Origin of the sequence: Demequina litoralis (assembly GCF_030418455.1) — a bacterium.
Taxonomy (GTDB): domain Bacteria; phylum Actinomycetota; class Actinomycetes; order Actinomycetales; family Demequinaceae; genus Demequina; species Demequina litoralis.
In genome coordinates this window covers 1-226,044 of sequence record NZ_JAUHPW010000006.1, presented here as the reverse complement: position 1 = coordinate 226,044, position 226,044 = coordinate 1, and the positions used below count along the sequence as shown (strand labels likewise).

General features: G+C 72.6%; 212 protein-coding genes and 9 tRNA genes (1 of these 221 only partly in view). 118 read left to right on the top strand and 103 right to left on the bottom strand.

Annotation, left to right across the window (positions count from 1 at the left end; translation table 11 throughout):
- The 3 genes from QQX09_RS09675 to QQX09_RS09665 form a co-directional block, all read left to right on the top strand.
- Positions 1-192 carry the 3' end of a Fur family transcriptional regulator gene (locus QQX09_RS09675; RefSeq protein WP_301133956.1) on the top strand. Its footprint begins 261 nt before the window's first position, so 192 of the gene's 453 nt are visible here — the last part of the coding sequence; the start codon falls outside the window, past its left edge; its stop codon occupies positions 190-192.
- Between the two features lie 27 nt (positions 193-219).
- Positions 220-1,734: a catalase gene (locus QQX09_RS09670; protein WP_301133954.1), complete on the top strand. Its 1,515-nt coding sequence runs from the start codon at positions 220-222 to the stop codon at positions 1,732-1,734.
- Positions 1,735-1,966: 232 nt separating this feature from the next.
- Entirely contained in the window at positions 1,967-3,478 is a 1,512-nt protein-coding gene (locus QQX09_RS09665; RefSeq protein ID WP_301133951.1) for a SulP family inorganic anion transporter, read from the top strand.
- A gap of 40 nt (positions 3,479-3,518) precedes the next feature.
- On the opposite strand, the gene QQX09_RS09660 is transcribed toward QQX09_RS09665, so the two are convergent.
- The gene (locus QQX09_RS09660; protein ID WP_301133949.1) at positions 3,519-5,873 is read right to left on the bottom strand and encodes a bifunctional lysylphosphatidylglycerol flippase/synthetase MprF; all 2,355 of its coding nucleotides are present in this window, start codon (positions 5,871-5,873) and stop codon (positions 3,519-3,521) included.
- Positions 5,874-6,037: 164 nt separating this feature from the next.
- Here QQX09_RS09660 and QQX09_RS09655 point away from each other — a divergent pair, with 164 nt between their 5' ends.
- The 3 genes from QQX09_RS09655 to QQX09_RS09645 all read left to right on the top strand — a co-directional run bounded on the left by QQX09_RS09655 (position 6,038) and on the right by QQX09_RS09645 (position 7,206).
- Positions 6,038-6,895 (top strand): DUF3566 domain-containing protein, encoded by an 858-nt coding sequence (locus tag QQX09_RS09655; RefSeq protein WP_301133947.1) that lies wholly within the window; start codon positions 6,038-6,040, stop codon positions 6,893-6,895.
- Positions 6,896-6,971: 76 nt separating this feature from the next.
- Positions 6,972-7,048, top strand: a tRNA-Ile gene (locus QQX09_RS09650).
- 82 nt (positions 7,049-7,130) lie between these two features.
- A tRNA-Ala gene (locus QQX09_RS09645) sits at positions 7,131-7,206 on the top strand.
- A gap of 84 nt (positions 7,207-7,290) precedes the next feature.
- On the opposite strand, the gene QQX09_RS09640 is transcribed toward QQX09_RS09645, so the two are convergent.
- Positions 7,291-7,809, bottom strand: a complete 519-nt coding sequence (locus QQX09_RS09640; protein WP_301133945.1) for a hypothetical protein — start codon at positions 7,807-7,809, stop codon at positions 7,291-7,293.
- 275 nt (positions 7,810-8,084) lie between these two features.
- Here QQX09_RS09640 and QQX09_RS09635 point away from each other — a divergent pair, with 275 nt between their 5' ends.
- Complete coding sequence (locus tag QQX09_RS09635) at positions 8,085-10,391, top strand: beta-L-arabinofuranosidase domain-containing protein (protein ID WP_301133943.1); 2,307 nt, start codon at positions 8,085-8,087, stop codon at positions 10,389-10,391.
- Positions 10,392-10,430: 39 nt separating this feature from the next.
- Here QQX09_RS09635 and QQX09_RS09630 read toward each other — a convergent pair whose 3' ends face one another.
- Positions 10,431-10,832, bottom strand: coding sequence for a heavy-metal-associated domain-containing protein (locus QQX09_RS09630; RefSeq protein ID WP_301133941.1), 402 nt, complete (start codon positions 10,830-10,832; stop codon positions 10,431-10,433).
- A 103-nt stretch (positions 10,833-10,935) separates the two neighbouring features.
- Positions 10,936-11,829: a hypothetical protein gene (locus QQX09_RS09625; protein WP_301133940.1), complete on the bottom strand. Its 894-nt coding sequence runs from the start codon at positions 11,827-11,829 to the stop codon at positions 10,936-10,938.
- Between the two features lie 127 nt (positions 11,830-11,956).
- On the opposite strand from QQX09_RS09625, the gene QQX09_RS09620 reads away from it, so the two are divergent.
- Entirely contained in the window at positions 11,957-12,496 is a 540-nt protein-coding gene (locus QQX09_RS09620) for a peptidylprolyl isomerase (RefSeq protein WP_301133938.1), read from the top strand.
- Positions 12,497-12,503: 7 nt separating this feature from the next.
- Complete coding sequence (locus tag QQX09_RS09615) at positions 12,504-13,271, top strand: rhomboid family intramembrane serine protease (protein WP_301133936.1); 768 nt, start codon at positions 12,504-12,506, stop codon at positions 13,269-13,271.
- 347 nt (positions 13,272-13,618) lie between these two features.
- Here QQX09_RS09615 and QQX09_RS09610 read toward each other — a convergent pair whose 3' ends face one another.
- A complete protein-coding gene (locus QQX09_RS09610; protein WP_301133928.1) occupies positions 13,619-13,867 on the bottom strand; it encodes a cell division protein CrgA in 249 nt (82 codons plus the stop codon).
- A gap of 118 nt (positions 13,868-13,985) precedes the next feature.
- Between QQX09_RS09610 and QQX09_RS09605 the strand changes: the two genes are divergently transcribed.
- Genes QQX09_RS09605 through QQX09_RS09595 form a run of 3 tightly spaced genes read left to right on the top strand, consistent with a single transcriptional unit; the run spans position 13,986 to position 15,576 of the window.
- Positions 13,986-14,789, top strand: coding sequence for a class E sortase (locus QQX09_RS09605; RefSeq protein ID WP_301133926.1), 804 nt, complete (start codon positions 13,986-13,988; stop codon positions 14,787-14,789).
- A complete protein-coding gene (locus tag QQX09_RS09600) occupies positions 14,786-14,953 on the top strand; it encodes a hypothetical protein (protein WP_301133976.1) in 168 nt (55 codons plus the stop codon). Before QQX09_RS09605 ends, QQX09_RS09600 begins: the two co-directional genes overlap by 4 nt.
- Entirely contained in the window at positions 14,950-15,576 is a 627-nt protein-coding gene (locus tag QQX09_RS09595) for an aminodeoxychorismate/anthranilate synthase component II (protein WP_301133924.1), read from the top strand. Before QQX09_RS09600 ends, QQX09_RS09595 begins: the two co-directional genes overlap by 4 nt.
- A gap of 134 nt (positions 15,577-15,710) precedes the next feature.
- Here the strand turns inward: QQX09_RS09595 and QQX09_RS09590 are convergent, their stop codons facing one another.
- Entirely contained in the window at positions 15,711-16,973 is a 1,263-nt protein-coding gene (locus QQX09_RS09590) for a Bcr/CflA family efflux MFS transporter (RefSeq protein WP_301133922.1), read from the bottom strand.
- Positions 16,974-17,043: 70 nt separating this feature from the next.
- Here QQX09_RS09590 and QQX09_RS09585 point away from each other — a divergent pair, with 70 nt between their 5' ends.
- Positions 17,044-17,484 carry a MarR family winged helix-turn-helix transcriptional regulator gene (locus QQX09_RS09585; protein ID WP_301133920.1) on the top strand — a complete coding sequence of 147 codons (441 nt, stop codon included), beginning with the start codon at positions 17,044-17,046 and terminating at the stop codon, positions 17,482-17,484.
- A 110-nt stretch (positions 17,485-17,594) separates the two neighbouring features.
- Here QQX09_RS09585 and QQX09_RS09580 read toward each other — a convergent pair whose 3' ends face one another.
- The 13 genes from QQX09_RS09580 to QQX09_RS09520 all read right to left on the bottom strand — a co-directional run bounded on the left by QQX09_RS09580 (position 17,595) and on the right by QQX09_RS09520 (position 31,170).
- Positions 17,595-18,518 carry a prenyltransferase gene (locus QQX09_RS09580; RefSeq protein WP_301133918.1) on the bottom strand — a complete coding sequence of 308 codons (924 nt, stop codon included), beginning with the start codon at positions 18,516-18,518 and terminating at the stop codon, positions 17,595-17,597.
- Positions 18,511-18,828 carry a lycopene cyclase domain-containing protein gene (locus QQX09_RS09575; RefSeq protein WP_301133916.1) on the bottom strand — a complete coding sequence of 106 codons (318 nt, stop codon included), beginning with the start codon at positions 18,826-18,828 and terminating at the stop codon, positions 18,511-18,513. The genes QQX09_RS09580 and QQX09_RS09575 overlap by 8 nt, the downstream gene beginning before the upstream one ends.
- Positions 18,825-19,157, bottom strand: coding sequence for a lycopene cyclase domain-containing protein (locus tag QQX09_RS09570; RefSeq protein WP_301133909.1), 333 nt, complete (start codon positions 19,155-19,157; stop codon positions 18,825-18,827). The genes QQX09_RS09575 and QQX09_RS09570 overlap by 4 nt, the downstream gene beginning before the upstream one ends.
- Positions 19,154-20,770, bottom strand: coding sequence for a phytoene desaturase family protein (gene crtI, locus QQX09_RS09565; RefSeq protein ID WP_301133907.1), 1,617 nt, complete (start codon positions 20,768-20,770; stop codon positions 19,154-19,156). Before crtI ends, QQX09_RS09570 begins: the two co-directional genes overlap by 4 nt.
- Positions 20,767-21,657, bottom strand: a complete 891-nt coding sequence (locus QQX09_RS09560; protein WP_301133905.1) for a phytoene/squalene synthase family protein — start codon at positions 21,655-21,657, stop codon at positions 20,767-20,769. The genes crtI and QQX09_RS09560 overlap by 4 nt, the downstream gene beginning before the upstream one ends.
- Positions 21,654-22,736, bottom strand: coding sequence for a polyprenyl synthetase family protein (locus QQX09_RS09555; RefSeq protein WP_301133903.1), 1,083 nt, complete (start codon positions 22,734-22,736; stop codon positions 21,654-21,656). Before QQX09_RS09555 ends, QQX09_RS09560 begins: the two co-directional genes overlap by 4 nt.
- Positions 22,737-22,804: 68 nt before the next feature.
- Entirely contained in the window at positions 22,805-24,937 is a 2,133-nt protein-coding gene (gene pknB, locus QQX09_RS09550; RefSeq protein WP_301133900.1) for a Stk1 family PASTA domain-containing Ser/Thr kinase, read from the bottom strand.
- Between the two features lie 44 nt (positions 24,938-24,981).
- The gene (locus tag QQX09_RS09545) at positions 24,982-25,938 is read right to left on the bottom strand and encodes a serine/threonine-protein kinase (protein ID WP_301133897.1); all 957 of its coding nucleotides are present in this window, start codon (positions 25,936-25,938) and stop codon (positions 24,982-24,984) included.
- Positions 25,938-27,401 carry a peptidoglycan D,D-transpeptidase FtsI family protein gene (locus QQX09_RS09540; RefSeq protein ID WP_301133895.1) on the bottom strand — a complete coding sequence of 488 codons (1,464 nt, stop codon included), beginning with the start codon at positions 27,399-27,401 and terminating at the stop codon, positions 25,938-25,940. Before QQX09_RS09540 ends, QQX09_RS09545 begins: the two co-directional genes overlap by 1 nt.
- Entirely contained in the window at positions 27,398-28,741 is a 1,344-nt protein-coding gene (locus QQX09_RS09535; RefSeq protein WP_301133893.1) for an FtsW/RodA/SpoVE family cell cycle protein, read from the bottom strand. The genes QQX09_RS09540 and QQX09_RS09535 overlap by 4 nt, the downstream gene beginning before the upstream one ends.
- Positions 28,741-29,940: a PP2C family protein-serine/threonine phosphatase gene (locus QQX09_RS09530; protein ID WP_301133891.1), complete on the bottom strand. Its 1,200-nt coding sequence runs from the start codon at positions 29,938-29,940 to the stop codon at positions 28,741-28,743. Before QQX09_RS09530 ends, QQX09_RS09535 begins: the two co-directional genes overlap by 1 nt.
- The gene (locus QQX09_RS09525) at positions 29,940-30,461 is read right to left on the bottom strand and encodes an FHA domain-containing protein FhaB/FipA (protein WP_301133888.1); all 522 of its coding nucleotides are present in this window, start codon (positions 30,459-30,461) and stop codon (positions 29,940-29,942) included. The genes QQX09_RS09530 and QQX09_RS09525 overlap by 1 nt, the downstream gene beginning before the upstream one ends.
- 1 nt (position 30,462) lies before the next feature.
- Positions 30,463-31,170 carry an FHA domain-containing protein gene (locus QQX09_RS09520; RefSeq protein WP_301133886.1) on the bottom strand — a complete coding sequence of 236 codons (708 nt, stop codon included), beginning with the start codon at positions 31,168-31,170 and terminating at the stop codon, positions 30,463-30,465.
- 48 nt (positions 31,171-31,218) lie between these two features.
- Between QQX09_RS09520 and QQX09_RS09515 the strand changes: the two genes are divergently transcribed.
- A tRNA-Leu gene (locus QQX09_RS09515) sits at positions 31,219-31,305 on the top strand.
- Positions 31,306-31,894: 589 nt separating this feature from the next.
- Positions 31,895-33,592, top strand: a complete 1,698-nt coding sequence (locus tag QQX09_RS09510) for a GMC oxidoreductase (RefSeq protein WP_301133882.1) — start codon at positions 31,895-31,897, stop codon at positions 33,590-33,592.
- A gap of 280 nt (positions 33,593-33,872) precedes the next feature.
- On the opposite strand, the gene QQX09_RS09505 is transcribed toward QQX09_RS09510, so the two are convergent.
- From QQX09_RS09505 to QQX09_RS09490, 4 genes are all read right to left on the bottom strand, one after another.
- Positions 33,873-35,192, bottom strand: a complete 1,320-nt coding sequence (locus tag QQX09_RS09505) for a C-glycoside deglycosidase beta subunit domain-containing protein (protein ID WP_301133880.1) — start codon at positions 35,190-35,192, stop codon at positions 33,873-33,875.
- A gap of 239 nt (positions 35,193-35,431) precedes the next feature.
- Positions 35,432-35,584 (bottom strand): hypothetical protein, encoded by a 153-nt coding sequence (locus QQX09_RS09500; RefSeq protein WP_301133878.1) that lies wholly within the window; start codon positions 35,582-35,584, stop codon positions 35,432-35,434.
- Positions 35,585-35,863: 279 nt separating this feature from the next.
- Positions 35,864-36,829, bottom strand: a complete 966-nt coding sequence (locus QQX09_RS09495; protein WP_301133875.1) for an ROK family glucokinase — start codon at positions 36,827-36,829, stop codon at positions 35,864-35,866.
- A 41-nt stretch (positions 36,830-36,870) separates the two neighbouring features.
- On the bottom strand, positions 36,871-38,013 hold the full coding sequence (locus tag QQX09_RS09490) for an ROK family transcriptional regulator (RefSeq protein ID WP_301133872.1): 1,143 nt from the start codon (positions 38,011-38,013) through the stop codon (positions 36,871-36,873).
- A 248-nt stretch (positions 38,014-38,261) separates the two neighbouring features.
- Here QQX09_RS09490 and QQX09_RS09485 point away from each other — a divergent pair, with 248 nt between their 5' ends.
- A complete protein-coding gene (locus QQX09_RS09485) occupies positions 38,262-39,395 on the top strand; it encodes an ROK family transcriptional regulator (RefSeq protein ID WP_301133871.1) in 1,134 nt (377 codons plus the stop codon).
- 81 nt (positions 39,396-39,476) lie between these two features.
- Here the strand turns inward: QQX09_RS09485 and QQX09_RS09480 are convergent, their stop codons facing one another.
- Genes QQX09_RS09480 through QQX09_RS09470 form a run of 3 tightly spaced genes read right to left on the bottom strand, consistent with a single transcriptional unit; the run spans position 39,477 to position 41,920 of the window.
- The gene (locus QQX09_RS09480) at positions 39,477-40,472 is read right to left on the bottom strand and encodes a sugar phosphate isomerase/epimerase family protein (RefSeq protein WP_301133869.1); all 996 of its coding nucleotides are present in this window, start codon (positions 40,470-40,472) and stop codon (positions 39,477-39,479) included.
- On the bottom strand, positions 40,469-40,870 hold the full coding sequence (locus tag QQX09_RS09475) for a C-glycoside deglycosidase beta subunit domain-containing protein (protein WP_301133867.1): 402 nt from the start codon (positions 40,868-40,870) through the stop codon (positions 40,469-40,471). Before QQX09_RS09475 ends, QQX09_RS09480 begins: the two co-directional genes overlap by 4 nt.
- A gap of 24 nt (positions 40,871-40,894) precedes the next feature.
- On the bottom strand, positions 40,895-41,920 hold the full coding sequence (locus QQX09_RS09470; protein ID WP_301133865.1) for a sugar phosphate isomerase/epimerase family protein: 1,026 nt from the start codon (positions 41,918-41,920) through the stop codon (positions 40,895-40,897).
- A 438-nt stretch (positions 41,921-42,358) separates the two neighbouring features.
- Between QQX09_RS09470 and QQX09_RS09465 the strand changes: the two genes are divergently transcribed.
- Together QQX09_RS09465 and QQX09_RS09460 are read left to right on the top strand one after the other, a co-directional pair.
- A complete protein-coding gene (locus QQX09_RS09465; RefSeq protein ID WP_301133864.1) occupies positions 42,359-43,507 on the top strand; it encodes a Gfo/Idh/MocA family protein in 1,149 nt (382 codons plus the stop codon).
- 160 nt (positions 43,508-43,667) lie between these two features.
- Entirely contained in the window at positions 43,668-45,077 is a 1,410-nt protein-coding gene (locus tag QQX09_RS09460; protein WP_301133862.1) for an MFS transporter, read from the top strand.
- A 145-nt stretch (positions 45,078-45,222) separates the two neighbouring features.
- Here the strand turns inward: QQX09_RS09460 and QQX09_RS09455 are convergent, their stop codons facing one another.
- The 8 genes from QQX09_RS09455 to QQX09_RS09420 form a co-directional block, all read right to left on the bottom strand.
- A complete protein-coding gene (locus QQX09_RS09455; RefSeq protein ID WP_301133860.1) occupies positions 45,223-45,852 on the bottom strand; it encodes a protein-L-isoaspartate O-methyltransferase family protein in 630 nt (209 codons plus the stop codon).
- Positions 45,853-45,940: 88 nt separating this feature from the next.
- Complete coding sequence (locus tag QQX09_RS09450) at positions 45,941-46,807, bottom strand: HNH endonuclease family protein (RefSeq protein ID WP_301133858.1); 867 nt, start codon at positions 46,805-46,807, stop codon at positions 45,941-45,943.
- Positions 46,808-46,932: 125 nt separating this feature from the next.
- On the bottom strand, positions 46,933-47,487 hold the full coding sequence (locus tag QQX09_RS09445; RefSeq protein ID WP_301133856.1) for a GNAT family N-acetyltransferase: 555 nt from the start codon (positions 47,485-47,487) through the stop codon (positions 46,933-46,935).
- 7 nt (positions 47,488-47,494) lie between these two features.
- Positions 47,495-47,731, bottom strand: coding sequence for a hypothetical protein (locus tag QQX09_RS09440; protein ID WP_301133854.1), 237 nt, complete (start codon positions 47,729-47,731; stop codon positions 47,495-47,497).
- Positions 47,728-48,945, bottom strand: a complete 1,218-nt coding sequence (locus QQX09_RS09435; protein ID WP_301133852.1) for an inorganic phosphate transporter — start codon at positions 48,943-48,945, stop codon at positions 47,728-47,730. Before QQX09_RS09435 ends, QQX09_RS09440 begins: the two co-directional genes overlap by 4 nt.
- Positions 48,946-49,077: 132 nt before the next feature.
- The gene (locus QQX09_RS09430; protein ID WP_301133850.1) at positions 49,078-49,464 is read right to left on the bottom strand and encodes a YchJ family protein; all 387 of its coding nucleotides are present in this window, start codon (positions 49,462-49,464) and stop codon (positions 49,078-49,080) included.
- Positions 49,464-50,549, bottom strand: a complete 1,086-nt coding sequence (locus QQX09_RS09425; protein ID WP_301133847.1) for a threonine aldolase family protein — start codon at positions 50,547-50,549, stop codon at positions 49,464-49,466. The genes QQX09_RS09430 and QQX09_RS09425 overlap by 1 nt, the downstream gene beginning before the upstream one ends.
- A gap of 155 nt (positions 50,550-50,704) precedes the next feature.
- Complete coding sequence (locus QQX09_RS09420; RefSeq protein ID WP_301133844.1) at positions 50,705-51,331, bottom strand: hypothetical protein; 627 nt, start codon at positions 51,329-51,331, stop codon at positions 50,705-50,707.
- Between the two features lie 56 nt (positions 51,332-51,387).
- On the opposite strand from QQX09_RS09420, the gene QQX09_RS09415 reads away from it, so the two are divergent.
- Together QQX09_RS09415 and QQX09_RS09410 are read left to right on the top strand one after the other, a co-directional pair.
- On the top strand, positions 51,388-51,762 hold the full coding sequence (locus QQX09_RS09415) for an RNA-binding S4 domain-containing protein (protein WP_301133841.1): 375 nt from the start codon (positions 51,388-51,390) through the stop codon (positions 51,760-51,762).
- 111 nt (positions 51,763-51,873) lie between these two features.
- Positions 51,874-52,380, top strand: coding sequence for a low molecular weight protein-tyrosine-phosphatase (locus QQX09_RS09410; RefSeq protein ID WP_301133838.1), 507 nt, complete (start codon positions 51,874-51,876; stop codon positions 52,378-52,380).
- 99 nt (positions 52,381-52,479) lie between these two features.
- Here QQX09_RS09410 and QQX09_RS09405 read toward each other — a convergent pair whose 3' ends face one another.
- On the bottom strand, positions 52,480-54,918 hold the full coding sequence (locus QQX09_RS09405) for a glycogen/starch/alpha-glucan phosphorylase (protein ID WP_301133974.1): 2,439 nt from the start codon (positions 54,916-54,918) through the stop codon (positions 52,480-52,482).
- A 197-nt stretch (positions 54,919-55,115) separates the two neighbouring features.
- Here QQX09_RS09405 and rfbA point away from each other — a divergent pair, with 197 nt between their 5' ends.
- Both rfbA and rfbB read left to right on the top strand, forming a co-directional pair.
- Positions 55,116-56,006: a glucose-1-phosphate thymidylyltransferase RfbA gene (gene rfbA / locus QQX09_RS09400; RefSeq protein WP_301133835.1), complete on the top strand. Its 891-nt coding sequence runs from the start codon at positions 55,116-55,118 to the stop codon at positions 56,004-56,006.
- A complete protein-coding gene (rfbB, locus tag QQX09_RS09395; RefSeq protein ID WP_301133832.1) occupies positions 56,003-56,995 on the top strand; it encodes a dTDP-glucose 4,6-dehydratase in 993 nt (330 codons plus the stop codon). Before rfbA ends, rfbB begins: the two co-directional genes overlap by 4 nt.
- A gap of 22 nt (positions 56,996-57,017) precedes the next feature.
- Here rfbB and QQX09_RS09390 read toward each other — a convergent pair whose 3' ends face one another.
- Positions 57,018-58,199: a glycosyltransferase gene (locus QQX09_RS09390; RefSeq protein ID WP_301133829.1), complete on the bottom strand. Its 1,182-nt coding sequence runs from the start codon at positions 58,197-58,199 to the stop codon at positions 57,018-57,020.
- Positions 58,200-58,232: 33 nt separating this feature from the next.
- On the opposite strand from QQX09_RS09390, the gene QQX09_RS09385 reads away from it, so the two are divergent.
- Both QQX09_RS09385 and QQX09_RS09380 read left to right on the top strand, forming a co-directional pair.
- Entirely contained in the window at positions 58,233-59,102 is an 870-nt protein-coding gene (locus QQX09_RS09385) for an NAD-dependent epimerase/dehydratase family protein (RefSeq protein ID WP_301133826.1), read from the top strand.
- Complete coding sequence (locus QQX09_RS09380) at positions 59,099-60,025, top strand: lysylphosphatidylglycerol synthase domain-containing protein (protein ID WP_301133824.1); 927 nt, start codon at positions 59,099-59,101, stop codon at positions 60,023-60,025. Before QQX09_RS09385 ends, QQX09_RS09380 begins: the two co-directional genes overlap by 4 nt.
- Here the strand turns inward: QQX09_RS09380 and QQX09_RS09375 are convergent.
- Positions 59,961-61,061 (bottom strand): glycosyltransferase family 2 protein, encoded by a 1,101-nt coding sequence (locus QQX09_RS09375; RefSeq protein ID WP_301133822.1) that lies wholly within the window; start codon positions 61,059-61,061, stop codon positions 59,961-59,963. The two genes, QQX09_RS09380 and QQX09_RS09375, sit on opposite strands and share 65 nt — an antisense overlap.
- Positions 61,062-61,150: 89 nt before the next feature.
- Between QQX09_RS09375 and gcvP the strand changes: the two genes are divergently transcribed.
- The 12 genes from gcvP (at position 61,151) to QQX09_RS09315 (ending at position 81,502) form a co-directional block, all read left to right on the top strand.
- Entirely contained in the window at positions 61,151-64,018 is a 2,868-nt protein-coding gene (gcvP, locus tag QQX09_RS09370) for an aminomethyl-transferring glycine dehydrogenase (protein ID WP_301133820.1), read from the top strand.
- A gap of 97 nt (positions 64,019-64,115) precedes the next feature.
- Positions 64,116-65,195, top strand: a complete 1,080-nt coding sequence (locus tag QQX09_RS09365; RefSeq protein ID WP_301133819.1) for a serine/threonine-protein kinase — start codon at positions 64,116-64,118, stop codon at positions 65,193-65,195.
- Positions 65,192-71,098 (top strand): Ig-like domain-containing protein, encoded by a 5,907-nt coding sequence (locus QQX09_RS09360; RefSeq protein WP_301133817.1) that lies wholly within the window; start codon positions 65,192-65,194, stop codon positions 71,096-71,098. Before QQX09_RS09365 ends, QQX09_RS09360 begins: the two co-directional genes overlap by 4 nt.
- A gap of 43 nt (positions 71,099-71,141) precedes the next feature.
- Positions 71,142-72,101, top strand: coding sequence for an AAA family ATPase (locus QQX09_RS09355; RefSeq protein ID WP_301133815.1), 960 nt, complete (start codon positions 71,142-71,144; stop codon positions 72,099-72,101).
- Positions 72,098-73,465, top strand: a complete 1,368-nt coding sequence (locus QQX09_RS09350; RefSeq protein ID WP_301133813.1) for a DUF58 domain-containing protein — start codon at positions 72,098-72,100, stop codon at positions 73,463-73,465. Before QQX09_RS09355 ends, QQX09_RS09350 begins: the two co-directional genes overlap by 4 nt.
- Positions 73,462-75,999 carry a transglutaminase domain-containing protein gene (locus tag QQX09_RS09345; RefSeq protein WP_301133811.1) on the top strand — a complete coding sequence of 846 codons (2,538 nt, stop codon included), beginning with the start codon at positions 73,462-73,464 and terminating at the stop codon, positions 75,997-75,999. The genes QQX09_RS09350 and QQX09_RS09345 overlap by 4 nt, the downstream gene beginning before the upstream one ends.
- 16 nt (positions 76,000-76,015) lie before the next feature.
- Positions 76,016-77,998: an FHA domain-containing protein gene (locus QQX09_RS09340; protein WP_301133809.1), complete on the top strand. Its 1,983-nt coding sequence runs from the start codon at positions 76,016-76,018 to the stop codon at positions 77,996-77,998.
- On the top strand, positions 77,995-78,816 hold the full coding sequence (locus QQX09_RS09335) for a PP2C family protein-serine/threonine phosphatase (protein ID WP_301133807.1): 822 nt from the start codon (positions 77,995-77,997) through the stop codon (positions 78,814-78,816). The genes QQX09_RS09340 and QQX09_RS09335 overlap by 4 nt, the downstream gene beginning before the upstream one ends.
- A complete protein-coding gene (locus tag QQX09_RS09330) occupies positions 78,813-79,349 on the top strand; it encodes a hypothetical protein (protein ID WP_301133806.1) in 537 nt (178 codons plus the stop codon). The genes QQX09_RS09335 and QQX09_RS09330 overlap by 4 nt, the downstream gene beginning before the upstream one ends.
- Positions 79,350-79,392: 43 nt before the next feature.
- The gene (gcvT, locus tag QQX09_RS09325) at positions 79,393-80,523 is read left to right on the top strand and encodes a glycine cleavage system aminomethyltransferase GcvT (RefSeq protein ID WP_301133804.1); all 1,131 of its coding nucleotides are present in this window, start codon (positions 79,393-79,395) and stop codon (positions 80,521-80,523) included.
- 66 nt (positions 80,524-80,589) lie between these two features.
- Positions 80,590-80,973, top strand: coding sequence for a glycine cleavage system protein GcvH (gene gcvH / locus QQX09_RS09320; protein WP_301133802.1), 384 nt, complete (start codon positions 80,590-80,592; stop codon positions 80,971-80,973).
- Positions 80,974-80,989: 16 nt separating this feature from the next.
- Positions 80,990-81,502, top strand: coding sequence for a (deoxy)nucleoside triphosphate pyrophosphohydrolase (locus tag QQX09_RS09315; RefSeq protein ID WP_301133800.1), 513 nt, complete (start codon positions 80,990-80,992; stop codon positions 81,500-81,502).
- A 174-nt stretch (positions 81,503-81,676) separates the two neighbouring features.
- On the opposite strand, the gene QQX09_RS09310 is transcribed toward QQX09_RS09315, so the two are convergent.
- A complete protein-coding gene (locus QQX09_RS09310; protein ID WP_301133798.1) occupies positions 81,677-82,249 on the bottom strand; it encodes a DNA-3-methyladenine glycosylase I in 573 nt (190 codons plus the stop codon).
- A 134-nt stretch (positions 82,250-82,383) separates the two neighbouring features.
- On the opposite strand from QQX09_RS09310, the gene QQX09_RS09305 reads away from it, so the two are divergent.
- The 5 genes from QQX09_RS09305 (at position 82,384) to QQX09_RS09285 (ending at position 87,221) form a co-directional block, all read left to right on the top strand.
- Positions 82,384-83,280: a methylenetetrahydrofolate reductase gene (locus QQX09_RS09305; RefSeq protein ID WP_301133796.1), complete on the top strand. Its 897-nt coding sequence runs from the start codon at positions 82,384-82,386 to the stop codon at positions 83,278-83,280.
- A gap of 25 nt (positions 83,281-83,305) precedes the next feature.
- Complete coding sequence (locus QQX09_RS09300) at positions 83,306-83,743, top strand: OsmC family protein (protein ID WP_301133794.1); 438 nt, start codon at positions 83,306-83,308, stop codon at positions 83,741-83,743.
- Positions 83,740-84,237 carry a GNAT family N-acetyltransferase gene (locus QQX09_RS09295; protein ID WP_301133792.1) on the top strand — a complete coding sequence of 166 codons (498 nt, stop codon included), beginning with the start codon at positions 83,740-83,742 and terminating at the stop codon, positions 84,235-84,237. The genes QQX09_RS09300 and QQX09_RS09295 overlap by 4 nt, the downstream gene beginning before the upstream one ends.
- A gap of 159 nt (positions 84,238-84,396) precedes the next feature.
- Entirely contained in the window at positions 84,397-86,721 is a 2,325-nt protein-coding gene (gene metE, locus QQX09_RS09290; protein WP_301133790.1) for a 5-methyltetrahydropteroyltriglutamate--homocysteine S-methyltransferase, read from the top strand.
- Between the two features lie 65 nt (positions 86,722-86,786).
- On the top strand, positions 86,787-87,221 hold the full coding sequence (locus tag QQX09_RS09285) for an iron chaperone (protein WP_301133788.1): 435 nt from the start codon (positions 86,787-86,789) through the stop codon (positions 87,219-87,221).
- 8 nt (positions 87,222-87,229) lie between these two features.
- Here QQX09_RS09285 and QQX09_RS09280 read toward each other — a convergent pair whose 3' ends face one another.
- Entirely contained in the window at positions 87,230-87,652 is a 423-nt protein-coding gene (locus QQX09_RS09280) for a type II secretion system protein (protein WP_301133786.1), read from the bottom strand.
- Positions 87,653-87,936: 284 nt separating this feature from the next.
- Here QQX09_RS09280 and QQX09_RS09275 point away from each other — a divergent pair, with 284 nt between their 5' ends.
- Complete coding sequence (locus QQX09_RS09275) at positions 87,937-88,668, top strand: type IV toxin-antitoxin system AbiEi family antitoxin domain-containing protein (protein WP_301133784.1); 732 nt, start codon at positions 87,937-87,939, stop codon at positions 88,666-88,668.
- Here QQX09_RS09275 and QQX09_RS09270 read toward each other — a convergent pair.
- From QQX09_RS09270 to QQX09_RS09225, 10 genes are all read right to left on the bottom strand, one after another.
- A complete protein-coding gene (locus QQX09_RS09270; RefSeq protein ID WP_301133782.1) occupies positions 88,658-89,164 on the bottom strand; it encodes a GNAT family N-acetyltransferase in 507 nt (168 codons plus the stop codon). The two genes, QQX09_RS09275 and QQX09_RS09270, sit on opposite strands and share 11 nt — an antisense overlap.
- A gap of 36 nt (positions 89,165-89,200) precedes the next feature.
- The gene (locus QQX09_RS09265) at positions 89,201-90,541 is read right to left on the bottom strand and encodes an MFS transporter (protein WP_301133779.1); all 1,341 of its coding nucleotides are present in this window, start codon (positions 90,539-90,541) and stop codon (positions 89,201-89,203) included.
- Positions 90,542-90,662: 121 nt separating this feature from the next.
- Entirely contained in the window at positions 90,663-91,904 is a 1,242-nt protein-coding gene (locus QQX09_RS09260) for a cation:proton antiporter (RefSeq protein ID WP_301133776.1), read from the bottom strand.
- A gap of 3 nt (positions 91,905-91,907) precedes the next feature.
- Entirely contained in the window at positions 91,908-92,387 is a 480-nt protein-coding gene (locus QQX09_RS09255) for a cation:proton antiporter regulatory subunit (protein WP_301133774.1), read from the bottom strand.
- 50 nt (positions 92,388-92,437) lie between these two features.
- Positions 92,438-92,869, bottom strand: a complete 432-nt coding sequence (locus QQX09_RS09250) for a DUF6174 domain-containing protein (protein WP_301133771.1) — start codon at positions 92,867-92,869, stop codon at positions 92,438-92,440.
- 153 nt (positions 92,870-93,022) lie between these two features.
- Complete coding sequence (locus QQX09_RS09245) at positions 93,023-93,922, bottom strand: phosphotransferase (RefSeq protein ID WP_301133769.1); 900 nt, start codon at positions 93,920-93,922, stop codon at positions 93,023-93,025.
- A gap of 56 nt (positions 93,923-93,978) precedes the next feature.
- Positions 93,979-95,058, bottom strand: a complete 1,080-nt coding sequence (locus QQX09_RS09240) for a sensor histidine kinase (RefSeq protein ID WP_301133767.1) — start codon at positions 95,056-95,058, stop codon at positions 93,979-93,981.
- Positions 95,055-95,750, bottom strand: coding sequence for a response regulator (locus tag QQX09_RS09235; RefSeq protein ID WP_367307555.1), 696 nt, complete (start codon positions 95,748-95,750; stop codon positions 95,055-95,057). Before QQX09_RS09235 ends, QQX09_RS09240 begins: the two co-directional genes overlap by 4 nt.
- Before the next feature lies 1 nt (position 95,751).
- Positions 95,752-96,546, bottom strand: a complete 795-nt coding sequence (locus QQX09_RS09230; RefSeq protein ID WP_301133764.1) for a DUF2202 domain-containing protein — start codon at positions 96,544-96,546, stop codon at positions 95,752-95,754.
- 83 nt (positions 96,547-96,629) lie between these two features.
- Positions 96,630-97,196, bottom strand: coding sequence for a GNAT family N-acetyltransferase (locus QQX09_RS09225; RefSeq protein WP_301133763.1), 567 nt, complete (start codon positions 97,194-97,196; stop codon positions 96,630-96,632).
- Positions 97,197-97,347: 151 nt separating this feature from the next.
- Here QQX09_RS09225 and QQX09_RS09220 point away from each other — a divergent pair, with 151 nt between their 5' ends.
- Entirely contained in the window at positions 97,348-98,181 is an 834-nt protein-coding gene (locus tag QQX09_RS09220) for a siderophore-interacting protein (RefSeq protein ID WP_301133759.1), read from the top strand.
- A gap of 48 nt (positions 98,182-98,229) precedes the next feature.
- Here the strand turns inward: QQX09_RS09220 and QQX09_RS09215 are convergent, their stop codons facing one another.
- The 4 genes from QQX09_RS09215 to QQX09_RS09200 all read right to left on the bottom strand — a co-directional run bounded on the left by QQX09_RS09215 (position 98,230) and on the right by QQX09_RS09200 (position 101,642).
- A complete protein-coding gene (locus tag QQX09_RS09215) occupies positions 98,230-99,126 on the bottom strand; it encodes a phosphotransferase (RefSeq protein ID WP_301133757.1) in 897 nt (298 codons plus the stop codon).
- Positions 99,127-99,166: 40 nt separating this feature from the next.
- Complete coding sequence (locus QQX09_RS09210) at positions 99,167-100,414, bottom strand: Dyp-type peroxidase (protein ID WP_301133754.1); 1,248 nt, start codon at positions 100,412-100,414, stop codon at positions 99,167-99,169.
- 2 nt (positions 100,415-100,416) lie between these two features.
- Entirely contained in the window at positions 100,417-100,962 is a 546-nt protein-coding gene (locus tag QQX09_RS09205; RefSeq protein WP_301133752.1) for a copper chaperone PCu(A)C, read from the bottom strand.
- A gap of 89 nt (positions 100,963-101,051) precedes the next feature.
- The gene (locus QQX09_RS09200) at positions 101,052-101,642 is read right to left on the bottom strand and encodes a hypothetical protein (RefSeq protein ID WP_301133750.1); all 591 of its coding nucleotides are present in this window, start codon (positions 101,640-101,642) and stop codon (positions 101,052-101,054) included.
- A 62-nt stretch (positions 101,643-101,704) separates the two neighbouring features.
- Here QQX09_RS09200 and QQX09_RS09195 point away from each other — a divergent pair, with 62 nt between their 5' ends.
- Complete coding sequence (locus QQX09_RS09195) at positions 101,705-102,376, top strand: class I SAM-dependent methyltransferase (RefSeq protein ID WP_301133748.1); 672 nt, start codon at positions 101,705-101,707, stop codon at positions 102,374-102,376.
- Here QQX09_RS09195 and QQX09_RS09190 read toward each other — a convergent pair.
- From QQX09_RS09190 to QQX09_RS09180, 3 genes are all read right to left on the bottom strand, one after another.
- Entirely contained in the window at positions 102,343-103,512 is a 1,170-nt protein-coding gene (locus QQX09_RS09190) for a MalY/PatB family protein (RefSeq protein ID WP_301133746.1), read from the bottom strand. The genes QQX09_RS09195 and QQX09_RS09190 overlap by 34 nt on opposite strands.
- A gap of 26 nt (positions 103,513-103,538) precedes the next feature.
- The gene (locus QQX09_RS09185) at positions 103,539-104,009 is read right to left on the bottom strand and encodes an SRPBCC domain-containing protein (protein ID WP_301133743.1); all 471 of its coding nucleotides are present in this window, start codon (positions 104,007-104,009) and stop codon (positions 103,539-103,541) included.
- 105 nt (positions 104,010-104,114) lie between these two features.
- A complete protein-coding gene (locus tag QQX09_RS09180; protein WP_156160946.1) occupies positions 104,115-104,279 on the bottom strand; it encodes a hypothetical protein in 165 nt (54 codons plus the stop codon).
- Between the two features lie 71 nt (positions 104,280-104,350).
- Between QQX09_RS09180 and QQX09_RS09175 the strand changes: the two genes are divergently transcribed.
- Positions 104,351-104,650 carry a TfoX/Sxy family protein gene (locus QQX09_RS09175; protein WP_301133737.1) on the top strand — a complete coding sequence of 100 codons (300 nt, stop codon included), beginning with the start codon at positions 104,351-104,353 and terminating at the stop codon, positions 104,648-104,650.
- Between the two features lie 46 nt (positions 104,651-104,696).
- Here QQX09_RS09175 and QQX09_RS09170 read toward each other — a convergent pair whose 3' ends face one another.
- Positions 104,697-105,749 carry a TerC family protein gene (locus tag QQX09_RS09170; protein WP_301133735.1) on the bottom strand — a complete coding sequence of 351 codons (1,053 nt, stop codon included), beginning with the start codon at positions 105,747-105,749 and terminating at the stop codon, positions 104,697-104,699.
- 264 nt (positions 105,750-106,013) lie between these two features.
- Positions 106,014-106,874: an ATP-grasp domain-containing protein gene (locus tag QQX09_RS09165; protein WP_301133732.1), complete on the bottom strand. Its 861-nt coding sequence runs from the start codon at positions 106,872-106,874 to the stop codon at positions 106,014-106,016.
- Positions 106,875-106,952: 78 nt separating this feature from the next.
- On the opposite strand from QQX09_RS09165, the gene QQX09_RS09160 reads away from it, so the two are divergent.
- From QQX09_RS09160 to QQX09_RS09150, 3 genes are all read left to right on the top strand, one after another.
- The gene (locus tag QQX09_RS09160) at positions 106,953-108,044 is read left to right on the top strand and encodes a hypothetical protein (protein ID WP_301133730.1); all 1,092 of its coding nucleotides are present in this window, start codon (positions 106,953-106,955) and stop codon (positions 108,042-108,044) included.
- Positions 108,045-108,158: 114 nt separating this feature from the next.
- A complete protein-coding gene (locus QQX09_RS09155; RefSeq protein WP_301133728.1) occupies positions 108,159-108,830 on the top strand; it encodes a response regulator transcription factor in 672 nt (223 codons plus the stop codon).
- Positions 108,827-110,026: a sensor histidine kinase gene (locus QQX09_RS09150; RefSeq protein ID WP_301133725.1), complete on the top strand. Its 1,200-nt coding sequence runs from the start codon at positions 108,827-108,829 to the stop codon at positions 110,024-110,026. The genes QQX09_RS09155 and QQX09_RS09150 overlap by 4 nt, the downstream gene beginning before the upstream one ends.
- Here the strand turns inward: QQX09_RS09150 and QQX09_RS09145 are convergent.
- Both QQX09_RS09145 and QQX09_RS09140 read right to left on the bottom strand, forming a co-directional pair.
- Complete coding sequence (locus QQX09_RS09145) at positions 110,023-111,150, bottom strand: VanZ family protein (protein WP_301133722.1); 1,128 nt, start codon at positions 111,148-111,150, stop codon at positions 110,023-110,025. The genes QQX09_RS09150 and QQX09_RS09145 overlap by 4 nt on opposite strands.
- Before the next feature lie 257 nt (positions 111,151-111,407).
- The gene (locus tag QQX09_RS09140) at positions 111,408-112,679 is read right to left on the bottom strand and encodes an MFS transporter (protein ID WP_301133719.1); all 1,272 of its coding nucleotides are present in this window, start codon (positions 112,677-112,679) and stop codon (positions 111,408-111,410) included.
- Positions 112,680-112,849: 170 nt separating this feature from the next.
- Between QQX09_RS09140 and QQX09_RS09135 the strand changes: the two genes are divergently transcribed.
- Positions 112,850-121,132: a DUF5979 domain-containing protein gene (locus tag QQX09_RS09135; protein ID WP_301133718.1), complete on the top strand. Its 8,283-nt coding sequence runs from the start codon at positions 112,850-112,852 to the stop codon at positions 121,130-121,132.
- Between the two features lie 10 nt (positions 121,133-121,142).
- Here the strand turns inward: QQX09_RS09135 and QQX09_RS09130 are convergent, their stop codons facing one another.
- The 3 genes from QQX09_RS09130 to pgm are packed head-to-tail and all read right to left on the bottom strand — an operon-like array spanning position 121,143 to position 124,537.
- Positions 121,143-121,991: an LppM family (lipo)protein gene (locus QQX09_RS09130; protein ID WP_301133716.1), complete on the bottom strand. Its 849-nt coding sequence runs from the start codon at positions 121,989-121,991 to the stop codon at positions 121,143-121,145.
- Positions 121,988-122,806, bottom strand: a complete 819-nt coding sequence (locus QQX09_RS09125) for an LppM family (lipo)protein (protein ID WP_301133715.1) — start codon at positions 122,804-122,806, stop codon at positions 121,988-121,990. The genes QQX09_RS09130 and QQX09_RS09125 overlap by 4 nt, the downstream gene beginning before the upstream one ends.
- Before the next feature lie 57 nt (positions 122,807-122,863).
- Positions 122,864-124,537 (bottom strand): phosphoglucomutase (alpha-D-glucose-1,6-bisphosphate-dependent), encoded by a 1,674-nt coding sequence (gene pgm, locus QQX09_RS09120; protein WP_301133713.1) that lies wholly within the window; start codon positions 124,535-124,537, stop codon positions 122,864-122,866.
- A gap of 128 nt (positions 124,538-124,665) precedes the next feature.
- Between pgm and QQX09_RS09115 the strand changes: the two genes are divergently transcribed.
- Both QQX09_RS09115 and pheA read left to right on the top strand, forming a co-directional pair.
- The gene (locus QQX09_RS09115) at positions 124,666-125,541 is read left to right on the top strand and encodes a glycosyltransferase (protein ID WP_301133711.1); all 876 of its coding nucleotides are present in this window, start codon (positions 124,666-124,668) and stop codon (positions 125,539-125,541) included.
- The gene (pheA, locus tag QQX09_RS09110) at positions 125,538-126,470 is read left to right on the top strand and encodes a prephenate dehydratase (protein ID WP_301133709.1); all 933 of its coding nucleotides are present in this window, start codon (positions 125,538-125,540) and stop codon (positions 126,468-126,470) included. Before QQX09_RS09115 ends, pheA begins: the two co-directional genes overlap by 4 nt.
- A 33-nt stretch (positions 126,471-126,503) precedes the next feature.
- On the opposite strand, the gene QQX09_RS09105 is transcribed toward pheA, so the two are convergent.
- Positions 126,504-127,841, bottom strand: a complete 1,338-nt coding sequence (locus QQX09_RS09105) for a diacylglycerol/lipid kinase family protein (RefSeq protein WP_301133707.1) — start codon at positions 127,839-127,841, stop codon at positions 126,504-126,506.
- A gap of 38 nt (positions 127,842-127,879) precedes the next feature.
- Here QQX09_RS09105 and serS point away from each other — a divergent pair, with 38 nt between their 5' ends.
- Together serS and QQX09_RS09095 are read left to right on the top strand one after the other, a co-directional pair.
- Positions 127,880-129,151, top strand: coding sequence for a serine--tRNA ligase (gene serS, locus QQX09_RS09100; RefSeq protein ID WP_301133705.1), 1,272 nt, complete (start codon positions 127,880-127,882; stop codon positions 129,149-129,151).
- A 76-nt stretch (positions 129,152-129,227) separates the two neighbouring features.
- Positions 129,228-130,082, top strand: a complete 855-nt coding sequence (locus QQX09_RS09095) for an HAD family hydrolase (protein WP_301133702.1) — start codon at positions 129,228-129,230, stop codon at positions 130,080-130,082.
- Positions 130,083-130,086: 4 nt separating this feature from the next.
- Here QQX09_RS09095 and QQX09_RS09090 read toward each other — a convergent pair whose 3' ends face one another.
- On the bottom strand, positions 130,087-131,049 hold the full coding sequence (locus tag QQX09_RS09090) for an NAD(P)H-quinone oxidoreductase (protein ID WP_301133972.1): 963 nt from the start codon (positions 131,047-131,049) through the stop codon (positions 130,087-130,089).
- A gap of 173 nt (positions 131,050-131,222) precedes the next feature.
- Here QQX09_RS09090 and QQX09_RS09085 point away from each other — a divergent pair, with 173 nt between their 5' ends.
- The 7 genes from QQX09_RS09085 to QQX09_RS09055 all read left to right on the top strand — a co-directional run bounded on the left by QQX09_RS09085 (position 131,223) and on the right by QQX09_RS09055 (position 138,229).
- Complete coding sequence (locus QQX09_RS09085) at positions 131,223-135,908, top strand: ATP-binding protein (RefSeq protein ID WP_301133698.1); 4,686 nt, start codon at positions 131,223-131,225, stop codon at positions 135,906-135,908.
- A gap of 63 nt (positions 135,909-135,971) precedes the next feature.
- Entirely contained in the window at positions 135,972-136,412 is a 441-nt protein-coding gene (locus QQX09_RS09080) for a roadblock/LC7 domain-containing protein (RefSeq protein WP_301133696.1), read from the top strand.
- A 2-nt stretch (positions 136,413-136,414) separates the two neighbouring features.
- Positions 136,415-136,813, top strand: coding sequence for a DUF742 domain-containing protein (locus QQX09_RS09075; RefSeq protein ID WP_228372746.1), 399 nt, complete (start codon positions 136,415-136,417; stop codon positions 136,811-136,813).
- Positions 136,794-137,396: a GTP-binding protein gene (locus QQX09_RS09070; protein ID WP_301133692.1), complete on the top strand. Its 603-nt coding sequence runs from the start codon at positions 136,794-136,796 to the stop codon at positions 137,394-137,396. Before QQX09_RS09075 ends, QQX09_RS09070 begins: the two co-directional genes overlap by 20 nt.
- 141 nt (positions 137,397-137,537) lie before the next feature.
- Positions 137,538-137,957 carry a PIN domain-containing protein gene (locus tag QQX09_RS09065; protein ID WP_301133689.1) on the top strand — a complete coding sequence of 140 codons (420 nt, stop codon included), beginning with the start codon at positions 137,538-137,540 and terminating at the stop codon, positions 137,955-137,957.
- A gap of 20 nt (positions 137,958-137,977) precedes the next feature.
- Positions 137,978-138,065: transfer RNA gene (locus QQX09_RS09060), tRNA-Ser, on the top strand.
- A gap of 77 nt (positions 138,066-138,142) precedes the next feature.
- Positions 138,143-138,229: transfer RNA gene (locus QQX09_RS09055), tRNA-Ser, on the top strand.
- A gap of 46 nt (positions 138,230-138,275) precedes the next feature.
- Here QQX09_RS09055 and QQX09_RS09050 read toward each other — a convergent pair.
- Both QQX09_RS09050 and QQX09_RS09045 read right to left on the bottom strand, forming a co-directional pair.
- The gene (locus QQX09_RS09050) at positions 138,276-138,935 is read right to left on the bottom strand and encodes a TetR/AcrR family transcriptional regulator (RefSeq protein ID WP_301133687.1); all 660 of its coding nucleotides are present in this window, start codon (positions 138,933-138,935) and stop codon (positions 138,276-138,278) included.
- Positions 138,936-139,040: 105 nt separating this feature from the next.
- Positions 139,041-139,994 carry an NAD-dependent epimerase/dehydratase family protein gene (locus QQX09_RS09045; RefSeq protein WP_301133685.1) on the bottom strand — a complete coding sequence of 318 codons (954 nt, stop codon included), beginning with the start codon at positions 139,992-139,994 and terminating at the stop codon, positions 139,041-139,043.
- A 279-nt stretch (positions 139,995-140,273) separates the two neighbouring features.
- Between QQX09_RS09045 and QQX09_RS09040 the strand changes: the two genes are divergently transcribed.
- From QQX09_RS09040 to QQX09_RS09025, 4 genes are all read left to right on the top strand, one after another.
- Positions 140,274-140,349 (top strand) — tRNA-Arg (locus tag QQX09_RS09040).
- 335 nt (positions 140,350-140,684) lie between these two features.
- Positions 140,685-141,788: a hypothetical protein gene (locus QQX09_RS09035; RefSeq protein ID WP_301133683.1), complete on the top strand. Its 1,104-nt coding sequence runs from the start codon at positions 140,685-140,687 to the stop codon at positions 141,786-141,788.
- Between the two features lie 36 nt (positions 141,789-141,824).
- Positions 141,825-142,382 (top strand): DnaJ family domain-containing protein, encoded by a 558-nt coding sequence (locus tag QQX09_RS09030; protein ID WP_301133680.1) that lies wholly within the window; start codon positions 141,825-141,827, stop codon positions 142,380-142,382.
- 94 nt (positions 142,383-142,476) lie between these two features.
- Positions 142,477-142,866, top strand: coding sequence for an SHOCT domain-containing protein (locus QQX09_RS09025; RefSeq protein ID WP_301133678.1), 390 nt, complete (start codon positions 142,477-142,479; stop codon positions 142,864-142,866).
- A 41-nt stretch (positions 142,867-142,907) separates the two neighbouring features.
- On the opposite strand, the gene QQX09_RS09020 is transcribed toward QQX09_RS09025, so the two are convergent.
- The 3 genes from QQX09_RS09020 to QQX09_RS09010 are packed head-to-tail and all read right to left on the bottom strand — an operon-like array spanning position 142,908 to position 145,787.
- Positions 142,908-143,954, bottom strand: a complete 1,047-nt coding sequence (locus QQX09_RS09020; RefSeq protein ID WP_301133676.1) for a DUF8320 family protein — start codon at positions 143,952-143,954, stop codon at positions 142,908-142,910.
- Positions 143,951-145,123, bottom strand: a complete 1,173-nt coding sequence (locus tag QQX09_RS09015; RefSeq protein WP_301133674.1) for a sensor histidine kinase — start codon at positions 145,121-145,123, stop codon at positions 143,951-143,953. The genes QQX09_RS09020 and QQX09_RS09015 overlap by 4 nt, the downstream gene beginning before the upstream one ends.
- Positions 145,124-145,136: 13 nt before the next feature.
- Entirely contained in the window at positions 145,137-145,787 is a 651-nt protein-coding gene (locus QQX09_RS09010) for a response regulator transcription factor (RefSeq protein ID WP_301133672.1), read from the bottom strand.
- 250 nt (positions 145,788-146,037) lie between these two features.
- Here QQX09_RS09010 and QQX09_RS09005 point away from each other — a divergent pair, with 250 nt between their 5' ends.
- Positions 146,038-146,493, top strand: a complete 456-nt coding sequence (locus tag QQX09_RS09005; RefSeq protein ID WP_301133670.1) for a variant leucine-rich repeat-containing protein — start codon at positions 146,038-146,040, stop codon at positions 146,491-146,493.
- Between the two features lie 17 nt (positions 146,494-146,510).
- Positions 146,511-146,939, top strand: coding sequence for a septum formation family protein (locus QQX09_RS09000; protein ID WP_301133668.1), 429 nt, complete (start codon positions 146,511-146,513; stop codon positions 146,937-146,939).
- Between the two features lie 9 nt (positions 146,940-146,948).
- On the opposite strand, the gene QQX09_RS08995 is transcribed toward QQX09_RS09000, so the two are convergent.
- Together QQX09_RS08995 and QQX09_RS08990 are read right to left on the bottom strand one after the other, a co-directional pair.
- On the bottom strand, positions 146,949-147,422 hold the full coding sequence (locus QQX09_RS08995; RefSeq protein WP_301133666.1) for a septum formation family protein: 474 nt from the start codon (positions 147,420-147,422) through the stop codon (positions 146,949-146,951).
- A gap of 137 nt (positions 147,423-147,559) precedes the next feature.
- Positions 147,560-148,348: an exodeoxyribonuclease III gene (locus tag QQX09_RS08990; RefSeq protein ID WP_301133664.1), complete on the bottom strand. Its 789-nt coding sequence runs from the start codon at positions 148,346-148,348 to the stop codon at positions 147,560-147,562.
- A gap of 44 nt (positions 148,349-148,392) precedes the next feature.
- On the opposite strand from QQX09_RS08990, the gene QQX09_RS08985 reads away from it, so the two are divergent.
- The 14 genes from QQX09_RS08985 (at position 148,393) to QQX09_RS08920 (ending at position 161,263) form a co-directional block, all read left to right on the top strand.
- On the top strand, positions 148,393-149,157 hold the full coding sequence (locus QQX09_RS08985; RefSeq protein WP_301133662.1) for an SDR family NAD(P)-dependent oxidoreductase: 765 nt from the start codon (positions 148,393-148,395) through the stop codon (positions 149,155-149,157).
- Between the two features lie 156 nt (positions 149,158-149,313).
- Positions 149,314-149,880 (top strand): orotate phosphoribosyltransferase, encoded by a 567-nt coding sequence (gene pyrE, locus QQX09_RS08980; RefSeq protein WP_301133661.1) that lies wholly within the window; start codon positions 149,314-149,316, stop codon positions 149,878-149,880.
- A 45-nt stretch (positions 149,881-149,925) separates the two neighbouring features.
- Complete coding sequence (locus QQX09_RS08975; protein ID WP_301133659.1) at positions 149,926-150,834, top strand: hypothetical protein; 909 nt, start codon at positions 149,926-149,928, stop codon at positions 150,832-150,834.
- A 56-nt stretch (positions 150,835-150,890) separates the two neighbouring features.
- Positions 150,891-151,448, top strand: a complete 558-nt coding sequence (locus QQX09_RS08970) for a LemA family protein (RefSeq protein WP_301133657.1) — start codon at positions 150,891-150,893, stop codon at positions 151,446-151,448.
- Between the two features lie 5 nt (positions 151,449-151,453).
- Complete coding sequence (locus QQX09_RS08965; protein WP_301133654.1) at positions 151,454-152,167, top strand: hypothetical protein; 714 nt, start codon at positions 151,454-151,456, stop codon at positions 152,165-152,167.
- Positions 152,168-152,241: 74 nt separating this feature from the next.
- Positions 152,242-153,447, top strand: coding sequence for a formate-dependent phosphoribosylglycinamide formyltransferase (purT, locus tag QQX09_RS08960; protein ID WP_301133652.1), 1,206 nt, complete (start codon positions 152,242-152,244; stop codon positions 153,445-153,447).
- A gap of 21 nt (positions 153,448-153,468) precedes the next feature.
- The gene (locus QQX09_RS08955) at positions 153,469-154,164 is read left to right on the top strand and encodes a DUF2786 domain-containing protein (RefSeq protein ID WP_301133650.1); all 696 of its coding nucleotides are present in this window, start codon (positions 153,469-153,471) and stop codon (positions 154,162-154,164) included.
- 19 nt (positions 154,165-154,183) lie between these two features.
- On the top strand, positions 154,184-155,080 hold the full coding sequence (locus tag QQX09_RS08950) for an ABC transporter ATP-binding protein (protein WP_301133647.1): 897 nt from the start codon (positions 154,184-154,186) through the stop codon (positions 155,078-155,080).
- Complete coding sequence (locus tag QQX09_RS08945; protein ID WP_301133645.1) at positions 155,077-156,288, top strand: ABC transporter permease; 1,212 nt, start codon at positions 155,077-155,079, stop codon at positions 156,286-156,288. The genes QQX09_RS08950 and QQX09_RS08945 overlap by 4 nt, the downstream gene beginning before the upstream one ends.
- The gene (locus tag QQX09_RS08940) at positions 156,285-156,941 is read left to right on the top strand and encodes a TrmH family RNA methyltransferase (RefSeq protein WP_301133642.1); all 657 of its coding nucleotides are present in this window, start codon (positions 156,285-156,287) and stop codon (positions 156,939-156,941) included. Before QQX09_RS08945 ends, QQX09_RS08940 begins: the two co-directional genes overlap by 4 nt.
- Positions 156,942-157,040: 99 nt before the next feature.
- Positions 157,041-157,397: a YciI family protein gene (locus tag QQX09_RS08935; RefSeq protein ID WP_301133640.1), complete on the top strand. Its 357-nt coding sequence runs from the start codon at positions 157,041-157,043 to the stop codon at positions 157,395-157,397.
- A complete protein-coding gene (locus tag QQX09_RS08930) occupies positions 157,325-158,656 on the top strand; it encodes an RNA polymerase sigma factor (RefSeq protein WP_301133638.1) in 1,332 nt (443 codons plus the stop codon). Before QQX09_RS08935 ends, QQX09_RS08930 begins: the two co-directional genes overlap by 73 nt.
- A gap of 117 nt (positions 158,657-158,773) precedes the next feature.
- The gene (gene fbaA / locus QQX09_RS08925; protein ID WP_301133636.1) at positions 158,774-159,793 is read left to right on the top strand and encodes a class II fructose-bisphosphate aldolase; all 1,020 of its coding nucleotides are present in this window, start codon (positions 158,774-158,776) and stop codon (positions 159,791-159,793) included.
- Positions 159,794-159,967: 174 nt separating this feature from the next.
- The gene (locus QQX09_RS08920; protein ID WP_062467321.1) at positions 159,968-161,263 is read left to right on the top strand and encodes an adenylosuccinate synthase; all 1,296 of its coding nucleotides are present in this window, start codon (positions 159,968-159,970) and stop codon (positions 161,261-161,263) included.
- Here the strand turns inward: QQX09_RS08920 and QQX09_RS08915 are convergent.
- The gene (locus QQX09_RS08915; protein WP_301133633.1) at positions 161,235-161,558 is read right to left on the bottom strand and encodes an ArsR/SmtB family transcription factor; all 324 of its coding nucleotides are present in this window, start codon (positions 161,556-161,558) and stop codon (positions 161,235-161,237) included. The genes QQX09_RS08920 and QQX09_RS08915 overlap by 29 nt on opposite strands.
- 628 nt (positions 161,559-162,186) lie before the next feature.
- Here QQX09_RS08915 and QQX09_RS08910 point away from each other — a divergent pair.
- The 4 genes from QQX09_RS08910 (at position 162,187) to QQX09_RS08895 (ending at position 165,566) form a co-directional block, all read left to right on the top strand.
- Entirely contained in the window at positions 162,187-162,735 is a 549-nt protein-coding gene (locus QQX09_RS08910; protein WP_301133631.1) for a hypothetical protein, read from the top strand.
- Between the two features lie 139 nt (positions 162,736-162,874).
- Positions 162,875-164,170, top strand: a complete 1,296-nt coding sequence (purD, locus tag QQX09_RS08905) for a phosphoribosylamine--glycine ligase (protein ID WP_301133629.1) — start codon at positions 162,875-162,877, stop codon at positions 164,168-164,170.
- The gene (locus tag QQX09_RS08900) at positions 164,170-165,066 is read left to right on the top strand and encodes a phosphoribosylaminoimidazolesuccinocarboxamide synthase (RefSeq protein WP_301133627.1); all 897 of its coding nucleotides are present in this window, start codon (positions 164,170-164,172) and stop codon (positions 165,064-165,066) included. Before purD ends, QQX09_RS08900 begins: the two co-directional genes overlap by 1 nt.
- A 62-nt stretch (positions 165,067-165,128) precedes the next feature.
- Entirely contained in the window at positions 165,129-165,566 is a 438-nt protein-coding gene (locus tag QQX09_RS08895) for a hypothetical protein (protein ID WP_301133626.1), read from the top strand.
- A gap of 14 nt (positions 165,567-165,580) precedes the next feature.
- On the opposite strand, the gene QQX09_RS08890 is transcribed toward QQX09_RS08895, so the two are convergent.
- Positions 165,581-166,288: a trimeric intracellular cation channel family protein gene (locus QQX09_RS08890; RefSeq protein WP_301133623.1), complete on the bottom strand. Its 708-nt coding sequence runs from the start codon at positions 166,286-166,288 to the stop codon at positions 165,581-165,583.
- Positions 166,289-166,353: 65 nt separating this feature from the next.
- Here QQX09_RS08890 and purS point away from each other — a divergent pair, with 65 nt between their 5' ends.
- The 3 genes from purS to QQX09_RS08875 all read left to right on the top strand — a co-directional run bounded on the left by purS (position 166,354) and on the right by QQX09_RS08875 (position 167,714).
- Positions 166,354-166,611 (top strand): phosphoribosylformylglycinamidine synthase subunit PurS, encoded by a 258-nt coding sequence (gene purS, locus QQX09_RS08885; RefSeq protein WP_062530461.1) that lies wholly within the window; start codon positions 166,354-166,356, stop codon positions 166,609-166,611.
- Complete coding sequence (gene purQ / locus QQX09_RS08880) at positions 166,608-167,312, top strand: phosphoribosylformylglycinamidine synthase subunit PurQ (RefSeq protein ID WP_301133618.1); 705 nt, start codon at positions 166,608-166,610, stop codon at positions 167,310-167,312. The genes purS and purQ overlap by 4 nt, the downstream gene beginning before the upstream one ends.
- A 102-nt stretch (positions 167,313-167,414) precedes the next feature.
- Complete coding sequence (locus QQX09_RS08875; RefSeq protein WP_301133614.1) at positions 167,415-167,714, top strand: antibiotic biosynthesis monooxygenase family protein; 300 nt, start codon at positions 167,415-167,417, stop codon at positions 167,712-167,714.
- Here QQX09_RS08875 and QQX09_RS08870 read toward each other — a convergent pair.
- Both QQX09_RS08870 and QQX09_RS08865 read right to left on the bottom strand, forming a co-directional pair.
- Entirely contained in the window at positions 167,687-168,043 is a 357-nt protein-coding gene (locus QQX09_RS08870; RefSeq protein ID WP_301133612.1) for a hypothetical protein, read from the bottom strand. The genes QQX09_RS08875 and QQX09_RS08870 overlap by 28 nt on opposite strands.
- 42 nt (positions 168,044-168,085) lie before the next feature.
- Positions 168,086-169,114: an LLM class flavin-dependent oxidoreductase gene (locus QQX09_RS08865; RefSeq protein ID WP_301133609.1), complete on the bottom strand. Its 1,029-nt coding sequence runs from the start codon at positions 169,112-169,114 to the stop codon at positions 168,086-168,088.
- 181 nt (positions 169,115-169,295) lie between these two features.
- Here QQX09_RS08865 and QQX09_RS08860 point away from each other — a divergent pair, with 181 nt between their 5' ends.
- Together QQX09_RS08860 and QQX09_RS08855 are read left to right on the top strand one after the other, a co-directional pair.
- Positions 169,296-170,279, top strand: coding sequence for a GNAT family N-acetyltransferase (locus tag QQX09_RS08860; RefSeq protein ID WP_301133606.1), 984 nt, complete (start codon positions 169,296-169,298; stop codon positions 170,277-170,279).
- A 4-nt stretch (positions 170,280-170,283) separates the two neighbouring features.
- Complete coding sequence (locus tag QQX09_RS08855) at positions 170,284-171,966, top strand: amidohydrolase (protein ID WP_301133604.1); 1,683 nt, start codon at positions 170,284-170,286, stop codon at positions 171,964-171,966.
- Positions 171,967-172,063: 97 nt separating this feature from the next.
- On the opposite strand, the gene QQX09_RS08850 is transcribed toward QQX09_RS08855, so the two are convergent.
- On the bottom strand, positions 172,064-172,765 hold the full coding sequence (locus tag QQX09_RS08850) for an aspartate/glutamate racemase family protein (RefSeq protein ID WP_301133602.1): 702 nt from the start codon (positions 172,763-172,765) through the stop codon (positions 172,064-172,066).
- Positions 172,766-172,852: 87 nt separating this feature from the next.
- On the opposite strand from QQX09_RS08850, the gene QQX09_RS08845 reads away from it, so the two are divergent.
- Both QQX09_RS08845 and QQX09_RS08840 read left to right on the top strand, forming a co-directional pair.
- Entirely contained in the window at positions 172,853-173,272 is a 420-nt protein-coding gene (locus QQX09_RS08845) for a heavy metal-responsive transcriptional regulator (RefSeq protein WP_301133599.1), read from the top strand.
- A gap of 9 nt (positions 173,273-173,281) precedes the next feature.
- The gene (locus QQX09_RS08840) at positions 173,282-175,618 is read left to right on the top strand and encodes a heavy metal translocating P-type ATPase (protein ID WP_301133596.1); all 2,337 of its coding nucleotides are present in this window, start codon (positions 173,282-173,284) and stop codon (positions 175,616-175,618) included.
- Positions 175,619-175,820: 202 nt separating this feature from the next.
- Here QQX09_RS08840 and QQX09_RS08835 read toward each other — a convergent pair whose 3' ends face one another.
- From QQX09_RS08835 to QQX09_RS08795, 9 genes are all read right to left on the bottom strand, one after another.
- A complete protein-coding gene (locus tag QQX09_RS08835) occupies positions 175,821-176,966 on the bottom strand; it encodes a PrsW family intramembrane metalloprotease (RefSeq protein ID WP_301133593.1) in 1,146 nt (381 codons plus the stop codon).
- Entirely contained in the window at positions 176,963-177,571 is a 609-nt protein-coding gene (locus tag QQX09_RS08830; protein ID WP_301133591.1) for a hypothetical protein, read from the bottom strand. The genes QQX09_RS08835 and QQX09_RS08830 overlap by 4 nt, the downstream gene beginning before the upstream one ends.
- 67 nt (positions 177,572-177,638) lie before the next feature.
- A complete protein-coding gene (metZ, locus tag QQX09_RS08825) occupies positions 177,639-178,856 on the bottom strand; it encodes an O-succinylhomoserine sulfhydrylase (RefSeq protein WP_301133589.1) in 1,218 nt (405 codons plus the stop codon).
- 198 nt (positions 178,857-179,054) lie between these two features.
- Positions 179,055-181,325, bottom strand: a complete 2,271-nt coding sequence (gene yicI / locus QQX09_RS08820) for an alpha-xylosidase (RefSeq protein WP_301133587.1) — start codon at positions 181,323-181,325, stop codon at positions 179,055-179,057.
- Positions 181,322-182,215, bottom strand: a complete 894-nt coding sequence (locus tag QQX09_RS08815; RefSeq protein WP_301133585.1) for a carbohydrate ABC transporter permease — start codon at positions 182,213-182,215, stop codon at positions 181,322-181,324. Before QQX09_RS08815 ends, yicI begins: the two co-directional genes overlap by 4 nt.
- A 1-nt stretch (position 182,216) precedes the next feature.
- Positions 182,217-183,182, bottom strand: a complete 966-nt coding sequence (locus QQX09_RS08810; RefSeq protein WP_301133583.1) for a carbohydrate ABC transporter permease — start codon at positions 183,180-183,182, stop codon at positions 182,217-182,219.
- A gap of 66 nt (positions 183,183-183,248) precedes the next feature.
- A complete protein-coding gene (locus tag QQX09_RS08805; protein WP_301133581.1) occupies positions 183,249-184,574 on the bottom strand; it encodes an ABC transporter substrate-binding protein in 1,326 nt (441 codons plus the stop codon).
- 121 nt (positions 184,575-184,695) lie between these two features.
- On the bottom strand, positions 184,696-185,715 hold the full coding sequence (locus tag QQX09_RS08800; protein ID WP_301133579.1) for a LacI family DNA-binding transcriptional regulator: 1,020 nt from the start codon (positions 185,713-185,715) through the stop codon (positions 184,696-184,698).
- 263 nt (positions 185,716-185,978) lie between these two features.
- Entirely contained in the window at positions 185,979-186,392 is a 414-nt protein-coding gene (locus QQX09_RS08795) for a rhodanese-like domain-containing protein (protein ID WP_301133577.1), read from the bottom strand.
- Between the two features lie 74 nt (positions 186,393-186,466).
- Between QQX09_RS08795 and QQX09_RS08790 the strand changes: the two genes are divergently transcribed.
- Positions 186,467-186,859: a VOC family protein gene (locus QQX09_RS08790; protein WP_301133575.1), complete on the top strand. Its 393-nt coding sequence runs from the start codon at positions 186,467-186,469 to the stop codon at positions 186,857-186,859.
- 15 nt (positions 186,860-186,874) lie between these two features.
- On the opposite strand, the gene QQX09_RS08785 is transcribed toward QQX09_RS08790, so the two are convergent.
- The gene (locus QQX09_RS08785; protein WP_301133573.1) at positions 186,875-187,378 is read right to left on the bottom strand and encodes a phosphoribosyltransferase; all 504 of its coding nucleotides are present in this window, start codon (positions 187,376-187,378) and stop codon (positions 186,875-186,877) included.
- Positions 187,379-187,453: 75 nt separating this feature from the next.
- Between QQX09_RS08785 and QQX09_RS08780 the strand changes: the two genes are divergently transcribed.
- Complete coding sequence (locus QQX09_RS08780) at positions 187,454-188,725, top strand: hypothetical protein (RefSeq protein ID WP_301133572.1); 1,272 nt, start codon at positions 187,454-187,456, stop codon at positions 188,723-188,725.
- A gap of 39 nt (positions 188,726-188,764) precedes the next feature.
- Here QQX09_RS08780 and QQX09_RS08775 read toward each other — a convergent pair whose 3' ends face one another.
- Both QQX09_RS08775 and QQX09_RS08770 read right to left on the bottom strand, forming a co-directional pair.
- Positions 188,765-189,076, bottom strand: coding sequence for a type II toxin-antitoxin system RelE family toxin (locus QQX09_RS08775; protein WP_301133571.1), 312 nt, complete (start codon positions 189,074-189,076; stop codon positions 188,765-188,767).
- Positions 189,073-189,324: a type II toxin-antitoxin system Phd/YefM family antitoxin gene (locus tag QQX09_RS08770; RefSeq protein ID WP_301133568.1), complete on the bottom strand. Its 252-nt coding sequence runs from the start codon at positions 189,322-189,324 to the stop codon at positions 189,073-189,075. The genes QQX09_RS08775 and QQX09_RS08770 overlap by 4 nt, the downstream gene beginning before the upstream one ends.
- Before the next feature lie 110 nt (positions 189,325-189,434).
- On the opposite strand from QQX09_RS08770, the gene QQX09_RS08765 reads away from it, so the two are divergent.
- The 6 genes from QQX09_RS08765 to QQX09_RS08740 all read left to right on the top strand — a co-directional run bounded on the left by QQX09_RS08765 (position 189,435) and on the right by QQX09_RS08740 (position 194,052).
- Positions 189,435-190,001 (top strand): hypothetical protein, encoded by a 567-nt coding sequence (locus tag QQX09_RS08765; RefSeq protein ID WP_301133566.1) that lies wholly within the window; start codon positions 189,435-189,437, stop codon positions 189,999-190,001.
- Positions 189,998-190,543 carry a hypothetical protein gene (locus tag QQX09_RS08760; protein ID WP_301133564.1) on the top strand — a complete coding sequence of 182 codons (546 nt, stop codon included), beginning with the start codon at positions 189,998-190,000 and terminating at the stop codon, positions 190,541-190,543. Before QQX09_RS08765 ends, QQX09_RS08760 begins: the two co-directional genes overlap by 4 nt.
- 161 nt (positions 190,544-190,704) lie before the next feature.
- Entirely contained in the window at positions 190,705-193,011 is a 2,307-nt protein-coding gene (purL, locus tag QQX09_RS08755) for a phosphoribosylformylglycinamidine synthase subunit PurL (RefSeq protein ID WP_301133562.1), read from the top strand.
- Between the two features lie 132 nt (positions 193,012-193,143).
- Positions 193,144-193,395, top strand: a complete 252-nt coding sequence (locus tag QQX09_RS08750; RefSeq protein ID WP_301133560.1) for a type II toxin-antitoxin system Phd/YefM family antitoxin — start codon at positions 193,144-193,146, stop codon at positions 193,393-193,395.
- On the top strand, positions 193,392-193,667 hold the full coding sequence (locus tag QQX09_RS08745; protein WP_301133558.1) for a Txe/YoeB family addiction module toxin: 276 nt from the start codon (positions 193,392-193,394) through the stop codon (positions 193,665-193,667). Before QQX09_RS08750 ends, QQX09_RS08745 begins: the two co-directional genes overlap by 4 nt.
- A 13-nt stretch (positions 193,668-193,680) precedes the next feature.
- Complete coding sequence (locus tag QQX09_RS08740; RefSeq protein WP_301133556.1) at positions 193,681-194,052, top strand: sterol carrier family protein; 372 nt, start codon at positions 193,681-193,683, stop codon at positions 194,050-194,052.
- Positions 194,053-194,257: 205 nt separating this feature from the next.
- Here the strand turns inward: QQX09_RS08740 and QQX09_RS08735 are convergent, their stop codons facing one another.
- The 5 genes from QQX09_RS08735 to QQX09_RS08715 all read right to left on the bottom strand — a co-directional run bounded on the left by QQX09_RS08735 (position 194,258) and on the right by QQX09_RS08715 (position 199,699).
- Positions 194,258-196,114 carry an FtsX-like permease family protein gene (locus QQX09_RS08735; protein WP_301133554.1) on the bottom strand — a complete coding sequence of 619 codons (1,857 nt, stop codon included), beginning with the start codon at positions 196,112-196,114 and terminating at the stop codon, positions 194,258-194,260.
- Positions 196,111-196,863, bottom strand: coding sequence for an ABC transporter ATP-binding protein (locus QQX09_RS08730; protein ID WP_301133552.1), 753 nt, complete (start codon positions 196,861-196,863; stop codon positions 196,111-196,113). Before QQX09_RS08730 ends, QQX09_RS08735 begins: the two co-directional genes overlap by 4 nt.
- 80 nt (positions 196,864-196,943) lie before the next feature.
- Positions 196,944-198,167, bottom strand: coding sequence for a serpin family protein (locus tag QQX09_RS08725; protein ID WP_301133550.1), 1,224 nt, complete (start codon positions 198,165-198,167; stop codon positions 196,944-196,946).
- A 93-nt stretch (positions 198,168-198,260) separates the two neighbouring features.
- Complete coding sequence (locus QQX09_RS08720) at positions 198,261-198,914, bottom strand: response regulator (RefSeq protein ID WP_301133548.1); 654 nt, start codon at positions 198,912-198,914, stop codon at positions 198,261-198,263.
- Positions 198,911-199,699, bottom strand: a complete 789-nt coding sequence (locus QQX09_RS08715; protein ID WP_301133545.1) for a sensor histidine kinase — start codon at positions 199,697-199,699, stop codon at positions 198,911-198,913. The genes QQX09_RS08720 and QQX09_RS08715 overlap by 4 nt, the downstream gene beginning before the upstream one ends.
- A 282-nt stretch (positions 199,700-199,981) precedes the next feature.
- Here QQX09_RS08715 and QQX09_RS08710 point away from each other — a divergent pair, with 282 nt between their 5' ends.
- The 6 genes from QQX09_RS08710 (at position 199,982) to purM (ending at position 206,493) form a co-directional block, all read left to right on the top strand.
- Positions 199,982-201,352 carry an ABC transporter substrate-binding protein gene (locus QQX09_RS08710; RefSeq protein ID WP_301133543.1) on the top strand — a complete coding sequence of 457 codons (1,371 nt, stop codon included), beginning with the start codon at positions 199,982-199,984 and terminating at the stop codon, positions 201,350-201,352.
- A gap of 184 nt (positions 201,353-201,536) precedes the next feature.
- Positions 201,537-202,439, top strand: coding sequence for a carbohydrate ABC transporter permease (locus tag QQX09_RS08705; protein WP_301133970.1), 903 nt, complete (start codon positions 201,537-201,539; stop codon positions 202,437-202,439).
- Positions 202,439-203,368: a carbohydrate ABC transporter permease gene (locus tag QQX09_RS08700; RefSeq protein WP_301133540.1), complete on the top strand. Its 930-nt coding sequence runs from the start codon at positions 202,439-202,441 to the stop codon at positions 203,366-203,368. The genes QQX09_RS08705 and QQX09_RS08700 overlap by 1 nt, the downstream gene beginning before the upstream one ends.
- 184 nt (positions 203,369-203,552) lie before the next feature.
- Positions 203,553-203,867, top strand: a complete 315-nt coding sequence (locus QQX09_RS08695; protein ID WP_301133533.1) for a hypothetical protein — start codon at positions 203,553-203,555, stop codon at positions 203,865-203,867.
- Entirely contained in the window at positions 203,864-205,378 is a 1,515-nt protein-coding gene (gene purF, locus QQX09_RS08690) for an amidophosphoribosyltransferase (RefSeq protein ID WP_301133530.1), read from the top strand. The genes QQX09_RS08695 and purF overlap by 4 nt, the downstream gene beginning before the upstream one ends.
- Positions 205,375-206,493, top strand: a complete 1,119-nt coding sequence (gene purM / locus QQX09_RS08685; protein WP_301133528.1) for a phosphoribosylformylglycinamidine cyclo-ligase — start codon at positions 205,375-205,377, stop codon at positions 206,491-206,493. Before purF ends, purM begins: the two co-directional genes overlap by 4 nt.
- Before the next feature lie 178 nt (positions 206,494-206,671).
- Here the strand turns inward: purM and QQX09_RS08680 are convergent, their stop codons facing one another.
- Positions 206,672-207,505: a type IV toxin-antitoxin system AbiEi family antitoxin domain-containing protein gene (locus QQX09_RS08680; RefSeq protein ID WP_301133524.1), complete on the bottom strand. Its 834-nt coding sequence runs from the start codon at positions 207,503-207,505 to the stop codon at positions 206,672-206,674.
- A 242-nt stretch (positions 207,506-207,747) separates the two neighbouring features.
- Positions 207,748-207,933, bottom strand: a complete 186-nt coding sequence (locus QQX09_RS08675; RefSeq protein ID WP_301133521.1) for a DUF3073 family protein — start codon at positions 207,931-207,933, stop codon at positions 207,748-207,750.
- Between the two features lie 330 nt (positions 207,934-208,263).
- Between QQX09_RS08675 and QQX09_RS08670 the strand changes: the two genes are divergently transcribed.
- From QQX09_RS08670 to QQX09_RS08660, 3 genes are all read left to right on the top strand, one after another.
- Entirely contained in the window at positions 208,264-208,461 is a 198-nt protein-coding gene (locus QQX09_RS08670) for a BldC family transcriptional regulator (protein WP_062313112.1), read from the top strand.
- Positions 208,462-208,638: 177 nt separating this feature from the next.
- Positions 208,639-209,175, top strand: coding sequence for a methylated-DNA--[protein]-cysteine S-methyltransferase (locus QQX09_RS08665; protein ID WP_301133515.1), 537 nt, complete (start codon positions 208,639-208,641; stop codon positions 209,173-209,175).
- Positions 209,172-210,158 carry a DMT family transporter gene (locus QQX09_RS08660; protein ID WP_301133513.1) on the top strand — a complete coding sequence of 329 codons (987 nt, stop codon included), beginning with the start codon at positions 209,172-209,174 and terminating at the stop codon, positions 210,156-210,158. The genes QQX09_RS08665 and QQX09_RS08660 overlap by 4 nt, the downstream gene beginning before the upstream one ends.
- Positions 210,159-210,164: 6 nt before the next feature.
- On the opposite strand, the gene QQX09_RS08655 is transcribed toward QQX09_RS08660, so the two are convergent.
- A complete protein-coding gene (locus QQX09_RS08655) occupies positions 210,165-210,545 on the bottom strand; it encodes a phage holin family protein (protein WP_301133511.1) in 381 nt (126 codons plus the stop codon).
- A 105-nt stretch (positions 210,546-210,650) separates the two neighbouring features.
- Between QQX09_RS08655 and QQX09_RS08650 the strand changes: the two genes are divergently transcribed.
- Positions 210,651-211,598, top strand: a complete 948-nt coding sequence (locus tag QQX09_RS08650; protein ID WP_301133509.1) for a nucleoside hydrolase — start codon at positions 210,651-210,653, stop codon at positions 211,596-211,598.
- 52 nt (positions 211,599-211,650) lie between these two features.
- Here the strand turns inward: QQX09_RS08650 and QQX09_RS08645 are convergent.
- From QQX09_RS08645 to QQX09_RS08635, 3 genes are all read right to left on the bottom strand, one after another.
- Positions 211,651-211,726 (bottom strand) — tRNA-Phe (locus QQX09_RS08645).
- A gap of 62 nt (positions 211,727-211,788) precedes the next feature.
- Positions 211,789-211,862: transfer RNA gene (locus QQX09_RS08640), tRNA-Asp, on the bottom strand.
- A gap of 62 nt (positions 211,863-211,924) precedes the next feature.
- Positions 211,925-211,997, bottom strand: a tRNA-Glu gene (locus QQX09_RS08635).
- 137 nt (positions 211,998-212,134) lie between these two features.
- Between QQX09_RS08635 and QQX09_RS08630 the strand changes: the two genes are divergently transcribed.
- Positions 212,135-212,485 (top strand): metallopeptidase family protein, encoded by a 351-nt coding sequence (locus tag QQX09_RS08630; RefSeq protein ID WP_301133507.1) that lies wholly within the window; start codon positions 212,135-212,137, stop codon positions 212,483-212,485.
- An 88-nt stretch (positions 212,486-212,573) separates the two neighbouring features.
- Here QQX09_RS08630 and QQX09_RS08625 read toward each other — a convergent pair whose 3' ends face one another.
- The 3 genes from QQX09_RS08625 to galK form a co-directional block, all read right to left on the bottom strand.
- Positions 212,574-213,875 carry a uracil-xanthine permease family protein gene (locus tag QQX09_RS08625; RefSeq protein WP_301133506.1) on the bottom strand — a complete coding sequence of 434 codons (1,302 nt, stop codon included), beginning with the start codon at positions 213,873-213,875 and terminating at the stop codon, positions 212,574-212,576.
- A gap of 194 nt (positions 213,876-214,069) precedes the next feature.
- Positions 214,070-215,044, bottom strand: a complete 975-nt coding sequence (gene galE, locus QQX09_RS08620) for a UDP-glucose 4-epimerase GalE (RefSeq protein WP_301133504.1) — start codon at positions 215,042-215,044, stop codon at positions 214,070-214,072.
- A gap of 31 nt (positions 215,045-215,075) precedes the next feature.
- Positions 215,076-216,242 carry a galactokinase gene (gene galK, locus QQX09_RS08615; RefSeq protein WP_436969061.1) on the bottom strand — a complete coding sequence of 389 codons (1,167 nt, stop codon included), beginning with the start codon at positions 216,240-216,242 and terminating at the stop codon, positions 215,076-215,078.
- 304 nt (positions 216,243-216,546) lie between these two features.
- On the opposite strand from galK, the gene QQX09_RS08610 reads away from it, so the two are divergent.
- The 8 genes from QQX09_RS08610 to QQX09_RS08575 all read left to right on the top strand — a co-directional run bounded on the left by QQX09_RS08610 (position 216,547) and on the right by QQX09_RS08575 (position 225,817).
- Complete coding sequence (locus QQX09_RS08610) at positions 216,547-217,569, top strand: LacI family DNA-binding transcriptional regulator (RefSeq protein ID WP_301133502.1); 1,023 nt, start codon at positions 216,547-216,549, stop codon at positions 217,567-217,569.
- Between the two features lie 239 nt (positions 217,570-217,808).
- Positions 217,809-217,943, top strand: a complete 135-nt coding sequence (locus QQX09_RS08605) for a hypothetical protein (protein WP_301133500.1) — start codon at positions 217,809-217,811, stop codon at positions 217,941-217,943.
- 58 nt (positions 217,944-218,001) lie between these two features.
- The gene (locus QQX09_RS08600; RefSeq protein ID WP_301133498.1) at positions 218,002-218,709 is read left to right on the top strand and encodes an L-ribulose-5-phosphate 4-epimerase; all 708 of its coding nucleotides are present in this window, start codon (positions 218,002-218,004) and stop codon (positions 218,707-218,709) included.
- Positions 218,710-220,224, top strand: coding sequence for an L-arabinose isomerase (araA, locus tag QQX09_RS08595; RefSeq protein ID WP_301133496.1), 1,515 nt, complete (start codon positions 218,710-218,712; stop codon positions 220,222-220,224).
- Between the two features lie 458 nt (positions 220,225-220,682).
- The gene (gene chvE / locus QQX09_RS08590) at positions 220,683-221,846 is read left to right on the top strand and encodes a multiple monosaccharide ABC transporter substrate-binding protein (protein WP_301133494.1); all 1,164 of its coding nucleotides are present in this window, start codon (positions 220,683-220,685) and stop codon (positions 221,844-221,846) included.
- An 82-nt stretch (positions 221,847-221,928) separates the two neighbouring features.
- Positions 221,929-223,485 (top strand): multiple monosaccharide ABC transporter ATP-binding protein, encoded by a 1,557-nt coding sequence (mmsA, locus tag QQX09_RS08585; RefSeq protein WP_301133492.1) that lies wholly within the window; start codon positions 221,929-221,931, stop codon positions 223,483-223,485.
- The gene (mmsB, locus tag QQX09_RS08580; RefSeq protein ID WP_301133491.1) at positions 223,482-224,660 is read left to right on the top strand and encodes a multiple monosaccharide ABC transporter permease; all 1,179 of its coding nucleotides are present in this window, start codon (positions 223,482-223,484) and stop codon (positions 224,658-224,660) included. The genes mmsA and mmsB overlap by 4 nt, the downstream gene beginning before the upstream one ends.
- A gap of 143 nt (positions 224,661-224,803) precedes the next feature.
- Positions 224,804-225,817: a LacI family DNA-binding transcriptional regulator gene (locus QQX09_RS08575; RefSeq protein ID WP_367307554.1), complete on the top strand. Its 1,014-nt coding sequence runs from the start codon at positions 224,804-224,806 to the stop codon at positions 225,815-225,817.
- Positions 225,818-226,044: the final 227 nt, after the last annotated feature.

The window sequence follows — 226,044 nt, the reverse complement described above, 5'->3', positions numbered from 1 at the left end:
CACCACCACCTCGTCTGCACGCACTGCGGTGCGATCGCGGACGTCGACTGCGTGGTGGGACACGCCCCATGCCTGACCCCCGACGACGACCACGGCTTCGCGGTCGCCGAGGCGGAGGTCATGTTCTGGGGTCTCTGCGGGGACTGCAAGCATGCGGTCGCCGTGCCGTCCCCGGCCTCTGTCCACCTCTGAACGTCGCAACCACGAAGGAGCGCTCCCATGTCGGAGAAGTTCACTACCACAAACTCCGGGGCACCGGTCGCCTCGGACCAGCACTCGCTGACCGTCGGCAACAACGGCGTCACCTCGCTCACCGACCACTACCTGGTCGAGAAGCTCGCGCAGTTCAACCGTGAGCGCGTGCCGGAGCGCGTGGTCCACGCGAAGGGCGGTGGCGCGTTCGGCACGTTCACCACCACGAACCCGGAGATCGCGAAGTACACGCGTGCCGCGCTGTTCCAGGACGGCGTCCAGACCGAGATGCTCGCGCGCTTCTCCTCGGTCGCCGGCGAGCACGGCTCCCCCGACACGTGGCGCGACCCCCGCGGCTTCGCGCTGAAGTTCTACACGACCGAGGGCAACTACGACCTCGTCGGCAACAACACCCCGGTGTTCTTCATCCGCGACGGCATCAAGTTCCCCGACTTCATCCGCTCGCAGAAGCGCCTCCCCGGCTCGCACATGCGCGACAACGACATGCAGTGGGACTTCTGGACCCTCCAGCCCGAGTCGGCGCACCAGGTCACGTGGCTCATGGGTGAGCGCGGCCTCCCCCGCTCGTGGCGAGAGATGCAGGGCTACGGCTCGCACACCTACCAGTGGATCAACGCCGAGGGCGAGCGCTTCTGGGTGAAGTACCACTTCAAGAGCCAGCAGGGCGTGCACGGCCTCACCATCGAGGAGGCGGGCCAGCTCGCGGGCTCGGACGGCGACCACCACATCCGCGACCTCTACGAGCACATCGAGGCCGGCGACTTCCCGCGCTGGGACCTCTACGTGCAGGTCATGCCCTACGAGGACGCGAAGACCTACCGCTTCAACCCGTTCGACCTCACCAAGGTGTGGCCGCACGGCGACTACCCGCTCATCCCGGTGGGCGTCATGGAGCTCAACAAGAACCCCGAGAACTACTTCGCGCAGATCGAGCAGGCGACCTTCGCCCCCTCGAACTTCGTGCCCGGCATCGGCGCCTCGCCGGACAAGATGCTGATGGCGCGCATCTTCTCCTACGCGGACGCGCACCGCTACCGCGTCGGCACCAACCACGCCGACCTGCCGGTCAACTCCCCGCACGCCGCGGACGCGAACGGCCACTCGTACGCCAAGGACGGCGCGATGCGCTACTCCTTCGCGTCGCCCGACACCCCGGTGTACGCGCCCAACTCGCACGGTGGCGCCCACGCCGACGCCGCCCGTGCCGGTGACGCGGGCAACTGGGAGTCGGACGGCGAGATGGTCCGCGCCGCCGCGACCCTGCACGCCGAGGACGACGACTTCGGTCAGGCCGGCACGATGTACCGCGAGGTCTTCGACGACGCGGGCAAGGCGCACATCCTCGAGCAGATCACCGGCCACGTCGGCGCGGTGAAGTCGGACGACATCCGCGAGCGTGCGATCCAGTACTGGACCAACGTCGACGCCGATCTCGGTGCGAAGCTCCGCGCGAACCTCTCCGGCGAGGCGCCGGTCGAGGCCGGCGAGCCCGGCACCGGCGTGGAGCCCGTCTCCGTCTGATCCCGGTTCCCGAAGGCCCGATCCCCGCAAGGGGGTCGGGCCTTCGTCGACTCCCAATGACAAAGGTGACGCATGTGACCGTCGCCTCCGACGATGCGCTTGTCACACCTGTCACCCTTGTCATTGGGAGTCGAACGGGCGGCCGGTTACCATGACTGCGGCCGATGCCGGCCTCCCCCCATCCGACGTGCGCGTCCGCGCGCGCTCACGCCTGTCTTGGACGGAGTCCCCCATGCCCACCGCCGCCCGCACCGCCACCGGCGTGCCCGAGGCCACCGCCGCATCGTCCTGGCGCGCCGCCCTCAAGCCCCGCGTGCTGCGCACCGAGCTGGTCTCCGGCCTCATGGTCGCGCTCGCCCTCATCCCCGAGGCGATCTCGTTCTCGATCATCGCCGGCGTCGACCCCCGCGTCGGGCTCTTCGCCTCCTTCACCATGGCGGTGTCGATCGCGTTCCTGGGCGGCCGCCCCGCGATGATCTCCGCGGCCACCGCCGCCGTCGCGCTCGTGGTGGCGCCGCTGGCGCGCGACCACGGGCTCGACTACCTCATCGTCGCCGTGGTCCTCGGCGGCATCCTCCAGGTGGTGCTGGGCCTGCTGGGCATCGCGAAGCTCATGCGCTTCATCCCGCGCTCGGTCATGGTCGGCTTCGTCAACTCGCTCGCGATCCTCATCTTCCTCGCGCAGCTGCCGCACCTCACCGACGTGCCGTGGGTGGTCTACGTCCTCGTGGCGGCCGGCCTCGCGATCATCGCCCTCTTCCCGCGCCTCACCAAGGTGGTGCCGGCGCCGCTGGTCGCGATCGTGCTGCTCACCATCGTCACCGTGTCCGCCGCGATCGCCGTCCCGACGGTGGGCGACGAGGGCGCGCTCCCCGAGGGCCTGCCCGGCCTCTTCATCCCGGACGTCCCGGTGAGCCTCGAGACGCTGCGCATCGTCTTCCCGTACGCGCTCGGCCTCGCGCTCGTGGGCCTGCTCGAGTCGCTCATGACCGCGAAGCTCGTCGACGACATCACCGACACCCACTCGGACAAGACCCGCGAGGCCTGGGGCCAGGGCGCCGCGAACGTCATCACGGGCCTCTTCGGCGGCATGGGCGGCTGCGCGATGATCGGCCAGACGATGATCAACGTGAAGGCCGGCGGTGCGCGCACGCGCCTGTCGACCCTCTCGGCCGGCATCTTCCTCCTCATCCTCGTGCTCGCGCTCGGCGACGTGGTCGCGATGATCCCCATGGCGGCCCTCGTCGCGGTGATGATCTACGTGTCGTGGGCGACGTTCGACTGGCACTCGATCCGCCTGTCGACGCTGCGCCGCATGCCTCGCTCGGAGACCTCGGTCATGCTCGTCACCGTCGCGGTCGTCGTCGCCACGCACAACCTCGCGTACGGCGTCGTCGCAGGCGTGGTGCTCGCCTCGGTCCTCTTCGCGCGCCGCGTGGCGCACCTCGCCGAGGTGGTCGGCGGCGAGATCGAGGACGGCGTGCGCCGCTACACGGTGTCGGGCGAGCTCTTCTTCGCGAGCTCCAACGACCTCTACAGCCAGTTCGACTACGCGGGCGACCCCGACAAGGTGGTCATCGACATGACGCACTCGCACGTGTGGGACGCGTCGACCGTCGCGGCGCTCGACGCCGTCGAGCACAAGTACGCCCTCCACGGCATCGAGGTCGAGATCGTGGGCCTCAACGAGGCCTCGCGCGACTTCCACGGCCGCATCACCGGGCACCTGGGCGCCGGGCACTGACCCGGCACGCCTCCGGCGGGAGGGAAGATGCGCGAGGGGCCTAGTCGGGACGGGTCACCGCGGCCTTGACGAGGTCCGCGGCGGTCGCGTCCGGCAGGTAGGCGCGCAGGATCGCGAGCGTGAGGGCGGGCAGCTGCGCCTCGTCCGGGTACATGAGGTACAGCGGGCGGTGCTCGGGCTTGAACTTCGCCTTGAACCGCTCGAGGCTCGTGAAGCCGTAGTACGGCTCCATCTTGTCGGCGAGGATGTCGAGCAGCCGCTCGACGGTGCCCTCGACCTCGCCCGAGTAGCTGAGCGGCGCGGCCGAGAGCGAGATGAACTCGTAGCCGGCCTCCTTGAAGGCCACCGCGGACTCCGCGATGAGGAACTCCATCACGCCGCTCATGACGCCGTCGTCGAGGCGGCGCTTCATGATGTCGATGGTCCACCCGACCACGTCGCCCCCGCGGTAGACCGGTAGCCAGCTCGTCATGCCGTGGACGGTGCCGTCCTCGTCGACCGCGACGTGCATCTCGACGTTCGGATCCGCGGCCTCCGGCAGGTCCCCGAGCGTGAAGCCCATCTCCGGCAGCGACTTGTCCCCCGCCCACTGCGCGGAGATCGCCTCGAGCTGGTCCTTGACGCCGCGCGGCGCGTCCGCGAAGCGGAAGGTGCGCATCGTCACGCCCTCGCGCTTGGCGCGGTTGATCGCCGAGCGCACGTCCTGCCACGCCTTGCCCTTGAACTCGAGCTCGGGCAGGCGGACCACCGTGTCCTCGGCGACCTGGATCGCCTTCCAGCCCGCGTCCTCGAACCGGGCACGGGCCTCGTTGCTCACTGCGAAGTACGCGAGGCGCCAGCCGCGCGAACGGCAGAAGTCCGCGAACTCGGCGTGCGCGGCCGCGAGGTCCGCGGTCCGCCCCACGGGGTCGGACAGCACGATCGCGGTGCTGCCCACCTGCTTGAAGCCCAGCCCGACGGTGCCCTCCTCCGACACCCAGTGGTCGATGCCGTCCCAGCGGTTCATGTACCCGATGCTCGTCATCGCCTCGGTGTCGCGCTGGATCGCGATGAAGCGGTCGCGCACGGCCTCCTCGGTGGTGTGGCGACGCGCTCCCAGCAGCAGCGCGAGCAGGAAGATCACGAAGGCGAGGAACCACACCACGCCGATCGCGCTCAGCAGCCCGCGCGACAGCGCGGTGGTGCCCTCGAGCCCGGTGGTGCCGCCGAAGACGCGGACGGCGGCCTCGCCGATGGCGGTGCCGAGGGTGGGCTCGGGCGACAGCTGGGAGCCGAGGGCCATGATGGCGACCACCGTGAACGTCATGAGCCCCGCCACGGTGAGGAGCCCGCGGCGCCAGACGGTGCGGCGGGTGGCGCGGTCGGCCTTGACCGCGAAGTGCCGGCGCCAGCCGATCAGCAGCACGAGGAGCACCGCGTCGAGCGCGAGGTCGAGCAGCACCGACGGGGTGCCCTCGCCGACGGCGACGACGAGGAGGCTCGCGAGCAGCGCCAGCACGGTGAGCACGACCACGAACCACCAGGCGCCTCGGCGCCCGCGGTGCAGCGCGTAGGCGAACGCCAGCGAGATCACCGCGGTGCCGACGAGGCCGAGCGTGGTGAGGCCCGCATCGTCCGCCGCGCCGCCGAACTCGAGGATGCCGCCCTCGCCCGGCCAGATGCGGGTGACCAGCTGGTGGAGGCCGCCGAAGGCGAGGATCACGGCGGCCGTGTCGCGGACCTCCTGCGGGCCGAAGCGCCAGTCGAACGGCTCCCGCGCGCGGCCGACGATCCACGGGCCGATGAGGATGCCCACCCAGAACGCGATGGCGTGGCTGAAGTCCCAGATCTCCGCCGCGTAGAGGATCATCGCGATGCAGTACAGCGAGCCGACGAGGCGCACCCGCCGGCGCCACAGCAGCGGCATGCCCGCGGTGGCCGCGCCCAGGGCGCCGAAGCCGCCGTTGCTGAGCCCGACGTCGGGGACGTGCGCGAGCGTCTCGGCCCAGCCCACCCCCGCCGCGCCCAGGCCCAGCAGCAGCAGCGCCGTGCCGAGCACCGCGGCGATGTGCGTGCCGACCACGGCGATGAGCATCCGCAGCGTGCCGTAGCGCAGCTCGAGGAAGCCACCGCCGATGCAGAACGTGCCGAGGATGAGCGCGTACATCCATGGCTCGGGGGCGATCGCGGCGCCGGCGAGAAGGTTGATCCAGTGGCCGTCGGCGAAGGCGTCGACGCCCCAGCCCCAGCGGTCCACGAGGCCGGACTCCTCGGCGGGTGTCCAGAGCGCCCCGGTGAGCGCGCCCACCGCGAGCACGACGAGCGTGACGGCGATGGTGCCGGGCAGGCGGCGGGCGAGATCCGTGGCGCGGGACAGCGCCGACGGCTCCGCGGTGACGGTCGCATCCGTGGTCATGCGTTCACGCTAGCGGCGCGGGCGGGCCGCGGCGAGGGCGAATCGCGCCGCGCTGCCAGGGGGAATGACCAGCGGACGTGCCTCGGTTACCCTTGGGTAGATGCCCGCGCACCCACGCGTGGATGACTCGAACGCCATTCGCGCGTCAGATGACAGGGAGCAAGATGAACGCGGACGACCGCACCACCACGTCGACCCGCGGCCTGTACACGCCGCGACCGACCGAGCCGACCACCGGCCAGGTGCCGTCGCGTCGAGCCTTCATGCCGGTTGGCGACCCGACCGCCGAGGCGGCGCCCGTCAGCGGCCAGACGCCCACCCGGACGCCCGTGACGGGCCAGACGCCCACCGCATCGTCCGCCGCGCCGTCGACGGGTTCGATCCCGCAGCGCACGGCGCTGCGCCCGCAGTCCACGCCGGGCGGCATCCCCACGACCGCGCAGCCGGCCCCCGCACGTGAGGCCGCGCAGCCGCAGGCCTTCTCCCCCACGGGAGCGCCCGCCGCGGCCCCGACCACCGAGCCCTCGCGGCTCGACGGCGCCGTGGGCGCCGGAACCGCCGCGATCGGCGCGGGCGCCGCGAAGGTCAAGGGCCTCGCGGGCCGGGCTGCCGAGAGCTTCAAGGCGGGCGACGACCTCGCGGTCCCGACGAGCAAGGGCGGACCCCGCAAGGCCCGCGTGCTGATGTCGCGCATCGACCCGTGGTCGGTCCTCAAGCTCGGCTTCCTGCTGTCCATCGCGGCCGGCATCATGCTCGTCGTCGGCGTGTTCGTGCTGTGGAACGTGCTCAACGGGATGGGCATCTTCGCGCTCGTCAACGAGTGGGTCGTCAAGCTGTTCGCGCAGGACTCCGAGATCGACATCATGCAGTTCTTCGACCGCAACAAGGTCATGAGCGCGACGATCCTCGTGTCGGTCGTCAACGTGGTCCTGCTGACGGCCCTCGCGACCATCGGCGCGTTCCTCTACAACGTCGTGTCGTCGGTCGTCGGCGGCGTCTACGTGACCCTCACGGACGACTGAACGGCCCCCGTCGCCGCGATTTTGTCTCGCGGCGACGGTGCGGTATCGTTTAACGCCGCGGCGCTGAAGCCGCGAGGGGCCCATAGCTCAGGCGGTTAGAGCGCTTCGCTGATAACGAAGAGGTCGGAGGTTCAAGTCCTCCTGGGCCCACCATGGTGATTCGATGGCCGCACATCGCGCTCATCACCTTCAGATCCACTCCCGGATTGTGGGACGATGTCCTTCATCCCACCACGGGGCCTTGGCGCAATTGGTAGCGCACCTGCTTTGCAAGCAGGGGGTTAGGGGTTCGAGTCCCCTAGGCTCCACCACTTCATGACGACCCCGCTCCGGCGGGGGTCCTCGTGCATCCGGGCCCGCGCGCCTGCGGCGGGACGATGCGCCCGCGCCGGGACCTACCGTCCGAGCGTCCTCACGAGCAGCCGCAACGCCTCCGCGCGCTCGAAGGCGGCCGCGGCGTCGGCGGTCATGCCCCGCTCGAGGCGCCACTGACGCACGCCCTCGTACGAGCGGATGTGGGACATGATCGTCTGGATGGTCTGCCCGAGCGGGGTCACCGGGATCGGCGAGGTCAGCAGCGCCGCGCCGCCGCTCTCGGCCCAGTCGGTGAGCACCTGCGCGCCGAGGTTGTCGTGCTCGAGGCCCGCGTGACCGTCGTCGCGCGTGCAGCGCAGCACCCGCCCGCTGAGCTCGTCGACGTGCACCACCGCGCCGCAGAGGACCCGCCGCGCGGCGGGCGTGAGGTCGTGGGGCGCCGTGCCGAACAGCCGGTCGAGCAGCGCCGGCCGGTCGGTGGGGGTGAGGTCGTCCGCCGCGTCCGGTCGGGAGTGCCGCGCGCGCCGGGCGCTCGACCTCTCGAGCACGCCGGTCCCGCCGGACACCTGGCCCCGGTACGCCTCGGGCCAGACCGTCATCGCACCGCCTCGTGGGCGCGCGGGAGGGGCGTCCGTGCGGGTCGCTTCGGCTCCGGCATGCGCACCTCCCTGTCCTGGTATGGACCCTATCGACGGGGTTCGTCCCCCGGAAGGTGCGCGGCGCGCGTCGTCGTGTGCAATTCACCACAGATCCCACGAATCCCACGGAACGCACGTTCCGGTCGGGGGTGGACAGGGTGGGCGGGCGGCGGCCGGCGCGCGGCAGCGGCGCACCCGCGGCGCGGGTCCCGCCCCTGCGGGCTTACCATCGTGGGATGGGCGATCTCCAACGTTGTAATGACCCCGCGACGGTGCCGATGCACGGCGCCCGGGCGTTCCCCCAGGGCGCCATCACGCTCACCGGCGGGCCGCTGCTCGCCGCGCTCGAGCGCTCGGTCGAGACGGTGCTCGCCCACGATGCCGACCGCCTGCTCGCCCCGTACCGGCGCGAGGCCGGCCTCCCTGCGACCGCCGAGCCGTACGGCGACTGGGAGTCCCGCGGCCTCGACGGCCACATCGGCGGCCACTACCTCTCCGCCCTGTCCCACCTCTATGCCGCGACCCGCCGCGAGGACATCCACGCCCGCCTGCGCGCGATGCTCGACGGCCTCCGGGAGTGCCAGGACGCCGTGGGCACCGGCTACCTCGGCGGCACCCCGCGCGGCGTCGAGCTCGGCGAGGAGCTGCGCGCCGGCCGCATCGAGGCCGAGCCCTTCGCCCTCAACGGCCGCTGGGTGCCCATGTACAACCTCCACAAGGTGCTCAACGGCCTCGTCGACGCGTACGAGGTCGCCGGCCAGGACGACGCGCTCGGCATGGCCGTCGCGTGGGCGGACTGGTGGATGGCCATCAGCGCGGGCCTGGACGATGCGCAGATCGAGACGATCCTCACCGCCGAGTTCGGCGGCATGAACGACGCGTTCTTCCGCCTCGCCGCGCTCACCGGCCGCGAGGACCTCGTCGCCGAGGGCCGCCGCTGGTCCCACCACCTGCTGCTCGACCCCCTCCTCGCGGGCGAGGACCGCCTCACGGGCCTCCACGCCAACACCCAGGTCCCCAAGGCCGTCGGGTACGCCCGCTCGGGTGCGGACGACCTCACGCGCGCCGCCCACCAGTTCTGGGACGAGGTGGTCCACGACCGCACCGTGTCGATCGGCGGCCACGGCGTGCGCGAGCACTTCCACCCGGCGGACGACTTCCGCGCGATGGTCCTCGAGGCCCTCGGCCCCGAGTCCTGCAACACCTTCGGCATGCTCCAGCTCACCGACCTCTTCCGGCAGGAGTCCGACGACCTCGAGCTCGTCGACTTCGCCGAGCGCGCGATCCTCAACCACGCGCTCACGGCCCAGCACCCGGGACACGGCGGCTTCGTCTACTTCTCCCCGCTGCGGCCCGCGCACTACCGCGTCTACTCGAGCCACGGCGAGTCGATGTGGTGCTGCGTCGGCTCGGGCCTCGAGAGCCACTGCCGCTACGACCGCTTCCTGTTCTCGCGCGACGGCGACAGCCCCCGCGTCGAGATCTACGAGCCCGCCGTCCTCGACTGGGACGGCATCCGGATCGAGGTCCGCGCGGACCTCAAGGCGTCCTGGCGCGTCGAGATCGACGTGACCGCGGAGGCCCCGCACGACCGCATCGTCCGCCTGCGCATCCCGGACTGGTCGGAGGGCGCGGACCTCAGCGTGGACGGCGAGGCCATCGAGGCGGCCGCCGGCGTCGGCGAGGTCGCGCTCGAGCGGCGCTGGGAGGGGACCACGCGCATCGTCCTCGACCTGCGCCCGAGCCTCGCGCTCGAGGGCCTGCCCGACGGCTCGCCGTGGGCGTCCTTCCGGTACGGCCCGTACGTGCTCGCGCACCGCGACGGGGACGATGCGCTCGAGGGCATGATCGCGACCGGCAAGGACGCGCCGCACGTGGCGATCGGTCCCCGGCACCGCATGATCGGGACGCCGGCGCTGATCGGCGACGAGATCGACGTCGCCGCGTGGGGCGCGACCGCCACCGTGACGGCGTGGCGCCTCGACGGCGACGCGCCCGCGCAGGTCGAGCTCTACCTCGAGCCCTACAACGGCATCCACGACGAGCGCTGCACCGTCTACCTGCCCCTCGGCGAGAGCGCGGACGAGGTGCGGGAGATGCTTGCGGAGCTCGACCGCGACGAGCAGGAGGACGCCGACGTGGTCGACGTCGTCGCGCCCGGCGAGCAGCAGTCCGAGATGGACCACGGCTACGTGTCCCACCTCTCGCGCATCGAGTGGATCAACGCGCGCAGCTGGCGCATGGCCGAGGACTGGTTCGCCTACACGCTCAAGCCCAAGGCGGCCGGGCCGCACCTGGTGCGGATCCGCTCGCTCGTGGGCCTGCCCGCGGGCGGGGACGATGCGGTGGTGCGGCTGGGCGGCGCCGTCGTCGAGCCCGTGTCGAGCGTCGTGCGCAACGTGCCGCTGTACGGCGACGTGGTCGAGGCGGTCTACGAGGTCTCGGTGGCGTCGGAGGGGATCGAGGTGCGCTTCGAGGCCGGCCCGGGTGGCGCGACCGCCGGGATCGCCGGCGTGGCGCTCATGACGCCGTCGGCCGCCTAGCGGGGGCCCGGCGGGGCGGTCGCGGGCGGCGTATGGGGCTCAGCAGCAGCCGTCGGAACCGCCGCCGCAGCACCCGGCCTCGTCGGTGACGGTGGCGGCAACGGGCTCGGGGGCCTTCGCCTCGCCGCCTCCGCAGCCGCAGGCGCCGCCTCCGCCGCAGCCGCCGCCCGCGCGGGGCGCGCGCTCGGGCCGGGCCTGGGCGCCCTCGAGCGTGTAGCCCGCGTCGTGGATCGCCGCGTCGGCGTCGAAGGCGAAGTCCTCGGCGGCGGTGCCGGCGTCGAGCAGCACGACGGCGCGGCCGCTGGCGTGGTCCACCGACGCCGAGCGGACGCCGGTCAGGCCCGTGAGGGCCTTCTCGACGGAGGACGAGCAGCCGTCGCACGTCATGCCGGAGACGGCGAGCTCGACGACGGTCCCGGGCACGTGGGTCATGATCTCCATGCCCCGACGGTAATCCTTCCAGCCCGGGGCAAGGTCAACCCTTGGTCCCGGGAACGACGAGGGGCCCGGCCATGCGGCCGGGCCCCTCGCGTCGCGTCTGCGGCTACTTCTCGTCGGGCTTGGCCTCCTCGACCACGTCCTCCCACACGTCCTCGGCGTCGTCGATCGTCGAGACGACCTCCTCGGCCGCCCGGGCGCGGGCCTCGTCCGCGGCCTCCTTGACCTTCTTCGCCTCGGTGATCGCGGTGTCCTTGACCTTGGTGAAGGCCGGACCGGCGACGTCGGCGACCTTCTTGGCCTCGGTGACGGCCGTGTCGCGGACATGCTCGGCGGCGGGGCCGGCGGCCTCGCGCACCTTCTCGTACGTGGGACCGGCCTTGTCGTTGATGACCTCGGCTGCGGCGTTGGCGGCCGCGGTCGCGGCGTCCGCGGCCTTCTTGGCGGCGTCCGCGGCGGCGTCGACGGCCTTGTTGACGTTGCGGCGCAGGTTGTCCTTGAAGTCGCCCTCGGCGGCGAACTCCCACTCCTCGTCCTCGCCGGCCCACTCGTCGCGACCCTTGTCGCGGCGGGCCCACACGACGACGGCGGCACCGGCCGCCGCGGCGAGCGCGATCGGCACGAGGACGCGACCCCAGCCGCGGCCGCCCTTCTCCTCGTCGGCTCCCGCCGCATCGTCCACCGCCGCCAGGACCGCCGGGATGGCGGCGCCCACGATCGCGGCGTGCGCGACGTCGACCCAGTGCTCGGTGGTGTCGCCGGCCTTGTGGACGTAGGGCGAGGCCTTCTTCGCGCCCTTGTGATACGCCTCCTTGGCGCGGGGCGTGGCCCACTCCTTGGCGCTCTCGTACTGCGGCTCGGCCCACTCCTTGGCGCGCTTCGCGGCCTTGCGTGCGGCATCGGAAGCCTCGCGTGCCGCCACGCGCGCCTGCTTCGCCGCATCGGCCGCCTGGTCGCGCGCCTTGTCGGCGTCGAAGCTCTGGAAAGAAACCTTGCCCATGTTGCGCTCCTCCTGGTCCGTGCCTTGTTGTCCCTTCTCATCGGACAACTCGCACTCGTCCTCAACCCTTCCGTCCATCGTGCCACTTGAGGCGCGTGGTGGCGAGGGCCATGGAACAATGGCGGGCATGATCGCAACGCTTCAGACCACCGCAGGGGACATCCGCATCGAGCTGTACCCCGACCACGCGCCCGTGACCGTCAAGAACTTCGTGGGCCTCGCCACCGGCGAGAAGGAGTGGAAGAACCCGACGACCGGGGAGAAGTCGACCGACCCGTTCTACGACGGCCTCGTCTTCCACCGCGTCATCTCGGGCTTCATGATCCAGGGCGGCTGCCCGCTCGGTACCGGCACCGGCGGCCCGGGCTACAACTTCGACGACGAGATCCACCCCGAGCTCCGCTTCGACGAGCCCTACCTGCTCGCCATGGCGAACGCGGGCCAGCGCCTCAACCCCATCACCGGGCGCCCCGGCGGCACCAACGGCTCGCAGTTCTTCATCACCGTGGACAAGCCGAGCTGGCTCAACGGCAAGCACACCATCTTCGGCAAGGTCGCGGACGACGAGTCCAAGGCCATCGTCGACGCGATCGCGAGCACGCCCACCGATGGTCGTGACCGTCCCCTCGAGGACGTCATGATCACCGGCGTCACGATCTCCGAGTAAGACGCGGATGACCCAGGATCCGGGTGCCGCTGCGCCCACGTGCCCGCGGCACCCGGACCGGGTGTCCTACGTCCGCTGCCAGCGCTGCGGACGCCCCGCCTGCCCCGAGTGCCAGCGCCCGGCCGCGGTGGGGATCCAGTGCGTCGACTGCGTGCGCGAGGCGCGCGCGAACGTACGGCCGACCGTCAACCGGCTCGGCTTCACCTCCGCCCACGGCACGCCCTACGTGACGGTGAGCCTCGTCATCGCCAACGTCGCGGCCTTCGTGTACGGGTACATGGTGCTCGGCAAGCAGCTGTGGTGGGCGCGCTGGGCGCTGCTGCCCGCGGCTGGCGAGGCGACCGGCGGCATCGGCGACGAGTGGTACCGCTGGATCAGCTCCGGCTTCGTCCACTTCTCCATCTGGCACATCGCGATGAACATGCTGGTCCTGTGGCAGTTCGGGTCGCAGCTCGAACCCATCCTCGGAAGGCTCCGCTTCGGCCTGCTCTACGGCGCGTCGCTGGTGGGAAGCTCGGCCGCGGTCGAGCTCCTCGCGGATGGCGGCGCGCACGGCGGCGCGTCGGGAGCCATCTTCGGCATCATCGCCGCGTACGCCGTCGTGCTGCTCAAGCTGAGGCTCGACTACCGCGCGCTGGTCACCACCGCGGGGCTGTGGCTCGTGCTCGGCTTCGTGATCCCGGGGATCTCCTGGCAGGGACACCTCGGAGGCGCGGTCGTGGGCGCCCTCACCATGCTCGCGATGCTGCGCTGGGTGGACCGCAGGACCCCGTAGCCGCGGCTTACGCCGTCACGGCCCCGTCGCGTCGCGGCGGGGCCGTTCGCGTCTCCCGCGCATCGTCCCTCGCGCCGCGGTGCCGCCGGCGCGGGCCGCCGGCCGGCGACGACCGCCCGCCCGAACTCGCCGCGCTGGCGGCGCCTCCCAAGGCGGGCCCGAATCCTCTCCACAGGCGGGGCCTGTGGACAAGAACGGGCTCATCCCCCGGTTTCCCCACAGTCATCCACAGATGTGAATGACATCCGTGTAGTTATCCCCACCGTTGTGCACAGCCGGGGATAACTACACCCGTGTGGTTTCTCCACCGTTGTGGACGGGCATGGGGATAACTACAAGGGTGTGATTCACTTCCAGCGTGTGAGCAGCACCATGCCCGCGGCCATGAACACGAACCCGAATCCGAGGTTCCAGTCGTAGATGCCGGGGATCGGGTACTGCGCCTTCGACACGTAGTAGACGACGATCCACGCCGGGCCGAGCACCAGCAGCGTGAGAGCCGTGGGCAGGAGCCACTTGGGGTTGTCGCTCTGGGGCTTGCCCAGGTTGCGGGGGGCCTTGTAGACGTTCTGGTCGCGCTTCTTCGAGACTGCCACTGTCAACTCCGTGGGTTCTGCGCGCGCATACGCGCGCGGGGATGGGTCCAAGGGTACCGAGAGAGGGTCCCGGAGCGGGATTCCCGCTGGTGCGGGGCTCCCGTAGGCTGGGCGCATCATGACGGCATCCGTCCAGGTCCCCACCGAGCCCGATGCGCCGAGGCCCGGCCGCGCGGGCATCGGCACGCGCCTCGTCGCGCTCGTCGGCGAGCTCCTCATCATCGCGGGCGCCGTCATCGGCCTCTACGTGGTGTGGCAGCTCTTCTACACCGACGTGATCGCCGGCAAGGAGCAGGACCACGTGCTCGAGACGCTCGACTGGGCGTACACCGAGCCCATCGTCGCCGCGGACCAGGAGGAGGACGACGGCCCGGAGGTCATCCCTGCCGGCGCCCGCATGCCTCCCGAGACGGCACCCGTGATGGAGGAGCCGGCCTTCGCGAGCACGTTCGCCACGTTCTACGTCCCCCGGTGGGGCACCGACTACGTCAAGCCGGTCTCCGAGGGCGTGACGCGCGCGGAGGTGCTCGACGTGCTCGGCATCGGCCACTACCCGGGGACGGGCATGCCGGGTGCGTACGGCAACTTCGCGATCTCGGCGCACCGCACCACGTACGCGAAGCCGTTCAACCGCATCGCCGAGCTCCAGCGGGGCGACGCGCTCGTGGTGCAGACGGAGGAGGCCTGGTACGTGTACCGGGTCACCGACGACCTCATCGTCTACCCGAACCAGGTCGAGGTCATCGCGCCCAAGCCGGGCGAGCTCGACGCGGCGCCGGACGGCTACTACATCACCCTGACGACCTGCCACCCGATGTACTCGGCGGCCGAGCGCTACATCGTGCACGGCGAGCTCGAGTACTGGGCCCCGACCGGCATCGGCGTGCCCCCCGAGATCCTCGAGGAGATCCCTCAGCCATGATCTTCCCGTTCGTGTGGCGCCTGCTGCCCGGCCCCGCCTGGCTCAGGGTGGTGCTGCTCCTCGTCCTCGTCGCCGCGATCGTCGCGGTGCTCTTCCAATGGGTGTACCCGTGGTTCTCCGTCACCTTCGACATCCAGGACCAGAACGTGGAGGCCGTGCCATGACCCGCATCCTCGTCGTCGACAACTACGACTCCTTCGTCTACACGATCGTCGGCTACCTGCGGCAGATGGGTGCCGAGACCGTCGTCGTGAGGAACGATGCGGTGGCGCAGGCGGGCGACGTCACCGAGTACGACGGCGTGCTGATCTCGCCCGGGCCCGGCACGCCCGCGGAGGCCGGCTCGTCGATGGACGTCATCCGCCGCTGCGCCGAGACCGGCATCCCCATGCTCGGCATCTGCCTCGGCCACCAGGCGCTCGCCGAGGTCTACGGCGGCGTCGTCTCGCACGCGCCCGAGCTCATGCACGGCAAGACCTCGGATGTCACCCACACCGGCGACTCGGTGCTGGGCGGGCTGCCGTCGCCCTTCACCGCGACGCGCTACCACTCGCTCGCGGTCGAGAACCCGACCGTGCCCGACGAGCTCGAGGTCACCGCCTCGACCGCCAACGGCATCATCATGGGTCTGCGCCACCGCGAGCTGCCGCTGCACGGCGTGCAGTTCCACCCCGAGTCGGTGCTCACGGAGGGCGGCCACCGGCTGCTCGCCAACTGGCTCGAGGTCTGCGGGATGCCCGACCCTGAGGCGCGCGCGGAGGGGCTCAGCCCGCTCGTGCGGAGGTAGCCGGGTACGGCGGCGCCGTCATCCGCGGGATCCACGCGCGGAGGGGCGGAGGGTTCGTGTCGCGACGCTCCCGCTATATATGCACGAGGGGGCGGGGCGCTCGTTCGTGCATAGATAGCGGGAGCATCGAGCACCTATACCGTCTGCCGGATGCGCGCGCCCACCGTGCGCCACCCGAGGGCCCAGATGAGGGCGAGCGTCGCGATCACGGCGCACGTCATCATCACCGCGGCGAGCGGGACGACGGTCGCGCCGCCGAGGCTGACCAGCGGTGCCACGAGCGCCGCGAGCCCGAACTGGAGGGCGCCCAGCACGGCCGAGGCGGCCCCGGCCGCCGCGGGAACCGCGTCCAGCGCCAGCGCGGTCGCGTTGCCGAGCACAAGACCCAGGCTCGCGACCCCGGTGAACAGCGGGAGCGCCAGCCAGCCGACGGGAAGCCCCAGCGCCACCATGAGCCCGAGGGCCAGCGTCGAGGCGAGCACGAGCAGGATGCCGAGGCTCAGCAGCAGGCGCACGTCGCGCGACTGCGCGGCCTTCGCCGAGACCGCGCTCACGACCATGAGCCCGAGGGCGTTCACGCCGAAGGCGATGCCGTAGCCGGTCGCGTCGAGCCCCATCATGTCCTGGTAGAGGAACGGCGACGCGGAGATGTAGGCCATCATCACGGCGAACGCGAACGAGAAGGTCGCGGCGTAGCCGAGGAAGGCGCGCGATCGCAGCGCGCGCAGCGGCGAGCCGGTCGCGATGCGCTCGGCGCGGTCGGCGAGGCGGCGCTCGGCCGGGTAGGACTCGCGCACCACGGCGAGGACCGCAACGAGCATGAGGACCGACAGCCCGAGGACCACGCCGAGGATGCCGCGCCAGCCGATCGGCTCGACGAGGACGCCGCCCACGACGGGGGCGACCACGGGCGCGACGCCGCCGACGATCATCATGAAGCTGAAGGCGCGCGCGGCGGCCTTCCCGGTCGCGAGGTCGGAGATGATCGCGCGGCCGATCACCATGCCCGCGGCGCCGCCGAGGCCCTGGAGGAGCCGCGCGGCGACGAGCACGCCCACCGAGGGTGCGAGCACCGTCGCGACGCCGGCGACCACCATGAGCACGGCGCCGGCGATGAGCGGCGGCACCCGCCCGAAGCGGTCCGACAGCGGGCCGAACACGAGCTGGCCCGCGGTGACGCCGAGCAGGAACGCGGTGAGGGTGAGCTGGATGGTCGTGGCGCCGGTGCCGAGGTCCGCCGCCATCTGGGGGAACGCGGGGAGGTAGAGGTCGGTCGCGAACGGCGCGATCGCCGAGAGGAGGCCCAGCACGGCGAGCAGGGCGGCCGTGATGGCGGCTCCCGCGGTCGCCTGGGTCGGGGTGGCGGCGGTGCGGGGCGTGCTCGGGGCAGCGGTCATCGAAGGGTCCTCCCAGGGTTGAGTTATGAAAGTATAACTAAAATCCGGGCGGAGCGGTAGCCTCTCGGTCATGGTTGAGGACGACCCCACCGACCGGCTGCTCGCCGAGCTCGCCGAGACGATCCTGCGCATCGCCCGCGATCTCGACCCGCATGCGGCCGGTCTCGACGTGGTCCCGCTCACCGGCACCGAGACCGCCGTCCTCCGCTGGGTGCACAGGAACCCCGGCACGTCGCCCAGCGCGGCCGCCGATGCGACCGGTCTGCGCCGTCCCAACCTGTCGGCCGCGGTGCGCAGCCTCGAGGAGAAGGGCCTGGTGCGACGCTCGCCGGATCCGGCGGACCAGCGCCAGCAGCGGCTCGAGGCGACCTCGCTCGCGGACGAGGGCGTGGGACGCCTGCACGCCTACTGGTCGGGTCGCGTGCGGGCCGCGCTGGGGGACGACCTCGCCGAGGCGGGGGCGGTCGTCGACCTCCTGGACCGCCTCGAGTCGGGCCTCCGCGCCCACTGACTCCCAATGACAAAGGTGACAGTTGGGACTCACGGGCGATGGCGCCGCGGGGGACGGGGCGCCCGCGACCGGTGCCACGCATTCACACCCGTCACTCTTGTCATTGGGAATCAGCCCTTCCAGGTGGCTATGACGAGCATCGTCACCGCGAAGCCCACCGGCTGGTTGAGCCACAGGAACGTGCGCCAGCCGCGGTTGGCGTCCTCGCACGTCTCGTCCGTGACGCGCGTGAAGCGCGCCACGGAGGCGACGTAGGCGAGCGGCAGCACGGCCGAGAGCGTCGCCGGCCATGGCAACGCGAGCAGCACCAGGGACGATGCGGCGTACAGCGCGATCGCGCACCACACGGTCGCACGCGCGCCGATCACGGTGGCGACCGATGCGATCCCGCCCTCGCGGTCCGCGCGCACGTCCTGGACCGCGCCGAAGGCGTGGCTGGCCATCCCCCACAGGATGAACGCGACCCACACGGGCCAGGCGCCGTCGTCGAGCAGCGGCACGTCCGCGACCACGAGCGCGTAGAGCAGCGGGCCGCAGAAGTGCAGCGCCGACGTGAGCGAGTCGAGGAAGGGCCGCTCCTTGAAGCGCAGCCCCGGCGCCGAGTACGCCACCACCCCGAACAGCACGAGCACCAGGGTGATCCCCGCCGCGAGCGAGCCCTGCGCGAGCAGCCATGCGAACGGGGGCAGCACCGTGATCGCGCACGCCCACAGGATCGCCCGGTGCACCCGTCGCGCGTGCGCGCGGTCGCGCACCACGTCGCCCTCGATGCCGCCCTTGCGCGGGTTCGCGAGGTCGGACTCGTAGTCGAAGACGTCGTTGATGCCGTACATCAGCAGGTTGTACGGGACGAGGAAGAACAGCGTGCCCACGACGAGCACCGCGTCGACCTCGCGGGTGACCAGCAGGTACGCCGCCGCGAACGGGAACGCGGTGTTGATCCAGGACACGGGCCGCGAGGCGCGGACCAGCGAGACGAGCAGCCCGGGCGCCGGCGGCCGTCCCGTCGGGGCCGGATCGTGCGACTCAAGCATGGCGGGAGCCCCGCCCGGTGGGGGTCGACGGACCGGCGAGCCACGTCCACAGCGCCGGCACGAGCATCACGGCTCCCAGCGTGTACGAGAAGTCCTCGATCGGCGCGGAGCCCACGCGGATGCCGGAGATGAGCTCCTCGTCGTAGGCGACGATGCCGGACCCCACGATGAGGTTGTCGAAGACCGCGGTGAGCACGACCAGGGCGAGCCCGGTGAGCAGCAGGGGACGATGCGGGAGCCGCCGGAGGGTGGGGACCGTCACCGCGGCGATCAGCGCGAGGACCGCGACCGAGAGGAGCACGTACGTCACGCGGCCGCCTCCCGCCGGGCGCGGTGGCGGCGGTCGAGCCAGCGCCACAGCAGCAGCGTCTGATACGTGAGCAGGACGAGGAAGAAGAGCTCCTCGAGCGGCACGTCGGGGGCGAGCAGGACACCGGTGAGGTACGGCGCGTCCCCGATGAAGAAGATCCCGAGCCCCACCCCGGCGGCATCCCACGCGAGGAAGGCCGCGACCGCGATCGCGATCGTCAGCAGCGCCGGGCGGGGGCGGTCGAACACCGCGATCCGGTAGCGCGCATCGATCACGGCGAGACCCGTGATCGACACGAGCAGCGCCGCGAGGTACGCGAAGCCCGTCACGCGCCGGCCCTGCGCGCGAGGTTGCCGAGCACGCCGCCGGCGCGCGAGCGCCCGAGGAAGCCGCGGGGCGCCGGGGTGGGCAGGGGGCCCGCGTCGACGGCGCCGAGCAGCCGCTTGGCCACGAGCTCCGCGGAGATGAGGCACAGCGGCACGCCGATGCCCGGCACGGTGGAGGCGCCCGCGTAGAGCAGGTTGGGGATCTTCGCGGACACGTTCGCGGGCCGGAACACCGCCGACTGGGTGAGCGTGTGCTCGAGGCCGAGCGCGCCGCCCTGCCAGGCGCCGAGCCCGTCGGCGAAGTCGGCCGGCGTGGTGACGCGCAGGACGGTGGACCGCTCGGGCAGGTCGGGCACGCCCGCCCACGCCCCCACCTGCGCCAGGTAGCGGCGGCCGAGCGCCATGAGGTCGGCCCGGGACTCCGGCGTCGACCCGAGGTCGGGATCCGCGGGGAACGGCACGAGCATGAACAGCGAGTCCTTGCCGGCCGGCGACACCGCCGGGTCCGTCGCCCCCACGCGGGACACGTAGACGGAGGCCGGCACCGGGGGCAGCTCGCGCGCGAGGATCGCGTCGAAGTTCTCGTCCCAGTCACGCGTGAAGAAGAGGTTGTGGTGGGCCAGCTCGGGGACGTCGCCGTCGACCTCCGCCATGACGAGCAGGGCGCTCACGCCGGGCTTGCGGCGCCGCCACGACCGCTCGGGGTGGGTGCGCCGGTCCTCGGGCACGAGCACCGTCTCGACGTGGTGGAGGTCGGCGGCCCCGACCACCGCATCGGCCCGCACCACCTCGCCGGACTCGAGCTCGACGCCGGTGGCGAAGCCGCGGTCGTCGACGAGGATCCTGGAGGCAGGGGCGGAGGTGCGCAGCTCGGCGCCCTCCTCGCGCGCGACCCGCGCGATCGCCTCGGTGAGCGCGTACATGCCGCCGCGCGGGTAGCGCACGCCGTCGGTGAGATCGAGGTGGCTCATGAGCGAGAACAGGCCGGGCGTGCGCGCGGGCGAGGAGCCGAGGAACACCGCGTGGAAGCCGAGCACCTGGCGGAGGCGCGGGTCCTTCACCCGGGCGCCGATGCGCGCCCCGAGCGAGCGGCTCAGCAGGCTCGCGAGCAGCGGCAGGCGGCGGACCACGTCCCCGTTGACCGCCTTCCGGGGGCGCGCGAAGGTCGTGTAGAGGAACCGCTCGAGCGCGAAGCGGTAGAGCACGCCCGCCTCCTCGGCGTAGGCGCGCATCGCGTCGCCCTCGCCGGGGCTGAGCGCGTCGAAGCGGCGCCAGTTCTCCTCGGGGTCCGCGGACACGTCGAGCGTCTCCGCGGCGCCCCACGCATCGTCGCCCTCGAAGAAGACCCGGTAGCGCGGGTCGAGGTCGACGAGGTCGAGCTCGGTCCCGACGTCGCGCCCCATGAGCGCGAACCACTGCGCGAAGGCCTCGGGCATGAGGTACCAGGAGGGTCCGGAGTCGAACGTGTGGCCGGCGACCTCGACCCGGCCCATGCGTCCGCCGAGCGACGCGTGCCTCTCGAGCAGGACCACGTCGGCGCCGCCGCGGGCGAGCAGGCCCGCGGTCGCGAGCCCCGCGACGCCTCCCCCGATCACCGCGATCCGCGGTCCGGTCATGCGGTCCTCCTTCGGGACGTGGCGAGGTTGCGCGCCGCGAGGGTCGCCTTGACCGGGTTGGGGACCCGCACGCGCCGGGTCACGAGCCGACGTGCCGGGGTCGCGGCGATCTGGTCGAGCAGCCGGCCGTAGATGTCGATCGTCGTGCCGACGGCGGCACGGGCGCGCGGCGGCAGGGCGTCGAGCGTCTCCTCGGCCGCCGCGATGTCCGCGCGGCACCCGGCGACGAGCCCGGCGAGCCGCGCATCGTCCAGCGTCGCGGCGGTCACGCCGGGGAAGTACGAGCGTCCGAGGTCGCCGTCGTCGGTCGCGAGGTCCCGCAGGAAGTTGACCTTCTGGTACGCCGCGCCGAGCCTGCGGGCGCCCGCGCGCACGTCCGGCGCGAGCGGGCGCGGGCCGAGGCCCGTGTTGACGAACACCGCGAGGCACATCTCCCCCACCACCTCGGCGGAGCCGAAGATGTAGCGCGCGAGGGAGTCCTCGTCGTGGGCGGTGCGCGTGAGGTCCATCCTCATCGACGCGAAGAACGGCTCGGTCTGCTCGCGGGTGATGCCCACCTCGCGTGCGGTGAGCGCGAAGGCATGCGCCACGAGGTCGGAGCTGAAGCCCGCGTCCATGGCGCGGTGCACCTCGTCCTCGAAGCGCGCGAGCTGCTCCCCCGCATCGTCCCCGCGGTACGTGTCGACGATCTCGTCGGCGACGCGCACCATCGCGTAGACGGCCCGGATGTGCGCGCGCTCGGCGCGCGGCAGGATGCGCGTGCCGAGCCCGAAGGACGTCGAGTAGCGGGCGATGACCCGCGCGGCGGCGTCGCGCGCGGTCGCGTCGTAGAGGGCCAGCGCGGCCGCCTCGTCGTCGTGGTGGCGGCGCCGGGAGCGTCGGCTCACGACGGCCGGTCCTCGAGGCTGTCGATGAGGTCCACGAGGTAGCCCGACAGCGGCGCCGGGATCCGCTCGGAGGCGACGCGCCGCGCGATCCGTGCGTGCTGGCGCGCGACCCGAAGCGCGCGGTCCCGCGCACCCGACTCGACGAGCACCTCGCGCACCCGCTCCGCCCACGTCTCGTCGAGGTCGGGGTTGCCGACCGCGGCCGCGAGCAGGGCCTGGCCCGCATCGTCCGCCTGCTGGAAGCCGAGGCGCAGCAGCTCGGTGCGCTTGCCGGAGCGCAGGTCCGACAGCACGGACTTGCCGGTGACGGCCGGGTCGCCGAAGACGCCGAGGTCGTCGTCGACCAGCTGGAAGCTCAGCCCGAGCGAGGCGCCGAGCTTCTCGAGGTGGCCGACCATGGTCGGGTCGGCGCCCGCGAGCTGGGCGCCCGCGAGCAGCGGCACGATGCACGAGTAGGTCGCGGTCTTGAGCTCCGCGACGAGGAGGGAGTTGGCCTCCTCGGGCGCGACCATGTCGCCGTACATGTCGAGCAGCTCGCCCGCGATCGTGGTGCGGATGGCCCGCGTGACGAGGTCGAGGCAGGCGATGCGGTGGTGCGCGGGCAGCTTCGCGCGCGAGATGAGGTCGTAGGACGATGCGAGGGCGAGGTCGCCGCCCAGCAGCGCCGCGGACAGCACGTGGGACTCGACCTGCTCGGGGCTGAGGCGGCTGCCGGCGAGGGCGCGGCGGCGGGTGCCCGCGACGTTGGGCCGGCCGCGGCGCACCTCGTCGCCGTCGAGGATGTCGTCGTGGACGAGCATCGCCGTGTGGAGCATCTCCATCGCGGCGGCGACCGGCACCACGGCCTCGGGGTCCTCTCCGCCCAGGCCCGCGTACGCCGCGAGCGTGAGCGACGGGCGCAGGTTCTTGCCCCCGAGGTACTGGTCGCCCAGCGAGCCCCAGAGGTTGCGGTAGTCGGTGCCCGCGGCCGGCAGCTCCGCCATGGCCTGGGTCACGTGGTCGTCGAGGGTCGCGCGCACGGCGTCGAGGGCGGAGTCGACGAAGGCGCGCACCCCGTCGACGGTCCCCAGCGGCGTCATCATGTCAGCATAGACAGCGGCGCCCCCGGGGGTATTCCCCCGGGGGCGCCGTCGTGATCGAAGCGATGTCAGCGGCACTCGTACTGCTGCTCGGTCACGTCGGGCTGACCCGGGTCGGGCGTCACGAGCACCGCGCGCACGTCGCACCACAGCACGAGGTCGACCGCCGTGCCGGGCGCCACCTGGGTGCCCGAGTTCGGGTTGGTCGACTTCACGGTGCCCGCGAGGTTGGGGTCCGCCGCGCTCGTGTCGACCGTGACGTTGCCCACGGCGAGACCGTCGCCCTCGAGGTCGTTCCTCGCGGCGTTCTCGGACTTGCCCGTGACGTCGGGCACGGCGACCGTCGACGGCGCCTCGGCGACCACGAGCGAGACGGTCGAGCCGCGCTCGACGCGGCCCGCGCCGGGGTCCTGCGACATGACGGTGCCGGCCTCCACGTCGGAGGTCTCCTGGTACGTCTCCGACGGCACCAGGTTGAGCTTGCCCAGGCGCTGGCGCGCCTTGTCGATCGTGAGGTCCGTGAGGTCCGGCAGCTCGACCAGGCCGGTGGCGAGGTACAGCGTCACCGCCTCGCCGTTGGCGACCTCGGAGCCCGCCTTCGGGTCGGTCTTGGACGCGCGGCCCTCGTCGAGGGACGGGTCGTCGACCGTGTCCTTGGCGACCACGCGCAGCCCGGCGTCCTCGAGGCGCTGGATCGCGTCCTCCTCGGTGTAGCCCTTGACGTCGGGCACCGTGACCACGTCCGGACCGCTCGAGACGAACACCGTGACGGTGCTGCCCTCGTCGACGTTGCGCCCCGCCTTGGGGTTGGTGCGCGTGACCAGGTCCTGCTCGATCTCGTCGGACGCCTCGTTCTTGAACTCGACCTCGAGCCCGCGGGACTCGAGCTCGGTTCTCGCGTCGGCCTTGGTGAAGCCCTCGAGGTCGGGGATGTCGATGCTTGCCACGGAGGGGCTCGGCTCGACCGCCGGCGAGTCGCGGGTCATCATCATGAGCGCCGCGATGAGCAGCGCGGCCGCGACGAGCGCGGCGCCGAGGATCGACCACTGGATGATCCGGCGCCGTCGGATGGCGGCCGGGTCCTCGTCCTCCTCGATCGTGTCGACCGCGGCGGTCGCGGGGGCGCCGCCGGGGGTGACGGAGGTCGGCTGGCCGTCGGCCGCCCACGCGCCGCCCGGCATGACCGCGGTCTGGCCGGACGTCATCGGCTCGGGCATGATCTCGGTCGCGCCGGACTCCGGTGCGGCCTCGTCGCCGGCCATGGCGGCGGCGGCCACGCCCGCGGCCCCCGCGCCGAGCGCCGCGGAGCCGAGCGCGACCGCGCCGGTGGACGGCGAGACCCCGCCGCCCGCCATCACGCTGCGGAGGTCCGCGAGGAACTCCTGCGCGCTCGCGTACCGCTCGTCGCGGTTCTTCGACAGCGCGCGCATCACCACCTGGTCGAGCTCCGGCGGCACGTCCGACGCGAACTGCGACGGGCGCGGCGCGGGCTCGCGCACGTGCTGGTAGGCCACGGACACGGGCGAGTCGCCCACGAACGGCGGGCGCCCGGTGAGCAGCTCGAAGAGCACGCAGCCGGTGGAGTAGAGGTCGGAGCGCGCGTCGACGTTCTCGCCTCGCGCCTGCTCGGGCGACAGGTACTGCGCGGTGCCGACGACGGCCTGCGTCTGCGTCATGGTCTGGCCGGCGTCCGCGAGGGCGCGGGCGATGCCGAAGTCCATGACCTTCACGGCGCCCGTGGGCGTCAGCATGATGTTGGCGGGCTTGATGTCGCGGTGGACCAGGCCCGCGTGGTGGGAGTAGTCGAGCGCGGCGAGCACGCCGGCGGTGATCTCGACGGCCTCGTCGATGGGCGCGGCGACGTCGCCCTTGAGGATCTCGCGGACCGTGTGGCCCTCGACGTACTCCATCACGATGAACGGCACCGCCTGCGGGTTGCCGTCCGGGTTGACGATGGTGTCCTCGCCCGTGTCGTACACGGCGACGATGCTGGGGTGGTTGAGGCCGGCCGCGGCCTGGGCCTCGCGGCGGAAGCGGGTCTGGAAGGACGGGTCCCGCGCGAGATCCGCACGGAGGATCTTGATGGCGACCGTGCGCCCGAGCCGCGTGTCGTAGCCGACATGCACCTCGGCCATCCCGCCCCGGCCGATGAGGTCGCCGACCTCATACCGTCCGGCGAGGATCTTCGGTTCGTCGTTCATTCAGTGTGTCCTTCGTGGTCCGTGTTCGGGGGCCATTGTCGCATCTAGCGCGGTCCGGGCCTGCGGCGCTCGACGTCCGGGCGTGGTCGGTACTCGCGCGGGGCGATGCTCGGGGGCATGGCGCGACGCGGTGGCGACGACGGCGCCGAGGCCTCGACGGGCACGCGCTGGCCCGTGCCGGGCTCGAGGAGCGTGAGGCCCGCGAGCTCGCGGTCGAGGTCGAGCGCGGCGGCCGGGCGGCGGCGCGGGTTCTTCTCGAGCAGCCGCATGACGAGGTCCGCGAGCTCCGGCGAGACGCCCTTCGGGAGCGGCGGGACGGGGTCGTTGACCTGCGCGATCGCGATGTCGACCGCGCTCGCCGCGGTGAAGGGGCGCTTGCCGGCCATCGCCTCGAACGCGATGATCCCCAGCGCGTAGAGGTCGGAGGCGGGCGTCGCGGGCTTGCCGAGCGCGAGCTCGGGCGCGAGGTACTGCGCCGTGCCCATCACCATGCCGGTCGCGGTGAGGGTGGTCTGGTCGGTGCCGCGGCTCACGCCGAAGTCGGTGATCTTGACGTGGTCCGCCTCCTGCACGAGGAGGTTGCCGGGCTTGATGTCGCGATGCATGATGCCGGCCGCGTGGGCCGCCTCGAGCCCGCGGCACGTGTGGCGCATGATCGTGACGAGCCGCGCCTCGTCGAGCGTGCGCTCACGCTCGAGGATGGTGGACAGCGGCTCGCCCTCGACGAGCTCCATCACGATGTAGGGCGTGCCGTCGTGGTCGCCGTAGTCGTAGACCTGCGCGATGTTGCCGTGGAGCAGGCCCGCCGCGTTCTTGGCCTCGTTGCGGAAGCGGCGCAGGAACGTCTCGTTCTCCGCGGCGCCCTCCTTGAGCACCTTGATCGCGACCTCGCGGTCGAGGTCGGTGTCGGTGCCGCGCCACACCTCTCCCATGCCGCCGACCGCGAGCAGCGAGCGCAGCACGTAGCGCCCGCCGAGCGTGGTGCCTGCGTGGATCGACATCAGCTCCCTCCCCGGGATGCCAGCGCGGCCTCCATGACGGAGCGCGCGATGGGGGCGGCCACGCGGCCGCCGGTGACCTCGCCCTCGGTCGAGCCGCCGTTCTCGACGAGCACGGCGACCGCGACGACGGGGTTGTCGGCGGGCGCGAAGCCCACGAACCACGTGTGGGGGCGCTCGTCGGTGCCGGTCTCGGCGGTGCCGGTCTTGCCCGCGACCTCGACGCCGGAGATCTGCGCCGCCGTGCCCGTGCCCGACTCGACCACGCCGACCATCATGTCGGTGAGCTCGTTCGCATCGGCCCGCGTCATCGGCTGGGACATCTCCGCGGGCTCGGTCTCCTCGACCACCCGCAGGTCCGCGTCGCGCACGTTGTCGACGAGGTAGGGCCGCATGAGCACGCCGTCGTTCGCGATGCCCGCGGCCACCATGGCCATCTGCAGCGGGGTGGCGCGGTCGTCGTACTGGCCGATCGACGCCATCGCGGTCTGCGCCTCGTCCGGGTTGACCGGCAGGCGCGACGGCGTCACCGCGAGCGGGATCGACAGCTGCTCGCCCCAGCCGAACTCCTCGGCCTTGCGCTCGACCACGCCCCAGCCGAGCTGCATGCCGAGGTTGGCGAAGGACGTGTTGCAGCTCATCTCGAGCGACTCCGCGAGCGTCTGGCGCTCGTTGGCGGAGCACGACTCGCCGCCGTAGTTGCCGAGCGTGCGGGACGTGTCCGGCAGCTCGAGCTGGTCGGGCGCGTACAGCTCGGAGTCCGCGTCGTAGCCCGCCTCGAGCGCCGCGGCCGCGACGACGAGCTTGAAGGTCGAGCCCGGCGGGTACGTGTCGCCGGCGATCGCGCGGTTGACGAGCGGGCCGTCCTCCTGCGCGAGCAGCGCCTGGTAGCTCTCGTTGACCTCGGCTGAGCTGTGGCCCGCCAGGGTCGCCGGGTCGTACGTCGGGCTCGTCACCATCGCGAGCACCTCGCCCGTGGCCGGGTCGAGCGCGACGACCGCGCCGCTGCTGTCGCCGAGCGCGGCGGCAGCGGCCTCCTGGACCGCCGCGTCGAGCGTCAGCTCGACGCTGGCGCCCCGCTGCGTCTCGCCGGACACGAGGTTGCTCAGCCGGGTCCAGAAAAGGGAGTCGGCGGTGCCGGAGAGCAGGTCGTTCTCCGTCTGCTCGATCGCGGTGCGCCCGAAGACGATGCTGTAGTAGCCGGTCGCGGCCGCGTACAGCGGGCCGTCGGCGTAGGTGCGCTGGTAGTTGAACGGATCGTCGACGGGCTCGGACCACACCACGGACTCGCCGTCGACGACGATCGGGCCGCGGAACGTGCCGTACTCGCGGTACAGGGTGCGGACGTTGCGGGCATCGGCGTTGAGGTCGCCCGCGGCGATCACCTGGATGTACGACGCCGCCACCATGAGGGTGAGGATCATCGCGAGGACCACGATGGACAGCCGGCGGATGGGCTCGTTCACGGCGTCACCGCCTCGGGGCGGCGGGCCTGGTCGGAGATGCGCAGGAGCAGGCCCACGATGATCCAGTTGGCGAGCATCGACGATCCGCCGTACGCGAGGAACGGGGTGGTGAGGCCCGTGAGCGGGATGACCCGGGTGACGCCGCCGACCACGATGAAGACCTGGAGCGCGATCGCGAAGCCGAGTCCCGCCGCGAGCAGCTTGCCGAAGCCGTGGCGCACGCCGATCGCGGTGCGCATCGCGCGCTGGACGATGATGACGTACAGCGTGAGGATCGCCATGAGGCCGGTGAGGCCCAGCTCCTCGCCGAGCGAGGCGACGATGAAGTCGGACTCGGCGTAGGGCACGAGGTCGGGGCGGCCCTCGCCCAGCCCGGTCCCGAAGAGCCCGCCCGAGGCCATCCCGAACAGGCCGCGCACCAGCTGCTCGCTCGCGCCGGAGCTGTAGACGTCCGAGTCGAGCGCGTGGAGCCACGCGGTGTACCGGGAGCCGACGTGGCTGAACAGCGTGCCGGCGAGCACCGCGCCCACGCCGAACATGCCGAGGCCCACCACCACCCAGCTGAGACGCTCGGTGGCGACGTAGAGCATCGCGACGAAGATGCCGAACAGCAGCAGCGAGGTGCCGAGGTCGCGCTCGTAGATCTGCACGAGCATCGCGGCGACCCACACGAGCGCGAGGGGCCCCATGTCGCGCGGGCGCGGGAAGCGCATCCCGAGGATCTTGGGCCCGGCGAGGGCGAGCGTGTCGCGGTTGGACACGAGGTAGCCGGCGAAGAAGACGACGAAGGCGATCTTCGCGAACTCGCCCGGCTGGAGGGACTTGCCGAAGACATTGATCCAGATGCGGGCGCCGTTGATCTGCGTGCCGATGACGGGCATGAGCGGCAGCAGCAGGCCGATGAGGCCGACGAGGCCCGCGGTGTAGGTGAAGCGGCGCAGCAGACGGTAGTCGCGGATGAGCAGGATGACGCCGAGCGCGAGGGCGATCCCGAGGAGGGTCCACACCACCTGCACCTGGCCGAAGTCCGTCTCGCGCCCGCGCGACGCGTACGCGAAGTCGATGCGGCGGATCATCGCGAGGCCGATGCCGTTGAGCGCCAGCACCGCCGGCACGAGGACCGGGTCGGCGTAGGACGCCCACCGGCGGATCGCGAGATGGATGACGCCGGCGACCGCCGCCCAGCCGGCCGCGTAGATCGCGAGCTCGTCGAGCTCGAGGAAGTCCGCGTGGTAGTCGACGAGGCCGCGCGCGAGCACCGCGACGGCGACCGCGAGCCCGAGCAGGCCCAGCTCCCCGCGGCGACCCGTGCGCACCATGACGTCGGAGACGGTGGCCACTAGTCGCCCGCCTCCAGCGAGGCCACGACCCCGGCCGCCTGCTCGAGGTCGCGCACACGGATCGCGTCCGTGATGCGCTCGCGCTGGTAGGGGGCGAGCTCGTCGACCAGGATCTCCGTCTTCTCGACGACGTGCGACAGGCTCACGGATCCGAGGGACTCCGGGATGCCGCGGTACACCGCGACGAAGCCCGCGTCCTCGCCCACGTAGTACTGCTGCTGCGACCACCAGTAGCCGCCCCACGCCGCGCAGACGAGGACGAGCAGCGTGATGAGGGGCAGGAGCCAGGGCCGGATGCGCTGCCAGCGGTCTCGGGAAGGCTCCTCGTCGTCGTCGGGCTCGTCGCGCGTCGCGAGGCGGGCGGCCTTGCCCGCCGGGGAGTCGCCGCCCGCGGAGGGCTTGCGACGGTCGCGGGCCGCGGAGCCGACGATCTGCGAGGTGGTGGCGGGTCCGATGCCGTCGGGCGACGCGTCGATGTCGACGATGTCGCCGATGACGCACGTGACGTTGTCGGGGGCGCCGGCGGCGAGCGCGAGGCCCACGAGGGCGTCGGCGCAGTCGCCCGGGTCCTCGACCTCGAGCATCGTCTTGCGGAGGGTGTCCTTGCTCACCACGCCCGACAGGCCGTCGGAGCACAGCAGCCAACGGTCGCCGTCGCGCGTCTCGCGCACGGAGATGTCGACGGGCACGTCCGCGTCGATGTCGCCGAGGACACGCAGCAGCATCGAGCGCTTGGGGTGGTGCTCCGCGTCCGCGACCGAGAGGCGGCCGGTGTCGACGAGGTGCTGGACGAAGCTGTGGTCGGTGGTGATCTGCTCGAGGTCGCCGTCGCGCAGCAGGTAGGCGCGCGAGTCGCCGATGTGCGCCATCGACAGCGTGGAGCCCGAGCGCAGCAGCGCCGTCACCGTGGTGCCGAGGCCCGAGAGCTCCGGGTCGTTGCGCGCCCGCTCGACGATCTGCGCGTGCGCGTCGGAGATCGCCTCCTTGAGCTCGTCGAGGGCGTCGTCGGGGCCGTGGGCTTCGCCCTCGAGGGCCGCGAGGCGCGCGATCGCGATGGAGGAGGCGATGTCGCCGCCCGCGGCGCCGCCCATGCCGTCCGCGACGGCGAGCAGGTGCGGGCCGGCGAAGCCGGAGTCCTGGTTGTTCGCGCGCACGAGGCCCACGTCGGAGCGCGCGGCGAAGTGGATGCCCAGATACATCAGCCGCGCAGCTCCAGGGCGGTGGCGCCGATGCGGATGACGTCGCCGTCGCGGAACGGCACGGGGTCCGTGACCTTCTGGTTGCCGAGGTAGGTGCCGTTCGTGGAGCCGAGGTCCTCGACCATCCAGCGGTCTCCTTCGAGGTAGATGCGGCAGTGGCGGGCCGAGCAGTAGTCGTCGTCGATGACGAGGGTGCACGTGCTCGCGCGGCCGACCAGCACCGGCGCGGTGCCGAGCGGGATCGTGGTGCCCTTGAGCGGGCCGGCCGTCACCGCGAGGTGGCCGGCCGAGGGGTCCTTGGTCGAGATCGAGCCGGTGCGGATGCCCGTCGCCGCCCGGCTGGGCGAGGCCGTCTTCTCCGCCCGCGCATCGTGCTCCCGGCGCGACTCGCGTCCTCGGCCGCGCGCGGTGATGCGTGTGCCGTAGAGGTCCGCGCGCAGCACCGCGATGGCCGACAGCACGAGGGTCCACAGCAGGACCAGGAAGCCCATGCGGAGCAGGGTGATGGAGAGCTGGCTCACGTCAGAAGTCCTCGTCCCCGTCGACTGCGTCCCAGTACATGATGGTGGTGCGCCCGATGGTGACGGCGTTGCCGTCGAGCAGCGTGGCCTCGGAGACGCGCTGGTCCTCGACGAACGTCCCGTTGGTCGAGCCCAGGTCCGTGAGGATCGTGCCGTGGTCGGTGACCTCGAGGCGGACGTGCTTGCGGCTCACGCCCGTGTCGTCGACCACGATGTCCGACTCAGAGCCGCGCCCGACGGTCGTCGAGTCGCCCGTGAGGTAGTAGCGCGTACCGTCGATGTCGAGCAGCGGGTAGCGCGAGCTGGGGTTGGTGCCCGTCACCGGGGCGACGGGGCCGCGCGTCGTGCGCGAGACGACGGCGTAGCGGCCGGTCGCGAGCGTGTCGTCGACGTCGAAGGCGACGTCGACCGCGCCCACGAACGAGTAGCGCTGGCGCTCGGCGTGCGCACGCAGGGACTCGATGAGCTCGTGGACCATCGCATCGGCGCCCCACTGGTCGACCGTCTCCATGTCCGCGGGCGAGAGGGCGATGCCGTACTCGTTGGGCACCACGGTGCGGCCGCGGTCAACGACGGCGGCGCGGGCGTCGCACTCGCGCTTGAGCGCGGCCGCGAGCTCGACGGGCTTGACGCCCGACTTGAAGGTGCGCGCGAACGCGTTCTGCATCACGTTCTCGACGCCGCGCTCGAAGCGGTCCAGCACACCCATGCGGGCCATCGTATAGGCCTCCAGAAACGTGCTAAAGTAACTCGGCGCGCGCGAGTGGCGGAATAGGCAGACGCGCACGGTTCAGGTCCGTGTGCCCGAAAGGGCGTGGGGGTTCAACTCCCCCCTCGCGCACCATCAGGAAGGCCCCCGGGGATCCCCCGGGGGCCTTCCTTCTTGTCCGGATGCGGTGTCGGCTGTGCCGCCACGTCGGCCGGCACAGGCGCCAGCGCCTCAGCCTCGAGGATCCCGGGCGACAAGGTGGCGTCCTCCTCCTGCGGTTCTCGGAGCCCACGTTCGTGCATCGGCCGCCGGGTGGTCCCGCGGTCGCTCGCGGGGAGGGACGACGTGCGAGCCGGGTGGGCGCCGCGAGCCGGTCCCTCGCCGCGGTGTCGAGGTCGGGAGCGGGGGAGGCCTCCGTCTTCGTGCAGGACGAGGCTGGGCCGGTGCGCCGGCGAAGGCCTGGCGGGTACGCCGACATCGTCGCGCGACGCTGCGGAGTGCCGACGGCCATGTGGGTCACGGCGCCGGCGGTCTCGCGTCCGCGTCTCGGTGCGGCCTTCGGGGCCGTGACCACAGAACGCGGCGCCCGGCGATGATTCCTAGGACCATCGTCCCCGCCTCGGCCGGAGGCGCGCGGGCGACACTTATGGTGATAACCTCTATAAGTAGCAGTAGCGCACTCGTAAGTGCGGATGCCGGTTTCAAGGGAGAGGCAGGGCGGCTCATGTCCATCACCGAACGGGCGTACGACGCGATCATCGTGGGATCCGGTCCGGGCGGGAGCTCGGCGGTTCAGGAGCTGACCGCGCGCGGTCTCGAGGTGCTGCTCATCGACGCAGGCCGCGAGCTACGCGAGGAGGACTTCACCTTCCCCAAGCGTCGCAAGAAGGGCGGCGTGGGCCTCGACCTGTTCCCACGCGCCGGGGCGATGGCGCGCGGCCAGGTCACGCAGGCACGGCGGCCGTACTACAACCCGCTCACCAACCGATTCCTGGTCAACGACCTCCAGGATCCATACACGCACCCGCCGACGCACCCCTACCTGTGGGTGCGTGGCAAGCTGCTCGGCGGGCGCATGCACAGCTATGGACGAGTCCTGCAGCGCATGTCGGACGTCGACTTCAAGGCGGCGAGCGCGGACGGGTACGGAGATGACTGGCCGCTGGCGTACGCGGACCTGGCCCCCTGGTACGAGAAGGTCGAGGACGCGATCGGCGTCTACGGCGACAAGGACGGGCTCACCCATCCCCCGGACGGGAGGTACGTCGGGCCCGGCCACCTCACCGACGTCGAGACCGACTTCAAGGAGCGCGTCGAGGCGCGCTGGCCCGAGCGACGCGTCATCTCGTGGCGGTGCCAGGCGAACTTCGAGCACGGCATACCGCCCGGCATCGCCGCCGCCAAGGCGACCGGACGGCTCACGATCCGCACCGAGGCCGAGGTCACGCGCATCGTGACCGACGACGCGACCGGCCTCGCGACCGGGGTCGAGTTCGTCGACCGCACCACCAAGCAGGCCTACTCGGTGCGCGCCGACACGGTCGTGGTCGCGGCGTCGACCATCGAGTCGATCCGCCTGCTGCTCAACTCCGGCTCGGCACGTCACCCGTACGGCCTGGGCAACTCGTCCGGGACGCTCGGCCGCTACTTCATGGACCAGACGATCAGCATCGGCTTCTTCGAGTCGCCTCGTCACGCGGGCATGTCTGCGATGCCGGAGAACATGCCGGCGGACCCGTTCTACGGCGTCCCAGGTGGCATCCTCATCCCGCGCTACGAGAACATCGGCGACCATGCCGACGCATCGTTCCTCCGGGGCATCTCCTTCCAGGGACTAGGCGGGCGCATGCCCACTCCGGACGGCGACCCGGCGGTGCTCGGACTCGGCGGCGCGGGAGAGATGCTCGCGCGCCGCGAGAACGCGGTCACCCTTAGCCGCGTCAAGGACCGCTGGGGAATGCGGGTGCCGCACATCGACCTCACCATGTCGGACAACGACCGACTGCTCCTCAAGCGCTCGATGACCGTCCTCAAGGAGATGGGCGACGAGGCGGGCTACCGCGCCAACTTCATCGGTTCGGCTGCCGGTCTCGAGTCCAAGAAGGTGTGGCCCCGCTTCAACCCGGTGCGTCGCCTCATCTTCAAGCAGGGGATCAAGCTGTCGGTGGTGCCGGGCGCCGCGATCCACGAGTGCGGCGGCGCGCGCATGGGCGCGGATCCCGCGACCTCGGTGGTCAACGGCGTCAACCAGTTGTGGGACGCTCCCAACGTGTTCGTGACGGACGGCGCCTCGTTCGTCAGCAGCAGCACGGTGGGGCCGGCGTTGACGATCATGGCGCTCTCCGCGCGGGCCGGGGCGTTCATCGCCGACCAGCACGCGAGCGGCGGCCTGGCGCGACCCACCGAGCACGTCACCTACTGAGAGCCGCTCCGCTCGCTCCGTGAGGCCCCTCGCCCCATAGGGCGAGGGGCCTTCGCATGGGCCGGCGCGCCTGGCGGAGGCCTCCGGGATCGATCCGACGTGCGGGCTGCTGGCGGCTCGCACGACGGTGCGATCGGCGATCAGTCCGACACCGGGGATGGTGGCGGCGCGGGAGAGTGCCGGCGCGGCGCGCGGCTCACCCGTCGCCGCACACGGCAAGAGCCGTTCCCCCGGGACGGAGGAGCGGCTCTTGCGGCGGGACGATGCGGGCGGAGCCGGGTCAGGCCCTGCCGGCCTCCGCGTCCAGGCGGTGGAACATCGCGTGCTGGCGGCGCACCTGCTCGGTGCCGCGGCCCGGGTCGCGCGGGCCCTCGTACTCGCTCGAGAGGTAGCCGGTGTAGCCGGTCTCGGAGAGGACGTCGAGCACGGGCTCCCACGGGATGTGCGAGTCGACCAGGTCCTCGTCGACGTTGTAGAACTTCGACTGGATGAAGACCACGTACGGCATGACCTCGCGCAGGTCGCTCGCGGGCACGTTGAGCGCGCGCAGCGGGACGGGCACCTCCTCCACGCTCGTGGGCTCGGCCATGCCGTCCAGGCCGAAGAACGCATGCTTGGTCATGAAGATGCCGGTGTCGATCAGCAGGCCGAAGTTCTTGGTGCCGGTGCGCTCGATGAAGGCGATGTAGTCGTCCACCACACGGTGCTTGATCGGGGTGGGGCTGTGGATCTCGGGGCAGATCACCACACCCTTGTCGGCCGCGAGCTGAAGGTTGCGCTCGACCGCCTCGTCCCAGATGGGGTGCGGGTCCAGCTCGAGCGACGTGACGCCGATCTTCGGGCGCACGAAGCTGAAGCCGAGCAGCGACGCCAGACGGATGTCGCGCTCCAGGGCGGCGGCGCCCTCCTCGACCGTGAGGTCGCGGTCGAGCCACATGCGGCTGTCGATCCACGAGCCCATATTGGTGGGCTCGAGGCCGTACTTGTCGAGGTTGGCGAACCACGTGTCGAGCCAGGCCTTCGACGGCTCGGGGTAGCCGGGCACGTTCGCCTCGCCGAGGATCTCCAGGCCGGTGGCGCCCATGTCGGCGATCTCCGCCATCGCGTCCTCGAGCGTCATGATGGTGTGCATGTCGCCGGTGTAGCTGTACGTCGAGACGCCGTACTTGAAGCGGGGCTGCGCCACGGGGGACACGAGCGTGCACGCGCGCTCTGCATGGAAGACGTTCGGCTGGAACTCGATGGGGAAGTAGGGCGCGCGCAGGCGGATGTCGACCGCGACGTCGTGGACGCCGCGCGGAAGGCCGCCTTCGAGCGGCACCTTGACGCACGCGACCTCATCGGCGTTCCAGCGCGCGCCGGTCGAGGCGCGCAGTTCGGCGAGCGTGAACGCGCGGCCCTGGAGCACGATCGACGTCTCCTCGTGGGTCCAGGTGCGGCCCGCGACGGTGACCGACACGCCGTCGACGAGGCTCGAGGTGAGCCCGCGGTAGTTCGGGTTGCGCAGAGCCACCTGGAAACCGGTGATCCGGTCGCCGTCGAAGGTGTTCGCAAAACCGCGGTTCTGGATGATGCTCCGGTCGAGCATGGTGTCCTTCACTACTCTCCCCGGCCTCGGTGCCGGGGTGGTCGTGCCTTGCGCCTCGGTGCGCGACGGCGTTGGTGCCATCTTATGCCGATTATCGCTATAAAACAAAAGCCCGTGTCACTAAGTTGCGTCGGTTGCTGTGGTAATTGAGGGTGGCGGGCTCACGCGCCGGGGCCGAAGGGCGGCACGCCTTTGTGCACGACCAGACCGGCGGGTTGCGGCGCCGCGGGCCTTCTGCGGGATCCGTGTGGTCAGCGCGCGACGGCGAGCTCGAACTCGGGCTCGAACTCCGCCTCGAAAGCCCGCTTGGCGGACTCGGAATCGGCGGCGGCGTGCTGCTCGGTGTGAAGGTAGGTCGCGCCGAACGAGGCGCCCGCGAACGGTGTCATGAACTTGAGGAACATGGCTCTCCTGGATGTTGTGCCGCGCGGTGGTGCGCGAGCCGGATGAATCCGGGAGCCGTGACGTGGAGTCGGGGGTCCCGGCTGCCCCACGTTGGGACCAGAAAGCGTCCCGTCTTGGCGGGCGAATGCCTCGTTGCCAAGCTGGGACGCTGAAGTCATTGTATGTCGAGCCGTGCCCTTATGTCAACCATCGTCATAAGTGCGGAGGTGGGTGGCCGACCGCCGCGACGCCGGGCTTCCCGTCGGCCGCGCATGGCCGACGGGAAGCCCGGCGACGTCCTATCGAGCGAGCGCGGGCGCGGCGTTCGCGGCCGCGCGGGCGAGGTCCGCGGCACCGAGGATCCCGGCCTCGTTGCCGAACGCGGCGGGGATGATCGGCGCGACGGGACGGTTCTCGCCGCCGGTGAGGTGGCGCGAGAAGCCGCGGCGGATGCCGGTGAAGAGGGGGTCGCCGACCGTCGACACTCCACCGCCGATGACGATGACGGCCGGGTCGAGGACGGCCGCAAGGCTGGCGGCGCCCCGGCCGATCCACTCGCCGAGCCGGTCGAGCAGGTCGAGCGACAGCGTGTCACCCTCGGCGGCGGCGAGGGCGACGTGCTTGCCGCGCACCGCGCCGTCCACTGCGGCGATCGCCTGGAGGCGTGCCGAGGCGGCCGAGCCCCGACCCACGGCCTCGCGTGCCATCCGCTCGAGCGCGGTCCCCGAGGCGTAGGCCTCGAAGCAGCCCTGCTGACCGCATCCGCAGGTGAGCCCGCCGTCGACGATCTGCAAGTGGCCCACCTCGGCTCCCGCGCCGTGCGCCCCGCGGAGCACCTGGCCCCCCAGCACGACCGCGCCGCCCACGCCGGTACCGATGGTGAGCATGAGCATGTCGCGGCCGTCTCCGGCGCCCAGCGCGTACTCGGCCCAGCCTGCGGCGTTCGCGTCGTTCTCGACGAGCACGGGGACCTCGTCGTCGATGAGGGTGCGGATTCGCGCGGCGATCGGGTAGTTCCGGTAGTTGACGTTGGGGGCGAACATCACGGTCTCGCGATCCGAGGAGACCAGTCCGGGCACTGCGAGGCCCATCGAGACGATGGCGTGGCGCTCGGCAAGCTCGCGATACGCCGCGACGATGACCTCGTCGATGCCGGTCGGGCTGCCGGGTGTGGGGTACTCCCGGCGCTCGATGATCGCGCCGTCCGCGTCGATGACGCCGAGCGCGACCTTGGTGCCGCCGATGTCGACTCCGAGCGAATGCATGGTTCTCCTCCTTGAGGGCGATGCGCCGTGGCGGCGCGGTGTCAGACGAGCCGGAAGACGACGCCTTGGACCAGGCGCGACAGGCCGGCGATGCCGGCCAGCTCGATGTCATGGGCGGGGACGATGCGGAGGTGCCGCGATGCGAGCGGCTGGGCGCGCTGGTAGACCACCTCGCGGATACCCGCGAGAAGCGGCTCGCCGACAGCGGCGAGGCTTCCGCCGATGACGATCACCGAAGGATTCAGCACTGCGATGCACGCGGCGAGCGCCTCGCCGATCGCGCGACCGGCCTGTCTCACCGCCGAGGTTGCGGCTGTCGAGCCGGAGCGGACGAGCGCGACGATCTGACGACCGTCGTCGGTGTCGAGGCCCTGCTGACGCAGCGTCTCGGCGATGCCGAGCCCACTGGCGACCGTGCCGAGGCATCCCGTCTGGCCGCACGTGCACATGCGGTCGCCGGCCGCCTCGACGCGGATGTGGCCGATATCGCCAGCCACTCCCTCGGAGCCGCGCACGACCCGCTGGTGCGTGATCACGCCGGCGCCGATGCCCGTCGCCACCTTGACCATGAGGACTTCTCGTTCGTGCGGCCAGGTGAGGATGCCTTCGCCGATGGCCATCACGTTGACGTCGTTCTCCACGAGCACCGGGGCGTCGATCTCCGCCCGGATGCGCCCGACGAGGTCGTAGCCGTCCCAGCCCGGAATCGCCAGCGGCAGGATCGGGCGGTCCGAGGCATGGTCGACGGCGCCGGGCAGGCCGACGCCGACGCCGGCGATCCGAGAAGCGTCGAGGTGGTGACCGTCGAGCTGCGCGTGCCCCTCTCGGAGGACGGCCTCGAGAACGATGTCAGGGCCCTGTTCGACCTCGACCGCGAGGAGGCGGTGCGACATGACGCGACCGGCGAGGTCCGTGACGGCCACCGTCGCGTGCCGCATGCCGATGTCGGCGGCCAGGATGACGCGGCTCGTCGCGTGAAGGGCGTACAGCGTGGACGGCCGGCCTTTGGTGGTGAGGGTCTCGTCGAGCTGCGAGACGAGGTCGATCTCGACGAGGTGCGCGAGGTGCGCCGACACTGTCGACCGGGAGCACTCGGCCGCCTCCGCGAGCTGGCTCTTGGTGCGGGGAATCCCGTCGCGGAGAATCGCGAGCACCGTGCTCGCATCCGTTGATAGCGCCAGCATTGCCGCTCCTTCGTCCGCAGGGTCTGCGCCCTTTTGCGAGAGTCTAGCATCACTAATGTCGATTACCACCATATCGAGGGTGATCTCTCCACGAGTGCGCGCGGGGACGAAGCGGGCAGCCCGCGTGTCCTACCTGGTCTCGAGCGCGACAGATCGTCGCCTATCTGCGAACCGGCGTCGCCATAACCGTGGCGCGCATCGCCCTAAGATGGGCTGACAAACGTCGACGAACCGAGAGGGGGCCAACGGTGGCCCGACCCGCTTCCGCACCGTCCGATGTGCTCGCGATCCTGCGCGAGGGCGAGCCGAGGACCAAGAGCGAGCTCGCGCAGCTCACCGGGCAGGCGCGATCCACGATCGCGATGCGCCTCGACTCGCTCACCGGTCGCGGCCTCGTGCGCGAGAGCGACGGGGTGGTCTCGACCGGCGGGCGACCGTCCGTCACCTACGAGTTCAACGCCGCCGGCGGCGTGGTGCTCGCAGCCGACCTCGGAGCTCGCCACGCGTACCTCGCGGTGGTCGACCTCGGGGGCACGGTGCTCGCCCATCGCCGGGAGGACATCGATATCGCGGCGGGTCCCGACGCCGTCCTGTCGGCGGTGCTCGAGGCATGGGAGTCCCAGTTGCGGGAGCTTGGGGTCGCCGCCGCGGTGTGGGGCGCCGGCGTGGGCCTCCCGGGTCCGGTCGAGCACTCGACCGGCATGCCGGTGAGCCCGCCGATCATGCCTGGCTGGGACGGAGTCGACGTGCGCGGGAGGATCCGCAAGGTGTTCGACGTCCCCGTCGTGGTCGACAACGACGTCAACCTGCTCGCCCTCGGCGAGTGGACCACGCGCTTCCCGGACGAGTCCGACCTGGTGGTCGTCAAGGTCGCGACCGGCATCGGCGCGGGCATCATCAGCGGCGGCGGCCTGACGCGCGGTGCGCAGGGCGCGGCGGGCGACATCGGGCACATCCAGGTGGTCGGCGCGCAGCCGCGACTGTGCCGATGCGGTCAGACCGGCTGCCTCGAGGCCTACGCCTCGGGCCGCGGGATCGCCGAGAGCCTGCGGGCCGAGGGTGTCGAGGCGGCCTCCGCGGACGACGTGGTGCGGCTGGTCCGCGCGGGGCACCCGCTCGCGACACGCGTCTCGCGCGAGGCCGGCCGTATGATCGGGGAGGTCCTCGCCACCTGCGTCTCGATCCTCAACCCCGGCCAGATCGTCATCGGCGGCGAGATGGCGGAATCGGGCGAGACCCTCCTCGCCGGCATCCGTGAGGCCATCTACCAGCGCTCTCAGCCGCTGGCGACGCGACAGCTCGCCGTGAGCACGGTGCAGCACCCGGACCGGGGCGGAGTCGTCGGCGCCGCGCGAATCGTGCTCGACGAGATCCTCGCCTGACGTCGGCCCTCACGCCACAGAGCCCGGTACCCTGGTCGAGGGCGCCGGGCTCCGTCGCGTTGCGGGCGTGCCGAGGTGGGGTCAGCCGACCCGCGCTCCGACGATGCGGCGCACGAGGGCCTGTTGCTTCGCGACCTCGGCGAACGAGTCGGCCTCGTCCGGCCCGAGATAGGAGTGGCCCTCCCACTCTGTGGAGATGTAGCCGTCGTAGCCGATGTCCTCGAGGATCCCGATGAGCGCGGGATAGTCGATGCTGGGCTCGTCGCCCGCCTCATCGAAGCCGTAGCACTTGCCGTGCACGTGGACGATGCGGTCCGCGATGTCGTACCAGCTCTCGATCGGCTCACGACCGAACATGGTGAAGACGAGCATCGCCGCCTGGATCGCCTTCTTGGGCGCGCCGGCCGCCTCGGTGGCGCCTGCCCAGCGGCCGTACCGCTCGAACGGGGCGCCCTCCCCCTTCCACGCCTCGTCGAGCGAGACGATGAAGCGCTCCTCGAGACCCGCCGCGCGCAGCGTGTCGAGCAGGCCGGTCGGGATCTCGCGCATCGTCGCGCTGAAGTCGGGGATGAACCCGAGCGCGGGGGAGTCGACGCGCTCGTAGAGGTCCCGCACGGGCAGGATCGCCGCGGTGCGCGGACCCTCCGGAGCGTGCAGCTCCATGCCGAGCTTCAGCCCCCAGTCCTCGGCGAGCGGGGCGACCCGCTCGAGCACCACGGGGGAGGCGCCGATCTGAGTGCGGACGATGCCGAAGCCCAGCTCCTTCGCCACCTTCATCTGGCGGGTGAGCGACTCGGTCATCTCGTCGTCGGTAAGCAGGCGGTCCGACCGCAGCGCGACGTCGATGTTCGACGCGAGGCAGGTGGGCACCAGCTCGTAGCGCGCGAGAAGGTTCTGCCACCAGTCCGCGAAGCCTGGCGTGAGCTCGGGGAAGCCACGGAGGCTCTGGTAGCCGACCACCTCGACGCCGGGGCCGATGCCGGCCTCCGCGACCTTCGCCACGATCGACTCGAGGTTGTACTTTCCGGTAACCCACTCGTTCGTCGCCGAGTAGAGGGTCAGTCCCTGCTTGATCATGCGTTCACCACCGTGAAGAGCTCTTCCTGGACCGTGTGCTTGGGGAGGGCCACCTCCGGGCCCACCATGATGTAGGGGATGCGCGAGTTCATGTGCACCCCGATGCGGACCTGGTCCGCCGGCGTCGCGCCCTTGACGCGCACCGTGGCGGGGTCCTGGATGAACCACACGTCATCGACCGCGGCGTCGCACTCCGCGAGGGTGCGCTCGACTCCGTCGATCTCGACCGTCACGGCGTCCGCGGCGACGGGCTCGCCGTCGAGCGTCACGTCGAGACCTGCGAGGCACGACACCGGGAGGCTGCGGTACCAGGGCTCGAAGACCTGGAACGCGAGGGTGTCGTCCGCGACGCGCGCCTCGAAGGGCTCGCGCATGCAGAACTGGGTGATGGATGGCATGTCAACTCCTTGCTGGCGGGTGGGTCACTGGTTCGAGAAGGCGGCGTCGAAGGCGCCGTCGGGGAGCTTCCACAGGAGGCTGCGGATGTAGTCGACGGCTTGGGCGGCGCCGTGGAGACGGTCCATGCCGGCGTCCTCCCACTCGATGGAGATGGGGCCGGTGTAGCCGATGGAGGACAGGGTGCGGAACGCGTCCTCCCAAGGCACGTCGCCGTGACCCGTGGACACGAAGTCCCAGCCGCGGCGGGGGTCGCCCCACGGCAGATGGGAGCCGAGGATGCCCGCACGGCCGGTGGCGGGGCGCGTGCGGGTGTCCTTGCAGTCGACGTGGTAGATCCGCTCGGCGAAGTCGATGATGAACGCGACGGTGTCGATGCCCTGCCAGAACATGTGGCTGGGGTCCCAGTTGATTCCGAACTCGGGACGGTTGCCGATCGCGTCGAGCGCGCGCACGGTGGTCCAGTAGTCGTAGGTGATCTCGCCGGGGTGGATCTCCTGGGCGTACTTCACGCCCTCGGAGTTGAACACGTCCAGGATGGGGTTCCAGCGGCGGGCGAAGTCCTCGTAGCCGTCGTCGATGACGTCCTGGCCCACGGGCGGGAACATCGCGACGTACTTCCAGATCTTGGAGCCGGTGAAGCCTGTGACGACGTCGGCGCCGAGCTTGCGGGCCACCCGTGCGGAGCGCTTCATGTCCTCCGCGGCGCGCTGGCGCACGCCCTCCTGGTCGCCGTCGCCCCACGTGTAGTCCCGCACGATGGCCTGGTGGCGGAAGTCGATGGGGTCGTCGCACACGGCCTGACCGGTGAGGTGGTTCGAGATCGCGAAGACCTTCAGGCCGTGTCGGTCGAGGATGTCGAGGCGGGACTTCACGTAGGAGTCGTCCTCGTCGGCGCGCTTGAGGTCGAGGTGGTCGCCCGACGCGGCGATCTCGAGACCGTCGTAGCCCCACTCGGCCGCCCGGCGCGCCACCTCCTCGAAGGGCATGTCGGCCCACTGCCCCGTGAACAGCGTCACGGGAAGTCGAGAGCTCTGCGATGCGGTGGTCATGTGTGCCTCCTTCACCCAATGAGGAGCGAAACCGCGGCGGCTGTTCGCGCGGGGCCAGGGTGTCGACCGGCTCGCCGCGCTCCGTCGTGCTGCGCTGGGCCGTCACCTTCGCCTCGTCGCCACTGGTGGTGACTCGGGATGAGCCCGGCTCCTGTGCCGGCCTCGGTACTTCCGACGGTAGCACACTGACTTACGTCGGCAACAGTCGCAAGGCGGGCCTGCACCGGGATTCCCGCTCAAACGTGCGCTGCCGCCGCCCTGACGAGCGGGCCGGGACGGGGGTCGCAGAGCGGTATCGAGGCGGTCAAGGGCCCAGGTTGGCGGCCGAAATCGACCCGTCGTCGGATTCCGGCTTGCAATATGTCGATTCTCGCCTTAAGTTAGGTCGCAATCCGGCATAGCGGCCGGGACAGTTCACCGTTTCGAAGGAGAAGCGACATGGCCAAGCTCAGGGTCGGCATCATCGGCCTCGGATTCATCGGCACCCAGAAGCACCTGGTCGGCCTCGCGCAGCACCAGGACAAGGCGGAGGTCGTCGCCTTCTGCGACTACGAGATCGACCGCGCCGAGAAGGCGCTCGCCGCGCACGGCGCCGAGGGTGCCTACGCGACCACTGACTACAAGGAGCTGCTGGCCGACCCCAGCATCGACGTCGTCCACGTGTGCACGTGGAATGTCAGCCACAAGGAGATCACCATTGCGGCGCTCGAGGCCGGCAAGCACGTCCTCGTCGAGAAGCCGATGGCTGTGACCGGCGCGGACGCGCACGAGATGGCTGAGACCGCGAAGCGCGTCGGCAAGAAGCTGTCGGTGGGCTTCCAGTACCGCTTCCGCAACGAGGCGCAGTTCCTGCGCAAGGCGATCGACGAGGGTCGCCTGGGCGAGATCTACGCGGCCAAGGCACACGCCGTCCGTCGCCGCGGCGTCCCGATCTGGGGCGTCTTCACGGACGAGACCAAGCAGGGCGGCGGCCCGCTGATCGACCTCGGTGGCCACGCAATCGACCAGGCACTGTGGTTCATGAACAACTACGAGATCGAGTCCGTCACCGGCGTCGTCAACTACAAGCTCGGCGACAAGCCCGAGGGCAACATGGCCGGACCCTGGGACCCCGAGACCTACACAGTGGAGGACTCCGCCTTCGGCTTCGTGAAGTTCACGAACGGCGCCTCGCTGTTTGTCGAGGCCGCCTGGGCGCTCAATGTCCAGGACTCCCGCGAGGGCTGCGTCACGCTGATGGGCACCGACGGTGGAGCCGACACGGACATGCTTCCTGGCAAGAACGACCTCAAGGTGACGCTGAACAACGTCCAGGGAGGCGAGCTCGTCAAGACGTCCCCCGAGCCCGGCGCCGCCTACTTCGGTGCTCCGGGTGGCGCGCCCGACGGCTTCACCTACATGGGTGGCCTCGAGGCGGAGGCGTGGTTGAACTGCATCATCAACGACACCGACCCGTACGTGACGGCGGACCAGGCAGCGGTGGTGACGGACATCCTCGACGCCATCTACACCTCGGCGCGCACCGGCCAGCCGGTGGTGTTCAACCAGCTCGCGGGCATCGACTCCACGGAGCCGGCGACCGTCTAGACGTCCTGGGGAGGCCGGAGCACTCACCGGCCTCCCCAGGCCACGGGCCCCGCGCCCGGATTGCAGTGCCCCATCCCGACAGTGCAATGTCGCACGACACTCCGGAACCCGGATACCCTCGGAGCCTCGTGTTGCAAGGACGCAATACAAAGGAAGAGCAATGACAACCCTCGAGAACTCAGACAAGGCGGCAGCGACGCTGGCTACGTCCGCTCCCAAGAAGCTCTCACTCCTCGACAAGGTCGCCTTCGGCACCGGCGACCTGGCCTCGCAGCTGGTCTGGACCACGACGTCCAGCTACCTCGCGGTCTTCTACACCGACATGGTCGGCCTGAGCGCGGCTTCGGTCGGTCTGCTGATCCTCCTCGCCCGCATCGTCGATGCCTTCATCGACCCCTTCGTCGGAGCGGCGGCCGAGCGTACACAGAGCCGCTTCGGACGGTTCCGCACGTGGATCCTGCGTTTCTCGCCCGTGCTCTCGATCCTGATGGTCCTCACCTTCATGACGGTGCCGGGCAGCACCACCGTCAAGTTCATCTACGCGATCGTCACCTACGGCCTGCTCGGCATCGTCTACTCGATGGTCAACGTGCCCTACGGCTCGCTCGTGACCGTGATGACCACCGACCCCAAGGAGCGCATGGAGCTCGGCTCCTTCCGCATGGTCGGCATGAACATCGGTGTCGTGGGTCTCTCGCTGGGCACCATGCCGCTGATCCTCGCGCTCTCGAAGAGCACGGATGGCACCCCGACCATCGAGGGATACACCGGCGCCGTCGCGATCTTCGCCGTGGTCGCGCTCGCGCTGTTCCTGCTCGTGGCGTGGCGCTGCAAGGAGGTCGTGAAGAACCCCACGCGTGGCGTCTCGCTCAAGCAGACCTTCGCCGCCGTCGCGACGAACAAGCCGCTGATGCTCGTCTTCGCGATGATGTTCCTGGTGCTGACCGGCTTCTTCGGGCGCCTCGGTGTCGCGGTCTTCTACCTCATCTACAACGTGGGCCGCTACGACCTGATCGCGCCGGCGATGGCGCTCCCGTCCATCGGCGCGATCATCGGTATCGCGGCCTTCACCCCGATGGTCAACCGCCTCGGGAAGAAGAAGGGCCTTGCCATCTCGCTCGTGGGTCAGTCGGCCTTCCTGGTGGCGCTGTACCTCGTCGGCTGGGACAATCCGACCCTCGTGCTGGTGCTCTCGTTCTTCTACGGTGTCGCCAACTTCGGCTCGCCGATCTTCTTCGGCATGATCCCCGAGTGCATCGACTACGCGGCTGAGAAGACCGGTGTGCGTACCGACGGCTCCGCGTTCGCCACCGTCAGCCTCGCCACCAAGGCCGCGTCCGCGGTCGGTGGTGCGGTCGGCGTCATGGCGATCGGCGCCTTCGGCTTCATCGCGAACCAGGAGCAGTCCATCGAGACGCTCAACGGCATCAACCTGGTGACGAACATCTTCCCGGTGATCATCACCCTGCTCGCGTTCATCCCGCTCGCGCTCTACCCGCTGACCGAGAAGCGGTATGCGGAGGTCCGGGCACGCCTCGATGCGAAGACGGCGGCGGGGCGCGAGGACTGACCCTCGTACCCAGGCGCCTGACGGGGTGGGGTCGCGGCGGATGCCGCGGCCTCACCCCTTCGGCTTGCACCGCCTCCTCGTTCCGCTTCGCGGGTTCGCGAGCGTGGAGTGCGGGGCGTTCGGAGTTGCGCGGGCGGCCGGGCAGTCACCCGCCCAGCAGCGGCACGAACCGGTACTCGCCGTGCCCGGTGACCACCGCATCGGCCGGCGCGTCGAACGGTGCCCGCCCGCGCGCCACCCGCAGCATCGTGCCGTCGACCGGCACGACCATGATCCCGCCGGGCACCAGCTGCTCCACCAGCGACGTCGGGAGCCCGTGCGCCATCGCGGACACGAGGATGCGGTCGAACGGGCCCTCGGCGGGCGCGCCGAGCGTGTCGGGCTGCGCCGCCACGAGCCGCGCCCACGGCACGCCGGCGCCGCCCAGGTTCCCCGCCCCGAAGTCGACGAGCGCCGGCACGATCTCCGTCCCGAGCACCGACCCCGAGGGCCCGGTCAGCTCGCCCAGCAGGGCGGTCGTCCAGCCCGAGCCGGCGCCCACGTCGAGCACCCGCATGCCCGGCTCCACGTCGAGCAGGAGCAGCATGTCCCTCACGGTGCGCGGCTGGCTGTTGGTCTGCCCGTACCCGATCTGCAGCGGCGCGTCGACGTCGGCCGCGTAGCGGGAGCCCGGCGGCAGGAAGCGGGTGCGTGGCTGCGCCGCGAAGGCGGCGTCGACCCGGGCGCGCGCGTCGGCGTCCTCCGGCGGCGCCCCGTCGGGGCTCGCGCCGTACACCCGTCCAGTCCATCACGACGGGCGCGGCGCGGCAGGACGATGCGCGGATCGGGCCCGGCGCACCGTCACCCGCGCATCGTCCCCCGGATCATCCGTACGACTCGCAGCCCCAGCCGTCGCCGTCCGCGTCGAGCCGGTGGTAGTCCGGCGGGTACACGCGCACCTTCTTGCGGATGTCGGAGCAGTCGAGGTCGGGGCCCGGCTTGTTCCACGCGGCGTCTGCCTGCGGGCGGCTCGACGACGTCGACGAGCCCGAGCTGGACGCCAGCTTGACCGTCGCCCGCTTGGGCTTGGTCACGGTGGTGCTCGAGGACGCGCAGTGGCGCGTGATGGCGTTGGACAGCGCGGTCTTCTCGGCGCGGTCGACGGCGAGGTTCCAGCGCCACTTCACGGCGATCCAGTTCTTCACGTAGGCACAGCGGTACGACTTCGTGGCGGGCATCCACTGGCCGGGCTCCCTCGCGCCCTTCGCCCGGTTGGAGGACGCGCTCACCGCGATGAGCGACGCGCCGTAGCCGAGGTCGTTCGCGTACGCCCTGCGGGTGGCGGCGGTCCACCGCTTCGCGCCCGAGCCCCAGGCCTCGGCCAGCGGGACCATGTGGTCGACGTCGAAGGTCGAGGGGTTGGTGGTGACCTTGCCGTCGTACTTGGAGCGCCACTTGCCGTTCGACAGCTTGCAGGACGACGACACCGACGGCTTGCGCACCGCCTCGGCGATGAGGACCTCGTAGCGGGCGTTGCAGACGTCGGCGTCCGCGGTGTCGATCCAGTGCCGGAACTTGGCGCGGTCGTAGCCCGCGTTGGTCTCGGCCTTGACGTCGAGCTGGCGCAGCAGCGTGCGGACGCCCACCTTCGTGGTGGCCTCCGCGGTCGCGCCGGCGTCGACGAAGGCGGGCACGATCACCGCGCCCGCCGTGAGCACGGCGACGGTGAGGGCGGACAGGGCTCGTCTCATGGGTGTTCCTGGATCTCTCGAAGGGGTCGAGAGATGCTAGGCGGCCGCGGGGGTGCCCCCGCGCCGTTTGTGGCATGAAGTGTCCGATCTCACATCGGGCGCAGCGCGGCAGGACGATGCGAGGGTCAGGCCCGGCGCAGCATCACCACGTCGGTGTGGTCCTGGCCTCCCACGCGGTACGTGCGACCGCCCACGACCTCGAAGCCGCTGCGGCGGTAGAAGGCCTGCGCGCGCTCGTTCGCGACGTTCGTGCCGAGCCACATCGGCAGGGCGCCGTGGGCGGACGATGCGGCGCTCGTCGCGGCCTCCAGCAGCGCGCCGGCCGCGCCGCCGCCCTGGGCGTCGGCGCGCAGGTAGATCTTGGACAGCTCGTGGATCCGCGAGGTGTCGACGCCGAGGCCGGCCAGCGACTCGGCCGCGAGGTCGTCCCCGCATCGTCCCGTCAGGACGAGCGCGTAGCCCTGGACCGCCGCATCGTCCTCCGCGACCACGAGCGACGCCGTCGGGTCCGCGACCCAGGCCGCGAACGCATCGGCGTTCAGCCGGTCGCGGAGGTGCACGCGGATCGCCTCCGGGTCGGTGCCCGGCGGGCATGCGAGGGGGAACGTCTCGGCGGCCACGGCGACGAGCGCGGGGACGTCCGCGAGGGTCGCGTCGCGGACCGCGAACGTGCCGGTCACCGAAGGCTCAGTGGCCGCCGGCGGCGATGTACGCGACCGCGCCGAGCACGGCCAGCACCACGGCACCGAAGCACGCGTACGCGACCACCTTGCGGGCGATGGTCACCTCGCCGTCCGCGCCGCGCGCGCCCGGTCCGGCGAGCGTGCGCACGCCGAGCGCGAACAGGGCCGGCAGTCCCGCGCCCACGAGGAGGCCGAAGAGGACCACCTGGCCCAGCGCGCCCCACTCCACGAACTCGCTCATCGCTGCTCCTCCCGCGGCTGCTGCTCACCGTCGGCCGCGACCGTCAGGAGCTCCATGTCGTGGTCGACCACGGACTCCGCGACGATCGACTCGTTGTCGGTCTCGGGCTCCCACTCGTCGTTGACGTTGTGGTGGCCCACCGGCTCGCGGCGCGACCACAGCCAGATGCCGAACGACACCGCGACGAGGACGGCGAACACCACGTACGAGCCGGCGGTGCCGCCGACGAGCACGTCGAGGCCGTACGCGGCGGCGCCCACCAGGGCGGCCGCGGGCACCGTGATGAGCCACGCCATGAACATGCGCCCGGCGACCGACCAGCGGACCGCGGCGCCCTTCTTGCCCACGCCGGACCCCAGGATCGAGCCGGTCGCCACGTGCGTGGTCGACAGCGAGTAGCCGAAGTGGCTCGACAGCAGGATGACGGCGGCGGACGACGTCTCGGCGGCCATGCCCTGGCGGGACTCGAGCTCCACGAGGCCCTTGCCGAGCGTCCGGATGACGCGCCAGCCGCCCAGGTAGGTGCCGAAGGCCATGGCGAGGGCGCACGAGAGCACCACCCAGAACGGGACGCCGGAGTCCTCGGGGACCGCGTCCGCGGCGATGAGCGCGAGAAGGATGATGCCCATCGACTTCTGCGCGTCGTTGGTGCCGTGCGCGAGCGAGACGAGCGAGGCGGAGCCGATCTGGCCCCAGCGGAACATGCGGTCGTTCTGCTCCTCCGGCACGTCGCGCGTGAAGTGCATGACCAGGCGCGTGCCGACCGAACCGACGGCGATCGCGACGAGCGGCGCGACCAGCGCGGGGATGAGGACCTTGGCGGCGAGCCCGGACCACAGCACGCCGGAGGTGCCCGCGGCAGCGAGCGCCGCGCCGACCACACCTCCGATGAGCGCATGCGACGAGCTCGACGGTATGCCGAACAGCCAGGTCACGAGGTTCCACACGATTCCGCCGACCAGTCCGGCGAGGACCACGTCGAGCGTGATGATGCCGGCGTCGACGATGCCCTTGGCGATGGTCGCGGCGACGGTCAGCGACAGGAACGCGCCCACGAGGTTCAGCGACGCGGAGAGGAGCACGGCCTGCTTGGGCTTGAGTGCTCGCGTGGCGATCGAGGTCGCCATGGCGTTGCCGGTGTCGTGGAACCCGTTGGTGAAGTCGAAGGCGAGCGCGGTCAGCACCACGACCGCGAGAAGCAGGGGTTCGGTCACGGACTCCATTGTGAGGGAACTTCAGGGGTGATGCGTGGGCACATCGTCACAGGGTGCCCCCGGGGGCACCTCCGACTTGTCCGATTTCGGACGGGTTGGCGGGTTGACCTGGGACGATGCGTCGGATGTGATCTACGCGACGTCGCCGTCGACGTAGAGCCAGCGGCCGTCCTCGCGCACGAACCGGCTGGTCTCGCGCAGCGCGTCCATCGCGAGCACGCCCGTCGCGTGGTGCGCGACGAAGGTGACGGTGCCCGCATCGTCCCCCTCGCCACCGGCCTCGGTGGCGAGCACCTCGAGCCCGCGCCACTCGACCTCGTCCAGCCCGGCCCCCAGGTCGAGCGGGCGCGTGGACGGGTGCCAGGTGCGGGCGAGGTAGCCGGCGTCGCGGCGCACGTACGCCGTGTAGCGGCAGCGCATGAGCGCCTCGGCGGTGGGCGCCTCGGCCTGCCCACGCAGGTACGGGCGGCAGCAGTCGGCGAACGATGCGCCGGAGCCGCAGGGGCAGGCCGCGGCCATCAGCGGGCCGCCTCGAGCGCCCCGGCGATCGCCTGGGCGAAGCCGTCGACGTCCTCCACGGTGGTGTCCCACGAGCACATCCAGCGGGCCTCGACGCTGTCGGGCGCGGCGCCCGGCTGCCAGTCGTAGAAGCGGAACGCGGCGCGCACGGCGTCCGCGGCGGCGCGGGGCAGCTCGACGAAGACCGCGTTGGACTCGGTGGGCTGCGTGAAGCGCAGCGCGCCGGACTGCGCGAGCGGCGCGAGGGCGCCGCGCAGGCGGGCGGCCATGGCGTTCGCGTGGCGGGCGTTGCGCAGCCACAGCGGCTCGCCCGCCACGTCCGTGGAGGTGAGCAGCGCGGTGAGCTGGGCGGACACGTAGCGCATCTTCGAGCCGAGCTGCATCGTGGACTTGCGCAGGTACGGCAGGTCGTGCGCGAGGCGTGTGTGCAGGTCCTCGGCGAGGATCACGACGGCCTCGCCGAGCATCGCGCCGTTCTTCGTGCCGCCGAAGGACAGGATGTCCGCGCCGGCGGTCGCCTCGCGCAGGCTCACGCCGAGGGCCGCGGCGGCGTTGGCGATGCGCGCGCCGTCCATGTGGACGCGCATGCCGAGCTCGTGCGCCGCGTACGTGAGGTCGGCCATCTGGTCGAGCGGGTACACGGTGCCCAGCTCGGTCGACTGCGTGACGGAGAGCACGACGGGCTGTGCCCGGTGCTCGTCGCCGAGGTCGCCGGCGTAGCGGGCGAGCTGCTCGGGGTGCAGGCGGCCGTCGACGGACGGCAGCGGCAGGACCTTGAGCCCGCCGACGCGCTCGGGGGCGCCGTTCTCGTCGACGTTGATGTGCGCGTGCTCGGACGCGACGACGCCGCCCCAGCGGGGGCTGAGCGCCATGAGCGACACGATGTTCGCGCCGGTGCCGTTGAAGACGGGGAAGCCGAGGGCGTGCTCGCCGAACGTGGAGGCGATGGCCGCGTCGAAGGCCGCGGTGGCGGCGTCGGCGCCGTACGCGACGTCGTGACCCTCGTTGGCCGCGGCCATGGCGGCCATGACCTCGGGGTGGACGGCGGCGTAGTTGTCGGAGGCGAAGTGGACGGTGCGGTTCACCTCAGAAGTGTGTCACGCGTTCGGGCCGCGCCGGCCCCGGAGCCGTCCCGCATTCGCTCAGCACGGTCCCGTCCGCGCCGCGCCGGGCCGAGCGGACCAGATCGGCCGACACGCCGCATCGTCCCCGGGCAGACCGTGCGCAGTGAAGCGGCGCGCTACAGGTCCCGCACCCAGCGGGTGCCCTGCGTGCTGAACCCCACCTTGCGGAGGTACTCGCGGTCGAGCGCCTCGTGCGTGTCGATCTCGACGCGCCGGAAGCCGGCCGCCGTGAGCACGCCCGAGTCGCGGTAGACGAACTCCCCGGGGGTGAAGTCGCGGAAGCGCGGCTTGACCCAGTCGAGCTCGACCAGCCCCGTGCCGCCGCCCTCGTCGCGCACGGCGACCACGCCGACCGCCTCGTCGCCGCGGGTCACCAGGAACGTGGCGCGCCGCGCGGCGCCGAGCGCCTTCGCCGTGAAGTCCGGCTGGTGCGCCGCGATGTCCTTGGCATGCACGGCAAGCACATGCTGGAGGAACGGGTCCTCGGGGTCCATGGGGAGCACCTTGTACACGCCGGGGTCGTGGCGCTCGCGGTTGAGCCGGAGGATCCAGTACGTGTTGATGACGCTGATCGCGAGGTTCATCGCGAAGAACGGCCAGATCCCGATCACCCCGTTGTAGAGCGTCGCGAGCAGCGAGCCGATGAGGTTCATCCAGCGGAAGCGCATCACGCGCGACTGCGTGAGCGACAGCACCACGAGGATGGTGCCGATCCAGCCGATCACCTCGAGCACGGTGTCCATGCCCCTCAGCGTAGGCGCGGTGCAGGGACGATGCGCTCCGGGCGTACCCTCGACGGATGGCGGATGCGGTGCGGGTGGACGCGTGGGTGTGGTCGGTGCGCCTGTACAAGACGCGCTCCCAGGCGACCGCGGCGTGCCGCGCGGGCCACGTCCGCATCGACGGCGAACGGGCCAAGCCCGCGCAGAAGGTCGGCCTCGGCAGCACCGTCGAGGTGCGCGGCGGGGAGCGGGTGCGCATCGTCGAGGTGCGCCAGCTGCTCGCCAAGCGCGTGGGGGCGCCCGTGGCCCAGGCCGCCTACCTCGACCACAGCCCGCCGCCCCCGCCGAAGGAGCTGGCCTCGCCCTTCGGCAAGCGCGACCGCGGCGCGGGCCGGCCCACCAAGAAGGAGCGGCGCGAGATCGACCGCCTGAGGGGCCGCGCGCCGCGCTGACGCCCCCTGGCAGGGGTGCGGCACCGACTCCCAATGACATGGGTGAAGGAAGTGACAGGTGGGATGCGGGCGCCCGGCCGGACGGGTACCGGCCCGGGGGATGATGGGGCCATGGCGTCCCCGTTCCGCATCATGACCGTCTGCACCGGCAACATCTGCCGCTCCCCGATGGCGGAGGTAGTGCTCAAGGCGCGCCTCGCGGACGCCGGCCTCGGCGACGCGGTCGAGGTGTGGTCGACGGGCGTGAGCTCCGAGGAGCACGGCAACCCCATCGACCGCCGCGCCGCGTCCGTGCTGCGCGACGCCGGCTACACCGTGCCGCGCCGCTCGGCCCGCCGCGTGAGCGCCGCGGACCTCGGCTCCGCCGACCTCGTGCTCGCGATGACGGCCGGGCACGCGCGCCGCCTGCGCGACCTCACCGACAGGCCCGTGGTGCGGATGTACCGGGAGTTCGACCCGGAAGCGCCCGCCGTCGACCGGCTCGACGAGCACCTCCTCGACATCGACGACCCCTGGTACGGCGGCCTCGAGGACTTCCGCGCCACGCTCGCGCAGGTCGAGGCGGGCGTGGTGGGCGTGATCGAGGAGGTCAGGCGCGCCCTCTCCGACTCCCCATGACGCTTGTGACGAACGTGACGGGTGGGACGGCGGCGACGGCCGCCGCGCCCCTCCCCGTCACACCTGTCACTCTTGTCATTGGGAATCGGTGTGCGGGGGTCAGCTGTGGTCGACCGGGTCCGCGCCCCAGATGCGGTCGAGGTAGTCGCGGATCGAACGGTCCGAGGAGAAGAAGCCGCTGCGCGCCACGTTGAGGACGGCGGACCGGCTCCACGCCTCGTGGTCCGCGTAGGCCTCCTCGACCCGCGCCTGCGCATCCATGTACGAGCGGAAGTCGGCGAGCGCCATGAAGCGGTCCCTCTCCGTCAGCGAGGAGAAGATCGAGCCCGCCGCGCCGCCGCGATCGCCCTCGGTGAAGGCGCCGGACGCGATCAGGTCCAGCGCAGCCTTGAGCTGCGGGTCGGACTCGTAGTACTCGCCCGGCTCGTAGCCCTTCGACTGCAGCGCCGCCGCCTCCGGCTCGGTCATGCCGAACAGGAAGAAGTTGTCGTCGCCCACCAGCTGGCGGATCTCGACGTTCGCGCCGTCGTCCGTGCCGATGGTGAGCGCGCCGTTGAGGGCGAACTTCATGTTGCCCGTGCCGGAGGCCTCCTTGCCGGCGAGCGAGATCTGCTCGGACAGGTCCGCCGCGGGGATGAGCCGCTCGGCCAGCGTGACGTTGTAGTTGGGCGGGAACACCACCTTGAGCCGGCCCTCGAGCGCCGGGTCCTCGTTGATGGTGCGGCCCACGGCGTTGATGAGCTCGATGGTCTCCTTCGCGCGGACGTAGCCCGGAGCGGCCTTCGCGCCGAACACGAACGTGCGCGGCGTCACCGACTCGAGCGGCACGCGGCCCGAGGAGATGCCCTCGTACAGCGACACGATGTGAAGCAGCTTGAGCGACTGGCGCTTGTACTCGTGGAGGCGCTTGACCATCGCGTCGACCATCGCGTCGCCGGCGAGCTCCAGCCCGTCCCGGACCCAGAGCGTCTCCGCGAGCTCGCGCTTGTTGAGGGCCTTGACCTCGCGGAAGCGGCGCCGGAACTCGGCGTCCTCGGCGAGCGGCTCGAGCCGGCGCAGCTGCTCGAGGTCGGTCACCCAGCCGTCGCCGATCGCCTCCGTGATGAGGCCCGACAGGCTCGGGTTGGCGAGCCGCACGAAGCGGCGCGGCGTGACGCCGTTGGTGACGTTGGTGAACTTCTCGGGCCACAGCTCGGCGAAGTCGTGGAGCACCTTGTCGGCGAGCAGCTGCGAGTGCAGCTCCGCGACGCCGTTGACCTTGTGGCCCGCGACGGTCGCGAGGTGCGCCATGCGGATCGCCCGCTCGGGCTGCTCCGCGACGATCGACATGCGGCGCACGCGCAGCTCGTCGCCCGGGTACGCCTCGCGCACCTTCTCGAGGAACTCCTCGTTGATGCGGTAGATGATCTCGAGGTGGCGCGGCAGCAGCCGGCCGAGCAGCTCGACCGACCACACCTCGAGCGCCTCCGGCAGCAGCGTGTGGCACGTGTACGCGAAGACCTGCTGCGTGACCGCCCAGGCCTCGTCCCAGTCCCAGCCGCGCTCGTCGACGAGCAGGCGCATGAGCTCCGGCACCGCGATGACGGGGTGCGTGTCGTTGAGCTGGAACACGATCCGCTCGGGCAGGCGGTGCAGGTCGTAGTCCTCCGGCAGCACCGTCTCGATGAAGTCGCGCAGCGAGCACGCGACGAAGAAGTACTGCTGCTGCAGGCGCAGCTCCTTGCCCTGCGGCGTCGAGTCCTCGGGGTAGAGGACCTTGGAGATGTTCTCCGCGAACGTCTGCGCCCGCACCGCCTGGGCGTAGTCGCCCGCGTTGAAGATCTTGAGGTCGAAGGCCTTGGTCGCCTCCGCGCTCCACAGCCGCAGCGTGTTGACGCGGCCGTTGAGGTAGCCCGGCACCATGTAGTTGTAGGGCACGCCCAGCACGGACCACGCGGGCACCCAGCGGCGGCCCTCGCCCTCGTCCTCGACGTGGCCGCCGAAGGTCACCTCGACCGCGTTCTCGGGGTGCGCGATCTCCCACGGCGAGCCCATGGCCAGCCAGTTGTCGGGCTTCTCGACCTGCTTGCCGTCGACGAACGTCTGGCGGAAGATGCCGTACTCGTAGCGGATGCCGTAGCCGACAGACGGCACGTTGAGCGTCGCGAGCGAGTCGATGAAGCACGCCGCGAGGCGGCCGAGGCCGCCGTTGCCGAGGCCGGGCTCGACCTCGACGCCGCGCAGCTCCTCGATGTCGATGCCGAGGTTCGCGAGCGACTGCGCCGCGATGTCCTCGAGCCCCGCCGCGAGGAGGTTGTTCTCCAGCTGGGGGCCGAGCAGGAACTCCGCCGACAGGTACGCCACGGACTTCGACTGCGTCTCGTGCTGGTGGCGCAGGTTCACGAGCCAGCGTGCCGCGAGGTAGTGACGCACCGTCCGGGCGAGCGCGAGGTACTTGTCGTTCGCGGATGCGCGGTACAGGTCGACGCCCTGCCCGAAGTTGATCTCGTGGAGGAAGTGCCAGGTGAAGGCCTCGACGGTGTGGTCGGGCGCGGCCATGGGAGGCGGGAAGTCGTTCACACTGGCCAATGTAAGCGTTATCCGCGGGCCGCGCCCAGGACGTCTCGCACATTTAACATTCGTCCCACGCGGCGGCGTGCGCAGGGACGATGCGCGGGGACGATGCGCGCGGACGGCCGGCGTGCCCGCCGGGCGGCGGTGGCGGCGCATCGTCCCGGCACGGCAGACTGGCGCCCATGCGCGGCATCATCCTCGCGGGCGGCTCAGGGACGCGCCTGCACCCCATCACCCAGGGCACGTCGAAGCAGCTCCTGCCCGTCTACGACAAGCCGCTCGTCTACTACCCGCTGTCGACGCTGCTGCTCGCGGGCATCCGCGAGGTGCTGCTCATCTCGACGCCGCACGACCTGCCGCAGTTCCGCCGCCTGCTGGGCGACGGCTCCCAGTTCGGGATCAGCCTCGAGTACGCGGAGCAGCCGAGCCCCGCGGGCCTCGCTCAGGCCTTCACCATCGGCGCGGACTTCATCGGCGACCAGCCGGTCGCGCTCGTGCTCGGGGACAACGTGTTCTACGGGCCCGGCCTGGGCCTGCACCTCCAGCGCTTCGAGAACGTCGAGGGCGGGGCGATCTTCGCCTACCGGGTGGCGGACCCGCGCGCGTACGGCGTGGTCGAGTTCGACGCGGAGGGCCGCGCGCTGTCGCTCGAGGAGAAGCCCGAGCGCCCGCGGTCCGAGTTCGCGGTGCCGGGCCTGTACTTCTACGACAACGAGGTGGTGGAGATCGCGCGGTCGATCGCGCCGTCGCCGCGCGGCGAGTACGAGATCACCGACGTCAACCGCCACTACCTCGAGCGGGGGCGCCTGCACGTCGAGGTGCTGCCGCGCGGCACCGCGTGGCTCGACACCGGGACGTTCGACTCGCTGCTCGAGGCCAGCCAGTTCGTGCAGGCGGTCGAGCGGCGGCAGGGCCTCAAGATCGGCGCGCCCGAGGAGATCGCGTGGCGCCGCGGCTTCCTCACCGACGACGAGCTCCGGTCCCGCGCCGAGACGCTCACCAGGTCGGGCTACGGGCAGTACCTGCTCGACCTGCTCGCGCGCGAGCGCGCGGCCGCGGAGGCGGCCCGATGAGGCTGCTCGTCACCGGCGGGGCGGGGTTCATCGGGGCGAACTTCGTGCGGCTGACGCTGGAGACCCGGACCGACGTCGAGGTCACGGTGCTGGACCTGCTCACGTACGCGGGCAACGCGGCGTCTCTGCCCGAGGACCCGCGGGTGACGCTGGTCAAGGGCGACATCGCGGACGCGGAGATGGTCGACGCGCTGGTGGCCGAGGCGGACGCGGTGGTGCACTTCGCGGCCGAGTCGCACAACGACAACTCGCTCGACGACCCGTGGCCGTTCGTCCACACCAACCTCGTGGGCACGTTCCACCTGCTCGAGGCGGCCCGCCGCCACGGAGTGCGCTTCCACCACATCTCCACCGACGAGGTCTACGGCGACCTGCCGCTCGAGGGTGGCGACCGGTTCACGCCGGACACCCCGTACAACCCGTCGTCGCCGTACTCGTCGACCAAGGCCGGCTCGGACCTCATGGTGCGGGCGTGGGTGCGGTCCTTCGGGCTCGAGGCGACGCTGTCGAACTGCTCGAACAACTACGGGCCCCTCCAGCACGTGGAGAAGTTCATCCCGCGCCAGATCACGAACCTCCTCGACGGGGTCCGCCCCAAGCTCTACGGCGCGGGGCTGAACGTGCGCGACTGGATCCACGTCGACGACCACAACCGCGCGGTGTGGACCATCCTCGAGTCCGGCCGGATCGGGGAGACCTATCTCATCGGCGCCGACGGCGAGGCGTCCAACCGCGACGTCGTCGAGACGCTCCTCGAGCTCATGGGGCACGAGCGCGACGACTACGAGCACGTGCCCGACCGCCCCGGCCACGACCTCAGGTACGCGATCGACGCCAGCCGGTTGCGCGAGGAGCTCGGCTGGGAGCCGCGCTACGGAGACTTCCGCGCCGGGCTGTCCGCGACCATCGACTGGTATCGCGCCCACGAGGCCTGGTGGCGGCCCCAGAAGCTCGAGACGGAGCTCAGGTACCAGCGGCTCGGGCGGTAGGCCGCACCGCAACCGGGGCGGCTCAGCCCAGCACGGACCGGAACAGCGCCCGGTAGTCCTCGCCCACGGCCTCGACCGAGTAGCGGCGCGAGCGCTCCCGCGCCGCGGTGCCCAGCCCGGCGCGCAGCTCCTGGTCCTCGGCCAGCACCTCGAGGCTGCGGGCCAGCGCGTCGGCGTCGCCCTCGGGCACCAGCACGCCGGAGCGGCCGGGCTCGATCGCCTCGTTGAGGCCCGGCAGGTCGGACGCGACCACCGCGCAGCCGGCGCCCATCGCCTCGAGCATCGCGACCGGCAGCCCGTCCTGGTCGCCGGACGCGGCGCGACGCGACGGGAACACCGCGATGCCCGCCCGCGACAGGGCCTGGTCCAGCTCGATGCGGCTCAGCTGGCCGCGGAAGGTCACGGGCAGGCCCTCGGCGAGCGCCTCGAGCCGCGCGCGCTCGGGGCCGTCCCCCACGATCGTGAGGTCGATGCGCGCATGGGAGCGGCGCATGGCCTCGAGCAGCACGTCGAAGCCCTTCTTCTCCACCAGCCGGCCCACCGCGAGCAGGTGCACGGGGTGCTTCCACGTCGCGGGCTTCGACACCTGGCGGTCGTCGTGGTCCACCTGCACGAAGCGTGCGCCCATGGGGATGACGTGCGTGGTCGAGGGGTCCGCGCCCAGCGCCAGCACGCGCTCGCGCATGTCCGCGTTCATCACGGTCACCGCGGCGGCGTCGCGCACCACGCGGGACTTCTCGGCGCGGGCGGGCGCGTTGTCGAGCGCGTAGAGGTCGCCGCCGAGCGTCGTCACCACCGTGGGCACCGAGCGCGCGACGCGATGCGCGACGATCCCCTGGGGGATGATCCAGAACGCGTGGACCGCGTCGGGACGGAACTCGCGCATCTCGCGCCGCACCGCGGCGGCCATGCCGCCCAGCAGGAAAGGCACCTGCGCCATCCGGGAGCGCCGCGTCCGCACGTTCTCGAGGATCGCGCCGTCCGCGAGGTCCTCCCAGCGCGCCGGGAAGTAGCGGTACCGCACCACCTCGACCGCCTCGCTCAGCCGCTCGCGCGCGGCGCCGCCGGGCACCGCCGGCGCGAGCACCCGCACGTCGAACTCGCGCCCCAGCTCGCGGGACAGGTCCGCCACGAACGCGGGGGTCCCATCGCCGATCCGGGCGGGCAGCGTCGAGGTCAGGACGAGCACGCGAGGCGCGGCCATAGGATGACATCCGATACGTCGAGGGGCGGGTGGGTGAGCACAGTGTATGACGCGGCCGTCGTCGGCTCCGGCGGCTTCCTGGGCTCCGCGATCGTCGCCGGCCTGACCTCCCGCAGCGCCCGCGTCACGGGTTTCACCAGGCAGGATCCCGTCCTCGTGGACGATGCGCTGTCCCCGCGGGCGGCCGACGTCCCCGTGATCGTGTGGGCCGCCGGAGGCATCACCCCGACCGTCGCGGCCGAGGATCCCGACGCCGTCGCGGCCGAGCTCGGCGCCTTCCGTGCCTTCGCGGCCGCCGCCGCGGCGCGCCCGGCCCCGCCGCGCATCGTCCTGCTGTCCTCGGGCGGCGCCGTCTACGGCCGTCCGGCCGTGCCGCCGTACGCCGAGACCGACGCACCCGCCCCGCCCAACGCGTACGGCGCGTACAAGCTCGCCCAGGAGCGCGTCCTCGCGGCTGCCGGGCTGCCCGCGACGGTGATGCGGATCGCGAACGCGTACGGCCCAGGCCAGCGCGGCGCGCACGGTCAGGGCGTGCTCGCGATCTGGATGCGCGCCATCCGGGCCGGCGAGGCGATCGCGCTGCACGGCGACGGCGCGGTCGCTCGGGACTACGTCCACGCCGACGACGTGGTCGACGCGGTGGCGCGCATCGTCGACGCGCCGCAGCCGCCGCCGGTGGTCAACGTCGGCTCGGGCACGCCGACCTCGCTCGCCGCGCTCCTCGAGCTGCTCGGCGACGCGGTCGGTCCGGACCGCATGCGGGTCGACCGCCGCCCCTCCCGCGGGGTCGACCCGGACTCCACCTGGCTCGACATCGCCCTCGCGCGCGAGGCCCTCGGCTGGGAGCCGCGCGTGCCGCTCGCCGCGGGCATCGCCGACATGTGGGAGCGTCAGCCGCGATGAGGACGGCGCTGCGCTGGGGATTCCTCGCGGTCGCGGCCGGCCTGCTCGGCTGGGCGGTCGTGTCGAACTGGGACCAGGTCTCCACCGCGTTGCGCGACCTCACCTGGGGCGCGATCGCGGGCTCGCTTGTCGCGTGCATGATCGCGCTCGGCGTCAATGCGATGTCGTGGCGCGCCGTGATGCGCGCGATCGGGCTCGACACGACGGTGGCCGAGGCCATGCGGGTCTTCCTGCTGTCGCAGGTGGGCAAGTACGTGCCCGGATCGGTGTGGCCGGTGCTGGCGCAGGCGGAGTTCGCGCGCGACCACGGTGTGAGCCGGCCGCGCGCGATGACCGGGTCCATCGTCGCGATGGTCGTCGGCGTCGTCACGTCCGCCGTCGTCGGCGCGGTGGGGCTCGTGCTCGCCGTGCCGGACGCGCTCGCGGCCTACTGGTGGGTGCTCGCCGTGGCCGCGGCGCTCGCGGTCGTGTTGGTGCCGGCGGTGCTGAAGCGGGTGGTGGCGCTGGCGTTCCGGGTGACGCGGCGCGCGGAGGAGCCGGCGCACATCGGCGGACGCGCGTTGCTCGCGTCGGCCGCGTGGTCGACGCTCATGTGGGTCGTGCTCGGCGTGCACGCCTGGCTGCTGCTGCGCGAGCTCGCCCCCGGCGCGGGCCTCGCGGTCGTGACGGGTGCGTTCGCCTTCGCGTGGCTCGTGGGCTTCCTCGTCGTCGTCGCCCCGGCCGGAGCCGGCGCGCGCGAGTGGGCGCTCGTGCTCGCGCTCGCGCCCGTCGCGACCCCCGCGCAGGCGCTCAGCCTCGCGCTCGTGAGCCGCTTCCTCATGACCGCGGCCGACGTCGCGGGCCTGGGGATCGGGATCGCTATCGGCGCGCGGCGTCCGGACGCCGCGCGCCCGCGGCGCGGGTCGGCTCCTCCGCCGGGCTGACGGCGGGCTCCTCCCGGGTCGTCGCGGTGGGCGCCGGAGCAGGCTCCGCCGGCGCCTTCTCGGCGGCCTCGGCCGCGGTAGCGCGCACCGCCGGCCGCACCGGACCGTACTGCTGCTCCTTGAGCCGCTCCAGCTGGTCCTCCGCGAGGATGCGGTTGGTCTTGAGCAGGTCCGACAGCACGCCGAGCGCGACCGAGATGAGGGCGCCCGAGATCAGCGCGCCGCCCAGCATGAGCGACTGGATGTGGTTGCCGTCGTCGCCGAGCGCGCGCAGGACGGCGAACCGTACGTACGGGAAGACGCCCAGCACGCCGAACAGCGTCGCGAGCGAGGCGAAGATGCCCCACGGCCGGAACATGATGTACGAGCGCAGGATGGCCTGCCCCGACTTGAGCATGTGCTCGAACATGTTCGAGAACAGGCGGGACTCGCGCGTCTTGGGGTTGGTGTCGATCGGCACCGAGGTGATGGCGAGCCGCTTGCTGCCCGCCTGGATGATCGTCTCCATCGTGTAGCTGAACTGCGTGACGATGTTGAGGCGGTACAGCGCGAAGCGCGAGTACGCGCGGAAGCCGGAGGCGGCGTCGGGCAGGTCGGTGCCCGCCGCCCGGTTGACCACCCACGACCCGAAGCGCTGCATCGTCTTCTTGAACGCCGAGAAGTGCTCGATCTTGTGGGTCTGGCGGTCGCCGATGACGATCTCCGCCTCGCCCGCGAGGATGGGTGCGACCAGGTCGCCGATCCGCTCCTGCGGGTACTGGTTGTCGCCGTCCGTGTTGACCACGATGTCCGCCCCGTGGCGCAGCGCGTGGTCGACGCCGTCGCGGAACGACCGGGCCAGGCCCATCGTGCGCGCGTGCCGGATCACCGTCGCGCCGTGCGAGCGTGCGACCTCCGCCGTGCGGTCGGACGAGCCGTCGTCGATGACGAGCACCTCGACCTCGTCGACGCCCGGCAGAGAGGCCGGGATGGACCCGAGCACGAGCGGGAGGGTCGTCTCCTCGTTGAGGCACGGGATCTGGATGGTCACCTTCACGCCCTCAGGCTAGTGCCCGTGCCTGGAGGGGATCTCGCAGGCCGTCCGTGGTGTCCGGTGCGCCACACCTCGGCGGGGCACCGGGCACGATGCGCAAGAATGGGCCGGTGACCTCCTTCGCCGACCGCCACATCGGACCCGACGCCCCCGCTCTCGAGACCATGCTCGCCACCGTCGGGCACGCCTCCCTGGACACGCTCGTCGATGCCGCCGTGCCGGCATCGATCCGCGGCGACGACGTGCTCGTGCTGCCCGAGCCGCGCTCGGAGGCCGAGGTCCTCACCGCTCTGCAGGGCCTGGCGGCCCGCAACACGGTGCAGGTGTCGATGATCGGCATGGGCTACCACGACACCATCACCCCGATGGCGATCCAGCGGAACGTGCTCGAGAACCCGGCCTGGTACACGGCGTACACGCCGTACCAGGCGGAGATCTCGCAGGGCCGCCTCGAGGCGATGCTCAACTTCCAGACGATGGTCTCCGACCTCACCGCGCTCCCCGTCGCGGGCGCGTCGCTCCTCGACGAGGCGACCGCGGTCTCCGAGGCCGTCCTCCTCATGCGCCGCGCCGTGCGCGGCAAGGACGGTGGACGCATCGTCCTCGACGCCGAGTGCCTCCCGCAGACCGTCGCGGTGGTGCGCGCGCAGGCCGAGGCGATCGGCCTCCCGCTCGAGGTCCAGGAGCTCGGCGAGGGCTGGGAGGCCCCCGAGGACCTCGTCGGCCTCGTCGTCCAGCAGCCGGGCCAGACCGGCGTGGTGCGGGACGTCGGCACCCTCATCGACCTCGCGCACGAGGCGGGCGCGCTCGTCACGGTCGCCGCCGACATCCTCTCGCTGTGCGTCATCAAGGCGCCGGGCGAGCTGGGCGCGGACATCGCGGTCGGCTCGACCCAGCGCTTCGGCGTCCCGCTGTTCTTCGGCGGCCCGCACGCGGCCTACATCGCGGTCCGCGAGGGTCTCGAGCGCCAGCTGCCCGGCCGTCTCGTCGGCGTCTCGGTCGACGCGGACGGCGACCCCGCCTACCGCCTCGCGCTGCAGACCCGCGAGCAGCACATCCGCCGCGACAAGGCGACCTCGAACATCTGCACCGCCCAGGCGCTGCTCGCGGTGATCGCCAGCTTCTACGCCGTCTACCACGGTCCCGAGGGCCTGCGGGAGATCGCGCTGCGCGTCCACACCATGGCGTCGACGCTCGCGGACGCGCTCCGCGCGCGCGGCGTGGCGGTCCGCCACGACCACTTCTTCGACACGATCGTCGTCGAGGTGCCGCGCGGCGCGGACTCCGTGGTGGCCCGCATCGCGGCCCGCGGCATCAACGTGCGCCGCCTCGACGCGGACGCCGTCGCGATCGCGTGCGACGAGCGCACCACGCCCGAGATCCTCACGGCGCTGCTCGAGGCGATCCTCGACCGTCGCGCCGAGCGCCCCGTCTACACGGGTCCGACCGTCACCATCCCGGTCGCGCTGCGCCGCACCTCGGAGTACCTCCAGCACCCCATCTTCAGCGCCCACCGGTCCGAGACGTCGCTCATGCGCTACATGCGGCGGCTCGCGGACCGCGACCTCGCGCTCGACCGCACGATGATCCCGCTCGGCTCGTGCACGATGAAGCTCAACTCGGCGGTCGAGATGGCCGCCGTGAGCTGGCCCGGATTCGCGCAGATCCACCCGTTCGCGCCCGCCGACCAGACCGCCGGCTACCGCGAGATGATCGCGCAGCTCGAGGGCTGGCTCGCGCAGATCACCGGCTACGCCGCCGTGTCGGTCCAGCCCAACGCGGGATCCCGCGGCGAGTACGCCGGCCTGCTCGCGATCCGCGAGTACCACCGCTCGCGCGGCGAGACCGAGCGCGACGTGTGCCTCATCCCCGCCTCCGCGCACGGCACCAACGCCGCGTCGGCGGTGCTCGCCGGCATGCGCGTCGTGGTGGTGGCGACCGCGACGGACGGCGAGGTCGACCTCGAGGACCTGCGCTCCAAGCTGTCGGCCCACGAGGGGCGCGTCAGCTGCATCATGATCACGTACCCGTCGACCCACGGCGTGTACGAGGAGCACGTGGGCGAGGTCTGCGCGGCGGTGCACGAGGCGGGCGGCCAGGTGTACATCGACGGCGCCAACCTCAACGCGCTCGTGGGCGTCGCCAAGCCGGGCCACTTCGGCGGCGACGTCTCGCACCTCAACCTTCACAAGACGTTCGCGATCCCGCACGGCGGTGGCGGCCCCGGCGTGGGCCCGGTCGCGGTCGCGCAGCACCTCGTGCCGTTCCTGCCGCGCTCGCTCGCGCCGGTGCAGTCGCCCGCGGAGCTCGCCCGCGAGGGCGCGCCCGTGTCCTCCGCGCCGTACGGCTCGGCCGGCGTGCTGCCCATCTCGTGGGCGTACATCGCGCTCATGGGCCACGGCGGCCTGCGCCGCGCGACGGAGACCGCGGTCCTCGCCGCCAACTACGTCGCGACCCGCCTCCAGGACCACTACCCCGTGCTGTTCCGCGGGCCCGGGGGCCTCGTCGCGCACGAGTGCATCCTCGACGTGCGTCCGCTCACCAAGGCGACGGGCATCACCGCGGAGGACATCGCGAAGCGCCTCATCGACTTCGGCATCCACGCGCCGACCATGTCGTTCCCGGTGGCCGGCACCCTCATGGTCGAGCCGACCGAGTCCGAGGACCTCGTCGAGATCGACCGCTTCATCGACGCGATGATCACCATCCGCGAGGAGATCGCGGCGGTCGAGCGCGGCGACATCGCGGCGACGGACTCGCCGCTGCGGCACGCGCCGCACACGATGGCGATGGTGGTGGCGGACGGCTGGGCGCAGGCGTACCCGCGCGAGCAGGCCGCGTTCCCCGTGCCGTCGCTGCGCCTCGACAAGTACTGGTCGCCGGTGCGTCGCATCGACAACGCGCACGGCGACCGGAACCTCGTCTGCGCATGCCCCCCGCTCGACGAGTACGAGGCCTGAGGCACGGCGCCGCGCACCGCCGTGGCGGGCGGTCCGATGGCTACGCTGTCGGCATGAGCCCGTCGCCTTCCCGCCGCCACCCCGGGCTCGGAGGGCCATGAGCCGACAGCCCCTCCAGCCGCCGGTGCTGCCCGGGTACACGTACGTGCGCCCGCTCGGGCAGGGCGGCTTCGCGGACGTGTTCCTGTTCCAGCAGGACATGCCGCGGCGGCAGGTGGCGGTCAAGGTGCTCCACGCGCGCGTCCACGACGCCGCGGCCCGCGCGCTCGGCGTCGAGGCGGACGTCATGGCGGCGCTCAGCGCCCACCCGTCGATCCTCACGGTGCACGAGGCGTCGGTCTCGGGCGACGGGCGCCCGTTCATGGTGGTCGAGTACTGCCCCGGCTCGCTCGCGAACCGGTACCGGGCCGAGCAGATCCCGGTCGCGGACGTGCTCGCCGTCGGCGTCCAGATCGCCTCCGCCGTCGAGGCGGCCCACCGCATCGGCATGCTCCACCGCGACATCAAGCCGTCCAACATCCTCGTCACGCAGTTCGGCCACCCCGTCCTGTCGGACTTCGGCGTCGCGACCGCCGTGATGGCAGGCGACGCCGACGACGTCGCCATGAGCCCGCCCTGGAGCGCGCCCGAGGTCATCGACCGCATGAGCTCGGGCACCGTGGCATCCGACGTGTGGTCGCTCGCGGCGACCGTGTACACCCTGATCGCGCAGCACAGCCCGTTCGACGAGTCCGACCGGCGCCTGCCGCCGGCGCAGCTCAAGGCGCGGATCCTCAAGGCGCGGTACCGCGCGACCGGACGCGACGACGTCCCCGCCGCGCTCGAGGAGGCGCTCGCGGGCGGCATGCGCCGCGACCCCGGCGACCGCTTCCCCAGCGCGCTCGCCTTCGGGCAGGCGCTGCAGGCGGTGCAGCGGGACCTCGGGCTGCCCGTGACGCCCCTCGAGGTGCCCACCGACGCGTGGGCGCAGGCGTCGCGGGTGACGGTGGACGATGCGCCGCGCGGCCCGGTGCGCTCGCACGTGCCCGTGGCGCAGCGCCGGCGGGGGACCGTGACCGGCACCCTGGCCCGGCCGCCGCACGCGACTCCGCGCACGATCGTCGCGTGGGCCCTCGGCGCGGCCGCGGCGGCGACCGTCACGACCGTCCTGGTGATGACGCTGGCGGGCGGCGGGTGACCGACGTCGGCCGCGCGACGGCCGCGCGGCGCCGCCGCACGGCGCGCATCGTCGCGGGCGCGGTGCTCGCCGTCGCGACCGTCGGCGCGATCGTGGCGCCGGGCTTCGACGAGCGCGAGGCGGTCGCGGTCGACCCGACGGTGTGGGCGCTGCAGGCGGGAGCGGGCGAGCGCTACGCGCGCGTCAACACCGAGCTCGCCGAGGTCGACACCGTCAAGGAGGTCGACGCGCCGTCCGAGATCCTCCAGCACGACGGCAGCCTGCTCGTGCTGTCGGCGGGGTACACGGCGGTCACCGAGCTCGACGCCGGGCACCCGGTCGATCTCGAGGCCGGCGCGGAGGGGGCCGTCGACACCCCCGCCGGCACGACGGCGATCGCCGCGGAGGGCGACGTCGTCGCCTACCTCGCCGCGGACGGCGACGTGCTGGCAGGCCGGATCTCCGACGGCACCGCGCTCGAGCCGCGCGAGATCGTCCTCGACTCGGGCGACGGGCTGCGTGCGGTGGCCGTGGCGGTCACCGCCGACGGCGACCTCGCGGCGTACTCCCCCACCCTCGGCGGCGTGGTGCGCGCGGACGCCGACGGGGCGGTCGCGGGCATCGACCCGGTGCCGGACGCCCCCGAGACCGGCACCTACCAGGTGTCCTTCGCGGGCTCCGCGTGGGTGCTGCTCGAGGCTCAGACCGCCGAGCTGTGGCGCGAGGGCGTCGACGGCGCGACCGTCACGGACACCGACGGCGATGCGCGCCTGCAGCGCCCGAGCACGGGCGGCGACGTGCGGATCGCGGACGGCCGCGGGCTCGTGGTGGTGCCGGCGGACGGCGCCGCGGGCCGCGTGTTCGGCTCGGACGCCGCGGCGGGCGTGCCGGCCGCGCCCGCCGAGCTCGACGGCGTCGTCTACGCGGCGTGGCTGCCCGACGGCGACGGCGAGGGCACGCTGTGGAGCTCCGCCGGACCGACCATCCCGCTCGCCTACGGCGGCGGCACGCTCGGGGAGCGCCGCGAGCCGGTGCTGCGCTCGAACGGCGCGCGCATGGTCCTCAACGAGGTGCGCTCGGGCTGGGTGTGGGAGGTCCCCTCCGGCACGCTCGTCCGCTCGTCGCAGGACTGGGTGCCCGACGAGCAGACGACGGCCACCGAGGAGCAGCAGGACGTCTCCGCCGAGGTGCGCGACCCGCGCCCGCCCGTCGCGGAGGACGATGCGCTCGGCGTGCGCGCCGGCCGCCAGGTCCGCCTGCCGGTGCTCCTCAACGACCACGACGCGAACGGCGACCTGCTCACGATCGACGCCGCGAGCCTCACGCAGCCCGACGACGCCTTCGCCACGGTGGCGATCGGCGACGACGGCCAGTCGCTCGTCGCCACCGTCGCGCCCGGTGCGAAGGGCTCGGCGTCGTTCATGTACGCGATCTCCGACGGCTCCGGACCGCAGGGCCTGTCCGAGCCGGCGACCGTCACGCTCGCGGCCGCGCGCGGCAACTCCGCGCCCGCCTGGTGCGGCGTCGAGGGCTGCGTCGCCGAGTGGCCCGCACCCCAGGTCGAGGCGGACGGCACCGTCACCGTCGACGTCCTCGACGGATGGGTGGACCCCGAGGGCGACCCGGTCTACGTCCGGAGCGCCGTGACGACCGATGCGGAGGTCGCGGTGGCGGCCTCGCCCGAGGGCTCCGTGGTGGTCCGCCACGGGGGCACCGCGCGGGAGGTCGAGGTCGAGGTCACGGTCGCCGATGCGCGGGGGGCGACGGCGACGCGCACGATGCGCGTGGGGGTGGTCGGCGAGCCGCGGCTCACGCTCGAGCCCCTCGCGGTGACGGCGCTCGCCGGCGTGCGCACCTCGATCGCCTTCGCGGACCGGGTCGCGGGTGGCGCCGGCGCCCCGGAGGTCACGGAGGCGACGGTGGACCCGGCCGACGGCGCGAGCGTGGAGGTCTCGCCCGACGCGTCCGGCGTCCTCTTCGAGGCGGGCCAGCCGGGCACCTACACGGTCGACGTGACGGTGGTGGACGGTGCGGTCCAGGCGCGTGGGACCGCGCGGGTGACGGTGCTCGCGCCGCAGGACGAGGCGCTCGCGACCGTGCCGCTGACCGCCTTCGTGCGGCCGCACGAGGACGTCACCGTCGACGTCCTCGACGCCGTCACCAACCCCGGCGGCCGCGTGCTGCTGCTGTCGGATGCCTCGGTCGACTCGTCCAACGGCGCCCGCGTCGAGGCCTCGATCGTGGGACATGGGGCGCTGCGCCTGTCCGGCACGACGGGCGACGGCCAGCCCGGCCTGCTCGGCGTCGTGTCGTACACCGTCTCCGACGGCTCCGGCCGGGCCGCGATGACGGTCCGCGGCGAGATCACCGTGGTGCTGCTCGACTCGGCCGTGCCCGCGCCGCCGCTGGTCGCGGATGACGCCGTCACGGTGCGCGCCGGCGGCCAGGTGGACGTCCGGGTGCTCGACAACGACGTCGCCACGGCGGGCGCCGTCATCGCGCTCGACGCGGGGTCGGTCGAGGCGCCTGCGGGGGGCGGGCTCGCGTTCGCCGCCGGTCCGCTCGTGCGCATCCTCGCGCCCGACAGCGCCGGCACGTATCGGATCCCCTACGCGTCCTACGTGCTCGGCTTCCCATCGCAGCGCGACACCGGGGTCATCGTCGTCACCGTCACCGACGGCTCCGAGAACGCCGCCCCCACGCCCCGCGACCTCGCCGTGCGCGCCTCGTCGGGCGAGGAGGTGCGCCTCGAGCTCGACGGCACCGGCCTCGACCCCGACGGCGACGAGGTGCGCCTCGACGCGGTCGTGTCGCAGCCCGCGCAGGGCTCGGCGCGGGTGAGCGCGGACGGCGCCGCCCTCGTCTACGCGTCCATCGCGGGCTTCGCCGGGCAGGACGAGTTCGACTTCCAGGTCATCGACGCGCGTGGCCGCACCGCGACCGCGACCGCCCGCGTGGGCGTCGTCGCGGTCGAGGCCGACCCGGCGCCGGTCACCTACACCGACTTCGTGCAGGTCCAGGCGGGGACCGGGCGCAAGGTGGTGGTCCAGCCGCTGGCCAACGACCTCGACCTCACGGGCGGCGACCTCGAGCTCGTCGACGTGAGACCCGACGCCGCCGAGGGCACCGACGAGCGCGCGGCGCTCGCGGCGCTGCTGCCCGCGGACCTCAACACGGCCGAGGCGCTCGCCGAGGGGCTGGTGACCTTCGAGGTCGGCGCCGACGTGGGCACCTACGCCTACCTCTACACCGTCCGCAACGCGACGGGCTCGCTCGCGCAGGGCCGCATCGTCCTCAAGGCCGTGCGCGAGCGGGTCACCGATACCCCGATCGTCGCGGACACCGTCCTCACCCTCGAGACCAGGGACGCCTTCCCGACGGGTGTCGACGTGCTCGCCGGCACCGTCGCCTGGGCCAGCGGCGACGCCGCGACCCTGGGGCTGTCGCTCTGGGGCGAGCAGGACGACCTCGCGGTGTCCGGCTCGGAGATCTCCGGCCCGCTGCCCGACGCGACCCGCATCGTGCCGTTCCGTGTCGAGGGCACGGACTTCGCGGGCGACACCGCCGTCGGCTACGGCTTCCTCCGGGTCCTCGGCGGTCAGGACCTGCGGCTCGCGCTGCGCGAGGACGCCCACGTGTCCGTGGACGAGGGCGGCGCGGTGACCGTCGACGTGGCCCCGCTGCTGGCGGCGCCCGACGGCACCGCGATCGAGCTCGACGGCGCCCAGGTGCGTGCCGGCGGGGCGCGCGACCAGGCGTCCTGCGCCGCCGTCGCCGGGACCACCGTGCGGTACGAGGCGGGGGCCGGCGCGCCCTACACCGACACGTGCCTGGTCGCGGTCCGGCTGGCGGGGCAGGACGCGTGGACGGTGCTGCCGGTGCCGGTGACGATCGTGCCGGCGGATCCGGTGCCCACGCTGGTGAGCGCCTCGCTCGAGATCTCCCCCGGCGACACCGCGGGCTTCGACCTCGGCCGGATGGTGCGCTGGCCCGAGGGCGCCGCCGCGACGGACGTCCAGGTCGTAGCCACCTACTCCGGGCAGCTCTTCGACGTGCGGCGCGACGGCGCGCGCCTCTCCATCGTGGCGAGGGACGATGCGGCGCCCGGTCGCGCGGAGTCCGTCACCGTGTCGCTCCCCGACCATCCCGAGGTGCAGCCCCGCGTGCTGTCGCTCGTCGTCGGCCCCGCGCCGTCCGAGCTCCCCAAGGGCGGCTCCGTGGTGGAGCGCTGCTCGCAGGCCGACGGCGACAGCTGCACCCTCACCGTCGTCGGGGCGGCGGGCGAGGTCAACCCGCTGCCGGGCACCCCCCTCGAGGTGGTCGACGTCAAGGCCGCGGGCGACTGCCCCGACGTGCGCTTCCAGGCCGCGGGCGGCGACCGGGTGCGCGTCACCTGGACCGCCGACGCCGCGGGCGGGGTGTGCGACGCCGTGTTCCGGGTGCGCGACGCCCAGGGCCGCGTGAGCGCCGCCGACCGCTCCGGGAGCATCAGCCTCGACCTGCAGGGCTTCCCGCGCGCGCCCGCGGAGGTGTCGCAGGTGGACTACGGCGACGGCTCGGTCACGCTCGCCGTGGCGCCGGGCGGCGCCGCGGGGGCCTATCCCGCGCTCCAGCGCTTCGACGTCGTGTCAGGCGGCGTCACCGTGACGACGTGCACCGCGGGCGGCGTGTGCGCGCCGATCACCGGGCTCGCGAACGGGGCGAAGGCGACCTACGCCGTCTACGCGGTGAACTCGGTCGGGCGCTCGCGGGCGGCGGCCTCCGCGACCGCGTGGGCCTACGCCCCGCCCGCCCCGCCCACGGTCGTGTCGTGGCAGCCGTCGGTGACGTCCGGCGACGGCGGCCGCATCGACCTCGTGCTCGACGTCACGGACGGGTCGACCAGCGAGGTCCGCATCGCCACCGCGGGCACCGAGCAGACCGTCCCGGTCGGCACCGGCACGCAGCGGATCGAGGGGATCGCGATCGGCTCCAACACGCCCGTCGACGTGGTCCTCACCCCGCTCACCGTGTTCGACCTGCCGCCAGTCGACGGCGCGGCCGCCGCGGGCACGTCCGTCACCATCACGGCGCACGGCATCGGACGGCCCACCATCGACGGGGCGAGCCACTCCTACACCTCCGGGGCGGGCCAGGCCACCATCACCGCGGACGTCACCGCCGGCGGCGCGGGGTCCGCCACGTGGGTGGGGCGCATGGTCGGCGGCCGCTGCGACGCGACCACCCAGGCGTCGGGCGGCACCGCATCGTTCACCGTTCCCGTCGACGCGAACGCGACGAACACCGTCACCGTGTGCGCGGAGAGCCGCGCCGACGGCCAGGTGTTCGGCCAGGCGGAGACGCGCGACGTCGTGTTCGCCGCGTTCACGGACCCCGGGGCGCCCGTCCTGCAGCGCGGCTACCGCGTCGCGTCGACGTGCGACGGGGCCGGGAGCTCGTGCACCACCGCGCTCGAGCGCGAGCCGCAGTGGCAGCCGCGCGCCGGGCTCGAGCTCTGGTACCGCGGGTCCGACGGGTCGACGTCGACGTCGTTCGCCGACGTCATGGTGCCGGGCCGCGCGGTGTCGGCGGTCGCGTACTACTGCGTCGACTTCGGCGGCGGCGAGCGCACGTGCTCCGACCAGACCACGCCCGTGACGCCCGAGTCCGGCGCCCGCTACCGCCCGACCGTGGAGCTCGCGTCCTGCACCGTCGGCACCGCCCCGGCCGTCTCCCTCGGCGGCGCCGCCGCGGACTTCGCGGCCACCGTGACGATGCTGGACGGGTCCGGAGCTCCCACCACGGACGCGGCGCTCATGCGCACCGCCCGGGTGACGGTCGCGTTCCAGGCCGCGCTCGCCGGCATCGCCGAATGGACCAGCGCCGACGTCGCCTGCGACGGCGCCCCGCCCGACCCCGACCCCGATACGACGGTGGCGCCATGAGCGGCGTCCGGCCCCGCCGGGGCCCACACGAAAGGAGGCCGCTGTGGCCCTGACCTCCGAGCACACGCAGTGGTTCGAGACCACCTTCGGCAAGCTCGCCGACAACGTCGAACGCGCGGTCGTGGGCAAGCGCCACGTGGTTGAGCTCGCGTTCACGGCGATGATCGCGGAGGGCCACCTCCTGCTCGAGGACGTGCCCGGCACGGGCAAGACGTCGCTGGCGCGCGCGATGGCGGAGACGGTGCGCGGCACCAGCACCCGCATCCAGTTCACCCCCGACCTGCTGCCCGGCGACGTCACCGGCGTCACGGTGTACGACCAGGGGAGGTTCGAGTTCCACCACGGTCCGGTGTTCGCGAACGTGGTGCTCGCCGACGAGGTCAACCGCGCCTCGCCGAAGACCCAGTCGGCGCTGCTCGAGGTGATGGAGGAGAGGCAGGTCACCGTCGACGGCGTCACACGCGAGGTGGGCGCGCCGTTCATGGTGATCGCGACCCAGAACCCCGTCGAGCAGGCCGGCACGTACGCGCTGCCGGAGGCGCAGCTCGACCGCTTCCTCATGCGCACCTCGCTCGGCTACCCGGACCACGCCGCGACGCTGCGCATCCTCGAGCCGGGGCGTCCCACGCGCGTCACCGTCCCGGCCATCGCGGAGCTCGACGCCATCACGGCGATGTCCGCGCTCACGCACGACGTGCAGCAGCACCCCCTGATCTCCGACTACATCGCGCGCATCGTGGGCGCGACCCGCGGCGCGACCCAGGTGCGCCTCGGCGCGTCGATGCGCGGCGGGCTCGCCCTCGCCCGCGCGAGCCGCACGTGGGCGCTCGCGCACGGCCGCCACTACGTGGTGCCGGACGACGTCAAGGTGCTCGCCGAGGTGGTGCTCGCGCACCGCCTCATCCTCGATCCCGAGGCGGAGTTCGACGGCGTCACCCAGGGCGCCGTGATCGGCCAGATCCTGCTGGACACCCCGCCGCCCAGCCAGAAGGACCTCGCGTGAGCGAGCGCCCCGACCGGACCGCGACCCGGACGCGCAGCGGCGCGACCGGGACGTACTCGACGCGCACGGAGGTCGCCGACGTGCCGCGCGCGAGGGCGGTCGGGGCGCGCCTGCGGGTCGACAGCGCCGCGCGCGCGGCGGCGGACGTGCTCGAGCGGTGGTGGGCCGCGGCGCGGTCCGTGGTGACGCCCGCCGGCTGGGCCGTCGCGGGATGGACCGCGGTGGGGCTGACGCTCGGGCTCGCGCTCGGCTGGGAGGAGGCGCTCGTCGGCGGGATCGTCGGCGCGGTGCTGCTCGTCGCCGCCGTGCCCTTCCTGCTCGGCGACGTCCGCTACCGCGTCGAGTTCGCCCTCGAGCGCGACGCCGTCGTCGCCGGGGAAGAGGCCGGCGGCGAGATCGTCGTCGAGAACGCGGGCCGGCATGCGGCGCTGCCGGGCAGCGTCGAGCTGCCCGTCGGCGACGCGCTCGTCGAGCTTCACGTGCCGCTGCTGCGGGCCGGCGCCCGCTGGTCCGAGCGGGTGGTGATCCCGCCTCGCCCGCGCGGGATCGTCGAGGTGGGCCCCGCGGCCTCGACCCGCACCGACCCGCTGCGGCTGCTGCGCCGCCACCTCGCATGGGACGAGATGCGGCCGCTGTACGTCCATCCGCGCACCGTCGAGGTGCCCAGCACGTCGCTCGGGTGGATCCGCGACCTCGAGGGCCAGGCGGTGCGCATCCTCACCAACGAGGACATCTCGTTCCACGCCGTCCGCGAGTACCAGCGCGGCGACGCGCAGCGGCACATCCACTGGCGCTCGACCGCGAAGACCGGCACGCTCATGGTGCGCCAGTTCGAGGAGACGCGCCGCTCGCTCCTCATGCTCGTCCTCGACGTCGATCCCGACTCGTACCGCGACGACGACGAGTTCGAGATGGCGGTGAGCGCGCTCGCGTCGCTCGGCACGCGGGCGATCCGCGACGGGCGCGAGGTGCGGGCCGTCATCAGCGGCGAGGTCCCCGAGTTCGCGCGGGCCTCCGTGCGCGCGCTGCGCGCGCTGCGGGTCGACGCGCCGCGCCCGCTGCTGGACGACCTCACCGCGGTCGGGTCCACCCACGCCGCGATGGATCTCGCGACCGTGACGCGGATGGTCGCGGAGGACGACCCGGGCACGTCGCTCGCGGTGCTCGTCACAGGCTCCGCGCTCGCGCACGAGCGGCTGCGGACGGCCGCGCTGCGCTTCCCCGCCGACGTCGCCGTCGGCGCGGTGGTGTGCGACCCGGCCTCCGAGCCGCGCACGCACGTGCTCGGCGGCCTCCAGCTCGTCAGCCTCGGCGTGCTCGAGGACCTGCGTCAGCTGCTCGCGCGAGGGGCGGCACGCGGATGAGCGCGATCGAGGGCGACGCCCGGCGCAAGGTGCCCACCGCGGTGCTCGTCGCGGCCTGCATGTACGCGGCCACGATGATCGAGGTCGTGTGGCTCACCCTGCGCCGCGTCTACCTGCCCACCGATGCGGTGGTGTCGCGCTACGGCCTGGTCGTCGTCGTCGGCCTCGCGATCGGCCTGCTCGCGGGGGTCGTCACGGTCCTCGCCCGCCGCGGTCCCGTCCTGCTGCTCGCGCTCGCCGGCACGGGCTACCTCGCCGCAGCCGTGCTCGTGGCCATCCCCGGGGCGACCGCCGGGCCCGAGGCGTTCGCCGCGGCCCTCGTCGAGGCCGTCCGTGCGCCCGTGACGGGCTGGAAGGACGTGGTGACGCTGCCCGTCCCGCTCGGCGAGTACGGGGCCACCCTCGCCGTCCCGCTCGCGCTCACCGTCACGACCGCCGCGGGCATCGTGTGGCTCGGCACGCGCCCGCGCTGGTGGGGGTCCGCCGCGGCCGTCGGCGGCGGCGCCTTCGCCGTCGCGATCGCGATCGGTCCCGCGGCGCGCACCGACCTCGAGGCGCTGCCCGGGCCCTTCGCCGGGCTGAGCCGCGAGATCCTCATCGGGCTCGGCGCGCTCGGCGCGACCCTCGCGTGGATGCTGTGGCGGATGGCGGACGAGCGCCGCCGCGCCCTCCGCGCCGCGGGCGGCGGGATCCGCGGCGAGCGTGCGCCCGGCCGGGCGCTCGGCCGTGCCGTCCTCGGCGTCTCGGTGCTCGTGGTCGCCGTCGTGGTCGGCACCGCCGTCGCGGTGCCGGCGGCGCAGTCGAGCTCCCGGGATGTCGCCCGCACCACGATCGAGCCGCGGCTCGTGGTCGACCGCTCCGTGTCGCCGCTGTCGACCTACCGCGCGTACCTCACCGACGAGCGCTACGACGCGCCGCTGTTCACCGTGACCGGCGTCTCGGGGGACGCCAGCCGGATCCGGGTCGCGACGCTGCCGTTCTTCGACGGCAGCGAGTTCACCGCGGTGGCGCCCGACGGGTACACGCCCCTGAGGTTCCAGCGCGTGCCCTCGGCCCTGCCCATGGCCTCGGAGCAGACGGTCGCGCTCACCGTGACCATCGAGGGCCTCGAGGGACCCTGGACGCCGCTCCCGGGACCGCTCGGCAGCGCCGCCTTCGGCGGTCCGCGCGCGGCCGCCCTCGCCGACGGCTTCTACTTCGCGCCAGAGGCGGCCGCGGGCGTGGTGACGGTGGACGGCGGCGTCGCGGCCGGAGACGAGCTGCGCATCACGGCGGCGTTCGTCGAGGCGTCGACGCTCGCGGAGGCGGGAGCCTCGCCCGGATCCTCCGGGGTGCCGGCCGACCTCATCCCCGAGTCGCTCCGCGCGTGGGTCGAGGACCAGGGCGTGACACGCGACGGGGCGGGCCTCGCGTCCCTGGTCGAGCGGCTCCGCGCCCGCGGCTACCTCAGCCATGCGCTCACCGCCGACGGCGCGCCCCGCTGGGTCACGGACCTGGGCGGATACGCCTTCCAGCCCTCCGCCGCGGGCCACTCGTACGACCGCATCGACCGCCTCTTCGCGGCGCTCGTCGAGAGGGAGGCGGAGGCGGGGCCCGGCGCGTCGGACGCGCAGCTGGTCGCGGCCGTCGGCGACGACGAGCAGTTCGCCGCGGCGGTCGCGCTGCTCGCCGCCGAGCTGGGCTTCCCCGCGCGCGTGGTCGTGGGCGTGCGCGTCGCCGACACCGACGTGCACGGCTGGACGCCGCCCGTATGCCAGGAGGTGTGCCGCGGCCGCAACATGAGCGTGTGGACCGAGGTGCGGTCGGGCACGGGCGCGTGGATCCCGGTCGACGTGAGCCCGCAGCACGAGAACCCCGTCTCGCCCACGGTCGCCACGCAGCGCGAGCCCGAGCTGCCGACCGCGACCGACCCCGACCGCGCCGAGCCCATCGACGCCGTCGCGGCGCTCAAGGGTCGCAGCGGCGGCGGGGAGGCCGCCCCCGTCGTCGAGTCGGGCGCCTCGTGGTTCACCGGGTGGGTGCGGGCCGTGCTCGGCGGCGCGCTCGTGCTCGCGCTGCTCCTGGGCCCGCTGCTCGCGATCCTCGTCGCCAAGGCGGTGCGCCGCTCCCGGCGCCGCCGCGCCGCGCCGCGTGCCGCGGCCGAGGGCGGCTGGGACGAGTACGTCGACCTCGGCATCGACGCCGGTCTCGCGCTCATGCCGCTCGCGACCCGCCACGAGGTCGCGGAGGCCTACGGCACGGCCAACGGCGTCGCGCTCGCGGCGCTCGCGGACCAGGCGACGTTCACGCGGGAGGGCGTCGAGGAGGACGATGCGCGCCGCGCGTGGGACATGCTTGCGGCCGACCGCGCGGAGCTCCGGGCGCGCCAGGGGTGGTGGCGTAGGCTCGGCGCACGGCTCTCGACCCGCTCGCTGCTGGGTCGGAGGGACGTGACGACGGCCGCGCCGGGACATGAGGGCGTGCACGTCGACGAGCGCTGGCGCCTCGTCTCCACGGGGCCCGGCTCGTCCTCGGCACGACGGCGTGGGGCTTGAGGGAAGGAGCACGAGGATGACGGCAGGGGTCCTGACCGAGGTGGTGGGCGAGGCGACGATGCGCGGTGCCACGGGCATCGCGGTGGTCGGCGCCGCGGTTCTCGCGTACGCCGCCGGACTCGTGTGGATGGGCCTCGCGCTCGGCGCGATCTACCGCAAGGTCGGCGCTCGCCAGGCGCGCGCCTGGATCCCCGTCGCGCGCTACGCGGAGCTCGCGCAGCTCACGCAGTCGACCGTCGCGGGCACCGTCGCGGCCCGCGTCGCGACCGCGATCGGGCTCGCGGTCTGGTGCTACGGCGCCTACCTCGCCGGATCGGCGCCCGTCGCGCTCACGGGCGTCGCCATCGCCTCCGTCGCCGCCGTCACCGCCTGGACGCTCTGGATCGTGCAGACCCACCGCTTCGGCCTCGACCACTCCCTGTCCGGCGCGCTCCCGGTGCTCGCCGCGATCGCCCCCGGCCTGTGGGCCGCCGTCGTCGGCTGGTCGTCGATGGTGCGCCCGATCTCCGGCACCGTCCCGGTGCGGGCGCCGCAGGCCGACGAGGAGGCCGCCGAGGCCGCGGACGATGCGGTGCTCGCCACCGTGCCCGCGGGCGACGGCCATGCGGAGGCCGCGGTCGAGGCGCCGGCGTGGGGCGCGACCCCTGCGGCCGCGCTGTGGGCGCGAGCGCCCGAGGACCGCCCCGACGTCGCCGCGATGTACCCCGTCGAGCCCTTCACCGGCAGCGACGGCTACCCGGAGGACGAGCCCATGCCGGGCTCCGCCGGCGTGCGACAGCGGGAGGCGGCGACCTCGCAGGCGGAGCCGGAGCGTGCGCCGACCGCGGCGGAGCCCGAGCAGGCGCCCGCCGTGGACGTCGCCGCATCCGAGGCCGCCGCACCCGAACCGGCGCCGGAGGAGCCCGCCGCCGCGATCGCGGACGAGCCCGTCCCGGAGCCGTCGGAGGCCTCCGCCACGGAGCCCGCGCCCACCACCGAGCCGCTCCCGACCCGCCGCTCGCCGTACGCCTCGCTCGCGCCGCGCGACCTCGCGGACGAGACCCCCGCCGTCGAGCGTCGCTCCCCGTTCGCAGACCTCGCTCCCCGCGCCCTGCCGTCCGAGGAGGCGGCATGGACCGCCGCAGTCGGCGAGGACGCCGCGCCCGCGGAGCCGCCCGCCGCATCGTCCCCCACGCCGGCCCAGCCGTCCGCTCCCGCGGACGAGGCCCGGCCGGCCGCCGCGGATCGCGAGCCGGAGCCGGAGTTGGAGTCGGAGCCCAAGCCCGAGCCGGAGTCGGCGCGGCCCGAGGCGCCCGCCTTCGTCGAGCCGACGCCGACCATGCCGATCAGCCCGTACATGCGGGGCGGCGCGGCGGCACCGCCCCGCGTCCCGTCCTCCGTGCCGACGTTCGAGATGCCGCAGGCGCCCGAGCCCATCGCGGAGCCCGAGCCCGTCGCCGAGCCGGTCGCCGAGCCCGCCGCCGCGCCTGTCGCCGAGCCCGTGCCGCCCGCCGACCTCGCGGCGCCCCCGGCGCCCCCCGCGGCGGAGCCGGCCGCGCACCCGTTCGTCATCACCCCGCCGCCCGCCGCGCCAGCCCGCCCCGAGCCCGCCCCGGTGCCCGCCGCATCGTCCCCCGCGCCGGAGCCCGAGCACGACGACCGCACCCAGGTCTCGACACGCCAGCGCGAGGCTTGGGAGCTGGTGACGTCCGAGGGCGGCACCCACCGCTTCGACTCCTCGTCGGTGCTGCTCGGCCGCCTCGGCGGCATGCCCCCGATCGACGGCACGCGGCGCCTCGACCTGGCGGACTCGACGCGGACCGTGTCGAAGTCGCACGCGCGGCTCGTGCTGCAGCGCGGCACGTGGTGGGTCGAGGACCTCGGCTCCACCAACGGCACCTACCTCGTCGACGCGGACGGCCGCGAGGCGCAGGTGGCCGAGGGCGTGCCGACCCCGGTCGCCGGGCGGCTCATCCTCGGCGACGTCGAGGTGGAGATCCGCCGCCGGAGCACCGCGTGAGCCCCGACGCCGCACCGGATGTCGCGGGCGCGGGCGTGACCGCCGTCGGCGGACGGGCCCGCAACGAGGACGCGTTCATCGCCGAGGCCCCCGTGTTCGTGGTGGCCGACGGCATGGGCGGCCACGTCGCCGGCGCGGAGGCCGCCTGGGCGGCGATCGCGGCCTTCCAGCCGCTGGCCGGGTCGAGCACGCTGACCCCGGACGACGTCGCCCGCGCGCATCTCGAGGCGCGGCGCAACGTCGCGGCCGTGCAGAGCGACGTCGGGGCGGCGTCCGGCACCACCCTCACCGGCGCGATCGCGGTCGTGCACGGCGGCAGCCCGTGGTGGATGGTGGTGAACGTGGGCGACTCGCGCACGTACGCGCTCGACGGCGGCGAGCTCCGCCAGGTCACGGTGGACCACTCGCACGTGCAGGACCTGGTCGACGCGGGCCGGATCACCGCCGCGCAGGCGCTCGTCCATCCCGACCGCAACATCCTCACGCGGGCGATAGGCGACGACATCCTCGAGATGGACGCATGGCTCGTGCCGCAGGTGCCCGGGCGGCGGCTGATCGTCGCGAGCGACGGCCTCATGAAGGAGGTCGAGGACCGCGAGATCGGCGAGGTCGCCGGGCTCATCGGCGACGCAGGGACGGCCGCCGCGGCGCTGGTCGACCTGGCCGTGGGCCGCGGCGCGACCGACAACGTCACCGTCGTGATCGCCGACGCCACGTCGACCACGCCCCGCGACGCCGACCCCGCACCGTGGCCGGTCTGGGGCGCCGACGCGCACGAGGACACGACGCCGAGCGCCAGGAGGCGGGGCGGCGCGTGACCGAGGACCACGAGACCCGGGTCTCGGCACGTCGCGCGCGCGACGGCCAGGACGCTCCCGCCGACGACACCGCGGTCTCCGACCGCGCCACGGCGGACTCGACACGCATGTCGCGGCGCCGGATCGCGGAGAGCGCGACCCAGCCCGCCGCGCCCGATCCGGCCGAGATCTCGACGCGACCGGCGGCCGATGCGCCGCGGCGGCGGGAGGACGACGTGCTGCGGCCGCCGCCGGACCTGGCCGCGCGGATCGACGCCGCCGACGGTGTCCCGCCCGCCCGGGCCGGCGCCTTCGGGCACTCGCCGCAGCACTACTACCCGCGCATCCGCCACACCCAGGACGCGCGCGGTGCGGGCGTGTGGCCCGAGCCGCCGCGCACGTCCGACGAGGGTCCCGAGGTGCTCGACGAGTCCGGCCGCGAGGACCGGCGGCTCGCCGCGTCCAGGTCCCGGCACCGGCGTCGGGCGCTCGCGGTCGCGGGGGGCATCGGCGCGCTGGCAGCCGCCGTCGCGGTCGCGCTCGCGCTGCTGTAGCGGCGGCACCGGTCCGCCGTCGCGCGCGGATACGCTGAGCAGCATGTCAGACGTCATCCTGCGCTCCCCGCTCCACGACCAGCACGTCGCGCTCGGTGCGACGCTCGTCCCGTTCGCGGGGTGGGAGATGCCGGTGCGCTACACGGGCGACATCGCCGAGCACACCGCGGTGCGGACGGCCGCGGGACTGTTCGACCTCTCGCACATGGGCGAGATCTCGATCCGCGGCGACCAGGCCGCCGCGTTCCTCGACCACGCGCTCGTGGGCCGCATCTCCGCGGTCCCGCTGTGGGGCGCGAAGTACACGATGCTGTGCACGCCCGAGGGCGGCGTCATCGACGACCTCATCGTCTACCGCCGCGACTGGGACCACTTCTTCATCGTCGCGAACGCGGCGAACAAGGACGTCGTCGTCGCGGAGCTCGGCGCCCGCCTCGCGGGCTTCGACGCGACTCTCGAGGACATCTCCGCCGAGGTCGCCCTCATCGCCGTCCAGGGCCCGCGCGCCGAGGGCATCGTGGCCCGCATGTGCGCCCGCGGCGCCGACGACATCGAGGCGATGCGCTACTACTCGGCCGCGAACGTCCTGCTCCAGGGCGACATCCACGCCTTCGTCGCGCGCACCGGCTACACCGGCGAGGACGGCTTCGAGCTGTTCGTCGACGCGGACGAGGCGGCGGCCGTGTGGGCGCTCGCGCTCGAGGCCGGTGCGGAGGACGGCATGGTCCCGTGCGGGCTGTCGTCGCGCGACACCCTCCGGCTCGAGGCGGGCATGCCGCTGTACGGCCAGGAGCTCACCCGCGAGACCACGCCGTTCGACGCGGGCCTCGGGCGCATCGTCGTGTTCGGCACCCCCGCCAAGCCGCGGGGCGGCTTCGTCGGCCGCGAGGCGCTGCTGCGCTCCAAGGTGGAGGGGCCGTCGCGCGTGCTCGTCGGCCTGCTCGGGGACGGGCGGCGCGCGGCCCGCGCCGGCTACGGCGTGCTCGACGCGGACGGCGAGACCGTGGGAGTCGTGACCTCCGGCGCGCCGTCGCCCACCCTCGGCCGCCCGATCGCGATGGCGTACGTCCCCGCGAGCCTCGCCGAGCCCGGCACGGTCGTCGGCATCGATGTGCGCGGCCGGCGCGAGGACATGACCGTGACCGCGCTACCTTTCTACTCGCGGGCCTCGTAGGCTCGTCCCAGGGCCGGGCCGCCGGCACCATCGCTGCACAGTCGCCGTCCCCAGAGAGGGGTTGCCATGTCGAACGTTCCCGAGGAGCTCGCCTACTCAGCCGAGCACGAGTGGGTCTCCGGTGAGCCCGACGCGGGCGCCGAGGTCACCGTCGGGATCACCGAGCACGCCGCCCAGGCGCTCGGCGACATCGTCTACGTCGAGGCCCCGCGCGTCGGCGACACGGTCGTCGCGGGCGAGGTCTGCGGCGAGCTCGAGTCGACCAAGGCCGTGAGCGAGCTGTACTCCCCGGTGTCCGGCACCGTGATCGCCGTCAACGAGGCGCTCGAGAGCGCCCCCGAGACCCTCAACTCCGACGCCTACGGCGACGGCTGGATCTTCAAGGTCGAGATCTCCGAGACCGCGACGGACCTGCTCGACGCCGAGGCGTACGCGGCGCTCACCGCGTAGACGGCGGGCGGTCCCCGTGCCTGTCAACACCCGCCTCGTGGTCGCCGCGGCGATCACCGACTCCCTCGAGGCCCCGCGCCGGCTGCTGGCCGCGCGCCGGAGCGCCCCGTCCGCGCTGGCGGGGCTGTGGGAGTTCGCCGGTGGCAAGGTCGAACGCGGCGAGACGCCCGAGCACGCGCTCCGGCGCGAGCTGCGCGAGGAGCTCGGCGTCGAGGTCGAGATCGGCGACGAGGTGATCGGCCCGGACGACGGTCACGGCGTCGAGGACTCGTGCGGCGACGACCCGGTGTGGATGCTGCGCCCCGGCGACGCCGACCTCGAGAGGCTCGTGATGCGGGTGTGGTGGGCGCGGATCCTGCCCGGCGCGGACGGCGCCGCGGTCGAGCCGCGTCCCCTCGAGGACCACGACGAGCTGCGCTGGCTCGAGCCCGGCGGCTGGCGCGACGTGCCGTGGCTGCCCGCCGACAAGCGCATCGTCGAGGCGCTGCTCGACGACGCGATCGAACGCCACCGCCGCGCATACTGCTGACCCGTCGACGGCTCCGCGCACGTTCCGCGCGTATGCGCGCGCCGAATCGGACATATCCACATCAAGTGGATACAAATGTGGACAACTCGCGACGGGCGAAGGTCCCGTGTGCCAGTGCGATGGACGTGGCGCGGTGTGACGGGCGTGGTTCCGCCTCGAAGCGGGTCCGGCGCCTCAGTCGTCGCGTGCGGCGACGCAGCCCGCGATGTGGTCGTCTACCAGGCCGCACGCCTGCATCGCGGCGTACATCGTGGTGGGACCCACGAAGACGAAGCCGGCGCGCTTGAGCTCCTTGGCGAGGGCCACGGACTCGGGCGTCGATGCCGGCACGTCGGCCCACGACGACGGCGCCGCGGCGCGCGGCTCGGGCGCGAACGACCAGAACAGCGCGTCGAGGCTGGTGCCCGCGTCGCGCAGCGCCACCGTCGCCCGCGCGTTCACGATCGCGGACTCGATCTTGCGCCGGTTGCGGACGATCCCGGCGTCCTCCATCAACCGGTCCACGTCGGCCTCCCCGAACGCGGCGACGGCCTCCGGCTCGAAGCCGGCGAAGGCCTCCCGGTAGCCCTCGCGCTTGCGCAGGATCGTGATCCACGCGAGCCCGGACTGGGCCCCCTCGAGCACGATGCGCTCGAGCAGCGCGGCATCGCCGTGGACCGGCAGCCCCCACTCCTCGTCGTGGTAGCGCTCGTACAGCGGGTCGCCGGCGCCGAAGCATCGCACGAGGTCGTTCGTCTCGGTGATCATGCGTCCAGTGTGCAGGCGGGATCCGACACCGCCGGCACCCGGTTTCGGCACGGGGGAGCACTTCGCGGACGGCCGGGACCGGGGTCATCGCCCCTCTGGCCGGTCCCGCGGGCGCCGGGTATGGTGAGCGCGCCATGACCATCCGTGACCTCCTCGCCGCCGGTCGTCCGACCCTGTCGTACGAGCTGTTCCCGCCGCGTACTCCCGCGGCCGAGTCGACGCTCGAGGAGACGATGACGCTGCTCGCGGCGACCCGTCCCGACTTCATGTCGATCACCTACGGCGCCTCCGGCACCACGCGCGGCACGTCGCTCGACGTGGTCCACCGCGTCGGGGCGCGCCACGGGATCCCTGCCCTCGCGCACCTCACGTGCGTGGACCAGTCGCGCGCCGAGCTCGTCGAGGTCATCGAGGCCTACCTCGAGGACGGGGTGAGGGACTTCCTCGCGCTGCGCGGCGACCCGCCCCAGGGCCAGCCCGACTGGCGCCCGCATCCCGACGGCCTGCTCTACGCCTCGGACCTCGTCGTGCTGCTCCGGGAGGTCGCCCACGCCCACGGGGTCGACGACCTCAGCGTCGGCGTCGCGGCCTTCCCCGCGCAGCACGCGATCGAGCGCTTCCGCCAGACCGGGCTCGACGTGCTCCGCGCGAAGCGCGACGCGGGCGCCGACTTCGCGATCACGCAGGTGTTCTACCGCGCCGACCAGTACGTCGCGCTCATCGAGGACGCCGCCGCGCAGGGCATCGAGCTGCCCGTCATCCCCGAGGTGCTGCCCCTCACGAGCGTGCGGCGCGCCGTGCGCGTCGAGGGTCTCACCGGCGTCCGCACGCCCGACGGGCTGTTCTCCGAGCTCGACTCCGCCGAGGAGGCCGGGGGGACGGACGATGCGCGCGCCGCCGGCGTGCGACATGCCGCACGCCTGTCGCGCGACCTCCTCGACGCGGGTGCCCCGGGCATCCACATCATCACCTTCAACCAGCATCGGGCCGCGCTCGAGCTCGTCGACGCGATGGGCCTGGTCCGCGACTGACGCGCGCGCGTGCGACCATCGACCCATGACGCGCACCGCCACCCCCCGATCCGTGACCCTCACCCGCGAGTCCGAGGGCGTCTACGTCGCCACCAACGCCGACGGCGCCCAGCTGCGCTTCGGCCGCGGCGAGGGCCTCCTCGGCCCCGTCGAGCTGATGCTGGCCGCGATCGCCGGCTGCTCCTCGATCGACGTCGACGCGATGACCTCCCGTCGTGCGACGCCGGACCGCTTCGAGGTGACGGCCTCGGCCGACAAGGTGACCGAGGACGGCGCCAACATCCTCGAGAACATTCGCGTGCTCTTCGACCTCGCCTTCCCCGAGGGCGAGGAGGGCGATGCGGCGCGCAAGCGCATCGGCGCGGCGCTGCGCGCCTCGCACGAGAAGCACTGCACCGTGTCGCGCACCGTCGAGGGCGGGGTCCCGGTCGCGCTCGTCGAGGCCGACGCGCCGCAGGCGTGACCGCGCCCGTCGAGATCGACCTCGACGCCGGACCCGACGAGGCCGGGCCCGCGATCGACGCGATGCATCGGGCCTTCGCGGAGTACTCGCTCAAGGGTCAGCCCTCGGGCGCCCTCACGGAGACCGCCGAGACCCTGCGCGACGAGATGCGCGCCGGCATCCGGATCGCGCTCGCGCGTGTCGCGGGCGAGGTGGTCGCGGTCGCCAAGTATCACGATGCGGACGACGGCAGCCTCTACTTCGGACGCCTCGGCGTGGTGCCGGAGGCCAGGGGGGCGGGGCTCGCCGCCGCGCTCGTGCGCGCCTTGCGGGACGATGCGCGGGCCAGGGGCCGGTCCGGCCTGAGCTGCCTCGTGCGCGCCGAGGAGCACGGCAACATCGCCGTCTACCAGGCACTCGGCATGGAGGTGACGGCGCGCGGCGAGCGCGTGAGCCGTACCGGGGCGCTGCTCCAGGTGGTCGAGATGCGCGACGTCGAGGCCGCCGCCGACTGATCGACAGGCGTCCACGAAGTGGGACCGGCTGTCCACCTCTCGGACATGCCCCCTTGGCGAAGTGCGAAGAGCAGAGTTAGACTCGCGGCGCAACTCGGCGCTGCGCGCGTCGACCAAGCGCAATGGCGAGCCCGCCGCGCACCACCCCCATGAGGAATCATGACTGAGCAGAACAACGTCTCTGTCCCTGCGCACACCTTCCCGGGCGGCACCATCCTGGGCTACCCCCGCATCGGCCGAATGCGCGAGCTGAAGAAGGCGCTCGAGTCGTTCTGGAAGGGCGCGACGAGCGCGTCCGAGCTCGAGACGGCCGCGAAGGAGCTCCGGCTCGCGAACCTGGCCCGCCTCGCGGAGCTCGGGCTCGACAAGGACGCGTCCGCGATCCCCAGCAACTTCTCGTTCTACGACCACGTCCTCGACGCCGCGGTGACCCTCGGCGCGATCCCGACCCGCTTCGCGGACCTGCGCGACGCCGACGGCGGGGTCGACCTCGCCGGCTACTCGACCATCGCCCGCGGCGTGGGCGACAAGGCCCCGCTCGAGATGACCAAGTGGTTCGACTCGAACTACCACTACCTGGTCCCCGAGATCGGTCCCGAGACCGTGTTCGCGCAGTCGAGCACGCGCTGGGTCGACGAGTTCGTCGAGGCCAAGGAGGCCGGCTACCTCACGCGTCCGGTGATCACCGGCCCGCTCACGTTCCTGTACCTGTCGAAGGCCAGCGACGAGGCGCCCGAGGGCTTCCGCCCGATCGACCGGCTCGAGGACGCCCTCGAGGTCTACGGCAACCTGGTGGAGGCCTTCAAGGCCGCCGGCGCCGAGTGGGTGCAGATCGACGAGCCCATCCTGGTCGCGGACATCGACGCGGACCGCGACGAGGTCCTCGCGAACGCGGCGAAGGTCTACGGCTCGCTCGCGGCCCTCGCCAACCGGCCCGCGCTGTTCGTGGCGGCGCCCTACAACGCGCTCGACGACGCGCTGCCGGTGCTCAAGGACTCCGGCGTCGAGGCAATCGGCCTCGACCTCGTCCGCGGCAGCGTGCCCTCGGGCACGGACCTGTCGGGCGTGACCGTGGTCGCGGGCGTAGTGGACGGCCACAACATCTGGCGCACCGACCTCGATGCGGCGCTGCGCAAGGCCAAGGAGATCGAGGCGCTCGGCGCGACGGTCGCCGTCTCCACCTCGACGTCCCTGATCCACGTGCCCCACACGCTGCGGGGTGAGGAGCACCTGGGCGAGGAGCTGCTCAGCTGGCTCGCGTTCGCGGACGAGAAGGTCGCGGAGGTCGTCACCCTCGCGACCGCGCGCGCCCGGGGCGAGGAGGCGGTGGCCGATGCGCTCGCCGCCGCCCGTGCTGCGCTCGCGTCGCGCAAGGCGCACCCGGGAACGAACAAGGCGGACGTCCGGGACGCCCTCGCGGCGGTCACCCCGGCCGACCTCGACCGCCCGTCGTACGCGGTCCGTGCCGCGGCCCAGGACGCGCGCTTCGCGCTTCCCGAGCTGGCGACCACGACCATCGGCTCCTTCCCGCAGACGCCCGACATCCGCAAGGCCCGCGCGGCCTGGGCCAAGGGCCAGGTCGACGATGCGGCGTACGAGGAGGCCATGAAGGCCGAGATCGCGCGCGTCGTGCAGCTGCAGGAGGACCTGGGCCTGGACGTGCTCGTGCACGGCGAGGCCGAGCGCAACGACATGGTGCAGTACTTCGCGGAGCTGCTCGACGGCTTCGACGTGACCGTCAACGGCTGGGTGCAGTCGTACGGCTCGCGCTGCACGCGCCCGTCGATCCTGTGGGGCGACGTCACGCGGCCCGAGCCCATGACGGTGCGCTGGACCACGTACGCGCAGTCCCTCACCGACAAGCCGATGAAGGGCATGCTCACGGGCCCGGTGACGATCCTCGCGTGGTCGTTCGTGCGCGACGACCAGCCGCTGGGTGTCACCGCGAACCAGGTCGCGCTCGCGCTGCGCGACGAGATCCGCGACCTCGAGGCGGCCGGCATCGGCATCATCCAGGTCGACGAGCCCGCGCTGCGCGAGCTGCTGCCGCTCAAGAGGAAGGACCAGGCGGCCTACCTCGAGTGGTCCGTGAACTCGTTCCGCCTCGCCACCTCGGGCGCGCACGACGACACTCAGGTCCACACCCACCTGTGCTACTCGGAGTTCGGCGAGATCATCGACGCGATCGACGGCCTCAACGCCGACGTCACCTCGATCGAGGCGGCCCGCTCGCGCATGGAGGTGCTGCCCGCCATCAAGGGCCACGGCTACGAGCGCCAGATCGGCCCGGGCGTGTGGGACATCCACTCGCCGCGTGTCCCCTCGACCGAGGAGATCACGGAGCTCCTCGCGCTCGCCAAGGAGTCGATCCCCGGCAAGCAGCTGTGGGTCAACCCCGACTGCGGCCTCAAGACCCGCGCGTACGCGGAGACGACCGCGACGCTCGAGCACATGATGGAGGCGACGCGCGCCGTCCGCGCGTAGCTCCCGCGCTCGTCGCCACGGCCCGGACCTCCCCGCGAGGCCCGGGCCGTGGCACGATCGGAGCCATGAGCGAGTTCACCGAGGAGGAGCGCGCCGCGATGAAGGAGACCGCGGCCGAGCGGCGCGCGGCTGCGAAGCGGGCCAAGGGCGCCGACAAGGCGGCCGCGGATCTCGCGGACGTGCTGGAGAAGATCGCGGCGATGCCCGACGCTGACCGCGCGCTCGCGGAAGGGGTGCACGCCATCGTCACCCGGGTGGCCCCGGAGCTTGCGCCCCGTACCTGGTACGGCATGCCGGCGTACGCGAAGGACGGCAAGGTGCTGTGCTTCTTCAAGCCCGCGGAGAAGTTCAAGTCCCGCTACGCGACGCTCGGCTTCGAGGATGTCGCCGCGCTCGACGACGGCGCGATGTGGGCCACCTCCTATGCGCTCGTCACCCTCGGCGAGGACGAGGAGGCGATGATCGCGGAGCTCGTCGCCCGCGCCGCGGCCTCCGCATAGCTACAGCGCTACGGGCACGTGCCGGGCTCGAGGCCGCCGTCCGCGGAGTACCGGATCCCGGTGGCGGCGACGTCGCCCTCGGGATGCTTGACCCACACGCACCAGGTGGTCTCGGTTCCTGGCGTGAAGCCCTGGAGCACCACGCCGTCCGAGACGTTCGCGACGTAGTTCGCGTCGACCTTGTACTGGCCGGCCTCGATCCCCACCGACGGCGAGGCGCTCGGCTCCGTGTACTCGGCGGCGATCGCGGTGCCGAGCGACGACAGGTCCGCCCGCGCGGCGGTGTCGTTGGCCTTCTGGCGCTGCACCAGGAACAGCGGCAGCGCGATCGCCGCCAGCACCGCGATGATCACCATGGTCACCAGCAGCTCGACCAGCGTGAAACCGCCGTCGGCGCGCGTGAACTTCCCCCTCCTGAGAACCCCCCTCAAGGTTCCGCGCCCCGTGGGGCACTCTCGCATCCTAGCCCTGACCAGCACTTTTGCGCCCGGTTTGTCGCTTCCTGATCGGCAGGCCGAGTGTGCAGTGCAGATGCTCCCGCTATTTATGCACGAAGCGACGGCGGGCGAGGGGTGATGTCCCCTGCCCTTCGGGTGCGACCGTCGTCCCCGGGTACGGGGCCCGCTTGGGCAGGACGGGCGGCCCCGCGCCATCGTGCATAAATGACGGGAGCCTGCCGTACACAGTCTCGGGCGCCCACGCCGAAGGGGGGGCGATGCGCGACGACGAAGGATGGGCGGAGCTGTGCGGCGTCGAGGTGTTCTCGGTGCCGCCTGCGTACCCGCTCTTCGCGACTGCGGACCTGCGCGGGTTGCTCGGCGACCCCGACCGCCGCCTGCGAGCGCTCCGCGCGGACGGGAGGATCGTCACGATCGCGCGGGGTGTGCACGTCGTGGTGCCTGATGGGGCGGACCGCTCGTGGCTGCCCGGTGCCGAGGAGGTGGGATGGCGCGTGGCCGCAGCCCGCTTCGGCCTCGATGTGCCGTACGTGTCGGGCCTCACAGCCGCGTCGCTCCACGGTGCGACGGCGCGGTCGAGCGCCCTCGTCCACGTGACGGTGCCTCGGCAGGTGCGAGCACGGCGCCTGGATGCGCTCGGCACCCTGCTCGAGTTCCACACACGCGACGAGCGCGTACTCGGCAACCCCCTGTGGCACCTGCGCCGCCGCGACGAGCGCACGTACGGACTAGACGTCATCGGCATGGTCGGAGAGCTCGGGATCTTCCGGGTCGCCAGCCCCGTCCAGACCGTGCTGGACCTGCTGCACAGCCCCTGGAGGTCGGGCAGCCCCGACAGGGCGCGAGAAGCGGTCGGGAGGCTGCTGCGTGGCATCGCCGACGCCGAGATCGACCCGGTGGCGCGGGGGCAACGCCGACATTCCGCGGCCGAGCGCATCCGGTTCCAGAGGCTGGGCCGGTGGGTTCGGGATCCCGATCTCAGAGCATGAGCTGCCAGTAGCCCACGTCGATCCAGCGGTCGAGCTTGAAGCCCGCGTCCGCGACGGTGCCGACGTGCTGGAAGCCCAGCCGCTCGTGCAACGCGACCGACCCCGGATGGGGCAGCGCGATGACAGCCATGACCGAGTGCACGGGTGCGTGCGCCGAACCCTCGAGGGTGCGCAGGCGGTCGAGCAGCGCGGCGTACAGGGCGCTGCCGGTGCCCGCCCGGCGGGCATCCGCATCGAGGTAGACGGTCGTCTCCAGCGTGTGGCGGTAGGCGGCGCGGTCGCGGAACGGCGCGGCATACGCGTAGCCGACCACGCGGCCGTCCGTCTCCGCCACGATCCACGGCAGCCCGCGGTCCTGGACGCCCGCGATCCGCGCCCAGATGTCGTCGGCGGAGACCGGCTCGGTCTCGAAGGTCGCCGTGTCGTGGGTCACGTAGTGGCCGTAGATCTCGGCGATGCGGGCCGCGTCCGCGGCGGGGACGGCGTCTCTGATCACGCGCCCATTATCGGTCCGCGCCGCGCGGCCGAGCGGCTACGCCGCGACGGGGAGCGCGTCGTCGCGAGCGACCATCTCCTCGTAGGCGCGGCGCGAGCGGAGGTAGCGCCACGATGCGGCGGCGATCGCGACGCCCGCGAGGCCCGCGCAGGCGGTGACGAGGAAGCCGCCCTGCGCCCCGTGCCGATCGATGATCGCGCCCGCGATCCACGCGCCCGAGGCGATGCCGAGATCCATGCCGGTGCGCGTCCACGTCATGCCCTCGGTGAGGCGCGAGCGGGGCACGAGCGCATGCGTGACGCCGTCGCCCACGGCCATGGTCGGCGCGATCGCGAGGCCCGTGAGGAACATCATCACGCCGAGCGCGAGGAGCCCCGGCGCGAACATGAACGACACGGCGCCGACGCCGGTGACCGAGACGCCCCACAGCAGGCGCGAGGCAAGGGTGCGGGCCCACACGCGCGAGCCGTACGCGAGGCCGCCGACGAGCGAGCCCACCGCCCATACGGCCAGCACGAGGCCCGCCATGTCCTTGTGCCCCAGCTCCTCGGCGAACGCGACGGTGGCGGCATCCACGGAGGCGAACATCGCACCCTGGGTGCCGAAGATGACGGTGGTGACGACGAGCGCGGGCGTCGTCACCAGCAGGTGGCCGCGCAGCGCGCCGCGGTAGCGGCGCATGCCGCGAGGCTTCGGCGGCAGGCCGATGCGCTCGAGCGTGCCGTCGATGACGAGCGCGGTGCTGTGCTCGCGCTCCGCCTGGATGCGGCGGGCGTCCGCGCGCCGGGCGGGCGGCTCCGTCGACGTGAGCGCGAGGAAGCCGTAGCCGCCGATCGCGAGCGTCACCACGGCGATCACCGACGGCACCCACGAGTCGACCTGCGTGGCGAGCACCGTCGCGAGCGCGGGACCCGCGATGAACAGCACCTCCTCGAGGGAGGACTCGAGCGAGAAGGCCGTGTTGAGCGCGTCCTTGTCGGGGACGATGTGCGTCCACCGGGCACGCGTATGCGTCGACTGCGTGCCGCCCGCCGCGAACAGCGGGGTGAGGAGCATGAGCACCCAGATCGGCTGGTGGGTGAGAGCCGCGACGATCATCGCGACGCGGCCGATGATCGCGATCGCGTACCCGATGCGCAGCACACGCGACTGCCCGTACGCGTCCACGAGCCGGCCCACCTGCGGCGACACGACCGCGTAGGACACGGCGATGGCGGCGACCACCATGCCGCCGTACTCGTACCGCCCGTACTCGATCTGGACGAGCAGGAACGTCGCGAGGCCGGTGAGGCCCATCTGGATGCGCGCGATCAGTCCCCAGGCCGTGAACGCACGGGCGCCGGGCAGGGCGAGGATGCCCCGATAAGGGGTGAGCATGACGGAACCTCACAAGGAGAAAGACATCTCGCGCGTCCTCGCGCGGAAGCCACGCCAACTGCGCGACGTGGCCGGCGCATCGTCCTTCGGGTGAGGCCCGCCGGGACGATGGCCCATCGTCTCACACGGCCGGTCGTGGTCGTGACCGTGCCGCGGCGGCCTTGAGGGGGTGGGGTATCTGGTCGGCGTAGCGCATGAGCACCGAACCCGCGACGGCGAGGATGAGCACGTACGCGGCCGCGAACGGTCCGAGCAGCGGCTGCGCGCCGCCGGCGACGCCGAGGCCGGCGATGACGATCGAGAACTCGCCGCGAGGCACCAGGGAGAGCCCCGTGCGCCACTGACCCTTGGGGCCGATGCCTGCGCGGCGGGCCGCCCACACCCCGGTGATGACCTTGGTGATGAGCGTGACGACGGCCAGTCCCAGGGCCGGCAGAGCGACCGGGCCCAGGTCGCGCGGGTCGATGGTGATCCCGAAGAAGACGAAGAAGATCCCCGCGAACACGTCGCGCAACGGCGGCATGAGCCCGCGGAGCTGGTCGGCGACGTTGCCCGACAGCGTCAGCCCCAGCAGGAACGCCCCGACCGCGGCCGACACCTGCACGGCCTCCGCGAGGCCGGCGACGAGGAAGGCGAGCCCGAGCACGCTGAGCAGCAGCAGCTCGCGGGAGTGCGAGTGGACCGCGGTCGACAGCTGCCGCGAGAAGCGCATCGCGAACAGGAAGGCCACGGCGACGATCGCGATCGCGATGGCCGCGGCGACGGCTCCCTGCAGCAGCGTCGCGCCGACGAGCATGACCGCGAGGATCGGGAGGAACAGCGCCATCGCGATGTCCTCCATCACGAGCAGGCTGAGGATCACCGGCGTCTCGCGGTTCGCCAGGCGGTCGAAGTCGTCGAGCAGGCGCGCGATGATGCCCGAGCTGGAGATGTACGTGACCCCCGCGAGCAGGACGGACGCCGTGACGGACCAGCCCATGAGGAGCCCGACGACGAAGCCCGGGGTCGCGTTGAGGACCAGGTCGAGGATGCCGGCCTTCCAGGTGGTCTGCATGCCCACCCGGAGATCGTCCGGCGAGTACTCGAGGCCGAGGAGCAGGAGCAGCAGGACCACGCCGATCTGCGCGCCGATGGACAGGAACTCCTCGCCCGCGCGGATCGGGATGAACCCGCCCTCGCCCATGACGAGGCCCGCCAGCAGGTACAGCGGGATCGAGGGGATCCCGATGCGGCCCGCGAGCCTGCCCAGCAGTGCGAGGACGATGAAGACGATGCCGAGCTCGATGAACACCAGCGCGGTATCGCCGTGGGCGCCCTCCACTGCGACGCGCAGGCCCGTCATGGGTGCGGTCGCGGCGTCCATCGGTCAGCCCGTGAGGATGGCGGCCGCGCGGTCGACGGCCTCGTCGGAGCCCAGGACCAGCACCACGTCCCCCGGCTCGAAGATGAAGGACGGCTCGATGCCGGGGATGCCCTGGTCGCCGCGGATGACCGCGACGATCGAGGCCGACGTCTCCGTGCGGATGCGCCCCTCCGCGAGGGACCGGCCGACGAGGCCGCCGACCGCGGGCATCGTCACCCACTCGATCGCCAGCCCCACGATCGTGTGGCGCAGGTCCTCGAGCCTGGCGATGATGTTCGTCCCGCCGAGCAGGTCCGCCAGCTTGCCCGAGTCGCCCTCGGACAGCTCGACGGTGCCGCGGCACGCGTCCGGGTCCTCACGGTCGTAGAACGCGAGGTCGCGCTTCCCGTCACGACGGACCACCACGCCGACGTGGTCTCCGCCCTCCGCGGTGAACTCGTAGCGGACGCCGACTCCGGGGAGCGGGGTCTCGAAGATGTCCATGCGGCCTACTGTCCCACGTCCGGGCCTCTACCGGCGAGGATGCACGCGCATCAGGGGACGGTGACCTGCGACACGACGATGAGGTACTCGTCGTCGACGGCGTCCTTCGAGCCGTCGTGCTCGTAGCTCTTGAGCGCGCCGTCACGGGTGCGCACGAGGCGGCTCACGGCGTCGCCCCGCTCCTGCGCCTGCGCGTGCCCCGCCTCGTACTCGGCGAACGTCGCGAAGTCGTCGAGCGTGGCGGACGAGCCGAGGGCGGTGTCGTCGAGGGGCCGGGCGCCCGCGACCGCGTGGTCCCGCACCGTGATCCGCCACTCGCCCGCTGACGGGCCGAAGACGGTGATGGTCGCGTCGTACGTGTAGTCGGCGGGCTCGTCCCACGGCTCGTCGGATCCCGACAGGATCCCGCACGCGCCGAGCAGGCCCGCGACGGACGCGACCAGCAGCGCGCGCCCGGCCCGCCGCATCGTCGCCTCGCCCATCTCCCCAGCATCGCGCCTGATAGGGCGCCTGTCGAGGGGAGACGGCGCGGCCCGCGGCGGGACGATGCGCGTGCGCGTGCGCGTGCGCGTGGGCGTGGGCGTGGGCGTGGGCGTGGGCGTGGTCGTGGGTGCGGGTGCGGGTGCGGGTGCGGGTCAGGCCTCGTGCGCGAGGCCGAGCTCGATGAGCCGCTCCCACGCCATGCGGGCGAGGAACGGGTCGTCGAGCTCGATGTGCTGCACCGCCGCGAGCAGCTGGTACGACTGCGCGCGCCACGCGGTCGCGGCGCTCACGTCGCCGTAGCCCGCGTAGAGTTCGTCGCGCATGTCGAGCGGCACCACGGTGGCGGCGCCGCCCAGGTCGGCGGCAGGATCGCCGGCGCCGAAGTTGTGCCAGATGAGGAGCCCCGCGAAGCGGCCGCGGTCCGACTGGATCGAGCGGGGCTCGAGGCGCCCGTGGGTCCACGTCGGCGGCACGTCGACGCGGGTCGCGACGCCGGTGCGGAACACCGCGTCGGCCGCCTCGACGTCGAGCACACGGTTCTCCGGCGCGCCGCGGAGCGACGCGAAGACCAGCAGCCGCTCCCACTGCTCCACGAGCGTCGTCAGCGGAGGCGCGGTACGCGGGTTGTCCGGGGCGCCGGCCGGCGCGAGCGCGTGGACCTCGCGCAGCGCGGCACCCAGGTCCCGCGCCGAGGCCGAGTGCAGCGGCACGAAGGCGGCCGTCGAGGCCGACACCCAGTCGACGAGGGCCCAGTGGTACGGGAAGCCGCGGCCCGGGAGGCCGAGCTCGATCGGCGCGCTCACGGGGAAGCCCCACGTGTCGAGGTGCGGCGCGAGCACGTCGGTGACCCGCTCGAACAGCGCATCGTCCTCCGCGAGGCGGGGGAACAGCGCGCCGTGGTGGTCGCCGATGCGGATCGCGAAGTGGTCCTCGAGCGTGTACCGGCGTCCGAGCTCGACGTCCGCGAGGTGCGGGAACTGGTCGTCGATCAGCGCGCGGACCGTCTCGTCCGTCACCACCAGGGGCAATTCCGTCCGCGTACCAGGGAGCATGCGTGACACCCTAGCGGCGGCGCGGAGCCGCGTCACACATCGGTCCGCGCAGCCGTTCAGGCCTCGGGAGCGCGGGGAAGGGTGAGCACGAAGGTCGCCCCTCGCCCGCGGCCGGGCGAGCGCGCCGTGACGTCCCCGCCGTGCGCGCGGGCGAGCGAGCGCGCGATCGTGAGGCCGATGCCGCGCCCTGGCCGCTCGCCCGAGCCGGGGCCGCGGTAGAAGCGCTCGAAGACGCGGTCGATCTCCTCGGGGGCGATCCCGTCGCCCTCGTCCGCGACCTCGACCGCCGCATCGTGCGCGCCCGCGTCGACGCTCACGCGCACCCGGCCGCCGTCCGTGCTGTGCGCGAGCGCGTTGCCCAGCAGGTTGACGAGGACCTGGGCGATCCGGTCGCGGTCGACCGACACGGTCGGGGCCGCACCCGCCGACACCTCGAGCGTCACCCCGCGGTGCTCGAACTGGGGCTGCAGCCGCGCGGCGGCCTCGCGCACCAGCGTCGCGAGGTCCGTGGGGGCCGGGCGCAGCGTGAGGGCGCTCTCCTCGGCGCGCGACAGCGTCGACAGGTCCTCGGCGAGGCGCTGGAGCCGGGCGGCCTCGGCGGCCACCCGCTCGTAGACCTCGGGCGACGCGTCGACGACGCCGTCGATGAGCCCCTCCATCGAGCCGCGGATGGTCGTCAGCGGGGTGCGCATCTCGTGCGCGACCTCGTCGATGAGGCGCACGCGGCGCGCCTCGCCCTCGGCGAGCCGCGCGGCGAGCGCGTCGACGTCGGCGGCGACGGCGGCGAGCTCCTCCTCCGGCGGGCGCGGCACGCGACGCGTGTAGTCGCCGGCGGCGATCGCCCTGGTCGCCTCGCGGATCGCGGCGAGCGGGCCCGCGATCCTGCGCGTCATCAGCAGCGCGGCGGCCGCGGCCGCCGCGAGGCCCGCCGCGGCACCCCAGCCGAGCGCGACGGGCAGCGCATCGGCGAGCAGCTCGCGCGCGCTCTCCTGGCCCATCATCGCGCCGCGCGTCATGCCCATGCGCCGCTCGACCGTGACGTTCGCGACCACCGTGCCGACCGCGACGAGCGCGAGCACCCCGACCGCCGCGACCGCGAGGTGGGAGGCGAGCAGCCGCGCGCGCACGGTCCTCACGGCGCCGCCAGCTTGTAGCCGACGCCGCGCACCGTGTGGAGCAGGCGCGGGTGGTCGGCGTCGTCGCCGAGGGCGCGGCGCAGCTTGCGCACGTGCACGTCGACGATGCGCTCGTCGCCGAAGAAGTCCCATCCCCACACGCGCTCGATGAGCTGGCGGCGGGTGAAGACCCGGCCGGGTGCGGAGGCGAGGGCCGCGAGCAGGTCGAACTCGAGCGCGGTGAGGGTCGCGGCGGTGCCGCCGACCGTCACCTCGCGGCCGGCGAGGTCGATCGACACGTCGCCGACCTCGATCGTGTCGGCGCCGCGCGCGCCCGCGTCGCCGCGGCGCAATATCGCCCGCACGCGCGCGACCACCTCGCGGGGGCTGAAGGGCTTGGTCACGTAGTCGTCGGCGCCCACCTCGAGCCCGACGATGCGGTCGGCCTCCTCGGCGCGTGCGGTCAGCATGAGCACCGGGACGTCGGACGTGCGCCGGATCCGGCGGAGGGTCTCGACGCCGTCGATGCCGGGCAGCCGCACGTCGAGCAGGACGAGCGCCACGGGGCCGCGCGCGAGGGCCGCGAGGGCGTCCTCGCCGCTCGCGGCCTCCGCGACGTCGAAGCCGTCGCGGCGCAGGTAGCCGCCGACGAGGTCGCGGATGTTCTCCTCGTCGTCGACCACCAGCACGGTGCGCCCACCCACGCTCGTCATCCTACGGAGCGGGCACGCCGGTGATGTCCTCCACCTCGGCCGGATCCAGGACTGATGCCTCGTACGGGGCGTCGGACGCGTCGAGCGCGCGGACGAAGGCCGTGAGGTGATGGCCGCTCGCGTGCTCGAGCCGGGCGTAGAGGCCCGCGATCGCGTCGGAGTCGACGTCCTGGTCCCGCAGGTCGGCGATGTCGGTCTCCTCGACGAGCGCTCCCACGCCCAGGGCCGCGGTCTCGGACTCGGACCCCTGGGCGAGCAGCTCGTCGTAGAGGTCCTGGAGGTCCGCGTCGGCGTAGACGCCGGCCTCCGCGCCCGCGGACGGCTCCTCGAGCCCGTAGGCCTCGGCGAGCCGCACGACGGCGTCGAGGTGGCGGTCCTCCGCGCCGGCGATCGCGTCGAGGAGGCGCAGGTCCCAGGCGTCCGCGAGCTCGGTGTAGAGGTCGCGCGCCATGCGCTCCTCGTCGGCCATCGCCGCGAGCGACGCGGCGTCCGCGTCCGTGGCCTCGCCGTCGACCGCATCGTCAAGGCACGAGCCGTCGCCGTAGCCACGGCCGTCCCCCGCCCCGCGGCCGCCCATCATCCCCATGCCGCCGCGGCCGTAGCCGTCGTCATCGTCGTCGTCCGCGTGGCCCCAGCCGCCCATCATGCCCATGCCTGTCTCGATGCGGGCCTGGTTCCCGCTGCCGGACGCGTCGTCATCGCCGCCGCCGGACCCCGCCCACGCGGCGACGGGGACGGCGAGGAGCGCGGCGCCGGCTGCGGCGGTCAGCGCGACGCGGGTGGTGCGCGTGTTCATGGGGGTCTCCTTCCCTCGGATGACCCCAGTCCATCGCCCGCGTGTGAAGCGCCGTGCGGCGCGTTCGTGAAGGTTTCGTGAAGTCAGATCCCGAGCAGGTCGCGGCGGGACCGCCAGTCGCGCGCGAGGAGGCCGAAGATCGCGTCGTCGGACACCTCGTCCTCGACCCAGAAGGCCTCGCGCTTGACGCCCTCGGCCTCGAAGCCCAGGCGCTTGAGGACCTGGATCGAGCGCTCGTTGTCGGGATGCGTCGAGGCCTCGACGCGGTGCACGCCCGTCACGTCGACCAGGTGGTCGATGAGCGCGGCGGCGGCCTCGGTCGCGTAGCCCTTGCGGCGCGCCCAGCTGTGGAGCGTGTAGCCGATCTCGGCGGTGTGGCCGTGCTCGTGCAGGTAGACGGCGACATCGCCCACGGTGCGCTCGTCGGCGATGCGCTGCACGTCGAGCTGGTACCAGTGGCCCGGCATCGGGCCGTCGTGACGCTCGCTCTCCTCGATCAGCGCCATCGCCTTCTCGACCGAGTAAGGGATGCGCCACGCCTGGTACATGGCTGTCTCGGGATCGGATCGACGCGCGGCGAAGTCCTCGGCGTCCGCCTCGGTGAAGGGGCGGAGCACGAGTCTGGAGGTACGAAGGGGTGTGAAGGCCACGGCCACACGATAGCCGCGCATAACAGTGTGACCCCGGCATTTCGGCCGTTTGAATTAGGCAACGTCGCCGTTGCGGATGTGGTCTACACTGCAACGGTGAGGTGAGGCTCACCTACCTCGCCGGCACCCGCGAATCCCCGAACGGAGCCCCATGGAGACCATCCACGCCGCCACCATCACCGCGAGCGAGGTCGTCACCCCGCACATGATGCGGCTGCGGCTCCGGCTGGACGATCCCGGCGCGTGGGTCTCGGACGGCACGCCCGACGAGTGCGTGCACGTGGAGGTGGGGGCGGAGACCGCCGACGCGGACGGTCACAGCGCGCGCCACTACACGGTGAGCGGGCACGTCGAGGGCGGCTTCGAGATGGAGGTCTTCATCCACGGCGACGGCCCGGGCGCCACGTGGGCCCGCACCGCCCGTCCCGGGGACCGCACCGAGGTATCGGACTCGAAGGGCTACTACAAGGTGCCCGAGGGCGCGGGCACGCGCGTCCTCATCGGCGACGCGACCGCGCTGCCCGCGATCGCGCGCGTGCTCGCCGAGGCCGGGCCGGACGAGGTCTTCCACGTGGTCGTCGAGCTCGCCGACATGGCCGAGGCACGCGACCTGCCCACCGCCGCGACCGCGACCATCGACTGGCGCCTCGGCGGCAACGGTGTGCGTGCCTCGGGGCTCAAGGACGCGCTGATCGCGCTCGAGGACCGCTTCCTCGACCCCGCGGCCGGGGCGTACATCTGGGTCGCGTGCGAGGCGAAGGACTCCCGCGCGATCCGCACCATGCTGCGTCGCGGGTACGGGCTGCCGCTCACGCACTTCCGCATCGTCGGCTACTGGCACAAGGACCTCGAGCACGCGCTGCGCGTGTGGAACGAGGCCTCCGAGGCGACCAAGGCCGAGTACATGTCCCTGTGGCGCGAGGACCGCTCCGACGAGGAGAACTGGGTCGAGCTCGAGCCGTTCCTCCAGAAGATGGGCGCCTGACCCCGTCCGGTCCGTTCCGGTCGATCGCGCGCGCCGCGGCCTCCGGGCTCAGCCCACGACGTCGAGGTCGACCAGCGCGCGCCTGCCGGCGTCGCGGTACGGCTGCTCGTCGAGCGACGCCAGCGTGACCGCGTAGGCGAGCGCCTCCGCCCTCGCCCGCAGCAGCGCCGCCTCGTCGAGAGGCGTGACGGCGTCGTCGTAGCCCTTGAGCAGGTCGCGCATGCGCGAGCTCCCGACCAGGCACCACGCCTGGCCCAGGTCGGTGGCCGGGTCGGCGACCCCGAGGTCGCCCCAGTCGAGGATGCCGCCGAGGCGGCCGCGGTCGCTCAGCACGTTCGCGCCGTGGAGGTCCAGGTGCGCCCACGTCTCGAGCGGCCGGCGCTGCGTCGCGCCGGCCTCGAAGTGCTCGCGCGCGAGGTCCGCGTCGATCGCGACGCCGTCGTCGAGCAGCCTCTCCATGCGGTCGTCGAAGCGCTCGGCGCGCTCCGCCAGCGGTGCCGAGCGGAACGGGTTGCGCGGGGCGTCGAGCGGTGCCGGCGCGTGGAGCCGGGCGAGGGCGCGCCCCAGATCCGCGGCGCCCCGCCCGCCGAGCGGAGCGTCGTAGGCGCGGGCGCCGGGCAGCCACGGGACCACCGCCCACGCCCACGGCACCTCGTCCGACGGCCCTCCGAGCCGCTGCGGCACGGGTGCCGCGAAGCCCCACGCCGGCGCGAGGCGAGGCAGCCACACGTGCTCGCGCTCGATGAGCTGCGCGGCGTGGGCGCGCCGCGGGATCCGCACGGCGAGCGCGTCGCCGAGCCGCACCGTGACGTTGTCCCATCCCTCGTACGCCTCCCCCAGCGGGAGCGCCGCGAGGTCGGGATGGTCGCGCTCGAGCAGCGAGCGGACCAGCGCGGGAGTGACGACGATGTCGGCGGCAGGAGCAGACCACCCCGTTGTGCTCATGCGACGAGGCTACGGGTGCCCTCCGGGCGCCGCCACCCGATCATGCGAACAGCGTCTCGCCCACGAAACCGCCCTCCTCGCAGCCGGGCGGGATCGCCCACACGCCCGAGCCGATGGGCGTGGTCCAGGTGTTGAGCAGGTCCGCCTCGGCGAGCCGGCGCTGCATCGGCACGTACTGCGCGTCGACGTCGCGCTGCCACGACCCGAACAGCAGCCCGACGTTCGACACGGCGGGCCGGCCCTGGGTGTCGACCGCGCCGGCCTCGACAGGGTCGTCGTAGTTGTAGCCGATGCGGACGATGCGGGAGGACGGGTCCTCGACGCGGGCACGCGCCACGTGCGCGGCCGGGTTGACGACGGTGAAGCCGCTCGCGTCGGTCGCCTCGAGGTCGACGTCGTCGTGCTCGGTCCCGCCCGTGAGCGGCGCGCCGTCCGACAGGCGTCGTCCGATCGCGTTCTCGCGCCCGTCGACGCCCACCTCGTCCCACGTCTCGAGGTTCATCGCGATCCGGCGCAGCACCAGCGAGGTGCCGCCCCGCAGCCACGCGGGGGCCTCGGGGCCGGCCCACACCGCCGCGTCGAAGCCGGCGTCCTCGGGACGCGGCGTCGTGGTGCCGTCGACCTGCCCGAAGAGGTTGCGCATCGTGGTGCCGTGCGGATCCGAGCCGTACGCGCGCCGGAAGCCGTCCTGGCGCCACCGCACCGTCGCGAAGCTGCGGGAGTCGCGAACGAGCATGCGCAGCAGGTGCGAGATCGACGTCGGGTCGTCGCCGTGCAGCAGCACCACGACGTCGCCGCCGGACCAGCGGTCCTCGAGCGCGTCGATCTTGGGGAACGCGGGCAGGGGCCTCAACCAGTCGGGAGCGGCGGCTCCGGCGCGGTGCACGGCCTCGCGGCTCAGGCCGAAGGTCGCGGTGAGGCCCGCGGGGCGGACGGCGAGCTCCGGCTCGAGGTCGGCGAGGGCGCCGCGGCCCTGGGTGAGGCGCGCCGCATCGTCCGACAGCAGGCTCAGCCACGCGCGCATCCCGTCGCGATCCGTGCTCTCGAGCAGGTCGAAGGCGACGTAGGTCGCGTACGCGCCGGGGGTCGAGGTCACGCCGGCCTGACGCGCCCCGTGGAAGGGGACGATGCGCTCGCCGTTCACCCCGGTGGTGTCGGCCGCGGGGCCGGTGCCGGGAAGCAGCCCGGCCCGCTCGGCGCCCAGCGTGGCGGCGGCGCCCGCGCCGACGGCGGCCCCTCCGAGGAGGAGCTGCCGCCGGCTCGGGCCGCGTCGCGGGGTGTCGCCCATGATCAGTGCGACGGCTCCGCCTCGGGGGCGTCCGAGGACATGTCCATCTCCATCTCCATGTCGTCGGAGCCCGAGTCGTGGTACTCCTCGTTGCCGCCGTCGAAGTCCTTGGCGGTCGCGGTGAAGCCGACGGTCGAGCCGTCCGCGAGCTCGAGCGTGAAGTCGACCTCGTCGCCGGGCTCGATCGCCTCGGGCAGTTCCATCACCATGATGTGGAAGCCGCCGGGCTCGAGGGCGAGCTCGCCGCCGGCCGGGACCACCATGCCGTCGCCCAGCTCCTGCATGGCGCCGTCGACGACCTCGTGGAGCTCCAGCGCCGGGTACTGGTCGGAGGTGGCGGCGACGACGGTGACGTCCTCGTCGGTCGTGTTGACGAGGGTGCCGAACGCGGCGGACATCATGTCCTCCGTCGCGGCGGTCTTGACCCACGGGTCGGTGACGGTGAGCGCGGCCTCGGACGAGGCGGTGTCGGAGGCGCAGCCGGCGAGCGCGGTCGCGGCGGCGAGGGCGACGGCGGCGGTGGCGAGGAAGCGGGGACGGATGGACATGACTCTCCTGCGGGTGGGGTGCGCGCGCGGGTGCGCAGGCGCACGGGGTTGCCTGAAGGTGCGCGAGGCCTCGCGCGGGGATGCGGGTGTCAGGCGGCCACGGGAGGCGCGCGGCTCGGGAGGGAGGCGAGCAGCGCGGAGACGACGGCGCCGGATGCGCGCGGCGCGGGGACGATGCGGCGGCCCGGGGCGGGCGCATCGTCCGGAGAGAGGGAGAGGCCGGCGAGCAGCGCCCGCGCCACGAGCGCGGCGAGGCGGGCGAGCGCGCGGAGCAGCGCGCCCGCGCGGCGGATGCCGACGAAGGTGAGCGCGCCGGCGAGCACGTGCGCGAGCGGCATCGACGCGGCGTGCGCGTGTGCCGCGGGTGTGCCGAGCGCCGCCGCGAGGGCGGCCGGATCGTGGCCGGCGTGGCCCGTCAGCGCGGGGGCCTCGACCGCGCCGAGCGAGAACGACGTGTGAAGGGCGAGCTGGCTCGCGGCGAGGATCGCGGCGAGGCGCCAGCGGCCGAGCGGGCGTCCCGCGAGCTGCGCGGCGACGGCGAACGAGGCGGCGAGCGGCACCGCGACGGCAAGCAGCGACGGCGCATGCCCGCCGGCGAGCACGTGGAGGGCGAGCGCGGAGAACGTGGACAGCGCGGCGGCACCCGCCGCGCGACCCAACCTCGTCATGCCCTCGCTCACGCGGGAGATTGTCCCACGATCGGGACCGAGGTCCCCCTCCGCGTGGGGGATGATGGTGCGTCATGAGCGACGAGACGCCGCAGGCCGCGAAGGAGCGGCCCGACCACCAGCGCTGGAACTACAACATCCACTACATGTCGCCGCTGCTCGGGAGCATCCCGGACGGCGCGCGCACCGCCCTCGACGTGGGCTGCGGCGAGGGCTACCTCGCGCGCAGCCTCGCGGCGCGGGGGCTCGAGGTCACGGGCATCGACGTCGACCCGGCCGCGATCGCCCGCGCGCGGGCGCAGGGGCACACCGTCGAGCTGCTCACCTCGACCGAGGAGGAGCCGGCCGAGTCCGCGTCGATCACGTACCGTGCCGGCGACGTGCTCGGCTCGCCGCTCGAGACCTACGACGTGGTCACCGCGTCCGCCGTGCTGCACCACCTCGACCTCGAGGAGGGGCTGACGCGTCTGCGCGACCTGGTCGCGCCGGGCGGGCGGCTGCTCGTGGTCGGGATGGCGAACGCGAACTGGCCGCAGGACCTCCCGCGCGACGTGTGGGCCACGTTCGTCGACAAGTTCCACCGGCTGTTCCGCGGCTACTGGGACCACGGCTGCGACTGCCGCTGGCCCGCGGCGCACTCGTTCCGCGACGTGCGGGAGGCGGCGGAGCGGGTGCTGCCGGGCTCCGAGTACCGCCGCGAGCTGCTGTGGCGCTACACGCTCACCTGGGACAAGCCCGCGTCCTGAGCCCGCTCGATGCCCGTCGCGATGCGTCGCACCGCCTTCTCGAGGATCTCCGGCGACGTCGCGATGTTGAGCCGCGCGTGCCCCGCGCCGCCCGTGCCGAAGTACGGGCCGTTGTTGAGCGCGACGCGACCGTGGTCGATGAGCGCGTAGGCCGGCTCGTCCCCGAGGAGCTGCCCGAAGTCGAGCCACGTGAGGTAGGTGCCCTCGGGCACCGTGTAGCGCACGCCGGGCAGGTGCTCCGCGACGAGGTCGCGCACGAGCATGCGGTTGCGGTCGAGGGCGGCGAGCATGCCCTCGAGCCAGTCCCCGCCGTGCGCGTAGGCGGCCGTCTGCGCGATCACGCCGAGCTGCGTGGGCCCGTGGTGCTTGCCCGAGCGGTACGTGTCGAGCGCCGTCGCGTCGGGGCCGCCGACGAGCACGGCCGCCGGGATGGCCGCGAGGTTCCACGCCTTGGAGGCCGCGTGCAGCGCGAGGCCCGCGGGGTCCACCTCGAGGTACGGCACGAACGTGGCGCCGGGGAAGACGATCGGCGCGTGGATCTCGTCGGACACCACCGGCACGCCGTAGCGGTGCGACAGCTCCGCCACCGCGGTCAGCTCCTCGCGGGTGTGGACCGTGCCGCCCGGGTTGTGGGGGTTGCACAGCAGGTACGCCGCGCGGCGCCCGCCCGAGGTCGCCTCCGCCATGGCGCGCTCGATCGCGTCGAGGTCGAGCCGCAGGTCCGCGCCCAGCGGCGCCTCGCGGATCTCGCGCTCCGCCTGGCGCAGGTAGAGGAAGAACGGCGGGTAGACCGGCGGGTTGACGATCACCTCGCCGCCCGCGTCGGTGAGCTCGACGAGCGCGTCCACGTAGCCCTGGATCACGCTCGCGACCGGCAGGGTGCGCGACTCGTCGACGTCCCAGGCCCACGTGCGGCGGGCGAAGCCCGCGAAGGCCGCGACGTACGGGGTCGAGCCCGCGTAGCCCATGTCGCCCTCGCGCACGGCCTCCTCGAGGGCCTCGCGGATCGGGTCCGCGAGGTCGACGTCCATCTCCGCGACCCACAGCGGCAGGACGTCGGGCTCGTAGTGGCGCCACTTCGCCGAGGTGCGGCGCCGCAGGCGCTCGAGCGGGACGATGAACGGGTCCGCGGTCATGAGCCCGACACTAGCCGAGCGGCGGGTCAGGCCATAGACCGCAGCAGCGCCTCGAGCCGTTCCGCCGACTCGCGCATGCGCGCGACGCCGCCGAGGTTGAGGTAGCCGGTGCGGTGGTAGTCGTCGGGGAACATGTGGCTCGTCACGAGCATCGTGCCCGCGGGCGTCTCGCCCATGTCGATCCGCATCCACGTGAGCACGTCGGGGAAGAGCTCCGAGATGAACGTGTAGGTGAGCTGGGACTGCGGCTCGACGCGGTCGTAGCGGCCGTAGAAGCTGAAGGTGTTGCCCTCGGGGTCCGACTGCACCACGCGCCACGAGCCGCCGGGCTCGACGTCCATGTCGACGCTGCGGTTGACGTAGCCGTGGGGCGCCCACCACTGCTGCACGTAGAGCGGCTCGGTCACGGCGGTCCACACGCGCGGGAGGGGGAACGCCAGCCTCGCGGTCGACACGAGCACGGGAGGATCGGCGGGCGCCTCGAACGAGATGTCCATCACGCTCCCCAGGGTCGTCGGGCGCGCGGCCCGTCCTGCCCTCAGCCTGATAGCAGGAGGGTCGCGCGTCAACCGGAGCCCCGCATCGTCCGGGTCCGGTACGGGTCAGGAGCCGGGCCGGAGCACCTGCTTCCCGACGCGCAGCCCCTTGGCGGCCTTCGAGTCGGGGCCGTTGCGCTCCTCGACCTTGTCCGCGATCGCCCCCAGCGCCCATGCGGCGACCGGGATCGCGATCGCCATGAACATCCAGCGTCCGAACCTGCGTCTCATCGATGCACCTCCGGGTTCGACAACGCGCGCACCGCGCCGGGGCTTCCCGCGCCGAGCGTAGCGTGGGGCCCATGAGCACCTCGCGGGCGACGGTCGACCACCTGCTCGAGCAGCTGGAGCCGCTGCCCGTGCGCGCCCGGGCGATGTTCGGCGAGCACGGGCTCTACTGCGACGAGACGTTCGTGGGCGTCATCTGTGACGACGTGCTGTTCCTCAAGCCCACCGCGGCGACCGACGGGCTCCCCGAGGGCGCGCCGTACCCGGGTGCGAAGGCGCATCGGATCGTCGTCGCGGAGACGGTCGAGGAGCCCGCGCTGCTCCAGCGGCTGGTCGCGGAGACCGCCGCGGCGCTGCCCGCGCGCCGGCGCTGAGGCACGGGCGCGCGGACCGCTCGGAGGGCTCGGACGGCGCGGGCGGTCAGCGGGTCGGGTCGACCAGCCCCGCGTGCGGCGCGGCCTCCGCGGCCGCCTTCTCGGCCTCGATCCGCTTGGAGGCGCGCAGGCTGGTGACCGTGGTGACGGCGAGCACGCCGACGATGACGACCAGCGACAGCGTGGTCGGCACCGTCGGGACGCCAGGCCACACGCCGTGCGCCCAGTGGAGCACCAGCTTGACGCCGATGAACGCGAGGATGATCGACAGCCCGTAGCCCAGGTGCACGAGCTTGGACAGCGCGCCCTCGAGCACGAAGTACAGCGCGCGCAGGCCCAGCAGGGCGAAGGCGTTGGTCGCGAAGACGAGGTAGGGGTCCGCGGTGATGCCGTAGACGGCGGGCACCGAGTCGACCGCGAACACGATGTCGGTGAAGATGATGGCCGCCATCACGAGCGCGAGCGGGGTGAGCGCGCGCCGGCCGTTGCGGATCACGGTGGCCTTCGTGCCCTCGTACTCGCCGGTGACGGGGAAGAAGCGGCTCATGACCCGGACGATGCGCATCTGCTCGGGGTCGATCTCCTCGTCCTCCTCGCTGCGCGCGTCGCGGAAGACCTTGATCGCGGTGGCGAGCAGGATCGCGCCGAAGAGCAGGAAGGTCCAGTCGAACGTGGCGATGAGGCCCGCGCCGAGCGCGATGAAGATGCCGCGCAGCACGATCGCGCCGGCCACGCCGATGAGGAGCACGCGCTGCTGGAGGATCCGCGGCACCGCGAAGGCGCTGAGGATGAGGATGAAGACGAAGAGGTTGTCGACGGACAGGGACTTCTCGACGATGTAGCCGGTGTAGTACTTCACGCCGATGTCGTGGCCGTGGGCGGCCCACACCCACGCGCCGAACGCGAGCGGGATCGCGATGTAGAACGCGGTCCAGCCGAGCGCCTCCTTGAAGGACACCTCGTGCGGCTTCCGCGTGACGATGAAGTCGAAGATCAGCAGGCCGATGACGGCCAGGATCGTGCCGATCCACAGCGCCGGGGTGGCGATGGTGGTGAGCGCGGCGTCGGCGGCCGGCGTCTCGAGGACGAGCGGGGACATGGGTCTCCTCAGGTACGACAAGCTCCTGAGGTCTCCTTCGCCGCTGGTGCGGCGCCCGCCCGGGAGGATCCACGGAGATCTCGTACTGACCGGAACGGGGCTTGAGAAGTACTCCCCTCGAGGGTCAAGGGTAAGGGATGGATGACCCCTCCACACAAGCGGTCCGCCGAGCCCCGGATCTCGGGCGTCCGCAGCGCGACACGCCGAGGACACTCCCGCGCGAGGGTGGAGGAGTGCCTCGGGCGCGTGGAGGGGTCACCGGGGTCAGAGCAGCGCGCGGAAGGCCTCGGCCGCGCGCTCCGGCGCGCCCTCGCCGAGCGCGAGGAACAGGCTCGGCTCGGTGAGCTCGAGCTCGAGCACCACCGGTCCGTCGGCGGTGGGCAGCAGGTCGACGCGCACGTAGGCGAGGTCGGGGTGGCCCAGGCCCGGCAGCGCGGCGACGATGCGGTCGGCGAGGTCGCGCTCGGCCTCGCTCGCGGTGGTGCCCGCCACCTTCTCGTCCGCGTAGAGGCCCGTCTCCCACGACATGTCCGCGGACAGGATGGCGGCCTTGCGGGCGGCGTGGGAGAAGCGTCCACCCAGGTAGACCAGCGCGGTCTCGCCGGCGGTGTCGACCTCCGCGAGGTAGGGCTGCAGCATCGCGACCTTGCCCTGCGCGTGCAGCGCCTCCACGTGCGCCCGGGCGCCCGCCTCGTCGCCGTCGAACAGCCGTGCGCCGTTCGAGCCTGCCCCCACCGACGGCTTCACCACGAGGTGCCCGTCCAGGGCGACCACCGCATCGTCCGGCCGCTCGCCGGGAGCGACGAACGTGGTCGGCACCGTCGGGAAGCCCGCGGCCGCGAGGTCCCCCAGGTAGCGCTTGTCGGTGTTCCACGCGACCGTGTCGACCGGGTTGAGCAGGCGCGTGACGGACGATGCGGCGCGCGCCCACGCGAGGAACTCCTCGAGCCGGTCGTGGTAGTTCCAGGTGCTGCGGAGGATCGCGACGTCGTACGCGCTCCAGTCCACCTCCGGGTCGTCCCACGCGACGAGGGCCGCCTCCGGCAGGTGCGGCAGCAGGAGGTCCTCGTCCGCGTCGGGGACGGAGAGCTCGAGCGTGGTGACGATGGCGATCCGGGCGGTCATGCTCGACAACCTAGCGTCCGGCGTGGACGGCCCCCGCGCGCGGGCGCACCCGGCTACCCTCACGGTCAGGAGGTGGCGATGTCGCGCTGGGGTCAGGTGCTCGGGGCGTCCGCGGGCGTCCTTGTGGGCGCGGGCCTGCTCTACGGCACCTACCTCACGGTCTCCCCCGTGCTCTTCCCCGAGGACGGGCGTACAGCCGCGCCGGCCGCCTCCGCGAGCCCGTCGTCCAGCGCCTCGGCCACCGCCGCCGAGGTCGACGGGTGCGTCTGGGAGTCGCTCAGGAAGAAGCAGCGCCCGGGCTACCTCAAGGACGAGCCCGAGGGCCTTCCCCAGGCCCGCAGGATGACCGACGCGACGTGGGAGTGCATCGACGAGTCGTGGGCGGTCGAGGTGCACAGCGCCGGCGGCGACACCTGGCGACCCGGCGGCACGGCGCAGGCGCTGTACCTCGCCGCCCCCGACGGCGACCTCCTCAAGCTGTTCGACCTGCGCACCGACGTCGCCGTCACCGTGCTCGAGTCCGACATCGACGCACGCCTCGCGTGGACCGCGCGCCAGGGCGAGGGCGACGGCTTCCAGGTGGTGCAGGTCGAGCTCGACACCGGGTTCGTGCTCGACGCCTGGGGCGACGGCGAGGTCCCGAGCCTCCAGCGCGACCGGCAGGGCAACGTCTACGACGTCGAGCCGTTCGGGCCGTTCGACGGCGGCGGCACCCTCTGGGCCGGCTACTCCGGCTCCGGCGTCCTGCAGTCGCTGTTCGTGCGCGAGGACGATGCGCAGTTCCGTGCCTTCGCGTCGCAGCGGGTCCTCGACACCCTCGTCGAGGAGGGGGCCGTCGACGCGCAGGCCGACCCGGGCGTGGAGGTGTGGACCAGCAAGGGCGGCACCACGGCGGTCTACCTCGCGCAGCAGCTCGACGACTCGGGCCGCAACCCTGGCTCCACGGGCGCGGGCACGTGGGTGGTGGTGGACCTGGTGAAGGACGAGTGGCGGCTCGCGGCGGCGAGCCTGCCGGCCCAGCTGTGCCTGCCCGCGCCGGGCACCTACGTGCCCGGCACCTACCGCGACCCGGGCGAGCTGCAGGCGGTGTGCCGCAAGGGCGCCAACGAGCGCGTCTACCGGCTCACGGTGGGCGGCGACCCCGTCGAGGTCGACGCCGGAGGACCGTAGCCTCGTCCGATCCTTATGCTGGCCGAATCCGGCTGCGCCTAGGCTGTCCCGGCCGTCCGGCGCACGCGCCCCCGTGGGTGCGCCGGACGGCCCGCGGATGAAGGGAGGCCGGGCGTGAGGGTGCTCGTCGTCGAGGACCATGCCGTCCTCGCACGTGAGGTCGCGACCGGCCTGCGCAGGTCCGGCTTCGCGGTGGACGTGGCGCGCGACGGCGAGGAGGCGCTCGCCAAGGCAGCGGTGAACCCGTACGACGTCGTCGTGCTCGACCGCGACCTCCCGCGCGTGCCCGGCGACGAGGTGTGCCGGGCGCTGTCCGCCGCGCCCGAGCCGCCTCGCATCCTCATGCTCACGGCCGCGGGCCGTCTCGAGGACATCCTGGAGGGGCTGGGGCTCGGCGCCGACGACTACCTCGCGAAGCCGTTCGCGATGGCCGAGCTCGCGGCGCGCGTCCGCACCCTCGGCCGCCGTGCCGGAGCGGCCCCGCGCCCCCACGTGCGTGTCGGCGGGCTGGAGATCCGCCCCGACGAGCACGTCGTCGAGCGCGACGGACGCGCGATCACGCTCTCGCCCAAGGAGTTCGGCGTGCTCGAGGTGCTCGCCGCCCACCCCGGCCGGGTCGTGTCCGCCGAGACGCTGCTCGAGAAGGTGTGGGACGAGTACGCGGACCCGCTCACCAACTCGGTGCGCGTGACGATGGTGACGCTGCGCCGCAAGCTCGGCGAGCCGGCCCTCATCGAGACCGTCAAGGGCGTGGGCTACGTGCTCCGTTGGGGGGACGACGCATGAGGGTCACCATCCGCACGAAGCTCACCGCGCTGTTCGCGCTGCTGTTCGTGGTGCTCGCGGGCGTCCTCGTCACCACGGCCTACCTCTTCGTCGCGAGCGCGACCACCCCCGAGGCCCAGCGTGCCGACCGCCAGCAGCTCCTCGAGGAGGCGCTCGCGGAGCAGGGGATCACGGTGCCCGCGACGCCCAGCCCGACCCCGGTGCCGGGTGGGCGGCCGGACGATGCGGTGGGCCAGGTGCTCGACAGCATCGCCCTCGAGGCGCGCCAGCGCGTGCTCGACGACCTGCTCCAGCGCTCGCTGCTCGCGTTCGCGCTGTCCGCGCTCGTGGCCGTGGCGCTGGCGTGGTGGCTCGCGGGCCGGGTGCTGCGCCCGGTCGACGAGATCTCGCACGCGGCGAGCACGCTGTCGGAACGCACGCTCGACCGGAGGCTGCCCGAGGACGGCCCGGACGACGAGTTCGGACGCCTGCGGCGCGCGTTCAACGGCATGCTCGGACGTCTCGAGGCCGCCTTCGACGCGCGGCAGCGCTTCGCCGCGGATGCCTCGCACGAGCTGCGCACGCCCCTCGCGGTGCTGCGGGCGTCCGCGGACAACGTGCTGTCGTCGTCGCGTCCGTCGAAGCAGGCGCGCGAGCTCGCCGAGGAGGTCGAGCAGCAGGTGGGACGCGCCGACTCGCTCATGACGAGCCTGCTCACGCTCGCCCGCGCCGACGACGTCATCCACACCCGCGAGCCGGTCGACCTCGCGGATATCGCCGCGGAGGTGGTGTCCGCGGCCTCGCCGCGCGCGACGGCGGCGGGCATCGCGATCGACCTCGACATCGCCGACGCGCCCGTGCTCGGCGACCCGGTGCTCCTCGAGCGGATGCTCGCGAACCTCGTCGACAACGCGCTGCGCTACAACCGGGACGCCGACCCCTGGGTGCGGTGCCGCGTGCGGACCGATGCGGGTCGCGCGTTCGTCGAGGTGTCCAACGCGGGACCCGCGCTCGCGGCGGCGGACATCCCCGCGCTGTTCGAGCGCTTCTCGCGCGGCGACCAGCGCTCCGAGATCGCGGGCCACGGCCTGGGCCTGCCGATCGTCGCGCGGGTCGCCCGCGTCCACGAGGGCGTCGTCGACGCGTGGCCCGGCGACGAGGGCGGGCTCGGCGTGCGCGTCTCGCTGCCCGCGCGTCACGACGAGCAGGCTGCCTAGGACGGGTCCCCGGCCGCATCGTGCCGGGACGATGCGGCGCGGGCGGCGGCGAGCGCCGGACGCGTGCGCATCGTGGTGGCGGAGGTGAGGTCGCTGAGCGAGCGGCGGTCGCGGCGGGCGAGCACGGACAGCAGCTCGGCGACGAGCATGACGGGCAGCAGCGAGGGGATGATCGCCCACGGCGCCCAGCGCACGGCCCAGCGGGACACCAGCCTCCCCGCCCGAGGACGCCCGCCGTCGTCGACGTCGACCGGCGCGATGTTGAGGAGGAGCTGGCCCGGGGTGGTGCCCTCCCGCGCGAGGAGCGACGGGGCGAGGATCACGGCCGCGCCCGCGGCGAGGTTGACGCCGATCGTGAGGGCGGGATGGTCGATGCGGGCCTGCGCGTCCGCGAGCGACCCTCCGTCGGCGAGTGTCAGCACGATCGCGACGGTGGCCGCGAAGGACGCCGTGGTGACGGCGAGCAGGTCGACCGCGAGGGCGAGGGCGCGCCGCAGCACGGAGGGCGGCGCGAGGTCGGGAACGGCCGCGGGGGTGGCGAACGGGCGGCGCGCGACGGCGCGGGACAGCAGCATGCCGAGCGCGCCGCCGAGCGTGTTGGCGAGCAGGTCGTCGACGTCGAACGTCCGGTAGGGGCACGGGTAGAGGCCGAGCACCGCGGTGCCCTGGACCAGCTCGATGAGCAGCGAGGTGCCGGCCGCCGCGCCGACGACGGCGGCCGCGCGCCACCGCGTGGCCTGGTGGAGGAAGAAGCCGTACGGCACGAACAGCGCGACGTTGAGCGCGACCTGGAGGAAGGCGAAGCCGGTGAGCGCGCCGAGGAGGCCCGCCTCGCCCACGTCGCGCAGGATCGGCGCGACCGAGCCGAGGGGGATGAGCTGCCAGCCCGCCTCGACGGTGCCGCCCTCGCACGCGAGCTGACCCGGCCGCGGCAGCGGGAAGACGGTGAAGGCGGCGAGCGCGCTCGCGGAGGCCACCAGCCCGAGAGCGCTGAGGAGCGGCCAGGGGGCGAGGCGCCCGAAGCGGCGCACGACGAGGCCGAGCGTGGGAAGCATCGCGAGCGGGAGGACGGCGACCGTGAGCACCGCGGTGACGAGGGTGTCGACGGTGAGGTCCGGACCCATGGATCCACCCTAGGGCGACGATGCGCCTGGTGGAGGGGGGAATATCCGGCGTCGGCGTCCCAGGGGGAGGGAGCGGGACGCCGACGCACGGAAGGGGTGCGGCTCGGGCGGCCAAGTCCCCGGATGGACGCCCGAGCCACGATTCTCATCGGATGGCCTCTGTGCCATCGCGAAAACCTTGTGTCTCCGACGGTATCGGCCGTCCGCCGGAACCGGAGGGGACCTAGGTCCCGTCGTTTCCGGCATCCGGTGGCGGATCAGACGTGGGGCGGTGTCGGGGGCTGCTCGACGGCCTCCTCGCGCTCCGACGGCGGGGGCGCATCGGGCAGCCCCGCCGCGTCGCCGCGCTCGGTGCTGCGACGCAGCACGCCGGCGCTCGCGAGCACGAGGACGAGCGCGAGCCCCGCGCCCGCGGCGCTCATCCCGAGGCCGGCCCGCGAGCCGCTGGTCTCGATGAGGCCGCCCGCGAGCCACGCTCCGAACGCGACGCCCACGCCCATGCCGATGCGCAGCCACGCCATGCCCTCGGTGATCTGGTCCCGGCGCACCACCCGCTGCACCACGGTGTCCGCGTTGGTGAGCGTCGGCGCGATGGTGAGACCGGCCAGCAGGCCGAGCCCCGCGAGCCACCACACGTTCGGCGCGAGCGCGAGGGAGCCGAAGCCGACGGTCATGAGCAGCGCCGTCACCACGGTGCGCTTCCACAGCGGGGCGTGCCAGTGGCGGGACCCGTAGTAGAGGCCACCCAGCAGCGAGCCCGCGGAGACGATCGCTATGACGATGCCCGACAGCGTCTGGCGGCCGGCCTCGTCCGCGAACGCGACCACCGAGATGTCGAAGGCGCCGAACATCGCCCCGATGCCCACCGTCACGAGCGACACCGCGATGACGGCGGCCGGCAGGCGCAGACCGAGCGAGCCCGCCGAGCCGCCCGCGCGAGGCTCCGGCTCCGTGCCCGTCTGCGCGAGCAGGATGGCCATCCCGATCACGAGGCCGGCGAGGCACACGACCACCCCGAGCGGCGGCCACACGAGGGTCGCGAGGATCGTCGCGAGGGCCGGTCCGGACACGAAGAGCACCTCGTCGAGCGCACCCTCGAGCGAGAACGCGGTGTGGATGTCGCGGTCCGTGTCGAGCAGATGCGACCAGCGGGCGCGCGTGAGCGACCCGAGCGGGCCCTGGATCGACGCGACCGCGACGGTGAGCCACAGCAGCCACTCGGGCCCCTCGGACATCGCGGTGACGATCGCGCCGACGGCGCCCAGGACGAAGACCAGCGTGAGCGGGATCATCGCGCGGCGCTGGCCGATGCGGTCGACGAGCCGCGCGGTCGGCACGGTCTGCGCGGCCCACACGAGCGTCCCCACCGCCGCCACGCGGCCGGCCATGGCGTAGCTGTCGTACTGCAGCTGGACCATGAGGATCACCGAGATGTTGAACATCGAGATGGGCAGCCGGGCGAGCAGGCCGGCCGCCGCGAAGGCCTTCGCTCCGGGATGCGCGAGGATCACGCGGTAGTTGTCGAGCACCTGGAAATGCTCCCATCCCGGGCGCCGGAGCACGATTCGGGCACAACTCTCGCCAGATGTGACAGATGGGGTTAACGTGACGAAAGGTGCGCGCGCGCCGGTGGGTGCGGCGAGGACATCGCTCGGGAGGTCTCGTGCCCACACGTCGTCGGGGATTGTCTGCTCTGCTGGTGATCCTGCTCGCGAGCCTCGGCATCGTCGCCGGCGCCACCGTCGCCGCCGCCGAGCCCGCCGCGCAGCTGTCGATCACCAAGACGGCGAGCGAGACCGAGGTGGTGCCGGGCCAGACGTTCGACTTCAACATCAACATCCAGTGCACGACGTTCGCCCAGGGCTGCACCAACGCGCAGCTGAACGACGCGCTTCCCGCCGGGCTCACCCCCATCAACGTCTCGGTCACGTCCAACTCGGGCTTCACCTCGTCGATCGACGGGCAGAACGTGAACGTGACGTTCACGGACCCGATCTCGGACCCCGCGGACTCGATCGGCATGGCGGCGGGCAACACCGCCGAGATCATCATCACCGTCGTGGTCGACGACCTCCCCTACTCGGAGGACGGGGTCCCGCTCACCAACGAGGCGCTCGTCGACGCGACCAACCCGGACTCGACGTGCGTGCCGGCGACCCCCAACGCGGTGCCCCCGTGCGCCGACACGGCCACGGTCATCCCCAACGTGCCGCTGGACCTCACCACCGACATCACCAAGGCGTTCGACGCGCCCACGTCCGCGCTCGCGGAGCCCGGCGCGGACGCGAGCTTCTCGCTCACGGCCACCAACACGTCCGACGAGGGCGTCACCGAGATGGTGGTCCAGGACCCGGCGAACCCCGCCGCGGCGGGCGGCACCTTCGACTACTTCACCCTGAGCTCGCTCGACTACGGGCCGCCGTATCCGCCCGACGCGGACCAGGCCGAGCTCGAGCTCTACATCGACGGCGCATGGGTGCCGGTCACCGAGATCCCGGCCGACACGAGCAACGTGGGCGGCTTCCGGGTCACCTACTCGAGCTCCACCGGCGGGCTGATCCAGCCGGGCTCGTCGGTGACCATCGACGCCGGCCTCGAGCAGCGCGACAACGGCGCGGTCGACACCGCGATCCCCGTGACGAACACCGCCACGAGCGAGGTCTCGCGCGACGACGAGACCGGGACCGACAGCGACGACGACACGTACACGCTGCTGCCGAACGTGCCGTCGGTCGAGGCGGGCAAGACCATCACCCCGGACAGCGCGCCGCACGGCAGCGACTTCAACGCCGAGCTCACCGGCGAGAACACGTGGACGGAGAACCTCGAGCACCTCACGCTCACCGAGCCCGCCGACGGCACGCCCGGCTTCGACGACTCGATGTCGTTCGAGGGCTTCGCCGACCCGTTCGTGTGGCCCGCCGGCGCCACGAGCGCGACCATCGTCTACGAGTGCGCGGGCACGGACGCCGCCGCGCAGGACATCCCCGTCGGCGGCTCGCCGCCCCCGCCTCCCGCGGGCTGCGAGGTCACGCGCTTCACCATCGACTTCGTCGGGGACATGCCGCCCGGCGACAGCGCGACCGTCAACGTCACGCTCGGCACGGACCCGGACGATCCCAACGAGCTCACCCAGCACGACGACACCGTCGGCGTCGAGGGCACCTCGCCGTCGGACGTCACGGGCACCGACGAGGCCGACGACGACTTCTCGACCTTCCTCGCGCTGCTCGATGCGACGCAGGGCAAGAACCTCATCCCCGGCACGATCTTCGGCAACGCCGGCGAGTGGATCGTCGCGACGCTGCCCGGCGGCACCACCACCGCGCCCACCGAGGTCCCCTTCCCGGACGACGCGACCACCGTCGGCGCCGGGCAGATCGTGGTGCAGGACCCGCCCGCGACCAGCGCGACCGACGACACCCCGGTGCTGCCGAGCGAGTTCTGGGACGCCTTCGACCCCACCGAGATCGCGTCGGTCGCCGTGCTCGCGGACAGCACCCTCACCGTCAACTACTGGGACGGCGACTCGTGGGAGACCCTCGCGGGTCCCATCACGGGCCCGACGACGTGGTCGTACACGGGCCCGTGGCCCGACGACATCGGCGGCCTCCAGTTCGTCTACGACTCGACCTCCGAGTCCGGCTTCCCGCCCGGCACCACGGTGCAGCCGAACATCGTCTTCGAGCTCGCCGAGGACTACTTCGGCGACGAGCCCCTCGTCATCGAGAACTGCGCGACCGCGGGCGCCACCTCCGACCTCACCGACCCGGCGCTGTCCGACGAGGGCTGCGACGAGGTGGAGATCCTGCCGATCGACCCCGACTCGGGCGGCAACGGCAACGGCGGCACGGAGGAGTACGTCGAGAAGGACATCATCCAGCAGGTGGTCGCCGCGCGTACCGGCGACATCATCCAGGCCGAGCTCCTGTGGGGCACCGGCGGTGTCTCGGGCGTCGACTCGATGACCATCTCCGACATCCCCGACCCCGCGGGCACGCCGATCGCGGAGTCCTTCTACGAGGCCTTCGACCTCGTCTCGATCGACCCGATCACCACCGCCACCGACCCCCTGATGCAGTGGGACCAGGTGGCGGCCGTCGAGCTGTACCGCGAGGGGCAGGGCTGGGTCGACGCCACCAACGACCCGTGCCCCGACGCGTGCGACGGCACCTTCCCGGGGTACACGCTGACCGCCGCGGAGCAGGCGGACACGATCGGCGTGCGGCTCGTGTTCGTCGAGGGCTCGGCCCGTCTCACCACCACCGACCCGACGGCGCCCCCGGCCGGATCCGGCGTCGCGCGCACCTTCGACGAGTCGCGTCCCATCACCCTCAACTTCCAGATCCGCGACGACCGCCGCTCGGACGGCAGCCCGGTCACCGGCCACGACTCCTACAACGAGGGCGACCCGGTCGAAGGCGAGGCGCTCATCCGGGACGATGCGGGCGCCACCGCGGTGATCGACGACGAGACCTACACGGACGAGGACTCCGACGTCATCGCGATCGTCGACGTGCCGCTCAACGTGGGCCTCGACAAGCAGTGGACCGGCGGCCCGCTCGGCGACCCGCCGGCGGGCACCGCGCCCGAGGACTACCCGTCGGGCCGCGTCACGCTGACGGCGGACAACCTCACGCAGGCCCGCATCGACCACCTCGTCCTCGAGGACCCCAGCTCGGCGGGCACGAGCCCGTTCGACTTCTTCAACCTCACCGGCTTCGTGAGCATGCAGGTGCCCGACGGCACCGAGTCGTGGACCATGACGCTCGACGTCGACAGCAACGGCGACGGCGTCGCGGACACCACCACCGTGATCTCGTCGACCCCCGGGGACCCCGACGACGCCACGCCCCTCACGTCGATCCCGCGCGCGGACCTGCTGAACGTGGTCGGCCTGTCGATCGACTACGAGGGCCGCATCGAGCCCGACGCGCAGGCCGTGCTCGTGTTCGACCTCCAGCTGAGGGCGACCAACCGCACCACGGGCGAGGACATCGAGGCGCCGCTCGAGCCCGACGTCCTCACCATCCCCAACGGGGCCACGGCCACGGTGGACGATGCGGGCCGCGACCCCGAGGTCCAGCCCGACCCTCCCACGGTGGACGACACGGCGACCATCGACATCACCGGCCTCGACCTGGGCCTCACGGTCGAGAAGCAGTTCGGCCCGCTGGACGGCAGCGACTGGACCCAGGACGGCTTCTCGCAGACCGAGCCCGACCAGAGCCAGTTCGGGATGCTGCTGACGGCGCACCCCAGCGGTTCCGCCCGCATCGGCATGATGCAGATCCGGGACACGGACGAGACCTTCTGGAACGCGTACGAGTTTGTCGGCTTCGGCGACTTCTCCTTCGACGATCCGATCGACCAGGTGCAGATCGACGTGCTCACGGGCGGCACGTTCACCGAGGTCGACGGCGAGGTCGTGGTCACCGGCGCGGACTGGGTGGACGGCGAGCCCGGCCCCGTCCCGGCGCTCCCCGCGGGGGTCGACCCGGAGGATGTCCAGGGCATCCGCATCACGTACACGCGCGAGGACGGCACGCAGTGGGAGAACTCGGAGGCGCCCAACCAGCAGATCCCCATCATCGTGCAGCGGCGCGACGAGCTGCTCACCGGCGGCGAGGTGCCCACCGACATGGCGGGCAACGACCCGGCGCCCGGCGAGACCGAGCCGGGCCGCTCGACCAACACGATCGACGGCATCGTGAGCTCGTACCTCGAGGACGCGAGCGGCAACCCGCTCCTCACCGTCCAGTCCGAGGACGACACCGCCTCCGTGCTGTACGAGCATGCGACCACCGCGGTGTCCGTGGAGAAGGACCCGACGGGCACCATCCCGCCCGGCAGCACCACCGACTTCGTGCTCACCATCACCAACACGGGCGACTGGCCGATCATCGACCCGGTCATCACCGACCGCCTCCCCACCGACGAGGACGGCCCGATGCTCGAGTTCGCGCTCGGCGACGACGACCCGTACTCCTACGGCCTCACCGGCGCGGCCCCCGATCCGGCGACCGGGCTGCCGATGCCGACGGACCCCGCCGACGTCACCGCGACGGTGTCCGGTGACGGCTCGGAGATCGAGTTCACGTTCCCGCCCGGCACGGTGCTCGAGGTGGGGCAGACCTACACGATCACCATCACGCTCTTCCCGCGTCCGGGCGTCGCGGCCGAGGTGCCGATGACGAACAGCTTCGGCATCGTGGGCGAGCGTCCCTTCGACGAGTGCGACGGCACGTTCGACGAGGAGACGGGCGAGTGCCAGGCCGACACCACGGTCGAGCTCGGCATCGCGGGCGCGCTGCGCTCAGGCAAGCTCGTCAAGGCGGACGACGACCTCCTCGGTGTCGAGCCGGCCGACTGCGAGCCGTACCTCGAGGACTTCTACGGTCCGAACTGCACGCCCATCACCGCGCCCGGGGACACCGAGACCTGGCGGATGCTGCTCCAGAACACGGGCACCGTGCCGCTGGACCGCGTGGTCGCGATCGACCTGCTGCCGACCGTGGGCGACACCGGCGCGATCAACACGACCGACCGCGGCTCGCAGTGGGATCCGCTCCTCGTCGACGCGCTCGTCGCGTACGGCGGCCCCGCCGCGACGGTCGAGGTGTACGGCACCACCGACGACCCGATCTGCACCGACGACCTCACGCCGGCGACGCCGTGCCCCGACGGCGCCTGGGTACCCATCGACGACATCGCCGACCTCAGCACGGTGACGGCGCTGCAGTACGACATCGTCTTCGACGAGCCGCTGCAGCCCGGCGAGTACATCACGCTCGACATGCAGACGCAGACGCCCGCGCTGTCCGAGACCCCGGGCGCGGACACGGTCGCCTACAACTCGGTCGCCACCGGCGGCGTGACGACGTCCGGGGGCGAGCTGCTCCCGACCGAGGGCAACCGGGTGGGCGTCATCCTCGCCACGGGCCCGCTCGAGGTGCTCAAGGAGGTCACGGGTGACGGCGTCGAGTTCGCGCCGGACGAGGTGACGGTCACGGTGGTCTGCACCTCGGTGGGCGAGACCGTCTACGACGAGACGTTCACCGTGCCGGTCGGCGAGGTCGTCACGATCGACGACCTGCCGTACGGATCGGAGTGCACCATCTCGGAGGAGGGTGCGGGCGAGACCTCGTCCGTCATCACCGAGGGCACCGTCGGGCGGGAGGATGATGCGGTGGTCGGCCGGGTGACGATCGAGAACACCTACGACCTCGCCGGCCTGGAGGTCACGAAGGCGGTCGAGTCCGACGCGGTCGACGCGGACGGGAACCCCATCGAGTTCGGTCCCTTCGACATCGAGGTGCGCTGCACCTTCCTCGGCGACGAGGTGTGGGGCACCGGCTACGACGCCGACAACCCCATGGACGCCACCCTGAGCGACGGCGAGAGCTTCGCGGTCGACGGGCTGCCCGCCGGAGCGGAGTGCACGGTCACCGAGACGGGCACGGCGGGGGCGTCGTCCATCACGGTCACCACGACCGCGGGCGACGACGATCCCGTCGAGAACGATGGCGACGCGGGCACGATCATCCTCGCGCCCGACGGGGAGGGCGACGGCAACACCGCCCTCGTCACCAACACCTTCGACGTGGGAGACCTGCGCCTGACCAAGCTCGTCACGGGCCCCGGCGCGGACCTGGTCGGAGCGGGGCCGTTCCTGTTCGACGTGGTGTGCACCCTCCCGCAGCCGGAGGGCGACATCGTCACCTGGGAGGGCGAGATCTCGCTCACCTACCCGACGTTCTCCTCGGAGACCATCACCGACATCGCGGCCGGCTCGACCTGCACGGTGACGGAGACGGACTCCGCCGGCGCCGACACCGTGGAGGTGGATCCGGGCGAGATCGTCATCGAGCCGGGGGCCACCGTCGACGTGACGGCCACGAACGGCTTCGACACCGGCAACCTCGTCATCACCAAGGCGGTGACGGGACCGGGGGCCGGCTACGCGCCCGACGAGTTCGTCGTGACCGTCACGTGCACCGCCGACGGCGGCACCGTCTTCGAGGAGACGTACACGCTCGACGGCGGCAACGGGTACACCGTCGAGATCGTCGACGAGATCCCGTACGGCGCGGAGTGCGTCGTCACCGAGGAGGACGCGGGCCAGACGACGATGACGACGGTGCCGGGCGAGGCGGTCATCGGCGAGGACGGCGCGATCGACGTCACGAACGACTACCAGCTCGCGGGCCTGGAGGTGACGAAGCTCGTCGAGTCGGACGCGGTCGACGCGGACGGCAACCCGATCGAGTACGGGCCGTTCGACGTCGAGGTGCGCTGCACGTTCCTCGGCGAGGAGGTGTGGGGCGACGGCTACGACGTCGACAACCCCATGGACGCCACGCTCAGCGACGGCGACACCTTCGCGGTCGACGGTCTGCCCGCCGGCGCGGAGTGCACCGTCACCGAGACGGAGACCTCGGGGGCGGCGAGCGTCACCGTGACCGTCACGGCGGGCGACGGCGAGCCCGAGGTGATCGACGGCAGCGAGGGCGACCTCGTGCTCGAGCCCGACGACAACACCGCGCTCGTCACCAACGCCTACGAGGTCGGCAGCCTCACGCTCACGAAGATCGTCGACGGGCCGGGGGCCGACCTCGTCGGTTGGGGACCCTTCGTCTTCGACGTGGTGTGCACGCTGCCGCAGGCGGGCGGCGACCTGGTCACGTGGGACGGGCAGGTGGAGCTCGCCTACCCCGACGCCACCGTGCTCACGATCGACGACATCGCGGCAGGCTCCGAATGCGTCATCACGGAGACCGATGCGGCGGGTGCCGACGAGGTCGAGGTGACGCCCGACACGGTCACCATCGGCGCCGACGAGAGCGTCGACGTCACCGCCACCAACTCGTTCCTCACCGGTGACCTCGCGATCCGCAAGCGCATCACGGGCCCGGGCCACGACTACGCGCCGGACGCCTTCGACGTCACCGTCGTCTGCACCGTCGACGGGGAGACGGTGTTCGAGGAGAGCTTCACGCTCGGCCCCGGTAACGGCTACTCGGTGATCATCCAGGACGAGATCCCGTACGGCGCCGAGTGCATCGTCACCGAGGAGGACGCCGGACAGACGTCCAGCACGATCGTGCCGGGCGAGGCGGTGGTCGGCGTCGACGACGAGGTGTTCGTCACGAACGACTACCAGCTCGCGAGCCTCGAGGTCACCAAGATCGTCGAGTCCGACGCGCTCGACTCCGACGGCGACATGCCGGACTACGGGCCGTTCACCATGGGCGTCGAGTGCACCTTCCTCGGCGAGGAGGTCTGGGGCGACGGCTACGGTCCCGGGCAGCCGATGATCGGGCAGGTGTCCGGCGGCGAGACGTGGACCATCGACGGCCTGCCGGCGGGCGCGGAGTGCACCGTCACCGAGCTCGACGGCGCGGGCGCGGTCGACACGCTCGTCGTGTCGACGATGGGCGACATCTCGTCGGTGACCTACGGCACCGGCGGCTGGGTGGAGCTCGTGCCGGACGGCGAGAACTCGGTGACCTTCACCAACACGTTCGAGGCGGGCGAGCTCGTCATCGAGAAGACGGTCGCCGGTCCCGGCGCCGACGAGCTCGGCTCGGGCCCGTTCGTGTTCTCCGTCGTGTGCACGCTCGACCAGCCCGGCGGCGCGCTCGTCACGTGGGACGACGAGGTGTCGCTCGGCGGCGGCGATCCGCTCACCGCCACGCTCGACACCATCGCCTCCGGCTCGGAGTGCGTGGTGACGGAGACCGACTCGGGCGGCGCCGACGACGTGCTCGTGCTCCCCGACCGTTCCGATCCCGACAGCGCCACCGTGACGGTCGAGGCCGGCGCCACGGTCACCGTGACGGCCCGCAACTGGTTCGCGGCACCCCCGACCACGGGCGTGATCAGCAGCACCGGCTTCGGCAGCTGGTGGCCGCTGGGCCTGGCGGGGCTGCTGGTGGCCGCCGGTGCGGTCCTGCTGGTCGTGCGACGCGGCCGGGGCTGAGCCGCCGGGGCTACGCGGCGGGCGGAGGCTCGCGGTCGAGCGTGCCCGGCCCGCCCTCGCCGCCCTCGCGCGGCGGCGGCAGGTGGGTGCGGTGGCGACGGCGACGGTCCTGGACCACGAGCGCCGCGGCGCCGCCGACGACCACGACCGCGCCGAGCGCGACGAGGCCCCAGCGCAGCAGCGGGCCCCAGTCCCGCTCGGTGGTGGCGCCGCCGACGATGCGGATGTCGTCGGCCGCGAGCAGGTCCGCCAGCCCGAGGATCACGGTGTTGCCCTCGACCTCGCCCGCGCTCGCGGACCTCACCAGGCCCGGGAAGGTGAAGGAGACCGCCACGTCGACCGCGCCGGAGACGAGCCCCAGCTGGTCGGTCGACACCCCCGCCGCTGCGAGGCCGCTCGCGGCACCCGTGGCGAGCTCGACCACGTACTCGTCGCCGTCGCGGGTCACGGCCGTGCCGCCGGTGAGGGGCGCGGCGCCCGCCGCATCGTCCAGCGCGTCGAACGGAACGTCGGTGATGGAGATCTCGACGCCCTCGAGCCCGTCCTCGTCCTCGTAGGGGGCGACCTCGACCGCACCCGGGTGGGCGTCCTCGAGCGGGGCAAGCTGGTCGAGGACGGCGTCCGGGTCGAGCAGCGCGCCGGGGTCGAGGGTGTCGTCGGGTGCCTCGACTCCTTCCGGAAGCCGGTCGGCGAGCTGCCCGAGCTGCTGGTCGAGCACCATGCGCGCCTGCGACGTCATCGCGATCACCGCGTGCTGGGAGAAGGTGTCGTCCTCGCCGAACGTCGTCTCGGTCGACACCCGCACGCAGCCGGTGAGCGCGACGGCCGCGACGGCGAGCGCGGCACCCAGCCTCCTCATCGCGGATGGTCCTCCTCGCCGTCCGTGCCCTCGACGGACCCCGTCTCGATCGTATCCGCGGGGGTGGGGAGCTCGGCGGTCGGGGCGTCCATGCCGGTGCTCGCGGGTGCCGGGCCCGGCACGAACTCGACGGTCTCGACGGGAAGGACCACCGCATCGTCCCCCGCGCTCTCGTCCGTGCCGCCCCGGCGGCGCAGCACCGCCACGACGGCGATCGCGACGACCGCGAGGGCGCCCGCGCCGATCGCGGGCCAGGCCCACACCGGGAACGCCGAGGGCGGCGAGGCGGAGCCCCGCGCCGCGAGCTCCTCGGGCGCGTCCATGAGGTCCCACGTGACGGTCGTGCCCTCGAGCGTGCCGTTGTGCTCGCTCACCTCTCCGGGGAACGTGATGCTCAGCACCATGTCGGCGCCCGGAAGCGAGCCGAGGTCCTCATCCTCCGCGTCGGACATCGAGCCGGACACCACGTAGTCGTCGCCGTCGCGCACGATCGCGAGGTCGTCGTCCGTCTCCCCGGCGAACGAGCCCAGCGGCTCGTCGTCGAACGAGACACGGGTGCCGATGTAGTCCTCGTCCTCGTAGGGCTCGACGGTGCCGGTCTCGAAGTCGCCCTCGGAATCGGCCGTGAACTGCTCGAGCAGGTCGTCGTCCGACACGTCGAAGGCCTCGCCCGAGCCCTTCTCGATGGCCATGAGGAAGCTGCCGTCGGCGGTGTCGTCCGGGTTGAGCGCGATGGACATCTCGACGCGGAGGCAGCCCGTGAGCACGAGTGCCGTCGCGGCGACCAGGCCGAGGGTGCGGAGTCGGTTCGTCATGCGGAGCACCCTGTCAGACCAGGGGTGACGATGTCATGCGCGCCACGCCGGGCGGCGTCAGCCCTCGAGCGCCTCCGACACGACCTCGCGCGCGGCGGCCTGCACCTCGCCCAGGTGCGACTCCGACACGAAGGACTCCGCGTAGATCTTGTAGACGTCCTCGGTGCCGGACGGGCGCGCGGCGAACCATGCATCGTCCGTCGTCACCTTGAGCCCGCCGATCTTGGCGCCGTTGCCGGGCGCCGCCGTGAGCTTGGCGGTGATGGGCTGGCCGGCGAGCGTGGTGGCGGGCACCTGCTCGGGCGACAGCGCGCCCAGGCGGGCCTTCTCCTCCTTGGAGGCGGCCGCGTCGACGCGGGCGTACCAGCTCTCGCCCAGGCGGTCGACGAGGTCGCGGTGCAACGCCGCAGGCGACGCGCCGGTCACGGCGGTGATCTCCGAGGCGAGCAGGCACAGCAGGATGCCGTCCTTGTCGGTGGTCCACACGCCGCCGCCGCGACGCAGGAACGATGCGCCGGCGGACTCCTCGCCGCCGAACGCGACCTCGCCCGACAGCAGGCCCGGGACGAACCACTTGAAGCCCACCGGCACCTCGAGCACCGGCCGTCCCAGGTCCGCTCCCACGCGGTCGATCAGGGACGACGACACGAGGGTCTTGCCGATGCGGGTGTCGGGCGACCACTGCGGGCGTGCGCCGCCGTACAGGTACGCGATCGCCGCCGCGAGGTAATGGTTGGGGTTCATGAGGCCGTCGCGGGTGACGATGCCGTGGCGGTCCGCGTCCGCATCGTTGCCGGTCGCGATGTCGTACGGCGCGGAGTCGCCCTCCATGAGCCGGCGCAGCGAGGCCATCGCGGACGGCGACGAGCAGTCCATGCGGATCTTGCCGTCCCAGTCGAGGGTCATGAACGCCCAGCGCGGGTCCACGGTGGGGTTGACGACGGTGAGCTGGAGCCCGTGCTCCTCGCCGATCGCGCCCCAGTAGTCGACGGCCGCGCCGCCGAGCGGGTCCGCGCCGATGCGCACGCCCGCCTCGCGGATCGCGTCGATGTCGATGACCGACGGCAGGTCGCGCACGTAGGCGGCCATGAAGTCGTACTTCTCGGTGGTGTCCGCGGCGACCGCCTTCGCGAGCTGGAAGCGCGGCACCTGCTTCCACCCGCCCGCGAGGATCTCGTTGGCGCGGTTGGCGATCCACGACGTCGCGTCGGTGTCGGCGGGTCCGCCGTGCGGCGGGTTGTACTTGAACCCGCCGTCGCGCGGGGGGTTGTGGGACGGCGTGATGACGATGCCGTCGGCGAGCCCGCGGCCCGACGTGCGCAGGCCCTCGGGCGAGGTGGCGCCGTTCGCGACCAGGATCGCGTGGCTCACCGCGGGGGTGGGCGTGTAGCCGCCGCGCGCGTCGATCATCACCCGCACGCCGGCCGCGGCGAGCACCTCGAGCGCGGTCTCCCAGGCGGGGCCCGACAGGGCGTGGGTGTCCTTTCCCATGAAGAGGGGGCCGTCGAATCCCTGAGCCGTCCGGTACTCGACGATGGCGGCGGTGGTCGCGACGATGTGGGCCTCGTTGAAGGCCGTGTCGAACGCGCTGCCGCGGTGGCCCGACGTGCCGAAGGCGACGCGCTCGCCCGCGACCGTGGGGTCCGGCACCTTGTCGTAGTAGTCGCCGAGCAGGGCGTCGACGTCGATGAGGTCCTCGGGAAGGGCAAGGGTGCCAGCGCGCTCATGCATGTGGCCTACTCTTCCACGCGCCAGGGGCGAGTGCCAGGGCTCGCGCGCGTCACGGGACGGTCAGCATCGGGTAAGGCCTAGGCAAAGGGTGGTACCAGGGAGGGTCACGGGTGACTAGGCTGGGCCTCGTGTCACCAGCCGAGGGAGCCGAGCCGCGGAAGGCGTCCGCCGACGCCCTGGCCCGGGCGCGCGCGCGCCGGGCGCGCGGCCGTGCCGCCGCGCCCCCGCCGCCCGGGCCGTCGGTCGCCGCGCTGATCGTCGCGCACGACCAGGCCCGCCGGATCGCGGCGACGGTGCGCGCCGCGCTCGCGATCCCCGGCGTCGACCTCGTGCTCGTCGTCGACGACGGCTCGACGGACAACACCCAGGAGCTCGCGCGCCGCGCCGGCGCCGTCGTGATCCGCCACTCGCACACCCGCGGCCGCTCCGCCGCGGTCGAGACCGGCGCATCGGTCATCGCGATGCGCGACGAGCCCGGCCGCACGCCGCGCGCCGTCCTGCTGCTCGACCCCAACCTCGGCCACTACGCGATCGGGGCGGCGCCGCTCGTGCCCGCGGTCCTCGAGGGGGTGTGCGACCTCGCCGTCGCGCTGACGGACGCGCAGGCGGTCGCGCCCGGCGTGCCGTCCAAGATCGCCAGGGCGGCGGTCGAGCGCGCGACCGGCTGGTCGCCCCGCCAGCCGCTCGGGCGCATCCGCTGCCTCACGCGTGAGGCGCTCGAGGCGTCGATGCCGCTCGCGCGCGGCAACGGGCTCGAGCCCGCGATGACGCTCGACGTGCTCCACGCGGGGCTCACCATCACCGAGGTCGAGTGCGAGATCCGGCACAAGGGTCCCTCGATCGAGGACCGCAGCCCCATGGGCAGGGCCAACCGGTACCGTGAGGTGCTGACGGCGGTGAGCGCGCGGCGCATCCGCGGCCGGGTGGACACCGCCCGCACCGCCGTGGGCCACCGCCTCCGACCGGGCGCGGACGAGGGCCCCGAGACGAGGGAGGACGCGTGACGCTGCCGCGGTATGCCTATCTGGGACCCTCCGGCACGTTCACGGAGGCCGCCCTGCGCGCGATGGTCGACGTCGACGAGGTCGAGATGGTCCCCGCGATCGACGTCCTCTCGGCGCTCGCGTCCGTGCGCGCCGGCGACGTCGACTTCGCGGTGGTCGCGATCGAGAACACGGTCGAGGGCGGCGTCACCGCGACGCTCGACACGCTCGCGACCGGCGCCCCGCTCGTCATCCTCGGCGAGGTGGTGCTGCCGGTGAGCTTCGAGCTCGTCGCGCGCCCGGGCACGACGGTCGGGTCCATCGGGGCCGTCGCGGCGCACTCGCACGGCCTCGCGCAGTGCCGGCGCTGGCTCGCCGAGCACGTGCCGGGCGCGGTGCAGGTGGCCGCCACGTCGAACGCGGCCGCCGCGGGCGAGCTCGCCGAGGGCGTCGCGGGCTTCGACGCCGCGCTGGCGCCTCCCGGTCTCGGCGCGCGGCTCGGCCTCGAGGTCCTCGCCGCCGGCGTCGCCGACAACCCGCACTCCGCGACCCGCTTCGTCAAGGTGGGTCGCCCCACCGCCGTGCCCCACGCCACGGGCGCGGACAAGACCACCCTCGTGGTGCATCTGCCCGACGACCGTGCCGGCGCCCTGCTGGCGATGCTCGAGCAGTTCGCGGCGCGCGGCGTCAACCTGTCGCGCATCGAGAGCCGCCCGCGCTCGGACCGCCCCGGCGAGTACTCGTTCTCGGTCGACGCGCTCGGCCACATCGACGAGCCGCGCGTCGCCGAGGCCCTCGTCGGGCTCAAGCGCACCAACCCCGTGGTGGTGTTCCTCGGCTCGTACCCCGCCGCGTCGGGGTACCCCACGCCCGTGACCCCGGGAACCTCGGAGGAGGAGTTCGCCGAGGCGCGCACGTGGGTCCAGGGCCTGCGCTCCGGGCGTCACTGACGTCGGCTCGCGGCCGCGTCGCGCTGCCGCCGGTCAGGAACCCGCGGGCTCCCTGGCGGGCACGTCGCTCGCGTCGTCGGCAGGGGCGGTATCCGCTGGGTCTGCGGTGGCGGAGTCCGTCGGCTCGCCCGGCCCCGCCGCATCCGGGACTCCGGCCACGCCCGAGGGCCCCGAGGCCCCCGCAGCGCCCGCCTTCTCCCCTTGGTCCCCGCCGGTGGCTGAGCGTGCGCTCGTGCGGGGCACGCGCAGGACGAGCGCCGCGGGGTCGACCTCGGCGCGGATGCGCGTGGCACGGCCCAGCGACTCGCCGTCGACCTGGACCTTCTGCGCCTCGGTGACGGTGATGTCGACGGTCCGTCCGCGGACGTGGTCGATGCGCGACGTCTTCCAGATCCGCAGCAGCCACGGCTCGCGGATGCCGGCGCCCTGGGCGACCACGGTGCCGAACAGCTCCGTCCAGCCCACGATGCCGCCGCGCGCGTCGAGCGTCGCGACGTCGAGGCTGCCGTCGTCGTACGTGGCGTCCGGGATGAGCTGGATGCCCGCCGGGAGCTTGCCCACGTTCGCGAGCAGCACCGTGCGCATGCGGCTCGTCACCGGCTCGCCGTCGTCGACGGTGATGCGCGCCTCCATGCGCTTGCCCAGGTGGCGCACCGCCGCGAAGAAGTAGGCGACCCAGCCCATGCGCTGCTTGAGGCGGTCGTTCGCCCCGGCCACCATCTCCGCGTCGAGCCCCGCACCGGCGATGACGAGGAAGATGTGGCGCTCGTCCTCGAGCTCGCCATCCGGGGTGCGGACCAGCTGGAGCCAGCCGACGTCGGACCGGCGCTCCGAGCCCTCCAGGGCGGTGCGGAGCAGCGCCGCGGTGTCGCCGAGCGGCAGGTCGAGGTTGCGTGCGAAGAGGTTGCCGGTGCCCATCGGCATGATCGCCATCGGCACGTCGGTCCCCGCGCAGCCCTCCGCGACCCCCCGCACCGTGCCGTCGCCGCCGACCGCGACCACGAGGTCCGCGCCCGCCGCGATCGCCTCGCGCGTGACGCCGGTGCCGGGGTCGTCGGCCGTCGTGTAGAGCCACATCGGCTGCGGCAGGTAGCGGATCGCGCACGCGCGCAGCGCCTGCTCGCGCAGCTCCGCCACGCCGTCCTTGGTGGGGTTCGCGATGAACGCCACGCGCTCGCGCGCATCGGACCGCTCGGTCGCCGCGCCCAGGTCCATCGTCGGCATCGGCCTGATGAGCAGCAGGCGTCGCCACCGCCTCGGCACGGCGACCGGGTCGCGCTTGCCGATGTGGCGCGTCACGCTCACGGCCAGGACCAGGGCGCTCATCGCGATCAGCAGCGCGATCAGCGCGATCGTGGTCTCGAGGGCCATGGGGAGAGCCTACGTCCGCCGTCGATAGACTGGCAGGCATGATCGACCTCAAGCTCCTGCGTGCCAACCCCGACGTCGTGAGGGACAGCCAGCGGTCCCGTGGCGACGATCCGGCGGTCGTGGACCAGGTGCTCGAGGCCGATGCGGCCAACCGTGCCGCGCTCAAGGAGTTCGAGGTCGCCCGCGCCGAGCAGAAGTCGCTCGGCAAGGACGTCGCCCGGGCCCAGGGCGAGGAGAAGCAGGCGCTGCTCGCGCGTACCAAGGAGCTGTCGGCCCAGGTCAAGGAGCTGCAGGCGACGGCCGATGCGGCGGCGGCGCGCGCGGTCGAGCTCGCGCGCTCGCTGGGCAACATCCCCGAGCCCGGCGTCCCCGCAGGCGGCGAGGACGACTTCACGGTGCTGCGCCACGTGGGCGCGCCCCGCGACTTCGCGGCCGAGGGCGTCGAGGTGCAGGACCACCTCGCCATCGGCGAGGGCCTCAAGGCGATCGACATGGAGCGCGGCGCCAAGGTGTCCGGCGCTCGCTTCTACTTCCTCACCGGCATCGGCGCGCGCCTCGAGCTCGCGGTCCTCAACGCGGCGATGGACCTCGCGTACCGCCGCGGCTTCAGCCCGACCATCACGCCCACGCTCGTGCGGCCCGAGACGATGGCCGGCACCGGCTTCCTGGGCAAGCACTCGGACGAGATCTACTTCCTCGAGCGCGACGACCTCTACCTGGTCGGCACCTCCGAGGTCGCGCTCGCCGGCTACCACTCGGACGAGATCGTCGACCTCTCCGACGGGCCCCTGCGCTACGCCGGCTGGAGCGCCTGCTACCGCCGCGAGGCGGGCTCGGCGGGCCGCGACACCCGCGGCATCATCCGCGTCCACCAGTTCCACAAGGTCGAGATGTTCGCGTACGCGCACGCCGAGGACGCCGCCGCGGAGCACGAGCGCTTCCTCGCGATCGAGGAGGAGATGCTCCAGGCCCTCGAGCTGCCCTACCGGGTCATCGACACCGCCGCGGGCGACCTCGGCTCGAGCGCCGCGCGCAAGTTCGACTGCGAGGCGTGGCTGCCCAGCCAGGAGCGCTGGATGGAGGTCACGTCGACCTCGAACTGCACGACTTACCAGGCGCGTCGCCTCAACACGCGCGAGCGGGTGGAGAACGGCACCACGCCGGTCGCGACCATCAACGGCACCATCGGCACCACGCGCTGGATCGTCGCGCTGCTCGAGAACCACCAGCAGGCCGACGGCTCGGTGCACGTGCCCGAGGTCCTGCGCCCGTACCTCGGCGGCCTCGAGCGCCTGGAGCCGGTGCGCTGACCCGCGGCCCGCGCGTTCACCGGACCGTCACCCGCGCGTGGCCGGTCCCGGCGGGCCCACCACGTAGGGTCGACCCATGAACGACCGCGAGATGCGTCCCCCGCTGTCCCCGGACCTCTGGCGTCTCGTCGGCCTCGACATCGACGGCACGCTCATGCACTGGGGAGGAGAGATCTCCCCGGCCGTCGTCGACGCGGTCGAGCGCGCCCGCATGTGCCGCAACCACGTCGTGCTCGCGACGGGCCGCAACGTGCTGGGGATGCTGCCCGTCGCGCAGCAGCTCGGCATCCGCCGCGGCTTCGCGGTGTGCTCGAACGGCGCCGTGACGGTCAGGCTCAACCCGGGCTCGCCCGGCGGCTACGACATCGTCGAGAAGGTGACCTTCAACCCGCGTGCCGCCCTCGAGCTCGTGCGCGAGGAGCTGCCCGACGCGTTCTACGCGGTCGAGGACCTCGGCGTCGGCTTCCTCGTCAACCGCGAGTTCCCCGACGGCGAGCTCATCGGCCGCCAGCGCGTCGTGTCCGACTTCGACGAGCTGTGCCACGACGAGGCGACGCGCGTCGTCATCCGCGCGCCCGGCGTCGACGTGTCCCACTTCGACGGCCTGGTGCACCGCATCGGCCTCAGCGACGTCACCTACGCCGTCGGCTGGTCCGCCTGGCTCGACCTCACCCCGCCCGGGGTGTCGAAGGCCTCCGCCCTCGAGGCGCTGCGCCGCCAGCTCGGCGTGTACCCGGACCACACCGTCGCGGCGGGCGACGGCAACAACGACATCGACATGCTGCAGTGGGCCGGCACCTCGGCTGCGATGGGCACCGCCCCGGAGCACGTCAAGGAGGCCGCGGACGAGGTCGTCGGCTCGGTCGAGGAGGACGGCATCCTCACGGTCCTCGACCGGCTCATCGATCCCGACCGCCTCGCGGTCCTGTAGCCGCTCAGCCGACCGTCAGCACGACCTTCCCGAAGACCTCGCCCGCCTCGAGCGCACGATGCGCGGCGGCGGCCTCGGCCAGCGGGAACGTCGCATGGACGAGGGGACGGACGCGGTCGGGCACGAGCGGCCACACCTCCTCCCGCACCCGGGCGACGATGGCGGCGCGCTCGGCGAGCGGGCGCGCGCGCAGCGTCGTGCCGATGACGGACGCGCGCTTGGCCAGCAGCGCGCCCAGGTCGAGCTCGCCGCGGCTGCCCCGCTGCATGCCGATGACCACGAGCCGGCCTCCGGTGCGCAGCACCCTGATGTTCGCCGGGAGGTAGGCGGCGCCGACGACGTCGAGCACGATGTCCGCGCCGCCGAGCGCGCGCACGCCCGCCGCCCAGTCCTCCGTCCGGTGGTCGAAGGCCGCGTCCGCGCCCAGCTCGAGGCAGCGCCCCACCCGCGCGGGCCCTCCCGCCGTGGTGAGGACGCGCAGCCCGCGGGCCTTGGCGATCTGGAGGGCGGCGGTCCCGACGCCGCCCGAGCCGCCGTGGACGAGGACCGTCTCGCCCGCCCGGGCGCCCGCCGCGTCGAGGTTCGACACGACGGTGCATGCGGCCTCGACAAGGGAGGCCGCCTCGACGTCGGTGACGCCCCGGGGGATGGGCAGCAGCAGCGAGGCGTCGACGGCGACGCGCTCGGCGTAGCCGCCGCCCGGCAGCAGCGCACATGCCCGGTCGCCGGGCCTCCACGGGGACGATGCGGGTGCCGACTCGACGACGCCCGCCGCCTCGAGCCCGGGCCACGGCGCAGCGCCCGCGGGCGGCGGGTAGCGGCCCTCGCGCTGCAGGACGTCGGCCCTGTTGACGCCGGCCGCTGTGATCCGCATCACAGCGTCGCCCGCGTCCGGGACCGGTGCGGGCACATCTTCCAGGGACAACGCCTCGGGACCGCCGGGCGAGGTGACGATAGTGGCCTTCATCACTTTCTTCGATTTCCTCCGTCATAGCGCGCCGCCCATATCCTCTCAACAAACATCGCGCGTGGACGATGGCTCATGTTCCCCCAGGTGTGGCCGATAAAGCGGGGGAGCGGCCGCTTGACTCCACGCACAGAGACGTCACACCGGTGCGGCGGCTCGGGAGGGAAAGGTCCATGCTTCAGAGGCTCGGCATTCGAGGAAAGCTCCTCGCCGTCGTCATGGTGCCCGTTCTCGTCCTCGTCTCGGCGGTGAGCTACATCACCCTGAGCGCGGTCAACGACTACAGCGAGAACTCGAACGCCGAGAGGCTGATCGACGCGCTGGGGCAGGCCCGCGAGACGGAGGCCGACCTTCAGGACGAGCGCACCGCCGCGCTGCGGTTCGTGCACATCCTGCAGGACACCACGACCAAGCTGGGCGCAGCGCGCGAGGAGGTCGCCGCACGTTACGCGACGCTCGCCGACGCGGTCGCCCGCAGCGAGGACGACGACGCCGACGCGGTCCTCGCGAGCGTGGACGCAGCCCTGGGCGGATCCGACGCGAGCATGCTCGCCGACGCGCGCTCACTCGAGATCTCCGCGCCCGAGTCCGAGGGTGGCTGGCTCGTCATGCCGTCCACCGACGAGATCGCCACCATGGACGCGGCCTACGCCGACGCGGTGGAGGCGGTCGACGCGACCGCCGACGCGGCGCCCGGCTCCCTCGACCTCGGCATCCCGCTCGCGGCGCTGTCGTACGCCATCGAGCAGGAGGGCGCCTACGCCCACTCGCTCTACTCGGACAGCCTCGAGTACCGCGACGCCCTCGACGCGACGTTCCCCAAGGTCGACGCGGGCCTCGACGACATCGCGGCCGCGGCCGCGGAGGTCGACGCCACCGACGAGAACGCCGCGGCGCTCGCATCCGTGGCCGCCGGAAGCCAGCTGCGCGACTCGCTGCCGCAGATCCGCGCCGGCGTGCGCACCGCGCAGGTGTCGACCTCGACGATCCTCAACTACTACACGGAGGTCATCGACACCTTCGTCGGCGCCACCGACGCCGTCGCGCTCGCGGTGCCCGACCGCAACATCGTCGCGACGCTCCAGGCCTACGCGGCCCTCGACATGCTCGTCGAGCGCGTCCGCTACGAGGGCGACGTGTTCGAGCGCCTCATCCGCCAGGGCTCGTTCGTCACCGCCGAGATCGCGGGCACCCGTACCCTCGTGGAGCGCACCAAGATCGCCCTCGACGAGGCGCAGGCCCGCGGCGCGGGCCTCGTGCCGCCGATCGAGGTGCCCGACTTCGGCGCCTCGGCATCGACCACCGGTACGTCGTTCACGACGATCCAGAACTCGGTCCTCACCGGGCTCGACTCGTCGCTGGTCACGGCGCGCTCCGCCGACTGGCCAGGCAAGGTCGAGCTCGAGCTCGAGCAGTACCTCCCGCTCCGCGACCAGGCGTGGGACCGCACCACGAGCGCGATCACCGCGAACACCCGCAACGCGCTCGGTGCCACGTACATCACTCTGGCGATCGGCATCGGCGCGGTCATCGGCTCGCTGCTGATCGCCTTCGCGATCTCCCGCCGCATCGTCAACCCGCTCCGCCGCCTCACCACGACGGCGACCGCGGTCCGTGAGGAGCTGCCCCGCCTGGTGGAGCGCGTCGCGCAGCCGGGCGAGGACGTCGACGTCTCCGAGGTGCAGATCTCGGTCGAGTCGCAGGACGAGGTGGGACGCCTCGCGGAGGCGTTCAACGGCGTCAACGCCGCGACCATCGAGATCGCCCGTGAGCAGGCCGCCCTGCGTGGCTCGATCTCGGAGATGTTCGTCAACGTCGCCCGCCGCGACCAGGTGCTCCTCAACCGCCAGCTGTCGAGCATCGACGAGATGGAGCGCACGGAGGACGACCCGGACCGCCTCACGCGCCTGTTCGCGCTCGACCACCTCGCGACCCGGATGCGCCGCAACTCGGAGTCGCTGCTCGTGCTCGCGGGCATCGACACCGGGCGTCGCCTGCGCCGCCCCATGCCGCTGTCGGACGTCATCCGTACCGCATCGTCCGAGATCGAGCTCTACGAGCGCGTCGACCTCGACCTCGTGGTCGACCCCGCGATGCACGGCCACCAGGCCCTCACCGCCGCGCACCTGTTCGCCGAGCTGCTCGAGAACGCCACGGTGTTCTCCGACCCGGGCTCGCGCGTCATCGTGCGCACCGGCCGCACCGAGGCCGGCTTCACCGTCGAGGTGGTCGACACCGGCATCGGCATGACCGTGCCCGAGCTCGCCGAGGCGAACAGCCGCGTGCAGTCGTCCGCCGCCTCCGAGATCCTCGGTGCCCAGCGTCTCGGCCTCTTCGTGGTCGGCCGCATCGCCCGCCGCCTCGACGCGCAGGTCGCCGTGTCCTCGGTCGAGGGCCGCGGCACCGTCGCGACCGTCCTGCTGCCGTCCTCGCTGTTCGAGGCGGTCGAGGAGCCCGTCCAGGCCCCGGTGGTCGAGGAGCCGCGCGCCGAGGCCCCCCAGGTCGAGGCGTACGCCCCCACCACCGTCGTCGAGGGTGCGAGCCTGTCCGGACGCGCCGCCGACGAGCCCGTCGAGGACGACGACTCCATCCCGCTCCCCGTGGGCATCGAGGCGCTCATCGCCGCCGACGCCGCCGCGGCGCCGGTCGCCGAGGCCATCGCCCCGGACCTCACCTCCGGCACGACGACCGGCGGCCTGCCGACGCGTCGCCGCCGCGCGGAGGAGCCGGCCGCCGAGGCGGCCGAGAAGCCCGAGGAGCGCACCCAGGTCATCGGCCTCCCGGTGCGCGCGACCGCGGACCAGCTGGACGCGCTCGACGCGGAGGCCGCGGCCTTCACCCCGACCGTCGCGGCCGCCGAGGTGGCGCCGCAGACGCCCGAGGAGCGCGCGTCGATGTTCCGCGGCTTCCACTCCCGTCGCGACGCCCAGGAGGGCACGCCCGCCGAGCCGCTGCCGGAGGCGGTGCCCCCGGTCATGGCCGACGCTCTCGGCGAGCCCGTGGAGGCCGCCGAGGAGCAGGCGCCCGCGCTGCCGACCCGCGCCGCGGGAGGCGCCTTCGCCGCCTTCGATGCGATCCGTCGGGCGTCCGAGACCATGAACCGCGACGACGCGCCGGCCGAGCAGCCGGCCGAGGAGCCCGCGGTGATCGAGCCGGTCGCGCTCGCCCCCGACGAGGACGAGGCTGCCGCCGCCGCTCCGCAGGACGATGCGCCGGTCGCGCACGAGGAGGCGGCACCCGAGCCCGTCGAGGAGCCGGCCGTGCCGGCCCTGCCCACGTTCTCGATGCCGAAGCTGGCCACCGCCGAGATCCCCGTCGTGACGGCAGAGCGCCTCACGCCGGCCTCGCCGTTCGCCCGTTCGCCGTACGGCGCCGCCTTCGCTGCGCCCGCTCCGGAGACGACCGCCGAGCCGGTTGCCGAGCCCGCTCCGGCACTCGAGGCGGAGCCCGAGGCCCTGCCAGAGGTCGCCCTCGAGCCCGAGACCGCGCCCGACGCCGAGGCTCCCCTCGCGATCCCGGGTCTCGAGCCCGAGGACGGCGGCGCCGACGAGGTGCCCGCGCTCGAGGAGGACGCGCCCGCGCTGCCGTGGGCGAGCGTCACCCAGGTGGACCTGCCCGAGCCCGCCGAGTCCCCGTGGACCCCGCCCGCGCCGTGGGCCTCCGCTGCCGAGCCCGCGCTCGAGCCGGACGCCGAGCCCGTCGTGCCCGAGCCCGTCGCGGCCCAGGCGGAGCCGGAGCCTCAGGTGGATCAGCCCGCCCCGTGGATGGACGCCGCGGCCTTCGCCGCGGCGGCCGCCGCCCACGAGTCCGCCCTCGAGCCGGCGCCGTACGCGCCCCAGGACGAGCAGGACGCCGGCGTGTCCGACGTGGCGCTCGAGGACCCGTACACCGCGCCCGAGGCGGCGCACCCGAGCCTCGACGACATCATCGCCCAGGCGTCCGGCGAGGAGTCCGGCCGGTCCGGCTTCTTCGGACGGCTCTTCGGGCGCGGCAAGCGCGACGACGACACGGCCCCGCAGGCGGCGCTGCCGGCTCGCGCACCGTTCGCCCCCGCCGCCCCCGTGCCCGCCGAGCCGGAGCCCGCACCCGCGGCGTTCGCCCCGGCCGCGCCGCAGGACGAGCCCGCCGCCTTCGCACCCGCCGAGCCCGAGCCGGTCGTCGAGGAGCCCGTGGCCGCGCCGGCCACGCCCACCTCGTTCGAGCCCGCGGCGTTCGAGCCGGGCGAGCAGGAGGCCCGCGCCGAGGTCGAGTGGTCGTACGCGCCCCCGGTGCCCGCGGCCCCCGCCCCGACGCCCGAGCTCGCACCCGAGCCGGAGCCGGCGCCCGAGCCGGCGCCCGAGCCCGTGCGCGCGCAGTCCTTCGAGCCCGAGCCGGCCGACGCGTCCTACGCGGACATGCCGGAGTCGCAGCTCTTCCGCCCCGAGCCGCAGCAGTTCACCCCGGAGGACCTCGCGGAGGCGCACGGATGGGAGTCCGCCGGCGCCTCGGCGCTGGCCGCCGCCACCGACGAGACCGCCGCGACGAGCTACGAGCCCGTGCTCGACACCGAGCACTCGTCGGGCCGCACCTGGGACGACGACGCCGACCTGCAGCGCGCGGTGTTCTCCGAGCTGAGCTCCCTGTCGGCCTCCCGCCCCAAGGTCGAGAAGACCAAGGCCGGCCTGCAGAAGCGTCGCCGCACGGAGGAGCAGCCCGTCGAGGCCCAGCCGCTCGAGGACGAGGTCACCCTGTCGCCGAAGGAGCGCGACGCGGAGGCCGTCCGCAGCCGGTTCAGCAGCTTCTACTCGGGCACGCAGCGCGCCCGCACCGACGCCGCCGAGCTCGACCTCCACTCGTCCCCGCAGCCCGTGAACGAGTAGCCCCATGACCACCCACGACACCCCCCAGGCCCACCGGCCCCGCACCACCCACAAGGAGCACAAGTGACCGCCCTCAGCACCGAGGCCACCAATTTCGGGTGGCTCCTGGACAACTTCGTCGAGTCCGTGCCCGGCACGCGCCACACGCTGGTGGTGAGCGCCGACGGCCTCCTCATGGCGATGTCGAAGAACCTCGACCGCACCGAGGGCGACACCCTCGCCGCGATCGTGGCCGGCATGTCGAGCCTCACGCGCGGCGCGGCCCGCCAGCTCGCCGCGGGCGAGGTGCGCCAGTCCATCGTCGAGATGGACGAGCTGTTCCTCTTCCTCATGAGCGTCTCCAACGGCTCGGTGCTCGCGGTGGCGGCGGACTCGACCTGCGACGTGGGCCTCGTCGGCTACGAGATGACCCTGCTCGTCTCGCGCTTCGAGAACGCCCTCACGCCGCAGCTCATCACCGAGATGCGGCAGAACCTGCCGACGGACGGCCAGACCCGGGTCTGATCATGACCGATGCCACGATGCCGCACGACGGCGAGGAAGAGGCGTACACGGTCCGTCCGTACGCCATGACCGGCGGGCGCGTGAGCGCCGCCAGCAAGGACCTCCCCATGGAGGCGCTGGTCGAGGCGACGGCCGATCCCCAGGCTTCCTCCGGGCTCACCCCGGAGAAGAAGAAGATCCTGCAGCTCGCTCAGGGTCAGTTCCAGTCCGTGGCCGAGCTCTCGGCCCACACCCGCCTTCCGCTGGGTGTGGTCCGGGTGCTGGTGACGGATCTTGCCGAAGTCAACTATCTGAAGATCCACGTAGGCGGCACGGCCGACGACGCGACCACGCACGATGCGTCCGGCGGCCTGTCCCTCAGTCTCCTGGAGAGTGTCCTCGATGGCATCGCAGCCCTCTAACGCGGCCGTCGCCGCGCCGGCGGCCACCACCGCGCCTACCGTCGTCAAGATCGTCATCGCGGGCGGCTTCGCCGTCGGCAAGACGACCTTCATCGGCTCGATCTCCGACATCGACCCGCTCAACACCGAGGCCGCGATGACCGAGCACTCGGTCGGCGTGGACGACGCGGGCGGCGTCACGGACCGCAAGACCACCACCACCGTCGCCATGGACTTCGGCCGCATCGCGCTGCCGGGCTCCCTGTGGCTCTACCTGTTCGGCACGCCCGGCCAGGACCGCTTCCTGTTCATGTGGGACGACCTGGTGCGCGGCGCGATCGGCGCCGTCGTGCTCGTCGACACCGAGCGCCTCGACCAGTGCTTCCCGGCGGTCGACTACTTCGAGGGCCGCGGCATCCCGTTCGTCGTGTGCGTCAACTGCTTCGACGGAGTGGCCCGCCACACCCTCGAGGACGTGCGCGAGGCGCTCGGCATCTCCGCCGACGTCCCGGTCATGTACACCGACGCCCGCGAGAAGGCCGCCACCAAGCAGGCGCTCATCTCGGTCGTCCAGCTCGCGATGCGTCGCATCCGCAACCGCTGAACCCCACCGACCCCAGCTGAGGCAGGGAGAGCCCCCGCATCGCGGGGGCTCTCCCATTCCCGGCCGCCGGCGCCCCGCGCATCGTCCCTCGCCACGGGACGATGCGCGGGGCGTCCGCGCGTACGGCAGTACCCTTCTACCGTGATCTACGTCGACGGCTCCGCGCTGTGCCGGTTCCTGCCGGGCGTGCGCTACTTCGACGAGTTCAACGACTTCGCGGTCCCGCGCATCCACGAGCTCGCGACTACGCAGCTGGGGTTCACCGAGCTGCGGCAGGCGGCCGAGCTGTACCCGCGGGAGCAGAAGGCGAAGGCCTTCGACGTGGTCGAGATGGTGCGCAGCTCGATCCCCGTGATCCGCTTCTCCGAGCACAACGTGTCGGTGTCGACGCACGCGGTCGCGGTGCTCAAGCCCTTCGCCGCCCTCCACCTCGGCGCCGCGGTCGCGCACCCCGAGATCCACGCGATCCTCACGTACGACGCGGAGCTCGCGCGCGCCGCCGAGCTCTACGAGCTGCAGGTGCTGAGCCCGGGCCTGGTCCCGGGCTGGCACAATGGCTGACGCCCGGCTCGTCCGGGCAGGGAGAGTTGACCGAGCGGCCGAAGGTGACGGTCTTGAAAACCGTTGAGGCGTAACCCGTCTCCGTGGGTTCGAATCCCACACTCTCCGCCGCCGCGGCGCGCGCAGGGCGCGCGTTGCCCGGCACCGCGCGGGACCGGTACCCTGGTCCCCGGCCCGCGCGCCCAGGAGACGTGACCGAGCGGCCGAAGGTGCATCCCTGCTAAGGATGTGATGGGGCAACTCATCCGTGGGTTCGAATCCCACCGTCTCCGCCTCACGAAGGCCCCGACACCGTCGGGGCCTTCCGCGCGTCCGGGCTCAGGCCGGCGCGCTCGTCCGGGGAGCGACGATGGGCCGGGCCGGCTCGAGCGGCTCGTGCAGGTTGCGGTCGAGGAAGGACCGCAGCAGGCCCTCGACGTCGATCACGTCGCGGTCGAGCAGCCATTGGATCTGGAGCCCGTCGAGCAGCGCGATCGCCTGGGCGGCGACGCCCTGCGGATCGCAGCGACGCTTGAGCTCGCCCTCCTCCTCCAGCTCGCGCAGCGCGTCGACCAGGAGGCCGCGCAGCCAGGCGTAGCGCGCGCGGAAGTACTCGTGGCCCGGATGCTCGGGCGCGGTCGCCGCCGTGGCGAGCGTGCCGAACAGCTCGATCGTGCCGGGCGTCTCGGTGCCGAAGCGGGCGATGTCGATGAAGGCCTGCAGCATGCCGCGGCCGTCGCGCGGCGTCTCGGGGAGCAGCTCGATGCCCAGGTCGTCGCGCAGCCGCAGGACGTCGATGAGCAGCTCGCGTTCGTCCGGGTAGACCCGCGAGGCGTGCGCGGGGGTCATGCCGGCCGCCTCCGCGACCCGCGCGAGGGAGCCCTCGCGCCACCCCCGCTGCGTGATCTCGTCGAGCGCCGCCGTCGCGAGCGCGTGCTCGTCCCGCTCGAGCCGGAGACGTCCTCCGGCGGGTCCCTCGATGCCCGTGTCGTGCGTCATCGCCGCCTCCCGAACGCCGTCGTCCCGGTCCTTCGACTGTAGCCCGACGCCAGCACGGACGCTGGTCGTCGGCCGGGAACCCGACGTCGGCGCCGGGAAGGGAGCTCAGGAGGCGGGCACGCCCGCCCGGAACCAGGCGACCGTCTTCGCCAGACCCTCGTCCAGCGGAGTCGACGCGGTCCATCCGAGCACGTCCCTCGCCTTGGTCACGTCGAGGCGGCGCTGACGCGGGGGGCCGGTGCGCACGCCGCGGAACTGCGGCTCCCGTGCGATGCCGTCGTAGGCGAGGCTCGCGCGCTCCGCGACGTCGCGCACCGAGTTCAGCGTCGAGTTGCCGAAGTTGAAGGCCCCGGACTCGCCCCCGGCGATGAGGTAGTCGGCCGCGCTCATGTAGGCGCGCGCCATGTCGCCCACGTACAGGAAGTCGAGCCGGGTGGAGCCGTCGTCGCGGTCCCCGAAGTCGTAGCCGTCTCCCGCCGCCAGCTGCGACAACGCGCGCGGCACCAGACGCGAGGCATGGCGGTCGCCCGGTCCGTACGTGTTCATGAACCGGCACGAGGCGTGCGGGATCTTGAAGGTGGTGCCGTACCCGCGCACGATCATCTCCGCCGCCATCTTCGACGGCCCGTAGAGGTTCGACGCGAGCCGCGGCTCGCGGGTCTCGGGGATGGGCTCGGGCTCGAAGCTGTCGCCGTAGTAGGCGCCGCTCGACGCGAAGACGAACACGGGGTCGTTCCCTGCGGTGCGACAAGCCTCGAGCACGAGCGTGGTGGCGCGGACGTTGTCGTCGACCACGGATGCGGGCTTGCTCAGGCTGTTCATGATGATCGGGTCCGCGGCGAGGTGGAAGACGACGTCGAACTCGCCATCCGCCACCACATCCTGGACGAGCGCATCGTCACGCAGGTCGCCCAGCACGAACGTGATGTCGTCCTCGACACCCATGTCCTCGAGGGGTTTGCCCTCGATCGGGTCGCGGTCGATGACGGTGACCTGCGCCCCTCTGCTCACCAGCTCGGAGACCAGGTGGCTGCCGCCGAACCCCGCTCCGCCTGTCACCAGGCACGATCGTCCCTGCCACATGTCGGTCATCTCCGGCCCCCTCCGAGATCCCCAGCGACCCGACCGGTGCGAGCCCCTCATGACTCGGCCGATCACTCCCGATCATGCCTCGCGGACCGGGTGTTGTGAAGTGGTATGTCCAGATTTGCGGGGGCAGCCAGGGGTTTCGTGTCCGCGGGATGGTCGTCCCCGCGTCGAGCGGCCCGCCATCCTGCCGGTGTGTACGGGAGCACCCTCGGAACCCTGTATAGTTGTGTCTCGGCCCGCGAGGGTCACGCGCCCGTAGCTCAACGGATAGAGCATCTGACTACGGATCAGAAGGTTGGGGGTTCGAATCCCTCCGGGCGCGCCAGATGCGAAGGCCGGACCGTCAGGTCCGGCCTTTCGTCGTTCCTGGCATCCGCATCGTCCCGCCGTCCCGCGAGTCCTCCCGGCGAGGGTCGCGCGCGGCCGCGTCGCCGGTCCGTCGTGCGCGGGGCCGGTCCGCGGCGCGAGCCGGGACCTTGGGCCCTCGATCGTGCCGACCGCCGGAGCATCCTGAAGGGGAGGGCCTCGGTGCGGGAGGCGGCGATGGTCAGGGCTCGGGTCGCGCAGGTCGGTTCCGCGGCGCGGAGCCGCGCCCCGACCGGCGGCGCCCGGTGCCGGCGAGGTGCGCCACGGCTCGTCGGCCTGATCGGGGCGGCCGCGGTGCTGACCGTCGGCGCATGCACCGACGGCGGGTCCGGCGACGCGGACGAGACGTCCAGCATGGCCAGCCCGCTCCCCGTGAGCCGGTGCTCCAGCCTCGACGGCGAGGGGTGGTCCACGTCGGACGACCTGCGCGAGGCCTCGGGCTTCGAAGCCCTCGCGCTGGCCTCGTCCGGGGACGCCGTGGTGGCGCTCGCGGCGCCCGCCGGCTTCGGCTACTGGTCGTCGGACGGGCTGACCTGGACGCGTGCGGAAGGCAAGCCGGAGCTCGGCGGCGGGTGCCCGCTGACGGTGTCCGGGGGTGCGGAGGGCTTCGTCGCGACCGGCACCACCGGCGCCACCCCGGTGACCGCCTTCTCGCGCGACGGCCGGGTCTGGGAGACGGTCCCGGCATCGACGTGGCCCGCGGGGGACGTGGAGTGGTTCGCGGACGTCTGCGCGGGGGACGACGGATTCATCGTCGCCGGCGCGACCGGCGACGCGCTCGGCTCCTTCGCGTGGTCGTCCGCCGACGGGCGTGCGTGGAGCGTGACGCCTCTGTCGCCGGGCCAGGTGTTCGCGGCGACCGCGACGGCGGCAGGGTGGCTCGCGCTGACGGTGTCGCGCGAGCCCACAGACGGCGACGTCGCGGTCTGGACGAGCCCCGACGGGCAGGACTGGACGCACGTCGACGCGGCGAGCGCGCCGCCGGCGGACGCCCTGCTCGCCTACTGCGGGACCGCGCCGCTGGCGTCCGGCGACGGCGCGACGGTGCTCGCCCCCACGGAGGGCGGGGACGAGCATGCCATCCCGGACGTCACCGTGTGGACCTCGGCGGATGACGGGGCCGCATGGACGGAGAACCTCGTGGTGGACGTGTCGGAGCGCGGCCAGTTCGCGGTGCACGACCTCGCATGGACATCCGTCGGCTTCGTGCTGACGGGCGTCGTCGACGATCCGGGTCCCAGCGAGGATCAGGCGTCCTTCATCAGCTTCTCCGACGACGGGTCCGCGTGGCGCACCTGCTGGACCACCGAGGAGCTGACGGAGGTGGAGCCGCTCGGCGACGGGCTGGTCCTCCTCGACGAGGAGAGCATGCTCGTCCACGTCTGGACCGGCCCCTAGCGGTGGGCGCGGGCGCGCCCATGTGACCATGGACGCATGCGCTGGACACGGCGGGACCCCTCGCTGGACGCCGCCCGCTACGCCCTCGAGCGCGAGCGGGCGGACGAGGACGCCCTGGGCGAGACGCCCGGGGTCGATGTGGCGAGCCGGGCGGCGGACCAGGAGGAGCGCGAGCGGGCGGAGCGTCTCGCGGAGCGGCGGCGCCGGGACCGCGCGGCCACGCAGCACCTGTGGGTCGAGCGGCGCATCGTCGAGGCCCAGGAGCGCGGCGACTTCGACGACCTGCCGCTCGCCGGCAAGCCGATCCCGGGCCTCACGAGCAACGATCCCGACTGGTGGACCCGGGGGTTGGTCGAGAGGGAGCAGCTGTCGGACCTCGCACCCGAGTCGGTGCTGCTGCGACGCGAGGATGCCGCCCTCGACGCCCGCCTCGACGCGCTGTGGGACGAGCCGTCGGTGCGCGAGGTCCTCGAGGATTTCAACGCACGCGTGCTCACCGCGCGCTGCCGGCCCGCGGACGGGCCGCCGCTCGTGACGCCGCTGCGGGACGTCGACCGCGAGGTCGCGCGCTGGCGTGAGCGACGGCTGCGCTGACGCGTCGGCTACCGGCCTGCGTGGACACCGTCATCCCCGCTAATGTGGGAATTGCCAGCCCGGGCATGGAGCCCCGCTGCGGAAAGGCACTCCCATGGACTTCTTCGAGAACTTCCTCAACATCCTGCTGTGGTCGCTGTGGTTCTTCATCTGGATCTCGTTCATCTTCCTCATCATCCGGTTCGTCTTCGACGTGTTCCGTGACGAGAAGCTCTCGGTGTTCGGGAAGATCCTCTGGACCCTGGCACTGGTGCTGCTGCCGATCCTCGGCGCGCTCATCTACATCTTCGCGCGTGGCCGTGGCATGGCCGAGCGCGACGTCGAGGCCGCCAAGTCGATGCGCTCGGCCCAGGTCGAGTACACCAAGGGCCTCATGACCGAGGCGGGCTCCGCCGGCGAGATCAAGGCCGCCAAGGAGCTGCTCGACGCGGGCGCGATCACGCCCGAGGAGTTCGAGACCCTCAAGGCCAAGGCGCTCGGCTGAGCGTCCCCCCACGTACACGCGCGGCGGTCTGACCCCTCGGGTCAGACCGCCGTCGTCGTTCCCGCGGAATCGAGCACGATGCGGTGGACGCGGTCGCCGTCGATGCTCACGATCGTGACGGCCTCCTCGCGGTCCGGAGGCAGCAGGCGCACCGTCACCGTCCCGGTGGCCGCCGTGAGGGCGGCCGACACCGCATCGTCCACCTTGGCCATCGCGTCGCCCGATCCGAGCCCGGACCCGCGATCGTCGAGCAGGGTGACGTCCACCCCGCGCGCTCGCGCCGCCGCGGCCGCGTCGAGCACCGCGGGCGTGGCGAGCGCGCGCCCGCGGACGCCGTCGCGCAGCCGCGCCTCCGCCTCGCGCATGAGCGCCCGCTCGTCGTCCGCCAACGGCACGCCCGAGGCGACGCGCTCGAGCAGCGGCAGCGATGCCGAGGCGACCTCCGCCGCGCGCTGGAGCCGCACCTGGCGGCTGGCCTCCGCGGTCGCGGCCGCGGCGGCCGCGTCGACCGAGCGCTCCGTGAGCTCGTTGATGCGTCGCGCCGTGCGCCGCAGGCTCGTGACGAACAGCGTCGCGACCACCAGCAGGCCCAGCTGCGTGTCGACCATCAGCAGTCCCGTGAGCGCCGAGCGTCCCGTGGTCGCCGTCCATGTCGCGGTGATCGCGGTCATCGCCGCCGCGGCGCCCCACGCGAGGGCCGTGCGGCCGCGCAGGATGAGGAACCACAGCAGCCACGTGTTCGACCCCAGGTGCCACGCCGCGCGACCGGGGGAGCCGTCCGCCGGCAGCGCCCACGAGATCAGCAGCGTCGACGCGACGACCGTGCCCACCACGAGCCACGCGTCGCGTAGCGGGAACGGGTCCGGATGGGGCCGCCCGAGCAGGACCCCGGCCGCGCTCACGATGATCGCGGCGACGTAGGCGGGCCAGCGCACGCTGAGCGTGTGGATCGTCGCGATCGTGAAGACGACGTTGGTGACGATGAAGATGCCGAGGATGAGGCTCGCGCCCTCCGACGAGAGCGCGAGCAGCCGGCTCACGTCGACGGTGCGGGAGGCCTGCGGGGGCGCGGCGTGGCCGAGGCTCATGGGCGGCTCCAGGTGAGGACGACGGTGGTGCCGACGCCCGGTGACGACGACACGTCCGCATCGCCGCCGGTGACGGTGCGCATGCGCTCGAGGATGCTCACGCGGATCCCGAGCCGCCGCTGCGACACCCGGCCCGCGGCGAAGCCCCGCCCGTGGTCGGCCACCACCACGCGGGCGGACCCGTCCGTGACGTCGCACTCGACGCTCGGCTCGGCTCCCGGCCCGCCGTGCCCGAGCGCGTTGCGCAGCGCCTCGGCGGTGGCCTCCGCGAAGGCCGCCACCACGCCGGCCGGGAGCGGGGCCTCCCCGTCCACCGCGTAGCGGACCGGGACCGACGCATCCACGGTCGCGGCGGTCGAACGCACCACCGCGACGAACTCCTCAGGGTCGTAGTCGCGCGACTCGGTGCGCCCGCTCACCAGCGACTCGACGCTGGCGATCGCGTGGCGCGCCTGCTCGGCGAGCGTGACCGGCGGCGTGGGTCGGGATGCGGCCAGCAGCACGGACATGACGTCGTCGTGGACGATCGCGTTGATGCGGGTCTGCTCGGCCTCGCGCGTGCGCCGGCTCGCCTCGAGCGCGGCCTGCTCGCGGGCGTGGGCGGCGGCGGAGTCCTGACGGTCGCCGGCCGAGATCATCGCGATCGACACGCCGCACAGGATCAGGCAGTAGATGATGGCGCCCAGGCCGTCGAGGATCGCCTCGAGCGCCGCATCGTCCCGCACCTGCATCTGGGTGAAGGCGACGACCGGACCCTGCACGAGCGGGTACACCCAGCCCGCGACGCGCGGCCACGCGATCGCGGCGGCGGTCGCGTGGATCGCGTTGATGCCCTGGGTCCACGGGGTCGCGTCGTCCGCGAGGAGCGGCTCCTTCATGAGCAGCGGCCACGCGATCTGGATCGCCATGAACACCATCGACGTGGTGCCGGCGATGAGGAGCAGAGGCCGGATGGGGAGCACGCGGGACAGCACGGTGTAGAGCGCCGGCACCACCACGCCGACCAGCACGACGAGGATCCCGAACGGGGTGTGCAGCTGGTCGATCTGCCGGAGGAAGCCGCTCGATCCGCCGGCCAGCAGCGCACCGAAGATGACCGCGCCGATGCCGACGGCGAGCAGCAGCGTGCGCTGGATGCGCTCCCGGGCCGGTCTCGCGGCGCCGTTCACGCCGGGACCGTGCTCACTGCGGGCCTTCAAGCAGCCCGTCCTCGAGAGCCCGCTTGTAGAGGTCGACGCGGGACTGGGCGGGGCGGCCCGCGTCCGCGTACTTGCGTCGGATGCGGCTCACGTAGTCCGCCACGGTCTCGCGTGAGACGCCCAGGTGACGGGCCACCGAGTACGCGGTGAGGCCCGAGGCGTAGAGCGAGAGGATCTCCCGCTCGCGTGCGCTGAGGCGGGCGTCCGCGAGCGAGTCGTCCGAGTCGATCGCGGCCGCCCAGTCGGTGCCGAAGACCTCCTGGCCCGCGGCGGCGGTCCGGATCGCGTCGAGCAGCACGTCCGGCTCGGAGGACTTGCGGATGAGCCCGAGTGCGCCCGCGCGCGCCGCCGACTGGATGAGCCGGCGGTCCTCGCCGCCGGTGTAGATGAGCACGTGGGGGCCCATCGCGTGGATGGCGGCGATGTTGGCCTCCGGGGTCGACCCGTCCGCGAGGCGCAGATCGAGCACGACGAGGTCGAGCGTGCGGCCGAGCCCGGGGAGCGCGTCGACGCTCTCGACCAGCCCGGCGAGCTCGAGATCCTGCGCCCCCTCGACAAGGTCGCGGAAGCCGATGGAGATGAGCGCGTGGTCCTCGACGAGTGCGATGACCCGGCGCTCCTTCGCGGCGGTCATGGCTGTCCCCTTTCCTGGCACGGGATTCTAGTCGAAAACGCGGTGACATCCCTGGAAGCGGACGCGATTCAGGCGCCTGCCCCCATAAATGGGGGCTTGTCGCGGGCCCCGCGTCACGGGAGCCTCGTAGCGAGGTTCACGCGGGAGGTGGAGAGGGGTTCGGGTGATGGGCTGGTCGACGGAGTCTGTGGCTCTCGTCGTCACGGGGGGAATGCTCGCACTCGTCGTCATCGCCTCTCTCCACCCTCGTGTGGCCCTGACCGCCGGCTCGAGGATCATCTTCCTCGTCGGCGCCGTCACCTTCATCTCGTTCGCGCTCCTCGCCGAGTACGCGCTCGACCTGTCGGTTCCCGCCGTGGTGCTCGCGCTGCCGCTCGTGCCGGTCGCCGTGATCTTCGTCATCGTGCGCCGGCTGCTCCACGCCTCGCCCCATGCCGCCGAAGCGCCCGCCGCGGCGGCCGCGACGATGACCCCCGGACCCGCCGTCCCGTTCGGCGCCGCGGGCGCCGGGGCGGAGCGGCTGCTCGCCGCGAGCCCGTACGCGACCGCCGCGGAGCTGTCGGAGCTCGCGTACGCGCGCCCCGAGCTGCGGCCCGCGATCGCCGCGAACCCATCGGCCCCGGCAAGCCTGCTGCAGTGGCTCATCGAGCAGGGCGAGCCGGCCGTGCTCGCCGCCATCTCCGCGCGGGGCCGCCTGCTCGGCTGACCGGTACTGTCGCACCCATGCGCCGACCGATCGTCCTCGCCGCCGTCGCCGTGCTGCTGCTCGCCGGCTGCTCCGATTCCGAGCGCCAGGAGCTCGCGGTCGGGGACTGCCTCACCATCTCCGGCACCGACGGCTCGTTCGGCAACGTGCCCGTGGTCGACTGCGCCGGCGTGCACGAGGCCGAGGTGTACGCGGCCTTCGACCTCGACGCCGGCGCCTACGACGAGGACGCCGTGATCGTCGAGGTGGAGGAGGCCTGCGTCGACCGCTTCGAGGCGTACGTCGGCGAGCCGTACCGGACGTCGTCTCTCGACGTCTTCTACACCTACCCGCTCGCGGACGCGTGGGACGAGGGCGACCGCCTCGCGGTCTGCGCGGTCTACGCGCCGGACCCGGACTCGGGCGAGCCCGTCGCGTTCGAGGGCACGCTGGCCGACGCGGCCTGATTCAGGCGCTCACGCGCGAGCGGCGTCCCCCCGCTCGAGCGACCCGACGAGCGGGTCCTCGGAGGCCACGACGCATACCGCGCGCCGGTCGCCGGCGTCCCAGGTCGACGCCGACGGCGCCCAGACGCGCCACTCGAGCCCGTCCGCGAGGTGGTCCGGCACGAGGCGGGCCACGCGCGCCGCGCAGTGCTCCAGCGCGCGTTCCGCGATCACGTCCGCGCCCGGCCAGGCGTCCTCGGTGAAGGCGAGGTCCGCGACGGTCTCCGCCAGGTGCGGCGCCGCGCATGCGACCGCGGTCACCCGCCCGACCGACGGCCCGGCCGCGGGCGGCTCCTCGAGGCACAGGCCTGCGACCACCGCGATCGAGCCGAGCCCGCCCGTGTCACCGCGGTGCGCCGGGGCGAGCGCCGCGGCGCGCGACTCGAGGGCGACGTCGGCGATCACGCCGCCCGCGATCGCGACCGCCGCCGCGCCGCCCACCATCCACGCGAGCCGTGCCCCCCGGCCGGGACGATGCGGCCGTGGCGGGGGCGGGACCGGTGCGTGAGGCGCGGGGACGTCTGCGGGCGCGGCGGGCCTTTCGCCCACCGCCGGCGGCGGCGCGAAGCCCTCGCCGGGCATCACGCGTCTGCGAGCTCGACCACGACCGGGACGTGGTCCGAGGCGCCCTTGCCCTTGCGTTCGTCGCGCACGATCGTCGCGCCGGTCGCGCGCTCCGCCAGGGGGGCGGACGCGTAGACGAAGTCGATGCGCATGCCCTCGCCCTTGGGGAAGCGCAGCGCCTTGTAGTCCCAGAACGTGTACGTGCGCTCGGCGGGGATGAACCGCCGGGACAGCTCGGCGTAGCCCGCGTCCTCGAACGCGTGGAACGCGGCACGCGCCTCGGGGGTGACGTGGGTGACGGCCTCGGAGTCCTCCTCCGACCAGATGTCGGTCGCGAGCGGCGCGACGTTGAAGTCGCCCACGAGCGCCGTGGGGGTGTCCGCCCAGGTCGCGGCGGCCTCGCGCAGGCGCGCCAGGAAGTCGAGCTTGTACGTGTAGTGCGGGTCCGCGAGGCCGCGTCCGTTGGGCACGTACAGGCTCCACACGCGGACACCGCCGGCGGTGGCGCCCAGGGCGCGCGCCTCGACCACCGGGTCGCCCGTCTTGGCGAAGCCGGGCTGCTCGGGGAACGACGTCTCCACGTCGGTCAGGCCCACGCGCGAGGCGATCGCGACGCCGTTCCACTGGTTGAGCCCGTGGATCGCGAGCTCGTAGCCCGCCGCCTCGAAGGCCTCCCGCGGGAACTGCTCGGGCTTGCACTTGATCTCCTGCATGGCGAGCACGTCCGTGTCGGACCGCTCGAGCCAGTCGACCACACGGTCGACGCGGGCACGGATGGAGTTCACGTTCCAGGTGGCGAGGCGCATGGGCACCAAACTACCGGCGGACGATGCGCCGGTAGCCTCGTCGCATGGCCATCGCACTGTTGACGGGAGCCTCCGCCGGGCTCGGCGAGGAGTTCGCGTGGCAGCTCGCCACCGCGGGCCACGACGTGGTGCTGGTCGCGCGCTCGCGCGACCGCCTGGGCGAGGTGGCGCGGCTGCTCGAGGGGGCGACCGGCCGCCACGCCGAGATCCTTCCCGCCGACCTCACCACGGAGAAGGGCCGCAGCGCGGTCGCGGCGCGCCTCCAGGCGGATGAGCGTCCCGTCAGCCTCCTGGTCAACAACGCGGGCTTCGGCATCGGGGAGCGCTTCGCGGACTCGAGCTGGCGTCACGAGAAGGCGCTGCTCGACATCCACGTCACCGCGCCGCTGCGGCTCGCGCACGCCGCCGTCCCCGGCATGGTGGAGCGCGGGCACGGCGCGATCCTCAACGTCGCCTCGGTCGCGGCGCACCTGGGCGACACCACGTACGCCGCGCACAAGCGCTGGGCGGTCGAGTTCACCCAGGCGCTCGCGGGCCAGCTCGACGGCACCGGCGTGACCGCCACGGCCGTCCTGCCCGGCCTGGTCCGCACACGGTTCCACGACTCGGACGCGCTGTCGCACGTGCGTCACGAGTTCCCGGACCCGGTCTGGCTCGACCCGGAGCCCGTGGTCCGGTCCGCGCTCGCCGCCGTGCGCCGCGGCCAGACCGTCGTGACCCCGTCGCCCGGCTACGCCGTCGCCGGCGCGGTGCTCCGGGTGGTGCCCAAGCGCCTCACGCGCGGCCGCCGCAGCCAACAGCGGGGCTGATCCCGCGTGCGCCTGTCCACGCACATGGGTCGCTCCTCCACCAGAGGGGTGTGATGTGAACGGCCACACGCATCCACGGCTCCGGCTGCCGGGCGGGCGGCGTGGATGGGTGCACGGGGCCGAAGGACCGCATCGTCCCCGGCTACCCTGGACGCCATGACCACCGGCACCCCGCGCGAGCAGCTGCGCGACCTCATCAAGGAGCTGGCCGTCGTGCACGGCCGCATCACCCTCGCCTCGGGCAAGGAGGCGGACTACTACGTCGACCTGCGCCGCATCACGCTGCACCACCGTGCCGCGCCGCTCGTGGGTCACGTCCTGCTCGACGCGCTCGAGGAGGCCGGCTTCGGCCCGGCCGACGTCGACGCCGTGGGCGGGCTGACGCTGGGCGCCGACCCCGTCGCCACCGCCCTCATGCACGCCGCCGCGTCGCGCGGGCTCGACCTCGACTCGTTCGTGGTGCGCAAGGAGTCCAAGGCGCACGGGCTCCAGCGCCGCATCGAGGGGCCGGACGTCGCGGGCCGCAAGGTGGTCGCCGTCGAGGACACCTCCACCACGGGCGGCTCGGTGCTGACCGCGGTCGAGGCGCTGCGCGAGGCCGGGGCCGAGGTCGTCGCCGTCGCCGTGATCGTCGACCGCGACACCGGCGCCAAGGAGAAGATCGAGGCCGAGGGCCTGCCGTACCTCTACCTCTACGGTCTCGAGGACCTCGGGCTGTCCTGAGCGGCACCCTTCACGCGCCGCGCGCCCCTCGCTAGGGTGGCGGCCATGCGAGGGATCACGTCGATGCGCCTGGGCACCGGCGCGCTCGTGACGCTCGGCGTCCTCGCCTACGTCTTCGGCGGCCAGGCGGCATGGATCCTGCTGCTCGTCGGCGCCGCCGTGGCGGCGCTCGCGATCTGGGAGTACCTCGAGCACGCGCGCCATCGAGGCGAGGCCGCCCGCTTCGCGATCGAGCACGGCTGGTCGCACACGCCGCGCACCGCGAAGTACTCGCTGCGCTTCTCGGGGACGCCGTTCGACCTGCGCGGCTCCAGCGTGCGCCAGGAGGACGTCCTCGAAGGCAGGTACGGCGGCATCGAATGCGCGACGTACACGCACGTGGTGGAGCAGCAGGCGGACGGCGAACGGTCCTCCGCCCAGGTGTTCCAGGTGACGCTCGCGGAGCTGCCGGTGCGCCTGCCGCGCCTCGACATCGTGCCCGAGCACCTGGGCCACCAGCTCGCGCAGGCCTTCGGAGGCACCGATATCGAGGTGGAGTCCCACGAGTTCAACGCGCGCTGGCGGGTGATGGCCCGCGACCGCCGGTACGGCCACGACGTCATCGATCCCCGGATGATCGAGCGCCTGCTCGCCCCGGACGTCGAGGGCCGCGCGCTGCGCATCGACGGCGGTGCGGTGCTGATGTGGACCTCCGGCCGCGAGGGCGTCGACACGCTCGCGAAGCGGCTGGACGTGGTCGCGGGGGTCGCGCGCCGCATCCCCGACCACGTCGTCCGCCGCTTCCGGGAGCAGGGGGCCGCGATGGCCGACCCGGACGCGCCGCTCACGGGGCCCGCGTGGGCAACCACCCCCGGAGTGCTGAACTCGCGCCGCTACACCGGCATCGGCAGCGACGAGGCGCAGCGCTGGAGCTCGCCCGACGGCGAGCCCGAGGCGGAACCGCCCCGCGCGTGACCCTGTCGGGCTCCGGCCCGCCCCGCTAGAGTCGCCACAGACGTCAGGAGAGACACATGGAATGGTTCCTCATCGCGCTCGGCGTGATCCTCGTGCTCATCGTGCTGTGGGCGATCACGGCCTACAACGGGCTGGTCCGGCTCAGGAACCTCGTGCAGGAGGCGTGGCGTCAGATCGACGTCGAGCTGCAGCGCCGGCACGACCTCATCCCCAACCTCGTCGAGACCGTCAAGGGCTACGCCAAGCACGAGCGAGAGACGCTCGAGGCGGTCACCCAGGCGCGCACCATCGCCGCCGCTCCGGGCTCCTCGCCCGCCGAGCAGGCCGCGCAGGAGAACGTCCTCACGCAGGCGCTCGGCCGCCTGTTCGCGGTCGCCGAGGCCTACCCGGACCTCAAGGCCAACCAGAACTTCATGCAGCTCCAGCAGGAGCTCACCAACACCGAGGACCGCATCGCGGCGGGCCGCCGGTTCTACAACGCGAACGTCCGCAGCCTCAACACCCGCATCGAGACCTTCCCGACGGTGCTCATCGCCTCGATGTTCGGCTTCCACCGCGAGGAGTACTTCGAGACCGAGGACGTCGCGCGCCAGGCGCCCAACGTGCAGTTCTAGCGGCCGTGGCGGTCGAGCTGGGCGACGCCGGCAGCCTCGCCCTCTTCCTCGCCGTCGCGGCGATGGGCGCCGGGGTCGTGATCGCCGGCGCCATCGCCTACCAGCGGGCCCAGCAGGCCCGGCTCGCACGCATCCGGGCCTGGGTCGCCTCCCGCGGCTGGAGCTGGACCGCGCGCGACGACGCCCTGGCGGAGCTCCTCGGCACCAGGCCGTTCGGCATGGGGGACGAGCGCGAGGCGCGCGAGGTCATCACCGGATCCCGCGGCGGCCGCCCGTTCCAGGCCTTCCGCTACGTCGTCGTCGACCACTCGCGCGACTCCAAGGGGCGGCGCAAGACCCGCCGCGAGGACTTCCAGGTGGTGTGGGTGACGCTGCCGCGCTCGCTGCCCGCGCTGCGCTTCGCGCCGGACGATGCGCTCCAGCGGGTCCTCACCGGGCTGGGCTGGGGCGACGTCGACACGGAGTCGCACGCGTTCAACCAGCGGTGGCGGGTGAGCGCCCGCGACGACGCCTACGCGCACGCGATCCTCGCGCCGCACGTCATCGAGGAGCTGCTGCGGCCCGCGTGGGCGGGCGCGACGCTCGTGATCGAGGGTCGGTTCGTCGCCGTCGTGCGCCCCGGCTACCCGGACCTGCGCACCCTCGACGGGACCCTCGAACGGCTGGAGGCGCTCACCGGCACCATCCCGCCGTTCGTGCTCGCCGACTACGGGCGGTGAGCCGGGACCGCCTCCATCGCCCGCGCATCGTCCTCCCGGCGACGGTCCCGGCCCATCGCTGGGAGGATGAGCGCATGACCGTCACGCTCGGCACCCCGCTCACGCCCACCGCCACCCGCGCCCTCCTGCTCGGCTCCGGCGAGCTGGGCAAGGAGGTCGCGATCGAGCTCGCCCGCCTCGGCGTCGAGGTGGTCGCGGCGGACCGCTACGCCGACGCTCCCGCGATGCAGGTCGCGCACCGGGCGCACGTGATCGACATGCTCGATCCCGAGGCGCTGCGCGCCCTCATCGCGGAGGAGCGCCCTCACCTCGTCATCCCCGAGATCGAGGCGATCGCCACCCGGGTGCTCGAGGAGGTCGAGGCTGCGGGCCAGGCCATCGTGATCCCGACGGCGCGCGCCACGATCCTCACGATGGACCGCGAGGGCATCCGCCGCCTCGCCGCCGAGGAGCTCGGGCTGCCGACCTCGTCCTACCGCTTCGTGGACACCGTCGAGGGCCTGCGCGCCGCGGTCGCCGAGGTGGGGCTGCCGTGCGTGGTCAAGCCCGTGATGTCGTCGTCGGGCAAGGGCCAGTCGGTCATCCGCACGCTCGACGACGTCGACGCCGCCTGGACCTACGCGGTCGAGGGCGGCCGCGCGGGCGGCACGCGGATCATCGTCGAGGGCTTCGTCGACTTCGACTACGAGATCACCCAGCTCACCGTGCGCCACGCCGGCGGCGTCACCTTCCTCGACCCCATCGGCCACGTCCAGGTCGACGGCGACTACCGCGAGTCCTGGCAGCCGCAGCCCATGTCGGAGGCGGCGCTCGCCGAGTCCCGACGCGTCGCCGGCGCCGTCACCGAGGCCCTGGGCGGGCGCGGCGTCTTCGGCGTCGAGCTCTTCGTCCGGGGCGACGAGGTGCTGTTCTCCGAGGTCTCGCCCCGTCCCCACGACACCGGCCTCGTCACCCTCGCCTCGCAGGACCTCAGCGAGTTCGCGCTGCACGCCCGCGCGGTCCTCGGCATGCCGGTGCCCGAGGTGCTCACGCTCGGCCCGTCCGCGTCGTGCGCGGTCCTCGCCGAGGGCTCGGGAGTGCCCGTGTTCTCGGGCGTGGACGATGCGGTGGCCGCGCCGGGCACAGACGTGCGCCTGTTCGGCAAGCCACGGGTCGAGGGCCGTCGCCGCGTCGCGGTGACCGTCGCGCGCGGGGCCTCCGTGGACGAGGCGCGGGCGACGGCGCGCGCGGCCGCTGCGGCCCTGCGGATCGACCTTGTGGAGAACCCGGATTCTGTCTGACGGCGGTGCGACCCTGGTCGGGTGACCGCTCCTGACGCCATCCTCGACCAGATCCAGACGCTGCTGCGCGTCGCGGACGGCGGCTCGCCCTACCCGGCCGAGCGCGACCTCGCGCGCAAGCGTGCCGAGAAGCTGATGGTCCGCTACGCGATCGACGAGGCCGGCGCGCGCATGAGCCGCGAGCAGGCCGAGACGCCCACCACGCGGAAGTTCGACTTCGAGGCGCCCTACGTCAAGGACCAGATCATCCTGGTCTGCGGGATCGCCAGGGTGTTCTCGTGCCGGTCGGTCATCCACGGCGGCCGTCGCGTCACCGCGGTCGGCTTCGCCGCGGACCTCGCGATGGTCGCGGCGCTCGTGGACACGCTGCTCCCCGCGATGCGCCTCGAGATGGATGTCTACGGCGGCTCACAGTCGCGCAAGAAGGCGTTCGCCTGGTCGTTCACAAGCACGGTCACGGAGCGCCTCCGGGACTTCTACGCCGGGGCGCTGCGCGAGGCGGAGGAGGAGGGCACCGGCTCCGCGGTGGTGCTGCTCGACCGGGCCCAGCAGGTCGAGGCCGCGTACCACGAGATGTTCCCGAACCTGCGGTCGGCCCGGCGTCGCGTGCTCCGGTCGTGGGAGGGGTGGGGCGAGGGCGCCGAGGCGGGACAGCGCGCGGACATCTCGCTCGGCCGGAAGGTGGACGAGGCGGAGCGGCGCGAGCTGGGGGCGTGACGTTGGTAGCGTCGCTCGCGTGACCGACGCGACCCTCGCCGTCCACGGCCTGACCCACGACTTCGGCGACCGCCGCGCGCTCGACGGCGTGACCTTCGAGGTGCGCCCCGGACGCCTCACCGGCTTCGTCGGCGCGAACGGCGCCGGCAAGACCACCACGATGCGCGCGATCGTCGGGGTGATGCGCCCGGACGCGGGCGACGTGACCTTCGGCGGCGCGGCCATGACCCTCGAGGTGCGGCGCCGCATCGGCTACATGCCGGAGGAGCGCGGGCTGTACCCGAAGATGAAGGTGGCCGAGCAGCTCGTCTACCTCGCGCGTGTGCTCGGCGTCGGCAAGGCGGAGGCCGTGGCGCGCGCGGAAGCGCTGCTCGACGCGCTCGATCTGACGGAGCGCCGCGACGACCTTCTCCATACGCTCTCGCTAGGCAACCAGCAGCGCGTCCAGGTGGCCGCCGCGCTCATCCACGAACCCGACCTGCTCATCCTCGACGAGCCCTTCTCGGGACTCGACCCGATCGCCATGGACGCGATGGCGGCACGCCTGCGGGAGCGGGCCGAGGCGGGCGTGCCCGTGCTGTTCTCGAGCCATCAGCTCGACCTCGTGGAGCGACTGTGCGACGACCTGGTGCTCATCCACCAGGGACGCGTCGTCGCGTCCGGCGACGCGCGCGCCCTCCGCGAGCAGCGCGCCGGCCGCCGCTACCGCGTGGAGGTGGGCGGCATCGACGCGTGGAGGCCCGCGCTTGCCGGCATGACCGTCGTCGGGTCGGGGCCGCAGGGCACCCTCGTCGACCTCGACGGCTCGGCCGACCCGCAGGCGCTGCTCGCCGCCGCGCAGGCCGCCGGCCCGGTCGAGCACTTCTCGCGCACCGTCCCCTCGCTCACCGAGCTGTTCGCGGAGGTGGTTCGATGACGGCGTCGCGCTCCGGGCTGGTCCGGCTGGTCGCCGACCGCGAGATCGCCGTCAAGCTCCGCGACAAGGGCTTCCTGGCCTCGACGGCGGTGTTCATCGCGGTGATCGTGCTCGCGGTAGTCGTGCCGGTCATGCTGGACGGGGACTCCCCCGAGTACACGGTCGCGACCTCGGAGCAGGCCCGGCCCGTCGCCGAGGCCGCGGCGAAGCTCGGCGCGGCGGACGTGCAGGGCCTGCCGTCGGCAGACCTGACCATCGCCGCCGATGTCGCCGGCCGCACCGACCCCATCGCCGCGCTGGAGGATCCCGAGATCGATGCCGCGCTCACGCTGGATGCGGGAGGGGCCGTCGTCATCACCGCCCAGGAGAGCGTGCCGGGCGACCTCGAGGAGCTGATCGCCGCCGCATCGTCCGCAGTGACCGCGCAGGCCGTCGCTACCGACGCGGGGCTGTCCGCCGACCAGGTCGCCGCGCTCACCTCGCCGGAAGCTCCGCGGGTCGACCTCCTCGAACCGAAGCCGCAGCAGCCGGTGCCGCCCGAGCTGGTGATCATCATCTTCGGCTTCCTCTTCTACTTCACCGTGCTCACCTTCGGCGCCTCGATCGCCCAGTCCGTGGTCGAGGAGAAGTCCTCGCGCGTCGTCGAGATCCTGGTCGCGGCGGTGCCGGTGCGCTGGCTGCTCGCCGGCAAGGTGCTCGGCAACGCCGCGATGGCGCTCGGCCAGGTGGTGCTCATCGTCGGCGCGGGGCTCCTGGGCGCGCAGGCGATCGGGAAGGGTGACATCGTGACGCAGGTGCTCGGCGTGAGCGGATGGTTCCTCGCGTTCTTCGTGCTCGGGTTCCTCATGCTCGCGTGCCTGTGGGCCGTCGCGGGCTCGCTCGCCTCCCGCGTCGAGGAGCTGCAGTCGACCACCCTCTACATGCAGCTCGCTGTGATGGCGCCGTTCTTCACCGCGATCCTCATCCGCGACGAGGGCCCGCTGCGCGTCGCGCTGTCGTACTTCCCGCTCACCGCGCCGCTGATGATGCCCGCGCGGGTCGCCACCGGCGACGCCGCGGTCTGGGAGCCGTGGGTCGCGGTGGGGATCGTGGCCGCGACCGCCGTGGCCCTGATCGCTGTGGGCGCGCGCCTGTATGCGGGCTCGGTGCTCAACACCTCCGCGCGTACGCGGCTGGGAGGCGCGTGGGCCGCCGGCGGCCGGGCATGACCGCGCACGAGCCGGCGCGCGCCGGCGATCAGGAACCGGCGCACGGACTCGGCCCGTGGGAGGGGGCGTGGCCGTCCGATGCGCGCTACGACCCCGAGCTGCTCGCGCACGGCGACCGCCGCAACGTGGTCGACCGCTACCGCTACTGGCGCCACGACGCGATCGTCGCGGACCTCGACGAGCGCCGGCACCCGTTCCACGTCGCCATCGAGAACTGGCAGCACGACCTCAACATCGGGTCCGTCGTGCGCACCGCGAACGCGTTCCTCGCGCGCGAGGTGCACATCGTGGGCAACCGCCGGTGGAACCGCCGCGGCGCCATGGTCACGGACCGCTACCAGCACATCCGGCACCACCCGACCGTCGAGGATCTCGCCGCATGGGCGACCGGCGAGGGGCTGCCGGTCATCGGGATCGACAACCTGCCCGGCTCCGTGCCGCTCGAGACGTACGCCCTGCCGCGTGCGTGCGTGCTGGTGTTCGGGCAGGAGTCCGTGGGGCTGTCCGACGCCGTGCGGGAGGTCGCGACGGCGACGCTCGCGATCGGCCAGTACGGCTCGACGCGGTCGATCAACGCCGGCGCCGCCGCCGCGATCGCGATGCACGCCTGGGTCCGCCAGCACGGCGACATCGCCGAGGGGCACGTCGGCTGACGGATTCCTGCGCCGTCGGATGTCGATCCGTTGCGTCCGCTGCGTCGTCGGGGTGAGACTCGGGAGGTGCCCGGGCTCATCGACGCAAAGGACACCGACATGAAGTACCTCCTTCTCATCGTCTCGGACCCCACGCTGCCGTCGCCGGAGCCCGGCGACGAGGGCTTCGACGAGTACATGGCCGCCTGGACCCGGTACACGCAGGACATGGTCGAGGCCGGCGCCTACGGCGGGGGCGAGGCTCTCCAGGGCCCCGAGACCGCCACGACCGTCCGCCACGAGGCGGGCGCGACCACGCTCGTCGACGGCCCGTTCGCCGAGCTCAAGGAGCACGTGGGCGGCTACTACGTGGTCGACGTCGACACCCTCGACGACGCTCTCGAGTGGGCGAGGCGGCTCCCGGTCGGGACCGGCGCCGTCGAGGTGCGCCCGATCTTCCCGACGGACGGCTTCTGAACGCTCGGACGGACGATGCGGCGCTCACCCGCGTCGCCCGCGAGGAGGGCGGGCGCCTGCTCGCCCTCCTCGCCGACCGCCTGGGCGACCTCGACCTGGCCCACGACTGCCTCCAGGAGGCGTATGCGAAGGCCGCCGCGACCTGGCCGCGGCGCGGCGCGCCCGACGAGCCCGCCGGCTGGGTCTACGTGGTCGCCCGCAACGCCGGCATCGACCGCCTCCGGCGCGATGCGGCCGCCGGGAGGCGCGTCGCGGCGCAAGCGCGCGTGCTCGAGACGGGTGTGGCCAGGGACGAGGCGGTGGAGGACCCGGACGGGCGCGCCGCGGCCCTCGTGGCCGAGGATGCGGAGGTCGGCGACGAGCGGCTGCGGCTCCTGCTGCTGTGCTGCCACCCGTCGCTGTCCAGGGAGACGCAGGTGGTGCTCACGCTGCGCCTCGCGGGCGGGCTCACGACGCAGGAGATCGCCTCGGCCCTCCTGCTGCCCGACGCGACCGTGCAGCAGCGCATCGTGCGCGCCAAGCGCAAGATCCGCGCGGCGCGCATCCCGCTGACCATCCCCGCGGACCTGGCGGAGCGCGCCGCGGTGCTCACCGACGTGCTCGCCCTCATCTTCAACGAGGGCTACGTCGCGCACTCGGCCGCCGCCGGGACGCTCACCCGGGTCGAGCTCGCGGACCAGGCGATCCGGCTCACCGCCGCCGCGGCCGACGCGCTGCCCGCCGAGCCCGAGCCCGCCGGCCTGCTCGCCCTCCAGCTGTTCCACCGCTCGCGCGAGGCCGCGCGCACCGATGAGGAGGGGGCGCTCGTGCGCCTCGCCGACCAGGACCGCACCCGCTGGGACCGGGCGATGATCGCGCGGGGCTACGCGGTGCTCGGCCGCGCGCTCGCGATGCGCCGGCTGGGTCCGTGGCAGGTGCAGGCGCTCGTCGCGGCCGAGCACACGCGTGCGACCACGGACTGGGCCCGCATCGTCCGGTACTACGACCTCCTCATCGGCATGACGCCCGGACCGGTGCCGAGGCTGTCGCGCGCCGTGGCGGTCGCCGAGGTCGAGGGCGCCGCCGTGGGGCTCGCCGCGATCGACGCCATCGAGGGCCTCGACGGCTACCACCTGCTCCACGCGGCCCGCGCGGACCTGCTCGAACGCGCGGGCGAGCCGGCCGCCGCCCGCCTCGCATGGGAGCGCGCCGCCGCGCTCGCCACCAACCCCGCCGAGATCGCATACGCCGAGCGGCGGCGGCGCGCGTGCGGTGCGTGACGCATCGTCCCTACCTGCGCGGACGGCCGCCGAGGTCTGGGACCTTCGCCACCCAGCACGAATCGATTTCTGACAGAATGGCAGGCGGTTCCATCCGCACAAGCTCAGGAGTAACCCATGGCTATCGCCACCACCGAGTCGTACGCCGCGATGCTGGACGCCGCCAAGGCCGGCGGCTACGCGTTCCCGGCGATCAACATCACCTCGTCCTCGTCCGTCACCGCCGCCATCCAGGGCTTCGCGGAGGCCGAGTCCGACGGCATCATCCAGGTCTCGGTGGGCGGTGGCCAGTACGCCTCCGGCTCGACCATCAAGGACGCCGTCGTCGGCTCGCTCGCCCTCGCCGCGTACGCCCGCGTGGTCGCCGAGAAGTACGGCGTCACCATCGCGCTGCACACCGACCACTGCCACAAGGTCTACCTCGAGGAGTGGCTGAAGCCGCTGCTCAAGCTCGAGGCCGAGTCGATCGCCTCCGGCAACGGCCCGATCTTCAACTCGCACATGTGGGACGGCTCGTCCGTGCCGATGGACGAGAACCTCGCGATCGCCGAGGAGCTCCTGGAGCTGTCGCAGGCGGCGGACACGATCCTCGAGATCGAGATCGGCGTCGTCGGCGGCGAGGAGGACGGCCACTCGGCCGAGGTCAACGACAAGCTCTACTCGACCCCCGAGGACGGCATCGCCACCATCGAGAAGCTGGGTCTGGGCGAGAAGGGCCGCTACATGACGGCCATGACGTTCGGCAACGTGCACGGCGCCTACAAGCCCGGTGCCGTCAAGCTGCGCCCGGAGATCCTCGGCGACATCCAGGCCGCCGCCGCCGCGAAGTTCGGCAAGGAGAAGCCGTTCGACCTCGTGTTCCACGGTGGCTCGGGTTCGACCGCCGAGGAGATCGCGACCGCGGTCTCGCACGGTGTCATCAAGATGAACATCGACACGGACACCCAGTACGCGTACACGCGTCCCGTCGTCGACCACATGATGAAGAACTACGACGGCGTCCTCAAGGTCGACGGCGAGTGGGGCAACAAGAAGGCCTACGACCCGCGCGCGTGGGGCAAGCTCGCCGAGGCCGGCATGGCCGCCCGCGTCGTCGAGGCCTGCCAGCAGCTCGGTTCCGCCGGCAAGAAGATCTGAACCACCTGATCGTGAGGGAGGCCTCCGCGGTCGCGTGACTGCGGGGGCCTCCGCACGTTCGGGGGACGATGCGCGCTGCAGGCGCGGCGCGCATCGGCCGATAGCCTGTGAGGGGCGTCCGCGCCTCACGAGATTTCAAGTCCCGGCCGGATGCCGGGCGAAGGGGAGGGCACGATGCCCGGAGCAGTGATCGTCGGAGCCCAGTGGGGCGACGAGGGCAAGGGGAAGGCGACGGACCTCCTCGGCTCGCGCGTCGACTACGTCGTGAAGTTCAACGGCGGCAACAACGCGGGCCACACGGTCGTCATCGGCGACCAGAAGTTCGCGCTGCACCTGCTGCCGTCCGGCATCCTCACCCCGGGCTGCACGCCCGTCATCGGCAACGGCGTCGTCGTCGACCTGCGCGTGCTGTTCCAGGAGCTCGACGCGCTCAACGAGCGCGGCGTCGACACCTCCGACCTGCTCGTGTCGAACGCGGCGCACATCATCGCGCCGTACGCCCGCACCCTCGACAACGTCACCGAGCGCTTCCTCGGCAAGCGCAAGATCGGCACGACCGGGCGCGGCATCGGCCCGGCCTACGCCGACAAGATCAACCGCCTCGGCATCCGCGTGGGCGACCTCTTCGACGAGACGGTGCTGCGCGACAAGATCGAGGGCGCGCTGGTGGCGAAGAACCACCTGCTCGTCAAGGTCTACAACCGCCGCGCGATCACCGTCGACGAGGTCACTGACGAGCTGCTCGCGTACCGCGACCGGCTCGCGCCGCACGTCACCGACACGTCGCTCGTGCTCAACAACGCGCTCGAGGCCGGCGAGACCGTCCTATTCGAGGGCGGCCAGGCGACCATGCTCGACGTCGACCACGGCACCTACCCGTTCGTCACCTCGTCCTCCGCGACCGCGGGCGGCGCGTGCACCGGCTCCGGCGTGGGCCCGACGCGAATCGACTCGGTCATCGGCATCGCGAAGGCGTACACCACCCGCGTGGGCGAGGGCCCCATGCCCACCGAGCTGCTCGACAAGTGGGGCGACCGCCTGCGCGACGTCGGCCATGAGTTCGGCACCACCACCGGCCGCCCGCGCCGCTGCGGCTGGTACGACTCGGTGATCACGCGCTACGCGTCGCGCATCAACGGCCTCACGGACATCGTGCTCACCAAGCTCGACGTCCTCACCGGCATCGACGAGATCCCGGTGTGCGTGAGCTACGACGTGGACGGCGTTCGCTACCAGGACCTTCCCCTCGACCAGGCGGCCTTCGCCGCGGCCGAGCCGGTCTACGAGACCTTCCCCGGCTGGGAGGAGGACATCTCGGGCTGCCGCGACTTCGCGGACCTGCCGCAGAACGCTCAGGACTACGTCAAGGCGGTCGAGGAGCTCTCGGGCTGCCGGATCTCCACGATCGGCGTGGGCCCGGGCCGCGACGAGATCATCCAGATCAACGACCTGCTCCACGAGCGCGGCTGAGGCGCAGCCGCGCGAGCCAGTCGGCGATGTCGTCGGCCGCGCCGTCGGCGAGGCTGTACCAGCGGTGCGTGCCGTCGGGCATGACGTCGACGAGCCCCGCGTGTGCGAGGACCCTCAGGTGCTGGGACGCGCGGGCGGGCGAGATGCCGAACGAGTCCGCCGCCGAGGCTGACAGGTCCCCGGCGGTGGCGGCGCCGAACTCGAGGAGCTCCAGGAGTCGGCGGCGCACGGGGTGGGCGAGGGCGGTCAGGATCGCGTCGAGGCGTTCCGTGCGGTGGAGGCCGTCCTCGGACATGGGTGCTCCCGGATGCTCGGTGGCCGCCGCTTCTGGCGTGTCGCGGAGCGCGTCGTGTTGCCGTCGCGCTGTTTCAGCAATTCCGAAAGTAGCGCGGGAATCGCGGTCCGATGCGAAATCCCCAGGGGCGATCGTGGGACCTCGCGGGTCCGCGCAACACCACGAGGGAGTCGGCGGTCGGCGCGGCTTCGGTGTGGCGCCCTCGCGACGACGTGCCCTCCCTGCGCGCTGTTCAAGCGATTCCTGAAATACGCCAGGGCGACATGCGAGTCCGCGCGTCGAGCTCGCTGCTCGCCTGCTCGCGCGTCCTGCGCGGCGCCCCCCAGCGCCCCCGCCCCCACGCAATTCCAGCGATTCCTGAAATACGCCAGAGCGACATGCACGTCCGCACGCCGCGGGGGCGGGGCGGTGTCTTCCCGCGCTGGCGAGCACGCGGCGCAGTCTCGCGCAAGAATGCTGCGTCGCGTGTGCGGAACCGTGCGCATTCGGGTGCCTCGCTCCAGGCGTGCCGTGGATGCGAAACCTCCTCGTATTGCGGACGATACAAAACGGATATACCGTCCGAAATGGGACTCGATCCCCGCGAGGCGTCAGAGGGCCGCCTCGACGAAACACTGGGGGAACTTCAATGAAGAAGATTCTGGCGACCCTGTTCGCCGTCATCGCGCTCACGTTCGCGGGCGCATCCGCCGCCTCCGCGACCGATCCGTGTGCCACCTCCTGTGGCGGCCCATACGTCCAGGAGGAGACCGGGTGGGGCAGCGGCACCCCGTTCGACGGCGAGAACTGGTCGATGTACTCGTACGGATGCAACTGTGCGCAGCTCATCGCAGGGAACCCGAAGAACGACTACAAGAACGGCAGCAGCGCGGTCGGGAACATCTCGTTCAGCCGGCTCAGCAACGGCACGACCACCATCACGATCAAGCTCTTCGCAGCGAAGTTCGTCGACGACCCGGTGGTGCATATCGCCTGGTTCAACAGCGACTTCTCGGCCTTCGTCAACAAGTCGGGCAACCCGGTCCCCGGAAACTTCCCGTTCAACTCCGACCGGATGCCGTACCCCAGCGGGGTGGACATCGTCTGGTCGGCCGACGGCAGGACCGCGACGATCACGGGTCTGCCGCAGACCACCTACTACGCCATCCACACCGAGGTGCTCACCGTCGCCGACTGAGCCCCCTCGAGGGCCGCGTCCTTCCCCGGGCGCGGCCCTCCTCCATGCTCGGCGCGGCTCACGCCCGCGCCCGCGCCACGTCCGTGCACGGCTCGACCGCCCGCGCCCCGCGGACCCCGCACCGCCTAGACTCGCACGCGTGATCATCCTTCTCGTCGGTTCCGGCGCGCGCGAGCACGCCCTCGCCCGCGCCCTGTCCCTCGACCCGGCCGTCGCGCAGCTGCACGCCGCCCCCGGCAACCCGGGCATCGGCACGCTGAGCACCGCGGACGGCACGCCCGTCACCCTGCACGGCGTCGAGGCCACGGACCCCGTCGCGGTCGCGGCCCTCGCCGCCGCGGTCAAGGCCGACCTGGTCGTGGTCGGCCCGGAGGCCCCGCTCGTCGCGGGCGTGTCGGACGCCGTGCGCGGCGCCGGGATCCCGGTCTTCGGGCCGAGCGCCAAGGCCGCCATGCTCGAGGGCTCGAAGGCCTTCGCCAAGGAGGTCATGGCCGCGGCGGACGTGCCCACCGCCGAGCCGCGGGTGTGCACCACGAGCGCCGCGCTCGAGGAGGCCTTCGACGCGTTCGGCGCCCCCTACGTGGTCAAGGACGACGGGCTCGCCGCGGGCAAGGGCGTGGTGGTGACCGAGGACCGCGCCGCCGCCCTGGCGCACGGCGAGGCCATCATCGACGCCGGCGGCGTCGTGGTGGTCGAGGACTTCCTCGACGGCCCAGAGGTGAGCCTGTTCTGCCTGTGCGACGGCGAGACCGTGGTGCCGCTCCAGCCCGCCCAGGACTTCAAGCGCGCGTACGACGCCGACGCCGGCCCCAACACCGGCGGCATGGGCGCCTACTCGCCGCTGCCGTGGGCGCCCGCGGACCTGGTCGACGAGGTGGTCCGCACCGTCGCCCAGTCCACCGTCGACGAGATGGCCCGCCGCGAGACCCCCTTCGTGGGTGTCCTCTACTGCGGCCTCGCGCTCACGTCCAAGGGCGTGCGCGTCGTCGAGTTCAACGCCCGCTTCGGCGACCCCGAGACCCAGGTGGTGCTCGCGCGCCTCGCGACGCCGCTCGCCGGAGTCCTGCTCGCGGCCGCCGAGGGCCGCCTTGCCGCTCTCCCGCCCCTCGAGTGGAGGGACGATGCGGCGGTCACCGTCGTGGTCGCCGCCGAGAACTACCCGGATGCCCCGCGCAAGGGCGACCCCATCACCGGCATCGACGAGGCCGAGCAGGTCGACACCGTGCACGTGCTCCACGCCGGGACCAGCCTGGACCACCGTGGTGCGCTGCTGAGCAGCGGCGGCCGCGTCCTCAGCGTGACGGCGCTCGGCGCGACCCTCACCGAGGCCCGCGAGCGGGCCTACCAGGGCGTCGACCGCATCGTCCTGCCGGGAAGCCATCACCGCACCGACATCGCGGCGAAGGCCGCCGCCGACGCGGACGGGGCCGCCTGATGCCCGGCCACGCGACCCCGCCCCAGCACCTCGAGCTCGAGGGATGGCGCCACGTCTACTCGGGCAAGGTGCGCGACCTCTACGAGCCCGTCGAGCCGCACCCGCGCGGCGACGTGGTCCTCGTGGTCGCCTCCGACCGCATCAGCGCGTACGACTGGGTGCTCCCCACCGAGATCCCCGGCAAGGGCGGCATCCTCACGGGGCTGAGCCTGTGGTGGTTCGACCAGGTCCTCGACATCGTCGCGAACCACACCGTCGAGGCGCCCGTACCGGCCGAGGTCGAGGGGCGCGCGATGGTGTGCAAGCGCCTCGACATGTTCCCCGTCGAGTGCGTGGCCCGCGGCTACCTCACCGGCTCCGGCCTGGTCGAGTACAACGAGAGCGGCACGGTCTGCGGCATCCCGCTGCCCGCGGGCCTCGTGGACGGGTCGCGGCTGCCCGAGCCGATCTTCACCCCGGCCACCAAGGCCGAGGTGGGCGAGCACGACGAGAACGTCGACTTCGACGCCGTGGTGGCGCTCATCGGCCGCGAGGACGCCGAGGCGCTGCGCGACCTCACCCTCGCGCTCTACGTGCGCGCCCACGAGATCGCGGCCGCGAAGGGCATCATCCTGGCCGACACGAAGTTCGAGTTCGGTCGCGACGGTTCCGGCGCGATCATCCTCGGCGACGAGGTCCTCACCCCCGACTCGAGCCGCTTCTGGCCCGCCGACGAGTGGGAGCCGGGCCACGCCCAGCCGAGCTTCGACAAGCAGTTCGTGCGCGACTGGCTGACCTCGCCCGAGTCGGGCTGGGACAAGAGGTCGGACACGCCGCCGCCCGCGCTGCCCGCGGATGTCGTGGAGCGCACGCGCGCCCGCTACGTCGAGGCGTTCGACAGGCTGGCCAAGCACTGAGCGCACCGGCACAACGGAATCCGCGCGGCATGCGTCCTACCGACATGGGACGTTTGCCGAGGGTGGCCGTGCTCGCGGTCGTGGGCGCGCTGGTGCTGGGCACGCTGCTCGCCGGCTGCGCGTCCCCGGGTACGGACGACGGCGTCGAGCACGGCGAGACGCTCGACCTCGGCGTGCCGGGCGCGGTCCTCGACGTGGCGGAGGGCGTCGCCGGCTACCCGGCGTGCGGCAATGAGCCCATCACGCACGACGGCGTCACGTGGTACCCGTTCGAGCCCGCCAACCTCGACGAGTTCCCGGAGGTCGCGGCCCTCGCGGCGGGCGGCCTCGGCGGCGGGACGATGCGCATCGTCCTTCCGGCGGTGGTCGCACCGGGGCCGGGAGACGACGTGGGCACGCTCACCGTCTACGAGGGCGGGCTCGCGCATTGGATCTCCGACAGCGGCGACCTCGAGACGTGGCTCACGGACCGGCCGCTCGAGTACTGGTGGGCCTGCTGAGCGTCGGCTGAGCGCTACGCGTGGCTCTCGGTCTGCAGCTCGCGCTTCTGGACCACCGCCACGGAGGGCACTCCCCAGCCGCGGGTGAGCGAGAGCGCGCGCAGCGCGAGGATCACGACCAGCGGCACCCAGAACACCACCTCGGGAGGCAGTCCGAGCGCCCACAGCGCCCACAGCGTGAAGGCGCCGCCGAGCGCCGCGGTCGCGTACAGCTGGCCGTTCCAGAACACCTCGGGCACCTGCGCCGCGAACAGGTCGCGGAGGATGCCGCCGCCCACGCCGTTGGCGACGCCCACGATCATCGCGGCGACCGGGCTGGCGCCGGCATCGAGGGCGATGCCCGTGCCGATCACCACGAAGATCGCGAGGCCCGCCGCGTCGGAGTACTCGACGATGCGGTGGCGGGCGAAGGCGCCCAGGTCCCGGCGGCGCGCGGCCGGGGCGATGGCCAGCGCGGTCGCCACGGCGACGAGCACGAGCGTGGGGTTCTCGATCCAGAAGACGGGCTGGCGGAGGAGGAGGTCGCGCATCGTCCCGCCGCCCACGGCGACGAGGCTTGCGAGCACGACCGCGCCCACGAGATCCATGCGCCGGCGGCTCGCCGCGACGGCGCCGGAGACCGCGAACGCGACCGTGCCGAGGTACTCGAGGACCACGCGCAGGGTGACGAGCGCGTGCTCGAGGATCGCGTCGGGCGCGACGGCGGTGACGAGGTCGGTCATGGGGCTCTCCGTTCGGGCGACCCCCAAGGGTACGTGCGCCCCCGCGCGCCGGTAGAATCCACGCCATGGCCACGATCCTCGTCCACGTCATGCCCAAGCCCGAGATCCTCGACCCGCAGGGCAAGGCGGTCGGCGCAGCCCTTCCCCGCCTCGGCTTCGACGGCGTCGCGCAGGTCCGTCAGGGCAAGCGCTTCGAGCTCACCGTCGACGGCGAGGTGACCGATGAGGTCCTCGCCAAGGTCCGCCAGGCCGCCGAGACCCTCCTCAGCAACCCCGTCATCGAGGACGTCGTCGAGGTGACGGTCGCGCAGGAGTCGGCGTGACCGCGCGCATCGGCGTCGTCACCTTCCCCGGCACGCTCGACGACCGCGACGCCTCGCGCGCCGTGCGCCTCGCCGGTGCCGAGGCCGTGCCGCTGTGGCACAACGACGGCGACCTCAAGGACGTCGACGCGGTGGTGCTGCCCGGCGGCTTCTCGTACGGCGACTACCTGCGCGCCGGCGCGATCGCACGCTTCGCTCCCATCATGGAGAAGCTCGTCGACGCCGCGCACGGCGGCCTGCCGGTGCTGGGCATCTGCAACGGCTTCCAGGTCCTCACCGAGGTGCACCTGCTGCCCGGCTCGATGGTCAAGAACGAGCACCTGCACTTCATCTGCCGCGACCAGACGCTGCGCGTCGAGAACGCGGAGACCTCCTGGACCTCGGAGTACCGGGACGGCGAGGAGATCGTCATCCCGTTGAAGAACCAGGACGGCCAGTACGTCGCGGACGAGTACACGCTCGACATGCTCGAGGCCGAGGGTCGCGTCGCTTTCCGCTACGTGGGCTGGAACCCGAACGGCTCGCGTCGCGACATCGCCGGCATCACCAACGAGCGCGGCAACGTGGTCGGCCTGATGCCGCACCCGGAGCACGCGGTCGAGGCGGGCTTCGGCCCCGACTCGCGCGAGTCCGGCCGCACCGGCACCGACGGCCTCGCGTTCTTCACCTCCGCCATCAAGAACCTGCTCGCGACCGCCTGATCTCGCGGCGCCGGTGAGCCGTCCCCGCTGCGGGGAGCTGGGCGACGGTTTCGCGAGGTTCTCGACTCCTGCGGGGAGCTGAGCGACTTTCCAGGGAGCCTCATGATCACCGAGTCCGTGATCCTCCGCGTCCACCCCGGCCGCGAAGCCGCCTACGAGGCCGCCTTCCGGGAGGCCTCGCCGATCATCGCCCGCCAGCGCGGCTACCTGGCCCACTCGCTCAAGCGCGGCATCGAGGACCCGGCGACGTACCTGCTCACGGTCGAGTGGGAGACGCTCGAGGACCACGAGGCCGGGTTCCGTGGGTCGGCCGACTACCAGGAGTGGCGCCGGCTGCTCCACCCGTTCTACGTCGAGCTGCCGCCCGTCCCGCACTACCGCGCGGTCGACCTCGCGGGCTGACGCCTCCGCGCGCGGGTCGCGACCGCCAGCGCACCCGCGACCACGCCGAGCGCGAGCGTGAGCGCGTTGCCCGCGTACGCGAACCCGGTGGGCACCGCCATCGCGGCCAGCGCCGCGGGCGCCGCGAGGTGCCACGCGCCCCGCGCGGCCCACACCAGGGCGAGAGCGGAGGCCGCGATGCCGGCCACGAGGCACGCGACCATCGCGGGCATCCACGCCGGATCGAGCGACGCCCACCCGTCGAGCGCGAACCACGCGCCCCCGCCCGCGAGGGTCAGCGTCGAGGCGCCCGCGAGCGGTGCGGCGAGCCGCTCCAGCGCTCGGATCATGCCCCGACGCTAGCGGCGCATCGTCCCTGGCTCAAGCCTCGTTCAGCGTGCGAGGCGGTCGCGAAGCTCGGCGAGCGCACCGAAGGTCGTGCGATTGAGGTCCGCACCCAGCTGGTTGGGGACCGTGACGAGCAGGGTGTCCGCGGTCATCACCGCATCGTCCTCCCGCAGCTCCCGTTCGAGCTTGTCGAGGTCGCCCACGTACGTCTTGCCGAACGTCGACACGGTGTTGTCGATCTCGCCGATCTGGTCGCGGTTGCCGCCGAGGCGGTCGCGCTCGAGGTACGGGTGGAAGTAGGTGTCGGTGACGTCGTCGACGATGGGCATGATGCTGCGCGAGACCGAGGTCCGCGGCTCGCCCGCGTGGCCGGCCTCGCGCCATGCCTGACGGAACGCCTCGAGCTGGCGGGCCTGCACCACTCCCAGCGGCTCGCCGGTCGCCTCGAGCACGAGCGTCGAGGACATGAGGTGCATGCCGAGCTCGCCCGCGCGCCGGCCCGACTCGATGCCGCCGGCGCCGTACCAGATCCGGTCCGACAGGCCGGGGGAGTGGGGCTGGATCGGCAGCAGCTCGCCCGCACGCACGTGCGCCCGCGGCCCCGCCGGCGCGATGCCCTCGCCGGCGATCGCCTCGCGGAACCGCGCGATACGCCGCGCGGCGTCCGCCGACGGGCTGTCGCCGAAGCCCAGCGGGTAGCCGAACTCCGCCGGACCGTCCGCGGCGGGCTCCGGGCTGCCTCGCGACACCCCGAGCTGGAGCCGGCCGCCGGCGACGAGGTCCGCGGTCGCGGCGGCCTCGGCCATGTACAGCGGGTTCTCGTACCGCATGTTGATGACGCCGGTGCCGAGCTCGATCCGCGAGGTACGCGCGCCCATCGCGGCGAGCAGCGGGAACGGCGAGGAGAGGCACTGCTCGAAGTGGTGCACGCGGATCCACGCGCCGTCGATGCCCGCGTCCTCGGCCGCCTCGGCCAGACGGATCGTGTCCGTCATCGCCTCCTCGGCGGTGCGCACCTTCGATCCGGGCGCCGCGGACCACCAACCGAACGACAGGAATCCGACCTTGCGCACCCGCGCCTCCTTAGGTTGACGTGTCATCCAAACTGCCACCCTAGCGCCCGACAGTGCGCACGGATCCCGAGTCGACACGCCGTCTCCCTGCCCATTCTCCCGCGCGATCCGCGGCGTGTCGCGGCCAACTCCGTGCGGAATGTCCGCGGGCTGCGAGCGTCCCCGTCGCTACCCTGAGCCCATGATCACGGTCCGTCGCGTCACGCCCGACAGCCCCGACGCGCACGCCCTGTGGGCCGAGCAGCAGGCGGACCTCGCGCTCCGGTACGACTCCCCGGACCTCGTGCTCGAGACGTCGTTCCCGACCCTCGTCGACTCCCTCGTCGGCTACGCCGAGGACGGCGAGCCGGTCGCGAGCGCCGTGCTGCGCTGGTCGCCGTACCCGACCGGCGCCGGCTCGATCGAGCTCAAGCGCCTGTTCGTCCGTCCCGGGCATCGCGGTCACGGCCACTCGAAGGTGATGATGGGCGCCGCCGAGGCCATCGCCCGCCGGGCGGGCGCGACGCGCATCGTCCTCGAGTCCGGGACCGAGCAGCCCGAGGCGCTCGCCCTCTACGACCGCCTGGGCTACGGCCGCATCCCCGGATACGGCGAGTACAAGGACGAGCCGGACTCGGTCTGCTTCGGGCTCGACCTGCCGGTCAGGGTGCTCGTGCTCACGGGTGCGATGGGGGCGGGCAAGACCTCGGTGGCGGAATCCGTCCACACGGCGCTCGCGCTGCGCGGCGCCCGCACCGTGCTCCTCGACGCCGACACCCTGTGCGAGGCGTACCCGTCCCCGCCGGGGGACATGGTCAACCAGGCGCTGCTCCTGGAGGCCCTCGCCGCCCTCGCGCCGGTCCACCGCCGGCGCGGCTTCGGGCTGCTGGTGATGCCGCGGATCCTGGAGGAGGCCGAGGACCGCACGGCGCTGTCGCACGCGCTCGCCGGTCCGGGCGGGCCGGCCGAGGTGACCGTGGTGAGGGTGACGGCGCCGCTCGAGGAGCGGATCGCGAGGCTGCGCCGGCGCGAGACCTCCGAGCGCTGGCTCGACTGGGCCGTCCCGCGCACCGGGGAGCAGGGCGACGAGCTCGAGGCGCTCGGGATCGACGACGCGGTGGTGGAGAACAGCGGGCGCACGCCCGACGAGTCCGCGGCCGACGTCCTCGACGCGGCGGGATGGTGACGGCGTGACGGGGACCCTGCTCGTCCGCGACGGTGTCCTCTGGTCGGACGGTGCGCGCCTCGCCGGCGACGCGGTGCTCGTCGTGGACGGCCGCATCCGCGCGCTCGGCGACGGCGACGTCCTGGCGGCACGGGACGATGCGGCGGGCGCGCAGATGGTCGACGCGGCCGGTGGCCTGGTCCACCCGAGCTTCGCCGATGCGCACGTCCACACCGCGATGGGCGGCCTCGAGTCGATCGGGCTCGACGTGAGCGGCGCCCACGGCGCGGAGGCGTGCCTCGCGCGCGTGGCCGCGTACGCCGCCGAGCAGGACGGCCCGTGGATCGTCGGCGGAGGCTGGCACATGGCGGACCACCCCGGCGGCACGCCGACGGCCGCGGCGCTCGACGCGGTCACCGGCGACGTGCCCGCCTTCCTGGTCAACGCGGACCACCACGGCGCCTGGGTCAACACAGCCGCGCTGCGCGCGGCGGGCATCGACGCCTCCACTCCGGACCCGGAGGACGGCCGGATCGAGCGCGATGCGGCTGGCAACCCGACCGGCACGCTGCACGAGGGCGCCATGTCCCTGGTCTCCGCGCACCTGCCAACGCGCACGGACGACGAGCTGCGCGCCGGCCTCGCCGCCGGCGCCGACGCCCTGCTGCGCGCGGGTGTCACGGCGTGGCAGGAGGCGATCGTGGGCGACTACGGCGGCCACGTCGACGCCTCGCCCACGTACGGCGACCTCATCGAGGGCGGCGTGCTCGCGGCCCGGGTCTCCGGCGCACTGTGGGTGCCGCGCGACGTCACGCTCGACACCGTGCCGGCCGTCGTCGCCGACCTGGCGCGCCGCCGGGACCGCGACGCCGCCCGAGGCTTCGACACCGCCACCGTCAAGATCATGGTCGACGGGGTCGCCGAGAACCGCACCGCCGCCCTCGCCGAGCCCTACCTCGTCGACGGCTGCGACTGCGCCGTCGACGGGGACGGGGACGGGCGCGGCATCGCGTACTTCGGGCGCGACGTCCTGTTCGCGGTGGCGGCCGCGGCGGCCGCGGAGGGCTTCGCGCTGCACTTCCACGCGATCGGGGACCGCGCGGTCACGGATGCGCTCGACGCCGTCGAGGCGCTGCCTGCCGCGGTGCGCGGACGCCGCCGTCACCACATCGCGCACGTCCAGGTGGTCGACCCGGTCGACGTGCCCCGCTTCGCCGCGCTCGGCGTCACCGTGAACATGCAGGCGCTGTGGGCATGCAGCTCGGCCCAGGTGACCGAGCTCACGCTCCCGATCCTGGGCGCGCGCCGCGCGGCGTGGCAGTACCCCTTCGGCTCGTTCCTGCGCGCCGGCGCCGCGCTCGCGATGGGCTCGGACTGGCCGGTCTCGACCTACGACCCGTGGCAGGCCATCCACGTCGCGGTCACCCGGCAGGCGCCGGGATCCGACGCGGAGCCGCTGCTGCCCGACGAGGCGCTCCCGCTCGACGTCGCGCTGCGCGCGTACACCGCGGGCTCGCACCGGCTGCTCGGGCTCGGCGGCGAGGGAGGCTCGGGCACGCTCGAGGTGGGCGCCCGGGCGGACGTGTGCGTCGCGTCGCGGGACCCGTTCGCCGGCGACCCGCGGGACATCGCCTCCACCCGCACCGCCGTGACCGTGCTCGACGGCCGCATCGTCCACCGCGAGGCAGCGGCGCCCGCCGCTCCCTGACGCCTCACACCGCGAGTCGCCGCGCAATCGTGAGGCTTCGTGACGGTTCCGGCCTGCCGCATCGCCCCACCGTGAGGAATCGTGACGCCCCGCGCCGCTAGTCCTCCAGTGCGAACCTCACCGCGGCCTCGGCGTGCAGTGCGAGCGCGTCGAAGTACGGCACGTCGACGTCGTCGGCCGTCATCACCATGGGGATCTCGGTGCAGCCCGCGATCACGCCCTGCGCTCCGCGCGCCACCAGCTCGTCGGCGGCCTCGCGCGCCAGGGTGCGGCCCGCATCGTCCACGATGCCGCGCGCGAGCCTGTCGTAGATGAGGTCGTGCACGTCGCTCAGCCGCGGCTCGTCGGGGACCAGCGCCTCGACCCCGCCTGCGGCGAGCCGCTCGCGGTAGAACGGCATCCGCATGGTGAAGCCGGTGCCCAGCAGCGCGACGGTGTCGAGGCCCGCGGCGCGGATCGCGGCGGCGGTCTCGTCGACGATGTGGAGGACGGGCACGCCCGCCGCCTCCTGCACCTCGTCCGCGATCACGTGCATGGTGTTGGCGCAGATGACGATGGCCTCGGCCCCGCCGTCCACCAGCCACCGCGCGTCGGCCCCGAAGGTCGCGGCGAGGCCGTCCCAGTCGCCCGCCTCCTGCGCGGCCGCGACCGCGCCGAAGTCGTAGTGCCGGATCGCCAGGTCCGCCGTGCGGCCGGGCAGGGCTGCCGCGACCCCCTCGTGCAGGAGGGTCTCGTAGACGAGGGTCGAGTGCCAGGTGATGCCGCCGAGCAGGCCGATGCGGCGGGGAGCGGTGCGCATGCTCCCGACCCTAGCGAGAGGCATCGGTGCCGGCGGGCGGGCCGTTGGACCCTTGGAGCGATGCGAACCCTCCAGTACGCTGTAAGGATGAAGATCGGAGAGCTCGCCTCCCGCGGGGGCGTCACCGCCAAGACCGTGCGCTACTACGAGAGCATCGGGCTGCTGCCCGCGCCCGAGCGGCGCGCCAACGGCTACCGCGAGTACGACGACGAGGCGCTCGAGCGGCTGCGCTTCGTGCGCGACGCCCAGGCCTCGGGGCTCACGCTCGCCGAGGCGGGCGGGATCCTCCACATGAAGGAGCGCGGCGAGAGCACGTGCGAGCACAGCCGTGCCACCGTCGAGCGGCACCTGCGGGACATCGACGCGCAGATCGCCAGCCTGCTCGCCGCGAAGGCCGAGCTCACCGCGCTCGCCCGTCGCGCCGACACCCTGGACCCCGAGGACTGCACCGACCCGCACCGCTGCCAGGTGCTGGCGCTTGACCTTCCCGCCGAGGGCAAGGTCTAGCCTGCCCGCATGAGCACCGACACCGCTCCCGAGACCCCCGCCGAGGCCGACGAGCCGACCATCGACCTCGCCGTCGGCGGCATGACCTGTGCCGGCTGCGCCTCCGGCATCCAGCGCGGGCTCGCGATCCTGCCGGGCGTCGGCGCCGCCGACGTCAACATCGCGACCCGCCGCGCCACCGTGCGTCCCGACGGCACGCTCGACCGGGACGAGCTCGAGGAGGCCATGCGCGCCGCCATCACCGGGCTCGGCTACCAGGTCCTCACCCGGCCCGCGGGCGCGGCGCCGGAGGGCGGCGCCGATCCCGCGCATCGTCCCTCCTCGCGCGAGGACGAGGCCGCCGCCCAGGCCGCCAACGACGCGCGCCGCATCGCCGACTACCGCCGCCGCTTCCTCGTCGCCGCCGCGTTGACCGTCCCCGTCGCGCTCGTGTCGATGGTCCCCGCGCTTCAGTTCGAGGGCTGGGAGTGGTGGGCCGCGCTGCTCGCGACCCCGGTCGTGTGGTGGGCCGCGTGGCCGTTCCACGTCTCCGCCTGGAAGGGCGCGCGTCACCGCACCACCACGATGGACACGCTCGTGAGCCTCGGCACCTCGGTGGCGTGGCTGTGGTCGATGTGGACGCTCCTCGCGGGTCCCGCGCACGCCCACGTCTACTTCGAGACCGGCGCCGTCATCGTCGCGCTCATCCTGTTGGGCAAGTGGCTCGAGGTGCGCTCCACCGCGCGCGCGGGCGACGCCATCCGCGCGCTCGGCGCCCGTCAGAGTGCCACCGTCACGCTCGAGGACGGCACCGAGATCCCACGCGACGCCCTCGGCGTCGGCATGCGGTTCCTGGTGCGTCCCGGCGAGGCCGTCGCGACGGACGGCGTGGTCGTGGACGGCGCGGCCGCCGTCGACGCGAGCCTCGTCACCGGCGAGCCCGTACCCGTCGCCGCGCGCCCCGGGACCGAGGTGGTGGGCGGCACGATCGCCGCCGACGGCACGCTCACCGTCGAGGCCACCCGCGTGGGCGAGGAGACGATGCTCGCGCAGATCGCCCGCATGGTCGACGAGGCGCAGGCCGGGAAGGCGCGGCTGCAGCGGCTCGCCGACCGCGTCTCCGCCGTCTTCGTGCCCGCCGTCATCGGGATCGCCGCCGTCACGCTCGTCGTCTGGCTGCTCGCGACCGGCGACCTCGGGTCCGCGATCACGGCCGCCGTCGCGGTGCTCATCATCAGCTGCCCGTGCGCGATGGGCCTCGCGACGCCGCTCGCGATCATGGTCGGCACCGGGCGCGGTGCGCAGCTCGGCATCCTCGTGCGCGGCGCGCAGGCCCTCGAGGATGCGCGTTCGCTCCAGACCGTGGTGCTCGACAAGACCGGCACCGTGACCGAGGGTCGCATGGAGGTCGTCGCCTCCACGGCCCCCGGGATGGGGGACGATGCGGCGGCCGCGCTGCTCGACGCCGTCGCCTCGGTCGAGGCTCGCTCGGAGCACCCCGTCGCCGCCGCGATCGCGGCGTCCCGGGACGGCCGGATCCCGCTCAAGGGCTTCCGCTCGACCCCGGGTCAGGGCGTCACCGCGACCGTCCAGAAGGCCGGTGCGGACGGCGCGCACGCGGACGTCACCGTCGGGTCGCGGCGCCTGTTCGACGAGGTGCCGCCCACGCTCGCCGCGTGGGCCGTCGAGCGCGAGGAGCGGGGTGAGACGGTCGTCTTCGCCGGCCGTCAGGCGCCGCTCGGGGGAGGGCTGCTCGGCGGCACCGCCGCCGGCGCATCGTCCACCCTCACGCGCACCGCGCTCGCGGCCGAGGCCGCGATCGCCGTCCGCGACCGCATCAAGGGCACCGCTCCCGAGGCGGTCGAGGCGCTCCACGCGCTCGACGTCGACGTGGTGCTGCTGACCGGCGACAACCGGCGCGCGGCGGACGCCGTGGGGGCGGCGCTCGGCATCGACCGGGTCATCGCCGAGGTGCTGCCGGGCGACAAGGAGGACGTGATCCGGGAGCTGCAGGCAGGGGGACGGCGCGTCGCGATGGTCGGCGACGGCGTCAACGACGCCCCCGCGCTCGCGGCCGCGGACCTGGGGATCGCGATCGGCACGGGCGCGGACGTCGCGCGCGAGGCCTCGGACCTCACGCTCGTGGGCGGCGACCCGCGGGCCGCGGCGGACGCGATCGCGCTGTCGCGGCGCACCTACGCGACCATCCGCGGCAACCTCTTCTGGGCGTTCGCGTACAACGTGTGCATGATCCCGCTCGCGGCGGTGGGTGTGCTCGACCCGATGATCGCCGCGGGCGCGATGGGGGCCTCGAGCCTGTTCGTCGTGGGCAACTCGCTGCGCCTGCGGGGCTTCCAGCGTCGCTGAGCTCCCCGCTTCCCGCACCCTGCGGAATGGGTAGGTGAGTGTCGGTTCTGAAAGGTTCGCGCGCCTCAGTGGTGGATGGTTGTCGGTGTCGCGAGGTGCGGCGACACTGATCCACCCATGAAGCGCGCAGACCCGCGAGAAGCGACCACCATCTACCCATTCCTAGGGGCGGGGGTGGGGCGGGGCCGGGTGTGTCGCGCGATCAGCGCCCCACGACGGACCACGCGAGCGCCGAGCGCGCGGCCGTGACCCAGCCCGCCGCCTCGGCCGCGCGGGCCGAGACCATCCCGTCCGAGTGCGCGGCCACCAGCAGCGCGAGCTGGGCGCGCTGGAGCCGATGCAGGTCGCGCGCGGCCTGCGCGCCGTGACGCTCCCGCATGTCGGCGCGCGCGTGCTGGCGCCGCCGCCGGGTCGACAGCACCTCGAAGTCCGCGGGGCTGACGAGGTGGTCGGGCACGGTGACCCGCGCCATCCGCGCGAAGATCGCCCGCTCGCGCAGCCGGCCCACGTGGATGGTCGTGGCGAGCACGATGACGATCGGCACGCCCTTGATGAGAGCGGCCGTCACCTGCGAGCCGTGGATGAGCGGCGAGTTCACCAGGCCGTGCAGGATCATCGCCGCGGTGAGCGAGCCGAGCGCGATCGCCCACCGCCGCCACGCGGGACCGGTCGACACGAAGAAGTACGCGATGCCCGCCCCCGCGATCGCCGAGAACGCCGCATGGCTCCACAGGCCGGCGACGATGCCGCGCAGCACGAACATCTGCCACACCGTGTCCATCGCGTCGCCCGACAGCGCGGCGGTGCGCGCCGTGTAGAGGAAGCCCTCGACCACCTGGAAGCCCAGGCCGATCATGGCGCCGTAGAACGCGCCGTCCGCGACGGTCCGGATGCGGGCGCCCGGGATGAGCGCGAGCGCGACGATGCCGAGCGCCTTGAGCGGCTCCTCGACCAGCGGCGCCGCGACCGCGGACACCCACGACGAGCCGTCGCCCAGCCAGTCGCCCACGATCGAGTGCATCGCCGGACCGCCGATGCGCGACACCCCGACCGCGACGATCGCCCCCCACAGCAGCGCGCCGGCCACGTTGACGAGGGGGCGCCTCTCGTAGAGCTCGAGCAGGTACACGGTCGTGGCGAACACCAGGCCGTACACGGTCCATAGCGCGGCGGACAGCGCTCCCGAGGCGGGGTTGGCGAGCAGCGACTCGAGCACGAGCGGCGCCACCTGGGCGAAGGCGCCGAAGCCGAGCGCGATCGACGTCCAGAACACCCACGAGCGGGTGTCGATGAACGTCGAGGTGCGTGGTCTCGGCATGCTCCCGCGCATGCGCGGGGCCGTGGTCATGAGCCCGCCTCCGCGAACCGCAGCGAGCGCACCAGCGACTGCGCCGACGCGTTCGTGCTCTCCCACGCCGCGGGCGGCGCGGTGAGCAGGATGATGACCTGCTGCGTGCCGTCGGACACGGCCCAGGCCTGACGCGATTGGAGCGGCTCCTGGAGGGTGACGGTCGCCGCATCGTCCCCCGCCGTGGTGGTGAAGGCGCGGGGCTGCGGCGCGACGATGCCCTGGCCGTCGGCCTCGGCCTGCGCGACCCATTGCTCGGTGACGGTCGCGATCGCCTGCGCGGGGTGGAGGTCCGAGGCGTGCGGTGTGGTGATGGCGAGCGTCGCGCCGTCCTGGGTGAGCGTGGTGATGCCCGGATGCGACACGGAGACGGACCAGTCGGACGAGGTGGTGACGGTCGCGCCGGCTCCGATCTCGATGGTCTGCGGCGGCGGCGGCGCGGACAGGACGTCGGCGACCGCGGGGAGCACCACCGCGTAGATCAGCGCGACGGCGACGATGACGACGGCGCCCGCCAGCGAGCCGCGCCCGATGAGCCGCACGGACAGCGGCTGGGCCTGGCCCTGGGACGCCGCATCAGCGGCGGAGGCGGCGCCGCTGCTCATGGTCGCGACGCTAGCACGCGGGCCCGTCCCCTCTCCTGGCGTCCCGACCGGTCACGCCGGGCGCCCGTCAGATCGCGTCGAGCGCGCGCGCAAGGTCCTCGCGCAGGTCCTCGACGTCCTCGAGGCCGATGCTGAGCCGCACCGTCGCCTCGCACATCCCGACCGCGGCGCGCTTCTCGGGACCGAGCTTGCGGTGCGTGGTGGTCGCGGGGTGGGTCGCGATCGACTTGGCGTCGCCCAGGTTGTTGGAGATGTCGATGACCTGGAGGGCGTCGAGGAAGCGGAAGGTGGCCGCCTTCGCCTCGGGCCCGTGCGGGTCGACGCCCTCGGGCAGCGCGATGTCGATGGTGACGAGGGTGCCGCCGAGCGTCATCTGGCGCGTGGCGCGCACGTGCTGCGGGTGCGACGGCAGCAGCGGGTAGCGCGCGATCGCGACCTTGGGGTGCGCCTCCAGCCAGGCGGCCAGGTCGAGGGCCGATGCGGCCTGCGCCTTGACGCGCACGGCGAGCGTCTCGAGGGACTTGCCGAGCACCCACGCGGTGAAGGGCGACATGGTGGCGCCCATGGTGCGCACCATCTGGCGGACCTTGTCGACGTACTCCTTGTCGCCCAGCACGGCGCCGCCGAGCACGCGCCCCTGGCCGTCGATGTGCTTGGTCGCGGAGTACACGACGGCGTCCGCGCCCAGCTCCAGCGGCTTCTGGCCGAGCGGCGTCGCGAACACGTTGTCGACGATGAACAGCGCGCCGGCCCGCTTCGCGAGGCCCGCCACGAACGGGAGGTCGACGACGTCCTGCATGGGGTTGGTCGGGGACTCGCAGAACACGGCGGTGGCGGGCTCGGCGAGCGCGCGCTCCCAGTCCTCGTTGACGTGGCCGTCGACGTAGTCGATCCGGATGCCCCAGCCGGCGAAGTACTCGTCGAAGGTCGCGATCGACGTGCCGAACAGCGCGCGCGACGCGACCAGGCGGTCGCCCTGGCGCAGGATCGACGCGAGGGCCACGAAGACCGCCGCCATGCCGGTCGCGGTCGCGAAGCAGTCCTCGGCGCCCTCGATCGCGGCGAGGCGGGTCTCGAACATCGTGACCGTCGGGTTGGCGTAGCGCGAGTACTGGTAGCGCTCGATCTCGCCCGCGAAGGCCGCCTCCGCCTCGCGCGCGGTGGGGTAGACGTAGCCCTGGGTCATGAAGATCGCCTCGGACATCTCGTCGAACGGCGTCCGGACGTGGCCGGCACGGACGGCGAGGGTGTCGGGACGGAGCTGCGGGGCGTCTTCCGAGGTCATGGGCTCAGGCTACCGGCGCGTCGCGGGCCGCCCCAGCCCTCGGTGGCACCCCTGTATCAGCGCGCGCGTCGCTCAGCTCCCCGCAGGAGTCACGAACCTCTCAGAACCGTCGCTCGGCTCCCCGCAGCGCGGTGGGAAGGCGACGGGGAGGACGATGCGGCGGCCGGGAAGGAGTGGGGCCCGGCCGCCGCATCGTCCTCAGGCCTCGCGGACCGCGTACGCGCGGCCGGAGGCGCCGGTGGCCGTGAGCGAGCCGTCGCGGGACACGACGGTGACGGCGTCGCTCGAGCCATCGGACGCGTGGAGCTCGACGGACCGGGCGCCGGGCCCGCCCGGGTAGACCACCAGCTCGACCTCGTCGAGGTAGTCGTAGTCGGGGCGGTCGTCGCGCGTGCCGCGCGCGAGCACGGCGCCGGGGCGCACGTACAGCGGCATCGAGTCGAAGCCGTGCGTCTCGCGGACCCACCGCCCGCCCTCCACACGCTCGCCGGTGAGCAGCGACGTCCACGTGCCCTCGGGCAGGTAGACGTCGACCGTGCCCGACGCGGACATCACCGGCGCCACCAGCAGCGAGTCGCCCAGCATGTACTGCCGGTCGAGGTGCTGCGTCGCGGGGTCGCCGGGGAACGCGAGGAACATCGGGCGCATCATCGGCAGGCCGGTCGCCGACGTCTGGACCGATGCGGCGTACAGGTACGGCATGAGCGACAGCTTGAGCTTGGTGAACAGCCGCGCGACGTCGACGGCTTCGTCGTCGAAGGCCCACGGCACGCGGTACGAGCCGCTGCCGTGCAGGCGCGAGTGCGTGGACATCAGGCCGAAGGCCAGCCAGCGCTTGAACACACCCGCGTCGGGGGTGCCCTCGAAGCCGCCGATGTCGTGGCTCCAGTAGCCGAAGCCCGAGCTCATGAGCGACAGCCCGCCGCGCAGCGTCTCCGCCATCGACACGTAGGACGAGGTGTTGTCGCCGCCCCAGTGGACCGGCATCGTCTGGCCGCCGGCGGTCGCGGACCGCGCGAACAGCACGGCCTCGCCCTCGCCCTTCTCCTCGACCAGCGCCTCCCACACGGCCTCGTTGTAGAGCTGCGTGTAGAGGTTGTGCATGGTCTCGGGGCGCGAGCCGTCGTGCCACACCACGTCGGTGGGGATGCGCTCGCCGAAGTCCGTCTTGATCGCGTCGACGCCCTGGCGGACCAGGGTGCGGATGAAGTCCTGGAACCAGGCCCGCGCCTCGGGGTTGGTGAAGTCCACCAGCCCCATGCCGGCCTGCCACTGGTCCCACTGCCACACGGTGCCGTCGGCACGCTTGACCAGGTATCCCTTCTCCATCCCCTCGCGGAACATGCGGCCGCGCTGCGCGATGTAGGGGTTGATCCACGCGGACACGTGGAGGTCCTTGTCGTCGTGCATGCGGCGGAGCATGCCGTCGGGGTCGGGGAACACGCGCTCGTCCCACACGCCGTCGGTCCAGTTGAACTCGCGCATCCAGAAGCAGTCGTAGTGGAACACCGACAGCGGGATGTCCCGCTCGCGCATGCCGTCCACGAACGAGGTGACGGTCTCCTCGTCGTAGTCCGTCGTGAACGACGTCGACAGCCACAGCCCGAACGACCAGTCCGGCACGCGCGGAGGCCGGCCCAGCAGCGCGGTGTAGCGCGACACCGCCTCGGCGGGGGTGGGGCCGGCGAAGACCAGGTACTCGAGCGACTCGCCCGCGGTCGAGAACTGGACCCGCTCGACCGCCTCGGAGCCGACCTCGAAGCTCACGTGCTCGGGGTGGTTGACCAGCACGCCGTAGCCCTTGGAGGACAGGTAGAACGGCACCGACTTGTACGCCTGCTCGGAGCTGGTGCCGCCGTCGGCGTTCCAGATGTCGACGCTCTGACCGTTCTTGACGAACGGGCCGAAGCGCTCGCCCAGGCCGTACACGGTCTCGCCGACGTCGAGGTCGAGCTGCTCGTGCACGTAGGCGCGATGCGGGGCGAGCCCGGTCGCGCTGTAGCCGGTGGCGCCGGTGGGCTCGGCGGCCACGGACGCGTGGTCCGCGAGCGTCATGTACCCGACCGAGTGATGCCCCGAGCCGGTGATCCGCTCGCCGTCCACCTCGAAGTCGAGGCGCCACGGCGCGCCCTTGGCGATGCGCGCGGTGAGGCGGCCCGACGTGAGGGTGCCGCCCGCATCGTCCACCTGCGCGGTGCCCGCGCCCTCGACGGCGCCCGGCATGCGGAAGCCGGGGGAACGATGCGCGCCCTGGTGGTGGTCGATCCGCACCTTGACGACGCCCTCGAGCGGGGACGTGAGGGTGACGGTGAGCATCGCGCGGTTGAGCACGTCGCCGCGCGACCGGATGACCCGCGTGGGCGCGTGCACCGTGAGGGTGCCGTCCTCCGCCCACACGTCGTAGGCCTCCTCCGCGTAGAGGGCGTCGACGCCGGGCCGGCGCTGCCAGAAACCGTCGGTGAACTTCACTTCACTGCTCCTGCCGTGATGCCGCGCGTGAGGGTGCGCTGGAAGATGAGGAAGAAGATGATCGTCGGGATGATGCTGATGAGCGTGCCCGCGATGAGGGTCGTGGTGTCCGTCTGACGCTCGCCGTTGAGCTGCTCGAGCAGCAGCGGCACCGTGAGCGAGTCGGACGTGTTGAGGAAGGCCAGCGGGAGCAGGAACTCGTTCCACGTCCAGATGAAGAAGAACACCATGAGCACCGACAGCGTCGGGCGGACGATGGGCACGATCACCGAGCGCAGCACGCGCCAGCGGCTCGCGCCGTCCACCGAGGCCGCTTCGAGGATCTCCTTGGGGAACGTGCCCAGGAGCGAGGACAGCAGGTAGGTGCCGAACGCGGACTGGATCACCACGAACGTGAGGATCACGGACCACGGGTTCGACAGCAGGCCCAGGTCGTCGTACAGCTTGAACAGCGGGTCGAACAGCATCTCCTGGGGGACCAGGTTGGCCATGAGGAAGACGAGCACGATCCACGTGCGTCCGCGCACGCGGCCGATGCCGATCGCGAACGAGTTCAGCACCGACACGACCACCGCGATGACCGCGACCATCGTCGAGATGAAGATCGAGTTCCACAGCGCTCGCGGGAAGTTCTGGGTCTCCCAGAAGGTCCTGATGCCCTCGAAGCTGAGCGCCTGGGGCAGGTCGAGCGGGCCCGAGTTGGCGTAGTCCTGCGGCGACTTGAACGCGTTGAGCAGGAGCAGCAGCATCGGGAACACGATCGCGAGGGCGCCGAGGATCGCGAGGATCAGCATCACCCACTCGGCGGGGGTGCGGGGGCGGGCCTTGTTGCGGCGGTCCTTGTCCCGGGACTGCGGCGCGGGGGCGGGGGCCTGGGCGACGGCGGTCATGTCAGGCGTCCTTTCGCTCGGCGCGGTTCTGCACGCGGATGAAGATGATGGCGACCACGACCACGAGGATCGTGATGGCGGAGGCGATGGTCGCCGCGTAGCCCTTGTCGGTGCCGCGGATGAACTCCTGGTACGCGTAGAACGAGGGGACGTACGTGGACTTCGAAGGTCCGCCTCCGGTGAGGATGAAGACCGGGGCGAAGACCTTGAGCGCCGCGATGGTGGTGGTGAGGGCCACCACGAAGACCTCGGGCTGGATCATCGGCAGGGTGATGGCGCGGAAGCGCTGGAACCAGTTGGCGCCGTCGAGCTCCGCCGCCTCGTACAGCTGCGGGTCGACGCGCTGGAGCGCGGCCATGAAGATGACGACGGGGTAGCCGATCTGGATCCAGATCATCAGCACCATGACGGAGGCCATCGCGGTCGAGTACTGGCCCCCGAGCCAGTTGACGGTGACCTCGCTGCCGGTGAGCGCGGTGAGGAACTGGTTGAGCACGCCGTCGGAGTTGGGCTTGAGGATCCAGCTGAACATGACGCCGGCGACCGCGATCGGGAGGATCTGCGGGAGGTAGTAGGTCGCGCGTAGGAAGCTCGACAGGCGGGCGCCGAAGCGGCGGCCGACCACGTCGAACAGCAGCGCGGCGATGATGAGGCCGAGGAGGGTCGGCACGATCACCATGGCGATGATCACGAGCACGATGTTCTTGAACGACTGGAGGAACTCCTGGTCGCCGAACAGCGCGATCCAGTTCTCCAGGCCCGCGAACTGCTCCTCGGCGCGGCCGCCGCGCCAGTGGAAGAAGCTCAGGCGCACGTTGCGCACGATCGGGTAGAAGATCACGAGCCCGACGAGCAGGGTGCCGGGGATGAGGTAGAGCCAGTAGCCGAGCTTGCCGCCGCCGCGCTGGGGGATGCGGGCGGCCTCGTCGGTCCGGCGCGTGCGGGTGCGCTGGGGGGTCGAGGTCATGAGGGATCCGTCTCCGGTGGGGTCCGGGCCGCGCGGGCCCGGACCCCACCTTGCCGAGGGTGGTGACTAGCGGAGATCCGCCACGTAGCTCTCGTAGTAGTCCATGAGCTGGGTGTTGGCCTCGTCGGCGGAGACGGCGCCGTTGACGATGCCCTGCATCACGGAGTTGAGGTCGCCGTAGAAGGTCGGCGTCGGCCAGTCGGGGTAGAAGGACAGGCCGTCGCGGTCGTTGACCTCGTTGAAGAGCTCGATGAGCGCCTGCGCATCGGCGTCCGCGATGTCGGACGTGTCCGCCGCGACCGGCAGGCCGCCGGACTCGCCGAGCAGCGCCTGCACCTCGGGGCGCATCGTGACGTCGATGAAGACCTCCGCGAGCTCGGGCTGCTTCGACTCGACCGGGACCACCCAGATGTTGCCGCCGGAGCCCGGGGTGAGGGTCGTGCCGGGCCAGTTGGTGATGCCCATCTCGAAGTCCGTGATGTCGGAGAGCATGCGGCCGTACCACCACGAGCCCGAGTAGAACATCGGCGCCTCGCCGTTGATGAACTGCAGGCCGGCGTCCTCGGCGGTCATGCCGGAGGCGTCGCCGCTGATGTAGCCCGCGTCGACCCAGTCCGCGAGGGTGCCGGAGGCGTAGGAGACCTCGGGACCGGCCCAGTCGACCTCCTCGGTGTAGAGCTGGTACGCGTCGACCCACGAGCGGTCGGCCTGGCTCAGCGCGAGCTGGTACCAGAGCTGGCCCATCGGGTACTCCTGCGCCGACGTGGTGAGGGGCGTGACGCCCTCGTCCACGAAGGCCTGCATCGCGGCCTCGAGGCTCGCCTCGTCGGTCGGCACGTCGATGCCGTACTCGTCGAACATGTCCTGGTTGTAGTAGAGGAACACGAACTCGCCGTAGTTCGGGACGCCGTACCAGCTGCCCGAGCCCATGACGCCGTCCTCGTCGTACTTCGCGATGGTGTCGATGCCGGCGCTGAGCTTGTCGGCCCAGCCGTAGGTCTCGTACGCGTCGTCGAGCGGCAGGATCACGCCGGTCGCGGCGAGCTGGCCGGCGGTGCCGTTGCCCTTGTTGTACTCGGACACGTCGGGCGCGTCGGAGGAGTCGAAGAGCTGCTGCGCGGAGGCGTTGAGGTCCTCGAACGCGGTGGTCTGGAGGTCGACGGTCGCGCCGGTCTCCTCCTCGAAGATCTCGATGGCCTTGTTCCAGGCGATGCCCATCGCGGACTCGTCGCCCTCGTAGTGCATGACGGTGAGGGTCTCGCCGGTGTAGTCGCCGTCGCCCGCACCGGCGGACGAGCCGCCGTCGCCGCCGTCGTCGGAGGAGGAGCATGCGCTCAGGCTCAGGGCGCCGGCCGCGAGCACGGCGGTCGCTGCTGTGATGCGGTACTTCATTGTCCGTTTCCTGCTTCCTTGTCGTGGCCCGGAGGCCGGTGGTGCGTCGCGTCGGCGATCTTTCGAAGCGCTTCGACGATGCGGATGCGCGAGGGGGTGGCCGGGGAGGTCGGCGCGCCCCTCAGGGGGAGCCCGGCGTCGCGCGTGCGATCACCGAGCCGCGGTCGATGTACGTGGGCGGGAGGAGGACGATGCGGGGCGTGTGCTCCGCTCCGTCGATCGCCTGGACCAGGAGGTCCACGGCGGCGGTGCACGATGCGTGGGCATCGAGCGGCATGGTGTCGAACGGCACGGCGAAGCGCGCCGTCGTGAAGCTGACGCCGGCGGCGATGACCGAGACGTCGCGGGGGACCTCGAGGCCGCGGGTGGCGAGGATCGCGGACAGCGACGAGGCCACGTCGGCGGTGGTGTTGAGCACGATCCCGTCGAGGCCGGGCAGCTGCTCGAGCAGGCGGCGCACGCTGCCGTCGGCGGTGTGGCCGTTGGGGTGCGTGACGGCGTGGCGGACGCCGCGCGCCTCGCACTGCGCGAGGAAGGCGTGGAGGAAGCGGATCGGGAAGTTCGAGCCGCGGGTCAGCGTCTCCTCGCGGTGCGAGATCAGGCCGATCTGCGTGTGGCCCGCGTCGACGAGGCGGTCGACGGCCTGACGTGCGGCGGCCTCGAAGTCGAGGTCGACGCACACGAGCCCCTCGGTGTCGGCGGGCACGCCGACGAACACCGTGGGGCAGGCGAGCTTGCGCGCCAGCGGGACCCGCGCATCGTCCACGTCGACGTCCAGGACGACGATCCCGTCGGCGAGCTGCGTCGCCGCCGAGCGGCGCATGCCCTCGAAGGCGTCGTCGTGGACCAGCAGGAGGGTGTCGTAGTTGTGCTCGCGGGCGACGCGGGTGGTCTGCATGGCGAAGGCCATGTGCGCGGCATCGTCGGTGTCGGGGTGCACGGGCTCGCTCACCGCGATGATGTGCGAGCGGTGCGCGGCGAGCATGCGGGCGCTCGCGTGGGGGAGGTAGCCGAGCTCGTCGGCCGCGGCGAGGACGCGGTCGCGGGTCTCGGCGGTGATCGAGCGCTTGCCGGACAGGGCGTACGAGACGGTGCTGATCGACACCCCCGCGGCCTGCGCCACGTCAGCGATCGTCGCCATCTCGACCTCGTCGTCTCGATCGGCCGGGGCTCCCTCCCGGCGTGGGTTGCGGGGGTGATCCCCGCGTGCGCCGCGACGGCTGTCGCCGGGTGGGTCCCGGTCTCGGCCGCCGCGGTCGAAGCGCTTCGACGCGCCGCGATGCCACGACGTTATGTTGCTCGCCGCAACAAAGCAAGCCGGGTTACCGAATCGTGACACTTCGGGGTGCAGCGGGTCGCGTCGCAGCGGCCGCCCGGCGTGTCAGCGGGAGATGCGGGGGCGGCTCAGCCCTGGTGCCAGGGGAGGCCGGCGCCCTTCCAGCCCTGCCAGCCGCGGTGGCCGTGCTCGTCGGTCGCACCCTCGAAGCCCTCGAGGATGTTGTACGCGGGGCCCAGTCCGGCCGCGGTCGCGACCTGCGCGGCCCCGATCGAACGCTGGCCCGAGCGGCACAGGAACACGATGGGCTGGCCCGGCTGCACGCCGGTCGCCTGGAGCTGCGCGAGGAAGTCGTCGTTGCGCGCCATCGCCGGGTAGGAGACCCACTCGATCAGCTCCGCCTTCTTGCCCAGGCTCGACGCGTCCGGGATGCCCACGTAGCGCCACTCGGCCTCGGTGCGGACGTCGACCAGCAGCGCGCCGGGCTCGTCCTCGAGCAGCTTCCAGGCCTCGTGCGGGGTCAGGTCTCCGGCGTAGCTCATCGTGATCCTCTCGGGTCGAGTTGGCACGAGTGTAGGTGGACGCGCCTAGGCTCGGAAACGAACGGGGAGGGCCCATGATCCGCATCCATCTCACGAGCGTGTTCGTCGACGACCAGGCGAAGGCGCAGGACTTCTACACCCGCGTGCTCGGCTTCGAGACGCGCCAGGACATCGACCTCGGCGGCGGGAACCGCTGGCTGACCGTCGGTGCCCCGGGGGACGATGCGGTCGAGCTGCTGCTCGAGCCGTCCGGTCATCGTGCGGTCGGGCCGTTCCGCGACGCCCTGCGCGAGGACGGGATCCCCGCCGCGCAGCTCGCGGCCGACGACGTGCGGGCGGAGCACGAGCGCCTCGTCGCCCTGGGCGTCGAGTTCACCATGCCGCCCACCGACATGGGGCCCGTGACCATCGCGGTGCTCGACGACACGTGCGGCAACCTCATCCAGCTCGCGCAGATGGCGGGCTGACGTCCCGGAGCGCGCTTACCCCTCCTCGGGGTGCGGCTTGTTCGGGCTCACCGGCGGGAGCGCCGACCACGGGAACGTGATCCACAGGTCCGTGCGCTTCCACACGTAGTCGGGGTCGATCACCGAGTGCGACTTCGCGTACAGCACCACGGTGCGCACCTCGCCGGCGTGCTGCTCCATGAGCGACTTCACGAGCGCGAGGGTCTCGCCGGTGTCCGCGACGTCGTCGGCGATCAGCACGCGCAGCCCCTTCATCGCGTCGGTGTCGAGCAGCGGCGGCAGCAGCACGGGTGCGGGGAGGCGCTCGTCGATGCCGGTGTAGAACTCGACGTTCAGCGTGCCGACGCCCTTGGTGCCGAGCGCGTACGAGATCGCCCCGCCGACCGGCAGCCCGCCGCGCGCGACCGCGACCACCACGTCGGGCTCGTAGCCGGAGTCGACGACCATCTGCGCGAGCTCGCGCGACGCCTCTCCATAGCCCTGCCAGGTGAGGATCTCGCGCTCGGGGGTCTGGTTCATGTCGTCTCCGCTCGGGTCCTGGTGAGGCGAGATTACCGGCGCGACCACCGCATCGTCCCCCCGTACCCTTGACCGATGGGCTTCTTCACCTCCGACGGCGACGCGCGCCGTTTCTACGAGGCCGACGCGTGGTTCCAGGCGTGGCTCGCCGCGAGCCCCAAGAGCGCCGACTACCTCGCGACCCAGCTGCGCAAGGCGACGGGCCACGACCTCCGGTTCACCCCCGCCGAGCTGCGCCCCACCATCGACTGGGTGACGCGCGACCTGCGCCGCGATCGCTCGGCCGTGAAGCCCGACTGGGCGTTCCGCTCCGACCTGGGCCGCGAGCTCACGATGCACGGCTCGGCGCTCATCGACGGCCTGCTCGTCTACGTGGGCGGCCTCGCCGACGACCACCAGCCGCTCACCTGGGGGCTCGACCGACGCGAGGGCTCGCCTACCTATCTCGACCCGGTGCTCGGCCCCGGCGGACCGCCGATCGCGCTGCTGCCGCACGCGGTCGCCGCGATGGGTCACGGGCGTGCCGCGTGGGACGGCATCGAGGACGTGCTGCGCTGGTTCGCCTCGCCGGGCGAGCTGTCCTACGAGGCCTTCGACACCCCCGGCGACGTCCGCGACTCCTTCATCCCCAAGGGCGGCCTCTTCAAGAAGGCGGTGCGCCCCACCGAGCTGCCGTCGGTCCCGCCTTCGGAGGCGCTCGGCCCCGAGGGTGAGGGCGACCCCGGCCTTGTGGTGAACGATGCGGGACCGGGCCACGCCCCGGGCACCCCGTCGGACGCGACGCACCATGCGATCGTCATGCTGGCCGCCGGCGCGATCGACGAGCCCGCGCTGCTGCGCTTCCTGCGCGGCTGCGACGCCGCGCCCGGCATCGCCCGTGTCGCATTCCGCAGCCACCACATCCTCGAGGTGTGGGCGCCCGGCCTGCTCACCGTCGAGGTGCTGTCCGAGCTCCGTCGCGCGGCCCGTGCCGAGCTGCCCGCGCGCGAGGACGATGCGCCGCTCACCGAGGACGACCGGCGCGGCCTGCTCCTGCGCGCGCCCTTCCTCGAGCGGCTCGGCCGGCACGACGACCTCGCGGTCCGCACGATCGAGGTCGACGGCTTCGATGCGACCATCACGGTGCAGACCCCGTGGCTCGACGACTACACGTACACCGTCGCGCTGCACCCGCGCGTGGTCGAGTCCCTCACGCAGGCGCGCATGCAGGCGGTCGCGGACGCGCTCGGGCTGCTGCCGGGCGTCGACCGCGTGCTGTGGGAGGACGCCGAGGGCGTGCACGTCCACGCGCCGGGCCTGCCGGCCGAGGAGCTCGCCGAGGCGGTCGCGGACGCGCTCGCGGCCTGACGCCCGCCTCCGCCCCACCCCGAACCCGCTGCGGGGAGCTCAGCGACGCTTCTCGGAGGTCTGCGACTCCTGCGGGGATCTGAGCGACCTCTGCCAGCGCTCGGACACCTCGCGCCGGTGCCCGATGGTGAGCACCAGGATGAGCAGCCGGCCGTCATCGATGGAGTAGATGACTCGGTAGTCGCCGACTCGCACGCGGAAGTAGTCGCTGCCGACCAATCGTCGAGACGCCGGCGGGCGGGGGTCGCGGGCGAGCAGCTCGATCGCCGCGTAGATGCGCGTCCGGTCGCGCGGGTCGATGCGGCGCAGCGCCTTCGAGGCTTGCGGGCGCGTCTCGACCCGGTAGATCATGACCAGCCGAGCTCGGCTTTGACCTGCTCCCACGGAATGTTGGGTCCGCCTTCGGCTAGGGAGGCATCCGCGGCCGCGATGTCCTCTGCGTCCTCGAGCGCCTCCACCATCCGCTCGTACATGTGAGGGCTGACGATCACGGCCTCGATGGCGCCCCGGCGTTCGAGGAAGATCGCCTGCTCCTGCGCGCGCTCGATCACGCTGCGGAGCTCCGCACGCGCTTGGGACACGGGAACGATCTCGCCCATGGATCAACTGTACGTTTCGGCCCCGACAACGTACAGAAGATGCTCCGACGCCGAGGCGCGCGCGCTCGAAACCCCTGGTGAACCCCGCGTCGAGGGTGCACAATCCCTCCATGGGGGCAACCGTCAAGGTGCGCGATGAGGCGCCGACCAGCAGGGCCGCGATCGTCGGACTCGTCGTGACGGGCGCGGTGATCGCGCTCGTGCTCATCGGCGTGGGGCTCGCGGGGCGCGCCTCCGGATCCGTCGAGTGGCGCGACGCGACGCTGCCGACCTACCCGGCCGCCGAGTGGGACGGGGAGGCGCTCCCGGTCGCGGAGGCGCTGACCCTCGACCCGGCCGTGTCCAACCGGCTGTGCCCCAGTGCCACGGCCGTCGATGGCGGCGGCACGGTCGCCGTGATCGTGGCCGACTCGTGGCGCGGCGTCTGGCCGCTCACTACCGGCTTCGTCGCCGAGGAGCCCGTGCCTCGCCTCCTCGGCGGGCCCGACGGCGCGGCCCTCGAGGCCCGACGCGGCGGCGCCAGCGAGATCGTGGTCGCGGGCCGCCTCCTCGACCCGTCGCGCCCGGACGATGCGTCGCTCACGGAGGCCTGGACGTCCCTCTGCGGCGACGCGGCCGCCTTCGTGCAGGCCGCGCCCGACGGGCTCGGCGGCGGCGAGATCGGCATCGAGGGATGAGCGCACCCGTCGATCGGCCGCGCGACTCTGCGCCGTTCAGGAAGGGGGCTCCCACCAGGCGCGCCGCGCTCGCGGGCATCGTCCTCGCCGCCGTCGCGCTCGCCGCCGTGGGCGTCGCCGCGGTCTGGGAGCGCCCGGCGCGGGTGCCCACCTACGAGGCCTCCGCGTGGACCGGAGACGCCGTGGCGGTCGCCGACTACGCGCAGGTCGCCCCGCACGGGCTCTTCGCGGCCTGTCCGACCGCGACCCTCGGCGACGGCTCGACCGCGGGCCTGCTGCTCGTCGACGGGTGGAGCGCGGCGATCCCCGGCATCGGGGTGGGAGGCGGCGGCTCCGTCGCGTACCTGCGTGGTCCCGACGGGCTGGCGCTGCCCGACGGCTTCGACCTCGGCGGCGAGCCGATCATGGGCCGCGTGCTCGAGGCCGCGGACCCCGCCGACCGGTCGCTCGCGGAGTCGTGGACCGCGGCGTGCGGCGAGGTCGACGCCGTCGTCCTCGTGGCACCCGGCTCGTCCGTGCACTTCCCGACGCTCATGAACTGACCCGCCCCCGGACAGCCCGCACGGCTGGGGTCCCGACACGCCGCGCGGAACCCGCGCATCGTCCCGTTTCACCCGCGTGTCGGGGCGAGATCCGTGCGGAGTGTCGCGAGGGGAGGCCGCCGGTAGGATTGCCGGGTAATCGCCGGCTCTCAGAGGACGACATGACCGACGCGCTCCAGCCCACCGCAGCCCAGCTCGACACCGTCTCGTACGCGTCGAAGACCCCGGACCAGGAGCAGCCCTGGGGCGAGCTCGGTCTCAAGCACGACGAGTATCAGCGCATCCGCGACCTGCTCGGCCGCCGTCCCACCAATGCGGAGCTCGCGATGTACTCCGTCATGTGGTCGGAGCACTGCTCGTACAAGTCCTCCAAGGTGCACCTGCGCCAGTTCGGCGACAAGACCACGCCGGAGATGAAGGAGCGGCTGATGGTCGGCATCGGCGAGAACGCCGGCGTCGTGGACATCGGCGACGGCTGGGCCGTCACCTTCAAGGTCGAGTCGCACAACCACCCGTCCTTCGTCGAGCCGTACCAGGGCGCCGCGACCGGCGTCGGCGGCATCGTCCGCGACATCCTCGCGATGGGCGCCCGCCCGGTCGCCGCGATGGACGAGCTCCGCTTCGGCGCCATCGACCACCCCGACACCGCGCGCGTGGTCCACGGCGTCGTCTCCGGCGTCGGCGGCTACGGCAACTCGCTCGGCCTGCCCAACATCGGCGGCGGCGCGCGCTTCGACTCCTGCTACCAGGGCAACCCGCTCGTCAACGCGCTCTGCGTGGGCGCGATGAAGCACGAGGACATCCACCTCGCCTCCGCCGAGGGCGTGGGCAACAAGGTCGTCCTGTTCGGCGCCCGCACCGGCGGCGACGGCATCGGCGGCGCGAGCATCCTCGCGTCCGAGACCTTCGAGGACGGCGTCCCCGCGAAGCGCCCGTCCGTCCAGGTGGGCGACCCCTTCATGGAGAAGGTGCTCATCGAGTGCTGCCTCGAGCTCTTCGCCGCGGACGTGGTCCAGGGCATCCAGGACCTCGGCGCCGCGGGCATCTCCTGCGCGACCTCCGAGCTCGCGTCGAACGGCTCGGGCGGCATGCACGTGTGGCTCGACGACGTCCTGCTGCGCGACCCCACCCTGAACGCCGGCGAGATCCTCATGTCGGAGTCGCAGGAGCGCATGATGGCGGTCGTCACGCCCGAGAAGCTCGACCAGTTCCTCGAGATCACCGGCAGGTGGGACATCGAGTCCGCCGTCGTGGGCGAGGTCAACGACTCGGGTCGCCTCACCATCGACCACCACGGCCAGCGCATCGTCGACGTCGACCCCCGCACGGTCGCGCACGACGGCCCGGTCTACAACCGCCCGTTCCACCGCCCCGCGTGGATGGACGGCCTCCAGGCCGACCGCTTCGCGATCCCGCTGCCCGCGGACGCGGCCGAGATGAAGCGCGCGTTCATGCTGCTGCTGTCGAGCCCGAACATGTCGTCGCGCGAGTGGATCACGAACCAGTACGACCGCTACGTCCAGGGCAACACCGCCGCGTCGCGCCCCGACACCGCGGGGGTCATCCGGATCGACGAGGCCACCGGCCGCGGCGTCGCGATCGCGACGCGGAGCAACGACCGCTTCACCAAGCTCGACCCGTACGAGGGTGCCCGCCAGTCGGTCGCGGCGGCCTTCCGCGGCGTCGCCATCACCGGCGCCGAGCCCACCGCCGTGACCGACGGCCTCAACTTCGGCTCGCCCGAGGACCCCGACTCGATGTGGCAGTTCGCCGAGGCCATCCGTGGCCTCGCCGACGCGTGCCAGGAGCTCGGCGTGCCGGTCACCGGCGGCAACGTGTCGCTCTACAACGGCACCGGCGAGCCCGGCAGGATCGACTCCTCGATCAACCCCACCGCGATCGTCGGCATCCTCGGCATCCTCGACGACGTCGCCCGCGCGACCCCGTCGGGCTGGCGCGAGGACGGCCAGCTGCTGTTCCTCGTCGGCTCGACGCGTGCGGAGCTCGACGGCTCCGAGCTCGCCGCCACCGCGGGCCACCTCGGTGGCACGCCTCCGCAGCTCGACCTCGCGTGGGAGAAGGAGCTCGCGGAGATCCTCATCGCGTGCTCGCGCGACGGCCTGATCGACGCGGCCCGCGACGTCTCCGAGGGCGGCCTCGCCGCCGCCGCGGCCTACGGGTCGCTGCGCTACGGCGTCGGGGCGCGCATCGTCCTCGACGAGGTCTGCGAGCGCGACGGGCTCACCCCCGCGGAGGCGTTCTTCTCCGAGTCGCAGGGCCGCGCGCTCCTCACGGTCCCGCGCACCGAGGAGCCCCGCCTGGTCGCCATGCTCGAGGCCCGCGGCGTGCCGTTCGCCCGCGTGGGCGTCACCGGTGGCGACGCGCTCGAGGTCCAGGGCCAGTTCGAGGTGCCGGTCGCCGAGCTCACCGAGGCCTGGGAGGCGCCGCTTCCCACCCGCTTCGCCTGATCCACGCCCTGCGTGAGCAGGGACGATGCGAACGCCCGGCCTGGTTTCAGGCCGGGCGTTCCGCGTTCTCCACACGGGGGTTGACGGACCCTCGCCTCCACGTACAATTTTCTGTACGTGGAAGGGTGGATCATGAAGACTATGTCGTACTCGGAGTCGCGCAAGAACTACGCGAGCGTCCTCGACTCGGTCGTCGACGATCGCGAGGAGGTAGTCGTCACGCGCGCCGGCCACGAGCCCGTAGTGATCGTCTCTCTCGATGACTACGAGTCGCTCAAGGAGACCGCCTATCTGCTGCAGAACCCGGCGAACGCACGCAGGCTGCTGAGTGCGATCGAGGAGCTCGAGGCGGGACGCGGCGAGGTCCACGAGCTCCTCGAATGATGCTCGTGTGGCAGACCCGCGCCTGGGACGACTATGTCCACTGGCAGGAGCAGGAACGCAAGGTCCTGCGGCGGATCAACACGCTTCTCCGGGACATCGTCCGCGGTGCCGCCGACGGGACCCCGCATGAGGGAATCGGCAAGCCCGAACAGTTGAAGCACGGCCTGCACGGCTACTGGTCCCGCCGCATCACCGACGAGCATCGCCTCGTCTACAAGGTCGTCGGCGACGAGGTGCGCATCGCGGCGTGCCGCTTCCACTACACCGACTGAATACGCTGTCCCCATGCCTCCCCGCCGCCGCATCCCCGCCGCCGCCGGCCGCGAATCCGTCCGCCAGTGGGAGCTCCTCAGCGACGTGGGCAACGTCGAGCCCGGCATGACCGCGATGGCCGTGCGCTTCAGCCTCGAGGAGCTCGCCGCGGTCGCGCCCGGCCGCTCCCTCGAGGTGCGTGTGCCCCCATTCGGCGCGGTCCAGGCCGTCGAGGGCTCCGTCCACCGCCGCGGCACGCCGCCCGCGGTGGTCGAGATGGCGCCCGAGGTCTGGCTGGGTCTGGTCACGGGTCGCCTGCGCTGGGACGATGCGGTGGCGCAGGGCCGCGTCGACGCGTCGGGCGAGCGGTCGGACCTGTCGGCGCTGCTGCCGCTCGCGCTGTAGGTCGGCGTTCCGCACGCTCGCGCTCCTCGCTGCGTCCCTGTCGGGCGCGCTCGCGTGCACGTCGTGTCCGCGAATTTCAGGAATCGCTTGAACAGCCTCGCCGGAGGGGCGGATCCGCTGCCCGTCGCGAGGCCTGTTCACGCCTGCGTTGAAATACGCGGACACGAAGTGCGCGCCCGCGCCTGCTCCCGCAGGAGGTGCCGGATCACTGCACACCGTCCTTCTCGGCCTCGCGCAGCTGTTCCGCCGGACTCGACGCATCGGCCCGGATCCGGACCAGCGCGGCGAGCCCGGACGCGAGCGCCACCGCGACCGCGACCAGCCCGATCAGTGCGCCCCATGGCGCCTGCGCGAGGTCGAAGCCGAGGTTCCACAGTCGGACGCCCCACCCGCCCGCGCCGTTGAGCGCCGACATCCCGAGCCCGAGCGCCGTCCCCGCGGCGAGCCCGAGCGCCGCCCCCACCGCCGTCACCAGTCCGGACTCGAGGGCCGCGGCGGCGCGCATCGTGCCGGCCCGCGCGCCGAGCGCGACGAGCGTCGCGTGCTCGCGCGCCCGCAGCCGTTGACTGGCGGCGGCCAGGGCGACCACGATCGCGACCGCCCCGAGCAGGAAGGGGCCCGCCACGAGGGCGAGGCTCGACGCGTCCGCCCAGGGATCGCCCTCGACGTAGCCGCGTTCGGGATAGCTGACGACCGCCGAGCCGAGGTCGTGCGCGGCGAGTGCGGCGGCGGCATCGGAGCCGTAGATGAGCATCGCCGACGTGGGCGCATCTCCGAGGACGCCTTCCGCCCAGTCGCGGTCGATGCCGCTGAAGGGCGCGGCCACCGAGGGCCAGTCGGCCGCGACCTGCAGGTCGCCGATGATGAGGACGTCGTAGCCGGTCCCGATCGCGACGGCGCCGTCGAGGTACGTCGGTCGCAGCCCGCGCGGGTCGAGGCCGTCGAGCGCATCGCGGTCCACGGCGAACACGGTGTCGATGCCGCGGTCGACGCCCACCGTGAGGACGGCTGCCGGCACGACCACGACGGCGGGATCCGCCTCGAGCTCCGCGATGATCACCGGGTCGAGCGCGGGCGCCCAGCCCGGGGAGGGCTGATCGGCGACGGGGCGGCCGGACTCGATCACGGGCACGCTCGCGACGATGGCGTCGGGAGCGAGCTCGTTCGCGAGCGCGTTCCGTGCGGTGTTGGCGTTGAGGGCCAGGCTCGCACCGGTCGCGACGGCGACGACGAGCCCGATCGCGCCGAGCGCCGCGCCGCGCAGGGGCGTGCGCCGCATGAGGGAGTCAGCCGCGAGAGACGATGCGCTCGCGGGGGAAGCGGCCCGGTCGAGCACCCGTGCGATCCCACGGAGGATCGCGAGACCGAGGCGGGAACCCCACCGGACCAGCAGCGCGGGGACCGCCACGTAGTAGCCCAGCGCGCTCACGAGGAACAGCACCAGCGTCCACGGCATCGCCACGTCGCCCGGCCAGCCCGTGACGGACATCGCGAGCGTCGGCAGGGCGAGGGCGCCGGCCGCCCACGGCCACCGCTCGCGGCGCGCGCGCGGCGCGGACTCCACGGACCGCCTCGCCGACGCATCGTCGCGCGTGTCGCGCGTCGCCCATGCGGCCGCCATGAGCCAGCCGCCGGCGGCGCCGAGCACGAGCGCGAGCCAGAACCACGCGAGCGTGCCGAGCGCGCCCCAGTAGGGGGAGCCGGGGCCGAACCCCTGGCTCGCCTGGCGGACGACCGAGCCCGCGACGAGCGCCGCGCCGCCCCACGCGGCGCCGGAGGTTGCGCCGAGCAGCGCCTCGGCGCGCACGAGCGAGCCGCGGGACTGGCCGAGCGCCCGCCTCGAGGCGAGCTCGGCGCGCCGGGTCACGAGGTGCGCGGCGCGGAGCGTCCCGGCGACCGTGGTGAGCACCACGGCGATGAAGGGCACCGCATAGGGCCCGAGCATCGTGAGCGAGGTGAGGCTGGAGTAGTCCAGGCCCGAGTCGGGCATCCAGACCGGCTCGACCGCCAGGCCCAGGGTCACGCCGCTCACGGCGACCGCGATCTCCGCCAGGCGCCTCATCGCTCCACCCCCGCCAGCGCGTCGAGCCCGGCCAGCACGGCCTCGGGCGTCGGATCCGTCACGTGCCCCGCGACCTTGCCGTCCGCGAACAGCAGCACCCGGCCCGCGTACGACGCCGCGGTCGGGTCGTGCGTCACCATCACCACCGACTGCCCGAGCTCCCGGCACGACTGCCGCAGGTGCGCGAGGATCTCCGCGCTCGCGTGCGTGTCGAGGTTGCCCGTCGGCTCGTCGGCCAGGACGATGCGCGGGCGGGTGATGAGCGCCCGGGCGATGGCGACGCGCTGCTGCTGGCCGCCCGACATCTCGTAGGGGCGGCGGTCGAGCTCGCGCCCGATGCCCAGCATCTCCACCAGGGAGGCGAGCCACGCGTCGTCCGCGGGCAGCGCGTTGAGCCGGAGCGGCAGCACGATGTTCTCCCGCGCCGTCATCGTCTGCAGCAGGTTGAAGCCCTGGAAGACGAAGCCGACGATGCGCCCGCGCACCTTCGCGAGCTGCCCTTCCCTCATCGCGGTGATCTCGTCCTCGCCCACCCACACCTGCCCGGTGTCGGGCCGGTCGAGCCCCGCGAGCAGATGGACCAGCGTGGTCTTGCCCGAGCCCGACGGCCCCATCACGGCGGTGAGCACCCCCGTCGGGATGTCGAGGTCGACGTGGTCGACGGCGGTGACCGCGGCGTCGCCCGCGCCGTAGGTCTTGGTCAGCCCTCGCGCCCTCAGCGCGAGCGGCAGGTCCCCCCTGGTATCCATGCGGGAGAAACTATCGGCGCTCGCCAGGCCCGCGCATCGTCCCCGCGTCTCGAATCGGGGTGATACCCAGGTATGACGGGTCAGCCACCGTCGGGATCCACGTACTGCCCGACGAACAGGATCGCGTCCGACGTCGTGTCGCGGATGACGTAGAGGAACGGCCGGTCCGCGATGATCTCCGCGTCGAACTCCGGCGGAGCGGCGCCGGCCGCGCCCTCGACCACCGTCGCGGCGGCGGCCTCGGTGCCGTCCTCGTCGACGATGACCTTGGTGGCGTGGACGGCGGCGCCGACCTCCAGCTCGGGGCCGATCCCGTCGAGCCCGATGGTGCCGAACAGCCCGTCGACCCCCATGCCCGTGCCGATGACTTCTCGCAGGTCGACGCTGGACTCGGACGCGAAACGAGGCATGCGCACGTACACGTGACCCGGTGCGCGGGCGTCGTCGAGCGCGGCCAGCGCCACTCCGTCGAGCCCGTCCCGGACCGCCACGAACTCGCCCTCGTGCGGCACGACCAGCGTCATCTCGAGGTCGCCCACGTAGGGCAGCACCGCGGCGTCGTAGCCCTCGGCCTGGACGTAGTCGACGTCCGCTCCCACCGCCATGAGATCCACGGTGGCGCGGCCGCCGTCGAGGAGGGTGAAGCGCTCTGGGTGGGTGCCGGCCTCGAAGAACGGCGCCCACCACTGCGCCTTGAGGTAGACCGTGTTGACCAGGATGAAGCGGGTGTCCTCGTTGGGGATGCTCTGCGGCATCACCCGGGGGATCAGGCCCGCGGTGCGGTCCTTGACCCACCCGTCGATGACCTCGCGCGAGCCGGCGGGATCCTCGAGCAGCGGCAGGCTCTGCGTCTCCGCGCCGAACCACGTCCGGACAGTGTCGACGTAGCCCGGGTCGGGGGTGAACGTGTCCTCGAACCACGCCGAGCTGGCGATCCGGACGATGGGCAGGTCCACCGGCTCGCCGTCGGTCGTCAGCCCTCCCTCTCCGGCCTCGCTCGCCACGGTCAGGCCGAGCGAGTTGAAGGCGCTCAGCAGCGACTCGCCCTCGGCCGGGTAGGCGAACAGCTCGTCGAGTGCCGCGTCGACCGGTCCCGAGGCCCCGGCGCCGACCATGCCGAACGCGAGCCCGATCGACACGGGCGAGAGCGCCAGGTTCTCGTCCCCGGCGGCGACGCGGAAGATGCTCAACCCGGTCTCGTTGAGGGACGCGGCGAGCGGCACCGCCGCGGCCGGGGTGGGCGCGGGCCTGTCGAACGTGGGTGCCGGGTCGGGCACCGGCACGGAGGTGGCGGGAGCGGTCATGCACCCAGCCAACAGGAGCCCTCCGACAGCGACCCCGATCGCGCCCTTCGCTCCGCCAGCATGCACCGCACACCCCCTTGTTCGAAGACCGCCTCAGCCGAGCGGTCTCACCAGCCCCGCCTCGTATGCCATCACCACCGCCTGCACCCGGTCCCGCGCGCCGAGCTTCGCGAGCACGCGCCCCACATGCGTCTTCACCGTCGGCTCGGCGAGGTGGAGCTCGCCACAGATCTCCTGGTTCGACAGCCCGCGTGCCATGAGCAGCAGCACCTCGCGCTCGCGGTCGGTGAGGGCGGCCAACCGCACGTCGTCCACCGGGTCCGGCAGCGCCGCGACCCGCGCGAGCAGCCGCCGCGTCGACGAGGGCGCGATCACCGCATCCCCTGCGTGCACCGTGCGCACCGCCCCGAGCAGGTCCTCGGGCGGGGCGTCCTTGAGCAGGAAGCCCGAGGCCCCGGCCCTGATCGCGGCAACGACGTACTCGTCGAGGTCGAAGGTCGTGAGGATGATTACCTTCGTGGGGGACGATGCGGTGATGGCCTGGCAGGCCGCGATCCCGTCGGTCCCGGGCATGCGGACGTCGACGAGCGCGACGTCGGCGGGCGGGGCGAGCGAGGCGAGCGTGTCGATCGCGTCCGCGCCGTCGCCGGCCTCGGCCACGACGGTCATGTCGTCCTGCGAGTCGACCACCATGCGGAAGCCGGCGCGGATGAGCTGCTGGTCGTCGACGAGCGCGACCCGGATCATGCGTCCTCCATCTGAGGCGAGGTACGGGGTGTCAGGGGTAGGCGGGCGCGCACGAGGAAGCCGCCGCCCGCGCGCGGGCCAGCGGTGAGCATGCCGCCGAAGACGGTCGCGCGCTCGGCCATGCCGGCGATCCCCAGCCCGGCGCCGTCCCCGCGGGCGGCGGCACCCCGGCCGTCGTCGGAGACGGCGAGGGCCAGCGCATCGTCCTCCCATCGCAGCTGGACGAACGCGGTCGCCCGCGGCCCGGCATGCTTGAGGACGTTGGTGAGGGCCTCCTGGACGATGCGGTACGCGGCGAGCCCGGCGCCGATGGGCAGCGGCCGCGGGGTGCCGGTGGTGACGTACGAGACCTCGAGCCCGCCCTCGCGCATCGACGCGACCAGGGCGGGGATGTCGGCGAGCGAGGGCTGCGGGCCGAGCGCGGCGTCGCCGTCGCCGTCCCGGAGGACCCCGAGCAGCGCGCGCATCTCGGCGAGCGCCGAGCGGCCGACGTCGGCGATCGTGTCGAGGCTCGTCAGCGCGGCGGCCGGATCGGTGCGGCCGGCGAAGCGGCCGCCGTCCGCCTGCGCGACCACCACGGAGAGGGTGTGGGCGACCACGTCGTGCATCTCGCGGGCGATCCGCGCGCGCTCGTTCGAGGCGGCGAGGGCGAGGGCCGCGGCACCCTCCTGCGTCCGCTCCTCGGCGAGCGCGCGGGCGCGGCGCCGCTCGACCGCCAGCCGGGCGCCCAGCACCGCCGCGAGCGCTCCCGCGGCGAGCGCGAGCACCGCGAGCCCCCAGGTCATGGCGCTCACTGTACGGCCTCGCCCCATCTGCGAGGGAGAGCGCTCTCACAGAGCCCCACGCGAGGGCCCGCGCGCCGCATCGTCCCAGGTCACGCGGGAGTAACGATTGAGGGGCACACCGGTAACCCCGGTTGCGGCACCGTGGCGCGGGGGACTACGTTCGGCTGTAAGCGCTTGCGTCGATGGGGATGCGGTCTCTTCGTCGTCTCGGGCGCGGCTCCGTGCGTGCCGTCGTCAGCGGTACGCACGGGCGCAGCTCAACGAAGAGGAGGCGCATTACCCATGAACCGACGTTTCATCCTGCCGGTCACCGCGCTCGCGGTGGGCGGCCTTGTCCTCGCCGGGTGTTCCGGCGGATCCGACAGTGAGAGCTCCGGAGATGCCTCCGGCGGCGCGATGGCCGAGGGCTGCGAGGCCTATGCGGACTACGGCACCTTCGACGGCGAGTCCGTCGAGATCTACGGCACCCAGGTGGATTTGGAGGCGGACCGCCTCGTCGAGTCGTGGGCCGATTTCGAGGAGTGCACCGGCATCACGGTGGACTGGATCGGCAACCAGGAGTTCGAGACGCAGATGAACGTCCGCGTCGAGGCCGGCGATCCGCCGGACCTGGCGATCTTCCCGCAGCCCGGTCTGGCTGCCCGCTTCATCAACGGTGGCTCCGTGGTTCCTGCCCCGGAGAGCGTCGAGGCGAATGTCGACGAGTTCTGGACCGAGAGCTGGAAGGAGTACGGCACGGTCGACGGCACCTTCTACGCCGCGCCGCTCATGGCGAGCGTCAAGGGCTGGATCTGGTACTCGCCCACCGAGTTCGCCGAGAAGGGCTACGAGGTCCCCGAGACGTGGGACGACATGATGACCCTGACGGCGCAGATGGCCGACGACGGTGCGGACAACACGCAGTACCGCCCGTGGTGCATCGGCTTCGAGTCCGGCGAGGCGACCGGCTGGCCCGGCACCGACTGGATCGAGGACATCGTGCTCCGCCAGCAGGGTGCGGAGACGTACGACGCGTGGGTCGCGGGAGACGTGAAGTTCTCCGACCCCGAGATCCAGACCGCCTTCGACACCTTCGGTGACATCGCGCTCAACGCGGACTACGTCAACGGCGGCATCGGCGGTCCCGAGACGATCGCCTCGACGGCCTTCGGCGATGCAGGCCTGCCGATCCTCGACGGCAACTGCTCGCTCCACCACCAGGCCTCGTTCTACGAGGGCTTCTGGCCCGAGGGCACCGTGGTGGCCGAGGACGGCGACATCTGGGCCTTCATCACCCCGAAGGTCAACGCCGACGACCCGGACGCCGTGACCGGCGGTGGCGAGTTCATCACGGCCTTCAACGACAACCCGGCGACGGTCGCCTTCCAGACGTTCCTCTCGAGCGACGACTGGGCGAACATCCGCGTGAGCCTGGGCGGCGTCATCTCCGCGAACCAGGGCCTCGACCCGGCGAACGCGAGCTCCGCGCTCATGACCGCCGCCGTCGAGCTCCTGCAGAGCGAGGACACGCTGTTCAAGTTCGACGGCGCCGACCTCATGCCGGCCGAGGTGGGTTCCGCCTCGTTCTGGACCGGCATCACCGACTGGGTCCAGGGGACCAAGTCCACGGAGGAGGTCACGTCCTTCATCGACGGGACCTGGCCCTCGTCCTGATGTCAACCGCGATGCGCCGACCGGGTGATCCCCGGTCGGCGCATCGCGCCATCGAAGGGAGTGGGCAATGATGACGGTCCACGCAGGTCTGGTCGCAGGGGCGCTCCGCACGGAGAGCTTCTGGGCCGAGCAGAGCCCCAAGCTCGGCTTCGCCGCGATCGCGATCGTGGTGTTCCTCGCGGTCATGGGTCTGGTGATGTTCCTCGCCGACAACGCGCCGAAGAAGGGCCGCGACGTGGTCCAGCTGCTGCTGTTCGTGCTGCCGGCGATGCTGCTGCTCGCCGCGGGCATGATCTGGCCCGCGATCTCGACCATCTGGCAGTCGGTGACCACGAAGGCGGGCGAGTTCGTGGGACTCGACAACTTCGTCACGATCTTCACCGACCCGACCGGGCAGGTGGTGCTGCGCAACACCCTCATCTGGGTGGTGTTCGTGCCGACGATCTCGACGGTGGTCGGACTCGCCTACGCGCTGTTCATCGACCGCGCCAAGGGCGAGAAGATCCTCAAGTCGCTGGTGTTCATGCCCATGGCGATCTCGTTCGTGGGTGCCTCGATCATCTGGGGCTTCATGTACACGTACCGGTCGGAGGGCTTCCCGCAGATCGGCCTCCTCAACCAGATCCTCGTCTGGCTCGGAATGTCCCCGTACCAGTTCGTCGAGACGCCGCCGTGGAACACGTTCTTCCTGCTGGTCGTCATGGCGTGGATCCAGACCGGATTCGCGATGGTCGTGCTGTCCGCCGCGATCAAGGGCGTCCCCGCGGAGATCGTCGAGGCAGCCGAGCTCGACGGCGCGAGCGCATGGGAGCGGTTCCTCCATGTGACGTTGCCGTGGATCCGCGGCTCGCTCGTGGTGGTGGTCACCACGATCACGATCTCGACGTTGAAGGTCTTCGACATCGTCCGCACCATGACCGGTGGCCAGTACAACACGTCGGTCGTCGCGAACGAGATGTATACGAGAGCCTTCCGGCTGGGCCAGCCTGAGATCGGTGCCGCACTCGCGGTGGTGCTGTTCATCCTGGTGCTGCCCATCGTCATCTACAACATCCGAGTCCTGCGCCAGCACAAGGAGACGCACTGATGAGCGCCGCGATCGCACCCGAGCCCGTGGTCGACGAGCCGACCGGCTCCTCGGGGGGCAAGACCAAGCGGGTCAAGAAGCGTCTGACCTCGCGCACCGCGACTTTCTTCGCGATCGTCATCGCGACGCTGTGGACCATCCCGACCTTCGGCCTGTTCGTCTCGTCCTTCCGTCCCGACACGGACATCGCGAACTCGGGCTGGTGGACCATCATCACCAACCCGAGCTTCACGCTCGACAACTACGTGGCGGTGTTCTCAGAGTCCGGGGCCTCGTCCGCGAGCCTCGGCACCTACTTCATCAACTCGATCGTCATCACGCTGCCCGCGACCGTGTTCCCCATCACGCTCGCGCTGATGGCGGCGTACGCCTTCGCGTGGATCCCGTTCAAGGGCTCGTCGTGGCTGTTCGTGCTGGTGTTCGCGCTGCAGATCGTGCCGCTGCAGATGGCGCTGATCCCGCTGCTGAAGATCTTCAACTACCCGTGGCTCGACATCGGGGGCACGTTCCCGGCGGTGTGGATAGCCCACACGATCTTCGCGCTGCCGCTCGAGATCTTCCTGCTGCACAACTTCATCTCGGAGATCCCGCGCGACGTGATGGAGGCGGCCAAGGTCGACGGCGCCAACCACGCGCAGATCTTCCGCCGCGTGGTGATCCCGCTCTCGGTCCCCGCGATCGCCTCGGTCGCGATCTTCCAGTTCCTGTGGGTGTGGAACGACCTGCTCGTGGCGCTGGTCTTCTCCGGCGGCACCGTGAGAACAGCGCCGGTGACACAGCGCATCGCGGAGTTCGCGGGTACCCGAGGAAACGACTGGGAGCTGCTCACCGCGGCCGCCTTCGTCGGCACCATCGTGCCGCTCATCGTGTTCTTCTCGCTGCAGCGGTACTTTGTCCGCGGTCTGCTCGCCGGCTCCACGAAGGGGTGACCCGGGGCCGACGAGCACGAGGGGGGACCGGGGAGAGGCCGGGGGTCGCACAGGCCCCCGGCCTCGTCTCGTGTCGGGACGATGCGCGGGCGTCCCTGCGGCGCGGGGGCCGGGCCGGTCCAGGCAGCCGAGCCGCACCCGCGGGCCGTTCGTGGCCCGGACGGGCACCGCCTAGAATTGGCGCGTGAGCGACCTCCCTCCGCACGAGAGCGCGTCCGACGTCCCCGAGCCCCCGCCCGAGGACCTCGCCAGCGTGGCCATCCCCGCGACCGTGCGCCGGTCGCCGCGCTTCGGGAGCTTCATCGGCACCGGCGTGGGCGCGGGCATCCTCGTCGCCGCGGTCCTCGCGACCTTCCTTCCCAACTCGACCGGCGTGGGACGCTTCCTGGTGTTCCTCGTCCTGGCGCTCGGGCTGTGCCTGCTCGGCGCCGTGGTCGGCGGCGCGGTGGCCACGAGCCTCGACCGCGCATCGTCCCCCCGAACGGAGCCCGGCCGATGACCCAGCGACGCCCCGACGGCACGCCCCTCACCGCGCGGCGCGGCGGCGACGGCCGCCTCAACCACGACCTCATGCCGGGCGAGAGCACCCCCCAGGACGAGTGCGGCGTCTTCGGCGTCTTCGGCCCCGGTGAGGAGGTCGCCAAGCTTGCGTACTTCGGGCTGTACGCGCTTCAGCACCGCGGCCAGGAGTCCGCGGGCATCGCCACCTCGAACGGCGACAACATCCTCGTGTTCAAGGACATGGGCCTGGTGTCGCAGGTGTTCGACGAGGGCGCGCTCGAGGCGCTCCAGGGCCACATGGCCGTGGGCCACACGCGCTACTCGACCACCGGCGCATCGGTGTGGGCCAACGCGCAGCCCACGCTCGGCCCCACCGCGCACGGCACCATCGCGCTGGGCCACAACGGCAACCTCACCAACGTGCAGGAGCTGCTCGACCTGCTGATCGCGCGCGAGGGCATGGCCAAGCGGCTCGACCTCAAGGGCGGCAAGTGCACGGACACGGCGATCGTGACCGCGCTGCTCGGCGCCGAGGGCTTCGACTCGCTCGAGGACGTCGCGATGGACCTGCTGCCGCAGGTCGAGGGCGCCTTCTCGTTCGTGTGGATGGACGAGCACCGCATGTACGCCGCGCGCGACCCGCAGGGCTTCCGTCCGCTGGTGCTCGGCCAGCTCAAGAGCGGCGGCTGGGTGATCGCCTCGGAGACGGCGGCGCTCGACATCGTGGGCGCGCGCCTCGAGCGCGAGGTCGAGCCGGGCGAGCTCCTCGTCATCGACGAGACGGGCGTGCGCACGCGCCGCTTCGCGGAGGCCGACCCGAAGGGCTGCATCTTCGAGTACGTCTACCTCGCCCGCCCCGACACCACGATCGCGGGCCGCTCGGTGCAGGCCGCGCGCCTCGCGATGGGCCGCACGCTCGCGAAGGAGCACCCGGTCGAGGCCGACCTGGTCATCCCGGTGCCCGAGTCCGGCACGCCCGCCGCGGTCGGCTACGCGCAGGCCTCCGGGATCCCGTTCGCCCAGGGCCTGGTGAAGAACTCGTACGTGGGACGCACGTTCATCCAGCCGTCGCAGACCCTGCGCCAGCTCGGCATCCGCCTCAAGCTCAACCCGCTGCGCGAGGTCATCGCAGGCAAGCGCCTCATCGTGGTCGACGACTCGATCGTGCGCGGCAACACGCAGCGCGCGCTCGTCGCGATGCTGCGCGAGGCGGGAGCCGCCGAGGTGCACGTCCGCATCTCCTCGCCGCCGGTCCAGTGGCCGTGCTTCTACGGCATCGACTTCCCCACGCGCGACGAGCTCGCGGCCGTGGGGCACACCATGGAGGAGGTCCGCCGCCAGATCGACGCGGACTCCCTCGGCCACATCTCGCTCCAGGGCATGCTCGAGGCGACCGAGCAGGCCGAGTCCCGCCTGTGCACCGCCTGCTTCACCGGCACCTACCCGGTCGAGCCGCCCGTCAACGCCCGACACCTGCTGGTGTCGCAGCCCGTGGAGGTCTCCTCGTGAGCTCTGTCCCGTCCGAAGGCATCACCTACGCCGCGGCCGGCGTCGACACCGAGGCCGGCGACAAGGCCGTCGAGCTGATGAAGTCGGCCGTGGCGCGCACGCACGGCCCCGAGGTGCTCGGCGGCGTGGGCGCGTTCGCGGGCCTCTTCGACGCCTCCGCGCTGAAGGCGTACGACCGCCCGCTGCTCGCCTCGTCCACCGACGGCGTGGGCACCAAGATCGTCATCGCCCGCGCCCTCGACGTCCACGACACGATCGGTCAGGACCTCGTCGCGATGGTCGTCGACGACATCGTCGTGTGCGGCGCGAAGCCCCTGGTGATGACCGACTACATCGCGTGCGGCCGCGTGGTCCCCGAGCGCATCGCGGACATCGTGCGCGGCATCGCGGAGGGTTGCGAGATGGCCGGCGTCGCGCTCGTCGGCGGCGAGACCGCCGAGCACCCGGGCGTGATGGAGCCGGACGACTACGACGTCGCGGGCGCCGCCATCGGCGTGGTGGAGGCCTCGCGCCTGCTGGGGCCGGAGCGGGTCCGCTCCGGCGACGTCGTGGTCGCCATGGCGTCCTCCGGTCTGCACTCGAACGGGTACTCGCTCGTCCGTCGTGTGGTCGAGCACGCCGGGTGGTCGCTGTCGACCGCGATCCCGGAGCTGGGGCGCACCGTGGGCGAGGAGCTGCTCGAGCCCACCCGCATCTACTCGCAGCTGTGCGTCTCGCTCGCCGAGTCGTTCGAGGGGCTGCGCGCCTTCTCGCACGTCACCGGCGGCGGTCTCGCGGCCAACCTCGCGCGCGTGCTGCCCAAGGGCCTGGCGGCCTCCGTCGCGCGCGACGCCTGGGATCTGCCGGCCGTGTTCTCGGTGGTCCAGGCCGCCGGCGCGGTGCCGTGGAACGACCTGGAGTCGACGCTGAACATGGGCGTGGGCATGGTCGCCGTGGTCGACCCCGCCGAGGCGGATGCGCTCATCGCGGCCTCCGCCGCCGCGGGCGTGCCCGCGTGGACGCTCGGCACCGTGGGCGCGGATGCCGGCCTGCCGACGGGCCCGGACGTGGTCCGCGGCGCCAAGGGCGTCGACGGCGGCACCGTGGTCATGTCGGGCGCGTACCGGGCCTCCTGAGCCCGCCCGCCCCGGTACCCCCGCCCGCCCGCACCCCGGCCGCACCAACCGGCGTACGAGGCCCGTTCGGCTCCGCTTTTTCAGGGACGATGCGGCCGAGAGCCGGTCGCGTACGGCGGTTGCGCCGGGTCGTGTGCGGTGGCGGGAGTCCGCGGTGGCGGGAGCCTGCGGCCGGCCGTCAGAGCCTTGACGGCGCCGCGAGAGCGGACCGGACATCGGCGAGGACGGTGTCCGGCCGCCTGATGACGTCCCCGTAGGTGAATCTGAGCACCCGGTAGCCGCGTATCGCCGCGGCCCTGTCGCGCCGCCGGTCCTCGACGAACTGCTCGGGCGTGTCGTGGGTGGCCCGCCCGTCGACCTCGACGATCAGCCGGCCATCGACGACGAAGTCCACCCTGCCGAGCCCCTCGATCTCCACCTGTTGCGCGAACGGGATCCGCGCACGGCGGAGGATCAGCCCCGTCATCGTCTCCAGGAGAGACCCCGAGGCTGCGCTCGCATGGCGGAGCAGGAAAGCACGGCGTTCGCCGCCGGTCGCGGTGAAGCCGGCGATGTCCCCCCGCCGCAGCAGCCCGCGGGAGAGCGCGGCGTCGACGATCACGAGCTGCTCCTCCCGCGCGGTGCACCGGCTCGCCAGGTCGATGGCGCCCGCGAAGGTCCCGGCCTGGTGGGGGTCCGCGACGTGATGGGCTGTCACGTGCGAGGGGAGGCACAGATGGTCCCTGCCGTGGTTCCGGCCGGCCGGTATCGCGAGGTGGACACCGTCATGGGCGGCGAGGAGCGGCAGCCCGCATCGCTCGGCCACGGTGACGCATGTGGCCCGACCCCGCCAGGCGGTCTCCGCGATCGTGACCCGGTCTGTGTCGGGAAGGGCGTAGCATCCGCGCCGGATGCGGACGATCGATCCCTCCGCGACGAGCCGTCGCAGGGTACTGGCGCTCACCTCGAGGGGCCGGAGCGCGTCGAGCTCGGCGACGCCGCCGAGATGATGCAGCGCGGTGGCGGGGTCCATGCGTCCCAGGCTTCGCGAAGCGAGACCGCGCCGCGGCGGAGGTGTGCGCGTAGGGGAGGAGCGATGAGCACCGAGGTGCCGGGGTCATCGGCTGCACCGCGCGCGTCGCACCGCGCACGTCGCACCGCAACCGGCGCATGGGTCCGCGTAGGGACAGGATTACCAGGGACGATGCGCACGGGCGCGCGCCTGTACGCCGGTTGCAGCAGAGGGTGTGGGGGCCGATCAGCAGCCGCGAGGACCTAGTCCTCGTCGTCCGCCCAGCGGTCGTAGTACTCGTCCGAGTCGTCGGATGCAGCAGGGACCGGCGCGCTTCCGTCGCGGCTGGTCAGCTCACGCTCGAGCTCACGGAGGTCGCCCCCGTGGTTCGTGTACTTGAGCTGACGTGCGATCTTCGCGTCCTTAGCCTTCTGACGGCCTCGCCCCATGTCCGCCGTCCCTCCCGGTCTCGCGCGCCACTGTCGTCGGGCGCTGCCTCGTCATTCCTGCCCTACTTTACAACGCGTGTCCAGTACGTTGCGACCTCCCTGGGACGGCCGGTGGAGCGCCGACCGGAGCGTGCCGGAACACGTCGCCGGAGGCGCCCGGCCCGTCGCTGCACGAGAAGCACGGGACGTCCGCGCGACACGCCGAATGTGACACAAATCGCATATTCGGGAAAACTTGGCGCTTGGCCGTCATAATCGGTTCCGTCGAGCGTCTCATACCGCACACAGCCTCCACGAGGCGCATCGACGGACGACTGAGGGATAGAACTGATGACTGAAACTGTCCAGGAGCCTGAGAAGCTGCTCACGCCTTCCGAGGTTGCCGCGATCTTCCGCGTCGACCCCAAGACCGTCACCCGTTGGGCGAAGGTCGGGAAGCTGAGCTCGATCCGTACGCTCGGAGGCCACCGTCGCTTCCGCGAGGCAGAGGTGCAGGCGCTCCTCGCTGCCGCGCAGGAAGGCCGCTAGGCCTCTTCTCCTCGCCGTCGAGGAGAGCGCTCTCCATGAGGCGAGCGCATCGACGCACGGAGACGTGCGGCGATGGGCCGCGCGTGCGTGCCGTCTGAGGGCGGCCGGCACGGCGGCTCCGCAGCCGCGCCCGTCCACCCCGATCCGACTGTCGGTGCCGCGACGTAGCCTTCTGCCATGGCAGAGGCCCCGCTCGTCGCATCGTCCTTCGACACGCCGTTCGGCACCCTGACGGTGCTCGCGACGCCCGAGGACGGCGTCGTGCGCTCGTCGGGCTTCCGGCCGATGCGCGACACCGTCGCCGCGCTGCCGTCGCGCCTCCAGTCGCGCGGCCTCGTCGAGGGCGACCTGCCGGTCGTGGCCGATGCGGTCGCGGCGTGGCTCGCGGGCGACGGCGACGCGATCACCCGGGTCCCGGCCGAGCAGGAGGGCGGGCCGTTCTTCCAGGAGCTGTGGGCGCAGCTGCGCACCGTCCCCTCCGGCACGTCGGTGAGCTACCAGGAGCTCGCCGCCATGGCCGGGCGCCCGCGCGCGATGCGTGCCGCCGGGACGGCGTGCGCCCGCAACAACATCGCGCCTTTCGTGCCCTGCCACCGTGTGGTCAAGTCCGGCGGCGCGCTCGGCAGCTACGGCTTCGGGGGCGAGGGGATGAAGGCCGCGATGCTCGCGCTCGAGGGCGAGCGCCCGCTGGACGATGCGGGGGTGGCGCGATGACGCAGGCTCCGGCCCGCGCGTGGGTGCCCTCCTTCGTCCTCGCCGCGACCTCGTGGGGCTCGAGCTTCCTCTTCATCTCGCTCGCGCTGCGCGGCCTCGACCCGGTGCAGGTGGGCTTCGGGCGCGTCCTCATCGGCGCCGCGGTGCTGTGGGGGATGCTGCTCGTCACGCGCCACCGCCCGCGCCTCTCGCGGGGCGACGTCGCGCGCATCGGGGTGGTCGCGATCGGGCTGTCCACGGTCCCGTTCGTGCTCATCCCGCTCGCGCAGCAGCACATCACCTCGATCCTCGCGAGCCTGCTCAACGCCACCACGCCGCTATGGACCGCGCTGTTCGTCGCCCTGCTGATCCCTCACGAACGCGCGAGCCGCGCGCAGGTGGCAGGCCTGCTCCTCGGCACGGCGGGCATCGCGGTGCTCCTGGGGGCGTGGAACGTCGACGGCATCCCGCTGCTCGGAGCGGCGCTCATGCTCGCCGCGACGGCCTGCTACGGCGTCGGGTCGACCATGTCCCGCATGCTCCTCACCCGCGTGCACGAGGGGCCCACGGCGCTGTCCGCCGTCCAGATCGGGATCTCGGCCGTGCTGCTGATGCCGTTCGCGCTGGCGGCGCCGGCGCCGGAGCCAGGTGCGCTCGCGCTGTCGTCGGAGGTGCTGTGGGGCCTGCTGGCACTCGGCGTGCTCGGGACCAGCTTCACGTACGTGATGTTCTGGCGCGTCGTGAAGCTCGCGGGTGCGACCACGGCCGCCTCGGTCACCTACGTGGTGCCGGTGGTGGCGACGGTGCTCGGCATCCTCGTGCTGAACGAGGAGCTGCGGTGGTACGAGCCGGTCGGCGCGCTCATCGTCCTGGCAGGCGTGTGGCTGGCGCAGCGGACCCCGCGGCCCAGGGCCGCGCGCGGCGCGGTCCCGGCGGCGGCGCCCGCGGCGGCTCCGGACGCCGGCGAGCAGCCCGAGACGGGCGGTGCGCCAGGAAAGCCGTAGCCCGGGCTAGTTGAGCCCGACGACCTGCTTGACGTTGTCGATCGACTCGTGCGGCGTGAGGTCCTTGTTCTTCTTGATCAGCGCGTTGCCGATGAGCACGAGGATCAGCACGATGAGCAGCAGCCCGCCGGCCACCGTGAGCGCCGCGAGCCACGCGGGCCACACGGTCGCGAGGCCGAGCACCGCGGCGGCGACCAGCACGCCGCTGGCGAAGAACCCGAAGATGCCGGCACCGACGAACAGGCCGACGCCCGTGCCGATGCCCTTGAGCTTCGCGGCGGTCTCCTGCTTCGCACGCTCGAACTCGGTCTTGATCACCGCCGAGATGCGGCCGAGCAGGCCGGCGACGATCGCGTTGACGAAGTAGCGGCCGAAGTTGTCGGACATCTGGCACCTCCAAGCGGGATAGTCCCTAGTCAATCCTGTATCGGCAGCCCACCGCAAATGGGTGAGGCCCACAATCGCGGGGCGGCGCTTGCTAGCGTCTGCCGCATGACCGATGCGCAGCCGTCCCGGATCCCGCTCGTCGTCGACACCGACACGGCCTCCGACGACTGCTTCGCGCTGCTGCTGGCCCTGCGCGACCCGCGCGCGGACCTGCGAGCGATCACCATGGTGCAGGGCAACGTCGGCTTCGACCAGCAGGTCCACAACGCCTTCCTCACGCTCGAGGTCGCGGGACGGCTGGGTGACGTCCCCGTGCACCTGGGCGCCCGCGAGTCGCTCGCCGGGGGCTGGGTCGGGGCGGAGGACGTGCACGGCGACGGCGTGGGCGGCCAGCGCCGCACGAACGATGCCGCGCCCGACCCGGAGCCCGCCGTCGACGCGCTGCTGCGCCTGTCGCGCGCGCACGAGGGCGAGCTGCGCATCGTCGCCATCGGTCCGCTCACCAACCTCGCCCATGCGATCGACCGAGACCCGGGCTTCGCGGCACGGGTGCGCGAGCTCGTGATCATGGGCGGGTCGCTCGACGGCGTCGGCAACGTGACCCCGCATGCGGAGTACAACATCTACGCCGACGTCGAGGCCGCCGCCGCGGTGCTCGGGGCGCCGTTCCCCCGCGTCCGCCTGGTGACGTGGTCGCCGCTGACCCTGCGGGACGCGGTGTTCGACGCGACCCGGGTCGCGCGCATCGACGCGCTCGGCACCGCGATGTCCGACTTCTTCGTGCGGGCCAACCGCGCGCCGTTCGACTTCGACGTCGCGCACGGCGTCGGCGGCTCGACGCACCCGGACACGCTGTCCGTGCTGACGGCGATCGACCCCGCCGTGGTGCTCGAGGAGCGCGCGGTGGAGGTCGACGTGGTGCGGGCGGGCGAGAGGCGAGGGGCGACCGACGTGCGCGACGCGACCGCCGCATCGTCCCTCACCGCGGTGACACGCGCCGACGGCGAACGTCTCTACGCGGCCATGCTCGGGATCCTCGCGGGGGAGCGGTGACCGCAGCCGCGGAGACGAGAAAACCCCCGGAGGCGATCCTCCGGGGGTGTGATGGTGGCTCCGACGGGCGTCGATCCCGTGACCTCACGATTTTCAGTCGTGCGCTCTACCAACTGAGCTACAGAGCCTGGCGCAGGGGCGTCCCCCTACTTTGAACGAAGGCCCCTTCACTGAAGGGGCCCGCGTAACGCGACCCTGACGGGACTTGAACCCGCGACCTCCGCCGTGACAGGGCGGCGCGCTAACCAACTGCGCTACAGGGCCTTGACTCTCGCGTTCCCGCGAGCAAGACGTATGAAGTTTAGACCATCTCCGGACCGACTCCGTACCCCCAACGGGATTCGAACCCGTGCTACCGCCGTGAAAGGGCGGCGTCCTAGGCCGCTAGACGATGAGGGCTCGCATCCACGCTAGGAATCCTTGCGTCGAGGCCTAGAAAACTATAGGGGTAATGGAGCGAAAAATCCAATCGACTCTGTAGCAGGGACGATGCGCGGGGCAGAGGGGCGCGACGCGGGGCGTGGGAGCATCGGGGCATGGTGGAGATGACCCGCGAGGACTTCGAGAAGGCCGTCGAGGACGCGATCGACGAGGTCCCCGACGAGCTCCTCGACCTCATCGACAACTGCGTGATCCTGGTCGAGGACGAGCCCGAGGGCGACGACAAGGACCTCCTGGGCCTGTACGACGGCGTCGCGCTCACGGAGCGCGGCGACCTGTGGGGCGGGGCCCTGCCGGACCGGATCCTCATCTACATGAACCCGACGCTGCGCATGTGCGAGGACGTGGAGGACGTGCGCGACGAGGTCGCGATCACCGTGGTCCACGAGATCGCCCATCACTTCGGGATCTCCGACGAGCGCCTGCACGAGCTCGGCTGGGACTGACCGGCGGGCGCGGCCGCCCGGTCCCGGACGCGACGATGCCCGGGTCGCCTCCTGCCGAGGCGGCCCGGGCATCGTGCGGTGGGAGGGGTCAGTCCTCGTCGCCGTCGACGAACGCGGGCGAGGCGACGGCCTCGTCGGCGTGACGCCAGCGGGTGACGGCGGCCATGACGTGGTAGGTCACGAGCGCGGCGGCGGTGCCGAGGGCGATGCCCTCGAAGGTCATGTCGCCGGCGACCCACGTGTAGTTCGCGGCGCCCACGATCAGCGCGATGCCGGCAGGCATGAGGTTGATCGGGTTGCCGAAGTCGACCTTGCCCTGCGCCCAGATGCGCGCGCCGAGCACCGCGATCATGCCGAACAGCACCGTCGCGAGGCCGCCGAGCACGCCCTGCGGGGTGGCGGCGATGAGCGCGCCGAACTTGGGCGACAGGCTGAGCAGGAGCGCGAAGCCTGCGGCGACCCAGTAGGCGGCGGTCGAGTAGACGCGGGTGGCGGCCATGACGCCGATGTTCTCCGCGTACGTGGTGGTGCCGGAGCCGCCGCCGAGGCCCGCGACGGTGGTGGCGAGGCCGTCCGCGAGGAGGGCGCGGCCGGTGACCGGGTCGAGGTCGTCGCCGGTCATCGCGGCGACGGACTTCACGTGGCCGATGTTCTCCGCGACGAGCACGAGCACGACGGGGATGAACAGCGCGAGGACGCTGAGGTCGAACTGCGGCGCGGTGAAGTCCGGCAGGCCGAACCAGGCGGCGTCGCCGACGGCGGAGAGGTCGTACTCGCCGCGGAACGCCGCCACGATGCCGCCGACCACCGTGCCGAGGAGGATCGACAGGCGGCCGAGGATGCCGCGGAAGAGGACGGTCACGATCACGACCGAGGCGGCCGATACGAGCGCGGTGCCGACCGATGCCTGCACCATGCCCCACGCCGCCGGCGCGAGGTTGAGGCCGATGAGCATGACGATCGAGCCCGTCACCACGGGCGGCATGGTGATCTCGATCCATCGGGTGCCGGCGAAGTGCACCACGAGGCCCACGAGCGCGAGCAGGAGGCCCGTCATCACGATGCCGCCGAGCGCGACGCCCATGCCGCCCGAGGCCTGCGCCGCGGCGATCGGTGCGAGGAACGCGAAGCTCGAGCCCAGGTAGGACGGCAGGCGGTTGCCCGTGATGATGAGGAAGAGGACGGTGCCGACCGCCGAGAAGAACAGCGTGGTGGTGGGCGGGAAGCCGGTGATGACCGGCACGAGGAACGTCGAGCCGAACATCGCGAGCACGTGCTGCGCTCCGATGCCGACGGTGCGGGGCCAGCTGAGGCGCTCGCGCGGGGCGACGGACTCGCCCGGGCTGACGGACCGACCGTCGCCGTGGACGGTCCAGGTCATGATGCTCATGGTTCTCCTTGATGCGGGGGAGCGGTGAGGACTGGAGGGGAATCTAGTCGCGCCGACGGTCCTCCGCGCGCGCGAAGGTCCCGCTCGCACCGACAGCCCGCACGGATCTCAGGACGACACGCCGGGGCGAACCGGCGCATCGTCCCTGCGCCGCTGCGTGTCGCGGCGAGATCCGTGCGGGCTGTCGGGAAGGGTCAGGCCTTCGGGTGGGAGGCCCAGGCGCTGTCGACCATCTCCTGGACGGTGTAGCGCATCCGCCAGTCGAGGTCGCGGGTCGCGAGCGTGCCGTCGGCGACGATCTTGGCCGGGTCGCCCGCCCGTCGCGGACCCTCGACCGGGGTCTTGTCGGTGCCGGTCGCGGCGACCATGGCGTCGACGATCTCGCGCACCGACGTGCCCGCGCCCGAGCCGAGGTTGTAGACGGGCTCGAGGGTGTCGCCCGCAGCGAGGCGCTGCGCGGCGACGACGTGCGCCGCCGCGAGGTCGCTCACGTGGACGTAGTCGCGCACGCAGGTGCCGTCGGGGGTGGGGTAGTCGGTGCCGTTGACCTGCGGCGCCTTGCCCGCCTGGATCGCGAACAGCACCTTCGGGAACAGGTTGTGGGGCGAGGCGTCCCAGACGTCCGCATGGCCCGAGCCGACCACGTTGAAGTAGCGCAGGCTGGTCGCCGCGAGGGGTGCGCCGGCCATGGTGGTGGCGACGATCTGGTCGCGGATGAGCCACTCGCCGATGAGCTTGGACTCGCCGTAGGGCGACTCCGGCGTCGTGGGGGTGGTCTCGGTGACCACGTCGACGCCGGAGTTGCCGTACACGCCGGCCGAGGACGAGAACACGAGCCGGGTGACCCCCGCGCGCTCCATCGCCTCGAGCAGCGAGCGCGTGCCCTCGACGTTGATGCTGTAGTTGAGCAGCGGGAACTTCACCGACTCGCCCGCGTACTTGTAGCCGGCGCAGTGGATGACTCCCGTGACGTCGTGCTCCCGCAGGGCGGCCTCGACGGCGTCGGTGTCGAGGATCGACGCCTTGATGAAGGGCACGTCCTCAGGCACGAAGGACTCGACCCCGCTGAAGAGGTCGTCGATGACGATGGGGGCGATGCCGGCCTCGCGCAGCGCGCGGACGACGTGGGCGCCGATGTAGCCGGCGCCGCCGGTGACGAGCCAGGTCATGTGTCTCCTTGTTCGGGGCCGAGGGGCCGGATCAGAGGTCGCGGTGCGCGCCCGCGGACGGGTTCACCACGAAGATGATGGGGGCGGTGAAGCCGGCGTCGGCGAAGGCGGCCTCGATCGCGGCCTCCACCTCGGCGGCGCGGTCCGCGTCGATGAGCGCGATCGCGGCGCCGCCGAAACCGCCGCCGGTCATGCGCGAGCCGACGGCGCCGTTGGCGAGCGCCGTCTCGACGGCGAGGTCGAGCTCGGGCACGGAGATCTCGAAGTCGTCCCGCATCGACGCGTGCGACGCGACGAGCAGGTCGCCGATCGCCCGGGGGCCCTCGTTCGCGACCACCTCGGCGGTGCGCGCGACGCGCGCGTTCTCGGTGACGACGTGCTTGACGCGGCGGAAGGTCTCGTCGTCGAGCACCTCGACGGCGCGCGGCAGGTCTTCCTCGGTGAGGTCGCGGAGCGAGGCGACTCCCATCGCGGCGGCGCCGTCCTCGCACGACTTGCGGCGCGCGCCGTAGCCGCCGGTGGCGTGCTCGTGGTGGACGCGGGTGTCGATGACCAGCAGCTCCAGGCCCTCGTCGGCGAAGTGCAGCGCGACGGGGTCGGCGGTCTCGGCGCGCACGTCGATGAGCACGCCGTGGCCCGCCTCGCCCATGAGGGAGGCGGTCTGGTCCATGTTGCCGGTCGGGGCGCCGACGGCGCCGTTCTCGGCCAGCTGGCAGATGTAGATCAGCTCGCGGCGCGTGAGGCCCAGCTCCCACTCGTCGTTGAGAGCGATCGCGACCGCGCACTCGATCGCGGCGGAGGACGACAGCCCGGCGCCCAGCGGCACGTCCGAGGCGAGCATGATGTCGAAGCCGGTACGGCCCGACAGGTCGACCCCGCGCTGCTCCATCGCCCACACCACGCCGAAGACGTACGCGCTCCACCCGTCGAAGCGCTCGGGGCCCAGCTCGTCGAGCGAGGCCTGGGCGGGCTCGGGCATCGCGCCCGAGTGCACCGTGAGCGTGCGGTCCTCGCGGCGGCCCATCGCGGCCCAGGTGCGGCGCTCGATCGCGAACGGGAAGACGAGGCCGTCGTTGTAGTCCGTGTGCTCCCCGATGAGGTTGACGCGGCCCGGCGCGGACCACACGCCGTCGGGTCGGCGCCCGTAGCGGTCCTCGAAGGCCTGAGCGGTGGACTCGGGCGAGGGGATGTCGATCACGGTTCCTCCATCGGATGCTGCGGCCGGCGCGGGCGCCCCGCGGGCCCGTCCCCATGCTCCCATGGGCGTCGCGGGTGCTGCGAGGCGTCGAGGTGGGCCCTCCCGGGCGGCACGCCGGTTGTTAACGTCAACATGTTATCGTCAACATGCGGGGTGGCGATACGGGACGGTGGTCCCCGGCGAGCGCGCCGGGGCCGTGCCCGGCGGCATCGGGGGCGTGCCCGGAGGGACGATGCGCGGGCCGCGCCCACGCGGGACCTCCTCCCCGCATCGTCCCTGCACGCGGTGGGCTAACCTGACCGCCATGACACCGGAGCGTCCAGCCTCGCTGAGCAAGTCCGGTCGCGGCCCGAGCATGCACGACGTCGCGGCCCGGGCCGGCGTGTCCCACCAGACGGTCTCGCGAGTGCTCAACGACTTCCCGGGGATTCGCCCCGAGACGCGCGAGCGCGTGCTGCAGGCGATCCGCGACCTGGGCTACCGCCGCAACATGGCGGCCCGCGCGCTCGCGACCGGGCGCTCCGAGGTGATCGGCGTGATCATGCCCGAGGTGCCGCACTTCGGGCCCACGAGCACGCTCTACGCGATCGAGCACGCGGCCAAGCGCGTGGGCTTCAAGCCGCTCATCACGACCGCGTCGTGGGAGCCGTCGTCGATGGGCGAGGCGCTCGACTTCCTCCTCGCGCGCTCGGTCGACGCGCTCGTGGTGATGGCGCAGCACCCCGACATCCTCGCCGCCGTCGAGACCACCACCGACGTGCCGGTGCTCTACGTCCTCACCGGGAACTCGCACGCCGAGCGCTCGGTCGCGGTCGACCAGGTCGCGGGCACGCGGCTCGCGCTCGAGCACCTCTACGACCTGGGCCACCGCCGCTTCCAGCACATCACGGGCCTCTCGGGGCTCACCGAGGCGCAGCTGCGACGCGACACCTTCGTGCGCTTCCTCGAGGAGCGCGGGCTCGAGCAGCTGCCCGTCCTCGAGGGGGACTGGAGCGCCGATGCGGGCTACCGGGCGGGTCTCGCGGTCGAGGAGGGCGTGACTGCGCTGTTCTGCGCGAACGACCCGATGGCGATGGGCGCGATCCACGCGCTCGAGGAGCGCGGGCTGGCCGTGCCGGACGACGTGTCCGTGGTGGGCTTCGACGACGTGCCCGAGTCGGGCTACGCGCACCCCGCGCTCACCACGGTCCATCAGGACTTCACCGAGGTCGGCCTGCGCGCCGTGACCGCCCTCATGGAGATCATCAACGGCCGCGAGCCGGGCGAGCTCGCCCCGGTCGAGCCGTGGCTCGTCGTGCGCGGCTCCACCGGTCCCGCGCCCGCCTGACGCGCGGCTCGGGCGGCCCCGCGCCCGCGGATCCCGCGTAGGCCCGCCGCACGACGCCGGAGACGTGCGGGAGGCCCCCCGCCACCGCATCGTCCCTCGCCGCGCGGACGCCTCGCGGCTGGGCTAGCGTGAGGCACGGTGGGTGGGACGGGGGCGGGACGAACGGCCCGTGACCGCCGGGGACGACCCGGTATGTTAACGTTAAAACCAGCACCGACACGCTGCGCGAAGGGGCCAGGATGGTTGAGCAGAGCATCGCTCCGCCCGCCGGCGCCGACCGCGGCGCGCGGGCAGGGGCGGCCGCCACCGACCTCCCCACCGAGGGGCGTGAGCCCCGCACCACCGCACCCACGACGATGCGACGCGCGGCGTGATGCGGCACGAGTCCCAGCGAGGCCATGGCGGCCTCAGAGAGGTTAAGGAGTCCATCTCGTGACAAGCTTCACCGCTGAGCAGGTCAGCGCGATCCGCAAGAGCCGGGAGAGGGTTGCGAAGCTCCACGGCGAGCTCACCCGCTACGGCCTCGTCGTGTGGACGGGCGGCAACGTCTCCGAGCGTGTGCCCGGCACCCAGCACTTCGTCATCAAGCCGTCGGGCGTCGACTACGACGACCTCACACCGGACAACATGATCCTGTGCGACCTCGACGGCAACGTGGTCCCCGGCTCGCCCGGCTCGGACCGCAGCCCCTCGTCGGACACCGCCGCGCACGCGTACGTCTACCGCGCGATGCCGCACGTCGGCGGCGTGGTCCACACCCACTCGACCTACGCGACCGCATGGGCGGCCCGCAACGAGCCCATCCCGTGCCACATCACCGGCATGGCGGACGAGTTCGGCGGCGAGATCCCCGTCGGCCCGTTCGCGATCATCGGCGACGACTCGATCGGCCGCGGCATCGTCGCGACGCTCGAGGGCCACCGCTCGCGCGCGGTGCTCATGGCCAACCACGGCCCCTTCACCATCGGCAAGGACGCGCGCGACGCCGTCAAGGCCGCCGTCATGTGCGAGGACGTCGCGCGCACCACGCACATCGCCCGCCAGCTGGGCGAGCTCGTCGAGATCCCGCAGGAGAAGATCGACGCGCTGTTCGACCGCTACCAGAACGTCTACGGCCAGAAGCCGCAGGGAGGCATGTAAGTGACCAGCATCGTTCCCACCCTCGCCGAGTACGAGGTCTGGTTCCTCACCGGATCGCAGACCCTCTACGGCGACGAGGTGCTCAAGCAGGTCGCCGACCAGTCGACCGAGGTCGTCGAGACGCTCAAGGCGTCGGGCGACATCCCCGTGACCGTCGTGTGGAAGCCCGTCGTCAAGAACCGCGACGAGATCCTCGAGACGATCATGGCCGCCAACGCGGACCCCAAGGTCATCGGCGTCATCACCTGGATGCACACCTTCTCCCCGGCGAAGATGTGGATCGCGGGCCTCAACGCGCTCCAGAAGCCGCTGCTCCACCTCGCCACGCAGGCGAACCGCGAGCTGCCCTGGGCGAGCATCGACTTCGACTTCATGAACCTCAACCAGGCCGCGCACGGCGACCGCGAGTACGCGTACATCGAGTCGCGCATGAACGTCGCCCGCACCACGGTCGTGGGCCACCCGTCGACGCCGGCCGTGTCCGAGCGCATCGGCGTGTGGTCGCGCGCGGCCGCCGGCGCCGCCGCCGCGAAGAACCTCAAGGTCGCGCGCTTCGGCGACAACATGCGCTTCGTCGCCGTCACCGAGGGCGACAAGACCGAGGCCGAGATCAAGCTCGGCGCGCAGATCAACACGTGGGGCGTCAACGAGCTCGTCGAGCGCGTGGACGCGGTGGACGATGCGGCGGTCGACGCGCTCATCGAGGTCTACCTCGCCGAGTACGAGGTGGTCCCCGAGCTGCTCCCCGGCGGCGAGCGCCACCAGTCGCTGCGCGACGCCGCGGCCATCGAGGTCGGGCTGCGCTCGTTCCTCGAGGAGGGCGGCTTCTCCGCCTTCACCGACACGTTCGAGGACCTCGGCGGCCTCAAGCAGCTGCCGGGCCTCGCGGTCCAGCGCCTCATGGCCGACGGCTACGGCTTCGGCGCGGAGGGCGACTGGAAGACCGCGATCCTCGTGCACCTCTGTGCCGTGATGGGCGCCGGCCTGCCCGGCGGCTCGTCGCTCATGGAGGACTACACGTACCACCTGGTGCCCGGCGAGGAGCTGTCGCTCGGCGCGCACATGCTCGAGGTCAACCCGGCGCTGTCGTCGAAGAAGGCGCGCCTCGAGATCCACCCGCTCGGCATCGGCGGCAAGGAGGACCCGGTCCGCCTGGTCTTCACCGCCGACGCGGGCGAGGCCGTGGTCGTCGCGCTGTCCGACATGCGCGACCGCTTCCGCCTCGTCGCGAACGTGGTCGACAACGTCGACCTGCCCGAGCCCATGCCGAACCTCCCGGTCGGCCACGCGGTGTGGACGCCCCGCCCGGACTTCACCACGGCCGTCGCGTCGTGGCTGCAGACCGGTGGCGCGCACCACACGGCGATGTCGAACCAGATCGGCGTCGACGTCATCAAGGACTTCGCGAAGATGGTGGGCATCGAGCTCCTCGTCATCGACGAGGACACCACCTACGAGGGCTTCGAGCAGCAGATCCGCTGGAACAACGCGTACTACGCGATGGGCGGTCGCTGACCCTCGGCGTACGTCCCAGGAAGGCCCCGGCTGATGCCGGGGCCTTCCGTCGTTCCGGGGTGCGTCGGCGGCGGGTCGGGCGCCCCGCGAGACCTGCCGGGGAGGTGACGGGGGACGATGCGGCGTCGGCTCCGGCTGCAGCGGGGCGCGCGCCGCGCGGCACCGCCGCCACGGTGCCGCGGGCCGGGTCCGGGCGGGTGCAGCGGCCCGTCTCGAGGGCGCCTCGGGGCTGGGTCGAAGGTCCCGGGTCGAGCGGTCGAATGTCACGGCACCGCGTGCCGCAAGACTGGGAGCGCTCCCAGCATTTCCGTGAAATCCCTGGTAGACCTATTTAATTCAAGGTGTCACACGCTTGTGACCGCATCGTGACGAATAAGGTTTGACTCTGCGTGTGAACGCAAACACACTGTGAAGCGCACGGCCCGCGAAGGCGCGGGCCGGTATCTCGAGGAGGAGATATGAAGTTCAGGAAGTTCCTGGCGGCCGGCGCCGGCGCGGCGCTCGCATTCACCCTCGCGGCCTGCTCCGGCGGCGGCGCGGGCAGCAGCACCGACAGCTCGGCTTCGGGCGACGACGGCGCGATGATGGAAGAGGGCGGCACCATCGGTGTGGCGATGCCCACCCAGACCTCGTCCCGCTGGATCGCCGACGGCGACGCCGTCAAGGCGGGTCTCGAGGCCGAGGGCTTCGAGGTCGACCTGCAGTACGCGGCCGACGACATCCCGACCCAGTCGCAGCAGATCGACAACATGATCACCAACGGCGTCAAGGGCCTCATCATCGCGGCGATCGACGGCACCGCGCTGTCGAGCCAGCTGCAGGCCGCCGCGGACGCGGGCATCCCGGTCATCTCGTACGACCGCCTCATCCGCGACTCGGAGAACGTGGACTTCTACGTCACCTTCGACAACTACAACGTCGGCGTGCAGCAGGCCACCTCGCTGCTCGTGGGCCTCGGCCTCCTCAACGAGGACGGCTCGGAGGGCGACGCCGAGGGTCCGTTCAACGTCGAGCTCTTCGCCGGCTCGCTGGACGACAACAACGCGCACTTCTTCTGGCAGGGCGCGATCGACACCCTTCAGCCCTACATCGACGAGGGCACCCTCGTCGTGCCGTCGGGCCAGACGGACATCGAGCAGGCCGCCACGCTGCGCTGGCAGCAGGAGACCGCGCAGAAGCGCATGGAGGACCTCCTCACCGGCAACTACGTCGGCACCGACGAGAAGGTCGACGGCGTGCTGTCGCCCTACGACGGTCTGTCGCGCGGCATCATCACGGCGCTCCAGAACAACGGCTACTCGGGCACCGTCGCCGACGGCTTCCCGGTCGTGACCGGCCAGGACGCCGAGATCGAGTCCGTCAAGCTGATCGTGGACGACGTGCAGTTCGCGACCATCTTCAAGGACACCCGCAAGCTCGCCGACCAGGCGGTCGTGGCGGCGCTCGCGTACCTCGCGGGTGAGGAGCCCGAGGCGAACGACACCGAGACCTACGACAACGGCGTGAAGGTCGTGCCGTCGTACCTCCTCGAGTCGGACATCGTCTACTCGGGCAACGTCCAGGAGCTGCTGATCGACTCCGGTTACTGGACCCAGGAGCAGGTCGACAAGGGCGTCGCCTAGGTCGCCCGGCGGTGCCGGCCCCTCGGGGCCGGCACCGCCAGCCCCTCCCTCCGAACCCCTCTCACACCCTTGGAGGTGAGACATGCCGAAGCACATCCTTGAGATGCGGAAGATCACCAAGACCTTCCCCGGCGTCAAGGCGCTCTCCGACGTCGAGCTCAGCGTGATCGACGGCGAGATCCACGGCATCTGCGGCGAGAACGGCGCAGGCAAGTCAACGCTGATGAAGGTCCTCTCGGGCGTCTATCCGTACGGCACCTACGAGGGCGACATCGTCTTCGACGACGATGTCCAGAAGTTCCACTCGATCCCCGACTCCGAGCACAAGGGCATCGTCATCATCCACCAGGAGCTGGCGCTGATCCCCTACCTCTCGGTGGCGGAGAACATCTTCCTCGGCAACGAGCGCCGCGGGAAGAACGGGATGATCGACTGGAACCAGACCAACCACGACGCCATGCGCCTGCTCGAGCAGGTCGGGCTGGACGAGAACCCGACGACCCCGGTCAACCAGCTGGGCGTCGGCAAGCAGCAGCTCATCGAGATCGCGAAGGCGCTGTCCAAGGACGTGCGGCTCCTCATCCTCGACGAGCCCACCTCGGCTCTCAACGACGACGACTCCGAGCACCTGCTCGGGCTGCTCCGCTCCCTCAAGGAGCGCGGCATCACGTCGATCATGATCTCCCACAAGCTCAACGAGATCCAGGAGATCTGCGACCGCACCACGATCATCCGTGACGGTCACACCATCGAGACCATCGACGTCGCGGGCAAGGAAGGCATCCAGGACCGCATCATCCGCGGCATGGTCGGCCGCGACCTCACCAACCGCTACCCCAAGCGCGAGCACGTCGTCGGCGAGGAGCTGTTCCGCGTCGAGGACTGGACCGTCTACCACCCGACCCAGCCGGGCCGCATCGTGGTCGACAACGCCTCGTTCAACGTCCGCAAGGGCGAGGTCGTCGGCATCGCCGGCGTCATGGGCGCGGGCCGCACCGAGCTCGCGATGAGCCTCTTCGGGCGGTCGTACGGTCGGGACATCTCCGGGCGCATGTACATGCACGGCGAGGAGATCCAGGTCCGCGACGTGTCAGACGCGATCAAGAACGGCCTCGCGTACGCCACCGAGGACCGCAAGCGGTACGGGCTCAACCTCATCGACGACGTGCGCCGCAACATCTCGTCCGCGGCGCTGTTCAAGCTCGCCAAGCGCGGCTGGGTCGACGGCAACCGGGAGATCAAGGTCGCGGAGGAGTACCGCGGCTCGATGAACATCAAGACGCCGTCGGTCATGCAGACCGTCGGCAACCTCTCGGGCGGCAACCAGCAGAAGGTCGTGCTGTCCAAGTGGATCTACTCGGACGCCGAGGTGATGATTCTCGACGAGCCGACGCGCGGCATCGACGTCGGCGCGAAGTACGAGATCTACACGATCGTCAACCGGCTGGTCGCGGCCGGCAAGGCGGTCATCATCATCTCGTCGGAGCTGCCCGAGCTGCTCGGCACCTGCGACCGCATCTACACCCTCGCGTTCGGCGTCGTCACCGGCGAGGTGCCGGTCGCCGAAGCCACGCAGGAGGGGCTCATGACCCTGATGACTCAGGAGAAGGCAACCAAGGACAAGGAGGTCCGGGCATGACCGGCACCGCAAACATTCGGGAGCTGCTCACCCGGAACCTGCGCACGAGCGGCATCTACATCGCGTTCGTCGCGATCGTGGCGCTGTTCTTCTTCCTCACCGGAGGAACGTCGCTCAGCCCGCAGAACGTCACCAACCTGGTGCTGCAGTACTCCTACATCCTGATCCTCGCGATCGGCATGGTGATGGTCATCATCGCCGGCCACATCGACCTGTCCGTCGGATCGGTGGTCGCCGTCACGGGCGCGATCTCGGCGGTGCTGGTGATCAAGCACGACGTGCCGTGGTGGGGCGGCGTCCTCGCCGCGCTCGCCGCGGGTGCGCTGATCGGCGCCTGGCAGGGCTTCTGGGTCGCCTTCGTGGGCATCCCCGCGTTCATCACGACGCTGGCGGGCATGCTCCTGTTCCGCGGTCTCACGCTGCTGGTGCTCGGCAACATCTCGCTGTCGCCGTTCCCGGCGCAGTACCAGAAGATCGCGAGCGGCTTCCAGAACGGGTTGCTCGGCGGGAACGGGTACGACGTCTTCACCCTCGTGGTGTTCGCCGTCGCGGTCGCCGGCTACGTCTTCTCGGCGTGGCGCACGCGCAGCCAGCGCATCGCGTACGAGCAGCCGGTCGAGGCGTTCCCGCTGTTCATCGTCAAGCTCGTCGTGGTCGCGGCCGTCGTCATGTGGTTCGCCTGGCAGCTCGCCAACGCGCGCGGCCTGCCGAACGTCCTCATCATCCTCGCGGTGCTGGTCATCGCCTACTCGCTCGTGACGCAGCGCACCGTCTTCGGTCGCCACGTCTACGCGGTCGGCGGCAACCTCGCGGCGGCGATGCTCTCGGGCGTCAAGGTCAAGTGGGTCAACTTCGGCGTCATGCTCAACATGGGCATCCTCGCCTCGGTCGCGGGCATCGTCTACTCGTCCCGCTCGAACGGCGCCCAACCGGCCGCCGGAAACATGTTCGAGCTCGACGCGATCGCCGCGTGCTTCATCGGTGGCGCCGCCGTCACCGGTGGTGTGGGCCGGGTCACCGGCGCCATCGTCGGTGGTCTGATCATGGCGGTGATGTCGAACGGCATGCAGCTCATGGGCGTCGACCAGTCGGTGCAGTCCGTGGTCAAGGGCCTCGTGCTGCTGCTGGCCGTCGCGTTCGACGTCTACAACAAGCGCCGCGCGGGCGCCCGCTAGGCACCGCGTCGCGCGAGGGGCCCCGGTTCGCCGGGGCCCCTTTCGCGTGCGGACGATGCGCGCCCGACACGCGCGGGCCGCCCGGCTCCGCGCTGAGACCGGTACTAGTCCATACTCGTAGACGTACAAGAGGAGAGCTGCCAGTGACGAAGCCCCGAGGCCGCCGGCCCACCATCGACGATGTGGCCCGCGAGGCCGGGGTGTCCCGGGGCACCGTGTCGAGGGTGCTCAACGGCGGCCACTGGGTGTCGGAGCCCTCGCGCGCCCAGGTCGACCGCGCGATCCGGGTGACGGGGTACCGCATCAACCCCCACGCCCGCTCGCTCGCCACCAGCCGCACCGGCTCGGTCGGCTTCCTCCTCACCGAGTCGTACGAGCGGTTCTTCGCGGACCCGAACTTCCTGCAGATCCTCCGCGCGTGCGCGGATGCGCTGGCCGAGCACGGCATGACGCTCGTCCTGATCATGGCGGACACGCTCGAGGAGCGTCGCCGGGCCACGGAGTACCTCACCGGCGGTCACGTCGACGGCGCGCTCGTGGTGTCGTCGCACAGGGACAGCCAGGAGTTCCTCGCGACCCTGCTCGAGGCGAACCTGCCGGTCATCTCGGCCGGCGTGCCGCTGGGCTTCGAGGCCAGCGTCGGGTACGCGACCGCCGACGACGAGGGCGGCGCCCGGACGATGATCACGTATCTGCGCGACAAGGGCCGCTCGCGGCTCGTCCACATCGCCGGCCCCCAGGACACCTCCGGCGGGACCGCGAGGCTGCGCGCGTTCCGTGAGCTCATGGGAGACGAGTTCTCCGAGGAGCTGGTGGCGTACGGGGACTACGGCCGCGAGTCGGGCCGGAAGGCCATGCGCGAGCTGATCGCACGCGACGTCGCGTTCGACGGGGTGTTCTGCGCCAACGACCTCATGGCGGCGGGCGCGATGGACGTGCTCCGCTCCGCCGGCATCGAGGTGCCCGAGGACGTCGCGGTCGCGGGATTCGACGATGCGCCGGTGGCGCTCGAGACGGATCCTCCCCTCACGACGGTGCACCAGCCCTTCGACCGCGTGAGCGGGGAGATGGTGAGGCTGCTGCTCGACGAGATCGATGGGCGTGCGGCCGGCCGGGTCACGCTGCCCACGCGGATCGTCGAACGGGGCACCGTCTAGCACCGGAGCCGCCCGAGAAGTTTCCTCCGCGGATTCTGGTCGCTCCAGGCCAGGGAGATGGCCGGGGAAGGCCGCGGGAGCGGGTCTGCCTGGGGTTTCGTGTGCGACACGCCCGGGATGCGGGTGATTTGACGGTGGTGGGTGGGGGTGCGTAATGTCTTCACCTGTCGCCGAGAAGGAACGCGCCAGGCAGGGACTGAACAAGGTCCTGCAGGAGACGCCCCGGT

Excerpts from the sequence above, each read along its gene's own strand:
- QQX09_RS09670 (WP_301133954.1), top strand. The coding sequence starts at position 220 with ATGTCGGAGAAGTTCACTACCACAAACTCCGGGGCACCGGTCGCCTCG.
- QQX09_RS09665 (WP_301133951.1), top strand. The coding sequence starts at position 1,967 with ATGCCCACCGCCGCCCGCACCGCCACCGGCGTGCCCGAGGCCACCGCC.
- QQX09_RS09660 (WP_301133949.1), bottom strand. The coding sequence starts at position 5,873 with ATGACCACGGATGCGACCGTCACCGCGGAGCCGTCGGCGCTGTCCCGC.
- QQX09_RS09655 (WP_301133947.1), top strand. The coding sequence starts at position 6,038 with ATGAACGCGGACGACCGCACCACCACGTCGACCCGCGGCCTGTACACG.
- QQX09_RS09640 (WP_301133945.1), bottom strand. The coding sequence starts at position 7,809 with ATGACGGTCTGGCCCGAGGCGTACCGGGGCCAGGTGTCCGGCGGGACC.
- QQX09_RS09635 (WP_301133943.1), top strand. The coding sequence starts at position 8,085 with ATGGGCGATCTCCAACGTTGTAATGACCCCGCGACGGTGCCGATGCAC.
- QQX09_RS09630 (WP_301133941.1), bottom strand. The coding sequence starts at position 10,832 with ATGGAGATCATGACCCACGTGCCCGGGACCGTCGTCGAGCTCGCCGTC.
- QQX09_RS09625 (WP_301133940.1), bottom strand. The coding sequence starts at position 11,829 with ATGGGCAAGGTTTCTTTCCAGAGCTTCGACGCCGACAAGGCGCGCGAC.
- QQX09_RS09620 (WP_301133938.1), top strand. The coding sequence starts at position 11,957 with ATGATCGCAACGCTTCAGACCACCGCAGGGGACATCCGCATCGAGCTG.
- QQX09_RS09615 (WP_301133936.1), top strand. The coding sequence starts at position 12,504 with ATGACCCAGGATCCGGGTGCCGCTGCGCCCACGTGCCCGCGGCACCCG.
- QQX09_RS09605 (WP_301133926.1), top strand. The coding sequence starts at position 13,986 with ATGACGGCATCCGTCCAGGTCCCCACCGAGCCCGATGCGCCGAGGCCC.
- QQX09_RS09600 (WP_301133976.1), top strand. The coding sequence starts at position 14,786 with ATGATCTTCCCGTTCGTGTGGCGCCTGCTGCCCGGCCCCGCCTGGCTC.
- QQX09_RS09595 (WP_301133924.1), top strand. The coding sequence starts at position 14,950 with ATGACCCGCATCCTCGTCGTCGACAACTACGACTCCTTCGTCTACACG.
- QQX09_RS09590 (WP_301133922.1), bottom strand. The coding sequence starts at position 16,973 with ATGACCGCTGCCCCGAGCACGCCCCGCACCGCCGCCACCCCGACCCAG.
- QQX09_RS09585 (WP_301133920.1), top strand. The coding sequence starts at position 17,044 with ATGGTTGAGGACGACCCCACCGACCGGCTGCTCGCCGAGCTCGCCGAG.
- QQX09_RS09580 (WP_301133918.1), bottom strand. The coding sequence starts at position 18,518 with ATGCTTGAGTCGCACGATCCGGCCCCGACGGGACGGCCGCCGGCGCCC.
- crtI (WP_301133907.1), bottom strand. The coding sequence starts at position 20,770 with ATGACCGGACCGCGGATCGCGGTGATCGGGGGAGGCGTCGCGGGGCTC.
- QQX09_RS09555 (WP_301133903.1), bottom strand. The coding sequence starts at position 22,736 with ATGACGCCGCTGGGGACCGTCGACGGGGTGCGCGCCTTCGTCGACTCC.
- pknB (WP_301133900.1), bottom strand. The coding sequence starts at position 24,937 with ATGAACGACGAACCGAAGATCCTCGCCGGACGGTATGAGGTCGGCGAC.
- QQX09_RS09545 (WP_301133897.1), bottom strand. The coding sequence starts at position 25,938 with ATGTCGATCCACGCAGGCACCACGCTCGGCGGGCGCTACGTGCTGCGC.
- QQX09_RS09530 (WP_301133891.1), bottom strand. The coding sequence starts at position 29,940 with ATGTATCTGGGCATCCACTTCGCCGCGCGCTCCGACGTGGGCCTCGTG.
- QQX09_RS09520 (WP_301133886.1), bottom strand. The coding sequence starts at position 31,170 with ATGGGTGTGCTGGACCGCTTCGAGCGCGGCGTCGAGAACGTGATGCAG.
- QQX09_RS09510 (WP_301133882.1), top strand. The coding sequence starts at position 31,895 with ATGTCCATCACCGAACGGGCGTACGACGCGATCATCGTGGGATCCGGT.
- QQX09_RS09500 (WP_301133878.1), bottom strand. The coding sequence starts at position 35,584 with ATGTTCCTCAAGTTCATGACACCGTTCGCGGGCGCCTCGTTCGGCGCG.
- QQX09_RS09495 (WP_301133875.1), bottom strand. The coding sequence starts at position 36,829 with ATGCATTCGCTCGGAGTCGACATCGGCGGCACCAAGGTCGCGCTCGGC.
- QQX09_RS09490 (WP_301133872.1), bottom strand. The coding sequence starts at position 38,013 with ATGCTGGCGCTATCAACGGATGCGAGCACGGTGCTCGCGATTCTCCGC.
- QQX09_RS09480 (WP_301133869.1), bottom strand. The coding sequence starts at position 40,472 with ATGATCAAGCAGGGACTGACCCTCTACTCGGCGACGAACGAGTGGGTT.
- QQX09_RS09475 (WP_301133867.1), bottom strand. The coding sequence starts at position 40,870 with ATGCCATCCATCACCCAGTTCTGCATGCGCGAGCCCTTCGAGGCGCGC.
- QQX09_RS09470 (WP_301133865.1), bottom strand. The coding sequence starts at position 41,920 with ATGACCACCGCATCGCAGAGCTCTCGACTTCCCGTGACGCTGTTCACG.
- QQX09_RS09465 (WP_301133864.1), top strand. The coding sequence starts at position 42,359 with ATGGCCAAGCTCAGGGTCGGCATCATCGGCCTCGGATTCATCGGCACC.
- QQX09_RS09460 (WP_301133862.1), top strand. The coding sequence starts at position 43,668 with ATGACAACCCTCGAGAACTCAGACAAGGCGGCAGCGACGCTGGCTACG.
- QQX09_RS09450 (WP_301133858.1), bottom strand. The coding sequence starts at position 46,807 with ATGAGACGAGCCCTGTCCGCCCTCACCGTCGCCGTGCTCACGGCGGGC.
- QQX09_RS09440 (WP_301133854.1), bottom strand. The coding sequence starts at position 47,731 with ATGAGCGAGTTCGTGGAGTGGGGCGCGCTGGGCCAGGTGGTCCTCTTC.
- QQX09_RS09430 (WP_301133850.1), bottom strand. The coding sequence starts at position 49,464 with ATGGCCGCGGCCTGCCCCTGCGGCTCCGGCGCATCGTTCGCCGACTGC.
- QQX09_RS09420 (WP_301133844.1), bottom strand. The coding sequence starts at position 51,331 with ATGGACACCGTGCTCGAGGTGATCGGCTGGATCGGCACCATCCTCGTG.
- QQX09_RS09415 (WP_301133841.1), top strand. The coding sequence starts at position 51,388 with ATGGCGGATGCGGTGCGGGTGGACGCGTGGGTGTGGTCGGTGCGCCTG.
- QQX09_RS09410 (WP_301133838.1), top strand. The coding sequence starts at position 51,874 with ATGGCGTCCCCGTTCCGCATCATGACCGTCTGCACCGGCAACATCTGC.
- QQX09_RS09405 (WP_301133974.1), bottom strand. The coding sequence starts at position 54,918 with ATGGCCGCGCCCGACCACACCGTCGAGGCCTTCACCTGGCACTTCCTC.
- rfbA (WP_301133835.1), top strand. The coding sequence starts at position 55,116 with ATGCGCGGCATCATCCTCGCGGGCGGCTCAGGGACGCGCCTGCACCCC.
- rfbB (WP_301133832.1), top strand. The coding sequence starts at position 56,003 with ATGAGGCTGCTCGTCACCGGCGGGGCGGGGTTCATCGGGGCGAACTTC.
- QQX09_RS09390 (WP_301133829.1), bottom strand. The coding sequence starts at position 58,199 with ATGGCCGCGCCTCGCGTGCTCGTCCTGACCTCGACGCTGCCCGCCCGG.
- QQX09_RS09380 (WP_301133824.1), top strand. The coding sequence starts at position 59,099 with ATGAGGACGGCGCTGCGCTGGGGATTCCTCGCGGTCGCGGCCGGCCTG.
- gcvP (WP_301133820.1), top strand. The coding sequence starts at position 61,151 with ATGCGCAAGAATGGGCCGGTGACCTCCTTCGCCGACCGCCACATCGGA.
- QQX09_RS09365 (WP_301133819.1), top strand. The coding sequence starts at position 64,116 with ATGAGCCGACAGCCCCTCCAGCCGCCGGTGCTGCCCGGGTACACGTAC.
- QQX09_RS09345 (WP_301133811.1), top strand. The coding sequence starts at position 73,462 with ATGAGCGCGATCGAGGGCGACGCCCGGCGCAAGGTGCCCACCGCGGTG.
- QQX09_RS09340 (WP_301133809.1), top strand. The coding sequence starts at position 76,016 with ATGACGGCAGGGGTCCTGACCGAGGTGGTGGGCGAGGCGACGATGCGC.
- gcvT (WP_301133804.1), top strand. The coding sequence starts at position 79,393 with ATGTCAGACGTCATCCTGCGCTCCCCGCTCCACGACCAGCACGTCGCG.
- gcvH (WP_301133802.1), top strand. The coding sequence starts at position 80,590 with ATGTCGAACGTTCCCGAGGAGCTCGCCTACTCAGCCGAGCACGAGTGG.
- QQX09_RS09310 (WP_301133798.1), bottom strand. The coding sequence starts at position 82,249 with ATGATCACCGAGACGAACGACCTCGTGCGATGCTTCGGCGCCGGCGAC.
- QQX09_RS09305 (WP_301133796.1), top strand. The coding sequence starts at position 82,384 with ATGACCATCCGTGACCTCCTCGCCGCCGGTCGTCCGACCCTGTCGTAC.
- QQX09_RS09300 (WP_301133794.1), top strand. The coding sequence starts at position 83,306 with ATGACGCGCACCGCCACCCCCCGATCCGTGACCCTCACCCGCGAGTCC.
- metE (WP_301133790.1), top strand. The coding sequence starts at position 84,397 with ATGACTGAGCAGAACAACGTCTCTGTCCCTGCGCACACCTTCCCGGGC.
- QQX09_RS09285 (WP_301133788.1), top strand. The coding sequence starts at position 86,787 with ATGAGCGAGTTCACCGAGGAGGAGCGCGCCGCGATGAAGGAGACCGCG.
- QQX09_RS09275 (WP_301133784.1), top strand. The coding sequence starts at position 87,937 with ATGCGCGACGACGAAGGATGGGCGGAGCTGTGCGGCGTCGAGGTGTTC.
- QQX09_RS09265 (WP_301133779.1), bottom strand. The coding sequence starts at position 90,541 with ATGCTCACCCCTTATCGGGGCATCCTCGCCCTGCCCGGCGCCCGTGCG.
- QQX09_RS09260 (WP_301133776.1), bottom strand. The coding sequence starts at position 91,904 with ATGGACGCCGCGACCGCACCCATGACGGGCCTGCGCGTCGCAGTGGAG.
- QQX09_RS09255 (WP_301133774.1), bottom strand. The coding sequence starts at position 92,387 with ATGGACATCTTCGAGACCCCGCTCCCCGGAGTCGGCGTCCGCTACGAG.
- QQX09_RS09250 (WP_301133771.1), bottom strand. The coding sequence starts at position 92,869 with ATGGGCGAGGCGACGATGCGGCGGGCCGGGCGCGCGCTGCTGGTCGCG.
- QQX09_RS09245 (WP_301133769.1), bottom strand. The coding sequence starts at position 93,922 with ATGCTCCCTGGTACGCGGACGGAATTGCCCCTGGTGGTGACGGACGAG.
- QQX09_RS09235 (WP_367307555.1), bottom strand. The coding sequence starts at position 95,750 with ATGACGAGCGTGGGTGGGCGCACCGTGCTGGTGGTCGACGACGAGGAG.
- QQX09_RS09230 (WP_301133764.1), bottom strand. The coding sequence starts at position 96,546 with ATGAACACGCGCACCACCCGCGTCGCGCTGACCGCCGCAGCCGGCGCC.
- QQX09_RS09220 (WP_301133759.1), top strand. The coding sequence starts at position 97,348 with ATGGAGACCATCCACGCCGCCACCATCACCGCGAGCGAGGTCGTCACC.
- QQX09_RS09215 (WP_301133757.1), bottom strand. The coding sequence starts at position 99,126 with ATGAGCACAACGGGGTGGTCTGCTCCTGCCGCCGACATCGTCGTCACT.
- QQX09_RS09210 (WP_301133754.1), bottom strand. The coding sequence starts at position 100,414 with ATGGGCGACACCCCGCGACGCGGCCCGAGCCGGCGGCAGCTCCTCCTC.
- QQX09_RS09205 (WP_301133752.1), bottom strand. The coding sequence starts at position 100,962 with ATGTCCATCCGTCCCCGCTTCCTCGCCACCGCCGCCGTCGCCCTCGCC.
- QQX09_RS09195 (WP_301133748.1), top strand. The coding sequence starts at position 101,705 with ATGAGCGACGAGACGCCGCAGGCCGCGAAGGAGCGGCCCGACCACCAG.
- QQX09_RS09190 (WP_301133746.1), bottom strand. The coding sequence starts at position 103,512 with ATGACCGCGGACCCGTTCATCGTCCCGCTCGAGCGCCTGCGGCGCCGC.
- QQX09_RS09185 (WP_301133743.1), bottom strand. The coding sequence starts at position 104,009 with ATGGACATCTCGTTCGAGGCGCCCGCCGATCCTCCCGTGCTCGTGTCG.
- QQX09_RS09180 (WP_156160946.1), bottom strand. The coding sequence starts at position 104,279 with ATGAGACGCAGGTTCGGACGCTGGATGTTCATGGCGATCGCGATCCCG.
- QQX09_RS09175 (WP_301133737.1), top strand. The coding sequence starts at position 104,351 with ATGAGCACCTCGCGGGCGACGGTCGACCACCTGCTCGAGCAGCTGGAG.
- QQX09_RS09170 (WP_301133735.1), bottom strand. The coding sequence starts at position 105,749 with ATGTCCCCGCTCGTCCTCGAGACGCCGGCCGCCGACGCCGCGCTCACC.
- QQX09_RS09165 (WP_301133732.1), bottom strand. The coding sequence starts at position 106,874 with ATGACCGCCCGGATCGCCATCGTCACCACGCTCGAGCTCTCCGTCCCC.
- QQX09_RS09160 (WP_301133730.1), top strand. The coding sequence starts at position 106,953 with ATGTCGCGCTGGGGTCAGGTGCTCGGGGCGTCCGCGGGCGTCCTTGTG.
- QQX09_RS09150 (WP_301133725.1), top strand. The coding sequence starts at position 108,827 with ATGAGGGTCACCATCCGCACGAAGCTCACCGCGCTGTTCGCGCTGCTG.
- QQX09_RS09145 (WP_301133722.1), bottom strand. The coding sequence starts at position 111,150 with ATGGGTCCGGACCTCACCGTCGACACCCTCGTCACCGCGGTGCTCACG.
- QQX09_RS09130 (WP_301133716.1), bottom strand. The coding sequence starts at position 121,991 with ATGAGGAGGCTGGGTGCCGCGCTCGCCGTCGCGGCCGTCGCGCTCACC.
- QQX09_RS09125 (WP_301133715.1), bottom strand. The coding sequence starts at position 122,806 with ATGACGAACCGACTCCGCACCCTCGGCCTGGTCGCCGCGACGGCACTC.
- pgm (WP_301133713.1), bottom strand. The coding sequence starts at position 124,537 with ATGCATGAGCGCGCTGGCACCCTTGCCCTTCCCGAGGACCTCATCGAC.
- QQX09_RS09105 (WP_301133707.1), bottom strand. The coding sequence starts at position 127,841 with ATGGCCCTCGAGACCACGATCGCGCTGATCGCGCTGCTGATCGCGATG.
- serS (WP_301133705.1), top strand. The coding sequence starts at position 127,880 with ATGATCGACCTCAAGCTCCTGCGTGCCAACCCCGACGTCGTGAGGGAC.
- QQX09_RS09095 (WP_301133702.1), top strand. The coding sequence starts at position 129,228 with ATGAACGACCGCGAGATGCGTCCCCCGCTGTCCCCGGACCTCTGGCGT.
- QQX09_RS09090 (WP_301133972.1), bottom strand. The coding sequence starts at position 131,049 with ATGAAGGCCACTATCGTCACCTCGCCCGGCGGTCCCGAGGCGTTGTCC.
- QQX09_RS09085 (WP_301133698.1), top strand. The coding sequence starts at position 131,223 with ATGCTTCAGAGGCTCGGCATTCGAGGAAAGCTCCTCGCCGTCGTCATG.
- QQX09_RS09075 (WP_228372746.1), top strand. The coding sequence starts at position 136,415 with ATGACCGATGCCACGATGCCGCACGACGGCGAGGAAGAGGCGTACACG.
- QQX09_RS09070 (WP_301133692.1), top strand. The coding sequence starts at position 136,794 with ATGGCATCGCAGCCCTCTAACGCGGCCGTCGCCGCGCCGGCGGCCACC.
- QQX09_RS09050 (WP_301133687.1), bottom strand. The coding sequence starts at position 138,935 with ATGACGCACGACACGGGCATCGAGGGACCCGCCGGAGGACGTCTCCGG.
- QQX09_RS09030 (WP_301133680.1), top strand. The coding sequence starts at position 141,825 with ATGCGCTGGACACGGCGGGACCCCTCGCTGGACGCCGCCCGCTACGCC.
- QQX09_RS09025 (WP_301133678.1), top strand. The coding sequence starts at position 142,477 with ATGGACTTCTTCGAGAACTTCCTCAACATCCTGCTGTGGTCGCTGTGG.
- QQX09_RS09020 (WP_301133676.1), bottom strand. The coding sequence starts at position 143,954 with ATGAGCCTCGGCCACGCCGCGCCCCCGCAGGCCTCCCGCACCGTCGAC.
- QQX09_RS09010 (WP_301133672.1), bottom strand. The coding sequence starts at position 145,787 with ATGACCGCCGCGAAGGAGCGCCGGGTCATCGCACTCGTCGAGGACCAC.
- QQX09_RS09000 (WP_301133668.1), top strand. The coding sequence starts at position 146,511 with ATGCGCCGACCGATCGTCCTCGCCGCCGTCGCCGTGCTGCTGCTCGCC.
- QQX09_RS08995 (WP_301133666.1), bottom strand. The coding sequence starts at position 147,422 with ATGGTGGGCGGCGCGGCGGCGGTCGCGATCGCGGGCGGCGTGATCGCC.
- QQX09_RS08990 (WP_301133664.1), bottom strand. The coding sequence starts at position 148,348 with ATGCGCCTCGCCACCTGGAACGTGAACTCCATCCGTGCCCGCGTCGAC.
- QQX09_RS08985 (WP_301133662.1), top strand. The coding sequence starts at position 148,393 with ATGGCCATCGCACTGTTGACGGGAGCCTCCGCCGGGCTCGGCGAGGAG.
- pyrE (WP_301133661.1), top strand. The coding sequence starts at position 149,314 with ATGACCACCGGCACCCCGCGCGAGCAGCTGCGCGACCTCATCAAGGAG.
- QQX09_RS08975 (WP_301133659.1), top strand. The coding sequence starts at position 149,926 with ATGCGAGGGATCACGTCGATGCGCCTGGGCACCGGCGCGCTCGTGACG.
- QQX09_RS08970 (WP_301133657.1), top strand. The coding sequence starts at position 150,891 with ATGGAATGGTTCCTCATCGCGCTCGGCGTGATCCTCGTGCTCATCGTG.
- purT (WP_301133652.1), top strand. The coding sequence starts at position 152,242 with ATGACCGTCACGCTCGGCACCCCGCTCACGCCCACCGCCACCCGCGCC.
- QQX09_RS08945 (WP_301133645.1), top strand. The coding sequence starts at position 155,077 with ATGACGGCGTCGCGCTCCGGGCTGGTCCGGCTGGTCGCCGACCGCGAG.
- QQX09_RS08940 (WP_301133642.1), top strand. The coding sequence starts at position 156,285 with ATGACCGCGCACGAGCCGGCGCGCGCCGGCGATCAGGAACCGGCGCAC.
- QQX09_RS08935 (WP_301133640.1), top strand. The coding sequence starts at position 157,041 with ATGAAGTACCTCCTTCTCATCGTCTCGGACCCCACGCTGCCGTCGCCG.
- fbaA (WP_301133636.1), top strand. The coding sequence starts at position 158,774 with ATGGCTATCGCCACCACCGAGTCGTACGCCGCGATGCTGGACGCCGCC.
- QQX09_RS08920 (WP_062467321.1), top strand. The coding sequence starts at position 159,968 with ATGCCCGGAGCAGTGATCGTCGGAGCCCAGTGGGGCGACGAGGGCAAG.
- QQX09_RS08915 (WP_301133633.1), bottom strand. The coding sequence starts at position 161,558 with ATGTCCGAGGACGGCCTCCACCGCACGGAACGCCTCGACGCGATCCTG.
- QQX09_RS08910 (WP_301133631.1), top strand. The coding sequence starts at position 162,187 with ATGAAGAAGATTCTGGCGACCCTGTTCGCCGTCATCGCGCTCACGTTC.
- QQX09_RS08900 (WP_301133627.1), top strand. The coding sequence starts at position 164,170 with ATGCCCGGCCACGCGACCCCGCCCCAGCACCTCGAGCTCGAGGGATGG.
- QQX09_RS08890 (WP_301133623.1), bottom strand. The coding sequence starts at position 166,288 with ATGACCGACCTCGTCACCGCCGTCGCGCCCGACGCGATCCTCGAGCAC.
- purS (WP_062530461.1), top strand. The coding sequence starts at position 166,354 with ATGGCCACGATCCTCGTCCACGTCATGCCCAAGCCCGAGATCCTCGAC.
- QQX09_RS08875 (WP_301133614.1), top strand. The coding sequence starts at position 167,415 with ATGATCACCGAGTCCGTGATCCTCCGCGTCCACCCCGGCCGCGAAGCC.
- QQX09_RS08870 (WP_301133612.1), bottom strand. The coding sequence starts at position 168,043 with ATGATCCGAGCGCTGGAGCGGCTCGCCGCACCGCTCGCGGGCGCCTCG.
- QQX09_RS08860 (WP_301133606.1), top strand. The coding sequence starts at position 169,296 with ATGATCACGGTCCGTCGCGTCACGCCCGACAGCCCCGACGCGCACGCC.
- QQX09_RS08850 (WP_301133602.1), bottom strand. The coding sequence starts at position 172,765 with ATGCGCACCGCTCCCCGCCGCATCGGCCTGCTCGGCGGCATCACCTGG.
- QQX09_RS08845 (WP_301133599.1), top strand. The coding sequence starts at position 172,853 with ATGAAGATCGGAGAGCTCGCCTCCCGCGGGGGCGTCACCGCCAAGACC.
- QQX09_RS08840 (WP_301133596.1), top strand. The coding sequence starts at position 173,282 with ATGAGCACCGACACCGCTCCCGAGACCCCCGCCGAGGCCGACGAGCCG.
- QQX09_RS08835 (WP_301133593.1), bottom strand. The coding sequence starts at position 176,966 with ATGACCACGGCCCCGCGCATGCGCGGGAGCATGCCGAGACCACGCACC.
- QQX09_RS08830 (WP_301133591.1), bottom strand. The coding sequence starts at position 177,571 with ATGAGCAGCGGCGCCGCCTCCGCCGCTGATGCGGCGTCCCAGGGCCAG.
- metZ (WP_301133589.1), bottom strand. The coding sequence starts at position 178,856 with ATGACCTCGGAAGACGCCCCGCAGCTCCGTCCCGACACCCTCGCCGTC.
- QQX09_RS08815 (WP_301133585.1), bottom strand. The coding sequence starts at position 182,215 with ATGACCGCCGTCGCCCAGGCCCCCGCCCCCGCGCCGCAGTCCCGGGAC.
- QQX09_RS08810 (WP_301133583.1), bottom strand. The coding sequence starts at position 183,182 with ATGACCTCGACCCCCCAGCGCACCCGCACGCGCCGGACCGACGAGGCC.
- QQX09_RS08805 (WP_301133581.1), bottom strand. The coding sequence starts at position 184,574 with ATGAAGTACCGCATCACAGCAGCGACCGCCGTGCTCGCGGCCGGCGCC.
- QQX09_RS08800 (WP_301133579.1), bottom strand. The coding sequence starts at position 185,715 with ATGGCGACGATCGCTGACGTGGCGCAGGCCGCGGGGGTGTCGATCAGC.
- QQX09_RS08795 (WP_301133577.1), bottom strand. The coding sequence starts at position 186,392 with ATGAGCTACGCCGGAGACCTGACCCCGCACGAGGCCTGGAAGCTGCTC.
- QQX09_RS08790 (WP_301133575.1), top strand. The coding sequence starts at position 186,467 with ATGATCCGCATCCATCTCACGAGCGTGTTCGTCGACGACCAGGCGAAG.
- QQX09_RS08785 (WP_301133573.1), bottom strand. The coding sequence starts at position 187,378 with ATGAACCAGACCCCCGAGCGCGAGATCCTCACCTGGCAGGGCTATGGA.
- QQX09_RS08780 (WP_301133572.1), top strand. The coding sequence starts at position 187,454 with ATGGGCTTCTTCACCTCCGACGGCGACGCGCGCCGTTTCTACGAGGCC.
- QQX09_RS08775 (WP_301133571.1), bottom strand. The coding sequence starts at position 189,076 with ATGATCTACCGGGTCGAGACGCGCCCGCAAGCCTCGAAGGCGCTGCGC.
- QQX09_RS08770 (WP_301133568.1), bottom strand. The coding sequence starts at position 189,324 with ATGGGCGAGATCGTTCCCGTGTCCCAAGCGCGTGCGGAGCTCCGCAGC.
- QQX09_RS08765 (WP_301133566.1), top strand. The coding sequence starts at position 189,435 with ATGGGGGCAACCGTCAAGGTGCGCGATGAGGCGCCGACCAGCAGGGCC.
- QQX09_RS08760 (WP_301133564.1), top strand. The coding sequence starts at position 189,998 with ATGAGCGCACCCGTCGATCGGCCGCGCGACTCTGCGCCGTTCAGGAAG.
- purL (WP_301133562.1), top strand. The coding sequence starts at position 190,705 with ATGACCGACGCGCTCCAGCCCACCGCAGCCCAGCTCGACACCGTCTCG.
- QQX09_RS08750 (WP_301133560.1), top strand. The coding sequence starts at position 193,144 with ATGAAGACTATGTCGTACTCGGAGTCGCGCAAGAACTACGCGAGCGTC.
- QQX09_RS08745 (WP_301133558.1), top strand. The coding sequence starts at position 193,392 with ATGATGCTCGTGTGGCAGACCCGCGCCTGGGACGACTATGTCCACTGG.
- QQX09_RS08740 (WP_301133556.1), top strand. The coding sequence starts at position 193,681 with ATGCCTCCCCGCCGCCGCATCCCCGCCGCCGCCGGCCGCGAATCCGTC.
- QQX09_RS08735 (WP_301133554.1), bottom strand. The coding sequence starts at position 196,114 with ATGAGGCGCCTGGCGGAGATCGCGGTCGCCGTGAGCGGCGTGACCCTG.
- QQX09_RS08730 (WP_301133552.1), bottom strand. The coding sequence starts at position 196,863 with ATGGATACCAGGGGGGACCTGCCGCTCGCGCTGAGGGCGCGAGGGCTG.
- QQX09_RS08725 (WP_301133550.1), bottom strand. The coding sequence starts at position 198,167 with ATGACCGCTCCCGCCACCTCCGTGCCGGTGCCCGACCCGGCACCCACG.
- QQX09_RS08720 (WP_301133548.1), bottom strand. The coding sequence starts at position 198,914 with ATGATCCGGGTCGCGCTCGTCGACGACCAGCAGCTCATCCGCGCCGGC.
- QQX09_RS08715 (WP_301133545.1), bottom strand. The coding sequence starts at position 199,699 with ATGACCTGGGGGCTCGCGGTGCTCGCGCTCGCCGCGGGAGCGCTCGCG.
- QQX09_RS08710 (WP_301133543.1), top strand. The coding sequence starts at position 199,982 with ATGAACCGACGTTTCATCCTGCCGGTCACCGCGCTCGCGGTGGGCGGC.
- QQX09_RS08705 (WP_301133970.1), top strand. The coding sequence starts at position 201,537 with ATGGGTCTGGTGATGTTCCTCGCCGACAACGCGCCGAAGAAGGGCCGC.
- QQX09_RS08700 (WP_301133540.1), top strand. The coding sequence starts at position 202,439 with ATGAGCGCCGCGATCGCACCCGAGCCCGTGGTCGACGAGCCGACCGGC.
- purF (WP_301133530.1), top strand. The coding sequence starts at position 203,864 with ATGACCCAGCGACGCCCCGACGGCACGCCCCTCACCGCGCGGCGCGGC.
- QQX09_RS08680 (WP_301133524.1), bottom strand. The coding sequence starts at position 207,505 with ATGGACCCCGCCACCGCGCTGCATCATCTCGGCGGCGTCGCCGAGCTC.
- QQX09_RS08675 (WP_301133521.1), bottom strand. The coding sequence starts at position 207,933 with ATGGGGCGAGGCCGTCAGAAGGCTAAGGACGCGAAGATCGCACGTCAG.
- QQX09_RS08670 (WP_062313112.1), top strand. The coding sequence starts at position 208,264 with ATGACTGAAACTGTCCAGGAGCCTGAGAAGCTGCTCACGCCTTCCGAG.
- QQX09_RS08665 (WP_301133515.1), top strand. The coding sequence starts at position 208,639 with ATGGCAGAGGCCCCGCTCGTCGCATCGTCCTTCGACACGCCGTTCGGC.
- QQX09_RS08660 (WP_301133513.1), top strand. The coding sequence starts at position 209,172 with ATGACGCAGGCTCCGGCCCGCGCGTGGGTGCCCTCCTTCGTCCTCGCC.
- QQX09_RS08655 (WP_301133511.1), bottom strand. The coding sequence starts at position 210,545 with ATGTCCGACAACTTCGGCCGCTACTTCGTCAACGCGATCGTCGCCGGC.
- QQX09_RS08650 (WP_301133509.1), top strand. The coding sequence starts at position 210,651 with ATGACCGATGCGCAGCCGTCCCGGATCCCGCTCGTCGTCGACACCGAC.
- QQX09_RS08630 (WP_301133507.1), top strand. The coding sequence starts at position 212,135 with ATGGTGGAGATGACCCGCGAGGACTTCGAGAAGGCCGTCGAGGACGCG.
- QQX09_RS08625 (WP_301133506.1), bottom strand. The coding sequence starts at position 213,875 with ATGAGCATCATGACCTGGACCGTCCACGGCGACGGTCGGTCCGTCAGC.
- galE (WP_301133504.1), bottom strand. The coding sequence starts at position 215,044 with ATGACCTGGCTCGTCACCGGCGGCGCCGGCTACATCGGCGCCCACGTC.
- QQX09_RS08610 (WP_301133502.1), top strand. The coding sequence starts at position 216,547 with ATGACACCGGAGCGTCCAGCCTCGCTGAGCAAGTCCGGTCGCGGCCCG.
- QQX09_RS08605 (WP_301133500.1), top strand. The coding sequence starts at position 217,809 with ATGGTTGAGCAGAGCATCGCTCCGCCCGCCGGCGCCGACCGCGGCGCG.
- chvE (WP_301133494.1), top strand. The coding sequence starts at position 220,683 with ATGAAGTTCAGGAAGTTCCTGGCGGCCGGCGCCGGCGCGGCGCTCGCA.
- mmsA (WP_301133492.1), top strand. The coding sequence starts at position 221,929 with ATGCCGAAGCACATCCTTGAGATGCGGAAGATCACCAAGACCTTCCCC.
- mmsB (WP_301133491.1), top strand. The coding sequence starts at position 223,482 with ATGACCGGCACCGCAAACATTCGGGAGCTGCTCACCCGGAACCTGCGC.